The sequence below is a fragment of the Streptomyces sp. NPDC028711 genome, from assembly GCF_055565415.1.
Genome location: NZ_JBVHUJ010000001.1, coordinates 1,079,813 through 1,308,088, shown reverse-complemented (window position 1 = coordinate 1,308,088; position 228,276 = coordinate 1,079,813). Strand labels below are relative to the sequence as shown.

Genomic DNA, 228,276 nt, shown 5'->3' with positions numbered 1-228,276 from the left:
CGGCCGTCGGGCAGACCGGCCGGGATCTCTATGTCTCCTCCATCACCACCGAGGAGGAGCTGTCGCCGGCGGTCCTGAGCAGCAAGGCCGCCAAGCCCGCCGACCGGCTGTCAGCGCCGAGCTGGGACGGCCGGGGCGACCTGTGGGTCGCCGACCGCGATCCCGCCGCGCCTCAGCTGTGGATGGTGCCCGACGGCACAGGTGAGCCCGTCAAGGTGCGGACGCCGTGGCTCGGGGACGACGTCAGGATCGAGTCGCTGAGGGTCTCCGCCGACGGGGTCCGGATCGCCCTCGTGGTCACCCGGGGCGAGCGTACGACCCTGCAGATCGGCCGTGTCCAGCGGCAGACGACGGGCGGGGAGCCGGTCGTCTCCGTCCTCGACCTCCAGCCCGCCGCGCCCCGGATGGAGTCGGTCACGGCCGTGTCCTGGGCCGGGCCGAGCCGGCTCGTCGTCGTCGGCAGGGAGACGGGCGGCGTGCAGCAGATCCGCTACCTCCAGACGGACGGCTCGACCTCCGCGACCTCGGTGCTCCCCGGCCTCAACGGGGTGACGTCGGTGGCCGCCCCGCACGCCGACTCCGTGCCTGTGGTCGCCGACTCGGGCGACGACGGCATCGTCCGGCTGGCCCCCGGCACGAACTGGCAGCCGTTGGTCAAGAGCGGCACCGCGCCCGTCTACCCGGGCTAGGGCCTGTCCGGCGGACTACCTTCGGCAGCCGGACCTGACGTACTCCGGGGGTTTTCCACAGGGGTGGCCCGTCGGCTCGGACAGGCGCACAGTAGAGCCATGCGGGGGTGGTGGCGCGAGATCGCCGGGCTGGTGCTGCCGGTCGCCTGCGGAGGCTGCGGCAGACCGCGCGTCGAGCTGTGCCCGGCATGCGCGACCGCGCTGAACGGGGCGGGGGCGGGACCGCGCAGGGTGCGGCCCTCGCCCGAGCCCGCCGGGCTGCCCGCGGTCCATGCGGTCGCGCCGTACGCCGATGCGGTACGGCAGTTGCTCCTCGCCCACAAGGAGCGGGGGGCGCTCGCCCTCGCCCGGCCCCTGGGCGGCGCCCTGGCCCTCGCCGTGGAGGCCGCCGCCGGGGGCACCGAGGGCCCTTCGGCGGGCCCGCTGCTCCTCGTACCGGTGCCGTCCTCCCGGCGCTCCGTACGGGCACGTGGCCATGATCCGACGCGGCGGATCGCGCTGGCCGCGGCCGCCCGGCTGCGGTCGGCGGGCCGCCCGGCGCGGGTCGTTCCCGTGCTGCGGCAGCGGCGGTACGTGGCGGACCAGGCGGGGCTCGGGGCGCGCGGGCGGCTCGCGAACCTCTCCGGGGCCCTGGAGGTCGTGCCGGGCGGCGGGCGGCTGCTCGCGGCGGGAAAGGTGGTGCTCGTGGACGACCTGATGACCACGGGGGCCTCGCTGGCGGAGGCGGCGCGCGCCCTCGGAGTCGTACACCGTCCGTTCATTCCTGGAATGGCGCACGGTTTACCGGACGGTTCGGCGCAGCGCGGATTCGAACAGCGGGCGGCGGCTGTGATCGCATCCTCTCCCGTCTCGTTCGAAATAAACCGGAACTCCTCGGAAACTTGGATCGTTGCAGGTGGTGAGAGGTGAAAGCATCCGAACGGAGGTATGTCGCGGTAGCGGGTGCCGACACCCGTCCGAAGGGGCTATGTTCGGTTGTGAGGAATGGTGGAAGCCATCGCCCTCGCCGAATACTGGTTGCGCCTACAGGACAGGAGTTCAGGGCGAATTAACCTCTTGTCGATGGGGTGGGGATCTTGTCGACTGGGGAGGAGGAGGTGAAAGTCGCCAAGTCCGAGCTCCGGTAATCCACCGGAGTCTGGTGCAAAGGGAGATGCCCGGCGGCCAAGGAGCCGACCAGGGCGATCCGGGAACGGAGTTCTGCGTGGACATCGTCGTCAAGGGCCGCAAGACCGAGGTGCCCGAGCGGTTCCGCAAGCACGTGGCCGAGAAGCTGAAGCTGGAGAAGATCCAGAAGCTCGACGGCAAGGTGATCAGCCTCGACGTCGAGGTGTCCAAGGAACACAATCCGCGGCAGGCCGACAGGTCCGACCGCGTCGAGATCACCCTCCACTCCCGAGGCCCGGTGATCCGGGCGGAAGCTGCGGCAGGCGACCCGTACGCAGCGCTCGACCTCGCCAGCGACAAGCTCGAGGCGCGACTGCGCAAGCAGCACGACAAGCGGTACACCCGCCGCGGAAGCGGCAGGCTTTCGGCGGCGGAGGTCGGGGACGTCGTGCCCGGCGCCGCCCAGTTCAACGGAGACGGCCGGCTGGTCGCCGAAGAGTCCGACGAAGTGCCCACCAGGATGATGGGCTCGATCGAAGTCCAGGGCGAGGGCCCGCTGGTGGTCCGCGAGAAGACCCACCGCGCCGCGCCCATGACGCTCGACCAGGCGCTCTACGAGATGGAGCTGGTCGGGCACGACTTCTACCTCTTCGTCGACTCCGACACGAAGCAGCCGAGCGTCGTCTACCGCCGACACGCATACGACTACGGCGTCATCCACCTGGAGGGCGACCCGCTCGCCGAAGCGGGCGGTGCCGGCGGTGCGCTCGGCGGCTGAAGGCCGGCGCGCGCACCCCAGACCCACAACCCACACCTGTGCCCCTCACGGTGCCCCTGGAGCGTCTTCCGCGCCGCCAGGGGCACCCCCGCGCGTCCATGGAACACGCCGTCACCGCCCGGGCATGAAATCATGGCGTGCACGCCAACCGGTGCTCTCCGAGTACCGGTTGGAGGACCGGAAACGAATTCAGGCCACGGCCTTCAGGGGGAGGAACGATGGCGGACAGCTTCGGGCCGGTGCTCAGCGGGCGCGAGCACGGTAGTGCGGTCCCGGAGGGATCGGATTCGGACAGCGGTGCATTCCGAAAGGAGCCCATCCGCGTCCTTGTCGTGGACGACCACGCCCTCTTCCGCCGCGGACTGGAGATCGTCCTCGCGCAGGAGGAGGACATCCAGGTCGTCGGCGAGGCCGGTGACGGGGCGGAGGCCGTCGACAAGGCCGCCGACCTGCTGCCCGACATCGTCCTGATGGACGTGCGGATGCCGCGGCGCGGCGGCATCGAGGCGTGCACCTCCATCAAGGAGGTGGCCCCCAGCGCGAAGATCATCATGCTGACGATCAGCGACGAGGAGGCCGACCTCTACGACGCGATCAAGGCGGGGGCCACCGGCTACCTCCTCAAGGAGATCTCCACCGACGAGGTCGCGACGGCCATCCGCGCGGTCGCGGACGGGCAGTCGCAGATCAGCCCCTCGATGGCGTCGAAGCTCCTCACCGAGTTCAAGTCGATGATCCAGCGGACCGACGAGCGCAGGCTCGTGCCGGCGCCCCGGCTGACCGACCGTGAGCTGGAGGTCCTCAAGCTCGTCGCGACGGGGATGAACAACCGGGACATCGCGAAGGAACTGTTCATCTCCGAGAACACGGTGAAGAACCACGTGCGGAACATCCTGGAGAAGCTTCAGCTGCACTCCCGGATGGAGGCCGTGGTCTACGCGATGCGGGAGAAGATCCTCGAGATCCGGTAGACGCGGCCGGTTGGCCGGCTGGGCGTCAGGCCAGGGCGCGTACGAGCTCCGGGGTGAGTTCGGGGTGGCTCATCCGCTCCGGCACCACCGACACCGTGTCGCAGCCGACCCACTCGGCCGCCTCGCGCAGCGCCGTCGCCACCGCCGGCACGGCCTTCGGGCCGTCGAGCGTCACCTGCCGGGCGACGAGCGTCCTGCCCTCGCGCGCGGGGTCCACCCGGCCGACCAGACGGCCCCCGGCGAGGACCGGCATCGCGAAGTACCCGTGCACCCGCTTCGGCTTCGGCACGTACGCCTCGAGGCGGTGCGTGAAGCCGAAGATCCGCTCCGTGCGGGGGCGCTCCCAGATCAGCGAGTCGAACGGCGAAAGCAGTGTCGTACGGTGCCGGCCGCGCGGCTCCGTGGCCAGCGCCGCCGGGTCCGCCCAGGCGGGCTTCCCCCAGCCCGCCACCGTGACCGGCACCAGACCCGCCGCCTCGACCACGGCGTCGAACTGCTCGCCCTTGATCCGGTGGTAGTCGGCGATGTCCGCGCGCGTGCCCACGCCCAGCGCCTCCCCGGCCTGGCGCACCAGGCGCCGCACGCACTCCGTGTCGTCCAGGTCGTCGTGGAGCAGCGCCTGCGGGATCGCCCGCTCGGCCAGGTCGTACACCCGCTTCCAGCCGCGCCGCTCGACCACGACCACCTCGCCGTACATCAGCGCCCGCTCGACGGCGATCTTGGCGTCGGACCAGTCCCACCACTCGCCCTTGTTCTTGGCGCCGCCCAGCTCGGTCGCCGTCCTCGGGCCCTCGTCCCGCAGCTGGTCGATGACCTTGTCGTACGCCCCCGCCGACAGCTCGTGGTGCCACTGCGGGCGGTTGCGGTAGGCGCGGCGGCGGAAGGCGAAGTGCGGCCACTCCTCGATGGGCAGGACGCAGGCCGCGTGCGACCAGTACTCGAAGGCGTGCGCCCCCGTCCAGTACGCCTCCTCGACCGTCGGGCGGCCCACGGCGCCCAGGCGCGCGTACGGAATGAGCTCGTGCGAGCGGGCGAGCACCGAGATCGTGTCGAGCTGGACCTGACCGAGCGACCGGAGCACCCCGCGCACCCCGGCCCTGCGGTCGGGCGCGCCCAGGAACCCCTGGGCGCGCAGCGCGATCCGGCGGGCTTCGTCGGCGGACAGTTCGGCGGCGGGGCGCGGCGCAGTCGTCATGATCCGCACCCTAGGCCCCGGCACTGACAGTCAGACCGTCTCGGCCGGGCGCTCGGGGGTGGGGAGGTACGGCAGGGGGCTCGGGAGGCCGAAGTCGGTGGGGAGCAGGGCGCCGACCCACGAATCCCGGAGCGTGCCCTTGTTGGTGAGGCCGGCGCGCTGGGCGCCCTCCATCACGAAGCCGACGCGCTCGGCCACGGCCCGCGAGCCGACGTTGCCCACCTCGGCGCGCCACAGCAGGCGGGTGCAGCCGAGCGCGGTGAAGGCCCAGTGGGCGAGGGCACGCACGGTCTCCGTCATGTAGCCGCTGCCCCGGTGCTCCTTGACCAGCCAGTAGCCGACCTCCCAGACGCCCATGCCACGACTTGTCAGGGCGACGGCGGCGAGCAGCGGGCCGCCGGCCAGCGGTTCGACGGCGAAGGCGTACTCGGTGTCCTCGCGCCAGCCGTCGGGCACGAGCCGGTTCAGGAAGAGCTCGGCGTCCTGGCGCGTGTAGGGGTCGGGGACGACGGTCCAGCGCCGGATGTCCGGGTCCTGACAGATGGCGTACACCGCGTCGGCGTCCTCGGGGACGAAGTTCCGCAGGCGCAGCCGGTCGGTGGTGAGGGTGATGGGATCCATGCCGGGATTGTGGTGACCTCGCGGACCGGAAGCGAACACTTTTCGGGTGGGGCGGCACCTTCCGCCCACCTCGTGCGTTCTCTTTCCGGGCGGACGTAGGGCTCCGGCACTGCGGGCCTCCCTTCGCGAGGGCGGTCTCGCTTACGATGGCCGTTGCGGTGGGGACCACCTGCCGTGCCCGCGCTCGTGTCCATCACAAGACCCAGTGCCAGGCCCGACCGGCAAGGAGAGCAGCCTCAGTGTCCGTCTTCAACAAGCTCATGCGTGCAGGCGAAGGCAAGATCCTGCGCAAACTGCACCGCATCGCGGACCAGGTCAACTCCATCGAAGAGGACTTCGTCAACCTCTCCGACGCCGACCTGCGGGCGCTCACCGAGGAGTACAAGCAGCGGTACGCCGACGGCGAGAGCCTCGACGACCTGATGCCCGAGGCCTTCGCGACGGTGCGCGAGGCCGCCAAGCGTGTCCTCGGCCAGCGCCACTACGACGTCCAGATCATGGGCGGCGCCGCGCTGCACCTCGGCTATGTCGCCGAGATGAAGACCGGTGAGGGCAAGACCCTCGTCGGCACCCTCCCCGCGTACCTCAACGCGCTCTCCGGCAAGGGCGTCCACCTGATCACGGTGAACGACTACCTGGCCGAGCGTGACTCCGAGCTCATGGGCCGTGTGCACCGATTCCTCGGTCTGTCCATCGGATGCATCCTCGCCAACATGACGCCGGCCCAGCGGCGTGAGCAGTACAACTGCGACATCACGTACGGCACGAACAACGAGTTCGGCTTCGACTACCTGCGCGACAACATGGCGTGGTCCAAGGACGAGCTCGTCCAGCGCGGCCACAACTTCGCCTGTGTCGACGAGGTCGACTCGATCCTCGTCGACGAGGCCCGTACGCCGCTGATCATCTCCGGCCCGGCCGACCAGGCGACGAAGTGGTACGGCGACTTCGCCAAGCTCGTCACCCGCCTCTCCAAGGGCGAGCCCGGCAACCAGCTCAAGGGCATCGAGGAGACCGGCGACTACGAGGTCGACGAGAAGAAGCGGACCGTCGCCATCCATGAGGCCGGTGTCGCCAAGGTCGAGGACTGGCTGGGCATCGACAACCTCTACGAGTCGGTGAACACCCCGCTCGTCGGTTACCTGAACAACGCCATCAAGGCGAAGGAACTGTTCAAGAAGGACAAGGACTACGTCGTCATGGACGGCGAAGTCATGATCGTCGACGAACACACCGGCCGTATCCTCGCCGGCCGCCGCTACAACGAGGGCATGCACCAGGCGATCGAGGCGAAGGAGGGGGTGGCGATCAAGGACGAGAACCAGACCCTCGCCACGATCACCCTCCAGAACTTCTTCCGCCTCTACGACAAGCTGTCCGGCATGACCGGTACGGCCATGACCGAGGCCGCCGAGTTCCACCAGATCTACAAGCTGGGCGTCGTCCCGATCCCCACGAACCGGCCCATGATCCGCAAGGACCAGTCGGACCTGATCTACCGGACCGAGGTCGCCAAGTTCGCCGCCGTCGTCGACGACATCGCGGAGAAGCACGAGAAGGGCCAGCCGATCCTCGTCGGCACGACCTCCGTCGAGAAGTCCGAGTACCTCTCGCAGCAGCTCTCCAAGCGCGGCGTCCAGCACGAGGTCCTCAACGCCAAGCACCACGAGCGTGAGGCCAGCATCGTCGCCCAGGCCGGCCGCCGCGGCGCCGTCACGGTCGCCACGAACATGGCCGGTCGCGGTACGGACATCAAGCTCGGCGGCAACCCGGACGACCTCGCCGAGGCCGAGCTGCGCCAGGCCGGTCTCGACCCGATCGAGCACGTCGAGGAGTGGGCCGCGGCCCTCCCCGCCGCCCTTGAGCGCGCCGAGAAGGCCGTGAAGGCGGAGTTCGAGGAGGTCAAGGAGCTCGGCGGTCTCTACGTGCTGGGCACCGAGCGCCACGAGTCCCGCCGTATCGACAACCAGCTGCGCGGTCGCTCCGGCCGTCAGGGCGACCCCGGCGAGTCCCGCTTCTACCTCTCGCTCGGCGACGACCTGATGCGCCTGTTCAAGGCGCAGATGGTCGAGCGCGTGATGGCCATGGCCAACGTGCCGGACGACGTGCCGATCGAGAACAAGATGGTCACCCGCGCCATCGCCTCCGCCCAGTCGCAGGTCGAGACCCAGAACTTCGAGACGCGTAAGAACGTCCTGAAGTACGACGAGGTCCTCAACCGGCAGCGTGAGGTCATCTACGGCGAGCGCCGCCGTGTCCTGGAGGGCGAGGACCTGCACGAGCAGATCCAGCACTTCATGGACGACACGATCGACGACTACATCCGCCAGGAGACCGCCGAGGGCTTCGCGGAGGAGTGGGACCTCGACCGTCTGTGGAACGCGTTCAAGCAGCTCTACCCGGTGAAGGTCACCGTGGAGGAGCTGGAGGACGCGGCCGGCGACCGTGCGGGCATCACCGCCGAGTTCATCGCCGAGTCGATCAAGGGCGACATCCACGAGCAGTACGACTCGCGGGAGAAGCAGCTCGGCTCGGACATCATGCGTGAGCTGGAGCGGCGCGTGGTCCTGTCCGTCCTGGACCGCAAGTGGCGCGAGCACCTCTACGAGATGGACTACCTCCAGGAGGGCATCGGCCTCCGCGCCATGGCGCAGAAGGACCCGCTGGTCGAGTACCAGCGCGAGGGCTTCGACATGTTCACCGCCATGATGGAGGGCATCAAGGAGGAGTCCGTCGGCTACCTGTTCAACCTGGAGGTCCAGGTCGAGCAGCAGGTCGAGGAGGTCCCGGTGCAGGCGAGCGCTCCCTCGCTCACCAAGGAGGACGCCGTTCCGGCTGCCGCCGGGCGTCCGGAGATCCGCGCCAAGGGGCTCGAGGCCCCGCAGCGGCCGGACCGGCTGCACTTCTCCGCGCCGACCGTGGACGGTGACGGCGGTGTCGTCGAGGGCGACTTCGCCTCCGACGACGCGGACTCCGGTGACGGGATGACCCGTGCCGAGCGTCGCAAGGCGCAGAAGAACGCGGGCGGTGGGCGTCGCCGTAAGAAGTGACGTCGTGCCGCTGAGGCGGTGAGCGGTGACGCGGTCACGCGTCGCGTGGGGGTCGGTCGCCCGTCGGGGTGGCCGGCCCCCTTCGTCGTGGGGGCGCCGCCTGGTTCGGGTGGTCGGCGCCCTTTGTCGTAGGGGTCGGCCGCCTGGTTCCGGTCGCCGGTCCTTTGTCATGCGGGGCGGGGCGGCGTGTGGGGCGTGGTCGCGCCGAGGCCGTCGAGTTCGATCGCCGCGCAGCGCCAGCGCTGGTCGTCGCCGCGCTCAAGGCGGAACGCCATCGCCCGTACGCGGGGGCCCGTGGCGATCGTCGCGAAGGCCTCCACGGCCGTCCGGCCGGCGTCCACCTGGACCGAGCAGCGGCGCAGGACCGGGCGGGGGCCGAGCGACCTCAGGGGCGTCTCCGGGGCGATCCGGACGAGCTGTTCGTACGCCTCGCCGACGGTGTGTCCGAGCATCCAGTGGACCGGTCGCTCCCCGCTGAGCACGGCGAGGAGGCGCTCGGCGAAGACGGTGTGCGGGGGGAGCGCGCGGGGCGGGGTGACCGTGCCGGGGCGGACGCCCGCCGGGCCGCGCGGGCGGGTGCCGGCGGGGCCGCCCGGGGCGGTGCGGGGGCGCGGGGTGCGCGGGGAGCCCGGGCGGGTGGTCGCCGCCGTGGAGGGGTGCGGCTGCGGCGTCTGCGTGGCGGTCGTGAGGGTGGTGGTCATCGCGGTCCCCTGTCGTTGCGTAACCGGCTCGTACCGGTCAGTAACTTCCGTTGGGGATCTTGTACGGCTGTGCCGGGAGCTCCCGCAAGGAGCCCGGGGCCGCGAGGTGGGCCGAAAGAGGAATCACCTATCCGGGTGACGCGGTGGAAAATCGCCTCTCCGGGGTCCGGGAGAGCGCCTCCCGCGGTGGACGTCGGCCCTTGCCGGCCGGGAGCCCCGAAGGGGGACTCCGCACGTATCCTGAGGGCCTCTCCGACTACGAAAGCGGCCAGCCATGCGCGTGTACGTCCCCCTGACCCTCCCCGGTCTCGCACAGGCGCACAAGGCGGGCGAGCTGGGCCCCGGCCCGCTGACGGCCTACGCCGTCACCCCCGCCCTGCGCGAGTGGTACGTCTCCGACGACATCGAGGAACTCGAGTACGCGGCGCTCAACCGGGCCGCGTCCGCCTCCCTGCGCCTCCTCGCCAACGACCCCGACGCCCCCCGGCGCCGGATCGTCGTCGCCGTCGACGTGGCGGACAAGGACGCGGCCACGGACCCCGACCGGGGGCTCGACGCCGGTTCCGTCGGCGAGGTCCGGATCGCCGGGCCCGTGCCGCTCGCCAAGGCGGCCGCGGTGCACGCCGACGCGGACGACGCGGAGCCGGACGTGACGGCGGCCGCGGCCGCGCTGGGGGCGGCGGACCAGGGCGACGACGACGCGCAGTTCGTCGTGGACGGGGCCGAGGACCACGAACTGCTGTGGTTCGGGGTGCAGGAGATCCCCGGGTTGCTGGGCTGACGTTCGTCGGCGCCTGATCGTTGCCGCCGCTCTTCGCTGTCCGAGGCGCCGGGTACCGTCTTTCCATGGGGAAGCACGGAAAACACCTGGTCTGGGACTGGAACGGCACGCTGCTCGACGACACGAGCGCGGTGATCGCGGCGACCAACGCCGCATTTGCCGAGCTCGGGCTCGAACCGATCACGCTGGAGCGGTACCGAGAGCTGTACACGGTGCCGGTCCCCAAGTTCTACGAGCGGCTCATGGGGCGGCTGCCCACCGACGCCGAGTGGATCCTCATGGACGGCGCCTTCCAGCGGCACTACGGGGAGCAGGCCGTGAACTGCGGGCTGACCGCCGGTGCCGCCGAGCTGCTGGCGGCGCGGCAGGCGTCCGGGCTCACGCAGTCGCTGCTGTCCCTCGCGCGGCATGCGGACCTGATACCGCTGGTGCGGCGGCACGGGATCGCCGAGCGGTTCCTGCGGATGGACGGGCGCGTCGACACCTCGACGGACGGGAAGTCCGGGCACATGGTGCGGCACCTGGCGGCGCTCGCCGTACCCGCCGAGCGTGTGGTCGTCATCGGCGACGCCGCGGATGACGCGGTGGCGGCGGGGCATGTGGGGGCGAAGGCGGTGCTGTACACCGGGGGGTCGCACAGTCGGGCTTCGCTGTCGCGGGTGGGGGTGCCGGTGGTGGACTCGCTGGAGGAGGCGGTGGCTGTCGCGGAGGCGCTGGTTTAAGGCCCTTGCCCATGCGGGGCGGGGCGGGGTGCGGCGGCGGGGTCGGGCTGGGGCTGGGGGCTGCGGGCCGGTGGGGGCGGGGTTCGGGGCCGGGTGCGGCCCGGTGGGTGGTTGTGCCCACCCGTTCCGCCCTGCGGAACGTATGCCCACAACCGCGCACAACGCCGGGTGCGGCCCCGGGTCCGGCCCCGGTGGGTGTGCGTCAGGCCTTTGCTCGGAGGACCTTCAGGAATTCGCGCATCCAGGTGGGGTGGTCCGGCCAGGCCCGGGAGGAGACCAGGAGGCCGTCGACCACTGCCGCGCTGTCCTGGAAGGTCGCCCCGGCCGCCTGCATGTCGAGTTCGAGTGCCGGGTACGCCGTGACCCTGCGGCCCTCCAGGCCGCCGACCGCCGCCGTCAGGAGCGGGCCGTGGCAGATCTGGGCCACCGGCTTGTCGGCGTCGAAGAACGCCTTGAGCACCTTGCGGAGTTCCGGGTCGTTGCGCAGGTACTCCGGCGCCCGGCCGCCCGGGATGACCACCGCCACGTACGCGCCCGGGTCGACCTCCGAGAAGGCCAGGTCGGCGGGCCAGGTGTAGCCGGGCTTCTCGGTGTACGTGTCGAAACCGGGCTCGAAGTCATGGACGACGAACCGGAGCTGCTTGCGGGCCGGAGCCGCGATGTCGACCTCGTATCCCTCTTCGAGCAGCCGCTGGTAGGGGTACATCACCTCCAGCGACTCCGCCGCGTCACCGGTCACGATCAGGATCTTCGCCATGGCTCTCCCAGATCACAGATGGTCGGTCTGCCGTGCTGCGCCCATGCTCCGGTACACGCTGCCCGCGGCAGGGCACTTTGCCAAGAGGACATGTGTCGCTGTCCATAACGTCAAACTTCCACCCCCTCTTTTGTACACATACGGACCATGACGGCCCGGGGGTGGGGAGCGATAGGCTTTTCCCGTGATCAGCGCTATACGCCGAGGGGGCAATGCAGCCCCCGGCTACCGCCCGGCCCGCTTCGGCGGCCGGGCCGACCGTGCGTTCGCCGATCCTCTCCGTCCGGGCGCGCCGCACTCCGTGGCCGATAACGACCCGGGCATCTCTCATTCGGGCATAACGTCGTCTTCGACCGGAATCACCGCGTCGAGACGTTGTGTCCTTCCTTCCACCGACGTCACGCAACGGCGCGCGACCAGGAGTCAGAGGACATGCAGACCAAGCTGGACGAAGCCAAGGCCGAGCTGCTCGAAAGGGCCGCTCGGGTAGCTGAGCACAGCCCGGTCGGGGGGCGACTTCCGACGGGCCCGGAGGGTGCTGGGGAGCGCCCGGACCGGGACACCGTGCTCGAGTACCTCCAGCGCTACTACCTGCACACCGCGCCGGAGGACATCGGCGACCGGGACCCGGTCGACGTGTTCGGCGCCGCGCTCTCTCACTACCGGCTCGCGGAGAACCGCCCCCAGGGCACCGCGAACGTCCGCGTCCACACTCCGACGGTCGAGGAGAACGGCTGGACAAGCAGCCACTCCGTCGTCGAGGTGGTCACCGACGACATGCCGTTCCTCGTGGACTCGGTCACCAACGAGCTGTCACGCCAGGGGCGCGGCATCCACGTCGTGATCCACCCGCAGGTCCTCGTCCGCCGCGATGTCGCGGGCCGGCTCATCGAGGTCCTCTCGGCGCAGATCCAGGGCGAGCTGCCGCACGACGCGCTCACCGAGTCGTGGATCCACGTCGAGATCGACCGTGAGACCGACCGTGCCGACCTCAAGCAGATCACCGCCGATCTGCTGCGCGTCCTGTCCGACGTCCGCGAGACGGTCGAGGACTGGGAGAAGATGCGCGAGGCCGCCCTGCGGATCGCCGAAGGCCTCCCGGACGAGCCCACCGCCTCCGACCTGCGTCCGACCGAGGTGGAGGAGGCCCGCGAGCTGCTGCGCTGGCTCGCCGACGACCACTTCACCTTCCTCGGCTACCGCGAGTACGAGCTGGTCAACGGAGACGCCCTGTCCGCCGTCCCCGGTACGGGCCTCGGCATCCTGCGCTCCGACCCGCAGCACTCGGGCGACGACGAGGGCCACCACGCCCACCCCGTCTCGCCGTCCTTCAGCCGGCTGCCCGCCGACGCCCGCGCCAAGGCGCGCGAGCACAAGCTGCTGATCCTGACGAAGGCCAACAGCCGGGCGACCGTGCACCGCCCCTCGTACCTCGACTACGTCGGTGTGAAGAAGTTCGACGCCGACGGCAACGTCATCGGCGAGCGCCGCTTCCTCGGCCTGTTCTCCTCGGCCGCCTACACCGAGTCCGTCCGCCGCGTCCCGGTCGTCAAGCGCAAGGTCCAGGAGGTCCTGGAGGGCGCCGGCTTCTCGCCGAACAGCCACGACGGCCGCGACCTGCTCCAGATCCTGGAGACGTACCCCCGCGACGAGCTGTTCCAGACCCCGGTCGACCAGCTCCAGGCCATCGTCACCAGCGTCCTGTACCTCCAGGAGCGCCGCCGGCTCCGGCTCTACCTGCGACAGGACGAGTACGGCCGCTACTACTCGGCCCTCGTCTACCTGCCGCGCGACCGCTACACGACCCGCGTCCGGCTGCGGATCATCGACATCCTGAAGGAGGAGCTCGGCGGCACCAGCGTCGACTTCACCGCCTGGAACACCGAGTCGATCCTGTCCCGGCTGCACTTCGTCGTCCGCGTCAAGCCCGGCACCGAGCTGGCCAAGCTCACCGACTCCGACGTCGACCGCATCGAGGCCCGGCTCGTCGAGGCCGCCCGCTCCTGGGCCGACGGCTTCAGCGAGGCCCTGAACGCCGAGTTCGGCGAGGAGCGCGCCGCCGAGCTGCTCCGCCGCTACGGCAACGCCTTCCCCGAGGGCTACAAGGCCGACCACTCGCCGCGCGCGGCCGTCGCCGACCTGGCCCACATGGAGGCCCTCGCCCGTACCAGCGGCAAGGACTTCGCGCTCTCCCTCTACGAGCCGGTCATCGCGGGCCCCGGCGAGCGCCGCTTCAAGATCTACAAGACGGGCGACCCGATCTCCCTCTCCGCCGTCCTGCCGGTCCTCAACCGGCTCGGCGTCGAGGTCACCGACGAGCGCCCGTACGAACTCCGCTGCGCCGACCGTCCGCACGCCTGGATCTACGACTTCGGTCTGCGGCTGCCCGCCTCGACGGGCAACGGCGTCGTCTCCTTCGGCGACGACGCCCGCGAGCGGTTCCAGGAGGCCTTCGCCGCCACCTGGAACGGCGAGGCCGAGAACGACAACTTCAACTCGCTCGTCCTCTCCGCCGGGCTCACCTGGCGCGAGGCGATGGTGCTGCGCGCCTACGCCAAGTACCTGCGGCAGGCCGGCGCGACGTTCAGCCAGGACTACATGGAGGACACCCTCCGCAACAACGTCCACACCACCCGGCTGCTCGTCTCCCTCTTCGAGGCGCGGATGGCCCCCGAGCGCCAGCGCGCCGGCACCGAGCTGACCGACGGCATCCTAGAGGAGCTGGACGGCGCCCTCGACCAGGTCGCGAGCCTGGACGAGGACCGGATCCTGCGGTCCTTCCTCACCGTCATCAAGGCCACGCTGCGGACGAACTTCTTCCAGAAGAACGCGCAGGGCGAGCAGCACTCCTACGTGTCGATGAAGTTCGACCCGCAGGCCATCCCCGACCTGCCGGCCCCCCGCCCGGCCTTCGAGATCTGGGTGTACTCCCCGCGCGTCGAGGGCGTCCACCTGCGCTTCGGCAAGGTCGCCCGAGGCGGCCTGCGCTGGTCCGACCGCCGTGAGGACTTCCGTACGGAGATCCTCGGCCTGGTCAAGGCGCAGATGGTGAAGAACACCGTCATCGTGCCGGTCGGCGCCAAGGGCGGCTTCGTCGCCAAGCAGCTCCCGGACCCCTCCGTGGACCGTGACGCCTGGCTGGCCGAGGGCATCGCCTCGTACAAGACGTTCATCTCGGCGCTGCTCGACATCACCGACAACCTGGTCGCGGGCGAGGTCGTGCCGCCGGTCGACGTGGTCCGCCACGACGAGGACGACACGTACCTCGTGGTCGCCGCCGACAAGGGCACCGCCACCTTCTCCGACATCGCCAACGGGGTCGCCGAGTCGTACGGCTTCTGGCTGGGAGACGCCTTCGCCTCCGGCGGCTCCGCCGGCTACGACCACAAGGGCATGGGCATCACCGCCCGCGGCGCCTGGGAGTCCGTCAAGCGCCACTTCCGCGAGCTGGGCCACGACACCCAGACCGAGGACTTCCGCGTCGTCGGCGTCGGCGACATGTCCGGCGACGTCTTCGGCAACGGCATGCTGCTCTCCGAGCACATCCGTCTGGTGGCCGCATTCGACCACCGGCACATCTTCATCGACCCGAACCCGGACGCGGCCGTCTCGTACGCCGAGCGCCGCCGGCTCTTCGAGCTGCCCCGCTCGTCCTGGGCCGACTACGACCCGGCGCTGCTCTCCGCCGGCGGTGGCATCCACCCCCGCAGCGCCAAGTCGATCCCGGTCAACGCGCACGTCAGGGCCGCCCTCGGCATCGAGGACGGCATCACCAAGATGACCCCGGCCGAGCTGATGAAGGCGGTGCTCCACGCGCCCGTCGACCTGCTGTGGAACGGCGGCATCGGTACGTACGTCAAGTCCTCGGTCGAGTCGAACGCCGACGTCGGCGACAAGGCCAACGACGCCATCCGCGTCGACGGCCACGACGTGCGCGCCAAGGTCATCGGCGAGGGCGGCAACCTCGGCGCGACCCAGCTGGGCCGCATCGAGTTCGCCCGTGCCGGCGGCCCCGACGGCCAGGGCGGCAAGGTCAACACCGACGCCATCGACAACAGCGCGGGCGTCGACACCTCCGACCACGAGGTCAACATCAAGATCCTGCTCAACGGGCTCGTCGCCGAGGGCGACATGACCGTCAAGCAGCGCAACAAGATCCTCGCCGAGATGACCGACGAGGTCGGCACGCTCGTCCTGCGCAACAACTACGCGCAGAACACGGCCCTGGCCAACGCCGTCGCCCAGTCCCCCTCCCTCCTCCACGCCCACCAGCGGTACATGCGCCGCCTGGGCCGCGACGGAGCCCTCGACCGGGCGCTCGAGTTCCTGCCCAACGACCGTCAGATCCGCGAGCTCCTGAACAACGGCAAGGGCCTGAGCCAGCCGGAGCTCGCCGTCCTCCTCGCATACACCAAGATCACGGTGGCCGACGAGCTCATCGGTACGGAGCTGCCGGACGACCCGTACCTGCGCGGGCTGCTCCACGCGTACTTCCCGACGCTGCTGCGCGAGAGGTTCGCCGAGGCCGTCGACAACCACGCGCTGCGCCGCGAGATCATCACCACGATCCTGGTCAACGACACGGTCAACACCGGCGGTTCGACCTTCCTGCACCGCCTCCGCGAGGAGACCGGCGCGTCGATCGAGGAGATCGTCCGGGCGCAGACCGCCGCCCGTGTCGTCTTCCGCCTCAGCCAGGTCTGGGACGCCGTCGAGGCGCTCGACAACCGGGTGCCGGCCGAGGTCCAGACCCGGATGCGGCTGCACTCCCGCCGGCTCGTCGAGCGCGGCACCCGCTGGCTGCTCAACAACCGGCCGCAGCCGCTCCAGCTCACCGAGACCATCGACTTCTTCGCCGACCGCGTCGACGAGGTCTGGGAACAGCTGCCGTCGCTGCTGCGCGGTGCGGACCTGGAGTGGTACCAGTCGATCCTGGACGAGCTGACCGCGTTCGGTGTGCCGGAGGAGCTCGCGCTGCGGGTCGCCGGCTTCTCGTCCGCGTTCCCGATCCTCGACGTCGTCGCGATCGCCGACCGGACGGGCAAGGACCCGCTCGCGGTGGCCGAGGTCTACTACGACCTGGCCGACCGGCTGCGGATCACCGCCCTGATGGACCGGATCATCGAGCTGCCGCGCAGTGACCGGTGGCAGTCGATGGCCCGGGCCTCGATCCGCGAGGACCTGTTCGCGGCGCACTCCGCGCTGACGGCGGACGTCCTGGCGGCGGGGAACGGCACGTCGAGCCCGGAGGAGCGGTTCAAGGCCTGGGAGGAGAAGAACGCGGCGATCCTGGGCCGCGCGCGGACGACCCTGGAGGAGATCCAGGGCTCGGACACCTTCGACCTGGCGAACCTGTCGGTGGCGATGCGGACCATGCGCACGCTGCTCCGTACGCACAGCTAGAGCTTTCGTAGCTTCGCGAGAAGGGCCCCGCCGGTGTTCCGGCGGGGCCCTTCCGTCCTTCCGCTCCGGCGGTGACCGCCTCGTCATTCCGTGACGTTCGTGACCGTCGACGTCCACAGGCGGCGGGCGGCGAGCAGGGCCGCCGCGAGCAGCAGTCCGTTGCGGAGCACCATGACGGTCAGTCCCTGGGTGGTGCCGGCGATGACCTGGTCGTAGAGGACGGGGTACGCGAGTGAGCTCAGCGCGGCCGCCGGGAGCAGCAGCAGCGCCACCGGGCGCATCACGGTCTTCCGGGAGGTCAGGCAGACGGCGGCGAGGCCGAGCAGCCAGATCATGTACTGGGGGCTGATCACCCGGCTGGTGACGGTGAAGAGCAGGACGGCGGCGAAGGCCGCGTCGAGCGGGGTGGCGGCGGTCCAGCGGTCGGCCCGGACACGCCACAGGAGCAGCCAGCCGAAGGCGATGACGGTGAGCAGCAGCGCGAGGTGGCCGAGGGTGGAGACGTACGGGCCGACGTACTCGAAGGCCCCGTAACGGAACTCGACCCTCCCCGGCCAGGCGCCGGTGGCCCCGGCGAGCGCGAGGGCCGTGCCGCCGAGGGACTCGATCTGGACGCCCCGGTCGCCCTGCTGGCGCAGGAAGCCGAGGGGGCCGGAGAAGAAGAGCGCGAGGGTGGCGAGGAGGGCGAGGGCGGCGACGGCCGCGGAGGTCCAGGCCTCGCGGCTGGTACGGCCCCGGGGGGTGCCGAGCAGGGTGAGCGCCGGCCAGACCTTGACCATGGCACCGATGCCGGCGAGCGCTCCGCCGAGGCGGTGGAAGGCGGTGGCGCGGGCGCCGAGGGCGAGCAGGGCGAGTACGGCGAGGGCGGTGGTCTGGACGTCGTACCGGGCGAGGGGCAGATGGAGGAGGAGCGGCAGGCCGCAGACCCAGACCCAGGCGCCGTGGGTGAGTCGGGCACTGTCGGCGCCGGCGAGCGCGAGGGCGATGACGGCGTCGGCGAGGAGGCTGAGGGCGACGAACGCCTGGAAGTAGGTCAGCCAGGGGAGGAGGCCGGGGCCCATGATCACGAGCCCCGCGCCGGGCGGGTACTGCCAGGTGGCGTCGCCGAGGGGGAAGGTGCCCTGCGCGAACTGCCCGTACCAGTGCTGGTAGAGCTCCACCTCGCGGCCGACCCCGCCGATGCCGAGGGTGTCCCGGAGGAGCAGCAGGACCATGCCGATGCGGGTGAGGAGCCAGACGGAGGCGAGGGCGAGGAGGGGGCCGCTGCCGACCGTGACGAAGGTGGCGGAGGTGAAGGTGTCCGATTCGAAGGGGGATCCGGTCAGGGCGGGGGGCTCGGTGCCGGTCCGGGGCGGGGGCTGGGTGCCGGTGCCTGAGGAGGGCTCTTCTCCGCGGGCGGGCGGCGACTCAGGGTGATCGTTCGTCATCCCACCGTACTGTAGACCGCTTTGAGCGGTTTGCCCGTTACCTGGGCCTTGTCCCCGTGAACTCCTCGTACGCCGCGACCACCTCCTTCGCGGGGCCGTCCATCCGCAGCGTCCCGGCCTCCAACCACAGCGCCCGCTCGCAGGTCTCCGTGATGGTGGAGTGCGCGTGGCTGACGAGGAACACCGTCCCCGCCGCCGCCCGCAGCTCGTCGATCCGCCGCCGGCTGCGGAGGCGGAAGCGCGCGTCGCCGGTGGCGAGGGCCTCGTCGATGAGCAGGACGTCATGGCTCTTCGCGGCGGCGATGGAGAAGCGCAGCCGGGCGCCCATGCCGGAGGAGTAGGTCCGCATCGGGCGGGAGATCGCGTCGTCCTTCTCGTTGACGCCGGAGAACTCCACGATGCCGTCGTACCGTTCGCGGACCTCCGCGCGGCTCATTCCCATGGCGAGACCGCCCAGGATCACGTTCCGCTCGCCGGTCAGATCGCCCATCAGGGCCGCGTTGACGCCGAGGAGCGAGGGCTGTCCCTGGGTGTAGATCTGGCCCCGCTCCACGGGCTGGAGTCCCGCGATGGCCTTCAGGAGGGTCGATTTCCCTGATCCGTTCGAACCGATCAGGCCAATCGCCTCGCCCCGGTAGGCGACGAAGCTGACCCCCTTCACGGCGTGGACGCGTCCGCCGGGGACCGTGTACGTGATGTGGACGCCGTCGACCACGACGGTCGGGGTCCTCGTGCTGTCGCTGTCGCCGGTGTCGTCAACCACGGCCGTACGTCTCCTCCGCCTTCCAGAACCAGACGAAACCGCCGGCGAAGGCGAGCGCGGCCCAGCCGGCGGCGAGCGCCCAGACGTGCGGGGGCAGCTCCGCCGCGGTGTAGCTCTCGATCAGGGCGAAGCGCATGAGGTCGATGTAGACCGCCGCCGGGTTGCAGCGCAGGGCGAGCACCACGGCCTCCGGGACGCGGCCGTCGCCCGCCAGGTTCTGGATGGACCACATGGCGCCCGAGGCGTACATCCAGGTGCGGAGCACGAACGGCATCAGCTGCGCGATGTCCGGGGTCCGTGCCGCGATCCGCGCCAGTACGAGCGCCACGCCCGTACTGAACAGCGCCTGGCAGAGCAGGGCGGGCACGGCGAGCAGCCAGCTCCACGCGGGGAACTCGCCGAAGCAGAACAGGATCGCGACCAGTGCGACGAGTGAGAGGAGCAGTTGCTGGAGCCGCTGGAGCGCGAGCGAGACCGGCAGGGCGGCGCGCGGGAAGTGGAGGGCGCGGACCAGGCCCAGGTTGCCGCTGATCGCCCGGGTGCCGGCCAGGAGCGTGTCGGAGGTGAACGTCCACACGAAGACGCCGGTGAGGAGGAAGGGGACGTAGTCGGGGATGCCGTGCTTGGCGTTCATCAGGATGCCGAAGATCGCGTAGTAGACGGCCGCGTTGAGGAGCGGGGTCATCACCTGCCAGACCTGGCCGAGGCGGGCCTGGCTGTACTGGGCGGTGAGGCGGGCGGTCGCGAAGGCGGTGATGAAGGCGCGGTGGGACCAGAGCTGCCGGACGTAGGCGGGGAGCGGGGGGCGGGCGCCGCTCACAGTGAGGCCGTGGCGCAGGGCCAGGGCGCGGAGGTCTTCGGGGGGAGCGGGGGTGTGGGGCGGTGGGGCGGGCTTCATGGGGGGTGTGGGTGTGGGTGCGTGTGCGGCTTCGGGAGCGGGTGCGGGCCTGCGTGCGGCTTCGGTCGCGGGTGCGGCTGCGGTGGCGGTCTCGGTGGGCATCGGCGGGTGCTTTCGACGGAGGGCGCGGGCATCCTCAGCGATGGAACGGATCCGTATCGTCGCTACGTGGACAGTAGGACGCATGACGTCGGAACGCAACCGTATCGTCGCTACGTGGGCGCTCGAGGTGAGCGCGTCAGGACGTGCCCGTATCGTCGTGACGACGTCGGGGCGTCGCCGTTGGCTAGGATGCCGTTCATGAGCGAACCGACCCCCCGCCGCGCCCCCGCCGGAGCCGCCGTACTCCGCGAGGACGTGACCGAGGCCATCCGCGCCGCCGTCTTCGAGGAGCTCGCGGCCGTCGGCTTCGCCCGTATGTCCATCGAGGGCATCGCGCGCCGCGCCGGAGTCGGCAAGACCGCCGTCTACCGGCGCTGGAAGTCCAAGCTCGCCCTCGTCCTCGACCTCGTCGGCGCCTTCGCCGCCCAGGGCATGCCGGCCCCCGCCACCGGCTCCCTGCACGGGGACGTGCGCGCGCTCCTCGCAGTGGCCTCGGGCGCCCTGCGCCACCCGGTCGCCTCGCAGGTCATCCCCGACCTGCTCGTCGAGGCCGCCCGGCACCCCGAGATCGCCGAGGCGGTCACCGCCACACTGCTCGACGGACAGCAGGGCGTCGTGACCCGGATCGTCCGCGAGGCCGTCGCGCGCGGCGAACTCCCCGCGGACACCGACCCGGGCCGCGCCCTCGACCTGGTCGTCGGACCGCTGTACTGGCGGCTCGTCGTGGTCCGTACGCCCCTGCCCGAGGGGTACGTGGACGACCTCGCGCGGTCGGCGGTGGCGGCGCTGCGCGCGTAGGGGGTGTCTCGTCGATCAGGCCGGGCTCGTCGACAAGACACCCCCTAGGACGTCCGGCCGTACTACTTCACCGCGCCCGCCATCACCCCCGAGGCGAACTGCCGCTGGAACGCGAAGAACACCACCAGCGGCACCACCATCGACACGAACGCCCCCGGCGCCAGCACGTCCACGTTGTTGCCGAACTGCCGTACCTGCTGCTGGAGCGCCACCGTGATCGGCGGCGACTGCGAGTCCGCGAAGATCAGCGCGATCAGCATGTCGTTCCACACCCACAGGAACTGGAAGATCCCGAGCGAGGCGATCGCTGGACCGCCGAGCGGCAGCACCACCCGGGTGAAGAGGCGGATCTCCCCCGCCCCGTCGAGCCGTGCCGCCTCGAGGAGTTCGCGCGGGATCTCCGCGAAGAAGTTCCGCAGCAGGAAGATCGCGAACGGCAGACCGAAGGCCGTGTGGAAGAGGACCACCCCGAGGGTCGTCTCGAAGAGCCCCACCGCGCCGAAGAGCTTCGACACCGGGACCAGGGCGACCTGCACCGGCACCACGAGCAGGGCCACCACGCCCAGGAACCACCAGTCGCGGCCCGGGAACTCCAGCCATGCGAACGCGTACCCGGCGAACGAGCCGATGACGAGCACGAGCAGGGTGGACGGAACGGTGATCATGACGGTGGAGACGAGGGAGCCGGTGATCGTGTCGTTCGCCAGGAGATGCGTGTAGTTCTCTGTGGTCAGCCGGGCCGGGGCCGTGAACACCTGCCACCAGCCGCCCGACGCGATGTCGGACGGCGAGCGGAGCGAGGAGAAGAGCAGCCCCACCGTCGGCAGCAGCCAGAACAGGCCGGTGAGGACGAGGAACACGCGCACCGCGCCCCCGGCGGCCCGGGCGGCGAGCCGTGCGACGAGGGGGCGGGGCCGGACGTCGGCGGAATGACTCATCGGCGGGCCTCCCGGCGCAGGCGGCGGATGTTGAAGATCATCACCGGGACCACGAGGAGCAGCAGCAGGACGGCGATGGCCGAGCCGACCCCGAGATCGGCGTCCGTACCGAACGACGAGCGGTACAGCTGGAGCGCGAGCACGTTCGCGTCGTCCTGGGCGGAGCCCGGCGCGATGACGAAGACCAGGTCGAAGACCTTGAGGACGTTGATCATCAACGTCACCAGGACGACAGCGAGGACCGGCGCGAGCAGCGGCACCGTGATCCGGCGGAACACCTGCCACTCGTTCGCCCCGTCCACCCGGGCCGCTTCGAGCAGTTCGCGCGGCACGGCGGCGAGCCCGGCGCCGATCAGCACCATCGCGAACCCGGCCCACATCCACACGTACGCCCCGATGACCGCCGGGGTGACGAACGACGGGCCCAGCCACTCCACGCCGTTGTACTGCTCCCGGAAGTTGCTCGCGGGCAGCCGCAGGACGGCTCCGTCCACCCGGTCGGCGGGCAGCGTGAAGGTGCCGTCCGCCGCGGCCGTGGCCCTGGCGACGACCTTCCCGTCCCGTACGGCCTCGATCCGCAGCCCGGCGAGGCCCCGTTCGGCCGGGTCGACCGCGTTCGGGCGCCCACCGCCGCCCCGGGTGAAGTCCAGCCAGGCCGTACCGACGACGCTTCCCGCCACGGGAGCGGGCTCCCGGGCCGGGCGGGCCTCCTCCGGCATCTGCCCCGGAGCCACGCCGATCAGCGGAAGCCGTACGGGCTCCCCGGCGCGCACCGGATCCTTCGTGACGAACGCGCCGCCACCGGCCGCCTCCAGCGGATGCACGGGCAGCGGCCGGGCCCGGGGGAAGCCGGACGACTCGGCGAACGTGTCGTGGACGCCGACCCAGACCGCGTTGGCGACCCCTCGGTCCGGATCCTGCTCGTAGACGAGCCGGAAGATGATCCCGGCGGCGAGCATCGAGATCGCCATCGGCATGAAGACGACCAGCTTGAACGCCGTACCCCAGCGGACGCGTTCGGTGAGCACGGCGAAGACCAGGCCGAGCGCGGTCGCCACCGCCGGGGCCAGGACCAGCCAGATCAGGTTGTTGCGGACGGCCGTGCGGAGCGAGTCGTCGGTGACGAGGGCGAGGTAGTTGTCCAGGCCGACGAAGGAGTCGCCCGAGCGGTCGAAGAGCGAGCGCTGGACCGAGTACCCGATCGGGTAGACGACGAGCGCGCCGAGCAGGAGCAGGGCGGGGAGCAGGAACCCCGCCGCCACCGTCCTGCTTCTGCCGTTCCTTCGGTTTCGGATGCTCCCCGGCGTGTGGTTGTCGTCGCGTGGGGGGCTCGACGTGTCGCTGTCGTGGCGAGTGGTCCCCTGCGTGTGGTCGTCGTGGCGAGTGCTCCTCGGCATGCCGGGGCCTCAGCTCTTCGCCGCGGCCCGGTACGCCTTCTCCGCGTCCGCCTCGAGGCGCGCCTGCGTCCCCGCGATGTCCTTCGGGTTCTTCAGGAAGTCCTGGAGCGCCTTCCACTCGCCCTTGCCCGGCGTCCCGCCGAAGGACTGCGGCATCTGGTCCGACATGTCGAAGCGGAAGTCGTCACCGGCGCCGATGAGCGCCTTCGCGATCTCGCGCTGGACGTCGTTCGGGTACGCCGCCGGGTCCAGGTTCTTGTTGGGGGAGAGGAAGCCGCCCTCGGCCGCCCAGATCTTCGCCGCGTCCGGGGAGGCGAGGAAGGCGAGCAGCGCCTTGGCGCCCTTCGTGTCCTTGAGGGCCACGGCCGCGTCGCCGGCCGTCACCACGGGGGTGGTGCCCTCGCCGACGGTGGGGAACGGGAAGACCTTCGCGTCCGTACCGATCTTCGCCTTCGTCTGCGCGATGTTGACGGCGGCGAAGTCGCCCTCGAAGACCATCGCGCCCTTCGGCTGGTCGCCGCCCGTGAAGGTCTGGGTGACCGAGACCGGGTACTCCGTCTGCAGGGCGCCGCTCGTGCCGCCGGCGAGCAGCGCCGGCTTGCCGAACAGTTCGCCGAGCGTCGTCAGGGCCGCGGTGACGGACGGATCGGTCCACTTGATCGTGTGCTTCGCCAGCTGGTCGTACTTGGCGGGGCCCGCCTGCGAGAGGTAGATGTTCTCGAACCAGTCGGTGAGCGTCCAGCCGTCCGCGCCGCCCACCGAGACGGGGGTGACGCCGGAGGCCGAGATCGTCTCCGCGGTGCTGAGGAACTCCTTCCAGGTCTTCGGCTCGGTGGCGCCCGCGTTCTCGAAGACGGCGGAGTTGTACCAGACCAGGGACTTGTTGGCGGCCTTGAAGTACACCCCGTACTGGGTGCCGTCGACCGCGCCGAGCTCCTGCCAGCCGCGCGAGTAGTTCGCCGCCAGCTGCGCCTCGGCCTCCGGGCCGACCGGCTTCAGCCACTTCTGCGCCGCGGCCTGCCGGATCGCGCCCACCTGCGGGAGCATCGCCACGTCGGGCGGCGCACCGCCCGCGATCTTCGTACCGAGGAAGTTCACGATCGGGTCCTGGGCCGGCACGAAGGTGACGGTCGCGCCGGTGCGCTTCTCGAACTCCTTCAGGACCTTGGTGAAGTTCTCCTGCTCCGGTCCCGTCCAGACGGCGGCGACCTCGATCTTCTCGCCCTTGAGGGGCAGATCGCCGCCGGCCGCCGGGCCGGGGTCCTTCCCGGCCTCGCCGCCGCACGCCGCGAGGGTGAGTGCGGCGAGTGCGGCGAACGCCGTCATGGTCACTGCGGCCTTGCGTGGACGAAGAGTTGTACGCATCGCTGCCCCGTCTCTCCCGTGCGCGTCGCTGTCCCGTGCCGACAGGTCTACGCCGGGTGGCGGGGCCCCGCAATACCGCCTTCCGCCTCAAGCGGGGGATCGTGACGGCCTCGTGACGTGCCGTCAGCCGTGTGTCGCGGGGGTCAGCGGGGGTACGGGGGTCGCCTCGACCGAGCGGGCGGCCCGGTCGAGCGCGCTCGCCAGGAGCGCCAGATCCGTCGGTCCGTTGCCCAGCTCCCGGACCGGGCGACGGGTGGGCGGATCGCCCATCCGCTCCCATTCCAGGGGTACGACGGTCGGGCGGAGCGTCGCCGTCCGGGGGATCCGGCCCGTGACGCGACCCGACTGGAAGGGGGTGACGCGCCCGTCCGGATGCCCGAGCCGCCCGCGTCCCGCCGTCGGCACGTCGGGGCCGGCGGTCAGCGGGGGCGCGTCGAGCACGATCCGCAGCCGGGCCCCGTGGGCCAGCTCCGTGTCGGCGGTCCGGTCCGGGCGCGCGGAGGTCGCGACGAGATGCACCCCGAGCCGCGCGCCGTTCCGCGCGACGGCCTCCAGGGCCCTGACGACGGACCCGGCGGCGGGCCGGCCGGAGGCGCCGAGCGCGGGGGCGACGAGGGCGTCGAAGTCGTCGACGAGGACGACGAGCCGCGGAAGGTAGGCGGAGCTACCGGGCCGGGCCGGTTCGCCGGAGGCGGGGCGGGGGATGCGCACGCCGGTGTCGTCGCCGGGGGGTCGGTGGGTGCGGCTGCCGGTGTCGTCCCCCGAGGGTCGGTGGGCCCGGCCGCCGGTGTCGTCAGCCGCGGTCCGGCCGACCCGGCCGCTCGGGCGGTCGGCGAGGTTGCCTTCGCCCGCGCGCAGGGTGCGGCTGCTCGGGCGGTCGGCGAGGTTGCCTTCGCCCGCGCCGCGGGAGACTCGGCTGCTCGGACGGTCCGTCAGGTCGCCGTCGCCGGTGCGCAGGGTGCGGCTGCTCGGGCGGTCGTCAAGGGGGCCGCCGTCTCTTCGCGGCAGCCGCCCGCTGGGCGTGTCGGACAGGAAGGCGTCATGGCCGGGGCGCGTCCGGGCGCTGGACCGCTCGTCGAGCGAACCGTCCCCGGTACGGGGGACGCGGCCGCTCGGGTGACCGGCGAGGTCCTCGGCGCCGGGGCGGGACGTACGTCCGCCGGAGTGACCGGCCTGGTCCTCGGCTCCCGGCCGGGGCACACGGCCGCTCGGGTGATCGCCGAGGTCGCCGTCGCCCGTGCGGAGCGTACGACTGCTGGGCCACCCGCTGAGATCGTCCCCCGGGTACGCGGTCCGGGCGCTCGACCGGCCGCCGAGGTCATCGGCGCCGGGGTAAGGGGTTCGGCCGCTGGTCCGGTGGTCGGGGTCGCCGGGGTACGGGGTGCGACCGCTGGTCCGGCCTTCGGGGTCGCCGGGGTACGGGGTGCGACCGCTGGGGCGTGCGCCGAGATCGTCGCCGCCGGGGTACGAGCTCCGGCCGCCGGCTCGGTTGTCTTCGCCGCCGGGGTACGCGGTTCGGCCGCTGGACCGGCTGTCGAGGTCACCGGCGTACGAGCCCCGGCCGCCGGCTCGGCTGTCGTCGCCGCCGGGGTACGAGCTCCGGCCGCTGGGCCGGCCGTCGATGTCGCCCGGGTACGGCGGGCGGGCGCCCGTTCGGGGCTCGGCGGTCGTGGAATACGTGATCCGGCCGCTGGGGCGGCCGCCGAGGTCGTCCGAGGCCGGGTACGGGTCGCCCGTGCGTCCGCCCCGGATGCTCGGGAGGGCGCCGATCGTGCCGTCGCCCGTGCGGAGGGTGCGGCCGCTGGTCCGGCCGTCGGGCTCGGCCGCGTCCTGGACGCGGACGGTCGCCCGGGTGCCCTGGGGCACGGACTCCGCCGGGCTCGGGGCGCGCTGGCCGATCAGCCGCTCGGCGGCGGCGGGCACCGCGCGCGTGCCCCGGCGGTCGGCGAAGTGACCGTCGCCGATGAGCTCCGCGCGGCGCTTCAGCTCCGCGCCGAGCGCCTGCGCGAACTCCCGCATCCGCACCGGGTCCGACGCCACCAGGTGCTCGGTGACGTGCGGCAGCTCCGTACAGGCCGCGAGGCCTTCGCCGCGCTCGCCGCCCGCCCCGTCCACCAGGAGCAGTCCGAGCCGGTCGGGACGCCCGCCGGCCGCGAGCGACGCGGCGATCGAGCGGAGGAGCTCCGTCCGTCCGCTTCCGGCGGGGCCCTCGATCAGCAGGTGGGGGCCCTCCCGGGTGAGGTCCACGGCGAGCGGGCCGCGTGGTCCTGCGCCCAGGACGGCCGTGCCGTCGCCGGCGGAGGCCCAGCGGGCCATCAGGGAGGCGGGGGTGGCACGGGCGAGCCCGAGCTCGTCGAGGAGCCGGGCCGACGGGGGCAGCGCGGCGGCACGGCTGCCCGGGGCCGCCGTCGTGTCCGTCCGCAGCGGGGCGAGCGCGCGTCCGAACCGCTCGGCCCAGGCGACGGACACCGCGTCGACCACGCCGACGGTGCCGTGGCCCGCGACCCGGCCGCCGGAGGTCCGCAGCAGCCGCAGCGCCGTCGCCACGTCGCCGCTGAGGAGCACGGCGGCCCCGCACTCGCGGAACGCGAGCGACGCGGCGCACGCGGTCTCGTACGTGGCGGCCACCGGCGAGACGGGGGAGGCCGAGGGCGCCTCGGCGAGGCACAGGAGGTGGATGCCGGCGGCCGCTCCGGCTCCGGCGAGCCGGGCCACCGTCTCGCGCAGCGCCGCCGAACCGGGGTCGCCGTCCACGACCACGACCGTCGTCGGCCCCTCGTGGCGGGCCGCGGCCTCGGCGACGGACGCCCGGTCGGCGCTGGGCCAGCCGGGGCCGAGCGGGCCGTCGTCGAGCCGCCGGGTCAGCTCCGCCGTACGGGCCTGGGCCTGCTCGCGGTCGTACGCCAGGAGCAGCCGGCAGTCCTGGCCGTGGGCGGGCCGGACGTGCGGGAGCCAGCCGAGCCAGCCCCAGGCACGGCGCCGCTCGTCGAGCGAGCGGTTCCGGTCGGCGCTGATCAGCACGATCTCCAGGTCGGAGGGCGAGTGCAGGGCGGCGAGCTGGGCGACCACCGAACGGGTCAGGCCGGCGAGCCGGTCGGCGGGCCCGGCGAGACCGAGGGAACCGGCCTCGCGCAGACCCACGGTGACCGGCACGCCGGAGAGCTCTGCCCGGTCCGTCGTACCGAGCCGGACCACCAGGGACTCGGGGTGGTCCAGGTCGCGCTCCCAGAGCCGGGGGCCGGGACCGAGGGCGGTGAGCAGGAGGGTGGCGGGATCGGGCCAGGTGTCGGCCGCCGGGCCGGTGGCGGGTGCGCCGCCGCGCGCGCCGGTGCCGGACCGGCCGCCGGCGTGGGTGTCGGGGGCCGTACGGGGGCCGGCGGCGGGTGCGGGGAGCTCCTCGCGGCCGCCCGCGAGGCGCCGGGCCCAGGCGCCGAGCCCGCGCTTGCCACCCGCGCGCGTGGCCGTGGTCGGGGCCTCGCCCCGGGCCTGCCGGATCCCGCCGTGGGCCTCGGCGCCGTCGGGTCCTTCGGTTCGGTCGTGGTGGTCCGCCGCGCGCGCGGAGCCGGAGTCGTACGGGCCGGTGTACGCCTCGGAGTCCGCGCCGCCGTACAGGACGCCGCCCGCACCGCCGTGGGTGGTGTCGTCCGCGGGGTGCCCGGGAGCGGTGCCGGGCACGCCCGCGTGCGTCGGCCGGTCGGGCCGCTCCGGCCCGTCCTGGCCGGCCGCTCCGCGCGCGACCCGCAGGTGGCCCTCGCCGTCCGGGGCCGTCGCCCTCGCGTCCGTACCCCTGAGGTCGTCACCGGCGCCGGTCAGGCGCAGGGCCGACTCGCCGAGCCGCAGCAGCGCGCCCGGGGGGAACCTCACCGGGCGGTCGCCGACGGGCACCCCGTCGAGGGTCGTGCCGTTCGTCGAGCCGCGGTCGGCGACCGTGACCCGGCCGTCCTCGCCGACGGTCACGGTGCAGTGCGCGCGGGAGACGTCGGGGTCGTCGAGCGGTACGTCGGCGTCGGCGGAACGGCCGATTCTGATCGGTCCGCCGTGCAGCAGGTGCACCCCGCCCGCGTCAGGGCCCGCGACCACGTGCAGCCGTGCGGAGGCCGTCTCGCCGACCCGGTCGTCGGGGCCGGGGACCTGGAGGGAGAGCACGGCGCCGTCGACCAGCGGGGGTTCGCCGAGGACGCAGCGGCGGCCGTCGAGCCGCTCCGCGCCCGCGTAGAGGACGGTCGTGCCCGAGGAGGAGGTGTCGGGGCCGGTGACGGCCGCGGCGAGGTTCGAGGCCACGGCGGCGAGAGCCGTCCCGGCGGGGGCCGTGACGAGCACGTCGCAGGCGCGCCCGGCGCCGTGGCCGGCGTACGGCGCGAGGACGGTCAGCCGGATCTGCATCGCCGTCAGCGGTCCCTTCTGCGCGACATGCCCGGCAGGGGAACCGCCCTGTGACTCCCCCCACCCGGCACGGACACGTCGTCCGGTACAGGTCGGCACGGCGCGGGGGCTCCCGACCCCTCCGATGCGACGTGCTGGAGGCATCCTCGCACCTGCCGCCGACAGCCCGCCCCCGGGTCGGCCGGAAGTGATCTTGAATGGTCGGCTGTGGACGCAAAAGTGCCTGGTTGAGCATGCCTTCGGAACGTGCCCGGCAACCGTCCCGCCCCCAGGAGCGTCTTCTTCCGGACAGGTGCCCGGTCGTTTCCGGGCAGGAGCCGGACCCGTCCCGGCGCCCCCGGTCGGGGCTCCCACCGCGAGGAACCTCCGGGAGGCTCGTACGCCACGATCGGAATCGGCCTGTGGACGACCGGCCGGTACCCCGTTCGGCGGCACTAAAGTGGGCCGGACACCCGGACGGGTCACAGAACAGAGGACAGGGACCCCGGGGCATCACAGGACCACCCCAGGACCACGGACAGCAGGGAGCGCGTGACGTGCGGCCTATCGGCAGCAAGTACCTGCTCGAGGAGCCGCTCGGCCGCGGCGCCACGGGCACCGTCTGGCGAGCCCGCCAGCGGGAGACGGCGGGCGCCGAGGCGGCCGTCCCCGGCCAGCCCGGCGAGACCGTGGCCATCAAGGTCCTCAAGGAGGAGCTGGCCAACGACGCGGACATCGTGATGCGCTTCCTGCGCGAGCGGTCCGTGCTGCTCCGGCTCACCCACCCGAACATCGTGCGCACCCGCGACCTGGTCGTCGAGGGCGATGTCCTCGCGCTCGTCATGGACCTCGTCGAGGGCCCCGACCTGCACCGGTACATCAGGGACAGCGGCCCGCTCACCCCGGTCGCCGCCGCGCTCCTGACCGCCCAGATCGCCGACGCGCTCGCCGCCAGCCACGCCGACGGCGTCGTCCACCGCGACCTCAAGCCGGCCAACGTGCTGCTCGCCGAGCAGGGCGGCCAGATGCACCCGATGCTCACCGACTTCGGCATCGCGCGCCTCGCGGACTCCCCGGGTCTGACCAGGACCCACGAGTTCGTCGGCACGCCCGCGTACGTGGCGCCCGAGTCCGCCGAGGGACGCCCGCAGACCTCCGCCGTCGACATCTACGGCGCCGGCATCCTGCTCTACGAGCTGGTCACCGGCCGCCCCCCGTTCGCCGGCGGCACCGCCCTCGAGGTCCTGCACCGCCACCTCAGCGAGGAGCCGCGGCGCCCGTCGACCGTGCCGGGACCGCTGTGGACGGTCATAGAGCGCTGCCTCAGCAAGGACCCCGACCGCCGGCCGAGCGCCGTGAACCTCGCGCGCGGCCTGCGCGCCGTCGCCGCCGGCATCGGCGTGCACGCCACGCCCGCCCAGATCGAGGCGGCCGAGGGCGTCGGTGCGCTGCTCGCCCCCGACCCGGCGCCCGCGCCCGTCCCGGAGACGCCCGGCGCGGCCGACCCCACCCAGGTGCTGCCCAGCGGCGCCGGGACCCCTCCGCGGTTCGACCCCGCCGGCGCGACCAGCGTCATGCCGACCAGCGGCGCGGCGGGCGCCGCCGACCCGACGGCCGTCATGCCGCCCGTACCGCCGCAGCCGCCGCAGCCCGGCCAGGGCGCGCAGTCCGAGGAGCCGCACCCCTGGCAGAGCCAGTTGCGCGCGGCCCGCGACCGCAACGAGCAGACGCAGGTGCAGTACCTCGACCCGAGCGAGGACCCGCTGCGCCGCCGCCCGCAGCGGCAGCAGCCCCCGCAGGGCCAGCGGCCCGGTGCGTACGGGCAGCAGCAGCCGCCGCAGGGGTACCAGCAGCAGAACCAGCAGCGCCCGGCCCCGCAGCCGTACCCGCCGCAGCACCAGCAGCCGCAGCAGTACGCGCCGCAGCAGCAGCAGCAGCCGCCGCAGTACGCCCAGCCCCAGCAGCAGTACACGCCGCCGCAGCCGCCGCCCCAGGCGCCGGCCCCGGCGCCCCGTGAGCCGCGCCCGCCGCGTCAGCGCAGCGCCAACCCGGTGCGGATCCCCGGCCTCGGCTGCCTCAAGGGCTGTCTGGTCATGATCGTCCTGTTCGTGGTCGCGGGCTGGCTCGTCTGGGAGCTGACCCCGCTCCAGGACTGGATCGCCGAGGGCAAGAGCTACTGGCAGGCCATCGGCGACGGCATCTCGACGGTGACCGACTGGATCTCCTCGATCGGCGAGAGCACCGGCTCCGGAGGTACTACCGGCGGTACAGGGCAGTAATCCCGCGTCATACTGCCGATTTGTCGACTTCCGAGGGGTGATTTCCCCTCGGAAGTGACGTCCGGCGGCCGAGGGCGCGTAACTTTGCTCGCGAACCGCAGCCGCTGAGGGAGCAGTCTTGGCACGGAACATCGGCAGCCGCTACACCACCCACCAGATCCTCGGGCGGGGCAGTGCAGGAACGGTGTGGCTCGGCGAGGGGCCCGAGGGTCCCGTCGCCGTCAAACTGCTGCGCGAGGACCTGGCCTCCGACCAGGAGCTCGTCGGCCGCTTCGTCCAGGAGCGCACCGCCCTGCTCGGCCTCGACCACCCCCGGGTGGTCAAGGTCCGCGACCTCGTCGTCGACGGCAACGACCTGGCCCTCGTCATGGACCTCGTGCGCGGCACCGACCTGCGCACCCGCCTCGACAGGGAGCGGCGGCTCGCCCCCGAGGCCGCCGTCGCGATCATCGCCGACGTCGCCGACGCCCTCGCCGCCGCGCACGCCGCCGGAGTCGTCCACCGGGACGTCAAGCCGGAGAACATCCTGCTCGACATGGAGGGGCCGCTCGGACCCGGCGGCGCCCACCCCGCCCTCCTCACCGACTTCGGCGTCGCCAAGCTGATCGACACCCCCGGCCGCACCAAGGCCACCCGGATCATCGGCACCCCCGACTACCTCGCCCCCGAGATCGTCGAGGGCCTCCCGCCGCGCGCCGCCGTCGACATCTACGCCCTCGCGACCGTCCTGTACGAGCTGCTCGCCGGCTTCACCCCCTTCGGCGGCGGCCACCCCGGCGCCGTCCTGCGCCGCCACGTCACCGAGACCGTCGTCCCCCTCCCCGGCATCCCCGAGGAGCTGTGGCAGCTGATCGTGCAGTGCCTGGCGAAGGCCCCGGCCTCCCGGCTGCGCGCCTCCGAGCTCGCCGCCCGCCTCAAGGACGTCCTGCCGCTGCTCAAGGGCATCCCGCCGCTCGACGTCCACGAGCTGGACCCGGAGGAGTCGGCCCCGGCCCCCGAGCCGGAGCCGGAGGCGTACGCCACCGGTACGGGCGCCGGCGAGCCCGGCCCGCGCCGGGCCGCCGTCCCCCTCGTCCCCGGCGCCTCCGCCGACTCCAACCGCGACACCCACACCTCCATGCGGGTCCCGGCCCCCGACGAGCTCTCGGGCGGCCCCCTCGGCACCGCCAGGGCCCCGCGCCCCGCCGGCGCCCGCCGCCCCGGCTCGGCACGCCACAAGGCGGAGGCGGTCCGCAAGCGCCGGATCACCCTCGCCGTCGCGGCCGTCGTCGTCGCGGGCGCGCTGGGCGCCGGCGGCTACCTGGCGGCCTCCGGGGACGCGGACGCCCCGCCGCAGGACTCGAAGCAGTCCTCGCTGCCGTAGGGGGCGTCCCGCCCCTGGGAACCAGCCGTGGCGGCCGAAGGTTCGGCTCCTTGCCCGGAGCCGTTACGCTGGACGCGTGGCAGTCGTCGATGTATCCGAAGAGCTGAAGTCCCTCTCCTCGACCATGGGGTCGATCGAGGCCGTCCTGGACCTCGAGAAGCTGAGGGCCGACATCGCCGTGCTCGAAGAGCAGGCCGCGGCCCCGTCCCTGTGGGACGACCCGGAGGCGGCGCAGAAGATCACGAGCAAGCTTTCGCACCTCCAGGCCGAGGTCCGCAAGGCCGAGACCCTGCGCGGGCGCATCGACGACCTCGCGGTGCTCTTCGAGCTCGCCGAGGAGATGGACGACCCGGACACGCTCGCCGAGGCCGAGACGGAGCTGACCTCCGTCCGCAAGGCCCTCGACGAGATGGAGGTCCGCACCCTCCTCTCCGGCGAGTACGACGAGCGCGAGGCCCTTGTCAACATCCGCGCGGAGGCCGGCGGCGTCGACGCCTCCGACTTCGCCGAGCGGCTCCAGCGCATGTACCTGCGCTGGGCGGAGCGCCACGGCTACTCGACCGAGGTCTACGAGACCTCGTACGCGGAGGAGGCCGGCATCAAGTCGACCACCTTCGTGGTGAAGGCGCCGTACGCCTACGGCACGCTCTCCGTCGAGCAGGGCACCCACCGACTGGTCCGCATCTCGCCCTTCGACAACCAGGGCCGCCGCCAGACCTCGTTCGCCGGCGTCGAGATCCTCCCCGTCGTCGAGTCCTCCGACCACGTCGAGATCGACGAGGGCGAGCTGCGCGTCGACGTCTACCGCGCCTCGGGCCCCGGCGGCCAGGGCGTCAACACGACCGACTCGGCCGTGCGCATCACGCACCTCCCGACCGGCATCGTCGTCTCCTGCCAGAACGAGCGCTCGCAGATCCAGAACAAGGCGAGCGCCATGAACGTCCTCCAGGCCAAGCTTCTGGAGCGTCAGCGCCAGGAGGAGCGGGCCAGGATGGACGCCCTCAAGGACAGCGGCAGCTCCTGGGGCAACCAGATGCGCTCGTACGTCCTCCACCCGTACCAGATGGTCAAGGACCTCCGTACGGAGTTCGAGGTCGGCAACCCGCAGGCCGTCCTGGACGGCGAGATCGACGGCTTCCTCGAGGCGGGCATCCGCTGGCGCAAGCAGCAGGACAAGTAACCCCGCAGCAGCGTGTGTTCGGGCCCCGCACCTTCCGGTGCGGGGCCCGACGCCGTTCCGTACAGGGCCCGTCGTCGTTCTGTGCGGGCCCTCCGGCCGGTCGGCGGATTCGCTGGCGCAAGCGGAATCGTGGCGACTGGGACGCTTTGTCGACAAGGTAACGGGTGCTGCGGAGCCCGGAGTTCTGGCTTTACGTCACAGTTGCATCGTCGCATGTGGGGCAGTCCGTGATCTTTCGGGCATCGCACGCGCAACGACCTTGACGCCTCATCGGAAACTCGGAAGGGTGGCGTACTGGCATGCGCATTTCTGGGGCGCGCGTGCGAACGGGGGCCGGCCCAGAAGTGAGCCGCCTCTGTCGCTGCCCCCGAGCGCTGCCCCATGACGAGATGAGCTACTGGGGGTAGCAGATCAGATGACCAACAAGACGCGAGTCCGTTTGGTGCGCGTTGCGGCGAGCGCCGTGATCATCGCCGGTGCGTCCCTGACGGCCGCCGGTGCCGCGACGGCCGTCGGCGGCACCGAGAGCGACGTCATCAGCCTGAACGTGGACATCCTCGGGGATGACCCGTGTGAGGAGGTCGGCGGCCTCTGCGAGACCGGCGGCACCGAGACTGGTGGTACCGAGACCGGTGGCACGGAGACCGGTGGTACCGAGACCGGTGGCACGGAGACCGGTGGCACGGAGACTGGTGGTACCGAGACCGGCGGTACGGAGACCGGTGGCACGGAGACCGGCGGTACCGAGACCGGTGGCACGGAGACCGGTGGTACGGAGACCGGTGGTACGGAGACCGGTGGCACGGAGACCGGTGGCACGGAGACCGGTGGTACCGAGACCGGTGGCACGGAGACCGGTGGCACGGAGACCGGTGGTACCGAGACCGGTGGTACCGAGACCGGCGGCACGGAGACCGGTGGTACCGAGACCGGTGGTACCGAGACTGGCGGTACCGAGACCGGCGGCACGGAGACCGGTGGCACGGAGACCGGTGGCACCGAGACGGGCGGCACCGAGACCGGCGGCAACAGCTCGTCCGGCTCGTCCGGCACCTCGGGCACGTCCGGCAGCTCCGGCTCCGGCGGCTCCGGCTCGTCCGGCGGCTCGGGCTCGTCCGGCACCTCCGGCTCCGACGGTGGCTCCTCCACCAGCGGTGGCTCCTCCGCCGACGGTGGCACCTCCACCAGCGGTGGTTCGTCCACCAGCGGTGGCGCCGGCACCTGCACCGTCGACCTCGACGGCGCCGAGTGCGTCGACACCGGCAACAACACCGACACCAACAACGCCGGCTCGCAGCCCGTGCAGCAGGGCCAGGCGAAGGAGGAGCTCGCCGAGACCGGTGCGGCCGAGACCTCGTTCCTGGTCATCGGAGCCGCGACCATGATCGCCGGTGGCATCGGCTTCCGTATGCTGCCGCGTCTCGTCGCCGGTGGTCGTACCGCCGTCTGAGACATCAGCGCATGACGAAGGGCCGGGGAGATGCTCCCCGGCCCTTCCTCATGCTTTCCGGCTCGTGTGGTCGTCGTGCGGTCCGGCTAGGCCGTACGGACCGCCGCGAGCAGTGCTATGGCGGCCAGCAGGGCGATGGCCAGCGTCAGCAGCATCGCGGGCGAAAGACCCTGGGGGGTCAGGCGCTCGCGGTTCGCGCGGCAGACACGGCAGCGGCCCTCGGCGACCGGGGCCGCGCAGTTGGCGCACACCAGTCGGTCATAGGTCATGCGCTCTCCTCCTCCCGCACGGGGGCTACACATCAGGACAACGTCCGAGGGGGCCCGGACGTTCCCCCTACCACTGTGCCAGCTCGGCGGCGTTTCGGCGCGCCCCACCGGCTCGTCTCCGTTCCGTCCCGAGGGGCGAAAAGGATAAACGTCGCAAGCCAGGACCGCGACTGCGCGGGCCTTCCCCGTTCGCGTAAGGTCACGCACACCTACTCCCGGCCGACCGTGGTGCATCCGTGATCCGATTCGACAACGTCTCCAAGTCCTATCCGAAGCAGAACCGCCCCGCGCTCCGGGATGTCTCCCTGGAGATCGAGAAGGGGGAGTTCGTCTTCCTCGTCGGTTCCTCCGGCTCCGGAAAGTCGACTTTCCTGCGGCTGCTCCTGCGTGAGGAGCGCGCCAGTCAAGGCCAGGTGCACGTCCTCGGCAAGGACCTCGCCCGGCTGTCCAACTGGAAGGTGCCGCACATGCGGCGTCAACTCGGCACCGTCTTCCAGGACTTCCGCCTGCTGCCCAACAAGACCGTCGCCCAGAACGTGGCCTTCGCCCAGGAGGTCATCGGCAAGCCGCGCGGCGAGATCCGCAAGGCCGTGCCGCAGGTGCTCGATCTGGTCGGACTCGGCGGCAAGGAGGACCGGATGCCGGGCGAGCTCTCCGGCGGTGAGCAGCAGCGCGTCGCCATCGCCCGCGCCTTCGTCAACCGCCCGATGCTGCTGATCGCCGACGAGCCCACCGGCAACCTCGACCCGCAGACCTCGGTCGGCATCATGAAGCTGCTCGACCGCATCAACAGGACAGGGACCACCGTCGTCATGGCGACCCACGACCAGAACATCGTCGACCAGATGCGCAAGCGCGTCATCGAGCTCGAGAAGGGCCGCCTCGTCCGCGACCAGGCGCGCGGCGTCTACGGATACCAGCACTGAGCAGGTAGGGGACAGAACACACCATGCGCGCTCAGTTCGTGCTCTCGGAGATCGGTGTCGGTCTCCGGCGCAATCTCACGATGACCTTCGCCGTCATCATCTCCGTGGCCCTCTCGCTCGCCCTCTTCGGCGGTGCCCTGCTCATGCGCGAGCAGGTCAACACGATGAAGGACTTCTGGTACGACAAGGTCAACGTCTCCCTCTTCCTCTGCAACAAGGCCGACGCGGCCGACGGGGCCAAGTGCCCCAAGGGCGCCGTCACCACGCAGCAGAAGGAGCAGATCAAGGCCGATCTGCAGAAGATGGACATCGTCGACAACGTCTTCTACGAGTCGACCGACGAGGCGTTCAAGCGGTACAAGGAGGAGTACGGCGACACCGCCATCGCCTCCGTCATCACGCCGGACCAGATGCAGGAGTCGTTCCGGGTCAAGCTCAAGGACCCGGAGAAGTACAAGGTGATCGCCACCGCCTTCGCCGGCCGCGACGGGATCGAGTCCGTCCAGGACCAGCGGGACACCCTGCAGAACCTCTTCGACCTGATGGACGGGATGAGGATCGCGGCTTTCGCCGTCATGGGCCTCATGCTGGTCATCGCGCTGATGCTGATCGTGAACACCGTCCGCGTCTCGGCCTTCAGCCGTCGCCGCGAGACCGGCATCATGCGCCTCGTCGGCGCCTCCAGCTTCTACATCCAGATGCCGTTCATCATGGAGGCCGCCTTCGCCGGGCTCCTCGGCGGAGCGGTCGCCTGTGTGCTGCTGCTCGTCGGCCGGTACTTCCTGATCGACAACGGCATCGCGCTCGCCGAGAAGATGCAGCTCGTCAACTTCATCGGCTGGGACGCCGTCTTCTCAGTGCTGCCGCTGGTGCTCGCCATCGGTCTGCTCATGCCCGCCTGTGCCGCCTTCATCGCGCTGCGCAAGTACCTGAAGGTGTGAGAAGAGACCACTGACAGCGGATGGCGCCGTACGGTCAAAACCCGTGCGGCGCCATCGCCTTGTCCTAGAGTGGGCGCCATGCCGGCCGACACCGAGCGCCTCTGTATCCGGCCCCGCGGAGTGCTCCGTGGGGCCGTTCTGACGTTGGTCTTCGCCGGGGTCCTCGCCACCGCCGCCGCCACCGGCTCCCTGCCCCGGCAGGAGTCCGCCGGTGAACCCGCCGGGGCGTCCACGCGCGCGGGGCAGCGGTCGCCGGGCGGCGCGCCCGTCGACAGCGCCGCCCTGAACCGCGCCGCCGCCGAGGCCATGGCCGACGGGAAGTCGGGCAAGCAGGCGGCGGAGGAGTTCGTCAGCCGCAGCGGTGACCGCTGGGGCGCGGTGTACGACAAGAAGGAGTACGCCGAGTTCGAGCAGGCTCTCGACGGGACGTACACCGGTGTCGGGCTCTCCGCGGGCCGTGCGGGCCAGGACCGCGTCCGGGTGACCCGGGTGCAGTCGGGCGGCCCCGCCGAGCGGGCCGGGCTCCGGGCCGGCGACCGCCTCGTCTCCGTCGACGGACGCCCGGTCGACGGGCTCTCGGTCTCCGAGGTCGTCGCCCTGCTGCGCGGCGACGGCGTGCCCGGCTCGGCCGTGGTCCTCAGGGTCGAGCGCGGCCGTGCCGCCTGGACGCAGACCCTGCGCAGGGCCCGGCTCGCCACGGACCCGGTCACCGTCCGCCACCTGGACGACGGGACGCTGCTCATCCGGGTCGCCGCCTTCACCAAGGGAGCCGGCACGCGCGTACGTGACGCGGTACGGACCGCCCCGGCCGGCGCCGGGGTCCTCCTGGACCTGCGGGGCAACGCGGGCGGCCTGGTCGCCGAGGCCGCCGTGGCCGCCTCCGCCTTCCTCGACGGCGGCCTGGTCGCCACGTACGACGTGGAGGGCGAGCAGCGGGCCGTCTACGCGGAGGGGGGCGGCGACACCGGCCGGCCCCTGGTGGCGCTGATCGACGGGGGCACCATGAGCGCGGCCGAGCTGCTCACCGGCGCCCTCCAGGACCGGGGCCGGGCGGTCACGGTCGGGTCCCGCACCTTCGGCAAGGGTTCGGTCCAGATGCCGAGCGCCCTGCCGGACGGCTCGGTCGCCGAGCTGACCGTCGGCCACTACCGGACGCCGGCGGGGCACGCGGTGGACGGCCGGGGCATCACCCCGGACCTGGCGGCCGGGGAACGGGCCGAGGAACGGGCGAAGACGGTATTGAGTGGCCTCGGAGGGGGCTCGTAGTGCGAAAATGACCGCACTATGGCAAAGGGACTCGTGAACGTGCAGGGCAAGCCTGCCAAGAAGAACCAGGACAAGGCGCCCGAGCGCAAGATCATCGCGCAGAACAAGAAGGCGCGCCACGACTACCACATCGTCGACACGTACGAGTGCGGTGTGGTGCTGATGGGCACCGAGGTGAAGTCGCTGCGGATGGGCCGCGCCTCGCTCGTCGACGGCTTCGTGCAGATCGACAACCACGAGGCGTGGCTGCACAACATCCATGTGCCCGAGTACATGCAGGGCAGCTGGACCAACCACTCGGCGAAGCGGAAGCGGAAGCTGCTGCTGCACCGGGAGGAGATCGACAAGCTGGAGTCGAAGTCGCAGGAGACGGGTCACACGATCGTGCCCCTCGCGCTGTACTTCCTGAACGGCCGGGTGAAGGTCGAGATCGCGCTCGCGAAGGGCAAGAAGGAGTTCGACAAGCGCCAGACCCTGCGGGAGAAGCAGGACACCCGCGAGACCAACCGCGCCATCGCGGCGGCCAAGCGCAGGGAGCGGGCGGCGAAGATCGCCTAGGGCCCGTCCTGGCGGCGCGGGTCGCGGCTAATACGCTGGCACCAGTGCCCGTCGGTCACGTACGATGGGCCGTGCACGCCTCGCAAGGGGGGTGCACGTTGATAAAAAAACATGGGGATGATCGGTTTCGACAGCGGATACCGATGCAGAGGAAGCGTGTCGAGGAAGCGGCAATGATCTCGTAAACCATATGTCGCAACCAATAATCGCCAACTCCAAGAGCGATAACTCCCGCTTCGCCCTCGCTGCCTAATTTTAGGTAACGACAAGAAGCCTCTGTGAGGAGCGTCAGCCCGGGGATGGTCCCGACCCGGATCCTGGCGTCATTTAGGGATCTAAACCTCTCAGCCCGGTCACGGGGGTGAGAGGGAAATCAAACAGTGACTGAGCCCGTCGGAGACTTGTCCGCGTGATCTCCGGGGCTGAGAAACTCGTAGCGGACTGCACACGGAGAAGCTCTGTTTCCGTACCGTTGGACGCGGGTTCGATTCCCGCCATCTCCACCGAGCGTCCGAGAGGGGCCCGCCCCGCCCGGACACCTCATCCCATGTGGGCAGAGGCCCGGCAGTCACCGCGACTGCCGGGCCTCTGTCATGCGTCAGTAGCGATAGCGGGCCTTGAGGATCTTCGCTTCCTTGTCGTCCGCCCGGTAGACGAGTCGGTGCTCGTCGTCGATCCGGCGGGACCAGTAGCCCGACAGGTCACCCTTCAGCGGCTCGGGCTTGCCGATGCCGCTGAAGGGGTCACGCTGGATCTCGCCGATCAGTCGGGTGATCCTGCGGGCCGTCTTCCGGTCGGAGGAGAGCCAAAACAGGAAGTCCTCCCAGGCCGCAGGGTCGAAGTGGACGCTTCTCACTCCTCGCCCCCGGCCAGCTCCCTCAGCTCGTCCATGGTTTTGGTGATCACCGGTGCGCTCTCGCGGTCGCGGGCCACGGCCTCCATGAGACGCAGGGCGTTGGCGGGAGAGCGGAGCAGGTAGACGGTCTCCTGCCAGGAGTCGTAGTCGTCGGCCGACATGAGGACGGCGTCGCCGTTCTTGGAGGTGATGCGCACCGGGTCGTGATCGGTGTTGACGCGCTCGATCAGGGGGAACAGGGTCGCCCTGGCTTCGCTGGCGCTTATGGACATGGCGTCCGCTCCTCCGGGTCAGGTCGTGCGAGTTTGTGGTACGGCAACCGTACCGGAAACTCGTACCACCTAGCGGGCGGAGGACTCGGTGGTTTTCAAGGTCGTCGCGCAGAGGGTCAGGGCCGCGGTCGCCGCTGTGAGCGGGATCAGGAAGCCGAAGGTGGGGAAGGGGGCGTGGTCGGCGGCCCAGCCGCCGGTGGCGGATCCGGCCGCGATGCCGCCGAGCAGGGCCGTCACGGCCAGGGTCATCCCCTCGTTGAGCTGGGACGCCGGCGTCAGGCGCTGCACCAGGGCCATGCCCGTCACCATCGTCGGAGCCGTCGCCATGCCCGCCAGGAGGAGGCCGCCGGCGAGTGCGAGCAGCGATCCGGTCGATGCGGCGAGCAGCGGCAATGTCATGAGGGCGGCCATCGCCGCCAGACAGGTCCGCAGGCGCGCGGTGCGCCGGGCGCGGCCGTAGAGAAGGCCCGCCGCGCAGGAGCCCGCTGCCTGGAGGGCGAGCACGGGCCCCGCGAGAGGGCCGTCGACGTACGCGAGGGTCACCACCTCCATGGAGCCGAAGACCGCCCCGGTCGCGAGGAAGACGGCCAGGAGAGGGGCCATGCCCGGCACCCGCAGCGGGGAGCCCGTGGCCGTGCGGGGCGCGATCGGCGGTTCGGTGGAGCGCTGGGCGGTGAAGACCAGGACTCCGCCGAGGAAGAGAACGGCGGCGACGAGGGTCCCCGCCTCGGGGAAGAGGGTCGAGCAGAGGAGCGCGGCGACGACCGGGCCGAGCATGAAGCAGAGCTCGTCGGCGGCCTGCTCGAAGGCGTTGGCGGTGTGCAGGGCGTCGCGGTCGCCCCGGAGGAGATGAGCCCAGCGGGCCCGGGACATGCCGCCCGTGTTGGGGCTCGTGGCGGTGAGGGCGACCGTGACGAACAGGGCCCAGGTCGGTGCCTTCGCGTGGACGCAGAGCAGCAGGACGAGATGGCCGAGGACCGCGTGAGCGGTCGCCGGGACCGCGATCCGCGCCTGGCCGTACCGGTCGACGAGCCGGGCGATCCAGGGGGCGGTGAGGGCCCCGGCGGCCATGCCGGTCGCGGTCACCGCGCCCGCGAGGGCATAGGAGTCGTACGCCGCCGCGATCATGATGACGGCGCTGACGCCGAACATGCCCATGGGCAGCCGGGCGATCAGATTGCCGGCGGTGAACGCGCGGGTGCCGGGGACGGCGAAGAGTCGCAGGTAGGGGTTGCGGGGGACGGCGGGCGGCCGGGCGGGGCCCTGGGGGGAGGGTTTGGCGGCGTCTTGGAGTGCGGTGAGGGACGGACCGGTGGCGGCGGAGGCGGCGGACGGTGCGGTGAGGGATGGGCCCGTGGCGTGGGGTGTGGTGGCGGACGGGGCGGTAGGTGGTCGTTCGGCGTGGCGGGGGGCGAGGGCCGGGCCCGCCGGGGTCGGGGTGAGCTCCGGTTGCGGCATGGATCAAGGCTCGGGGTGAGTGGCCGGGCGGGTCCAACACCTTTCGGTGGCCATTCACGCGCCTGTGTTGTTAAATGCGGCGGTGCCCGCCACCTCGTCCCCGTACGACATGGACCCCCGGCTCCTGCGCGCCTTCACCGCCGTCGCCGAGGAGCTGCACTTCACCCGTGCCGCCGCCCGCCTCTACCTCGCCCAGCAGGCCCTCAGCCGCGACATCCGGCGCCTGGAGCGCGAGCTGGGCGCCGAGCTCTTCGTACGGACCACCCGGCAGGTCGCCCTCACTCCGGACGGCGAGCGCCTCCTCCCGTACGCGCGACGCGTGCTCGCCGCCCACGACGAGCTGACCGAGGCCTTCCGGGCCGCGCCCCGGCCCCTCCTCGCCGACCTCAACACCCCCGGCCTCGCCCAGGAGCGCGTCCTGCGCCGGGCCCGGGAACTCGCCCCCGACCAGGAGCTGATGGCCCGCTACGAGAGCGGACTCACCGGCGCCGTCCGGGACATCCTCACCGGCCGGCTCGACACCTCCTTCGGCCGGTACGGAGGCCTCGACGCCGGGCTGCGGGCCCGGCTCGGCTCCCAGCTGGTGCGGTACGAGCGGATGGCGGTGATACTCCCCGACGACCACCCGCTCGCCCACCTGCCCGAGGTCCCGCTCGCCGGTCTCGCCGGGGAACGGATCTACGCGGGCGCGGGGAACGACCGCACGCTCGAATGGACCGACCTCGCCGCCCGGCTCTTCGCCGGACGCGGCATCGAGGTCGCCCCGCCCGCGCCGCTCGCCGTCGGCCACGAGGAGTTCCGCCGCATCATGGCCAAGCACCGCACCCCGGTCCTCGCCGTCGTCGACTTCCCGCCCATGCCGGGCTGCGTCCTGCGGCCGCTCGTCGACCCCGTACCCCTGTCACCCGTGAGCCTCGTCTGGCGCGAGGGCCTGCGCCACCCCGGCCTCGACGCGCTCCGGGCCGCGGCCGCGGAGATCGGCGCGGCGGAGGGCTGGCTGGAACGCCCACCGGGCTCCTGGCTGCCCGAGAACGAGCCGGGAGTACGCTGACCGGCACCCGGGCGGCGCTCACAGACCCCGCGAGCGCCGGGTGAGAGCAAGGTTCCGTTCCCGTCACCTCACGGCACCGGGCTGAAACGCGACCTCCCTAACGTCTGTGGCAGGTGGACCGGGGCTGTGGACGCCCCAGGACCCGACACCCGCGGAGGTACGACATGGGCGGCGGCCGGTGGATCGAACAGTGGGAGCCGGAGGACGAGACCTTCTGGCGCGAGAAGGGCGAACGGATCGCCCGGCGGAACCTGATCTTCTCCGTGCTCTCCGAGCACATCGGCTTCTCGATCTGGAGCCTGTGGTCGGTCATGGTGCTCTTCATGGGACCGCAGTACGGCGTCGACCCGGCCGGCAAGTTCTTCCTGATCGCGACCGCCACCGTCGTCGGCGCGCTGATCCGGATCCCGTACACCTTCGTCGTCGCCCGCTACGGCGGCCGTAACTGGACCGTCTTCAGCGCCCTGCTGCTCCTGCTGCCCACGGGCCTCGCCTTCGCGGTGATGGAGCCCGGCACCTCGTACACCACCTTCGTCCTGGTGGCCGCGCTCACCGGCGTCGGCGGCGGCAACTTCGCCTCCTCCATGACCAACATCAACGCCTTCTTCCCGCTGCGGAAGAAGGGCTGGGCGCTCGGCCTCAACGCGGGAGGCGGCAACATCGGCGTCCCCGTCGTCCAGCTCGTCGGCCTCCTCGTCATCGGCACCGCGGGCGCCATGCACCCGAGGATCGTGCTCGGCGTCTACCTGCCCCTGATCGTGGTCGCCGCCGTGTGCTCCGCGCTCTTCATGGACAACCTCGCTCCCGTCAAGAACGACACCGGAGCCGCGAAGGAGGCCGTCCGGGCCCGCCACACCTGGATCATGGCCTTCCTTTACATCGGCTGCTTCGGCTCCTTCATCGGCTACAGCTTCGCCTTCGGCCTCGTGCTCCAGACCCAGTTCGGCCGCACCCCGCTCCAGGCCGCGTCCCTCACCTTCATCGGCCCGCTGCTCGGCTCCCTGATCCGGCCCATCGGCGGTTCCCTCGCCGACCGGCACGGCGGCGCCCGCATCACCCTCTGGACCTTCGCCGCGATGGCCGCGGCGACCGGCGTCGTGATCTACGCCTCCGTGATCGAGTCGCTCGCCGTCTTCCTCGTCGGCTTCATCGCCCTCTTCGCCCTCAGCGGCCTCGGCAACGGCTCCACGTTCAAGATGATCCCCGCGATCTTCCTCGCCCAGGGGCACCGCAAGGGGCTCGCGGGAGAAGCCGCGGAAGCCTACGGGCGACGCCTCTCCGGGGCCGCCATGGGCCTCATCGGGGCGATCGGCGCGCTCGGCGGACTCGGCATCAACCTCGCCTTCCGCCAGTCCTTCCAGACCTCCGGCAGCGGCACCGCGGCCTTCGTCGCCTTCCTCGCCTTCTACGCGGCCTGCATCGTCGTCACCTGGGCGGTATACCTTCGCCGCCCGACCGCCGTCCCCGAGACGGCCGAGGCCGTCACCGCGTCGGAGTCCCGGCCCGGCTACGCGAAGGTGTGACCCCCGATGCCCGGCGCGGACCGTAACGACCAGGAAATACGGGCGAACCGAATCCGTCACGCGTCCCCGTCAGGCTCTGGCCTCATGGACGAGCAAGAACACGGCCCCCTCGCCGGCTTCACGGTCGGCGTCACCGCGGCGCGCCGCGCGGACGAGCTCATCGCGCTGCTGCGCCGGCGCGGCGCGGCCGTCGTCCACGGCCCCGCCCTGCGGATCGTGCCCCTCGCGGACGACACCGAACTCCTCGCCGCCACCAAGGAACTCATCGGCCACGCCCCGGACGTCGTCGTCGCCACCACGGCGATCGGCTTCCGGGGCTGGGTCGAGGCGGCCGAGGGCTGGGGATACGGGGAGGAACTCCTCGCCGTCCTGCGGGACGTCGAGCTCCTCGCCCGCGGGCCCAAGGTCAAGGGAGCCGTACGGGCCGCCGGACTCACCGAGTCCTGGTCGCCCACCTCCGAATCCATGGCCGAGGTCCTCGACCGGCTCCTCGGGGAAGGCGTCACCGGCCGCCGGATCGCGCTCCAGCTGCACGGGGAGCCGCTGCCCGGCTTCGTCGAGGCGCTCACCGCCGCCGGCGCGGAGGTCGTCGGCGTCCCCGTCTACCGCTGGATGGCGCCCGAGGACACCGGCCCGCTCGACCGGCTCCTCGACGCGGTCCTCGCCGGCGGCCTCGACGCCGTCACCTTCACGAGCGCCCCGGCCGCCGCGTCGCTGCTCTCGCGGGCCGAGTCGAAGGGGGTACGGTCCGAGCTCGTCGCCGCGCTCCGGCATGACGTCCTCGCGGTGTGCGTCGGACCCGTGACGGCGCTGCCGCTCCAGGCCGAGGGCATCGACACGTACCAGCCGGAGCGGTTCCGGCTCGGCCCGCTCGTCCAGCTCCTCTGCAAGGAGCTGCCCGGCCGCTCGCGGGTCCTGCCGGTCGCCGGGCACCGGGTGGAGGTCCGCGGCCACGCCGTCCTCGTCGACGGCGTCCTGCGGCCCGTCCCGCCCGCCGGCATGGCCCTCCTCGGCCTCCTCGCCCGCCGGCCCGGCTGGGTCGTCTCCCGGGCTGACCTGCTGCGGGCGCTGCCGGGGGCGGGGCGGGACGAACACGCGGTGGAGACGGCGATGGCGCGCCTGCGTGCGGCGCTGGGGGCGCCGAAGCTGATCCAGACGGTGGTGAAGCGGGGGTACCGACTGGCGCTGGACGCGGCGGCGGACGAGAAGTACGACGACTGAGCCTTGCGGGGACCGTTGCCCGCAACGGCGTGATCGCGCGCGCGGGTTACCGTACCCGGGTGATGGGACGTTCTTTGCTGATTCGGGCCGCGGAGCCCGGCGACGCCGGGCCGCTCGCTCTCGCCCTGTCGCGCAATCGCGCGCACATGCGGCCCCGGGAGCCCTACCGGGCCGAGCGGTACTACACCGCCGAGGCGCAGGCCGAGCGGCTGGCGGACGGTGGGGTGCGGTGGTTCGCCGTCGACGGGGAGGCGATCGTCGGGGCCGTCATCTTCTCCGGGATCGTCCTCGGGCCCTTCCGCAGCGCCTCCCTCGGGTACTGGGTCGACAAGGACCACACCGGCCGCGGTCTCGCCACCGCGCTCGTCGCCGAGGCCTGCCGGGCCGCCCGGGACGAGCTCGGGCTGCACCGCGTCGAGGCCGGGACCATGCTCGACAACCACGCCTCCCAGCGGGTCCTCGTCAAGAGCGGCTTCACGCGCATCGGGACCGCGCCCCGCTACCTCCACATCGACGGCGAGTGGCGCGACCACCACCTGTTCCAGCGGCTCCTGCACGACGACCCGCCGCCGGGAGTTCCGGCCGACCGGACCCCGAACGGTGATCGCGCCTGACACGGCCCCTCCCGGTGGCGTACGCTCGACGGCTGCCCAGTGCACGTCAGAAGGGGGCCTTAGGTGGCCGCGCAGGAAGCCGTGGACACGGTCAGAGACCGTGAGATCGGTGTCGAGCAGGAACATCTGGATCACGTCTACCGCCGGCTGGAGGAGAAGATCCACGAAGCGGAGTTCCTGATGAACGACGCCGCCCAGCGGGGCCAGGTCGGCACGCCCGGCGCCCTCGCCGAGCGCGACGCCCAGGTCTTCCGCGCCGGCATCCACCTCAACCGGCTCAACAACGAGTTCGAGGACTTTCTGTTCGGCCGGATCGACCTGCTGTACGGGAAGGACGGGAAGAAGGGGCCCGACGGCGCCTACACCTCCATCGAGCCCGCCGAGGACGCCGTACGGCCCGACAACACCGCAGAGATCGCCGAGACCCTCCACATCGGACGGATCGGCGTCCTCGACTCCGACTACTCCCCGCTCGTGATCGACTGGCGCGCGCCCGCCGCCGCGCCCTTCTACCGGTCCACACCGGTCGACCCGGGCCGGGTCGTGCGCCGCCGCGTCATCCGCTCCAAGGGCCGTCAGGTCCTGGGGGTCGAGGACGACCTGATGCGCCCCGAGCTGCGGGCCACCCTCGGCGGGCGCGAGCTGCCCGTGATCGGCGACGGCGCCCTGATGGCCGCCCTCGGCCAGGCCCGCAGCCACACCATGCGGGACATCGTCTCCTCCATCCAGGCGGAGCAGGACATGGTCATCCGCGCCCCCGCCGCCTCCGTGACGTACGTCGAGGGCGGGCCGGGGACCGGGAAGACGGCCGTCGCGCTGCACCGGGCCGCCTACCTGCTCTACCAGGACCGGCGGCGGTACGCGGGCGGCATCCTGATCGTCTCGCCGACCCCGCTCCTCGTCTCGTACACCGAGGGCGTGCTGCCCTCCCTCGGCGAGGAGGGCCAGGTCGCCATCCGGGCCGTCGGCAGCCTCGTCGACGGCGTCGAGGCCACCGCCTACGACGATCCGGCCGTGGCAAGGATCAAGGGCTCCTCCCGGATGCTCCACGTGCTGCGCAAGGCCGCCCGCGGAGCCCTGGAGACCCCGGCGCCCAGGAACAGCCAGCCCGAGCTCGGAGAGGACGACGAGGCCCCCGTACCCGCGGGCACGCCCACGCGCCTCCGTGTCGTCGCCTTCGGCCGCCGTCTGGAGCTCGAGGCCGAAGAACTGCGGCGCATCCGGCACAACGTCCTCGGGGGCACCGCCCCGGTCAACCTGCTCCGCCCGCGCGCCCGTCGGCTGCTCCTCGACGCGCTGTACTCCAAGTCGGGCGCGGTCGGCCGGCACAGCGACCCGGAGCTCGCCGCCGAGCTGCGCTCCTCCTTCGACGAGGACGTCTCCACGGAGGACTCGTTCCTCTCCTTCCTCGACGCCTGGTGGCCGGAGCTCACCCCGCGCCGGGTCCTCGACGCGATGGCCGACGAGCGGCGGCTCGGCCGCTGGGCCCGCCGCATCCTCAACCCGGGCGAGGTGCGGCGGCTCGCCCGCTCGCTGCGCCGCCCGGAGCTGTCCGTGCACGACGTGGCGCTCCTCGACGAGCTCGGCACCCTCCTGGGCGCCCCGGCCCGGCCGAGGAAGCGGCGGGAGTACGACCCGCTGGACCAGCTCACGGGCCTGGAGGAGCTCATGCCCGTACGGGAGGAGACGCAGCGCGAGCGGGCCGAGCGGCTGGCCGCCGAGCGCACCGAGTACGCGCATGTGATCGTCGACGAGGCACAGGACCTCACGCCCATGCAGTGGCGGATGGTCGGGCGGCGCGGTCGGCACGCGACCTGGACGGTCGTCGGCGACCCGGCGCAGTCGTCCTGGTCGGATCCGGACGAGGCCGCCGAGGCCCGCGACGAGGCGCTCGGTTCCCGGCCGCGCCGCCGCTTCGAGCTGACCGTGAACTACCGGAACCCGGCGGAGATCGCCGAACTCGCCGCCAAGGTCCTCGCCCTCGCCATGCCGGGCAAGGAATCACCGCGCGCGGTCCGCTCGACGGGGGTCGAGCCCCGCTTCGTCGCCGTACAGGAGAAGGCCGACCTGGCCGAAACCGTACGGTCCGAGGCGCGGCTGCTCCTGGAGCGCGTCGAGGGCACGGTCGGCGTCGTCGTCGCCATGAACCGGCGCGCCGAGGCGGCCCGCTGGCTCGCCGACCTGGGCGACCGCGTGGTGGCGCTCGGCTCCCTGGAGGCGAAGGGCCTGGAGTACGACGCCACGGTGGTCGTCTCGCCCGCGGAGATCGCGGACGAGTCCCCGGCCGGTCTGCGGGTGCTCTACGTGGCCCTCACCAGGGCGACGCAGCAGCTCACGGTGGTCGCGGGCCCGGGTGACATGCCGGACGGGGCGGGGGTGCCCGACCTGCTGCGGGACTGAGCCGCCCGGGCGGGGCCCGTGGCCGATTTCAGGTCAACCTGTGGCGCTGGAATCACCGGGCAGGGTGGTTTGTTAGCCTTGTCGTGGCACCGGCTCGATCCAAGCCCCCGGGCCCAACCTTCGTCCCTCAGAGGGACCACTTGCCGCGAGGCGAGCATGGCGGGTCGGTGCCACTTAAGACGTTTTTGTTCTCGTGTGTAGCTACGAAGTCGAGGCCCTGGTCACCCCTGGTGACCGGGGCCTCTTCTGTTTGCCCAGGGGTTCTCGTATGGTGGAAACTACTTTCCGAAAACAAAATGACCGCATTACCTGCTACCGGCAGGTAGGTGCGACCATCGGAGGGCGCCGCCGGGCAACCAGCCGGGGCGGCGTAGCAACGAAGCTCAGGGAAAGCAGAGGAACTCGGCCATGGCAACGGCGCCCAGCGTCTCGTATTCGATGACGGTCCGGCTGGAGGTTCCCGCGAGCGGAACCGCGGTCTCCCAGCTCACCACGGCGGTGGAGTCCCACGGCGGATCCGTCACCGGCCTCGACGTGACCGCCTCAGGCCACGAGAAGCTCCGCATCGACGTCACCATCGCCGCGACCTCCACCGCGCACGCCGACGAGATCGTCGAGCAGCTGCGCGGCATCGAGGGCGTCACGCTCGGCAAGGTCTCCGACCGTACGTTCCTGATGCACCTCGGCGGCAAGATCGAGATGGCGTCCAAGCACCCCATCCGCAACCGTGACGACCTCTCCATGATCTACACCCCGGGCGTCGCCCGTGTGTGCATGGCGATCGCCGAGAACCCCGAGGACGCCCGCCGCCTCACCATCAAGCGCAACTCCGTCGCGGTCGTCACCGACGGCTCCGCCGTCCTCGGCCTCGGCAACATCGGCCCGATGGCCGCCCTGCCCGTCATGGAGGGCAAGGCGGCCCTCTTCAAGCGCTTCGCGGGCATCGACGCCTGGCCGATCTGCCTCGACACGCAGGACACCGACGAGATCGTCGCGATCGTCAAGGCCATCGCCCCCGGCTTCGCGGGCATCAACCTGGAGGACATCTCCGCGCCCCGCTGCTTCGAGATCGAGGCACGCCTGCGCGAGGCCCTCGACATCCCCGTCTTCCACGACGACCAGCACGGCACGGCCATCGTCGTCCTCGCCGCCCTGACCAACGCGCTGCGCGTGGTGAACAAGGGCATCGGCGACGTACGGGTCGTCATGTCCGGTGCCGGCGCGGCCGGTACGGCCATCCTGAAGCTGCTGATCGCGGCGGGTGTCAAGCACGCCGTCGTCGCCGACATCCAGGGTGTCGTGCACGCGGGCCGCGAGGACCTCGTGGAGGCCCCGGCGGACTCGCCGCTGCGCTGGATCGCCGACAACACCAACCCGGAGGGCGTCACCGGCACCCTCAAGGAGGCCGTCGTCGGCGCGGACGTCTTCATCGGCGTGTCGGCCCCGAACCTGCTCGGCGCGGCGGACGTCGCCGCCATGGCGGAGGGCGCGATCGTGTTCGCGCTCGCGAACCCGGACCCGGAGGTCGACCCGGCGGCGGCCCGCCAGACGGCCGCCGTCGTCGCCACGGGACGCTCCGACTTCCCGAACCAGATCAACAACGTGCTGGTCTTCCCGGGTGTCTTCCGCGGCCTCCTCGACGCCCATTCCCGTACGGTCAACACGGAGATGATGCTGGCGGCCGCCACGGCCCTCGCCGACGTCGTCACCGAGGACGAGCTCAATCCGAACTACATCATCCCGTCGGTCTTCAACGACAAGGTCGCGGGCGCGGTCGCCGGAGCGGTGCGCAACGCGGCGAAGGCGGCGGCCCCGGGCTCGGCGGCGACCGGCCGCTGACGGCGCGTCGCGATTCGCGGAGCCGTAAACCCGCCTTTAGGGTGGCTTTTCGGCTCCGCGTGGTTTTCGGGGAGTCGACAGAACGTCACCACCAGGGGGCTCTGGCGCTTTTCGTGTGACCCCCGGGGGTGCCGGATTGGCGTTCCCGCCGCTGGTGGGGGCAGGATGCGTGTTTGGGCGCGAGGGTCTGTCATTAGACCCGGGTCCGGGGACTGTCCGAAGGCCCTGGCAGCATCGGCTTCGCTGTACCCAATCACGCGGCTTCCGCCGCGTGGCACGCCTCACAGGCAAGAAGAACACGGGAGTAACAACATGAACCGCAGTGAGCTGGTGGCCGCCCTGGCCGACCGCGCCGAGGTGACCCGCAAGGACGCCGACGCCGTGCTGGCCGCTCTCGCCGAGACCGTCGGTGAGGTCGTCGCCAAGGGCGACGAGAAGGTCACCATCCCCGGCTTCCTGACCTTCGAGCGCACCCACCGTGCCGCTCGCACCGCTCGTAACCCGCAGACCGGCGACCCGATCAACATCCCGGCCGGCTACAGCGTGAAGGTCTCCGCGGGCTCGAAGCTCAAGGAAGCCGCCAAGGGCAAGTAAGGCAGCCGAGGCGAGCAGGACCGCCGAAGCACGCAGGACAGCCGAGGCGAGCAGGACCGCCGAGGTACGCAGGACAGCCGAGGCGAGTAAGACCGCCGAAGCACGCAAGGCAGCCTGTCAAGGCACGTAAGGCAGCCTGGAGGCGCAGAAAGGGCGGCCACCCTGTCAGGGGGTGGCCGCCCTTTCGTATGGGCGTGTACGGGCCCACAGGGGCCCGTGACGCCTTACACCAGCGCGCTGCCCGGCAGCTCGACCTTGGCGCCGAGCTCCACGAGCTTCTCCATGAAGTTCTCGTAGCCGCGGTTGATCAGCTCGATGCCGTGCACCCGGGAGGTGCCCTGGGCCGCGAGCGCCGCGATCAGGTACGAGAAGCCGCCGCGCAGGTCGGGGATGACCAGGTCGGCGCCCTGGAGCCGGGTCGGCCCGGACACGACCGCCGAGTGCAGGAAGTTCCGCTGGCCGAAGCGGCAGTCGGAGCCGCCGAGGCACTCGCGGTACAGCTGGATGTGCGCGCCCATCTGGTTCAGCGCGGAGGTGAAGCCGAGCCGCGACTCGTACACCGTCTCGTGGACGATGGAGAGGCCGGAGGCCTGCGTCAGGGCGACGACCAGCGGCTGCTGCCAGTCGGTCTGGAAGCCGGGGTGCACGTCCGTCTCCAGGTGGATCGCGTTGAGCGAGCCGCCCGGGTGCCAGAAGCGGATGCCCTCGTCGTCGATCTCGAAGGCGCCGCCGACCTTCCGGTACGTGTTGAGGAAGGTCATCATCGAGCGCTGCTGGGCGCCGCGCACGTAGATGTTGCCCTCGGTGGCGAGCGCGGCGGACGCCCAGGAGGCGGCCTCCAGGCGGTCCGGGAGGGCCCGGTGGGTGTAGCCGTCGAGACGGTCGACACCGGTGATCCGGATGGTCCGGTCGGTGTCCATGGAGATGATCGCGCCCATTTTCTGCAGGACGCAGATCAGGTCCTCGATCTCGGGCTCCACCGCGGCGTTCGACAGCTCGGTGACGCCCTCGGCGAGCACCGCCGTCAGCAGCACCTGCTCGGTCGAGCCGACCGAGGGGTACGGCAGCCGGATCTTGCAGCCGCGAAGGCGCTGCGGGGCCTCCAGGTACTGGCCGTCGTCCCGCTTCTCGATGGTGGCGCCGAACTGGCGCAGCACGTCGAAGTGGAAGTCGATGGGCCGGCCGCCGATGTCGCAGCCGCCGAGGCCCGGGATGAAGGCGTGGCCGAGACGGTGCAGCAGCGGGCCGCAGAAGAGGATCGGGATGCGCGACGAGCCGGCGTGGGCATCGATGTCGGCCACGTTGGCGGACTCGACGTGCGTCGGGTCGAGGAGGAGTTCGCCGGGCTCCTCACCCGGACGGACCGTCACCCCGTGCAGCTGCAGCAGTCCGCGGACGACGCGGACGTCACGGATGTCGGGAACGTTGCGCAGGCGGCTCGGGCCGCTGCCGAGCAGGGCGGCGACCATCGCCTTGGGCACGAGGTTCTTCGCGCCGCGGACGCGGATCTCGCCCTCCAGCGGGGTTCCGCCGTGGACAAGCAGGACATCGTCTGTGCCGGTCATGAATCTCGCGTTCCGGAGTGGGGTCGGTCGGGTGGCCAGTGAAAAGGGTAAGGGGCCATGAGACCTCTCATGGGTGCCACGGGGGGCCTGTCAGATGTAATGAATTCGGCACAACACCCTCTGTTCCCGTGATCTTGCGGAGCGTCACCGTCCGCTTCTCTCGCCGGGGCGGCCCTTGGGCCCCTCCCGATCGCGCCGGCCGCCGATCTGAACTGCGACGGCCGCCGACTTCCGGACACCCTGCCCGCCGGTCGCGCGGACAACCCCCCGCGAACGCCGAAGATGCGGGATCATGTGTCGCATGACCGAGGTGTCCTCGCTCACAGGACGGCTGCTCGTCGCCACGCCCGCGCTCGCGGACCCGAACTTCGACCGCGCGGTCGTCCTGCTGCTCGACCACGACGACGAGGGCTCGCTCGGCGTGGTCCTCAACCGGCCCACCCCGGTGACCGTCGGGGACATCCTCGCGCCCTGGGCCGGGCTCGCCGGTGAACCCGGCGTCGTCTTCCAGGGCGGCCCCGTCTCCCTCGACGCGGCCCTCGGTGTCGCCGTGATCCCCGGCGACGAGGGCCCCCTCGGCTGGCGGCGGGTGCACGGCGCGATCGGCCTCGTCGACCTGGAGACCCCGCCCGAGCTGCTCGGCCCGGCCCTCGGCTCCCTGCGGATCTTCGCGGGATACGCCGGCTGGGGCCCCGGCCAGCTGGAGACGGAGCTCGGCGACGGCGCCTGGTATGTGGTCGAGTCGGAGCCCGGTGACGTCTCCTCGCCGCGGCCCGAGACGCTCTGGCGGCAGGTGCTCCGGCGGCAGCGCGGCGAGCTCGCGATGATCGCCACGTACCCCGACGACCCGTCCCTCAACTGAGGGCTCCGGCTTTCAGTACCCTTGGCGGTTATGAGCACTCTCGAGCCCGAGCGCGGGGCAGGTACGGGAACCCTCGTCGAGCCGACGCCGCAGGTGTCCCACGGTGACGGCGACCACGAGCGCTACGCCCATTACGTCCAGAAGGACAAGATCATGGCGAGCGCCCTCGAAGGCACGCCCGTCGTGGCGCTGTGCGGAAAGGTCTGGGTACCGGGGCGCGACCCCAAGAAGTACCCGGTCTGTCCGATGTGCAAGGAGATCTACGACTCCATGGGCGCCGGCGGTGGCGACAAGGACAAGGGCGGCAAGGACAAGAAGTAGGCGGACAGCGGTGTCCTGACGCCGGGGACGGCCCCCGTCGTACGTACTTCGGTACGTGCGACGGGGGCCGTTCCGCGTTTCCGGGGCCGGGCGGCCGTTGCGCAGGGTGCTTCCGCCGGTCACGGAGTGGTTGAGGTGGTCGAGACCTCTTGTCGGCCCGCCTCGGGCGCGCCTAACCTCACGCGTGTTGTGCAGAACGAAACGCGCATTGCGCATGTTGCAACGCACGCACCTGGAGGGGATCCGTATGAAGCTTCCTGCCCGCCTCACCGCCCCGGCCGCCGCACTCCTGCTCGCCGGCCTCACCGCCACCGCCTGCGCGCCCCAGACCTCCCAGGGCAGGGCCACGGCGGACGAGAAGACCGGCACCCTGCGCGTCTGGCTCTTCCAGGAGGTGAGCAACAAGCCCAAGGAACAGGTCGTCGAACAGGCCGTCGCCGCCTTCGAGAAGCAGCACCAGGGCGCCGAGGTCGAGGTCGAGTACATCCCCGTCGAGACCCGCGCCCAGCGCGTCAAGGCCGCCTTCAACGACCCCGGGTCGGCCCCCGACCTCATCGAGTACGGCAACACCGACACCGCCGGATACGTGAAGGACGGCGGACTCGCCGACATCAGCGCCGAGTTCGCGGCCTGGGACGACGCGAAGGACACCGACCCCACCGCGAAGCAGTCCGTCACCGTCGGCGGGAAGGTCTACGGCGCCCCGCTCTTCGTCGGCGTCCGCGCCCTCTACTACCGCACCGACGTCTTCCGGGAACTCGGCCTCACCGCCCCCAAGAGCCAGGCCGAACTCGTCTCCACCGCCAAGAAGATCCACAAGGCCAGGCCCGAGCTGTACGGCATCGCCGTCGGCGGCGCCTACACCTACGGCGCCCTGCCCTTCGTCTGGGCGGCCGGCGGCGAACTCGCCACCGCGCACGGCGACTCGTACAAGGCCGCCGTCAACAGCGAGGCCGCCCGCGCGGGCATCACCACGTACACCTCGCTCTTCGGCGACGACAACTGCCCGGCCGCCAAGTGCGCCCAGATGGGCGGCAACGCCACCGTCACCGCCTTCGCCTCGGGCAAGGCCGCCATGGCCATCGGCGGCGACTTCAGCCACGCCGCCGTCGAGGCCGGCACCGTCAAGGGCAGGTACGCCGTCGTCCCGCTGCCCGGCACCACCCCCGGCTCCATCGCCCCCGCCTTCGCCGGGGGCAACAACATCGGCGTCCTCAGGAGCACCTCCCACCGCAGCCTCGCCGTCGACCTCCTCAAGTCCCTCACCGGCAAGGAGACCCAGGGCCGGCTCTTCGACGCGATGGGCTTCCTTCCCACGTACACCGACGTACGGGCCGATGCCGCCCGGCGGCAGCCCTTCGTGAAGCCCTTCATCGACACCCTCGGCGCCGGCACCCGCTTCGTTCCGGCGTCCCCCGGCTGGGGACAGATCGACGCCTCCCTCGTCCTCCCCACGATGTTCCAGGAGGTCGTCAGCGGCCGTAAGGACGTGAGGACGGCCGCCGACGACGCCGCGAAGAAGATGGACGCGGCCTTCACGCCGGCGGGCTGAGCCGCATGACGACCCAGCTCACCGAGAAGCCGCCCGGCACGGCCCCGGCGCCGAGGCCCGCCCCGGCCGCACGGCGCACCGGCATCCGGGGCCACCGCCCCTGGACCCCCTGGCTGTACCTCCTGCCCGCCCTCGCCGTCATCGGCGGACTCCTCGTCTACCCCGTCTACCAGCTCGGCCTGATCTCCTTCCTGGAGTACACCCAGGCCCAGGTCAGCGGCGGCGAACCCACCTCCTTCAAGGGCTTCGGCAACTACACGGCCCTCTTCGCCGACCCCCAGTTCCGGCAGGTCCTCCTCGCCACCGTCCTCTTCGCCGCCGCCTGCGTCGTCACCACCCTCGCCGTCGGCTGCGCCCTCGCCGTCCTCCTCACGCGCGTGCGTGCCCTGCCCCGGCTCGTCCTGATGCTGGCCGCGCTCGGCGCCTGGGCCACGCCCGCGATCACCGGCTCCACCGTCTGGGTCTTCCTCTTCGACCCCGACTTCGGCCCCGTCAACAGGCTGCTCGGGCTCGGCGACCTCTCCTGGACGTACGGGCGGTACAGCGCCTTCGCCCTCGTCCTCCTCGAAGTCGTCTGGTGTTCCTTCCCGTTCGTGATGGTCACCGTCTACGCCGGCATCAAGGCCATCCCGTCGGAGGTCCTGGAGGCGGCCGCCCTCGACGGCGCCTCGCAGTGGCGGATCTGGCGCTCGGTCACGGCGCCGGTGCTCCGGCCGATCCTGGTCGTCGTCACCATCCAGTCGATCATCTGGGACTTCAAGGTCTTCACCCAGATCTACGTGATGACGAACGGCGGCGGCATCGCCGGCCAGAACCTCGTCCTCAACGTGTACGCCTACCAGAAGGCATTCGCCTCGTCCCAGTACGGCCTCGGCTCGGCGATCGGCGTCGTCATGCTGCTGATCCTGCTGGCCGTGACGCTGGTCTATCTGCGCCTGCTGCGACGCCAGGGAGAAGAGCTGTGACCGGATCCCGCGCTGTGACCGCGTTCCGCATCAGGCGGCCCGGGCGCCTCGCCGCCGAGGCCGCCACCCTGCTCGTCGCGGCCGCCGTCGCCTTCCCGCTGTACTGGATGGTCCTCTCGGCCTTCAAGCCGGCCGGCGAGATCCAGTCCACCGACCCCCGGCCGTGGACGCTCTCCCCGTCCCTCGACTCCTTCCGGCGCGTCTTCGCACAGCAGGAGTTCGGCCGCTACTTCCTCAACTCGCTGATCGTGGCGGGCACGGTCGTCCTCGCCTCCGCACTGATCGCCTTCCTCGCGGCGACGGCCGTCACCCGGTTCCGCTTCCGGTTCCGGACGACACTCCTGATCATGTTCCTGGTCGCGCAGATGGTGCCGGTCGAGGCGCTGACCATCCCGCTGTTCTTCCTCATGCGGGACGCCGGCCAGCTCAACACCCTCGGCTCGCTGATCCTGCCGCACATCGCCTTCTCGCTGCCCTTCGCGATCTGGATGCTGCGGGGCTTCGTCAAGGCGGTGCCGGAGGCCCTGGAGGAACAGGCCCAGATCGACGGCGCGAGCCGCACCCGCTTCCTGTGGCAGATCCTCTTCCCGCTGGTCTTCCCGGGCCTCGTCGCGACCAGCGTCTTCTCGTTCATCTCGACCTGGAACGACTTCCTCTTCGCGAAGTCCTTCCTCATCAGCGACACCTCGCAGTCGACCCTCCCCATGGCCCTGCTCGTCTTCTTCAAGCCCGACGAGAACGACTGGGGAGGCATCATGGCCGCCTCGACCGTGATGACGGTCCCGGTGCTCGTCTTCTTCGTACTCGTACAGCGCCGCCTGGTCTCCGGACTCGGCGGGGCGGTGAAGGACTGACGCGATGACCCACCCCATGGACCTGATCCCCGCCCCCGCGCGCGTGGAGGGGCCGTACCGCTGCGGCTTCCTCATGGACCGGCGGACGACCGTCAGCGCCGCCCCGGGCACCGAGAGCACCGCACGCTGGCTGCGCGGCACGCTGGGCGCCGCCTTCGCGCTGCCGCTGAGGGACACGGCCGACGAGAGCGCCACGAACAGCATCCGGCTGCGCGTCGACGACAGCCTCGCCCCGGAGGCGTACCGACTCGACGTGCTGATGAACCAGGTCGCCGAGATCACCGGCGGAGGCCCGGCCGGGGTCTTCTGGGGCGCCCAGACCCTGCGGCAGCTCCTGGGCCCCGACGCCTTCCGCGCGGCGCCGGCGAAGAAGAAGCCGGTCGCGGTGGTGACGACGCAGAGCATCGAGGACGCCCCGCGCTTCGCCTGGCGCGGTCTCCTCCTCGACGTCTCCCGGCACTTCCTGCCCAAGGACGACGTCCTGCGGTACCTGGACCTCCTCGCCGCCCACAAGCTCAACGTCTTCCACTTCCACCTCACCGACGACCAGGGCTGGCGCATCGAGATCAAGCGCCACCCCAGGCTCACCGAGGTCGGATCCTGGCGGGCCCGCAGCAAACGGGGCCACCGCGCCTCACCCCTCTGGGACGAGACCCCGCACGGCGGCTTCTACACCCAGGACGACATCCGCGAGATCGTCGCGTACGCCGCCGAGCGGCACATCACCGTCGTCCCCGAGATCGATCTTCCCGGCCACTCGCAGGCCGCCATCGCCGCGTACCCCGAACTCGGCAACACCGACGTCGTCGACACCACCGCCCTCACCGTCTGGGACACCTGGGGCGTCAACCCGAACGTCCTCGCCCCCACCGAGGCCGTCCTGCGCTTCTACGAGGGTGTCTTCGAGGAGGTCCTCGACCTCTTCCCCGCGGCCACCTCGCCCTTCGTCCACGTCGGCGGCGACGAATGCCCCAAGGACCAGTGGAAGGCCTCCCCGGCCGCCCAGGCCCGCATCAAGGAGCTGGGAGTGGGCGACGAGAACGGACTCCAGGCCTGGTTCATCCGCCACTTCGACCGCTGGCTCACCGCGCGCGGACGGCGGCTCATCGGCTGGGACGAGATCCTGGAGGGCGGCCTCGCCGAAGGCGCCGCCGTCTCCTCCTGGCGCGGCTACGGAGGCGGGATCGCCGCCGCCGAGGCCGGCCACGACGTCGTCATGTGCCCCGAGCAGCACGTGTACCTGGACCACCGTCAGGCGCCCGGCGAGGACGAGCCGATGCCCATCGGATACGTCCGCACCCTGGAGGACGTCTACCGCTTCGAGCCCGTCCCGCCCGGCCTCTCACCGGACGCCGCCGCCCACATCCTGGGAACCCAGGCCAACGTCTGGACCGAGGTCATGGAGAACCGCGACCGCGTCGACTACCAGGTCTTCCCCCGCCTCGCCGCCTTCGCCGAGGTCGCCTGGTCCGCGCTGCCCGCCCCCGACGCCCGCGACTACGCCGACTTCGAGCGCCGCGTGGACACCCACTACCGGCGCCTCGACGCCCTCGGCGTCGACTACCGGCCGCCCGCCGGACCCCACCCCCGACAGAGGCGCCCCGGCGTGCTCGGCCGACCCCTGGAAGGAGTCCCCCCGATCGTGTGAGGCACCCCGCCTCCCCGGTTCACCCAAGAGCGGCGAAACGGAAGTTACCGTCCCTCCTCGGGGCGTCCCGGACGGAACAGTCCTTCGCGGACCCTCGCGCCGGACCGCTCGGAAGATGTGCCAGAGTTGCCACGTCCGGCCTGTGAGCACGTACCGTACGCCCACACGCAGGCGCGACCGCCGGGCACATTCGGGGACCACCGGGACACCGGGAAGGGGCAGCGGGTTGACCACGCACGCACCACAGACGGCGCAGTCCGTGACGCTGCCCGCCTCGCTCGACGAGGCCGTGGCGGCGCTCACGGCCATGCCGGCCGCCGTCCCCGTCGCCGGTGGCACCGACCTGATGGCCGCCGTCAACAAGGGCCAGCTCCGCCCCGCGGGACTCGTCGGCCTGAGCCGCATCAACGAGATCCGCGGCTGGCAGTACCAGGACGGCCACGCCCTCCTCGGCGCCGGCCTCACCCACGCGCGCATGGGCCGCCCCGACTTCGCCGCCCTCATCCCCGCCCTCGCCGCCGCCTCCCGCGCCGCCGGACCGCCCCAGATCCGCAACGCGGGCACCCTCGGCGGCAACGTCGTCACCGCCGCGCCCACCGGCGACTCGCTGCCCGTCCTCGCCGCCCTCGAAGCCGACCTCGTCGTCCTCGGGCCGCTCGGCAGCCGCGAGATCCCCGTCTCCCACCTGCTCGCGGGACGCGACCTGCTCGCTCCCGGCGAACTCGTCGCCTTCGTCCGCGTCCCGCTGCTCCACGCCCCCCAGGTCTTCGTCAAGGCCACCGGCCGCACCGGCCCCGCCCGCGCCACCGCCTCCGTCGCCGTCGTCCTCGACCCGGCCAGACGCGGGGTGCGCTGCGCGGTCGGCGCCGTCGCCCCGATGCCGCTGCGCCCGCTCGAGGCGGAGCGCTGGATCGCCTCGCTCGTGGACTGGGACAACGACCGGGGGCTCGCGCCGGAGGCGCTCACGGCGTTCGGCGAGTACGTCGCCGCCGCCTGCATCCCGGACCCGCAGGGCGACGAACAGTTGCCCCCTGCCGTACTGCACCTGCGGCGCACCGTCGCCGCACTCGCCCGACGGGCACTGGGGAGGGCACTGTCGTGAGCAGCAACGACCAGCAGCACCAGAACTCGGGCGGCTGGGAGCCGATCCCGCAGAGCGAGGGGTACGACGGGGACGCGACCGCGTTCGTCCAGCTGCCGCCCGACTTCATGCTGGACGGCGTCCCGCTCGAAGCGCCCGGCCACGGCTACGTACCGCCGATGATCACCCCGCTCCAGCCGCTCACCCCGCCGGCGGCGGACCCGTCGGCGACGGGCTCGTGGACGGTGCACGCGCCGACGCAGGCGGAGCAGACGCAGTACTTCGACGGGAGCGAGTACGCGGGGGCCGAGGCGCCCTACCAGCGGGCTGAACAGCACTTCCCGCAGGCGACCGAGGGCTTCGAGCGGGCGGACAGCGTCGAAGGCTTCGAGCGCGCCGAGCGGTTCGGGCACGGGGAGCACGTCGAGCGGTCCGACCACTTCGAGCCCTTCGGACGGGGAGACGGCTTCGGGCAGGCCGCTGGGCGGTCCGCGTACGTGGAGGGTGACGGGCACGGCGGGCACGTCGAGTACGTCGAGCAGGACCCGCACGCGACGGCCGAGTGGCGCTTCACGGAGGTGACGGCGCCCGCGGCCGGTCCGGGCACCACGGGCCAGTGGGAGATCCCGGTCGTACCGGACACGGCGCAGGCGGCCGGGCCGGGCCGGCAGCCGGACGGGTTCGCCGCGTCGGCCGTCAGGCCGTACGCCGAGGCCCCGGCGACCCTGCCGGGCGGCGCCCCGGCGCCGTGGGCGCTCCCGGCGGAGCCGGTCGAGGAGCTCGCGGCCGAGGCGTCCGGAGACGTGGTCGAGGAGCCCGGCACGGCGTCGGACGCCGGGCGGCGGGACGGGGAGGCGGCGGCGGAGGAACGGGGCTCGGTCGGGAGGGCCGCGATCGGCACGGCCGCGGTGGTGCCGGAGCAGGCACCGGACCTCGCGCCCGGCCATGAGCCCGACCATGAGCCCGGCCTCGTCACGGATCAGGCGCCTGATCAGGCGACCGGTCACGTCACCGATCAGGCCGACGCTCACGTCACCGCTCACGTCGGCGATGCGCCCACCGGGCAGGCAACCGATCCGGCCACCGGTCACGTCGGCGATGCGCCCACCGGGCAGGCAACCGACCCGGCCACCGCTCACGCCACCGATCAGGCCGCGGGCCTCGCCCCGGCCCCCGACCTGACGCCCAGCGCGAGCGCCCCCGCCCCCGATCCCACGCCCAGCGCGAGCGCCCCCGCCTCCACCGACAGCGACGAGCACCCCCACACCTCGTACACCCTCCGGGTCAACGGCGCCGACCGTCCCGTCACCGGTTCCTGGATCGGCGAGTCCCTGCTCTACGTCCTGCGTGAGCGCCTCGGTCTCGCCGGGGCCAAGGACGGCTGTTCGCAGGGCGAGTGCGGCGCGTGCAACGTGCAGGTCGACGGGCGGCTCGTGGCCTCCTGCCTCGTCCCCGCGGCGACCGCCGCCGGGAGCGAGGTGCGGACGGTCGAGGGCCTGGCGACCGACGGGGAGCCTTCCGACGTGCAGCGGGCCATGGCGAAGTGCGGAACCGTCCAGTGCGGCTTCTGCATCCCCGGCATGTGCATGACCGTGCACGACCTCCTTGAGGGAAATCACGCCCCCACGGAGCTCGAGACCCGTCAGGCGCTGGCCGGCAACCTGTGCCGCTGCTCCGGCTACCGGGGCGTCCTCGAAGCCGTACGGGACGTCGTCGCCGAGCGTGAGGCGAGTGCCGCGGCCACCGCGCCCGAGGCCGCCGACGAGCCCCGTGTCCCGCACCAGATCCCGCACCCGCACGACGGAGGCATGGCGTGAGCAGCGACGCGACCACCGCCGTTCCCACGGCCCCGCTCCTGGACACCTCCGGTGCCCTGGGCCAGGAGCCGTCCGCGCACGGCCTCGGCACCTCGCTCCCGCAGGCGGAGGCGCGGGCGAAGACCGAGGGCACGTTCCCGTACGCGTCCGACCTGTGGGCCGAGGGCCTGCTCTGGGCGGCGATCCTGCGCTCGCCGCACCCGCACGCGCGCATCGTGTCCGTCGACACCAGCGCCGCGACCGCCATGCCGGGGGTACGGGCCGTGGTGACGGCCGCGGACGTGCCGGGCGCGGCGACGTACGGCCGGCGGGTCGCCGACCGGCCGGTCTTCGCCTCCGAGCTGGTCCGGCACCACGGCGAGGCGCTCGCCGCCGTGGCCGCCGACCACCCCGACACGGCCCGGCTGGCCGCCGCCGCGATCAGCGTCGAGTACGAGGTCCTCGAACCGGTCACGGACCCCGAGAAGGCGTTCGCGGCCGAGGCGCTGCACCCCGACGGGAACCTGATCCGGCACATCCCGCTGCGCTTCGGCGACCCGGACGCGACGGGCGAGATCGTCGTCGAGGGCCTGTACCGGATCGGGCGCCAGGACCCGGCGCCGATCGGCGCGGAGGCGGGTCTCGCCGTACCGCGCCCGGACGGCGGCGTGGAGCTGTACACCGCGTCGACCGACCCGCACACCGACCGGGACCTGGCGGCCGCCTGCTTCGGGCTGCCGCCCGAGCAGGTCAAGCTGGTCGTGACCGGTGTCCCCGGAGCCACCGGCGACCGTGAGGACCCGGGGTTCCAGATCCCGCTGGGCCTGCTCGCGCTGCGCACCGGCTGCCCGGTCAAGCTCACGGCGACGCGCGAGGAGTCGTTCCTCGGCCACGCCCACCGCCACCCCACCCTGCTGCGTTACCGGCACCACGCGGACGCGGAGGGGCGCCTGGTGAAGGTGGAGGCGCAGATCCTGCTCGACGCGGGCGCGTACGCCGACTCCTCGTCCGAGTCCCTGGCGGCGGCCGTGGCCTTCGCCTGCGGCCCGTACGTCGTCCCGCACGCCTTCGTCGAAGGCTGGGCGGTCCGTACGAACAACCCGCCGTCCGGCCACGTGCGGGGCGAGGGCGCGATGCAGGTCTGCGCGGCGTACGAGGCGCAGATGGACAAACTGGCGGCGAAACTGGGCGTGGACCCGGCCGAGCTGCGCATGCGGAACGTCATGGCGACGGGCGACATCCTGCCCACCGGCCAGACGGTGACCTGCCCGGCCCCGGTGGCCGAACTGCTCGCCGCCGTACGCGACTTCCCCCTCCCCGCGCTCCCCAAGGACACCCCGGAGGGGGAGTGGCTGCTGCCCGGCGGCCCCGAGGGCGCGGGCGAACCCGGCGCGGTGCGGCGGGGCGTGGGGTACGCGCTCGGCATGGTGCACATGCTGGGAGCGGAGGGCACGGACGAGGTCTCGACGGCGACGGTACGCGTCCAGGACGGGGTCGCGACGGTCATCTGCTCGGCGGTGGACACCGGTTCGGGCTTCTCGACGCTCGCCCGCCAGATCGTGCAGGACACCCTCGGCATCGACGAGGTGCACGTCGCGCCCGTCGACACCGACCAGCCACCGGCGGGACCGGCCGCCCACGGCCGGCACACCTGGGTCTCGGGCGGTGCGGTGGAACGGGCCGCGAAGATGGTCCGCACGCAGCTTCTGCAGCCGCTGGCCCACCAGTTCGGCATGTCGACGGAGCTCCTCCAGATCACCGACGGCAAGATCACCTCGTACGACGGGGTCCTCTCGACGACGGTCACCGAGGCGATGGACGGCAAGGAGCTCTGGGCGACCGCCCAGTGCCGCCCCCACCCCACGGAACCCCTCGACGACTCGGGCCAGGGCGACGCGTTCGTCGGCCTCGCGTTCTGCGCGATCCGCGCGGTGGTCGACGTCGACATCGAACTCGGCGCCGTACGCGTCGTGGAGATGGCCGTCGCCCAGGACGTCGGCCGCGTCCTCAACCCGGCGCAGCTCGCCACCCGCATCGAGGCGGGCGTCACCCAGGGCGTCGGCGCGGCCCTCACGGAGAACCTCCGCACCGCCCGCGGCCTGGTCCGCCACCCCGACTTCACGGGCTACGCACTCCCGACATCCCTGGATGCCCCGGACATTCGCATCGTGAAACTGGTCGAGGAACGCGACGTGGTGGCACCCTTCGGCGCCAAGGCGGCGAGCGCGATCCCGGTCGTCACCTCTCCCGCCGCAGTGGCCTCAGCGGTACGCGCGGCGACAGGCCGCCCGGTCAACCGCCTCCCGATCCGCCCCCAGGCGGCCGTCGCCGTACCCAATTCGTAACCATGTGATGTCCGTTGCTTGTGCAACCCGGAGGTGCGCACTGTCGTCGTTCCCAACTACAGTGAACTTCTAGACTTGGTAGGACGCGCACGGTTGTTCAACGGGGGAGGATCGCGGGCATGGAAGCGTATGTGGGTGGGATGACGACGTCCGGGATGCGGGCGGCGGCCGTCAAGTACAGCGCCGACTCCATGGAGACCTTCAGGAAGCAGATCGAGGGGCTCATCGAGGACCTCCAGGGCTCGCACGCCGAACCCGGGAAGTTGAAGGCCGAGAATCCGGTGACCCGCACGCAGTTCGGCGGCGGTGGCGCGGCCTGGGGCGAGGCCCAGGGCGCCTACGCGGCGTACGACGGGACCCTCTCGCGCCTGGTGGAGCTCTCCGGCCTGCTCAAGGACTGCCTTGAGGGCCTGGGGATCGCGGTGGTCGCCTCGAAGAACGGCTTCGAGGAGATGGACGACGACATCAAGCGCAAGATGATCAACATTCACCAGCGGACCTTCGAGGCCAAGGAGAAGGCGGAGAAGGAAGCGGGCCGCGGAGCGCCGGAGAGCAGCGGCGACACGGCCGCCGAGGGCGACACCTCCTTGCGGTAGGCGGGTGCGGACGGAATTTCGGGGACACGGGGAAGAGGCGAAAGATGAGCGGCGGAGGCGGCGGAACGAACTTCCGCGGCATGTCCCATCAGCAGATGCTGGCATGGCTGGACGAGGCCAGCAGCTTCTACGTCGGCGACGCGGCGGCGCGGCTGAAGGCGGTCGGGGATCAGCTGGAGAAGATCGCCGGCGAACTGAGCGCCAGCATGCGGCGCATGGACTGGGAGGGCGAGGCCGAGAAGGCCTTCGTCGAGTGGGCCACCAACGTGGCCAATTCGACGAAGGCGCTCGCGGACTACAGCAAGGGCGGGGCCAAGTGGATGGAGGAGAACTCCTCCGCCATCGCCTCGGCGCAGAGCGCCATGCCCCGGTACACGTCGCACGCGTCTGCCAAGGAGAACCTCGAAGCGGCGCTGAAGTACCGCAACGACCCCGACTCCCGGACGATCGCCGGCAACGCCCGGTCCCAGATGGCCGCGAGCGAGGAGCTCGCCGCCATCGAGGCCAAGGAAGCGGCGAACAAGGAGGCGGCGGCGAAGGAGATGGACCGCCTCTCGGAGGCGTACAAGTGGTCGTCCCTCCACATGGGCAACAACGTCCCGCCGACGTTCCCGCCGCCGCCGGGGGCGTTCGTGCCGCAGGACACCGGCCGTGGCCGGCAGGGCGAGACCGAGCGCGTCCAGTACCCGACGAGCGACAGCCGGACCACAGGCACGGACACCACGCGGTCGCAGCCGGACTCGCGGACCACGCCCGACTCGCCGACCACGCCCGACTCGACCGTGACCCGGCCGTCCGATGACACGACCAGGCCGACCCAGGTGATCCGGCCGGAAGTGCGGCCCGACGCTCCCGTGGATCTCGGCATCGACAGCGTCGACACCCTGCCGCCGACCACGACCGGACCGACGACGCAGACCCCCGGCGGTCCGCCGCCGATCACCAAGCCGGACGGCGCTACGCCTCCGTTCGTGACGACCACCGGCATCCCTCCCCTCACGGGGAAGACCGGCCCCGGCCAGGTGCGTCCCACCGGCCCCGTCACCGGCGGCACGCGCAACCCGATGACCACCGGCCCCCGTGGCCTCCCGGGCATGCCGGGCCCGCTGGGCGGCCCCCGCGAAGGCATCAGCGGCGGCCGTCAGGTTCCCCAGACGGGCCGGCCCTCGACGGGCATCCCGCGCAGCACCGTCATCGGCACCGAGACCGGCGGCCGCAACGGAAACGCCATGGGCCGCGGTCCCATGGGCGGACCGATGGGCGGCGGCATGGGCGCCGGACAGAACGGCATCAGCGGCGGACGCCGCCTCGCCGGCGAGTCCGGCGGAGTCGTCGGAGGCAAGGCGCAGCGCCCCGGCGCCGCCGGCGCCGCGCGGCCCTTCACGCCCGGTGGCTCCGGCCTCGTTCGCGGAGGCTCCACGCCGGCCGGCCGTGAGCGCGAGGAGCAGAACGGAGAGCGTCCCGACTACCTTGTCGAGGACGAGGAGACCTGGCAGCAGGGCAACCGCCGCGCGGCGCCGCCCGTCATCGACTGATCAGCGCGAGGAAGCGGAAGTAGATGCGTACCAGCAGTATTCGACGGAGTCGTGCCCGAGCTACCGCCTCGGCCGCCTTGGGGATGCTGCTGGTGGGCATCGCTTCCGTCCCCGCTCAGGCAGCGGGTGTCCGAGACCGGCAGTGGCACCTGGACGCCATGGGCGCCGAGGAGATCTGGCAGCTCAGCACGGGTAAAGGCGTCACGGTCGCAGTGATCGACAGCGGCGTGGAGGACACCCACCCCGACCTCCAGGGGCAGGTTCTGGACGGCAAGGACCTGGCTCCCGAGGCGCCGGGGGACGAGCACACCGATGTCGAAGGCCACGGCACGGGCATGGCGGGGATCATCGCCGGCACGGGCAAGGCCAATGGAGGCGCGGGGGCGTTCGGCCTCGCCCCCGGGGTGAAGATCCTCCCCGTTCGGCTTCCGGCCGCGGATCAGGACCGCAGCATGGCGGACGCGGACGCGGAGTTCAACAAGCTGGCCCCCGAGGCCATCCGTTTCGCGGTCGACTCCGGTGCCAAGGTCATCAACATCTCGCAAGGTGCCAGGTCGGGCTCGCAGGAGCTGACGGACGCCGTGAAGTACGCCCTCGACAAGGGGGCCCTCGTCTTCGCTTCCACCGGCAACACCGGCGACAAGGGCAACGTCGTGGAGTACCCGGGGGCCACTCCCGGCGTCGTCGGTGTCGGCGCAGTCGATCAGAAGCTCACGCATGTCCCGATGTCCCAGCACGGGGATCAGGTCGACATCGTGGCCCCCGGCAAGGACATCGTCGCCGCCTGCGACGACGGCGGCGTCTGCAAGTCCACCGGCACCAGTGACGCCACCGCCCTCGCCTCCGCCGCCGCCGCGCTCCTCTGGTCGAAGCACCCCGAATGGACCAACAACCAGGTCCTGAAGGTCATGCTCAACACCATCGCCGGGCCGAAAGACGGCGACAAGCGCAGTGACTTCATCGGGTACGGCGCCATCCGCCCGCTCCGCACGCTGAAGACGCCCGGCGACCCGGGTCCGGCCGACGTCCGGCCCATCGACGACCTCACCGAGGCCGCGACCGCCACGCCCTCCGCTGACGACAACCTGCCCTCGGCCGACCCGGGGCCGGTGGAGCCCTCTTCCGCGGCGCCCGCGCCCGGACCCGTCGCGAGCGACGAGGGCAGCGACACCGGCCTGTGGACCGGGCTCGGCATCGGCGCGGCCGTCCTGATCGGCGCCGCCGTCGCCGTATCCGTACTCCGTTCACGCCGGGGCTGAACACGCGCCCTGCCGCTGGACGTCCGTAACTCACGCATGGGGAAGTAGATGTCGTTCGACGAGGAGTGGAGCCAAGCCCGCGGCCAGGCGGCGGCGATGAGGCTCAACGGTGTGCCCGCCGAGCCCGGCGGAGGCAGCGGCGGCCCCAGCGACTACAAGGTGACGTCCGCCGACCTCAAGGCCATCGGCAACGAGGCCCAGGAGCTCTTCCACTGGTTCGAGCGGGACGCCTTCCACGCGGGAGCCCAGACCGACACGGCGGCCAAGAGCCTCGACGGCGACGGCTTCCTGACCGGGTCGGCGATGTGGACCATGTGGGACACGTGGCGCGACCAGTGCGAGACGCTCCTCAGCGCCTGCGCGCACATCCACAACCACCTTGAGGACACGGTCATCAGCCACGCCAACCACGAAGAGACGTTGATCACGAACTTCTCCATGTCCACGATCGACGCACACTTCAAGTAAGCCGACGGCACAGCGCGGTACGGCAACGGCTGACGAGGGACGTTAGATGCTGAAGTTCGACCAGGTTCTCCACGCCCGGCTCGGCAGCCTCAAGGAGGCTGTCACGGTCTGGTCGGAGGCGGTCTCCAAGCTGGAGAAGTCCAAGGAGAAAGCCGACACCGGTCTCAAGGGCAAGGCCGACAAGGCCGACTGGAAGGGCGAGAACGCCGGGGTCACCCGGTCCTTCGTCCGCAAGACCGCGAAGGAGTTCGGTGACGCCCTGACCGAGGCGACCAGCATCCGCAACATCCTGCGGGACGCGGAGTCCGAGTTCCGGGCCGCCAAGAGCGAGCTGGAGAAACTGGTCGAACAGGCTCCGGGCAAGGGCATCCGCATCGACCAGGACGGCGTCGTCAGCTACCTGATCCACCCCGACCGCCGGTCCAAGGACTACGACGGGCCCAAGCCGGAACAGGCCGACTTCGAGGCGATGCGGTCCGCGATCAAGGCGGCGGTCGACCGGGCGAACGAAGCCGACGACGTGGCCTCCCGCGCCCTGCGTGCCCTCGTGGGCACGGACAGGAACAACTTCTCCGGCACGAGCTACGACTCCCTCAAGACGGCTTCCAAGGCCCAGGACGCCGAGGACGCGCACGCCGCCTACGAGCTGTACAAGAAGGGCGACGAGGCCACCCCGGCGGAGATCGACAAGCTCAACGCCCTGTTCAAGGCCAACCAGAAGGACCCGTACTTCGCCGAGAAGTTCGCCCTGGAGGTCGGGCCGAAGGGCAGCATGGAGTACTGGGCCGACATGGGCGACCCCAGCGACGGTTCCCGCCTGGGCGTCGACCACCGGGACAAGCTGAAGGAGCTCCAGACGAACTGGAGTCTGACGCTCGCCACCGCGACCCACTCCACGAGCCCCGAGATGGAGCAGTGGAAGTCCGACGTCATCAAGGCCGGCAGCGAGCCGATCCAGACGCGCGGCACCAGCCCGTACGGCTTCCAGGTCATGAGCAACCTGATGCGGGTCGGCGACTACGACGACAAGTTCCTGCGCGACTACGGCAACGGCCTCGTCGTCACCGAGCGGAAGATGACCCACGACGGGCGGCTGCCCGCCGACCGGGCCTGGCAGCAGATGAGCGGCATGCCGAGCCACCTGAACTGGCAGGGCGGCGACCTCGGCAAGGACCCCATGATCGGCTTCATGGAGGCGCTCGGCCACAACCCGAAGGCATCGACGGAGTTCTTCAACAACGACATCGACGTCACGCCCGAGAACACCAAGGACGACAAGAAGCTCGACCCCTTCGACTACTTCTCCAAGGACCGCCAGTGGCCCGAGGAGCTGAACGACAAGGGTGACCTGACGAGGGAGCCGGGCTACAACGCGCTCGGCCACGCCCTGGAGTCCGCGACCACCGGGCATCCGTACGACGCCGAGACCGAGGGTCTCAAGGACGTACGGACCAAGGAGAACGCGGAGGTCATGCAGAAGGTCGTCGAGCGGTACGGCAGCGACCCCAAGTACATGCACGAGCAGCCGGGCATCGACGACAGCCTCGGCAAGATGGGCGCCGCCTACATCGACGAGCTGAACCGCTCCCTGGAGACGGACAGCGACACGACGATGGAGGAGAAGACCAACTCCCCCTTCGGCAACAACGACGACAAGGGCAAGTCGCGCTTCGGCGAGGAGTTCGACACCGGGCTGCTCTGGAACCGCGGCGACGCCGTCAACTTCATGGGCATCGTGTCGCAGAGCGAGACCGGGCACTCCACCCTCTCGGCGGCCGAGATGCTGTACACGACGAGCGTCCTCGACGAGGTGGGCCCCAAGCCCGGATCGACCTTCGACGACCGCGACCTCACCGACGCGCGGACGACCCTGCGCATCGGCTCGGAGGCGCAGGGAATCATGGACGAGTCCCGCATGGCGCAGATCGACAAGGACTACGACAAGGACTCCGAGGAGCACAAGAAGGCCGTCGGCAAGACGACCGAATGGGTCAAGTTCGGAGTGGGCGCGGTCGCCGCGGGTGGCGTCGTCGCCCTGACCGGCGGCGCCGGTGGCGTACTCGTACCGCTGGCCGCCGAGACGGTGGGCGGGGCCGTGGTGACCTTCATCGGCATGGAGGCGGACGACATGGCCGAGAAGTACGAGAAGGACGAGATGCTCAAGAAGAAGTCCGACGATCTCAAGGACGAGGCGCTCGCCATGGGCAAGGAGAACTCGCTGCGGCCCGGCATCGCCTATGCGAACGCCCCGGGCTGGAGCGAGAAGGACCGCAACTACCTCGACGAGGAGCTGGTCAAGTACGTCCGGGACTCGCGCATGCACTCCCGGGACAACTCGCTCCCCGACCCGTACGAGAAGAAGTGACGTCCATGAGCTCCATGCCGGCAAGGATCGGGGCGGCCGCCGTCGTGGCCGTTCTCCTCACGGGCTGCTCCGGCGGCGACGGTGGGGAGGCCACGACGGAGCCGCGGGGCCTGTCGGCGTCCGAGGTCTGCGGGGGATTCGCCGAGAAGGCTCCCGCCGCCGCCGCGCTCACGTCCGCCATGGACGCCGAGCGTTTCACGGACGACCTGTCGGAGCGGGACGAGGCCCTCGACGGGCTGCGTGACGCCACCCGTGCGCCACTGGCCGACTCCTACCGGCCGCAGCCGGTGACGTACTGCCGTCTCCAGCCCGCCGGGGGCGAGAAGGAGCGGAAGACCGAGCTCTCCGTCGAGCTGAACGCGGCTCAGAAGGCTCCGGGACTGAATCCGGAGCACGCCAAGAAGGTGACCTCCTACACCTCGGGGCTGCAGGCCTTCTCCTCCTCCGGCCTCGGCAGGCTCTACTTCTCCTGCCGCCTCGGGGCGCCCGCCCGCACGATCGTCGTGGAGACCGCCGTCCGGGGCCCCGCGGGCGTCCCGGAGACGGACATGGAGCAGCGGACCCGGCTGATCACCCTCGCCAACGCGGCGGCCCGGCAGGTCTCCGAGGAGCTGGGCTGCGAGGAGGACGGACTCGCGACGGGTGTGCCCTCGCCCATCGCGAACCCGACGTCCTGAGACGAACGGACCGGAGACCGTCCTACCTGCCGTACACCGGCATGGCGAAGATCTTGCCGCCGCGGGCGATGAAGAGACGGTTGCCGTCGCTCGCGAACTGGTAGTAGCCCTGGCGCTCGATCCTCGCTGTGAAGAGCTTCTCGTGGGTGGTCTTGTGGAAGACCTGGACCTCGCTGTTGTCGGTGGAGGGGACCCAGACCGTCGAGCCCGCCACCCCAGGGGGGTGGGGTGTGCCGAGGTCCGGACCCAGGCCGTCCAGGACTACGTACCAGTCCGAGAGCGGGAAGCGGAGGCCCGGTCCCGTGCTGTAGCGATTGACGCTGGGTCCGTGGACGGCGATGACGTATTCGCCGTCCGCGGCCGGTGTGCCCCAGGGCGCACTCGTGTCGCTGAGGAGCTCCTGCTCCCACAGGAAGTCGCCGCGGTCGAGGCGGCGGGCCATGAGCGTGGGGCCGACGAGGTAGGCGGTGTTGTCGCTGAGCACGGGGGGCCGGCCTTCGGTGCCCTGGTTCTTGACCTCCCAGTCCTTCTCGCCCGTCTCCGTGTAGAGCGCGGCGACATAGCCGTCCCTGCCGTGGATCACGAGCCGCTTCTTGCCGACGGCGGCCCTCGCGGGGCCGTTGTGGGAGCGGGGGGACGTCATCGGGCGCGTCCAGGCGATGGCGAGGGTCCAGGCGTTGAGCGCGCGCAACTCGTTGTCCTTCGACACCAGGTAGACGTGGGTGTCGTCGGCGGCGAGGAGGTCGTCGACGTCGTTCTGGGTCTGCCAGACGGGCTTGCCGGTGGAGGCGACGAAGGCGTGTGCGACGCCGTTCTTGTCGACGCCCACGACGAGCCGGTCGGCGACGGAGACGTAACCGGCGTCGGCGTCGATCTCCTTGGCCCGCCATCGCTCCTTGCCGGTCGTGACGGACAGCGCGCGCAGGCCGCCCGTCTTCGCCTGCGTGATCAGGACGTCCCGTACGGGCAGCGGGAGTTCCCCGTCGGCCGCGACTTCCTGGGGCCCCCATAGGGGCTTCGGGGTCTCGCCGTACGGACTGTCGACGATCGAGAGGAAGGCCGCCTCGGGGGTGGCCACGGCGGGCGGCACGCCGGCCGTCGGTGACTTCTCCTCGCGGTTCAGCCACCAGGCGCCCGCCCCGCCGCCGGCGCCCAGGACCGCCACGCCCACGGCCGCGCCGGTGAGGAAGCGGCGCCGCGTCGGCCTGGCTCCGGGTACGGCGGTCTCCTCGGGGGCCGCGAGGCGCTTCGTGGCGGTCTCGCGCCGCTTGATGTCCTCGGCGAGCGGCCCCTTGCGCCAGGCCTGGTCGGCGCCCTTCGGCGGGGCGAAGGCCTGGGCCACCTGCGGCGGTGACGGGCGGAACGCCGGGTCCTTCGCCAGGCACGGGCCGATGAGCTCCTGGAGCTCCGGCGGCACCAGACTCAGGTCCGGGGCGCCGTGGACGACCTCGTACTGCACCGCCGCCACATGGGTTGCGTCGAAGGTGCGCCGGCCGCTCGCCGCGTAGGCGAGGACCGCGCCCAGCGAGAACACGTCCGACGCGGGGCCGACGCGCTGCCCCAGGACCTGCTCCGGCGCCCCGTACCCCGGGGTGACCGGGATCTGGCCGGTCGTCGTCAGGGTGAGCCCGTGCTCGGGGCGGGCGATGCCGAAGTCGATGATCCGGGGGCCGGTGGAGGTGAGCACGATGTTCGCGGGCTTCAGGTCGCGGTGGACGAGCCCCGCGGCGTGGATGTCGTGCAGCGTGCTGGCGAGGTGGGCGGCGAGGGCGCGGACCGCCGGCACGCTCATCGGCCCGTACGTACGGACGGCGACGTCCAGCGTCGGGCCGGCGAGGAACTCGGCGGCGATCCACGGCCGCCCGCCCTCCGTCTGCGCGTCGAGGACCCGTGCCACGCCACGGCTCGTGACGGCCCGCGCCATGTCGGCCTCGCGCACGAACCGCTGGGCGAGGTGCTGGTCGTGGGCGAGTTCGGGGCGGAGGACCTTGACGGCGGCGGGGGCACCGGAGCCGTCACGGCCGATGTACACCTTGCCCATGCCGCCCTCGCCGAGGACGCCGAGGAGGCGGTAAGGGCCGAGCCGGAGCGGGTCGCCGGTGGCGAGGGGCTGCGTGGTCACGAAGAGTGCTTTCCGGTTCGGTGACGGGGAAGAGGACGAGAGTGCTCAGGCGTAGGGGATGGCCACGACGGACGACGGCCCGGCCCCGATGATGCGGGTCCGCTCCTTGTCGACGACGTAGCGCGTGGCGTCCGTCTCGAACACCCAGGCCGCGCGGTTGCTCCTTGGATCGACCGCGCTCAGGCCGCCCCGCACGGGGGCGTACACGTACCTCTCGCCGACGACGGGGGCCCTGAAGAATTCAGGGGTGAGAGGACGGTCGGAGGGAAACTGCCTCCAGGCACGGATGCCGTGCTGGGCCCCGACCGCCACGATTCCCTGGGTGTCCCCGGCCTCCTGCGCGTAGACGAACCCGCGTGAGACGACCGGCACTCCGTAGTTGGTGGTGCCGGTACCGGAGCCGTACTCCCAGGCGATCCCGCCGTCGGAGAGGCGCAGCGCCCGGAGTCGGTCGCCGCCCAGGTAGACGTGCCGGTCGTCGAGCGCGAGATGGCCGGGCCTGAAGAGGGCGGAGTCCTCCAGCGGCAGCCGTCGCTTCCACAGCTGCCGGCCCGTGCGGACGTCCCTCGACTGGACGAGGAAGGTCTTGAGGTCGCCGCTGTTCTTGCCGAGGATCAGCTGGTCGCCGACGACCTGGGCGAGCCAGGGGCGGACGCCGTCCCATTCGTACGGCTGCCGCCACGCCTCCTTGCCCGTGCGCACGTTGACGGCGAGCAGGTGCCAGCCGATGTTGTCCGCGTCCGGATCGATTTCCCGCTTGCCCAGGCGTGAGGCGGTGAAGAGGATCCCACCGACGGAGGTGAGGAGCTCCGTGGTCGTTCCGTCGATGCCCTTCAGCTCGATCGTCCGGGCGGCCTCCTTGCCGGTGCGGGCCGCGAGCGTGCGGATCTTCAGGGCGCCTGGTCCCTCGAAGTTGCCGTCGGAGACGTAGAAGTTCGTGCCGTCGGTGGTGATCTGGTGGGGTTCCATGACCATGGAGTCGGACCAGAGTTCGCTGCCGGTCTTCGTGTCGACGGCACGGAAGGAGACGGTCTCGGCGAAGCCCACGACGTCGGTGCCGGCGAGCAGCGGGGTGATGCTCTGCTCGCGGTCGAGGACCGAGTCCTGCCACAGTGCCGCGGGCGCGCCGTCGGCGGATGTCGGGGCGGGGATGGCCGTGGGGCCGGTCGGGGACGGGGTGCCGCCGGCCCCGGTGGTGGTGTCCCGGGAGTTCAGCCACGCCCACACGCCCGCGCCCGCTCCCGCGAGGCCCAGGGCGGAGCCGCCGCCCAGGGTGAGGGCGCGGCGGCGGGAGAGCGGGGTGTTCGGGGCGGTCTCCGCGACGGCCGCGCCCGCCGGGGCCGGGAGGCGGTACGGGCTGTGCAGCCAGACGTCGGTCGCCCGGCGGGCGATGTCGGTGAGGAGGAGGGGCGGGAGGTGGTCGGCGAACTCGCCGTGGCCGTCGTGGAGCTGGTCGATCAGGGTGCTGGTGGTGGGGCGGGCGGCCGGGTCCTTGGCGAGGCAGGCCGTCAGGAGCGGCAGAAGGGCCTCCGGTACGCCGGTGAGGTCGGGCTCGGCATAGCGGACGCGGTAGAGGAGGTCGGCGGGGGAGCCCGTACCGAAGGGGCCGTGGCCGGTGGCCGCGAAGACGAGGACGCCGGCGAGCGCGAACACGTCCCCCGCGGGCGGGTGTTCCTGGCCGCTCGCCTGCTCGGGCGACATGAAGGCGGGCGTGCCGGCCGCCGCTCCCGTCCGGGTGAGGTGCTCGTCGCCGGCCGCGCGGGCGATGCCGAAGTCGATGATCTTCGGGCCGTACGCGGTGACGAGGACGTTCGACGGCTTGAGGTCGCGGTGGACCACGTCCGAGGAGTGCAGCTGGGCGAGTGCCCCGGCGAGCGCGGCGCCGAGGGCGCGGACGGTCGGCTCGGGGAGCGGGCCGCCGAGCGCGACGGCGTCGTCGAGCGGCGGCCCGAGGACGTACTCGGTGGCCAGCCACGGCGTCTCGGCCAGCGGGTCGGCGTCGACGACGGCCGCTCCGTGCCGGGCGCCGATGATCCGCGCCGCGTCCGTCTCCAGCCTGAAACGGGCGCGGAAGGCGGGGTCGGTGGCGAGCCGCGCGTGCACGGTCTTGAGCGCGACCGTACGGCCGCCGGGCGAGCGGGCCAGGTAGACCGTGCCCATGCCGCCGGAGCCGAGGCGGGCGAGGAGACGGTAGGTGGCGACGTCGGCCGGGTCGTCGTGGGTCAGGGGCGACAGCATGCGATGTGGTCCGTCAGATCCGGGGGTGTGGGAAGGATGTCTTGCGGGGCGGCGGGGCGGCGGGGCGGCAGAGCGGTCGGGCGGCGGGGCGGTCGGGCGGCGGGGTGAGCCCCGCGTCGGCCCGGGGCGTTCGGTCGGGATCAGGTCCGGGCCGGCTCAGGGCGTTCGGTCGGGTCAGGCCCGCGCCGGCTCAGGGCGTTCGGTCGGGTCAGGCCCGCGCCGGCCCGGTGAGTTCGGCGGCGAGGAGTTCCGCGGACTGGCGGGCGAGCGCGGCGACCACCCGGCCCGGCAGCCAACCGGGGGCGAGGAGCGAGCTCGCCGAGGACAGGACCGTCTCGTGCGAGGTCGGTGGCGCGAGCGCGCCGGCCAGGGCGGCGGCCGCGGGCCGGTCGGCCGGGTCGCGGGCCAGACAGGAGGAGATCACCGGGCGCAGGGCGGGCGGCAGTTCGTCGCGCTCGGGCACGGTGTGCCCGGTGGCGGCATACGCGAGGACCGCGCCGAGCGCGAAGACGTCACCCGGCGGACGCGGACGGCCCCCGGAGGCCTGCTCGGGGGCGAGCGCCCCCGGGTCGAGGCCGGGCAGGCCAGTGCGGGGCTCGCCCTCGGCCGAGGCGGCCCGTACCGCCCCGTAGCAGGTCAGGCGGGGGCCGTCGGCGGTCAGCAGGACGGCGGCGGGGGAGACCCCGGCGTGGGTGAGGCCCTGGGCGTGCGCGGCGGACAGTGCCTCGGCGAGGGTGGCGCCGACGGCCCGGACGGTGGCCTCGGGCAGCGGGCCGCCGTGGACGGTGAGGGCCACCGGGAGCGGGAGCGCCGGGACGTACGGGCTCGCGTACCAGGGGGCTTCACCCGGCCCCGCCACGCCCGTCACCGGGGCGATCCACGGGCCGATGAGGTGCCGGGCGGCGTCGGCCTCGGCGGCGAACCCGGCCGGATCGGTGCCGGGCAGCGGGGTGCTCAGGAGCACGGTGTGCGCGCCGTCCTCGGTACGGGCCACGAACCGGCGGCAGGGCGTCACGGCATGGGGCGGGTCGAGACGGGTGATCAGCCGGAACGGGCCGATCCGCCGCGCGGACTCCTGCTGTGTGCGCGACTGTTCCACCGGTGCTGCCCCCCGTCGTCCGTGCGCCCCGTGGTGACGGGGGCGGGCCGAGCCTACCGAGGCGAGGGCGCGGGGCCGTGCCCGGGAGGGCCGCCAGGACGGGTTCCGCGGTGCGCCGGCCGCGGTGTGGTCCGGGAAAGTCCGGGCTGTCCGGGTTGCGAAGGTGAAGTCGGCGTGCGGCGGCCGTGAAGATCCCGGGGGCGGCGGTGATTCCCCGTGGGTGTGGCCCGCACGGATCCCCATGGGACTACGATCGCCGTGTTTCCGTGGGCACGGAACTTGCTGAGGCGAATCCCGAACCATCACCGTCACGGGGGAGAGCATGTCGTTCGATCAGGAGTGGGCCACCGCCCGGTCCACGTCCGCGTCCGGGGCCACGGACAGTGTGGGCATGCGGCTCAACCAGGTCGCCCCCGAGCCCGGCGGCGGGGGCGGCGGGAACGCCGACCTCAGCGTCGACCAGGACAAGCTCGGAGCCATCGGCAGCGCCGCCTACGCCCTGCACGGCCGGCTGGTCAAGGACGGGAACCACGCGCGTACGAACACCACGGAGGCGGCGACGGGCATGTCCAGCCACGGCTTCCTCACCGGTTCCGCGATGTCGACCGTCCAGGAGACGTGGAGCTCGCAACTGAACACGCTGCTCGACGCCTGCGCCAACATCTCCAACCACCTCGACTACAGCGCTGCCTCGCACGCCAGGGAAGAGGCGGACATCAAGGCGGCCCTCTCGGCCTCCAGGATCAACGAGTACCTCAAGTAGCCGGGGGACCTGCTGTGCTGACCTTTGACAACGTGTACCAGGCGCCCCTGGACAAGATGAAGGCCGCGGCCGACGACTGGGCCGCGATGAAGGGCAAGCTGGGCACCCTCGCCGACGACGCCCGTACGACGATGGCGGCGAAGGCCAAGGACGACTACTGGCGCGGGGTGAACGCCGAGGTCACGAAGCCGTTCGTGGACAAGACCGCGAAGGAGTTCGACGACGCGGCCAAGGCGGCGGACGGCATCCACAAGGTCCTGGAGGACGGCTACAACGCCTTCAAGAAGGCGAAGGACGAGCTCAAGAAGATCGTGGACACGGAGGCGCCGGCCAAGCGCTTCAGGGTGACCTCCAGCGGCACGGTCGAGGCCGTGGAGCCGCTGTCCTCGACCAAGGACCAGGGGATGCGGCACGACCCCGACTTCCAGGACATGGTCCGCAAGGAGCGCGCCGACATCGAGGCGATGCAGCGGCGGATCGACGCGATCGTCGAGACCTGCGACGACGCCGACGTGTCCTGCTCCAACGCGCTCAAGGCCAACATCACCGGGGACAAGCACAACTTCAGCGCCCCGAAGTACACCAGCCTCGACGCCGAGGAGGCGCAGCGCGCCGTCGACCTGGCGAAGAAGGGCCGGGACATCTCCCACGAGGAGCTGATGCGCCTCAACGAGCTGCTGAAGGACAACAGCGCCTCGAAGGAGTTCTCCCGCACCTTCTACGACGGCCTCGGCCCGAAGGGTGCCCTGGAGTTCTTCGGCCAGCTGTCCACGGACACGTACGACTACTCGAAGGTCGACAAGCAGCGCCTCGCCGATGTCCAGGACCTCCAGAAGAACCTGGGCATGAACCTGGCGACGGCGACGCAGGGCGGCGACGCGTGGACCGACAAGTGGTCGACGGAGATGCGCAAGCTGGGCACGGAGCGGATCCCGCTGGTCAAGTACGACAACAACCCGGCGTTCGGGTACCAGTTGCTCGGCGGGATCATGCGCTACGGCGACTACGACAAGAAGTTCCTGGTCCCGATCGCGGAGCACGTGACACAGCTCCACGCGAAGGACCCGTACATGTTCGCCGACAGCAAGCCGATGGGCGGCGGCTGGCTCAAGAACCAGTACAACCCGTCGGGCGTCAACGGCTCGGGCTTCGACCCGATGGTCTCGATGCTGGAAGCCCTTGGACACAGCCCGGAGGCGGCGAAGGAGTACTTCTCCAAGGAGCCGACGTCCTACAACAAGGACGGAAGTGTCGGCGGGACGATCGACCTGGACCCGAAGAAGGACGGGAACCAGAACGACGGCTACCTGAAGTACTTCCAGAACAAGGAGTACGAGTTCTTCCCCGACATCGAGGGGCACAACCCGGACGACTGGAAGAAGACCGCGGAGTACATGCCGGACGCCCTCGGCCACGCCCTGGAGGCGGCGACCACGGGCCACGGCTGGGACGACCCCACCCCGCAGCTGCACCGCGACGAGAAGTCCGCCGAGATCATGAAGCAGGTCATCGACTCGTACGGGACGAACACCGAACTGCGCGAGCAGCACAAGCCGTTGATGGACAGCCTGGGCAACATGGGCGCGGCCTACATCGACGACCTGAACTACTCGACGTACAACTTCGGTGGCACAGGCGACTCCTTGGGCAGGGACCAGCTCTTCCCGGCGAGCAGCGACGGCAGCTCCCGCACGGACTTCGGGGAGGCAGCGAGCCTCCGGTTCATGAACGCCGTGGCGAGCGACGAGGACGGGTACAAGACGATGTCCGCCGCGCAGCAGGTCTTCGAGGCCAGTGGAATCAAGGCGTTGGAGGGTGACAAGGACTCCGCCCTCAGCTTCGCGCACAACGCCACCAAGGTCCACGGAATCCTCGACGAATCGCGTGTCGCGCAGATCTCCATGGACTACAAGGATCAGGAAGACGCCAAGAACCTGGCGCTCGAGCAGCAGGCGGAGTGGCGTAAATCGGCCGTCAGCGGCAGTGTCGCCGTGGTGGTCGGCGTCGGTTCGGCCGTGGTCCTCGGCCCTGCCGCCGGTCTCGTGGCGGCGACCGCTGTCCCGCTGGTCATGGAGACCGTGGGATCCACGGTCAGCACGGGCTACGCCGCGGACACACTGCAGTACCTGAAGGACAACGAGTACAAGAACGACGACGAGGCCGACGGTGCCGTCCTGGACGTGAGCAAGGCGGGGGAGGCCGCCGCGGCCGTTCCCCTCCTGAACCTGGCCGAGACGCACGGCATGACACAACAGGAGAGGCGGGACCTGATGGCGGCGGTCGAGCACTCCTACGACGCGGGCCGCCTGGACGTCCAGAACCTGACGAGGAACAAGTGACGCAGAGAACGAGGAAGACATGGGGCGCCGCGACCGCCTTCGTCGCGGTGCTGTCGCTCGCACTGACGGCGTGCTCCGGGGAAGGAGAGTCCGGTGGGGCCGCCCCGGAGACGGCGACCGCGCTGAAGGTCTGCGAGGAGGTCTTCGGAGCCGAAGGCGTGTCCGCGGCTCGCGCGGCCCTGGGCGACTCCGACTTCCGGGCCGAGAGCCGGCCCTTGGAGGACGTCCGGGAGTCGATGCTCAAGGAAGCGCGGGCGTACGTCCCCGGGAGCGAGGACCTGTCACGTTCCAAGTACGAGCCGTGCCGGATGTCCACGGCGGACGGAGAGAACGTCAAGCGGGTCGACGCGCGGGTCCAGTGGTCCGTCCTCACCATGGACTCCGTCACCGTGGACGACAAGGAACGGAAGTGGACCAAGGTCGCCGAGGACGTGTACGTCCAGTGGGAGCAGCAGCCGATGACCGCCCTTGTCGCCGTGATTCCCTGTCGGGTTCCCGGAGCGGCCGCCGGGCAGGAGCGGGAACTGCCGCTCCAGGTGTCGGCGCGAAGCCAAGGGATCGGCGACGACGAGGAAGCCTTGGCCGGGAGCCTGCTGACGCCTCTCCTGCGGGACACGCAGAAGCGGCTCGGCTGCGAGAACGCGGTCACGGTGCCCACCTCGCTGCTGCCGAAGTGACATGGGCGGTCCAGGAGGGGTGCGAGGCGTGAGGACGGTCGGGATCGTCGCCGTGTCGCTCGCCCTGTCGGCCTGTTCCGCGGGCGCGGGCGCGGGCGGGGGCACCGATGGGGAGAGCTCCGCGTCGGCAGCCGCTCCGGGGGTGTGTGAGCTGCTCGTCGGGGAGCGGAACGTCGAGGCGCTCCGAACCGATCTCGGGGGTGGTTTCCAGCCGCACGACCGCTCGCTCACCGAGATGAAGGAGCGGATGCTCGCAGAGGCGCAGGCCTGGGATCCCGACACGGACAAGCTCTCACGAACGACCTTCCGGCCCTGCCAGATCGAGGGCCGGGTCGACGGGAAGGAAGCCTGGGTCAACGCCACGGTCGGCTGGTCGACGTACGACGTGACCTTCGTGACCGACGGGAAGCACTCGCGTGACTTCCGCGAGGTGGCGAAGGGCGTCTACCTCGACCGCCGGGAGGGGCTCGACGGCCACCCCCTCATCATGCCGTGCACGGTCCCCGGCACCCGGGCCGGACAGGGCGAGGAGCTGCCGCTCCAGGTCTCCGTGGCCGATACGGACCGCACGGACCGGTCCGTGTCCACGGATCAGCTCCTGAAGGCGCTGGCGGAGAGCACCCGGGAGCTGCTCGGGTGTGCGGAGAAGGTCACCGTGCATGAGAAGCTGCTGCCCCGCTGACCTCCTGGCTCAGTCCCCGGCCGTCTCGGCGGCCGGGGACAGCTGCGACAGCAGCAGCACCGTCGCCCGGGTGATCAGGGCCGCGAGGAGGATCGTGGCCAGGCCCTCGACCCGTAGGTCCGAGATCTTCGGGCCCAGCCAGGACAGGAGCCACCAGATGAGGGCGTCCTGGGCGAAGCCGGCGAGGCCGAGGGCTGTCAGGATCGGGAGGGGGACGCGGGCCGACGGGCCGATGTGGATCAGTTGGGTGAGCACCGTGATCACCAGCGTGGCGACGAGGACGGAGAGGACGGCTGCCGTCGTCTCCGTGCCCAGGGTGATGCCGGGCAACAGGGCTCCGGCGGCGCCCACGCCCACGAGGACGCCCAGTTTGCGTCTGCCTTGATCGCTCATGCGGCGGACCTTCGCACACCCGGTGGGTGGTTGTGAAGATCCCGTGAGCGAGATCGCTTGGAGACCGTGATCGGATTCGAACCGACGTAACCGGCTTTGCAGGCCGGCCCCTCAACCACTCGGGCACACGGTCGTGTGGTGCAACGAGTACGACGGTAGGGCGGGGGCCGGGAGGGGCTCAAGGGTTCCGGGGGCCGCGCCACGCGACTGCAATACCGCTGCCACACCGCGTTCACGGTCGTACGTCCAAGGGCTGAGCGGCACCGGGACTCCTGACAGGGGTCATTCAGCGCTTCACCACTTACTCTGGGGAAATGAGCGCCCTCGAACCCCGTGACGCCGACGTCGGTGCCGACGCGGATGACGTCGCCGGCAATCCCGGACCCCGTGCCGCCGACCACGCCACCCAGGGGTCCCTTCTCGACCCGGCCCATCGGGCGCTCAGCATCGGCATCGTCTCCGTCGTCCTGCTCATCGCCTTCGAGGCGACCGCCGTCGGCACCGCCATGCCCGTCGCCGCCCGCGAGCTGAACGGCGTCTCCCTCTACGCCTTCGCCTTCTCCGCGTACTTCACCACCAGCCTCTTCGGCATGGTCCTCGCCGGACAGTGGTCCGACCGGCAGGGCCCCCTCGCGCCCCTGACCGCCGGCATCAGCGCCTTCGCCGCGGGACTGCTCCTCTCCGGGACCGCCGGCGCCATGTGGCTGTTCATCCTCGGCCGCGCCGTCCAGGGCCTCGGCGGCGGCCTCGTCATCGTCGCGCTGTACGTGATCGTCGGGCGCGCCTACGCGGAACACCTCAGGCCCGCGATCATGGCCGCCTTCGCCGCGAGCTGGGTCGTCCCTTCCGTCGTCGGACCCCTCGCCTCCGGAACGGTCACCGAGCACCTCGGCTGGCGCTGGGTCTTCCTCGGCATCCCCGCCCTCGTCGTCTTCCCGCTGGCCCTCGCCCTGCCCGCGATACGCCGCACCGCCTCGGGCCCCGCCGACCCGGACGCCCCCGCCGTCCCCTGGGACCGCCGCCGGATCCGCCTCGCGCTCGGCCTCTCCGCCGGTGCCGCGCTCCTCCAGTACGGCGGCCAGGAGCTGCGCTGGCTCTCGCTGCTCCCGGCCGCCGCGGGCGCCGCGCTCCTCGTGCCCACCGTCCGCGGACTGCTGCCGCACGGCACCTGGCGGGCGGCCCGCGGCCTGCCCTCCGTGGTCCTGCTCCGGGGCATCGCCGCCGGCGCGTTCATCGCGGCCGAGTCCTTCGTACCGCTGATGCTCGTCACCCAGCGGGGCCTGAGCCCCACCCTCGCCGGCCTCTCCCTGGCCCTGGGCGGCCTCACCTGGGCGCTCGGCTCGTACATCCAGGCGCGGCCGTGGACGGAGCCGTACCGCGAACGGCTCGTCGTCCTCGGCATGGTCCTCGTCGCCCTCGCCATCGCGGTGGCCCCGAGCGTGCTGATCACGGCGGTGCCGGTATGGGTGCTCGCGGCGGCCTGGGGTCTCGGCTGCCTTGGCATGGGAGCCGTGATCTCCTCGACGAGCGTGCTGCTCATGAAGCTCTCCGCGCCCGACGAGGTGGGCGCGAACTCGGCCGCCCTGCAGATCTCCGACGGCCTCTCCAACGTCCTCCTCCTCGCTGCGGGCGGCGCGGCCTTCGCGGCCCTCGGCGGCGGCGCGGTCGGCCACGCGGTCACCGCCGACGCGTCCACGGGCTCCCACCCGGCGGCCTTCGCGGCGGTCTTCCTGCCGATGGCGGCGGTGGCGGCGGTGGGGGCGTGGGTCGCTACGCGGTTGGGGGCGGAGCGGGGGAGGCCAGCGGCATCGGAAAGGCCCTGACACTATGTGGTACCACGCGGTACCATGGCGTCATGGCTGCTCTGAATGTCAGGTTCACCGAGGAAGAGCTGGACGCGCTGCGGCAGCGGGCCGAGGCGGAGGGGCGCAGTATGCAGTCCTTCGCGCACGACGCCGTCATGAGGGCGATAGACGAGCACTCGCGCCTGTTCGACGAAGCGGCCGAGCACGTGCTGAAGGCCAGCGCCGAACTCAACCGGCGGCTTGCGTGACGCACTTCCTCACGCTCCCCCAACTCCTGAACCTCGCGGAGCGGCTGGGGGCGAGTGAGGTCCGTGACTACGGCCTGCTCGACTCCGCCCTGCTGCGCCCGCAGTCGAGCGTCTTCGGCCAGGACGCCTATCCCACCGTCTGGGAGAAGGCCGCGGCACTGATGGAGTCACTGGCCCGCAACCACGGCCTCGTCGACGGCAACAAGCGCATCGCCTGGTATGCGACCTGGGTCTTCCTGCACGTGAACGGACATCCCCTGGACCCCGGATTCGACGTCGACGACGCCGAGGCCTTCGTCCTGGACGTCTGCCAGGGCGCCCTTGACGTCCCCAAGATCGCAGCCTCGCTGCCCAGGTTCGCGCGCTGATCCGGACGGTGTGAGACGCGCCGCACCGGACGAGGTCACGGCCTCGTCCGGCCCGTCCCGAGTCACCCGCACCGGTAAGGTGGCCCGGTTGTCATATCTGGACGAGCGTCGAACCCGGAGATCGTGACTACTACCACCACCTCCTCCCATCACCTCTCTCCCGCCTTCCCGGGACGGGCCCCCTGGGGTACCGCCGGCAAGCTGCGCGCCTGGCAGCAGGGCGCCATGGAGAAGTACATCCAGGAGCAGCCCCGAGACTTCCTCGCCGTCGCCACCCCCGGCGCCGGCAAGACGACCTTCGCCCTGACCCTGGCGTCCTGGCTGCTGCACCACCACGTCGTGCAGCAGATCACCGTCATCGCGCCCACCGAGCACCTCAAGAAGCAGTGGGCCGCCGCCGCCGCGCGGATAGGGATCAAGCTGGACCCGGAGTACAGCGCCGGGCCGCTCAGCAAGGAGTACGACGGGGTCGCCATCACCTACGCCGGCGTCGGAGTCCGGCCCATGCTCCACCGCAACCGCTGCGAACAGCGCAAGACCCTCGTCATCCTCGACGAGATCCACCACGCCGGAGACTCCAAGTCCTGGGGCGAGGCCTGCCTCGAAGCGTTCGAGCCCGCGACCCGGCGCCTCGCGCTCACCGGTACGCCCTTCCGGTCGGACACCAACCCCATCCCCTTCGTCACGTACGAGGAGGGGAACGACGGGATCCGGCGGTCGTCCGCCGACTACACGTACGGCTACGGCAACGCCCTCGGCGACGGCGTCGTCCGGCCGGTCATCTTCCTCTCCTACAGCGGCAACATGCGCTGGCGCACCAAGGCCGGCGACGAGATCGCCGCCCGCCTCGGCGAGCCGATGACCAAGGACGCCGTCTCGCAAGCCTGGCGCACCGCGCTCGACGCGAAGGGCGACTGGATGCCGAACGTCCTGCGCGCCGCCGACCAGCGGCTGACCGAGGTCCGCAAGTCCATCCCGGACGCGGGCGGCCTCGTCATCGCATCCGACCAGGACTCGGCCCGCTCGTACGCCAAGCTGATCCGCGAGATCACCGGCACCCGGCCGACCGTCGTCCTCTCCGACGACACCGGCGCCTCGAACCGCATCGACGAGTTCAGCGAGAGCACCGACCGCTGGATGGTCGCCGTCCGCATGGTGTCCGAGGGCGTCGACGTGCCGCGCCTCTCCGTCGGCGTGTACGCGACGACGATCTCGACGCCGCTGTTCTTCGCGCAGGCCGTCGGCCGTTTCGTACGTTCACGCAGGCGCGGCGAGACCGCCTCCGTGTTCCTTCCCACGATCCCCAGCCTCCTCGGCTTCGCCAACGAGATGGAGGTCGAGCGCGACCACGTCCTCGACAAGCCCAAGAAGCAGGGCGAGGAGGACCCGTACGCCGAATCCGAGAAGGAGCTGGCGGAGGCCGAGCGCCAGCAGGACGAGGACACCGGCGAGCAGGACATGCTGCCGTTCGAGGCGCTGGAGTCCGACGCCGTCTTCGACCGCGTGCTGTACAACAGCGCCGAGTTCGGCATGCAGGCCCACCCCGGCAGCGCCGAGGAGCAGGACTACCTCGGCATCCCCGGCCTCCTCGAACCCGACCAGGTCCAGCTCCTCCTGCAGAAGCGCCAGGCCCGGCAGATCGCGCACAGCCGCAAGAAGCCGGACGACGAGGCGGACCTGTTGGAGCTTCCGGCCGAACGGCGTCCCGTCGTTTCCCACAAGGAACTGCTCGAACTGCGCAAGCAGCTCAACACGATGGTCGGCGCCTACGTCCACCAGACCGGCAAGCCCCACGGTGTGATCCACACCGAGCTGCGCCGGGTGTGCGGCGGGCCGCCGAGCGCGGAGGCCACCGCCGGCCAGATCCGGGAACGGATCAAAAAGGTGCAGGAGTGGGCCACCCGGATGCGGTGACGCTGTCCCGGTGAGCCGCCGAGGCCCGTACGACCCTGGTCGTACGGGCCTCAGCCGTTCGTGGACTTCCGTCGCGGGTCCCGTCGCCGCGGCCCCCACGGCCGGCCTCCGGGCGGCCTCCACGCCACGGGCACGACAAAGCCGATCTTGTCCGCCGAAGTCCCGCATGCGACCGACGAAGGTCCCGAACCGTCTGTATACGGTCGTCCGCGCCCGGATTCTGGACGAGGTCTTCCGCTGAGCGGAGCGGGTCGCTACTGTCCCGGCTCAAAAGCATTCGCCCCGTGGCAGCGCCGCCGCGGAGCGCAGCCGGTGTACCCCTTCCTGCCGGCGGCCTCTGACGTGCGTCGCCGACGGGACCGGCGACGCAGACCCCGTGAGAGTCCCGCCCACCACTCACTCCGAAGGAGAGGGCGTCGTGACCGCGGAGACCTCCCAGACGCTCGACCGGGGACTCAGAGTCCTCAAACTGCTCGCCGACACCGACCACGGCCTGACGGTCACCGAGTTGTCCAACAAACTCGGCGTCAACCGGACCGTGGTCTACCGGCTGCTCGCCACCCTCGAACAGCACGCGCTCGTCCGCCGCGACCTCGGCGGGCGCGCCCGCGTCGGCCTCGGTGTGCTCAGGCTCGGCCGCCAGGTCCACCCCCTGGTCCGCGAGGCCGCGCTGCCCGCGCTGCGCTCGCTCGCCGAGGACATAGGGGCGACGGCCCACCTGACGCTCGTCGACGGGGCCGAGGCGCTCGCCGTCGCGGTCGTCGAACCGACCTGGACCGACTACCACGTCGCCTACCGGGCCGGCTTCCGGCACCCGCTCGACCGGGGCGCGGCCGGACGCGCGATCCTCGCCGCCCGGCAGGGCGGCCTGATCGAACCGGGCTTCACCCTCACCCACGGCGAACTGGAGGCCGGCGCGAGCGGCGCCGCCGCGCCGCTCGTCGGCGTGACAGGTGTCGAGGGCAGCGTGGGCGTGGTGATGCTCGCGGACGCGGTGCCGGAGCGGGTGGGACCGAGGGTGGTGGACGCGGCGAGAGAGGTCGCGGACGCGCTGCGCTAGGGCGCGCGGCGGGTCCGACGGGCCGGGCCCTGCGCTCGCCCGGGGCGCGCGCGGGCACGTCCCGGGCTGAGCCCATGCCCATCGGGCCGCGCCCGCCTCCCGGGCTGCGCCCATGCCACCGGGCTGCACCTGCCTCCCGGGCTGCGCCCATGCCATCGGGCTGCACCTGCCTCCCGGGCTGCGCCCGTGCCCGCTCGTCCGCCCCGTTGTGGGCATTCGTCCCGCTGGGGCGGGACGGGTGGGCACAACGGGACGGCGCCCCTTGCCGGGCCTAGGCTTCCGGGCCTGGACGTGCACCACTTGTGCGGCGCCGTTGTGGGTTGTGCCCACCCGTTCCGCCCTTGCGGAACAGATGCCCACAACCGGTGCGGCGCCGTCGTGGGTTGTGCCCACCCGTTCCGCCCTGCGGAACGCCTGCCCACAACCGGTGCGGCGCCGTCGCCCTTGCGGAACAGATGCCCACAACCGGTGCGGCGAGCGGGGGCCCTACGGCGGTGTCAGTAGTCGGCCCAGGGCCGTCTGTTCGTGGTGGACCGTGCGGCCCGTGCGAGTCGTCGTGATCAGGCCCGCCGCCCGCAGGGCCGACGTCTGGGCCGAGGCCGTCGCGTTGCTGACGCCCGTCCGTCGCGCCAGCTCCGTCGTCGTACGGGGCTCCCGCAGCGCCCGCAACAGTTCCGTCCTCGTACGGCCGAGGACCCCCGCGAGGGAGGCCGCGCCGCCCGCCGGGGCGAGCGGCAGGCCCCGGCCCGCCGGGTACGTGAGGACCACCGGCCGCTCCGGCAGGTCCTGGACCAGCGGGCCGCCACGCCAGTGGAACGTCGGCAGCAGGATGAGACCCCGTCCGTCGAGCCGGACCTCCGGGCCGTCCCCCGGCCACGACCAGACCCCCTCCCGCAGCCGTGACCCCGGCGCCACCGCCTCAAGCGCCGCCCCCAGGCCCCCCTCGGCGACGGCCAGCGCGTGCCGGGTGAACTCCGCCCGGTGCAGGTCCTGGACCAGCGGCCACACCGGCGCCAGGACCGTCTCGTACGCGGCCCGCTGGGCCCGCTCCAGGGTCCGCCAGGCCTCGGCGTCCCCGTCGTACAGGCCCCGCACCCACGCCGGAACCCGCCGCCGCCCCGCGTACACCCGCGTGATCCCGGACCGTACGAGCGCGGGCGGCGCCGACCGGATCTGCGCGAAGCCGTCCTCCCGCGTCTCGCCGAGCACATCGAGGAAGGCCGGGGCCGCCCCGCCCGGCGCCAGGTCCGCGAGGGGCTCCGCCGCGCCCGGCAGGGCACGCAGGAGCCTGCCGCGCCAGCGCCCGAAGAGCAGCTCCTCGTGCGGGGCGCCGAGCATCAGCAGCGCCGCGTGGAGTTCGGGCACGGGCGAGGGCCGGGCCGCGAACCGCACCCGTGTGTAGTCGCCCTCCGTGAATCGGACCCGCACCGCACAACCCCCTGTCCACCGCAAGCCTTTCGGATGGGACCACAAGCTTCGCCCGCGCCACCCGCCCGCCCAAGGATGCCGTGCATGACCTTCCGCACCCCCGGCCGCCGTGCCGTCACCAAGGGCGCCCTCGCCGGTGCCGCCGCCCTGTTCCTCGGCTCCGTCCCAGCTCCCGCCGCCGCCGGCGGGACGGGGCCGGTGCTCCGGCTGCCCGCGCCCACCGGCCCGTACCCCGTCGGCGCCGTGGTCCGTCATCTCGTCGACCCCACCCGCACCGACCCCTGGGTGCCCGCGATCGGCGTACGGGAGGTCATGGTCACCGTCCTCACACCCGCCGCCCCCGCCTGCGGCCTCCCGCGCATGCCGCAGCTCACCCCGGACGCCGCCGGCGTGTTCGCGTTCCTCGGTCCGCTGATCCGCCCGCACCTGCCGCGCGAGGGTGTCGACTGGGCGGCGACCCTCACCCACGCCCGCCTCGGGGCCCCGCCGCTGCCCGGTCGGCGGCCCGTCCTCCTGTACAGCCCCGGCGGTGGTGACTCCCGCGCCCTGGGCAGTTCCCTGGCGGTCGACCTCGCCTCGCACGGCTGGACCGTCGTCACCGTCGACCACCCGGGCGACGCGAGCGAGGTGGAGTTCCCCGACACCCGGCCGGGACGCGACCGGGTCCGGGCGACGGCGCTGAGCCCCGACATCGACGCGGCGACCTTCCGCACCATGGTCGACACCAGGGTCGCCGACCTCCGCTTCGTCCTCGACGCCCTCGGCCTCGAACGGGTCGGCCTGTACGGGCACTCGGCCGGTGGCACCGCCGTCGCGCAGGCCCTCCACGAGGACCGGCGGATCGCCGCCGCCGCCGTCCTGGAGGGGTACCTGGACTGGATGGACGGCACGCTCCTGCCCATGGCCCGCGACGGCGTGGACCGGCCCGTGCTCCTCGCCGGCACCGACGGCTTCCGCGACGACCGCTTCGACCGGTCCTGGTCGGCGCTGCTCGCGCACGGCGGGCCCGTCGTCCGGCGGCAGCTCGACGACAGCGACCACTGGGTCTTCACCGACTACGCGGCCCTCGTCCCGCAGCTCCACGAGGCCGGTCTGATGACCGCCGAAGGGCGCGCCGACATGGTCGGCACGATCGCTCCCGAGGCGTCCGTACCCGCCGTACGAAGGCTCCTGCGGTCCTTCTTCGCGCGCCACCTGCCCGTACGGGCGACCGTGCCCCCGGGCCGGTGGCCGCTCGCGTCCCAGTAGATTGGGGGCGTGCTCTCCCGTCTCTCCCGCCCCCGTGCGCTCGCCGTCTGCGCCCTGCCCGTCGCCGCGCTCTTCGCCGTCGCCGGTCTCGCGCCGCTGCCGTACGCGATCGCCCAGCCCGGCTCCACCGCCGACGTGCTCGGCAAGGACAAGGGGCGGGAGGTCATCACCGTCACCGGCGCTCCCGTCCGTCCCACCGAGGGACAGCTGCGGATGACGACGATCGTCGCGACCGGACCGTCCACGGACGTGGACCTCGGGGACGTGGCCGACGCCTGGTTCCGTACCGACCGGGCCGTGCTCCCGCACGACTCCGTCTACCCCTCGGGCAAGTCCGACGCCGAGATCGAGAAGCACAACCTCGGCCAGATGAAGAAGTCGCAGGACACCGCGACACTCGCCGCCCTCGGCTATCTGAAGAAGGACCCCGACGAGGTGAAGGTGACCCTGCACCTCGCCGATATCGGCGGGCCGAGCGCCGGGCTGCTCTTCTCCCTCGGCATCGTCGACAAGCTCGCCGGGGACGGTGACGGCGGAGACCTCACCGGCGGCCGGATCGTCGCCGGTACGGGCACGATCGAGGCGGACGGCAGCGTCGGCGCGGTCGGCGGGGTCTCCCTGAAGACCCAGGCCGCCGCCCGGGACGGGGCCACCGTCTTCCTCGTACCGAAGGACGAGTGCGCGGAGGCGCGGGCGGAGCAGCCGAAGGGGCTGCGGCTCGTTCCCGTCACCGCGCTCAGCGACGCGGTGGCGTCCCTGCGGGCCCTGGGGCAGGGCCAGGAGTCGAAGGTTCCGACCTGCTGACCGCTTCCCGGGACGCGGGTTCCGGGGGCGGTGCGTCCATGCCCCGCCAGGCGGGGAAGAGCAGCGGCGAGAGCGTGGCGAGGAAGTAGACCGCGCCGATGCCGAGGAGCGTCGCCGTCAGTCCGGCCCGCTCGACCAGGAAACCGGCCGACAGGCCTCCGAGCGGGGTCGTGAGCAGCACTCCGGCGGTGCTCGCGCCCATGACCCGGCTGCGCAGCTCGTCGGGCACCTGCTCGTACATGACCGTGGTCAGGATCGGGTTGAGCGTGCCGACGCCGAACCCGGCCGCCGCCGCCGTCAGGAGCAGTGGTGCCGTGGTGTCGGTGAGCGCGGCGACGACGTACAGCGGGGCGCCGCCCAGGAGGAAGCCCGCCGTGAACACGGCCCGGCGGGGGAAGCGCTCCCCGACCGCCCCGTACAGCAGGGCGCCGACGAGGGCGCAGCCGCCGAAGACCGAGACGAGCAGGCCCTGCGCGGCCGGTCCGCCGAGCTCCTCCCGGGCGTGGAGCGGGAGGAGGACCGCGCTCCAGCTCTGGTTCAGACCGTTGGTGACCATCACCATGACGGTGATGCCGAGGAGCAGCCGGGCGCGGAACAGGAAGGCGTACCCCTCGCGCAGATCGGCCCGGTAACGGGCGGGGGAGAGGCGGGGGCCGTCCCGCGCGGGCTCCGCCGACGGCACCCCGCGCAGGCCCGCGCCGACGAGCAGCGCGGAGACGCCGAAGGTGAGCGCGTCGAAGAGCAGGACCGTTTCGGCGCCCAGGAACGCGATGAGCAGCCCGGCCGCCGCCGCGCCCGCCATCCGGGCGCCGCGCGCCACGGCGTCGTACAGGCCGGCCGCCCGGGGCAGTGACGTCCCCGCGTGCCGGGCGAGGTCGGGGACGAGGACGTGCCGGGCCATCTCCCCGGGCGCGTGACAGAGGCCGCTCAGCGCCATGAGCGCGCACAGCATCCAGAACTCCAGGACACCGGCGCGGTGCAGCAGCGGGATCGCGGCGAGCGCGAGCCCGCAGACCAGGTCGGAGACGATGCTGACCCGGCGGCGGCCGAGCCGGTCGATGACGGGACCGCCGACGATGGCGGAGACGAGGACGGGCAGGGCGGCACAGAAGGCGACGACCCCGGCCTTCCCAGGGCTTCCGGTGGTGTCGAGCGCGAACCACGGGACGCCGATGAGGGTGAGCGAATTGCCGGTGATCGAGACGGCGTTGGCGGCCAGGACGGTGAACAGCGGCCGTTTGTCTCCCCCCGGAGCGCTCATGCGGCCAGGGTGACCGGGCGGCGGTCCACGGGGGTGGCAAGGCGCAGACCCAGCTCGACGAGCCGCCAGCCGAGTTGGACGCGGAGGGGCGGGGCGGGGGCGGTGGGGACGTCGATGGCGTGGGCGGCGGCGCGGTGGAGCTCGGCGGCGGTGAGGGTGTGCAGCTGGAGGTGGATGTCGGCGTGCATGACCGGGGGTCCCTTCCGTCAGTTCTCGTGCTGCGGGAACGCGTGCAGATGGATCCGTACGCGCTCGGCGTCCGGCGCGTCCGCCTCCTCGACGTCTCGGTACGACTCGATGAGGGCGTGCATCTTCTGGTCGAGCTCGCGGAGCTTCTCGGGGGGCAGCCGCAGGGTGAAGTCGCTCATGTCGGAGGCGCCGAGCCAGCTCTCGTCCCAGTCGTGCCGGGTGCCGAGGTAGGTGCTCAGTTCCTGGGTGTGGATGGTCGCGATCTCGTGCACGTAGATGTCGAGGGCGCCGCGGACCTCCGGGTCCGGGTTCCGGTACAGCGATTCGTCGACCGTGGTGCCCTGGTAACCGGCCTTCCACCACCGCTCCCGTCCCTTGCCGCGCGTCGGGTCGTCCTCGACGAAGCCGTGGGCCGCGAGCTGGCGCAGGTGATAGCTGGTCGCGCCGCTGGACTCGCCAAGACGCTCGGCCAGTTGGGAGGCGGTGGCGGGGCCGTGGATGCGCAGGGCGCGCAGCAGCTGGATGCGGAGCGGGTGGGCGAGTCCGCGCAGGGAGCGCGGGTCCAGCTGACGGCTCAGGAATTCCTCGGGCTCGGACATGCTCAGAGCGTAGAGTTGCAAAGAACCAGTTGCAAGGAGTTTTTTGCAACTGGTTCTTTGCAGCTTGTTCTTTGCGTCGCGAGGGGGCCGGCAGCGGCTCGCTCGTCGACGACTCAGCCGACGTCCTCCGCCGCCTGCTCCACCAGCGGGATGATCCGCAACGGCACCGGGTTCTCCATCACGATCGCCGTCGACGCCCGCACGATCCCCTCGAAGGCCACCACCTTGTCGATCACCCGCTGGAGGTCCGCGTTCGAGCGGGCCACGAGCCGGCACAGCATGTCGCCGTGCCCCGTCGTCGTGTGCAGCTCGAGCACCTCCGGCACCGTCGCCAGATGCCCCCGCACGTCCGCGCCCTGCCCCTGCTTGATCTCAAGGGTCGCGAACGCCGTCACGGGATAGCCGAGCGCCGCCGGATCCACCTGCGGACCGAAGCCCCGGATCACCCCGCTCGCCTGGAGCCGGTCGAGCCGCGCCTGCACGGTCCCGCGTGCCACCCCGAGCCGGCGCGATGCCTCCAGGACCCCGATGCGCGGCTCCCGGGCCAGCAGCACGATCAGCCGGCCGTCCAAATGATCGATCGCCACGAGGGCCTCCCGATGGTCACCATGTACAAGTCGCCCGCCGATGCTGCCCGATCGCTGTACACATTGACCAGCCTCTGAGCAAACTATTGCGCACCTTGCGGGGCAGCGCGACGCTTCTCCCATGACTGAGACCATCGATCACACCCCCTCCACCGCGCGTAAGGCCGATCCCTTCCCGGTCAAGGGAATGGACGCGGTCGTCTTCGCCGTCGGCAACGCCAAGCAGGCCGCGCACTACTACTCCACGGCCTTCGGCATGAAGCTCGTCGCCTACTCCGGACCGGAGAACGGCAGCCGCGAGACCGCCAGCTACGTCCTCACCAACGGCTCCGCCCGTTTCGTGTTCACCTCCGTCATCAAGGTCACCACCGACCACGGCCGATTCCTCGCCGACCACGTCGCCGAGCACGGTGACGGCGTCGTCGACCTGGCGATCGAGGTGCCGGACGCGCGCGCCGCGTACGCGTACGCCGTCGAGCACGGCGCCACCGGTCTCACCGAGCCGCACGAGGTGAAGGACGAGAACGGCACCGTCGTCCTCGCCGCCATCGCCACGTACGGCAAGACCCGCCACACCCTCGTCGAGCGCTCCGGCTACGACGGCCCGTACCTCCCCGGCTTCGTCGCCGCGAAGCCGATCGTCGAGCCGCCGGCCAAGCGCACCTTCCAGGCCATCGACCACTGCGTCGGCAACGTCGAGCTCGGCAAGATGAACGACTGGGTCGGCTTCTACAACACCGTCATGGGCTTCACGAACATGAAGGAGTTCGTGGGCGACGACATCGCGACCGAGTACTCGGCGCTGATGTCGAAGGTCGTCGCGGACGGCACCCTCAAGGTGAAGTTCCCGATCAACGAGCCGGCGATCGCGAAGAAGAAGTCGCAGATCGACGAGTACCTGGAGTTCTACGGCGGCGCGGGCGTCCAGCACATCGCCCTCGCCACCAACGACATCGTCGCCACCGTGCGCGCGATGCGGGCCGCGGGCGTCTCCTTCCTCGACACCCCCGACTCGTACTACGACACCCTCGGCGAGTGGGCCGGCGAGACCCGGGTGCCCGTCGAGACCCTGCGCGAGCTGAAGATCCTCGTCGACCGCGACGAGGACGGCTACCTGCTGCAGATCTTCACCAAGCCGGTCCAGGACCGCCCGACCGTCTTCTTCGAGATGATCGAGCGTCACGGCTCGATGGGCTTCGGCAAGGGCAACTTCAAGGCGCTGTTCGAGGCGATCGAGCGCGAGCAGGAGAAGCGCGGCAACCTGTAGCTGCCCGCCGCCGCCGAGGCCCCGGGGCTACTGGCCCGCCCGGGGCCTCGGCGTCGCGCCTGCCGCCCGCCGTCGCCGGCTGCGCCGGGCTGCCCGCCGCTCTGGCTGCGCCCGTGCCCGTGCCCGTGCCCGTCTCTCGGGCTGCGCCCGTGCCCGCTCGTCCGCCCCGTTGTGGGCATTCGTCCCGCTGGGGCGGGACGGGTGGGCACAACGGGACGGCGCCCCTTGCCGGGCCCAGGCTTCCGGGCCTGGACGTGCACCAGTTGTGCGGCGCCGTTGTGGGTTGTGCCCACCCGTTCCGCCCTTGCGGAACAGATGCCCACAACCGGTGCGGCGCCGTCGCCCTTGCGGCACAGATGCCCACAACCCCGGGGAGCGGCCCCGCACCTGAACGTGTACTACCGCGTCGCCTTCGGCGGGTCCGGCGGGTCCGGTGGGTTCGTCGGTGCCGGGCGCACGTCCCTCGGGAGTTCGTCCGGTGGCTCCCCCACCGCCCCCAGCGCCTCCCTCGCCCGAGGGGCGTGCAGCGGTGAGAAGGCCGGGTTGATCCGCAGCGCCTCCGTCAGGTGGCGGCGGGCCGGGCCCCGTTGTTCCAGGGCGCGTTCGATCTCGCCGAGGTGGTACGAGAAGAGCGCGCTCCGCAGCCCCTCGTCCGTGGCCCGTTTCGCGTACTCGAGCGCCTCCATCGGCTGCCCCGACCGGTACAGCGCCCAGCCCAGCGCGTCCGCCACCCGCACCGAGCGGTGCCCCCGCTCCCACTCCGCCCGCATCCGGGCCACCGCCGCCGCAGGGTCGCCGTGGTCCGCGTCGAGGAGGGCGAGGGCCACTTCACCCCGCGCCCACGTGCCGGTCCGCAGCCGCTCGTACAGGGCCCGCGCGTCCCCGTCCAGGCCCAGCGACTCGTACAGCTCGCCGGCCTCCAGGACGTACTCCGGCAGCGGCAGCCTCGCCAGTGCCGCCCGCCAGTCCCGCAGCGCCTCGTCGGTGCGGCCGAGCGCCGCGAGCGCCCGCGCCCGGCCCGCGAGTGAGGGCCCGTGGTCCCGTACGAGCCGCAGAGAAGACCCGAACCGCGCCAGCGCCTCCTCCGGTTCGCCCCGCTCCCACGCCAGGTCACCGATGCGCGCGAGGGCCGCCGCCTTCTCCGTGTCCGTCTCGGCGAGCGCCGCCGCGTCGAGGGCCGCCGCGTCCGCGTCCTCGCGCCAGCCCCGGTCGCGGTACGTCTGTGACGCCCGGGCACGCACCACCGCGCCCGCGTGGAGCCTCTCCAGGGTCTCCATCGCCTTCTGGGCCGCCTGATAGTCCCCGAGGCCGTTGTACGCGTCCATCAGGACCGGGTACACCGGCCAGCGCCGCGGCTCCGCCTTCCGTACCTTCTCGCCCCACTCCTTCGCCGTCCTCCAGTCGCCGCGCGCCCCCGCGAGCGCCCCGAGCCCCAGCTGAGCGGCCGGGTTGCCCTGCGCGGCGGGCCGTTCGGCGAGGGAGCGGCGCAGTGCCCGCTCGGCCCTCGGGTAGTCCCGTACGTCTCCGGTCCGGGTGCCCCGCTCCGTGTACGCCGCGCCGAGCTCCGCCCAGGACGCGTCGTCGTCCGGGTGGGCGCGCAGCCACTTCTCCCGGTCGGTGATCAGCGCCGCCAGGTCCGGCAGCGCGGCCTGCGCGCCCGCGTGGGCCGCGATCGTCGCCCGCTCGGCGGGACCCGGCGCGCGCGGCGGGGCCTGGCCGACGAACTCGGGGACGTACAGCAGGGCCGTCGCCGCGAGCACCGCGCCCACTCCGGCCGCGAGGACCGTCCTCGACACGTTCTGCGTCTTCATGGCGCTCACTCTGCGCCCGCCCGCACCTGTACGAAGAGCACACGAAGCGCCCACCCCGGCGGGTTCACACCGATGGCCGCGGGTGCCACGCTGGACGCATGGACGATCTTCTGACGCGGCTGCGCGCCGGGCTCCCCGCCGAGGCGCTGCTCACCGATCCGGACGTGACCGCCTCCTACGCGAACGACATGGCGAGCTTCTGCGCGGCCGGCACCCCCGCCGTCGTCGTGCTGCCGCGCACCGTCGAACAGGTGCGGCACGTCATGCGCACCGCGACCGAACTCCGCGTCCCCGTCGTCCCCCAGGGGGCCCGTACCGGCCTGTCCGGAGGCGCCAACGCCTCCGAGGGCTGCATCGTGCTCTCCCTGGTCAAGATGGACCGCGTCCTGGAGATCAACCCGGTCGACCGGATCGCCGTCGTCGAACCGGGTGTGATCAACGCCGTCCTGTCACGGGCCGTCGCCGAACACGGTCTGTACTACCCGCCGGATCCCTCCAGCTGGGAGATGTGCACCATCGGCGGGAACATCGGCACCGCCTCCGGAGGCCTGTGCTGCGTGAAGTACGGGGTGACCGCCGAGTACGTCCTCGGTCTCGACGTCGTCCTCGCCGACGGCCGGCTCCTGACCACCGGCCGCCGCACCGCCAAGGGCGTCGCCGGTTATGACCTGACCAGGCTCTTCGTCGGTTCGGAGGGCAGCCTCGGCATCGTCGTCAAGGCCGTGCTCGCCCTCAGGCCGCAGCCTCCCGCGCAGCTCGCGCTCGCCGCCGAGTTCCCCTCCGCGGCCGCCGCCTGCGCGGCCGTCTGCGCGGTCATGGAGGCCGGGCACACCCCCTCGCTGCTCGAACTCATGGACCGCACCACCGTCCGGGCGGTCAACGAGCTGGCGCGCATGGGTCTGCCCGACACCACCGAGGCGCTGCTCCTGTGCGCCTTCGACACCCCGGACCCGACGGCCGACCTGGCCGCCGTCGGGGAGCTGTGCGCGGCGGCGGGCGCCACCGAGGTCGTCCCGGCCGCGGACGCCGCCGAGTCCGAACTCCTCCTCCAGGCACGCCGGCTCTCCCTCACGGCCCTGGAGACCCTCAAGTCCGCGACGATGATCGACGACGTGTGCGTGCCGCGGACGCGACTCGCCGAGATGCTCGACGGCACGTCGGCGATCGCGGAGAAATACGACCTGACCATCGGGGTCTGCGCGCACGCCGGAGACGGCAACACCCACCCCGTGGTCTGCTTCGACCACACCGACGAGGACGAGTTGCGGCGCGCGCGGGAGTCCTTCGACGAGATCATGGCGCTCGGACTCGCGCTCGGCGGCACGATCACCGGCGAGCACGGCGTGGGCGTCCTCAAGAAGGAATGGCTGGCGCGGGAGCTGGGGCCGGTCGGCCTCGAACTCCAGCGGGGGATCAAGGCGACGTTCGACCCGCTGGGGCTGCTCAACCCCGGAAAGCTCTTCTGAGAGCGCCGGTACGAGGGACAGGTGGCGGGTCACAGCTCGCCGTCCTGCGACTCGTCCGACGGCCACGGGTCGCGCAGCCACAGCTCGTCGGAGATCACGGTGGTCGCCAGGAGTTCGGTGAGCCCGTCGTCGATGCCGAGCCGCTCGGACTCCGTGCCCGGCGGCACCGCGCGCAGGGTCCGCTCCAGCCAGGCGGACACCTGCGCGGACGGGGCTTCGAGCAGGGCGTCGCCGTCGGGCGAGGAGAGCGCCATCAGGACGATGCCGCGGCCTTCGACCTTGGTGGGCCAGATGCGGACGTCGCCGTGCCCGCAGGCCCGGAAGACCCCCTCGACGAGGAGTTCGCGCGCGAACGTCCAGTTGACGGGGTGGTCCGTGCCGATGTGGAAGGTGATGTGGACGGCGTACGGATCGTCCGTGCGGTAGGCGAGCCGGGCGGGGACGGGGACCGCGCGCTCGGGGGAGAGCACCAGCTTCAGCTCCAGCTCGCGCTCGACCGTGGTGTTGTCGGTGTTCTGCATGGCCGTACTTCCTCTCGCGGACCGGCCCCGGTCGGGCCTTCACCAGGAGAGAGCGGGGTACCCACGGCTCATTACGCGACTTCGGGAAGTTTTTTTTCGGGAAGTTTCTCCGGCCGTCCCCAGGGCAGGGATCCATCGGCCCGAACATCACCATGAGTGATCGATTCCGGTACGTGTCGCCCGAAGGCGGGGCTTTCTCGCGGGCTCCTTGTCCCCTCGGGGACGTTCTTCGTTACTGTCCTCCTTGGGCGCGGCACGCCCGGCGCGCGGCCGTGCGGATCAAAGGCGTTGTGACTGAACGGAGTCGGGGCAGTGGCTACTCCTCCTGGAGGCGGCGGAGAGGTACCGCAGGCGGGGTACTACCCGGACCCGTCCATTCCCGGGTACATCCGGTACTGGAACGGGGGAGCGTGGGTTCCCGGCACGAGCCGGCCCGCGCCCTCGGAGGGCGAGGTTCCGCCGCATCCGCCCGCCTCGGCGGTCCCGGCAGGCCCGAACCTGGCCTCGGGCCCGTCCCCGGCCCCGGTCATGACCCCCGCACCGGCACGGCCCGAACCCGTGAAGCCCGAGCCTGTGCACCCCGAACCGGCGTACGCGGAGCCCGTACGGCAGTCCCGGCCCGAGCCGGCGCACACCGCACCCGTAAAGCCCGAGCCGGCGCGCGTTGATTTCGTACGGCAGCCCTCACCCGAGCCGTCACAGCCGTCGCAGCCGTCACCGTCGGCGCCCGCTCCCGCGCGGCCCGAGACCTCCGTGCCCGCCCAGGTCCGGACGTCCGCGCCCGTACCCGCACAGGCCCACGCCCCCGCCCCCGTACCGGCGGTGGAGGAGACCGGGCCCGTCTTCTTCGACGAGGAGCCGGCCGACCCGGAGCCCGCCTCCGCGTGGCAGGCGGACAGCTCCCGCCAGACCGGCTTCGGCGGCGACCGCGACCAGAAGGTCTCCTGGGGCGCGCCCGACCCGCGCACCCCGGCGGAGTGGCCGGTCGCCGGTGCGAGCGAGCCCGCCGAGGCGCGGGCGGCCACCCCCGAGCGGACCGCCGACCCCCGGACGGCCGGGGGAGCGGCGCGGCTCGGCGGGATGCCGGTCACACCGATCCCGACGCCTGCCCCGACGCCCACCCCGACGCCTGCTCCAGCGCCGCGGACGCAGCCTCAGGCCCAGCCCCAACCCCAGCCCGCCCCCGCCCCCGTGGCCCAGGCTCCGGCCCCCGCCCAGCAGGCGCCCACCCCCGTGCACCAGTCGCCCGCACCCGCCGCGCCCTCATGGGCCCAGCAGGCGCAGCCCGCGGCCCAGGTCCCGGGCAGCGCCCAGGAGCAGGGGCAGCCCGTCGTCCCCTGGAAGCCGCCCGTCGACGACCTGTTCGTCCAGGCGGCCCGGGCGCAGTCCTCCGCGCGTCCCGCCGGGCTCGGCAGGCGGCTGCTCGCCCGGCTGATCGACACCGTGTTCCTGGGCGCGCTGGTGGGCGGGGCCTCGTTCCCGTTCGTGACCGCGGCCCTCGACCACATCGACGGCAAGATCGAGGCGGCCAGACAGTCGGGCGTCACCGTCCAGGTCTGGCTGCTCGACGGGACCACGTCCGTCCAGTTCGGCATCGCGCTGGCCTCGCTGTTCGTCATCGGTGTCCTGTACGAGGCGCTGCCCACGGCCAAGTGGGGCCGCACGCTCGGTAAGAAGCTGTGCGGGATCGAGGTGCGGGACATCGAGTCGCACCAGCCGCCGCGGTTCGGGGCGGCCCTGCGCCGCTGGCTCGTCTACAGCGTCCTGGGGCTTCTGGTCATCGGCGTGTTCAACGTCCTGTGGTGTCTGTTCGACCGCCCGTGGCGCCAGTGCTGGCACGACAAGGCGGCCCGCACCTTCGTGGCGCGCTGAGCCGTCGGCCGGACGGCGGCGTCAGCCCCGGCACGGTGACGGGGGTCCCCCGAACGGGCGGTGATTCCTTGCGGGGGCGCCGTGCCCGGGATGCACTGCCCCCATGAGCACCGACCAGCCGCCGCCCGGCCAGCCGCCCGAGGAGGACCCGTTCCTCAAGAGGCCCCAGGAGCCCCCGCCGCCCTCCGCGGGCCAGCCGCCCCCGCCGCCGTCCGGTGGCGAGCCGCCGCCGGGAGGCCCCCCGCCGGGGAGCCCGTACGGCCCCGGGGGCGGTAGTCCCTACGGCCCCGGGGGCGGTTCCCCGTACGACGGCGGCATGCCTCCGCCGCCTCCGTACGGCGGTTACGGCGGGGGGTACGGCGGGACGGATCCGCTCTCCGGGATGCCGCCGCTCGCCGAGTCCGGCAAGCGCATCATCGCCCGGATCATCGACTGGCTGATCATCGCGATCCCGCTGGCGGTCATCGGCATCCCGTTCGACATCTACACGCGGGCGACCGACGACGGCAACGACTTCGGTGACACGGTCAACAGCCTCAACGGCGGGAGCCAGCTGGTCTTCCAGCTCATCACGATCGTCGCGTACGTCGCCTACGACACGGTGATGACGGCGAGGAACGGCCAGACCATCGGCAAGAAGCTGATGAAGCTTCGGGTCGCGATGCTCAACGACGGCTCGACGCCCCCGATGAGCCAGTCGCTCCTTCGGGCCCTCGTGCTGTGGCTGCCGGCACTGATCTGCTGCGCCTGTCTGTGGCCGCTGCTCATCCTCATCCTGATCCTGGTCGACAAGCCTTACAAGCAGGGTCTGCACGACAAGGCGGCGAAGACGGTGGTGGTGTCCGTCCCGCGGTGAGCCGTCACGGACGAACGGTCACGACGAAGGATCACGACGAAGGTCACGACGAAGGATCACGGACGAAGCGTCACGAACCGGTCCGGGTGTCCGCCCCCGCGCCCACGCGCGCGGTCGGTACCCGGATCTCTTCGTTCCGCCGGGGCGAGGGAACCCGCTCCGCGACCTTGACGGGCGCCGTCCGCACCGGCATCGTCACCGCCACGAGCAGGCCGAGCAGCAGTCCGGCGAGGCTGATGGCCGTGATGCCCAGGGTGGTCGTCGTACGGGTGAGCAGCAGGAGGGCGACGGTCGCGAGGACGACGGTGGCCGAACCGTAGGCGAGCTGCGCGGCGTTCGGACGCTGCATGACGGATACCGTCCCCTCCGGACATTCGGGTCGACTCTACGACGCTCGATGCCCATGGCGGATGCGGGGTAAGCGTGACCTTACCCACGGTGCTGTTGCACGGAGGGGCGCACGGGGGCACGAAAGCCCCAACTCTCCCCCTGTGTGCGCCGCCCATCCGTCCGTTTATCGGAATCCTCCTCCCACATAGTGCAGTTGGTCTGTGCAAGTCAAGATCTGTCTTTTCTTGTCTCTCTCCGGTCGAATGTCGTCACTTGTGACGCGCGACCCCCGCCGGACGGACACCCCACCTTCGGTCCGAGGCGAGGGCGCCGGGGAGGACTACATCAAGTGACCAACAGACGACGGGCGATCAGAACGTCCGCAGTCGTCGTGGCGCTCGCGGCCACCGCCGCCACCGCCTCGACCTTCACCACCGCCTGGGCCGACAATCACGGCAGCGTGACGCCGGCCGACGTCCGTCACGACCCGGCGCCCGGCGCCGGCGACGGACACGGGCACGGGCACGACCACGGCGCCGACAAGACGGCCGTGGACCACGACCTCGACGGTCCCTTCAGCAACCAGCAGGAGCAGCAGCGCAAGGCCGCCCTGGAGCAGGTGCTGAACGGCGAGGCCAAGGTCGAGCGCCGCGGCGGCTCGCAGGTCGTCAAGCTCGACAGCAAGAAGTACGTCGAGCTCGGCCGCGAGAAGACCGACAAGATCTTCACGATCCTCGTCGAGTTCGGCGACAAGGTGGACAACACCACCCTGGTGGACCGCGCCGACGACGAGACGGACGAGCTGAAGCCGAAGTTCGGCGGCACGCCCGGCCCGCTGCACAACCAGATAGAAGAGCCCGACCGTGCCAAGGACAACTCCACGGCCTGGCAGGCGGACTACGACCAGAAGCACTTCCAGGACCTGTACTTCGGTACCGGCAAGGGTGCCGACGGCCAGCCCAAGCAGTCGCTGAAGACCTACTACGAGAAGACCTCGTCCGGCCGGTACTCGGTCGAGGGCGGCGTCTCCGACTGGGTCAAGGTCGAGTACAACGAGGCCCGTTACGGCTCGAACTACTGCGGCAACAGCAACTGCGCCAACGTCTGGGACGCGGTCCGCGACGGCGTCACCGCCTTCGTCGCCGACCAGAAGGCCAAGGGCCGCACCGACGCCCAGATCAAGGCCGACATGGCCCAGTACGACCTCTGGGACCGGTACGACTTCGACGCCGACGGCAACTTCAACGAGCCCGACGGCTACATCGACCACTTCCAGATCGTCCACGCGGGCGAGGACGAGTCGGCGGGCGGCGGCGCCCAGGGCGGCGACGCCCTGTGGGCCCACCGCTGGTACGCGTACGGCACCAACGCCGGCAAGACCGGCCCGGCGAACAACAAGGCCGGCGGCACGCAGATCGGCGACTCCGGCATCTGGGTCGGCGACTACACGATGCAGCCCGAGAACGGCGGCCTCGGCGTCTTCGCGCACGAGTACGGCCACGACCTCGGCCTCCCGGACCTGTACGACACCTCGGGCCGCCCCGGCGCCGAGAACTCGACCGGCTTCTGGTCGCTCATGTCGTCCGGTTCCTGGCTCGGCCGCGGCAAGGACGCCATCGGCGACCTGCCCGGCGACATGAACGCCTGGGACAAGCTGCAGCTCGGCTGGCTCAACTACACCAAGGTGGCGAACGAGGCCCGTGCGTGGAACTCCACGCACAAGCTGGGTGTGGCCGAGTACAACACCAAGAACCCGCAGGCGCTCATCGTCGAGCTGCCGAAGAAGGCCGTCACCACCGACGTCGTCGCGCCCGCTGAGGGCGCCACGCAGTGGTGGAGCAACATGGGTGACGACCTCAAGAACACCCTCACCCGCTCCGTCGACCTGACGGGCAGGACGTCCGCCTCCCTGGAGCTCCAGGGCTGGTACGACATCGAGCTCGACTACGACTACCTCTACACCGAGGTGTCGACCGACGGCGGCGCCAACTGGACGGCCCTCGACGGCACCGCCGACGGCAAGGCGCTCCCGCGCGACGCCAGCGGCGCCCCGGCGCTGACCGACGTCTCCGGCACCCACAAGAAGCTCGTCTACGGCCTCGACGCCTACGCGGGCAAGAAGTTCGACCTCCGCTTCCGCTACCAGACGGACGGCGGCGCGGGCGGCAAGGGCTTCACCGCCGACGCCATCACCCTGACCGCCGACGGTGCCACCGTCTTCTCGGACAACGCCGAGAACGGTGACAACGGCTGGACCGCCAAGGGCTTCTCGCGGGTCGGCAAGGGCTTCACCAAGGAGTACGAGCAGTACTACATCGCGGAGAACCGCCAGTACGTCTCGTACGACGCCACCCTCAAGGTCGGCCCGTACAACTTCGGTTTCGCGGGTGAGAAGTCCAGCTGGGTCGAGCACTACCCGTACCAGAACGGTCTGCTCATCTGGAAGTGGGACCTCTCCCAGAAGGACAACAACACGGCGGTCCACCCGGGCCAGGGCCTGATCCTTCCGGTCGACTCCCACGCCACCCCGCTGAAGTGGAAGGACGGCACCCTGATGCGCAACCGCGTCCAGGCGTACGACTCCACCTTCGGCACCTACCGGACCGACTCCCTCCTCCTCCACAAGGCGGACGTCCCGACGTGGGTGAACTCGCAGCGCGGGAACCCGGTCTTCGACGACCGCAAGGGCACGTACTGGTACCCGGAGACCGAGCGCGCCGGCGTCAAGGTAACTGACACCAACACCAAGATCGAGGTCGTCAAGGAGCCGCTCAACGGCCAGACGATCACGGTCCGCGTGGGTCCGTCTGCCAAGTAATCGGTAAAACCGCAGGTCAAAACATGATCGGCCGTCGCCCTCTAGCGGGCGGCGGCCGATCGTGTTTAGGTGCGTCTGACGCTTTTCTTATTGACATTCAATCCACGGGGGAGTGGTTCCGCATGCCCAACGGAGGGTTCTGCAAGTTGCCCGGAGGCAGCGTGGTCGTCGCGATAGGGCTGCCGAGCCCGGCCCGCGACGGCGTCACCGTCCGCTTCCTGGTCCACGCGGCGAACCGGGCCCGCGCCCTCACCCGGCTGCGGAACCTGGGGCTGCGAGCGGTCTACCTCCGCGGCAACAGCGAGCCCCCCACCCCGGACGAGGTCACGGCCGTGCTGCACCACCCCGACGGTCTGCTCTGGAGATCCACCCCGGGCGCCGCCCAGGAGCTCTGGCACCCCGTACGGTCCCTCCCCAGAGCACCCGCCGCCTAGGGCGGGCCCGGCGGATCATGGCCGGGGGTCAGGCCACCACCGGCCGGCCCGTCAGCTCCACGCCCGCCGCCCGCAGCTCCTCAAGGGCCCGGTCCGTCGTCTCCTTCGCGACGCCCGCCGTCAGGTCGAGCAGCACATGGGTGCGGAAGCCCTCGCGGGCCGCGTCCAGGGCCGTCGCCCGGACGCAGTGGTCGGTGGCGACACCCACCACGTCGACCTCGGTGACGTCCCGCTCGCGCAGCCACTCCGCGAGCGTCCGCCCGTTCTCGTCGTGCCCCTCGAAGCCGCTGTACGCCGCGTCGTACGCGCCCTTGTCGAAGACGGCGTCGATCGCCCCGCTGGCGACGGCGGGCGCGAAGTTCGGGTGGAAGCCCACCCCCTCCGTACCGGCCACGCAGTGCACCGGCCAGGAGGTGACGTAGTCCGGCTCCTCGCCCTCCGGGGCGAAGTGCGCGCCCGGGTCGACATGGTGGTCACGGGTCGCGACCACGTGCCGGTAGGAGCTGCCCGCCGTCTGGCCGACCAGGTCGGTGATGGCGGCGGCGACGTCCGCGCCGCCGGTCACCGCGAGGCTGCCCCCCTCGCAGAAGTCGTTCTGCACGTCCACAACGATCAATGCGCGGTGCATGGCGGGTGTCCTTAGCGGGTCGGGGAGGGGTGGGTCCGAGCCTAGAGACTTCCCCCTCCCGCCGGGAGGGGGCGTCCCGATCCTCCGTCCGGAGGCTTCTACATGTACTCCGTCGGCAGCACCGGCTCGCCGCGGGAGAGCTGGATCGCCGACATCGGCAGCCCGCCACGGGCCGTGATGTGCCGGGACCTCGCGGCCTCGAGGGGTTCCCTCGCCACCACGTCACCGCCCTTGACCAGCTCCACCAGGAGCTGCCGGTCGGTGAGCTCGGGCGGCACCGGGCCCGTGCCCACGACCTCCGCCTCCGCGACCCCGTACGCGTCGGGCCGGCGCGCCGCCCACTTGCGCCCGCCGATCGAGGCCTTGCCGCCCAGGGACTTCTTGGCCACCGGCACGAGCGGCGCCTTCAGGTCGGCCGAGGCCGCCCGCGCCACCAGCTTGTAGACCATCGAGCAGGTCGGGTGGCCGCTGCCGGTGACCAGCTGCGTGCCCACCCCGTACGCGTCGACCGGGGCCGCCGCGAGCGAGGCGATGGCGTACTCGTCGAGGTCGGAGGTGACGACGATCTTCGTGTCCCGCGCCCCCAGCTCGTCGAGCTGCGCCCGTACGCGGTGCGCGACCAGCAGCAGGTCGCCGGAGTCGATGCGGACGGCGCCGAGCTCGGGCCCCGCCACCTCCACGGCGGTCCGGACGGCCTCGGCCACGTCGTAGGTGTCGACGAGCAGGGTCGTCCCGCGTCCGAGGCTCTCGACCTGCGCCTGGAAGGCGTCCCGCTCGCTGTCGTGGACGAGGGTGAAGGCGTGGGCGGAGGTGCCGACGGTCGGGATGCCGTAGCGGAAGCCGGCCGCGAGGTCCGAGGTCGAGTCGAAGCCGCCGACGTACGCGGCACGGGAGGCGGCGACGGCCGCCAGCTCGTGGGTGCGCCGGGCGCCCATCTCGATCAGGCGGCGCCCGCCGGCCGCGGCCGACATGCGGGAGGCGGCGGCGGCGATGGCCGAGTCGTGGTTGAGGATCGAGAGGATCACGGTCTCCAGGAGCACGCACTCCGCGAAGGAGCCCTCGACGCGCAGGACGGGGGAGCCGGGGAAGTACACCTCGCCCTCGGGGTAGCCCCAGATGTCACCGGAGAAGCGGTAGCGCGCCAGCCACTCCAGGGTCGGCTCGTCGACGATGCCGTGCTCGCGCAGGAAGCCGAGCACCGCGGGGTCGAAACGGAAGTTCTCGACGGCGTCCAGGACCCGGCCGACGCCCGCGAGGACGCCGTAGCGCCGCCCCTCGGGCAGTCGGCGGGTGAAGACCTCGAAGACGGACCGCCGGTCGGCGGTGCCGCCCCTGAGGGCCGCCTGGAGCATGGTCAGCTCGTACTGGTCGGTGAAGAGCGCGGTCGACGGCACGTCCACCGGGAGCCCAAGGTCCGCAGCGTTCATGTCAGCGATGCTAGCGCAGAAATCGTCAGAGTGACGAATAGGGGGTCGACCGGGTGACCCCGTTTGTGCGAGGGGGCCCCCGGGGTGGCAGCATGGGGTGAGTGAGCGTCGCGCCTATTGAGATCGAACGTACGGAGTCGGCCGAGGAGGTCTCCGCCGTCGTCGAGCCGGACGTGCCCTGGGTGACCCTCGTGCACAACGACCCGGTCAACCTGATGAGCTATGTGACCTACGTCTTCCAGTCGTACTTCGGTTACTCCAAGGACAAGGCGCACAAGCTGATGCTCGACGTCCACCACAAGGGCCGCGCGGTGGTCTCCAGCGGCACCCGCGAGGAGATGGAACGCGACGTGCAGGCGATGCACGGCTACGGCCTCTGGGCGACGCTCTCCCAGGACCGCTTCTGATGGCCGGACACTTCGAGGCCCTGCCCGGCGGCGGCGCCGCCGTCGCCCTCGACGACGTCGAGATCTCCATCCTCCGCTCCCTCGCCGTCCAGCTCATGGAGCTGATCGGACCGGGCGACGAGCCCACCAAGGACGAGGACCCGCTGGCCGCGCTCTTCGCCGAGGGCCCGAGCAAGCCGCCGTCCGACCCCGCCCTCAGGCGCCTCTTCCCCGACGCGTACGGGGACGACAGCGAGGAGCTGCGGGCGGCCGCCTCCGACTTCCGCCGCTACACCGAGAACGACCTGCGGGCCCGCAAGCGCGAGGACGCCCTCGTCGTGGTGCGCGCCCTCGACGCGCTCTCCGCCGACGCGGCCGGCGAGGGCGGCGCGGTCCTGAAGCTGAGCCCGGACGAGGCCCGGGCCTGGCTCGGCGCGCTGAACGACCTCCGGCTCACCATCGGCACCCGGCTTGAGGTCACCGACGACGAGGAGAGCGAGCAGCTGTACCGGCTGCCGGACTCCGACCCGCGCAAGCCGATGGTGATGGCGTACCTCTGGCTGGGGGCGCTCCAGGAGTCCCTCATCGAGACGCTGATGTCATAACGCGAGACGCGCGACCCCAGATGTTCGCTCAGCGGACGCTCAAATCCGGATAACGAATGCGTTATCAGAGCGTCCGCTTTGCCGTGTTGAGCGTCCTTTGCCCGCCGTTTTCCGTGACGTGCGCCACGCGCAACTCCCTCGATCGTGTCCCGGCCCGTGATAAATCTTCACGACCGCTCGGGGACGCCACCCCTGTCCCCGAGGGCGCTCCGACCGGCTGACCGCCGGTGGCAACTCCATCCACATCCGGGGGGATCAGGATCTGATCCGCGGCAGACGCACTCGCAGTCGCGCGGATCAGCATGGAGAAAGGCGCACCACCATGACCTCTGTGCAGGTCGACCAGCAGAACGACGGCACCGACGGGGCCGTGGACGGCGGCGAGGGCTACCAGCGAGGCCTCGGCGCCCGGCAGATCCAGATGATCGCGATCGGCGGCGCCATCGGCACCGGCCTCTTCCTCGGCGCGGGCAAGGCCATCGCCAAGGCGGGCCCCAGCCTGATCCTCGCGTACGCCATCGCGGGCCTGGTCATCTTCTTCATCATGCGGGCCCTGGGCGAACTGCTCATGTACCGCCCGGTGTCCGGCTCCTTCGCCGAGTACGCCCGCGAGTTCGTCGGCCCCTTCTGGGGCTTCGTGACCGGCTGGACGTACTGGCTCTTCTGGGTCGTCACCGGCATCACCGAGGTCACCGCCGCCGCCACCTATATGACGTACTGGTGGGACATCCCGCAGTGGATCTCCGCGCTCGTCTTCACCGTCATCCTCTACGGCGCCAACCTGATCTCCGTGAAGCTCTTCGGTGAGCTGGAGTTCTGGTTCTCCATGGTCAAGGTCACCGCGATCATCGGCATGATCCTGATCTGCGCCGGCATCCTCACCCTCGGCTTCTCCGACGCCGGCGACACCGCCACCGTCGCCCACCTGTGGAACCAGGGCGGCTTCTTCCCGAACGGCATCGGCAGCACGCTGATGACCCTGCAGATCGTGATGTTCGCCTTCCTCGCCGTCGAGCTCGTCGGCGTCACCGCGGGCGAGTCCAAGGACCCGAAGACCGTCCTGCCCAAGGCCATCAACACCGTGCCGTGGCGCATCGCCGTCTTCTACGTCGGCGCGCTGATCATGATCCTGTCGGTCGTCCCGTGGACCGAGTTCCAGCCGGGCATCTCCCCGTTCGTCGCCGCCTTCGAGAAGATGGGCCTCGGCGTCGGCGCCGCCATCGTCAACTTCGTGGTGCTGACCGCCGCCCTCTCCTCCTGCAACTCGGGCATGTACTCCACCGGCCGCATGCTGCGCGACCTCGCGCTCAACGGCCAGGGCCCCAAGGTCTTCACCAGGCTGACCAAGAGCGGCACCCCGCTCCTCGGCCTGACCTTCTCGGCCTCGCTGATGCTCGTCGGCGTCTGGATCAACTACGTGGCCCCCGGCAAGGCCTTCGAGTACGTGGTCTCCTTCGCCACCATCTCCGGCATGTGGGCCTGGATCATGATCCTGGTCTGCCAGATCCGCTACCGCGCCAAGGCGAACCGCGGCGAGCTCCCCGAGTCCACCTTCAAGGCCCCGGGAGCCCCGTACACCAGCTGGTTCGCGCTCCTCTTCATCGGCATGGTCATCGTGATGATGGGCGTCGACGAGGGCGCCCGTACCGCCCTCTACGCCGCACCGGTCTGGGGCCTGATCCTCGGCGTCTCCTACCTGGTCCTGAAGGCCCGCAACCCCGAGGGCGCGGCCTTCGCCAAGCGGTCCTGACCTGCCACGTCCCAGCATCCGGGCCGTTCCGTACCACTCCTCGGTACGGGACGGCCCGTCTGTCTATCCTGTCGGCATGCTGACCATCACCCGGGCCCTGTACGACCAGATCGTGGAACACTCCCGCAAGGACCACCCCGACGAGGCCTGCGGCGTGGTCGCGGGCCCGGCCGGCAGCGGCCGCCCCGAGCGCTTCATCCCGATGCTGAACGCGGCCCGCTCGCCCACGTTCTACGAGTTCGACTCCGCGGACCTGCTCAAGCTCTACCGCGAGATGGACGACCGGGACGAGGAGCCCGTCATCGTCTACCACTCCCACACCGCGACCGAGGCCTACCCGTCCCGCACGGACATCTCGTACGCGAACGAGCCCCAGGCCCACTACGTCCTCGTCTCCACCGCCGACAGCGACGGCGCGGGACCCTTCCAGTTCCGCTCCTTCACCATCGTCGAGGGCGTCGTGACCGAGGAAGAGGTCAAGGTCGTCGAGGCGTACGCCTAGGGCCCGCCCGTCGTACGGAAGCGCGCGACGTACGCGGAGGGCGTGACCCCGACATGCCGGGCGAACGCCCTCCGCAGGCTCTCGTCGCTCCCGAGCCCGCTCCGTGCCGCCGCCCGCGTCACCCCCGCCCCGCCTTCGAGCAGCATCCGGGCCGCCTCCACCCGCACCCGCTCCACACAGGCCCCGGGCGTCCCCCCCACCTGCTCCCGGAACAGCCGGGTCAGATGCCGGGCGCTCACCCCCGCCCGCCGTGCCATCGCCCGCGCGCTGTGGTCCGCCGCCGGATCCGCCACGACCGCGTCGAGCAGCGGCCGGACCACCGGATGCCCGGTCGGGGGAACGCGCGAGGCCGCCGAGAACTGCGACTGCCCGCCCGGCCGCTGGAGGAAGACCACCAGGTCCCGCGCCACCGCACGGGCCGCCTCCGGCCCCCGGTCCTCCTCCACCAGGGCCAGACACAGGTCGATCCCGGCCGTCACCCCCGCCGAACTCCACACCTCCCCGTCCCGCACGTGGATCGCGTCCGGGGTCACCTCCACGTCCGGGTGGCGGCGGGCCAGCTCCGCCGCGTGCTCCCAGTGCGTCGTCGCCCGCCGCCCGGCGAGCAGCCCGGCCGCCGCGAGCGCGAACGCCCCCGTACAGACCGACGCCACCCGCCCGGAGCGCGCCGCGAGCTCCGCGACCCCCGGAGCGACCGCCGCGCACCGCCCCACGTCCACCGCCCCCGGCACGATCAGCGTGTCCGTCGCCGTCACCGCGTCCGCCGCGAGGTCCGCCCCGATCCGCAGCCCGCAGGAGGTGCGGACGTCCCGCCCGCCGGGCGAGCACACCCGTACCTCATAGCCCGCCCCCGCCGTCGAGAACACCTTGAGGGGAGCCGAGACGTCGAGCAGCCGCACGCCGTCGAAAGCGAACACCATCACCGAGTGCACCGTCGTGACCGTCATGTGTCCGATTCTGTGGGATGCCTGTCCGCAGGGACATGGCGGGGCCACGGCCCCGACGGCGAGGCTTGCCCCATGAACGCTCTCGCGCTGATCCCCGACAGCAGCCTCGCCACCGCCGCCACCGAACTCGTCCGCGACACCACGAGCGAGCTGATCTACGACCACTCCCGCCGCGTCTACCTCTTCGGCGCCCTCCAGGGCCGCGCCCGAGGGCTCTCCTTCGACCCCGAACTCCTCTACGTCGGCGCCCTGTTCCACGACCTCGGCCTGGGGGAGAGGCACCGGGGCAGCGGGCGCCGCTTCGAGGTCGACGGCGCCGAGGAGGCCGCCGCCTTCCTCCGCTCCCACGGGGCCGACGAGGACGCCGTCCGCCGCGTCTGGACCGCCATCGCCCTCCACACCACCCCCGGCGTCCCCGCGTTCATGGAGCCCGAGGTCGCCCTCGTCACGGCCGGCGTCGAGTACGACGTCCTCGGCATCGGCTACGACGACCCCGCCGCCGTCACCCCCGAGGACCGGGCCGCGATCGTCGCCGCCCACCCCCGCCCCGACTTCAAGAAGCGGATCCTCGCCGCCTTCACCGAGGGCATCGCGCCCCGGCCCGACACCACCTTCGGCAACGTGAAGGCCGACGTCCTGCGCCACTTCGTGCCCGGCTTCGCCCCCGGAGACTTCGTGACGACCATCCAGAACTCCGCCTGGCCGGAGTGAGCGGAGGGAAGGAAGGCGAGGTCACCGGGGTTCCGTCCGGCAGGCGGGCAGAAAGCATCCATCATGTGAGATCACATTCCGAAACCCGGACCGGGAATCGATACGATGAGCCCATGGTTTCCCACGACGTGAGCGAAGAGACTCCGGGCACAGTCATGCTCGTAGGCCGCCTGCACGTCGACCTGTGCCGCCTCGCCAGCGCGATCTGTACCTCCCGCGCCGCGCTCTGAACGACCGGTCGAGCGCACGTCCAGCACGACCCCCCTCCGCGCGGGGGCCCCAGCCGCGCGCCCACCACGTCACTTCCGACAGGAGCCCACGCCATGGCCATCGAGGTCCGCATCCCGACCATCCTCCGCACCTACACCGACGGCCAGAAGGCCGTCGAGGGCAGCGGCGCGACCCTTGCCGAGCTCTTCGCCGACCTGGAGTCCCGCCACAACGGGATCGAGGCCCGCATCGTCGACGAGGGCAAGCTCCGCCGCTTCGTGAACGTCTACCTGAACGACGAGGACGTCCGCTTCCTCGACGGCATCGACACCAAGCTCACCGACGGCGACAACGTCACGATCCTGCCGGCCGTCGCCGGTGGCATGGTCTGATCCACATGCGCTACGACTCCTCGCTGGCCGCGGTCGGCAACACGCCGCTGGTCCGCCTCCCCCGGCTCTCGCCCTCGGACGACGTCCGCATCTGGGCGAAGCTGGAGGACCGCAACCCGACCGGCTCGGTCAAGGACCGCCCCGCGCTCCACATGATCGAGCAGGCCGAGAAGGACGGCCGGCTCACCCCCGGCTGCACCATCCTGGAGCCGACCAGCGGCAACACCGGCATCTCCCTCGCCATGGCCGCCAAGCTCAAGGGCTACCGCATCGTCTGCGTCATGCCCGAGAACACCAGCGAGGAGCGCCGCCAGCTGCTCACCATGTGGGGCGCCGAGATCATCTCGTCCCCCGCGGCGGGCGGATCGAACACGGCGGTACGCGTCGCCAAGGAACTCGCCGCCGAGAACCCGACCTGGGTGATGCTCTACCAGTACGGCAACCCGCACAACGCGGGCGCCCACTACGCCACCACCGGCCCCGAGATCCTCGCGGACCTGCCCTCGATCACCCACTTCGTGGCCGGCCTCGGCACCACGGGAACGCTCATGGGCGTCGGCCGCTACCTGCGCGAGCAGAAGCCCGACGTCAAGATCGTCGCCGCCGAACCGCGCTACGACGACCTCGTCTACGGCCTCCGGAACCTCGACGAGGGCTTCGTCCCCGAGCTGTACGACGCCTCCGTCCTCACCACCCGCTTCTCGGTCGGCTCCGCCGACGCCGTCACCCGCACCCGCGAACTCCTCCAGCAGGAGGGCATCTTCGCGGGCGTCTCCACGGGCGCCGCCCTGCACGCCGCCATCGGCGTCGGCAACAAGGCGCTCAAGGCCGGCGAGAGCGCGGACATCGCCTTCGTCGTCGCCGACGGCGGCTGGAAGTACCTGTCCACCGGCCTCTACACGGCGAAGACGACCGAAGAGGCCATCGAAGCGGTCCAGGGCCAGCTCTGGGCGTAGCCCCGCACGGGACGGCGCCCCCTGCCGGGCCCAGGCCTTCAGCGCCGGGACCCGCACCCAAGGGCCCCGCACCAGCAAGCTAGCGCGCGAGATGGCGGACCCGGTCCCACACGACCGGGTCCGCCGTCCCCGCTCTCCGCCGGAAGTCCGCCACCGGCACCTCCCGCAGCTCGTCCGTCTCCAGAAAGCTCGGCCGCCCCTGCGCATCGCCCACCGCCCCCGGCGGCAGCGCGATCACCCCCGGCCGCTCGTCGTGGTACTTGCTGGTGATCTTGGCGACGAGCGCGCAGTCCCCGCGTACGGACAGAACGAGACAGGGCCGGTCCTTCGACCCGGGCCCGTCCTCGAAGGGCACGTCGGCCCACCAGATCTCGGCCGCCCGCGGTGACCGGCCCGGTCGGGCTGGAGCCTTCCGCGGCCCGGCGGGCCGGCGGGTCGGCGGCCGGGTCCGCCCCGAGGGCCGCCGCGCGGACGACGGCCGCGACGGCCGCGACGACCGCCTCCACCCATCGGCCACCGCCACGACCAGCGCGATCACCACGACCGCGACCAGCGCGGGCCACCACGACGTGTCCATACCTCAAGACGGTACCGGCGCGTGCCTCACTCCGCCGAGGCGCCCCGCCATCCATCCGAACCGGTGACAGAGCCCGTGAGTTCGCCCACAACGGGCCACCACGAAGGAGCGACAGGCCCAGGAGCGCCTTACGCTCGACAAGCCGCACAGCCTCCCCCCTCCCCAGCGCGCTTTCCGTATCCGTCCACGGAGGTTCCCGCTCCATGAAGCTCACCGTCGTCGGCTGCTCCGGGTCGTTCCCGTCCGCGGACTCGGCCTGTTCGAGCTACCTCGTCGAGGCCGACGGCTTCCGGCTGCTCCTCGACATGGGCAACGGCGCCCTGGGCGAGCTGCAGCGACACATCGGTCTGTACGACCTCGACGCGATCTTCCTCAGCCATCTGCACGCCGACCACTGCATCGACATGTGCGGGTACTTCGTGGCCCGCTACTACCGGCACGAGGGCGGACGCTGCGACGCGATCCCCGTCTACGCACCCGAGGGCGCCGAGCAGCGCCTGACCACGGCGTACGCGGACACGCCCTCCGCCACCTCGATGAGCGAGGTCTTCGACTTCCGCACGCTGACGTCGGGCGCCTTCGAGATCGGCCCGTTCTCCGTCCGTACGGAGAAGGTGTGCCACCCGGTCGAGGCGTACGGCATCCGGATCGAGCACGGCGGCCGCTCGCTGACGTACTCCGGCGACACCGGGGTCTGCGAGTCGCTGCACGAGCTCGCCCGGGGCACCGACCTCTTCCTCTGCGAGGCCTCCTTCACCCACGGCAAGGAGGACATCCCGGCGCTCCACCTCAACGGCCGGGAGGCGGGCGCGGAGGCGTCCCGCGCGTCGGTGGGCCGGCTCGTCCTCACCCACATCCCGCCGTGGACCGACGGCGAACGGAACCTGGCGGACGCGCGCGAGGTGTACGGGGGGCCTTCGGAGCTGGCGAGACCGGGCGCGGTCTACGAGGTCTGAGCGCGGGAACGGCAGAAGCCCCCGCCCTTCGTGAGGAAGGGCGGGGGCTTCGGCGTGTGCCGCGTACGGCTTACTTCGCCTCGGCCTTCTGCAGCTCGGCGAGCTCCTCGTCGGACTCGCGGCCCGGCGTCGGAAGGTTGAACTTGGTGATCGCGAAGCGGAAGACCACGTAGTAGACCGCCGCGAAGCAGAGGCCGACCAGGGCCAGACCCCACGGGTTGGACGCGATGCCCAGGTTCAGGAAGAAGTCCACGGCACCGGCGGAGAAGCCGAAGCCGTCCTTCATCCCGAGCGCCCAGGTCAGCGCCATCGAGACACCGGTCAGGACGGCGTGGATGGCGTACAGCACCGGCGCGATGAACATGAAGGTGAACTCGATCGGCTCGGTCACACCGGTGACGAAGGAGGTGAGCGCGAGGGAGAACATCATGCCGCCGACGACCTTGCGGCGCTCGGGGCGGGCGCAGTGCACGATCGCGAGGCAGGCCGCCGGGAGGGCGAACATCATGATCGGGAAGAAGCCGGTCATGAACTGTCCGGCGGTCGGGTCGCCGGCGAGGAAGCGGGCGATGTCGCCGCTCTTGCCGTCGAACTCACCGGCCTGGAACCACGGGAACGAGTTCAGCAGGTGGTGCATGCCGACGGGGATCAGCGCGCGGTTGGCGACACCGAAGACGCCCGCGCCGACGGCGCCGGAGTTGACCAGGCTCTCACCGAACCAGTGCAGCCCCGAGCCCAGCCACGGCCAGATCAGACCGAAGACGACGCCGGTGATGAGACCCGCGAAGGCGGAAAGGATCGGGACGAGACGGCGGCCGCCGAAGAAGCCCGCCCAGTCCGGCAGCTTGGTGCGGTAGAAGCGCTGGTAGAGCAGGGCGACGATGATGCCCATCACGACGCCGCCGAGGACCTTGGCGTCGACCGCCTGCTCCACCAGGACGATCTTGCCGTCGACTATCGCTTCCTTCTTGGGGAGGCTGCTGTCCGTGAAGGTGGCGAGCACCTTCTGGAAGACCAGGTAGCCGGTCACGGCCGCGAGCGCGGTGGAGCCGTCCGACTTCTTGGCGAAGCCGATCGCGATGCCGACGGCGAACAGCAGGGCCATGTTGTCGAGGATGGCCCCGCCGCCGGCCGCCATGTAGCCGGCGATCTTGTTGATGACGGTCGGGAACGACTCCCTGCCGAGCATGTCCGGCTGGCCGAATCGGACCAGGAGCGCGGCGGCGGGCAGCACCGCGACCGGCAGCATGAGGCTGCGGCCGATGCGCTGCATGACAGCCATCGCGCCGGAGCCCTTCTTCTTCTGGGCCGCGGGGGCGGCACTGGCCGTAGACACAACTTCCTCCAGTGGGCAAGGCGCCGCCAGAGGTCAGGAAAACGGGGACGGCGGCGTCTCGTGGAACGCGGTGGTCTGGACCGCGTGGTCTACACCAATGAGTGGTGTAGACCAGTTTTAGCACGTGAGACTTAGATAAGGAACCTGCGAATTCTGTGTGCCCGCGCCATAGCGGAATGTGAACGACGAAGGCCCCCGGACCATGAGGTCCAGGGGCCTTGCGGCGAGCTAAGGAAGGGGCGAACGCCCGGAGCGGTCAGGTCACGGGGTCACTTGACGTTGTCCCGCTCCATCTCCTCCTCGACCTCCTCCGGCTCACGGCCCGGGGTCGGAAGGTCGAACTTGATGATCGCGAACCGGAAGATCACGTAGTACACGACCGCGAAACCGAGACCGATCGGAATGATCAGCCACGGCTTCGTCGCCAGGTTCCAGTTGATCACGTAGTCGATCAGACCCGCCGAGAAGCTGAAGCCGTCCTTCACGCCGAGCGCCCACGTGACCGCCATCGAGACGCCCGTCAGCACCGCGTGGATCGCGTACAGGACCGGCGCGATGAAGAGGAACGAGTACTCCAGCGGCTCCGTGATGCCCGTGACGAACGACGTCAGGGCCACCGACAGCATCAGACCGCCGACCACCTTGCGGCGGTGCGGCTTCGCGCAGTGCGTGATCGCGAGCGCCGCCGCCGGCAGGGCGAACATCATGATGGGGAAGAAGCCCGTCGTGAACTGACCGGCGTTCGGGTCGCCCTCCAGGAACATGGTGATGTCACCGTGGACCACCGAACCGTCCGGCTTCTCGTACGAACCGAACTGGAACCACACCGGCACGTTCAGGAACTGGTGCAGACCGATCACGAGCAGCGCGCGGTTGGCGACACCGAAGATGCCCGAACCCCAGGCGCCCAGACCGACGAGCCAGTCGCTGAAGCTCTCCAGGGCGTCACCGATCGGCGGCCAGATCCACAGACAGATCGCCGCGAACGCGATCGCGACGAAGGCCATGATGATCGGGACGAGCCGCCGGCCGTTGAAGAAGCCGAGCCAGTCGACCAGCTTCACGCGGTGGTACCGCTGCCAGAGGTACGCGGTGAGCAGGCCCATGATGATGCCGCCGAAGACCCCCGGGTTCTGGTACGTGTACCCGGCGAAGGTCTCGTCGGGGCCGAGGCAGCCGCCGCCGATGTCCTGCGTACCCGGCACGCAGTCCTTCGGGAACTGCCGCAGGACCGTGTAGTACACGAGAAAGCCGACGACCGCCGCGAGCGCCGTCGAACCGTCCGACTTCTTCGCCATGCCGATGGCGACACCGATGCAGAACAACAGCGGCAGACCGAGGCTGCCGTCGAGCAGCGCCCCGCCCGCGCCGTCCATCACCTTGGCGACGTTGTCCCAGCCGAGACCGTCCTTGCCGAAGACGTCGTCCTGGCCCAGGCGGTTGATGATGCCCGCGGCCGGCAGGACGGCGATGGGGAGCTGGAGGCTGCGCCCCATCTTCTGAAGCCCCTGGAAGAGCGCGCTCCCCCGGGACTTCTTCCTCGGTGCGGCCGCGGCGCTTTCGGTGGTCATCGGCGTCCTCCCTGCCCGGAACAAGCCGGGTCCGCGTCTCGTTGCACTGGTGTAGACCAGTTGCGGTAGGCTCCGGGAGCCCGCTGAGGACAGGCCGCCGGTGATCGTCATCATTCGACAGAACGGCGGCACCCGCTCGCGAAGTTGGGCCAACCGTGGGTTACCGTGACAAAGCGGACCGCAGGTGCGCCGAGATTCGCGTGCTCGCGAACGGAACGGACAGGGAGAGACACATGGCCAGCAAGGCTGAGAAGATCGTCGCTGGGCTCGGCGGCATCGACAACATCGAAGAGGTCGAAGGCTGCATCACCCGCCTGCGTACCGAAGTCGTGGACCCCGCCCTGGTCGACGAAGCCGCGCTCAAGGCCGCCGGCGCCCACGGCGTCGTGAAGATGGGAACCGCGATCCAGGTCGTCATCGGCACCGACGCCGACCCGATCGCCGCCGACATCGAGGACATGATGTGAGCAGCTGACCCCGTCAGCACACCGCATCGGCGCAGGGCCCGTTCCGGCAGGGGAACGGGCCCTTCCCCATGTCCCGCTAGGCTCGACCCATGTCTCGAATCGACGGCCGTACCCCCGAACAGCTCCGCCCCGTCACCATCGAACGCGGATGGAGCAAGCACGCCGAGGGCTCCGTCCTCATCTCCTTCGGCGACACCAAGGTCTTCTGCACCGCCTCCGTCACCGAAGGCGTCCCGCGCTGGCGCAAGGGAAGCGGAGAAGGCTGGGTCACCGGCGAGTACTCCATGCTGCCCCGCGCCACCAACACCCGCGGCGACCGCGAATCCGTCCGCGGCAAGATCGGCGGACGCACCCACGAGATCTCCCGCCTCATCGGCCGCTCCCTCCGGGCCGTCATCGACTACAAGGCCCTCGGCGAGAACACCATCGTCCTCGACTGCGACGTCCTCCAGGCCGACGGCGGCACCCGTACCGCCGCGATCACCGGCGCGTACGTCGCCCTCGCCGACGCGGTCGCCTGGGCCCAGGGCAAGAAGCTCGTCAAGGCCGGCCGCAAGCCCCTCACCGGCACCGTCGCCGCCGTCTCCGTCGGCATCGTCGACGGCACCCCCCTCCTCGACCTCTGCTACGAGGAGGACGTCCGCGCCGACACCGACATGAACGTCGTCTGCACCGGCGACGGCCGCTTCGTCGAGGTCCAGGGCACCGCCGAGGCCGAGCCCTTCGACCGCAAGGAGCTCAACGCCCTCCTCGACCTCGCCTCCGGCGGCTGCGCCGACCTGGCCGAGATCCAGCGCAAGGCCCTCGAAGGAACGCTGTAGTCGCAACCCCCCGACCTCGTACGGCGTCCTGACGGACAACGGGCGCACGGATACGATCCGTGCGCCCGTACGCGTCTACGAATCTGGGGAGGACCCGCCTTGAAGCGCCGTCTCGCACTCGCCGTGGCCACGGCCGCCGCGCTCACCACCGTCCTGAGCGGCTGCGGAGCCCTCGACACCGCCATGGACTGCGTCAAGACCGCCGACGCGATAGCCACGTCGGTCGACAAGCTCCAGCAAGCCGTCTCCAACGCCTCCAACGACGTGACGCAGATCGAGGAATCCCTCAACTCCATCTCCACGGAGCTGGGCAACCTCAAGAACACCACCGACAACGCCGACCTGGCGAAGGCGGTGGACGACCTCACGAAGGGCGTCGAGACCGTCCGCACGGCGGTGAAGAACGGCGACGCGACGCCGGACATCCAGCCGATCACGGACGCGGCGGGCGAGGTGGCGAAGGTCTGCACGCCGGGCTGACCGCCTGACCCCGGATAATCAACGGCATGACCCGTCTGATCCTCGCCACCCGCAACCCGGGCAAGATCACCGAACTCCACGCGATCCTCGCCGACGCAGGTCTCGACCTGGAACTCGTCGGCGCGGACGCGTTCCCGGAGATCCCCGACGTCAAGGAAACCGGCGTCACCTTCGCCGAGAACGCCCTGCTCAAGGCCCACGCCCTGGCCCGGGCGACCGGCCTCCCGGCCGTAGCCGACGACTCGGGCCTCTGCGTCGACGTCCTGAACGGCGCCCCCGGCATCTTCTCGGCCCGCTGGTCCGGCACCCACGGCGACGACCGCGCGAACCTGGACCTGCTCCTGGCCCAACTGTCCGACATCCCGGACGAACACCGAGGCGCCCACTTCGCCTGCGCGGCGGCCCTGGCGCTCCCGGACGGCACGGAACGCGTGGTGGAAGGCCGCCTGGAAGGCACCCTCCGACACACCCCGATCGGCACGAACGGCTTCGGCTACGACCCGATCCTCCAGCCGACGGGCCGCGAGGTCACCTGCGCGGAACTGACCCCGCAGGAGAAGAACGCGATCAGCCACCGAGGCAAGGCGTTCAGGGCGCTGGTACCGGTGGTGAAGGAACTGCTGGGCTGAGAGCCCGCATGCGAACGGCCCAGCGACACGATGTGTGCTGGGCCGTTCGTACGGGTACGCCCGGTCGGATTCGAACCGACAGACACGACCACCTAAAGATCGCCGCTCAGCCCTTGGCGTACGGGCGCGTACACGAGCCACTACTTTACTCGCCTTCCTCCCCGGCACCAGGTATCGGTGATCGCATGGCAGTTGGGGCACAGCAGCCGCAGATTCTCGCGTCGGTCGTCGGCCCAGTCCCCGTTGGAGTGATCGACCTCCAAAGTCATGCGCTTGCCGAGCCACTCGGCGCCGATGCCGCACTCGGCGCACTTCTCGGGGACGCCGGATTCGCGGAGCGCTCGACGGAGCAGGTGACTTCTGGTCCGGCGCCCCCGGTCGTGGCGCACAAGAACGTCCTCGGGCCGCTTGACCGGAGTAGGCCCCTGCTTTCCCCGCTGGTGTGCCTGCCCCAGGAAGTGGGACGTGTCGAGGCCGTCTTCCTTGACCCATTGCTGGAACAGCTCGCGCATCTGTCCGGTGTAGGGCCTCCCCAGGGCACGGAGGGTACCGGCTACGGAGATGGCCTGGTCGACAGCCTGCCTCAGCTCGCCCGGCGCTGGCCGGTGAGGCTGCCCGCTGCGCCGCCTCCTGCGGGTGAGGTGTGAGACGTCGATTCCGTAATGGTTGAAACGCTTCAGCAGGTAGCGGCGGAGTTTGGCACACGGCGGCGAGTCGAAGAAAGCGACGACCTCGTCCATGTTCGAGCATCGCGCGGCGGCTTCGGTCAATCGCTCGCGGGTGTATCGCGGACCGTTGGTCACGAGGTTCGCCTCTTGCCGCGCCCGCGGTAGTTGTCGGTCGCCGAGTGGCAGTTGGGGCAGAGGAAGCGAAGGTTCTCGATCCGGTTGTTGCGCCAGTCGCCGTCGACGTGGTCGATCTCCAATGGAAGCGGTCGACCCCGCCATACGGCCTCGTTGCCGCACCTCCTGCATTGCCTCCGCATCCCGGACTCCGTCATCGCCCACGCAAGGCGGTCGCTCGGGACGCGTCGGGTCAGCGGGCCGGTCTGCTCGACGAGCAAGCCTTCGGCTGTCCGTGGGCGCCTGGGCTTCCCTCGCCGGGACGGTGCGTGGAAGTGCGCAGTGTCGATGCCGTATGCCTTGATCCGGCGGCTGATGTGCGTGTGCTGCCCGCCGACGACGTCCACCCCGAGCCGCCGCAACACATCGCACATGTTCGTCGAGGCGGCCACGGCCTGTGCCAGGACTTCACGCGTCCATCGGGTCCCCTCCTGCTCGAAGTGAGAGATGTCCACCCCGAACCTCCGCATCCGCTCCCGCAGGTACCTTCGCGACCCGCTCTTCGGATCCGCCCCCAGCCGTTCCAGTGCCTCCGTCAGCGTCCGTGCCCCTCGCGCCGCCTCTTCGAGCCGTTCCCTCGTGTACACGCTCGTCCCCATCGGACCCCCTCCGATCCGGCCGCACGTTCGCGGCCTCGTACGGACTAACGAGCCGAATATCGGACGGTCACGTCATAACGCGTACGAATATCGCGTGTGGGGCGTGGTCGACGGCCCGCACCGATTCTCAGGTGCGGGCCGTCGGAGCACGGGCGTCAGAACTTCGGCCCGGGAGCCCGGGCCATCACCAGCTCCGCCGCCTCCTCATGGGTCTCCACCGACGGGGGCGAGCCCTCCAGGGGCTGCTGGGCCGTCTCCTTCATGCAGGCCACCGCGATCACGCCCACGAGCGCCGCGCCCATCGCGTAGTACGCCGGCATCAGGTTGCTGCCCGTCGCGCCGATCAGGGCCGTGATGACCAGCGGGGTCGTACCGCCGAACAGCGACGCCGACAGGTTGTAGCCCACCGAGAGCGAGCCGTACCGGACGTCGGTCGGGAAGAGTGCCGGGAGCGCCGCCGACATGGTGCCGAGCATGCAGACCAGTGACAGGCCGAGCATGAGCATGCCCGTCGTGATCGCCGGTATGCCGCCCTGGCCGATCAGCAGGAACGCGGGCAGGGAGAGGAAGAGGAAGCCGAGCATGCCCGCCATCAGTACCGGTTTGCGGCCGTAGCGGTCGTTGAGGCGGCCGACGCGGGTGATGACCAGCATCAGGAGGATCATCACGAGCAGCAGGACGAGCAGTCCGTGGGTCTCGCTGTAGCCGAGCTCGTCGGAGAGGTACGTGGGCATGTACGACAGCAGCATGTAGTCGGTGATGTTGTACGCGCCCACCAGGGCGATGCACAGGATCAGCGCCGGCCACTGCTGCCGGAAGATCTTCGTCAGGTCGCCCTTGGTCGTGGTCTCCACAGGGTCGGCGGCGTCGAAGACGTTCGCCGTGTCGGACTCCAGTTTCCGGAAGGCGGGCGTCTCGTCGAGCCGCAGTCGCAGGTAGAGGCCGACCAGGCCCAGCGGTCCCGCCACCAGGAACGGCACGCGCCAGCCCCACGCCTCCATCGTGTCGGGGCCGAGCCACGCGGTGAGCGCCGTGACCAGGCCCGCCGCGGCGACGTAGCCGGCCAGGGTGCCGAACTCCAGGAAGCTGCCGAAGTAGCCGCGGCGGCGGTCGGGCGCGTACTCGGCGATGAAGGTGGAGGCGCCGCCGTACTCGCCGCCGGTGGAGAAGCCCTGGAGCATCCGGAAGAGGACCAGGAGCGCCGGTGCCCAGAGGCCGATGGAGGCGTACGACGGGATCAGGCCGATGGCGAAGGTGCCGACGGCCATGAGGATCATGGTGAGGGCGAGGACCTTCTTGCGGCCCAGCCGGTCACCCATCGGGCCGAACACCATGCCACCGAGCGGGCGGATCAGGAAGGCGACGGCGAAGGTCGCGAACGACGAGAGCAGCTGGACGGTGTCGTTGCCGGAGGGGAAGAAGACGTGGCCGAGGGTGACGGCGAGGTAGGCGTAGATGCCGAAGTCGAACCACTCCATGGCGTTGCCCAGGGAGGCGGCCCGGACGGCCCGCTTGACGGCCGCCTCGTCGGTCACCGTGATGTCGGTGCGGCGGAGCTTGGGCTGTCGGCGCCGGGTGACGGCCCTGAACAGGCGCGGGTGGCGTCTCTGGGCATCGGGATCGGCCGCGGGTTCGCGGTCTGTGGCCGACATGACCGTACGTCCTCTCTGAGGGGGAACTCGAGAGGCACTTCTGCACGGTCATGCCGATCACAAACGGGGGCGGGCCCTGATTGGGGCGTCCGTCACATCAGCGGGGCCTTCAGGCCCCGATGGAGAGGTCCCTGAGGATCTTGGCGACGTGGCCGGTGGCCTTCACGTTGTAGAAGGCGTGTTCCACCTTGCCGTCCTCGTCGACGACGACCGTCGAGCGGATCACGCCCGTCACCGTCTTGCCGTACAGCTTCTTCTCGCCGAAGGCGCCGTATGCCTCCAGGGTCTCCTTCGACGGGTCGCCGACCAGGGTGACCTTCAGGTTCTCCTTCTCGCGGAACTTCGCCAGCTTCTCCGGCTTGTCCGGCGAGACGCCGATGACGTCGTAGCCCGCGGCGGCGAGCACGTCCAGGTTGTCCGTGAAGTCACAGGCCTGCTTCGTGCAGCCGGGGGTCAGCGCGGCCGGGTAGAAGTAGACGATGACCTTGCGGCCCTTGTGGTCCGCGAGGGAGACCTCTTTGCCGTCCGCGTCGGGCAGGGTGAAGGCGGGGGCGGTGTCACCGGGCTGCAGTCGCTCGCTCATGGCTCTCCTCGGGAAAGTGCGCTTACGCCTTCAGAGCCTAATGGGGGTCAGGGGCGGCCCATCCGCCGCGGAGCTGACAGACTGTCCGTCAACGACCGGAATACGACTACGGAGGCAGCGCGGTGTCGGAGTCCAGGACCCCTGCGCAGATCGAGGCGGACATCGTCCGCCGGCGCGAGCAGCTCGCCGTCACTCTCGACGAGATCGGCATTCGGATGCACCCGAAGACGATCATCGGAGACGCGAAGGCCAAGGTCGCCTCGACGGTCGACCAGACCGCGGGACGTGCCTTCGTGGCCGTCAACCGGGTCGTCTCGGATGTGAAGGCACGTTTCACCCATGAGGACGGCGCTCCCCGCCTGGAGCGCGTGGTGCCGGTGGCACTCGTGGCCGTCGCGGTCATCGGGCTGCTCGCCAGGTCCTCCCGCAAAGGCAGGCGATGACCCCTCCCCGCCGGGGGCGGCACGCCCGGGCAGGTAGGTTCACCCCGTGAGCGAGAACACGCACGACAAACTGCCCATCCGGATGCTGCACGACCGGGTCCTGGTCCGTACGGACTCCCCGGAGGGGGAGCGGCGCTCCGGCGGCGGCATCCTGATTCCCGCGACCGCCGCCGTCGGCCGGCGCCTGGCCTGGGCCGAGGTGGTCGCGGTCGGGCAGAACGTCCGTACGGTCGAGATCGGTGACCGGGTGCTGTACGACCCCGAGGACCGCGCCGAGGTCGAGGTGCGGGGTGTCGCGTACGTCCTGATGCGGGAGCGCGATCTGCACGCGGTGGCCGCGGACCGGTTCGCGGGCGCCACGGACTCGACCGGTCTGTATCTGTAGGCGACATCTGTAGGTGAAGGCTTCTCAGGCCCTGGTGACCACCGTCACCAGGGCTTTTGTTCGTTCTTTGCTAGCCTGGAGGGACCCCGACGAGACGCGCCGTACCGGGTTTTCGACAAGACGACGCACTCCTGTTGTTCCGTCTCGCGGAGGTGTCGTCGTCATGGCCTGGGTTCTTCTCGTCGTCGCGGGTCTGCTGGAAGTCGGCTGGTCGATCGGGATGAAGTACACCGACGGTTTCACCCGCCTCTGGCCGAGCGTGTTCACCGGCGCCGGGATCGTCACCTCGATGCTGCTGCTCTCGCACGCCGCCAAGACGCTGCCGATCGGCACGGCGTACGGCGTCTGGGTCGGGATCGGCGCGGCCGGTGCGGCGGTGCTCGGCATGGTGGTGCTCGGTGAGCCGGCGACCGCCGCCCGGATCTTCTTCGTCTGTCTTCTGCTGGTCGCCGTGGTCGGCCTGAAGGCGACCTCGGGTCACTGACGCGGGTCGCCGCCTGCGGGCCCGGGGCTGCCCGTCGCCGCGGTGCGGGGATCGGGGCTGCGTGACACCGTCGCGCCCGGGCCCGCCTCGCCCGTCCCGTACGGCGGCTCCTGCGAACCGTCCGGCCCCTCCGTTCCCTCCGGCATGTCCGGCACCGGCGGCACGGGTGGCGGTTCCTCCGCTCCGGGCATCAGCCGGAGCTCGAAGTCCCGTGGCGGTGTCCCGGCCAGGGCCTCGCGGGTGAACTGGCCCCAGATCTCGGCGGGGGCCCCGCCCCCGTTGACCCGGGGCAGTCCGAGCGCCCCGTACAGCGGTTCCTGGCGTCCCGTCTCCGGGTCCTGACCCATCAGCGCGACGACGGTCGCGAGCTCCGGGGTGTAGCCGGCGAACCAGGCCGCCTTGTCGTCCTCCGCCGTGCCCGTCTTGCCGGCCGCGGGGCGCCCGGCGGTCTGCGCGGCCGTTCCCGTGCCCGCCTCGACGACGCTCCGCAGGATCGACGTGGTCGTGTCGGCGGCCTCCCGGCTCACGGCCTGCCGGACCGGGGCGGCGGGCGGTGTCAGATCGTGGCCGTCCCTGCTGACGTGTGCGACGAGGGTGTACCTGCCGTGCCGGCCGTGCGCGGCGAGGGTGGCGTACGCCGTCGCCATGTCGAGCACGCTGGCGGTGGCGGGGCCGAGCGCGATGGAGGGGGAGGCGGTGAGGTCGGGGGTGGAGCCGGGCAGGCCGAGGGCGACGGCGGTGCGGCGTACGTGCCCGGGGCCGACGTCGACGGCCATCTGGGCGTACACGGCGTTCACGGAGAGGTCGGTGGCGGCGCCGACGGCGATCTCGCCGTAGCTCTCGTCGTCCTCGTTGGCGGGGTCGTACGGGGTGCCGTTCCAGCCCTCCACCGGGCGCCGGTTGCTGCCGTCGTAGAGGGTGTACGGGGTGATGGGTTCGCCGTACTGGGTCTGCGCCCCGCTCTGTACGGCCGCCGTGAAGACGAAGGGCTTGAAGGTGGAGCCGACCTGGTAGTCGCGGCGGGTGGCGTTGTTGACGTACTGCCGGGTGTAGTCGACGCCGCCGTACAGCGCGAGGACCTTGCCGCTCGCCGGGTCGACGGCCGCCGCGCCGACGCGGACGTACCGGTCGGCGGGGACCCGTTCCGGGTCGAGGCGCGAGATGACGCGGTCCTCGACGGCCTGGACGAGGGCCTCCTGTGTGGAGGGTTCGAGGGTGGTGGTGATGCGGAAGCCGCCGCCGGCGAGGGTCTTCTCGTCGACGATCCCGTGGCTGGTCAGGTACTCCTCGGCGGCCTGCACGAGGTAGCCGCGCTGTCCGGAGAGGCCGGTGGCGGCGCGGGCGGTCTGCGGGGCGGGGAAGCGGGCGGCGGCGCGGTCCGCGCGGGTCAGCCAGCCCTCGGTGACCATGCCGTCGAGGACGTAGTTCCAGCGGGCGACGGCCTTGGCGCGGTTCTCGGGGTGGGTGGTGACGTCGTAGGCGCTGGGGGCCTTGAGGAGGGAGGCGAGGTACGCGCCTTCGGCGGTGTCGAGGTCTTCGACGTCCTTGCCGTAGTAGGCGCGGGCGGCGGCCTGGACGCCGTACGCGTTCCGGCCGAAGTAGCTGGTGTTCAGGTAGCCCTGGAGGATCTCCTCCTTGCTCTTCTCGCGGCCGAGCCTGATCGCGATGAAGAACTCCTTGGCCTTGCGGGTGAGGGTCTGCTCCTGGCCGAGGTAGTAGTTCTTGACGTACTGCTGGGTGATGGTGGAGCCGGACTGGCGGCCCTTGCCGGTGACGGTGTTCCAGGCGGCGCGGAGCATGGCCTTGGGGTCGACGGCGCGGGAGGTGTGGAAGTCGCGGTCCTCGGCGGCGAGGACGGCCTGCCGGACGGGGAGCGGGACGCGGTCGAGCCGTACGTTCTCGCGGTTGACCTCGCCGTCGCGGGCGAGGGGGCTGCCGTCGCGGTAGAGGTAGACGTTGGACTGGGCGACGGCGGCGGCGTTGGCGGGCGGGATCTCCACCAGGAGGTAGCCGGCGACGAGGGCGCCGGCGAACAGCAGGACGCCGAGCAGGGAAAGCCCGGCGAGGGTGCGCAGGACGCGGCGGGGGCGTTTCGCGGGGCGGGGCGGGGGTGGGGGCGTCCGTGCGGGGAGGGTGGGGTCCCTCGGCTCCCAGCCCGGGCGGGGTGGCCGGGGGGTGTCGGAGTCGCTCATACCGGAGGAAAGGGACATGACATTAGATAGTGCACGGAAGGTGCGCAATCTCCCGTTTGCGACCCGGATCTGACGCGAAATCCGCTCGCGGCGCCGAGCCGCACCCCACTAGGGTCGTGCGCTTCGCTGTCATTTCGTAGGGGGGAGCCCCATGCTGCGGCTGTACGCGACGGTGGCCGCGGGCGGGTTCCGGCGCCACGCCACCTACCGGGTGGCGACCGCCGCGGGCGTGTTCACCAACAGCGTCTTCGGCTTCGTCCTCTCGTACACCTATATCGCCCTCTGGCACGAACGCCCGCGGCTCGGCGGCTACTCGATGGACGACGCCCTCGCGTACGTCTGGATCGGGCAGGCGCTGATCACGGTCTGCGGGATGATGGGCGGCGGCTTCGAGGACGAGCTGATCGAGCGGATCAGGACCGGGGACATCGCCGTCGACCTCTACCGCCCGGCCGACCTCCAGCTGTGGTGGTTCTCGGCCAACGCCGGCCGGTCCGCCTTCCAGCTGCTCGGCCGCGGGGTCGTCCCGATGGCCGTCGGCGCGCTCGCGTTCCGCTTCACGCTCCCGTCGGGACCGGGCGCCTGGCTCGCCTTCCTGGTGTCGGTGGCGCTGGGCTCGACGGTCGGCTTCGCGATCTGGTACCTGGCGGCGATGAGCGCGTTCTGGCTGCTCGACGGCCAGGGAGTGGTGCAGGTGGTGTGGCTGAGCGGCCTGTTCTTCTCGGGGATGCTGCTCCCGCTGACCGTGTTCCCGGGCGCCCTCGGCGAGATCGCGCGGATGCTGCCCTGGGCGTCACTGCTCCAGGTACCGGCCGATGTGTACCTCGGGAGGTACGAGGGCTGGGCGCTGGCGGGGGCGTACGCCTTCCAGGGCAGCTGGGCGCTCGTGCTGCTCGGGGCGGGCCGGCTGGTGCAGGCGGCGGCGACGCGGAAGGTGGTGGTGCAGGGTGGCTGAGACGACGCGGGCCGACCGCCGTACGGACAGGGGCTCCTGGCGTACGGCCGGGGACTCCCCGGAGTCGTACCGGAGTGTCCGCCGTACGGTCGGGGACTCCTGGCGTACGTACCGGATGGTGGCGGGCATGTGGATCCGGTCCACGATGACGTACCGCTCCTCCTTCGCGCTCACGCTCGTGACCAGCTTCTGCGTCACCTTCTTCGACTTCGTCGTCATCCTCCTGATGTTCGGCCAGGTGAAGGGCCTCGGCGGCTTCGGCTTCGCGGAGGTCGCCTTCCTGTACGGGACGGCGGGCACGTCGTTCGGGATCGCGGACCTCACGATGGGCTCGCTGCAGCGGATGGGGAAGCGGGTCAGGGACGGCTCGCTCGACACGTTCCTGCTGCGCCCCGCGCCGCTCCTCGCCCAGGTCGCGGCGGACAAGTTCGCGCTGCGGCGGCTCGGCCGGGTCGCGCAGGGCGTGTTCGTCCTGGTCTGGGGGCTGCTCCTGCTCGACGTGGAGTGGACGCCGGTGAAGGTGGTGCTGCTGCCGGTGACGCTGGTCTCCGGGGCGGTGATCTTCGCGGCGCTCATGGTGCTCGGCGCGTCGACGCTCTTCTGGATGCAGGACGCGGCGGAGGTGACGAACGCGTTCACGTACGGCGGGAACACCCTCCTCCAGTATCCGCCGACGATCTTCGCGCAGGAGCTGGTGCGGGGGGTCGTGTACGTCGTACCGCTGGCGTTCGTGAACTGGCTGCCCGCCCTGTACGTGCTTGGCCGGCCGGCCCCGGCGGGGGTGCCGGAGTGGGCGGTGTTCGCCTCGCCGCTGGTGGCGGTGGCCTGCTGCGGGGTGGCGGGCCTCGCGTGGCGGGCGGGAATCCGCTCGTACCGCTCGACGGGAAGCTGAAGGAAGCCGCAAGGGGAAGCTGAAGGAAGCCGAAGCAGGCCGAAGGACACCGCGAGAATCAAGGGAGGGCCGAGGCCCGTGCCGTTCATCGAACTGGACTCACTGGAGAAGACGTTCACGGTCCGCCGGAAGGCCGGCCTGTTCCGCCGGGAGAAGAAGGAGGTCCGGGCGGTCGACGGCATCAGCTTCGGCGTCGAGCGCGGCGAGATGGTCGGCTACATCGGCCCGAACGGCGCCGGGAAGTCGACCACGATCAAGATGCTGACCGGCATCCTCACCCCCAGCGGCGGCCGGCTGCGGGTCGCGGGCATCGACCCGGCACGCGAGCGGACGCGGCTCGCCCAGCGGATCGGGGTGGTCTTCGGCCAGCGGACGACGCTCTGGTGGGACCTGCCGCTGAAGGACTCGTACCGGCTGACGCACCGCATGTACCGCATCCCCGACGCCCGCTACCGGGAGAACCTCGCCCGCTGCGTGGAGCTCCTGGAGCTCGGCGAGCTGCTCGACGTACCGGTCCGGCAGCTCTCCCTCGGCCAGCGGATGCGCGGGGACATCGCGGCGGCGCTGCTGCACGACCCGGAGGTGCTGTACCTGGACGAGCCGACGATCGGTCTCGACGTGGTGTCGAAGGCGCGGGTGAGGGAGTTCCTCCGCGACCTGAACACCTCGCAGGGGACCACGGTCCTGCTGACCACCCACGACCTCACGGACATCGAGCAGCTCTGCTCGCGGGTGATGGTGATCGACCACGGACGCCTGATGTACGACGGGGAGCTGGCAGGCCTGCATGCCGTGGGGGAGAGCGAACGGCTCCTGGTGGTGGACCTGGAGCGGGTACTGCCCCCGATCGCCGACGTGCCCGGAGCCCGCCACGTACGGTCGGAAGGCGCCCGCCAGTGGCTCGCCTTCCCCGCCACCGCCTCGGCGGCCCCGCTGGTCGCGTCGGTCGCGGCGAAGTACCCCCTCCTCGACCTCTCGGTGCGGGAGCCGGACATCGAGGCGGTGATCGCGAAGATGTACGGGGGAACTCGGGAGGAGCGCCGGGAGTCCCTGAGGTAGGAGGTCGACTTGATGGTGAGTTTCTCGTACACGCTTGCGGACGAGGAGAAGAGCAGGGGTGTCCGGCGGATGAAGACGCTGGCCACGTCCCTGCTCGCGGTGGTCGCGGTGATCTACGCCCTGGCCACCTGGGCGGAGAGCGCGGGCTGGGGGGCGTGGGCGGGCTATGTCGCGGCGGCGGCGGAGGCCGGGATGGTCGGCGCGCTCGCCGACTGGTTCGCGGTCACCGCCCTCTTCCGGCACCCGCTGGGCCTCCCGATCCCGCACACGGCGATCATCCCGAAGAAGAAGGACCAGCTGGGGGCCTCGCTCGGCACGTTCGTGGGCGAGAACTTCCTCTCGGCCGACGTCGTACGGGGCCGGCTGCACGCCTTCGGCATCGCCGGCCGGCTCGGCGTCTGGCTCGCGGACCCGGCGCACGCGGACCGGGTCACGGCGGAGGCGTCGACGGCGCTACGGGGCGCGCTGACCGTCCTGCGCGACTCGGACGTGCAGGCGGTCGTCGGGGAGGCGATCACCCGGCGGGCCGAGGCGGCGGAGATCGCGCCGGGCCTCGGCAAGACCCTGGAGAAGATCGTCTCCGACGGGGCCCACCACCGGGCCGTCGACCTGATCTGCACCCGCGCCCACGACTGGCTCGTCACCCATGGCGAGTCGGTGATGGACGCGGTCCAGGGCGGGGCGCCCGGCTGGACGCCCCGCTTCGTGGACCGCCGCGTCGGCGAACGGGTCTACAAGGAGCTGCTCCGCTTCGTCACCGAGATGCGGGACATGCCGGGGCATCCGGCGCGCGGGGCGATCGACCGCTTCCTCACCGACTTCGCGGCAGACCTCCAGGCCGACACGGACACCCGGGCGCGCGTCGAGCGCCTCAAGTCGGACCTCCTGGCCCGCCCGGAGGTCCAGGACATCATCGCCTCGGCGTGGTCCTCGGTCCGCAACCTGATCATCGCGGCGGCCGAGGACGACCGCAGCCAGCTCCGCCTCCGCGCCCGCGCCTCCCTGATCTCCCTGGGGAACCGCCTGTCGACGGACTCCCGCCTCCAGGGGAAGGTCGAGGGCTGGGCGGAGGACGCGGCGGCGTACGTGGTGACGACGTACCGCCACGAGATCACGTCCCTGATCGCCGACACGGTGGCCGGCTGGGACGCCACCCAGACCTCGAAGAAGATCGAGGCCAACATCGGCCGGGACCTCCAGTTCATCCGTATCAACGGCACGGTGGTGGGCGCGCTTGCGGGTCTGCTGATCTATACGGTGAGCCATGGGGTGGGGGGCTGAGGGGGGCATGGCCATGGTCGTGGTCGGTGGTCGTCGTCGCGGTCCGGCCGGTCAGCCCGTCGTCCACGGGCGGAGCTTGTCGGGGTTGCGCACCGCCCAGATGCGCGTGATCCGGTCGTCCGCCACGTCGAACGCGTACACCGCCACGGTGACGCCTTCGTGCTCGATCACCAGACCGGCCCGGCCGTTGACCGTGCGCTCCAGGACCGTCAGCCGGCCGGCCGCCCGGCCGGTGAGGTCGGTGAGGTAGCGCGCGATCCCCTCACCGCCCTCGATCGGGTGGAGCGCGGCGGCGACCACGCCACCGCCGTCCGCCGTGAACGTGGCGCCGGGGGCGAGGAGGCTGATGAGGGCGTCGATGTCCTGCGCGTCCCACGCTCGCTTGAAGTCCCTGACGAGGCCCGCCTGGTGGGCTGCCGGGGCTTCGGGGGGCAGGGAGGCGCGGACGCGGCGGCGGGCGGCGGAGGCCAGTTCGCGGCACGCCGCCGGGGTGCGGCCGGTGATCCCGGCGATCTCGGCGAACGGGTAGCCGAAGACGTCGTGCAGGATGAGCGCGACGCGCTGGGCCGGGGTCATGGCTTCGAGGACGACGAGAAACGCCATGGTCACCGACTCGTCGAGGGTGACCCGGTCGGCAGGGTCCGCGGGGTGGGCCGCGGCGGCGGGGCGCCCGCTGATCCAGTCGGTCCGCTCGGGCAGCGGCTCGGGGATCCATTCGCCCACGTACCGCTCGCGCCGTACCCGCGCCGAGCCGAGGAGGTCCAGGCAGACCCGGGTGGCGACCGTCGTCAGCCAGGCGCCGGGGGACTCGATGGCGTGCTGCTGCCGCCGGGACATGGCGTACCAGCGGGTGTACGTCTCCTGGACCGCGTCCTCGGCCTCGGCCAGGGAACCGAGGAGCCGGTAGGCGAGAGCGATCAGCCGCCGCCGCTCGCTGATGATCGCGCCCAGGCCGGCGTCGGACTCGTCGTGCCGTGACTTCGCGTGGCCGGTCATGGATTCGGTGGCTCCCTGATCTCGGATCGTCCCCTTGCCGGTACGACGAGACAGCACGTCCGACTGTCAGGCCCGCGACTCTCCCTGACGTTCCACGGCGCCGCTTCGTCTTACTGGTCGGAGACGCCACCGGCCCGGAGAGCCCGGGTGGGACACCTCAGGAGACAGCGATGACCAGGATCGGAATACTCATCGGCAGCACCCGCCCGGGCCGGAAGGGCGACCAGGTCGCCCGGTGGGTCCACGAGCGGGCCGCCCGCCGCGGCGACGCCGAGTTCGAGGTGATCGACCTGCTCGACCACCCGCTGCCCCATCTGGACGAGCCGCTGCCCGCGCTCGCCGGACGGTACGAGCACGGGCACACCAGGGCATGGGCGGACACCATCGCCCGCTTCGACGGATTCGTCATGGTCACCCCCGAGTACAACGCCTCCATCCCGGGGGTGCTCAAGAACGCGATCGACTTCCTGTACGCGGAGTGGACCCACAAGGCCGTCGGGTTCGTCTCCTACGGCGCTCACGGCGGCGGCCACGCGGCCCGGCAGCTGCGGGCGCTGTGCGAGCTGCTGCAGATGGGTGCGGTGACCCCGCAGGTCTCGCTGTCCCTGCACACCGACTTCGAGGACCTGGCGACACTCAGGCCGGGCGCCCACCACGTCAGCGGCCTGGACGCACTGCTCGACCACGTCGTCGCTCAGAGCACGGCAGGGCGGACGGTCCCGCCCGTACATCGGGAGACGGACGAAGCCGCGATCCGCCGTCACATCGACGGAATCATCGAGGCGATCCAGGCCAAGGACCTTGAGGCCCTGAGGCGGTGCTACTCGGCGGACGTCGTGTCCTTCGACATCGATCCGCCGCTCCAGCACGTGGGGATCGACGCGAAACTCAAGAACTGGGCGAACGTGTTCGCGTTCTTCCAGGAGGTGACGTACGAGGTGCGCGACCTGATGTCCACGGTGGGCGAGGACGTGGCGTTCACGCACGGCTTCGGCCGTCTCGGCGGCACGCTGCCCGACGGGACGGCGGCGAGAGGCATGTGGGTACGGGCCACCTTCGGCTTCCGGAAGATCGACGGCGCATGGCTGATCACGCACGACCAGGTCTCGGTGCCGCTGGACATCGCGGGCGGCAAGGGGGTCGTGGACCTCGAACCGTGAGGGGTGCAGCGGACCTGCCCTACAGGGCCTACTTCCCGCGAGTGACGGCCCAGGAGGCGGCGGCCATACCGCCGGCCACGGAGAACACGGCGGGCCAGGCCCCGATCTTCTTGGCGAGCGGATGGGACCCGGCGAAGGCGGCGACATAGGCGGCGCCGAGCCCGGCGGCCACCTTGCCCCCACCCACCTGCTGCCACTCCCGAGCGGCGACGGCCCCGGCGGCAGCAAGCACCACCCCACCGAGGGGCCGCTTCTTGGTCCACCGGGCGACGGCGTACCCACCGACGAGCCCGACGGCGGCGACGGCGGGGGAGGGGATACGGGTCATGGCGGAAGCCTTCCTGGCAGCTGGAGTGTCCTCCTCCGAGCCTACGAGGGGACGAGTACGGGTTCCCTGCCGGGCACCGACAGGGCGCACGCGGGGCAGAGGGTCTCGTCGGAGCGGGGCCGGAAGAGCATGGGCTGGGTGTGCGCGCCGCTGACGCATTCGCGGGTGCCTTGGAGGCGGGGGGAGAGACGGGGACCGCCGGGGGCGGGGGCGGGCGGGGTCGGCAGGGTGCGGGGCGGTACGTCCCGGAGGAGGTAGCGCACGAGGCCGCCGGGCCGGTGGACGGACGTCCCGGCGCCGGGAAGGCTGCGGAGGATGTGCTGGTGGATGTCGGCGGGGGTGTGTCCGGCGTGGAGCCAGCGGGCGGCGAGGCGGGCGAGTTCGGCATACATGCCGGGTGGGATGTGGCGGAGGGAGGGGGAGAGGAGGGGGAGTACGCCGACGAGGGCGCGGGCTTCTTCGAGACGGGGTGTCTCGTCGGAGTTCTCTTCGACCTGGTCCGCCTGGTCCGCCTGGTCCGCCTGGTCCGCCTGGTCCGCTTCGGGAACGGGAAGGTTGGAGGTGTCTACCTTCGGGTCTTTCTTTGGATGACGGCCGGTGGGCGGGGTCACCGGGGTACCGGCGGCCGGTTTGGGGGGACTCGGTACGACCTGCGAGGGGACGGGGGTTCCGGCGAGAAGCTTGACGGCCTGCTCGGCGCTCAAGGGGGTGCTGGAGACGAGCTGTTGAGTCACCCAGCGCCCGCCGGCCACCTGAACCCGACGCTCGTGCACGAAGCCTTCGTCCTTGAGCTGCCGCTTGGCGCGGGTGAAGGCGCATGACCCGATCCGGGCACGTTCGGCGGTCCGGGAGAGGGATTCGCTGGCCCCTTGGGGAAGGGAGAGCTGCCAGGTCAGCAGCCGAACGGCGTCGGAACTGAGCCGGGGATGCCGGATGAGCTCGTGCGAGAACTGACTGAAGGCACGGGAGGGCGCGTTAAAGTGCCGGTAGATCACGGTGGAGGCCTGTTTCCACTAGTGGTTGAGGCCCTCGCCGATGGGTGCAACCGTCAGCGGGGGCCGTTTTGCGCGACCGTACGGCACGGGAAAGGCCCATGCGAGCAAGTCACTTGAGGACCGCTCGTGTGGGTGACGGGCGGGCTCAACGAGGTGATCCGGCTTCGGGGGCTTCTGGCGCGGCCGCCCTCTTCCCGAGAGTCGCACCTTCCGTCACCGCGTCAAGGGCGCCTTCGGCGTCGCTGCGCGATGGGCTGCGCCCACCCTTGACCCGGCGCCGGAAGGCGCGGAACGACTCTCGGAGGGCGGCCCGGGGGACGGGTCCACGCGGGGGCCAGTGGCGCGCAACTCGCACGTGGGAGAAGGTGCGTCGGCGACCCTCGTCCTCGAACCGCGGGGGAGTCGCCTGAGGGTGGAGCCAGCGCGCGTACACGGTTCTCGGCAGCTGTCGGGAGCTTCTCGGAGTGAGGGTGCCGCGTCTGGCCTCCCGCTCAAAGGTCGACCAGGAGGCGGCCGTCACGCTGATCGCGGACCTCCTCGTCTGGCTCACCCTTCACGGCAGTGATCCCGACGAGGCGCTCTGTCGCGCGCAGCAGCTCTACGAGGCCGGCGAGGCTGCGTGAGGGATCACGTTTCGAAAAGAGCAATCGCGTGGGTGAAGGGCAGGTCCAAGCTCTCCTTCTCTACGGAGGTTTGCTCGGGGCTGGGGCGGAAGCTTGCGTGGAGCCGACAATCACGGCTCCACTGGGTGACGGTAGAACCACCGATGAGTCCGGCGGCGGTGGCGGGGGAGTGTCTTCAGAGGAACGCGGGCGGGGCCCGCCGCCGGGTGACGTACGGGCCCGTGACTCCCCCCGATCACTTCTCCTCGGGGACCTCGAATTCCCGGCGCCCCAAGTCGTAGCGACCATTTTCCGTCTCGATCGTGCCCACAATTCCGTGCGGAGTGTGGATGAGGGAGACGGAGGCATTGCTGTCGGCGGGCACGGAGATGCTGTATTCCACCATCTTCTTCGCGGCCATGCGCTCATCCTCTCTAGGGCTTCGAGCACCACCCCCTTCGCCCGTTTTGCGAATTAAGGGAGCAAAAAGGTGCATTCGATACATCTGGGTGGTGCTCAATTTCCTGAGCACGAGAGCCCCGAGTCGCAGCCCCCGTTGCGTCAGTTCGCGCCAGCCGGATCCATATCGTCGTGTGGTGCGACGTGGACGCCGCCCCGGATCGCACATCTGTCCGGCAGGCGTGCAGCTTGATGATCGACCGACGATCCCGGAAAGGTCAACTCGATACGACCTATTGGGCGTAAAGTACCTTTCGCGGCATTCGTGATTGATGTATTCTTCATTTTCTTGATCAAATGAAATGGAGGCCTGTAAGGTCATACCGAGTGTGAAAGGGGTGGGTGAGTGTCACAGGATTTTGCCGAGTGGCTCAGCGGCATGCTCCGTCAGCGGGAGATGCCTCAGAAGGAGCTGGCGCAGCTCGTGGGGGTGACTCCGGCTGCGGTGAACGCGTGGGCGAGAGGGAGGGCCGTTCCGCGGTACGAGAAGATCCAAGCCGTAGCCTCGGCGTTGGGCGTGGCCGTGGAGGACGCGGTCAGCCGGCGGCCGCCGGAATCCGACCGTACCGAACTCTCCTGGCTGTTTCAGCGAGCCCCCGAGGACGGCAGTCGAAGCGGCGGCAACGCTGCGGCGTACGCCTTCTCGGCGGACCTGGAGGTTCTCGCCCGTGAGGCGACACAGAACAGTCTCGACGAGCGCTACGACGAGACGCGGCCTGTCAGCACGCGCTTCGTGCTGCATGAGCTGACGGGGGAGCACCTGCAGGACTTCCTTGCCGCACTGCAGTGGGAAGCGATCGAGCGGCACTTGCGCACGGCAGCGGACCCCAGTCAGAAGGCGGGGCGCGTCCTGACCGCCGGACTCGACGAGTTCCGGCGGACCGAGCGGCTTGTACTGCTCAGGGTCGACGACTACAACGCCCGCGGTCTCACCGGCCCCGAATACGGTGACGGGCGGTTTGCCCGCGTAGTGCGCCGCACGCTGGACAGTGGCAAGGAAGGGTCCCAGGGCGGCTCGTACGGCCTGGGCAAGGCGGCTCTCTGGTCGGCGAGCCGCTTCGGTCTGGTCCTCGTCAACAGCACCTTGTCGGAACAGCACGAAGGACGCCACGAGCGGCGCATGGCGGGCCGACTCGAGCTGCCCTGGCACGCTCTGGACGGAGAGGAGTACGCCGGACCTGCCTGGTTCGGTGCACCCGACAAGGAGCGTGGAAACACGGCCCGGTCCTGGTGGTCCGACCGCGCAACGGCCGAGAGTCTGCACCTCGAACGGAACGACGGTGAGCCGGGCACTTCCTTCCTGGTCGTCGGGGCGTACGACGGTTCCGGTGACGCCGAGGACATCGAAGAGATGCACGACAAGCTCGCCCTGGGGGTGGCGAGCAACTTCTGGGCCTCCATGGTCGGCGGTGAGCGCAGCGGTCCTTTGCTGCGCACGACCGTGACCTCGTTGCGGAACGGCAAGGTCGTGCGGGCCGAGGAGGAGATCGATCCACACCGTTACGAGCCGGCCAGGTCTCGTGCGGTACAGGCATTCCTCGACGGGCGAACCTCGTCCGAACTGACCTCCCGCACAGATGTCCTGCAAACCTCTGTCCCGCTCGTGCTGCCCGCGCGAAAGGGGGCCGCCCCTGACGCCGACGTCCCGAAGTCCCACGACGCCGTGCTGCTCGTGGCGCCGACCATCGAAGAGGAGGACAGGCCCGACCACATCTCATACATGCGAGCCACGCGCATGGTCGTCAGGAGCAAGCGCGTCGGCGATCTTCAGCTCGGGCACCGTTCGTTCCAGGCCGTGCTGCTCGCAGGTCTGGCCACGGGGAGGAACACCGCGGAGGCGCTGGCGGCCGAAGAGCTCCTGCGCGCCGCCGAACCCCCGGACCACAACGATTGGCGGGGGACCGAGGACCTCACCGCCAGCTATGTGCGGGGCGCCCGGCAGCAGGTGCTCAACTTCAAGAGGGCCGCCGAGCAGGCCGTGCGTGACCTGATGAAGGGACAGGAAGAGGAGAGTGACCCAGACGAGGGGCCGCAGATCCTCCGAGACCTGTTGACCCTCGACCCGCCCAAGAAGACCAAGTCCCAGAGTTTCCCGGTCGTGCATGCGGTCGAGGGCGAAGTCCTGCCGTCCGGGGCGTGGAGCGTCAGAGTGACGGTGAAGCTGCCGGAGCGGGACGATTCCTGGGTTCTGGCCCCGGCGGCGCGGTTCGTGGTCCGCTCGGGCGGGGGGATTCCCGTCCGGTTTGCCGGAGCACTGGTACCCGAACGTGACTGCGAGTTGACGCGGAGCGGCAATCTGCGATTCCGGGAAGGAGCGCGCCGCGGCGCCTTCAGGGCGGTCACCGACGTTTCAAGCCATCCCGTTGCCGCGGAGATGTCGTGCATCGAGATAGACGTTCCGAGGGCCAAGGAGAGCGCGGAGTGAAGACGGCATTCCCTTACCGGATTCTCGCGGGCGAAGTGACTCTCGCGGCCGACGAGGTACGTGTGGACAACATCCCGCTCTCGCTGAACCTCGTGTCGGACAAGGAACGCGTCATCGCGTTGCATGCCATCAGGCGGGACTGGGACGAGATTCGGATCAAGGTGTCGGTCACGGCCGATCCGGACGAGTTGGGCACCGGGGTGTGGACGTCTCCGACCTGCCTCGCGTTCGCACGGAACAGGGCGACCAATGTTCGAAAGTCCTTCCGCCTCGACTACGAGGGTGCGGGGCGTTGGTCCGGTGAGATGGAACTCCACCGGGGCGACCACGTCGGCCGGACCGAGCTCGATGCGTGCGTGGTAGCCGAGGTGGGAGGGGTCGCAGGGCGGCTGATCGGCCGGGTCGAGGAGCCCTGGAACGCCGATTTCGAGGCGAAGCAGCCGAAACGGCAGCGGAGCATCAAAATGCTCTGGAGGGAATTCGCGGAGCACCCGTTCCTGAAGGACTTCCGCGACGATCCCTGGGTCCTCGATGCGGAGGCGGGCGAGCCGATCCTCTATCTCAACTCCTCCCTGGAAGGATTCCGTTCCCTTCTGGACGGCGGCCCCGGGGTCGAGCACAAGCTGGTACGGGAAGTCATGGCGACTCAGATCGCCTCCGAGGCCTGGACGGCGATGTTCAACACAGCCCTCTACGCCGTGGAGACGGAGGAGGGCGAGGAGCAATGGCCGGGCGGCTGGCAGGAGGACGTTCTGAGGAGAATGCTTCCCGACTTCTTCCAGGGGCTCTCTCCGGACGAGGCGCTGGCCGAACTCGTCGATCGGCGGATTCATGGGGAGAACGGATCGGATCTGCACGCGCGACTCATGCACTCGTCGTCGATCCACTCCAGGAAGCAGAAGACCGTGGCCGGCACGGTGCGGGCGCTGGCTCGTTTGGCGGACGGAGGACAGGAGATATGAGATCGGTGGACGAAGGGGGCGTGGTGCGGCGCATAGGCATGCTGCCCGAGGTCGTCGCGGCCAGGGCGCTCACGCCGAGGGTCCTCGAGGGATACGAGACGCCTTCGTTCGCGGCGCTGCGGGAGAACGTGGAGTATCCGGACGACGATTCGCCCCGTTGGCACTCCGAGCCCCTGCGGGACCTGTTGAAGGAGGCGCGTCGCCGATACGCGGACGAGTCCCCGACCTCAAGTGACGCATGGTTGGCACCGAGGCTGCACTACACGCTGCGGCTGACCCGCGCCGAGGCATCGGACACACGGATCTGGAACTTCCTCGGCGTCTGCCTCGCCCCGGACTTCGTGCGCTGGAGATGGGGGCGTGGCGAGACGGGCGGCGTGGTGGCCCAGGCGGCCCGATTCGCCGGGCGCTGGGACATCCAGTGCTTCTCGCGGTTGTGGTGGGCCGCCGAGCTGTTCAGGGACGGCGGCAACTACCGCCCTGTGGAACTCGCCTGTGGGAACCAGGACATCCTCAACACCACGATGAGGCTGGACATGACGCAGCACAGGCCCGCGGCACAGGCGCTCCTCAGGCTGCACAGGGGGACGGTCCGCACGGGGCGCGATGTGAATGCGGCGGCGGCCGCAGCGAACGCTGCCGGCGCCACCCTCGTCTATGAGGCGCTGGCTCCGGACGAACCGCAGGACGCCGAGGCGCTGAGGGAATGGATAGAAGCCGCGGGAGACGACCCGGTGGTGCAGTCCGACAGCCTGCCGACCGGGCCGAACGACGGGAGCGTTCCGCACGCGGCGGCCGAGGCGCTGACCGTCCGGTTCGGGGAACTGTTCACAGAGGCTCCCGTCCGGGGAAGGACCGACCGCTGATGCGGGGAGGGCGCCGCTAGTTCTGTAGTGATTCGACCGACGACAGATGTTCGTGGATGGCCTGGGCCAGAGCACGGCCCAGGCCGATGGGCACGGCATTGCCGATCTGCCGGGCGATGTCCACCTTGGTGCCGAACCACTTGAAGTCGGGCGGGAAACCCTGGATCAGAGCGGCCTCGTAATGGGTGATCGGGCGATTCTCCACAGGGTGGAGATAGCGCCCCTTTTCGGGCTTGTAGAACTCTGTGCGGATCGTGACCGAGGGGCGTTCCTGGTGCATTCGCCCCATCACGTCGCCCGAGCCGGTGTCGTGCCGGTCCCAGCTGGTGGTTGACAGGTAGGTCCTCTCACCCTGGATGTCGGCGTACTTCTCCCGGAGGTCGTGACGGTTGCCTCCGGGGGCGATGGCCGCGTACCGGGCCAGCGAGAGGTCGGTGGGGCGACGCCCCACATGGAGTTCGGTGGTCGTATAGGGGCCGGGAAGGGGGGAGCCAAGGGGGCTGCCCGTGCGGTCCTGCGGCAGCTCGATCTTCGGGGCGTCTCGGGGGGTGTGGGCGAACACGGCCTCCCCGACGGTCACCCAGGACTGTAGCGCCGTGTCCTCGTCGCCGCCGAGAGTCGGCTGCCGGGTGCCCGCGACGCGTGAGTGGGTGGGCTCCGGGTGCGTGAGTGGTGGCACGCCGAGATCGTTGCGAGTCGCGATCACGATCGCCCGACGCCGGGCCTGGGGGACCCCGTAGTCGGCGGCGTTGAGCACCTTCCACCGCAGGGTGTAGTCGGCGAGTTCACCGCCCTCTGCGGTCGCCTTCTGCAGGTCGACGAACTGCTGGGACTTCAGAAACCGATCCACGTTCTCCAGGACGAAGATCTTGGGCTTGATAGTTGTGACGACACGCATGTACTCGCGCCACAGGAGATTACGGGGGTCGTTCCGGTCCGGCTCGAGATTGTCCTTGTTCAGGCCGGAGAAGCCCTGGCAGGGAGGGCCGCCCATGATGACGTCGACCGCGTTCTCGTAGGGAGTCGCGTCCCACTTGGCGATGTCCACGTTCGCTACATGTGCCCCCCCGAAATTCGCCGCGTAGGTGGCGGCCGCGGCCTTGTCGAACTCCACTGCCGCTACCGACTCGAACGGGGACGAACCGGGTCCGCTCGGTTCGTACGAGCGGAAGCCGGCCGAAAATCCTCCGGCCCCCGAAAAGAGGTCCACCACCTTGATCACCCGGGTGGAGAGCTGCGGGCTCGTGGGCACTGCGGAGGTCGAGGTGGTGGTGGCCATGAGGCCAGAGTCTACTTTGATCACTGCGGTCACTCAGCCCGACGGTTCGATCGACCCCAGTGTCACTCTGCAGGTCTTCGGCGTGACGAAGAGTCCATCGAGGAGCGCTCCAGGGCCGCTCGGATCTCCCTGCCCAGAGCGGCGGCGACCGGCGGAGGAGTCGCCTGACTGACCTGGCGGAATGTCGATGTCTTGAGGCCGTGGAGCTCCCAGTCCGGCGGGAATCCCTGGAGAAGGGCGACTTGGGGCACGGTGATCCGTACCAGGCCGTGCTTCGGCTCGACCGAGTGGTCGATTCTGAATTCGGGGCCGGGCACCTCGTTTCCGAGGCTCCCTCCGTAGACGTGCCGCCGGGCCCAGATCGCCTTGGCTCGACTCGCACCGAGGTCGGCCCCTCCCCGCCCGGTGGCGCCGCCCATGATCAGCGGTGCCGGTTCGGAGGCGTGTGCCACCCACGTGGCCGCCTCCGGCCAGCCGCGCGCGGAGATCGACTCGCGGAGGGCCTCGCCGAGTGAGAGGCAACGGGTGGTATCGGCCACCGGCCACGTGAAGTGCACGAGGTCGGATGGGTGCATGGCGACGATGAATCCGTGGGTCCGTTGCTGGGGAACACCGAAATCGGTGGCCGAGAGTACTCCCCAGGTCGATGTGTATCCCAGATCGGAGACTGCGTCCCTCACCATGTCCCGCTCCACCTCGAACTTCGGTGAGTGGTGGAACGTCGGAATGCTCTCGATCACCAGGACCCGTGGGCGGACGTAGGAAGCCATGTCGAGAGTCGCGCGCAGGGTGTCCCGCTTGTCCCGGGCGGCGAGCTGCTTGCCCGCGACGGTGTAGGGCGAGCGAGGCAGCCCGCAGCTCAGAACATCCGCATTGTCCAGCTGGTCGTGCTCCATGGGCTCGATCTCATGGAGATCGCCCTGAATCACGCACCACTCCGGACGGTTCCGCCGCAGTGTGGCGCAGCTGTCACCGTCGATGTCCACGGCGGCGGTGACCCGGAAGCCGGCCCTTTCCAGGCCGAGGACCTGGCCTCCCGCCCCCGCGCACAATTCGATCACCGTGAAGTCGTGCCTTCGCACCGGTTCCCCTTCCCCGCCGTGCCGTCGGGCCCCATCGTAGAAGCGCCCGTCGAGCACGACGTTCGGATCGGGCCGGCCCTGCCCGTCTTCAGAGAGCGGGATCGTCGGAGAGGTCCCCGGAGGAGTCGATCGTTGTGAACCGCACCACCTTGCCGTCGGCGCTGCGTGCCGATGCCGGTGCCACGAACGTGAACGCCATGACCATGCGGCCGGGGTCTGCCGTCCCTGTCGACTCCACTCCCGGCCGATCCTCGGGCTGGATCACGGGATAGAGGACAACGACGCCCCTACGGTCGGCGACATGTTCCTCGGTGGTCGCGTTCCCTCCCGGAGGGAGGGCTCCGGCGATGCGCAGGGGGGCGGCACGGTGCTTCGGCTCACTGATGGCGCCGAAGGCGTCCCCGCGTCGGCGCTGCCTTCCGAACCAGGCGAAACGGCGCTGCGAGGCAGCCGGGGTGAAGCACCGGCTGTTGGAGGAGTGCTGGGGAGCGAGGACCAGCCAGTCGTCCACCTTTGCGGGAGTCGAGGCAGTGATCTCCTCGAGATAGGTGAGGTGGGGAGTAAAGCGCTCAGGCACGTCCCAATGAAGTGAACGGAGCAGGCGAAGGAGTTCTTCGGCGTCGAGATTCCCCACGAGGGCAGGGAAGGCGAGTTCTCTGCCTGTTCCTTCGTCCCGGTAGGAGAAGGTGAGGGGATCAGGGCTCAACGATTCCAGTACGGGAAGCCACAGGCTGCTGTTGTGGCGGAGCGCGGACGGGTTCGAGGGATAGGCGGTCGGCTCTTCCCACTTACCGGGAGAGTGGATCTCCACGAGTCGTGTGTTGTACATCTTGTTGGTGCTTGCCGGCTTCAGCCAGGACAGGTGTTGCGACACCAGAGGCGGCACCTGCGCGGGGGTCACCTGAGGCTTCCCGTCGACCATGACGGAGTACATGTCGAGTTGGTCCCGGAATGTCTCCTCGTCACGGCAGATGGCTTCGAAGGCCTCCAGGAGGTCGAGGCCCTGCTTTCCTTCGTCCCGCCCGAGGTAGAGGCGCACCAGGTCCCGGTAGCCGTTGCGGAAACCGAACCAGCGGCCCATCTGCATGAGGGTGGACGCGTTGTTCGCCCGCCGGCGGTAGTAGGTGACGGTCAGGCCTTCCACGGTGAAGCCGCGCGCGAGCTTCTGGCCACCGACGAGGATCTTCCAGATCGGGCGCTTGTCGAAATCGGCATCGCCTCCCGACTTGAGGTCGCTGTCGCCGTTGACGACGATGATGGGCTGATCGTCACCTCCGATGCGAATGGCCGCGGTTCCGACGTACGGGGACAGCTCGTCGTACGTGTTCGGAAAGGCGAAGCCTTCGGCGCGTACCCGGGAGACGGGCGCCAGGTCGTCCTCGAAGAGCTTTCGCAGCCTTTCGTGCCCGCTCGGACCCGTGTAGCCGGAGTTCCACCACAGCTTGCTGACCTTCCCGTGGAGTTCGCGGTGGTCGGCTGTGCGCACCGATTCGTGGACGAGCATTGTGTGGTGTTGGAAGTGACGCTCGCCCAGACCGTTGTCTTCGCGGTACAGCTTCACGGCCGCAGTGAGGACGAACATGTCGAGAGCCTGCTGGAGGGCGGAGGTGTCCTCCTCCGAGGAGAGCAGGATGTTGCGTACGTGTGCCTTCTCGTTGGAGTTGGCGAACGTGCGCTCGGCGGGCGGGATCGGGGAATCCAGGTCGTGGAAATCCCGAACCCCCATGTAACCGGAAGGGCGCGGAAGCGAAACGATGAAGTCTTTCGGGAAGATGTCCTTGACGTCGCTCGGATCGATGAAGACGTTCGCGAAGGGTGTTGCCGTGTAGCCCACGTACTGGGCGCGCGGAAGGATTCCGAGAAGCTCCGCGATTTTGTCGTTGATGGCGGTGCGCTCGGCGTTCCGCCCGTCAGGGTTGGCCGTGTTGACGGACGCTTCGTCGGACTCGTCGTCGATGATCAGGACGGGGATCTGGTCCAGCGGGGTCTTGATCTTGTTCAGGTCCTTCACGAGCTTCGCGAGGACCGTCTTGTTCTTCTTGACCACCATGAGGCGGGCCGAGGAACGGTGGAGGTTGCGCGGGTCGAACAGATCGAGTGCGGGCTCCTGCTTCTCGAATTCCAGGGCGACGATTCCTTGCAGAAGGCTCTTGTAATCGTCGTTCCGCGTTGTCATGCGGACGATGTCAAACCCTCCCAGCGCAGAAGGAAGCCCGCCGTGGGTGAGGAACTTGCCCTTCGACCAGGCAGGGTCGTCGGCGTAGTCGGACTCGTACTCCGCCGCTCCCCGGAGGATGTTCTCGCGACCGACGAGCTCCATGTCCAGGCGGCGCTGGGTCTGGGCCCGCAGCAGATTCAGAGTGCCGCCGAGGACGATGACCAGGCGGTACCCGGCGTCCATGGCCTTCGCGATGACACCGGTGAAGTTGGCGGTCTTGCCGGACTGGACGTGCCCGACGACGAGACCCTTCGCCTGGTAGGCGGTTGGGGATGTGGGATCGGCCAATCGTTCGACGACCCGGTCCGTTGCAGTGTCCAGCCCGGCGACGGCGGTCTCGGACCAACCCTTCTCGGAGAGGAGGTGGCGATAGGCGGGCCAGTACCAGCTGCGCCCCTGCTGGGACTGCGGGGTGTACCAAGGGGTGAACTCGTCGCTGATGACGACGGGACCCGCTTCCTTGGGAACAGGGACGAGCGCGGTCAGAAGCTTCCGGGTGTCTTCGGAGAGGGCGAGCAGGTCCAGTATCTCCGTGCGCCGTTCGTCGGTGCGGGCCGCGGTCGTCGCCCATGAGGGGCTTTCGGCGTAGTCCCACTGTGTGAGGCGCTTGCGCCACAGCTCCACGAGCTGATGGGTGGAGTGGGCAGTGCTCAGTACCGCGCGGAAGTCGGCCTCATCGGCCAGGGGTTCCGCTTCCCGTCCCTCGTCCTCCGCCTGGTAGGCCAGGGCGCGCATCAGATTCTTCGGGCGGCTGTCCATACCGGCGAGGGCGGAGGTGTGCAGCGTGAGCCTGAGTGTGTCGTGGGGATTCATCGGCGTTTCCTCGGGCGTCAAGGGAGTGAGATGTCGGTGAGGACGGACGGAGCCCCCGTGGACGGTGGCAGACCGGATACGTCGATGGTGTAGGTGATGTCGCCGATGCGGTCCCGCATGGACGGCGGGACGGCCGAGTCGTCCAGGTGCGGGAGTGCCTCGTCGACGAGGAGGGGCACGGGAGCGCTCCGCAGGTGCCATCGTTCGTCGTCGTGGAGCCCGGGCTGCCATCCCGAAGCGGAGAGTTTGCGGTCGAGGCGGTTGGCAAGCAACGGCGCGTGCTCGGAGACGCTGTTGCGAACGGCATGAGCGCAGTCCGACAAGGTCCTGCCGTGGTTGCCTCCCCGGGTGAGCTGTATCGACACCAGCCAGAGGCTTCTGTCCACCGTGGGGCTGAGCTGCCCCAGGCCGTGGATGGTGTGACGGCGGCGCTCGGAGGCGGTGGTCTTGACCTCGATGTCAATCCCGGAGAGCCCGAAGTCGTGCTCCTCGCCTTCTGGTCCCTTCCACGATTCCACTGCCGTATCCCAACCGTGAGCACCGGCGACGGTCGTGAGCACAGCCAGCTCCCCCATGAGGCCGATACGTTTCGCCGCACTGATGTCCCGTGGCCGGCCGAGCAACGCGCTCCACGCTTGCACGGTTTCACCGAATGCCTGGTCGAGGGTCCGGTTGTGGGTGACGATGCGATCGGCCACTGCGTTGAGGAGATCGTGGAAGTCTCGAAGGAGTGTTTCCTGGGTTGTCCTGATGCGTGCCATGCGCATGCCGCGTTCAGCGATGGTGTCGATGAGGATCGACGGCAGCGGTGAGGTGGGAGGACGGTGTCGTCCCGTGAGTTCGACGTGCAGGGCGATGCCTGTTCCTCCGTCCCCGACTACGTAGGTGACTTCGGGGTGGGAGGCCGTCGGAGTCAGCCGGTAGGTCGTTTCCTGCCGGGCACCGAGGTAGTGCTCCACCGCACTCCATCGCACGTGGGCATCGGAGAATGTCACTGCTGCTCGCTCCCTCGTAGCTCCGACCGCACTGCCGATACGAGGATCGATTGCCAAAGCTGGAGGTTGTCCTTCTCCCGACTTCCGCTGTACTCCTTCTCGAAGGCCTGATGGAGGAGGAGATAGAGCATGGCCTTCACCAAGGGGGCATCGTGGGGATCGTGCGCCTTCCCTCCAAGGATTGCGTCACGGTAGTGGTCGTTGATGACGATGGCCCGATTCTCACGATCGATGTCGAAGAGGAGCTCGTTCCCGAGTCGGCGCCATTCGACGGAGACGGGAGTCTCGTGGGGCAGGACGGGTGACTCCTCGATGATGGTCTCGCGCAGGGCCGGCGTGAATCCTTCACCGGGGGCGATCACAGACCTTCGGACGGTCCCGGCCCGCTTTCGCGCCTCTCTGTAGGTGGAGTCCGCGGTGGTGAGGTAATCGAGGAATGTCGGGAGGTTGTCATCGCCGTCCGCGCTGCAGGTCGCGCTTTCCAATGCCGCGATGAACTCCGGGGACGTCTCCACCCCGGACTTTTTGACGGTGAGCCGGAAAACGTCTCCCGGTGTGTCAGGAAGGTCAACGACGACACGGGCCAGGGAGAGGTGCTGTTCGGGCTGCCGGAAGTTGTTCCAACCGCCGGCCTGTACGAGACGGTCGTGGCGGTAGAAGTAGAAACCCTGGCGATCCATGACCGAGCCGATCGCCCTGTACTCGTCGAGGTTCGACTTCGGAGTCCAGACATGGGCCACGAGGCCGACCTCGCCCAGTCCCGGCAGGGTGGTGGTGAACACCTGCGGATAGCCGGGTGCCCCCGACACCGGATACCCGAAGGGGTCCAACGGCTCCACACCGAAGTTCATGTACACCGACCCGCTACGAACGTCCTCGACCGCGATGGTGATGTTGAAGTCGTCGCATGAGAGAAACCGATGGAAGTGCAGGCCCAGATGGAGCCCCAACTTGTTGATCGTGCGCTGGAGGTAGCGATCGGTCTGGCCTCCGCCCCCGTGCTTCGGGAAGTCCTTGACACCGTCCCAGCGAACGACAGTGCCCTGCCACGTGATGGGGCGTCCGTCGTCGTAGCGGTCGATCAGCATCTGGGCGTAGTCGGGGGCGACGATGTCGCAGTGGAAGCCGGAAACAGCTCGCTCCATGAGCCAACGTCGTCCCACGGCTCGCGTGCGCTTGGTCGTGCTCACCACTGTCACCGCCGACGCGTGGCTCAGTGAAGCCGACTTCAGTCCCATGCCGAACATCCCGAGTGCATCGGCAGCGTAGTTACGGCGACCGCCCACGGTCATCGCGACGTCGAGCTCTTCGTCCGTCATTCCGTGACCGTCGTCCACCACGAGCAGACTCACCAGCTGGTCACCGTCGCGGAGGAAGTGGATGACCACGTCCTTTGCACCGGCATCGATCGAGTTGTCGACGAGGTCGGCGACAGCGACCTCGAACCCGTAGCCCTGGCTGCTCAGCGCCTCCATGTAGCGCGCGTCAGGCGGGAGAACTTTGCTCCCGGCGACAGGAACGTCGAACTGCCAGGCCTGATTCATGGGCTTGCCTCGAGTTGTCGAATCACGTGTGGTGGAAGTGTGACGGTAAGGCACCGGTCCGACAGTCGGTCAATGCTTCCGGGTCTCCCGTGATCCCTTCTCGGTCCCGGACGCGCCGGACGAGGATCCCTCCGTGCCGTCGTGGCCCGTGTTTTTTGCTTTGGCCGCGATGACGACGCCTGCGATCTGTTGCACGTCCTCGTGCTCCCAGAAGCGCAGCACCGTCCACCCCAGGGCTTCGAGGTGCTCCGTCGTCTCGCGATCCCGTGCCACGTTCTTGTCGAGCTTCGCTCGCCACCACTCGGCGTTGGCCTTCGGTTGCGTTGCGTGCCAAGGGCAGCCGTGCCAGAAGCAGCCGTCCAGGAAGACCGCGATTCTGGCAGGTCCGAAGACGATGTCGATCGTGCGACGGGGCATGTCCGGAACCGGGACGTTGACGCGGTAGCGCAGGCCGGAGGCATGCAGAAGCCGGCGCACCGCCAATTCCTGAGTGGTGTCGCGGGTGCCTTGGCGGCTCATGCGGGCCGAGACGGCGGGGGAGGACGGTACGGCTTCGGACACACCTGCATTGTGCCGGAGAAGCCGCGGGCGTCACTCGCTCCCGTGGCACTCCCCATACATTCGACCCGACCCGCACCAGCACGGAGCCGTGCGCGCCGGCGGCCAAGCCGTCGCCCGCCCCCGGGCCGCCAACGTCGTCGCGTACTGGGGCAGCAGGTCCGCGTTCGACGGGTGGGTGGATTCTGAGGCGGCGAAGGCTTCGTACGAGGGGACTGTGGCGCGGACGATGCCCAGGTTCGGGGTGCCCGCCTGGGAGAGTTCGCGGAGGGAGGCTTCGATGTCCGTGAGGTGGGCGCGGTACGTGGGGTATTCCGCTTCCAGTTCCGGGTACGCCGCCAGGAGCTCGTCCAGTTCCGGTTCCGGCCAGTGCAGGACCGCCACCGGGAACGGGCGCGAGAGGGCCGTGCGGTACGTGCCCAGCTCCGAGCGGAGGCGGTCGATCTCCGCCTGGAGTTCCGCCGGGTCCGACGAGCCGAGCGACCACAGGCGCTTCGGGTCGTGCAGTTCGTCCAGGGGGACCGCGCCGGTGTGCAGGCGGTCCGCCCGTACGTCCCAGTCGTCGTGCGGGAGCGCCAGCATCCTGCGGACCCGGTGGCGGGTGATCAGGAGCGACTGCGTCGCGTGGGGGAGTTCCGCACCGGTGGCCAGGAGTTCCGCCGCCTCCGTCAGCGTGGACTCCGCCGCCTCCAGTTCGTCGTGGGCCTCCAGCGTCTCCGCCGCGATCTCCCACGGGGACGCGTCCGAGGGCCGTGCGCTCCGCAGGCCGTCGATGATCGCCCTGGCCTCCGCCTCGTGGCCGTACTCCCACAGGTTCGCCGCCTTCAGTGCCCTGATGAGGTGCGGCTTCGCCGGTGCGGCGGACAGGAGGGAGTCGTAGAGGGCCGATGCGGCCGGGCGGTCGCCCGCCAGTTCCAGATGGGCCGCGGCCTGGAGGAGCAGGGGCTCCCGGTCCTCCGGGTACTGCGCGGCGGTGCGCAGCAGGCGCTCGGCTTCGGTGGCGTGGGCGGCAGGCGTGTCGGGGCGCATGCGCTCCACCGTACTGCTGTACGGGCCTGGAGAGTTGGCACCCCAGCGCTTATCGTGCCCGCGTGCGGGCCAGGGTGGGGCAGCGGGTGCCGGTCGTCGTCCAGTCGCGAGGGCGGCGCCGCAGGGGTGCCCGGGCGCTGTGGGTCGGCGCCGAGGCCTTCGTCACCTGTGGCGTTCTCCTGCTGCTTCTCGTCGTCCATCAGCTGTGGTGGACCAACCAGCAGGCCCGTGCCGAGGCCCGTCAGCAGGTGACCGCGCTGGAGCGGGAGTGGGGGATGTCTCCCCCTGCCCCGTACTCCCCTCACCCGCCCTCCTCCGTTCCCTCTCCCGTTCCTTCCGGCGTCGGTACGGTCGAGCCGTCCACGGCGGTGCCGGGTGAGGGGGGCCCAGGGGGCGCTGCCGGCGGGCCCGGCCCCCGTACCGCCCCGCGCGACCCGTCCCCCGAACCTTCCGCCGCCTTCGCCGTCCTCCGTATCCCCCGGATCGGCCTCACCGCGCCCGTCGCCCACGGCGTCTCCAAGCGTTCCGTCCTCGACAAGGGGTACGCCGGGCACTATCCCGGCACCGCCGGCCCCGGCCGGGCCGGGAACTTCGCCCTCGCCGGGCACCGGAACACCCACGGCGAGCCCTTCCGGTACATCAACCGGCTGGCGAAGGGCGACGAGATCTCCGTACGGACGCGGGACGCCACGTACATCTATCGCGTCGATCAGGTTCTTGCCCGGACCGCTCCCCGTGACGTCGGGGTCATCCGGGCCGTGCCCCGGTCCCTCGTCAAGCCCTCGTACGGGTACGACGCTCCCGGTGCCTATCTCACCCTCACCACCTGTACCCCCGAGTTCAGCAGCGCCTACCGGCTCGTCGTCTGGGCGAAGCTCATTTCCGCCGGAGCCCCAGTACGAGAGTGAGCGCCGCGCCGGTCACCGCCAGGCCCGCCGATACGAACAGAGCCGTGTCCGGTCCCGTCGGTGCCAGGGCGAGGGTCAGGGCCACGCCCGCCGCGGAGCCGATGTAGCGCGCGGTGTTGTTGGCGCCCGAGCCCATCGCCGCGCGCTCCGGCGGTACGGAGTCGACCGCGAGCCGGGGCAGCGCGGCGTTCAGGAGGCCGCTGCCCACGCCCGCCACGAGGAGGCCGGGGAGGAGGCGTGTCCAGGGGCCCTCCATGCCTCCGAGCAGGGCCAGGATCCCCGCCGCCGACAGGGTGAAGCCCAGGGTGAGTTGGTACGGGGCGGAGAACCGGGCCGGGAGGCGCCGGGCCTGGAGGGCCGCCACGAACGCCGTGCCCGACCACAGCACGAACAGCCAGGCCGCCTCCAGCGGTGACATCCCGGCCCCGCCCTGGAGCAGCGCCGGCACCACGCTGAACAGGCCGATCACCGCGAGGCCCGTGAACAGCGCCCCCAGCGTCGACGCCAGGAACGCCGGCCGCCGCAGCAGCGCCAGATCCACCATGGGCGTACGGCTCCGGTGTTCCACTGCCACGAACGCTGCCGTGAGGGCCGCGGAGGTCAGGAGCAGGAGGCCCACCTGGGGGCGCAGCCAGCCGTCCCGGCCGAGCGTCAGCGCCGTGAGCAGTGCCGCGAGCGCCAGGCCGAGAGTCGTCGCGCCCGCGATGTCGGGGCGGGAGCCTTTCGGTTGTCCCTGTGGCCTGTCGGTCGGCAGCAGTCGTGTCCCCGCCGCCGCCGTCGCGAGGGCCGCCGCTCCGAGGGCCGCGTACGCGAGCCGCCAGTCCACCAGGCTCAGCGCGCCCGCGAGCAGCGGGCCGAGGGCGATGCCGCCGCTGACGGACGCGCCCCAGATGCCGGTGGCCCTGATCCGGTCCCGGCCCGACGGGTACGCGTGGGCGAGGAGGCCCAGGCTGCCTGCCAGGACTGCCGCGCTCGCCGCGCCCTGCGCGATACGGGCCGCCGTGAAGGTGAGCGTGGAGCCCGCGAAGGCGCCGAGGGCGGTGGTCAGGCCGAGAGCGAGGGTGCCGAGGAGGAAGACCCGGCGACGCCCGTGCGCGTCGGCGAGGCTGCCGGCGACCAGGAGGAGGACGGCGAGGCCGAGCGGGGTGCCGTTGAGGAGCCAGGCCTGCGCGGAGGCCGGGGTCGAGAAGGCGGCGGCCATGTCGGGGAGGGTGAGCATGGGGGCCGTGTAGTTCATCAGCGCGACGGCCGTGGCCGTGGCGGTGACGGCGAGGGCGGCCCCCGAGCGGGAGCCCCGGGGTGGGGCCGAGGGGCGGGCGGAGGACGCGAGCTGGGGCACGGCAGGGACCTCCGCCTGTCAGTTCGGTGAATGAACCCACCGGGGTGGGGCCACCGTAGCAGGTAAGTTCAGTCAACGAACCTGGATTGGTTACGATGGGCCCATGGCTCTCGGCAAGGACTACGCCCATCAGCAGTGCTCCATCGCCCGCGCCCTCGAAGTCGTCGGCGAGCGCTGGACCCTGCTCGTCGTCCGCGACGCCTTCTACGGCGTCCGCCGCTACAACGACTTCCTCGTCCACCTCGGCGCGCCCCGGGCCGTCCTCGCCGCCCGCCTCCAGGCCCTCGTCGACGCCGGCGTCCTCGACCGGCGGCGCTACCAGGAGTCGCCCCCGCGCGACGAGTACGTCCTCACCGCACGCGGGCTCGCCCTCTGGCCCGTGCTGCGCTCGCTCGGCGCCTGGGGCAGGGCCGAGGCCCCCGGAGCCGTACCGGTGCGCCACTTCCACCACGCCGACTGCGGCACCGAACTCGGTGCGTACGGCGAATGCCCGGCCTGCCGCGTCCCCGTACCGCCCGCCGACGTGGAGACGCGCCCCGGCGCCGGGCTCGACCCCGACCCCGCCGACCCCGTCAGCCGCGCCCTCCTCCGGCCGCGCCGGCTGCTCGTGCCCCTGCGTCCGGACGGAATGACCTAGGCCTTCCTGTCGGACAGGCACTTCCCGCCCGGCAGGAACTTCCTGGCGTCGTCGCGCGTCCATCTGGGCAGAGAGTGCGAGATGAGCGTGCGAGGGGGGTACGGGATGGCCAAGGACCTGGTCCTGCGCGTCGTCGCGTCGCTGTTCGGCCTCCTCGCGCTCGCCGATCTCCTCCTCTCCGAAGGGGGCGGCCTCTCCACAGCCGTCGCCCTCGCCGCGACCGCCGTCGTCTGCGCCCTGTCCGGCGCGGCCCGCACCGCCCCCGCCGTACCGCCGACCCGGGTCCGTACCGCCATCCGCGACCGCGAGCGGCGCACCGCCTTCCTGCCCCAGCGCGACCCCGACGCCGCGGGCCGGCGCAGACCCCGCGCTCCCGGCCGTCCCCTCCTGACGGCCGCGTAGGGAGCGTTCCCCGAGCACCCCGAGCACGCCGAGCACCTTGAGTGCTTCGGGTACTTCGAGTGCTTCGGGTACTTCGAGTACTTCGAGCACCTCACGCGGATCCGTCATGCCGAGATCTCCCCTTTCTCCCGGCACGACGAGACCCACGGAGGGTCCCCATGTCCGCGCTCCTTTCCCTCTTCGCCTCCCTGGTCGAGCGGCTCGCCGACCTGCTCCAGCCGCTCTTCGCCACCACCGCGACGGCCGCCGCCATCGTCCTCTTCACCCTGCTCGTCCGGCTCGCGATCCACCCGCTGTCCCGGGCCTCGGCCCGTGGTCAGAAGGCCCGCACGCGGATCGCGCCGCAGCTCGCCGCGCTGCGGAAGAAGCACGCCAAGAACCCCGAGCGGCTCAGGAAGGCGATGACCGAGCTGCACGCGCGGGAGAAGGTCTCGCCCTTCGCCGGCATCCTGCCCGCCCTCCTCCAGGCACCCGCGTTCCTGCTCATGTACCACCTGTTCGCCGGCGACCGGATGGACGGGCACACGCTCTTCGCCGCCCCGCTCGGCGACCACTGGGCCGACGCCCTCGCCCACGGCGGCGTCGTAGGCCCGGCAGGCGTCGTCTACCTGGTCCTCTTCGCGCTCGTCGCCGGCGTGGCCACGTTCACCTACCGCCGTACGAAGCGGCAGCTCGCCGCCCAGCCCCTCGACCTGGGGCAGCCCGGACAGCCCACCCCGGGTGCCGGCGCCATCGCCAAGGTCATGCCGCTGCTCTCCTTCGCCACCCTGATCACGGTCGCCGTCATCCCCCTCGCCGCCGCCCTCTACGTGGTCACGAGCACCACATGGGCGGCCGTCGAACGGGCCCTTCTCTTCCGCGAGGAGAAGAGCTCTCAGGCCGTTGCTACTCGCGCGTAAGGGTCCACTGGCTGAACGGGGTCTTGCAGAGTGACCCGTTGTCTTGGAGGATCGACCAATCCTCCGATGGCCGCACTCCATCGGCCGGGGTACCTCAGGGCCCTTCCCAGGCCCGCCTCGACCACAGGGAGAAGTCCATGAAGCTGCTGCGTGTCGGTCCGCCCGGAGCCGAGCGTCCCGCCCTGCTCGACCAGGACGGAACGCTCCGCGACCTGTCCGCCCTCGTCGACGACATCGACGGCAGTCTGCTCGCCGACGCCTCCGCCCTCGACCGGATCAGGGCCGCGGCGGGGGCCGGTGTGCTGCCCGCGCTCGACGCCACCGGGCTGCGCGTCGGCCCGCCCGTCGGCCGCATCGGCAAGGTCGTGTGCATCGGACTGAACTACCACGGGCACGCCGCCGAGACCGGCCAGGCCACCCCCGCCGAGCCCGTCGTCTTCCTCAAAGCCGCCGACACCGTCGTCGGCCCCGACGACACCGTGCTCGTACCGCGCGGCTCCGTGAAGACCGACTGGGAGGTGGAGCTCGCCATCGTCATCGGCCGCACCGCCCGCTACCTGGAGACCGACGAGGAGGCCCTCGCGCACGTCGCCGGGTACGCCGTCGCCCACGACGTCTCGGAGCGCGAGTTCCAGATCGAGCGCGGAGGCACCTGGGACAAGGGCAAGAACTGCGAGACCTTCAACCCGTTCGGCCCCTGGCTGGTCACCGCCGACGAGGTGCCCGACCCGCAGGCGCTCGGGCTGCGCCTCTGGGTCAACGGCGAGCTCAAGCAGGACGGTCACACCTCGGACCAGATCTTCCCGGTCGCGGAGGTCGTCCGGTACGTCAGCCGGTTCATGACCCTCTACCCCGGCGACATCATCAACACCGGCACCCCCGCCGGCGTGGCCATGGGGCAGCCGGAGCCCAAGCCGTACCTGCGCCCCGGTGACGTCGTCGAGCTGGAGATCGACGGTCTCGGCCGGCAGCGGCAGGAGCTGAAGGGCGCCTGACCCGTAAGGGACGTCAGGGAGGGGGCGCCGCCGTCGGTCTCGTCCTCGGCGGCGGCGCGCCCGTACCCGTGGCCCTCAGTCGGCGGCGGAGGCGTACGAGCTGAGCAGGCGTTCCAGCGCCTCGACGACCAGGGCGTGGTCCTCGGCCTGCGGCAGTCCCGAGACCGTGACCGAGCCGATCACCCCCACGCCCTCGACCGCGAGCGGGAACGAGCCGCCGTGCGCCGCGTACCGGTCGGGGTCGAGGCGCGAGGACTCCTCGAAGGTCGTCCCCTTGGCGCGGAACCGGGCGCCGACCAGGAACGAGCTCACGCCGTACCGCTCGACGACCCGTCGCTTGCGGTCGATCCAGGCGTCGTTGTCCGCGCTGGACCCGGGCAGCGCGCAGTGGAAGAGCTGCTGCGGTCCGCGCCGGATGTCGATCGCGACCGGCGCACCGCGCTCCCGGGCCATGCCGACCAGCAGGGTGCCGAGCGTCCAGGCGTCCTCGTACGTGAACCGGGGGAGGGCCAGGCGGGCTTCCTGGGCCTCCAGTACGGAGATCTCGCCGTCGCTCACAGCGTCACCGTGATCCCCTCGCGGGCCGACCGCCTCGCCGCCTCAAGGACGTCGAGCGCGGCCGCCGCCTCGTACGCCGTGACCGGGTTCTCGCCGGTGCCGCGCAGGGCGGCGGCGACGGCCGCGTAGTACGCCGGGTAGTCGCCCGGCAGCGACTCGACCGGGGTGCCGCCGCCGGTCAGCGGCGACTCGCCGGCGCCGAGCCGGCCCCACAGCTCCTCCGGCTCCACGCCCCACGTCCCGCCGCCCGGCACGGGCCGAAGGCCCTCGCGCAGGTCGGCCTCCTGCGGGTCGAGCCCGTACTTCACGAAGCCGGCGCGCCGCCCGAGCACCCGGAAGCGGGGGCCGAGCTGGGCGGTGGTGGCGCTCACGTGGAGATGGGAGCGGACGCCGTTCGCGTGGGTCAGCGCGAGGAACGTGTCGTCGTCGGCCTCGGCGCCCGGCCGGCGTACGTCCGACTCGGCGTACACCGAGACCACCGGGCCGAAGAGGACGAGAGCCTGGTCGACGACATGGCTGCCCAGGTCGTAGAGCAGCCCGCCGATCTCCTCGGCCGCGCCGGACTCGCGCCAGCCGCCCTTGGGCAGCGGCCGCCACCGCTCGAAGCGCGACTCGAAGCGCTGGACCTCGCCGAGCGCGTCCTCGTCGATCAGGCGGCGGAGGGTACGGAAGTCGTTGTCCCAGCGGCGGTTCTGGAAGACCGAGAGCAGCAGGCCCCGCTCGTCGGCGAGGGCGGCGAGGTCGCGGGCCTCGGCGGCCGTCCCGGCCAGCGGCTTGTCGACGACGACCGGGAGGCCGGCCTCCAGGGCGGCGGTCGCGAGGGCCACGTGCGTCTTGTTGGGGGAGGCGACGACGATCAGGTCGAGCGCTTCCGCCCCCTCCTCCCACAGCTCCTCGGGGGTGGCGACGACCCGGACCCCCGGGTGGGCGGCGCGTGCCTCGGCGGCCCGCTCGGGGTTGCCGGTGGTGACGGCGGCGAGGACGAGGTCCTCGGAGGCGGCGATCAGCGGGGCGTGGAAGACGGAGCCCGCGAGGCCGTAGCCGACGAGTCCGACGCGGAGGGGGGTACGGGGGTCGGTGCCAGTCATACGGCCACTTAAGCAACGGTGTTGCCAAAGTGCAAGCGACCGCCACAATGGGCAGGTGAAGACCGACCTGGGTGGAGTGAACGTACCGGCCTTGCGCAGCCACAACGCGGCGCTCGTGCTCGACCTGCTGCGCACGGCGGGGGAGCCGGGCATCAGCCGCCTCGAACTGGCCGAGCGGACCGGACTCACCCCGCAGGCCGTCAGCAAGATCACCGCGCGCCTCCGGGCGGAGGGCCTCGCCACGGAGGCCGGCCACCGTGCCTCGACCGGCGGCAAGCCGCGCACGGTGCTGTGCCTCGTACCCTCCGCCGGCCACGCCGTCGGCGTCCACCTCGACCGGGACGAACTGACGACGCTCCTCACGGATCTCGCGGGCACGGTGGTGGCCTTGCGGCGGCGCCCGGTGGATCTGGGGGCGGGGGTGGGGCGGGTGCTGGATGTGGTGACGGAGGAGGTACGGGGGGTGGTGGCGGGGGCGGCGGCCCTGGGGGAGGGGGCGGCTGGTGAGGAGGGTGCGGTCGATGAGGTCGGTGCGACGGGGGTGGGCGGCGGGGTCGACGTGGTTGGCGTGGCTGGTGCGGTCAGAGCAATCGGCGTGGCCGACGCGTCTGGCGTGGCCGGTGCGGTCGACGCGACTGGTGGGGCCGACATGGCCGACCCCATAGGCGCTGCCGGCGCTGCCGACGTGGCCCGCGCTGCCGACGTGGCTCGCGCCGCCCGCGCTGTCGGCGTCCCTGGCGTTCTCGGTGTCGGAGTCGCCATGCCCGGGCCCCTGGACCACCGCGCGGGCGTGCCCGGCAGGGTGACCGGCTTCCCCGAGTGGGACGGTCACCCCGTCCGCGAGGAGCTGGCCCGGCGCCTCGGGCTTCCGGTCGTCCTCGACAAGGACACCAACGCCGCCGCCCTCGGCCTCGCCCTCCGCCCCGCCGCCCCCGGTTCCTTCGCCTACGTCCACCTCGGTACGGGCCTGGGCGCCGGCCTCGTCCTCGGCGGCGCGCCGCTGCGCGGGGACAGGACGGGCGCGGGCGAGCTCGGCCATCAGACCGTGCAGCTCGACGGGCCGCCGTGCGGCTGTGGCGGGCACGGCTGTCTGGAGGTCCTGTGCCTCGCGGCGGTCGGGCGCGGTGACCTCGCCGGGGCCGCCCGCGTCCTCGGCGCGGGCGCGGCCAACCTGGTGCGGCTCCTCGACATCGACCAGGTCCTCCTGGGCGGGCGGGTGGTGCTCGCGGCGCCGGGGGTGTTCGCGGACGGGGTGCGCGAGGTTCTGGCGGGACTCGGTCTGACGACCTCGGTGGGCGTCGCGGCGGAGGCGGACGCGGTGGCGGTGGGGGCCGCCTGGCTCACTCTCGCTCCGATCTTCGGAAAATAGGCTGATCGGGCGGATTGGTCGGGCCGTCCGGGGGCGGGTGCGGTGTCGCTGCCCGGTCAGGCCTCTCCGGGGTGGCAGCGTCGCGGCCGACCCGTACGCCCGCGAGCAGCAAAGGCCCCGCCCCATGGCATCCGCCCCCCTGCGACCGCGCAGCGCCCGCGCCCTGACGACGGCAGCCGCGATGGCGGCCGCCGCCACGGCCCACCTGACCCTGACCGCCCCGGCTCTGGCGGCCCCGGGCGCCACGGCCCCAGGCGCCAAGGTCCCGGGCCTGTCGGCCCCGGCCGCCCACGTCCCGGGACTGTCGGCCCCGGGCGCCAAAGCCCCCGGCCTGTCGGCCCCGGCCGCCCACGCCCCGGCCGCCCCAGCGCCCGTCGCGCCCCGCGCCCCCACCTCCCCCCACCTCTCCGCCCCAGCTCTGGTCAGTCTCGCCCCCGCCCCCGATCCCCCCGCCCCCACCTGCGGTTCTCCCTCCGGGGCCGCCTTTCCCCTCGACACCCGGCTGCACGGCGGGCCCGCCGTCTACGCCGCCGGCGGGGCGCCTCGGGAGTGGAGGCTCGACCTCACCAACACCACCGCCGCGCCCTGTTCCGGCATCCACCCCGTGCTCGTCCTCACCGACCGCGAGCGGGTGCTGCGCCCCGAGCAGATCCGGTTCGAGTTCTACGACGCCGGGGCCGCGCGCTGGCGGCCCGTGGCCTTCGAGGTGACCGAAGAGGCGGAGAACGTGGGCGCGTTCACCGGGTTCGGCGGCTTCGCCGTTCCCGCGGGCCGGACGCTCACCGTGCCCGTGCGGCTGGCCTTCGCCGCGGGGACCGCCCCCGACGAGGTCGTCGTCAACGCCGCCGTCGTGCAGCGCCGGGGCGCCGACGGCGACTGGGTCGGCGAGTCCGGCGACTACCGCCTGACCGTGGGACCCGCCGCCCCCGAGACCCCGGCCGAGAGCGAAGCCGACGGAACCGCCGAACCGACCCCACCCGACCCGTCGGCCCCCGGCGCGACCCCCCGCCCACCCGGCTTCACGGCCGACCCCAGGGACCCGGGCGCCCACCCGCCGGGCCGTGAACTCGCCCGTACCGGACGGGAATCGGAGGCGTACGCGCAGCGCCTCGCCCCGCTCGCCGCCGCGCTCGTCCTCCTCGGCGCGGTCCTCGTCCGCAGCCGCCGCCCCCGCCACCTCGGCACCCTCCTCCTCCGGGTTCGCCCACCCCGGCGCCTCGGCGCTCTCCGCGCGCGGGTCCGCCGCTCCCGGCACCGCTGAGCCCACCCCGCCACCCCGGCGCCTCGACGCCCGCCGCGCGCGGGCCCCCGCACCACCGAGGCCGCCTCGACGCCCGCCGCGCGCGGGCCCCCGCACCGCCGAGCCATGTCCCGTACACCTTTCCGTTCATCCCCGTCTGCGACCATCCCCCGGTGAACTACCAGAACACCCCCGGCGCCCCCGTCCGCTCCGGCGTCCCCGAGCACGGCCGCGTGCCCAAGTACTACGCCGTCAAGAGCAGACTCGCCCTCATGCTCGACGAGTTGGGCGAGGGCGGGCTGCTGCCCACCGAGCGCGATCTCGCCGTCCGGTACGAGGTGTCCCGCGAGACCGTCCGGCAGGCGCTGCGCGAACTCCTCCTGGAGGGGAGGCTGCGCCGCCGGGGCCGGGGCACGGTCGTCGCGGGGCCGAAGCTGGAACAGCCGCTCTCGCTCGCGAGCTACACGGAGGGCGTGCGCCGCCAGGGCCGCCGCCCCGGCCGCAGTCTGATCTCCCTCGACCGTTTCCCCTGCCCGGAGGCGCTCGCGCCCGAGGTCGGCGCCGAACCCGGCGAGCCCGTCTGGCACATGGAGCGGGTGCTGCTCGCCGACGACGAGCGGGTCGGCCTGGAGAGCACGTACGTCTCCGAGGCCCGCGCCCCGCACCTGGACACCGAGTTCGACCCGGACTCCTCCTTCTACGCCTACCTCCTCGACCGGCTCGGCATCTCCTTCGGCACCGCCGACGAGCGCATCGAGACGGTCCTCGCGACCCCGCGCGAGGCCCTCCTCATCGGCACGCCGCCCGCGCTCCCGATGCTGCTGCTCCACCGCGTCTCCCGGGACACCTCAGGGCGCCCCCTGGAGCGGGTCCGCACCCTCTACCGGGGCGACCGCTTCAGCTTCACCGCCCGTCTGGGCGCGCAGGACTGACGAGGAGTGAGCCCGCCCGAGCGCGCTCCCATGTCACGTAACGATAACGGGTCTGGTCCAAGCTTGTCGGTCCGTTCACCGTCCCGTCGCCCACCCGCCCCGTCCGGGCCACCCGCCGCCGCGACCGTCATCGGCATGAAGGTGATCGTCGTAGGAGCCGGCGTGGTGGGAACCATGCACGCCTGGCACGCAGTGGAACGCGGCCATGAGGTCGTACACATCGAGCGCGAGGCCGAGGCGCGCGGAGCCTCCCTCCGTAACTTCGGCCAGATCTGGGTGAGCGGACGGGCGGGCGGCGAGGAACTCGACACCGCCCTGCGCGCCCGCGAACTCTGGGAGCGCATCGGGGCCCGCGTCCCCGGCCTCGGCTTCCGGCCCAACGGCTCCCTCACCCCCGTACGGAACGAGCGCGAGCTCGCCGTCGCCGAGGCCGCCGTCGCCCGCCCAGACGCCGCCGCCCGCGGCTACAAGCTGCTCACCGCCGACGAGGCCCGCGCCGTCAACCCGGCCCTGCGCGGCGCGTTCCAGGCCGCGCTCTGGTGCGAGCGGGACGCGGCCGTCGAGCCGCGCCTCGCACAGCTCGCCCTCCGCGAGGCGCTCCTCGCCACCGGGAAGTACACGTTCCTGCCCAACCGCGAAGTCCGCGACATCGTCGGCGAGAACGGGGTCCGTGACGACCGGGGTGAGATCCACACCGGCGACGCCGTCGTCCTGTGCACCGGCGCCTGGCTCTCCGGCCTCGTCCGCGAGGTCGCCGGCGAGATACCCGTCCGCCGCGTCCGGCTCCAGATGATGCAGACCGAGCCCCTCGGCGAGCCCCTCACCACCTCCGTCGCCGACGCCGACTCCTTCCGCTACTACCCGGCCTACGCCTCCGAGGCGCTCGACGCCCTCCAGGCGGCGCAGCCGCAGGACCCCACCGCGGCCGCCCACAAGATGCAGCTGCTCATGGTGCAGCGCCTCGACGGCGGACTGACCATCGGCGACACCCACGAGTACGAGCACCCCTTCGCCTTCGACACCCTCGAAGACCCCTACGAGCACCTCACCCGCGTCGTCGAGTCCTTCCTCGGCCGCCCGCTGCCGAAGATCAGGCGGCGCTGGGCCGGGGTGTACGCGCAGTGCGTCGACACCAGCCGGGTCGTTCACCGCCAGCGGGTCCGCGACGGCGTGTGGCTGGTGACAGGCCCCGGCGGCCGCGGGATGACGTGCTCGCCCGCCATCGCCGAGACGACCGCGAACGAACTGGGCTGGTGAACCACATGACCCCTACGGACAAGCACACGCACGGCCTCGTCGTCCTCGACATGGCCGGCACCACCGTCGCCGACGACGGTCTCGTCGAGCAGGCCTTCACCGTCGCCGCCGAGCGCCTCGGCGAAGACCCCGCCACGATGATCGACCACGTCCGCGCCACCATGGGCGAGTCGAAGATCTCCGTCTTCCGCCACCTCCTCGGCGGCGACGAGGAGCGGGCGCGCAAGGCCAACCTCGCCTTCGAGGAGGCGTACGGCGAACTCGCCGCCGGCGGTCGCATCGCCCCGATCCCGGGCGCCGCCGAGACCATCGCCACACTCACGGAGCAGGGCAGGACCGTCGTCCTCACCACCGGTTTCGCCCGGGTCACCCAGGACGCCATCCTCGACGCCCTCGGCTGGCGCGACCTCGTCGGCCTCACCCTCTGCCCGGCCGACGCCGGCGGCCGGGGCCGCCCGTACCCCGACATGGTCCTCGCCGCCTTCCTCCGCACCGGCGCCGTCGACGACGTCCGGCAGATCGTGGTCGCCGGCGACACCTCGTACGACATGCTCAGCGGCGTCCGCTCCGGCGCCGGGATCGTGGCCGGCGTCCTGACCGGCGCCCACGGCACGAGCGCGCTCACCGAGCACGGCGCCGACCGCGTCCTCGCCTCCGTCGCCGAACTCCCGGCACTGCTCCAGGAGTTCGAGGCATGACCAGCGGCATCCGCTTCGACGCCGTGTCCGTCGCGTACGGCGGCACCACCGTCCTCGACCGGCTCGACCTGACCGTCGAACCCGGCGAGGTCATGGCCCTCCTCGGGCCCTCGGGCTCCGGCAAGACCACCGCGCTGCGGGCCGTCGCCGGATTCGTGCGGCCGGCCTCCGGGCGGGTGCTCATCGACGACCGCGACGTCACCCACCTCCCGCCGCACCGGCGGGGGATCGGGATGGTCGTCCAGCAGTACGCCCTCTTCCCGCACCTGCGGGTCGAGGCCAACGTCGCCTTCGGCCTGAAGGCGCAGAAGGCCCCCAAGGGCGAGATCCCCGGCCGGGTCGCCGAAGCCCTGGAGATGACCGGCATGGCGGCGTACGCCCACCGGTACCCCCGGGAGCTCTCCGGCGGCCAGCAGCAGCGCGTCGCCATCGCCCGCGCGCTCGCCATCCGGCCCAAGGTGCTCCTCCTCGACGAGCCGCTCTCCGCGCTCGACGCGCAGCTCCGCTCCGGGATGCTCGCCGAACTGGCCCGGCTCCACCGCGAGCTGCCCGACGTGTCGATCCTGTACGTCACCCACGACCAGGTCGAGGCGCTGACCCTCGCCGACCGGATCGCCGTCATGGACAAGGCCCGGCTCCAGGACTGCGGCACGCCGCAGGACCTCTACCGCAGGCCGCGTACGGAGTTCACGGCGTCGTTCGTCGGCAACGCGAACCTGCTGCCGGTGACGGTGGCCAAGAACGGCGTGACCTTCGGCGGGGCCGAGCTGAAGGTCGCCACCGACGACGTGGCCCCCGGCGCCGCGGCCACCCTCTGCGTACGCCCCCACCTCGTCGGCCTCGGCCCCGGCCCGAACGCCCTGAGCGGCCGGATCGCCGAGGTCCAGTGGCGGGGCTCCACCCACCGGCTGTACGTCGAGATCGGCGGGCACCGGGTGAAGGCCGACGTCCGGGAGCTGCGGGAGACGCCGCTCCTCGGGGCCGAGGTCACCGTGCACTTCGCGCCCGAGGATGGCGTCCTGATCGCCGCGGGGGTGTCGAATGGGTAGCCAGGGGAGCGGGCTCAGGGAGCGGGACCCCGCAACGGGCGTTGTGCCCGCCCTCCCCCAGACTTCGTCCGGGGGGACCCCCATGGCCCCTGCGGAACGTACGCCCATAACGGGTACGCGGCGAGCGATACCCACCTGGGTCTGGGCCCTTCCCCCCGTCGCCGTCCTGGCCCTCGTCTTCCTCTACCCCCTCGCCCTCGTCGTCCAGGAGTCCCTCGCTCCCGGTGCCTACGCCGGCGTCCTCGCCTCCCCGTCCTTCCGCGAGGCCCTCGTCACCACCGTGTGGCTCGCCGTCGCCTCCACCGCCGGCTGTCTCGTCCTCGGCTTCGTGCTCGCGGTCGTCATCGCCTTCGTACCGTTCCCCGGCGGGAAGGCGGTGTCGAAGTTCATCGACGTCTTCCTCTCCTTCCCCTCCTTCCTGATCACGCTCGCCCTGCTCTTCCTCTACGGCACGGTCGGCATGGCCAACGGTGTCTGGACGGACGTCACCGGTGACACGACCGGCCCCTTCCAGTTCCTGACCACGCCCTGGGGCGTCCTCCTCGCCGAGATCACGTACTTCACCCCGTTCGTGATGCGGCCGCTGCTCGCCGCCTTCTCGCAGATGGAGACGGCCCAGCTGGAGGTGGCCTCCTCGCTCGGCGCCCGGCCGCTGCGGATCGTCCGGCAGGTGATCCTGCCCGAGGCGCTGCCCGCGCTCGCCGCCGGCGGCAGCCTCGTCCTCGTCATGTGCCTCAACGAGTTCGGGATCGTCCTCTTCACCGGCGCCAAGGGCGTCACGACGCTCCCGATGCTCGTCTACAGCAAGGCGATCCTCGAATCGGACTACGCCGCCGCCTGTGTCGTCGCCGTCGTCAACGTCGCCCTCTCCGTGGGCCTCTACGTCCTCTACCGGGGGGTGAGCCGCCGTGCTGGTGCATAGCCGTACGGGCAGGTGGACGGTGTGGACCGGGTTCGCCGTCCTCTTCGTCCCGCTCTTCGCGCTGCCCCTCCTCGTCATCGTCGCCGCCTCGTTCTCCACGCACTGGTCCGGCGCCTTCCCCTCCGGGCCGACCACCGCCCACTACGCGGCGGCCGTGCGCGGGGAGTCCCTCCAGGCGCTCACCACCAGCCTGGTCACCGCCGTCACCGCGAGCCTGGTCGCGCTGACCGTCGGCACCTGGGCCGCGCTCGCCGGGGCCGCTCTCGGCAGGAAGGGCAAGAGGGTCCTCGACGCCCTGTTCATGCTGCCGGTCGCCGTGCCGTCCGTGGTCGTCGGCCTCGCCGTCCTCGTCGCGTTCTCCCAGCCGCCGGTGCTCCTCAACGGCACGCACTGGATCGTGATCCTCGCCCACACCGTCCTCGTCACGGCCTTCGCCCACCAGTCGGTCTCGGCCGCCCTCACACGGCTCGACCCGATGTACGAGCAGGCGGCGGCCAGCCTCGGCGCCCGCCCCTCGTACGTCCTGCTCCGGGTCAAGCTGCCGCTCCTGCTGCCGTCCCTGAACGCGGCCGCCGGACTCTGCTTCGCCCTGTCCATGGGCGAGCTCAGCGCCACGATGATGCTCTACCCGCCGGACTGGATGCCGCTCCCGGTGCTCATCTTCACCGCCACCGACCGCGGCTCCCTCTTCACCGGCTCGGCGCTGGCCGTGGTCCTCATGGCCGCGACCCTGCTCGCCCTGCTCGCCGTCTCCCGCATCCGTACCAAGGCCTCCTTCCGCTAGAGCCTGCCCGAACTCAGGAGAGAACGACGTCATGCGCACGTACGCCCAGCCGATCGCCGCCGTCACCGGCTCCCTCGCCCTCGCCGTCACCCTCACCGCCTGCGGAGGCTCATCCGCCGCGTCCGACGAGAAGATCGTCACCGTCTACAGCGCCGACGGCCTCAAGGGCGAGGCGGGAGACGGCTGGTACGACAAGGTCTTCGCCGACTTCGAGAAGAAGACCGGCATCAAGGTCAAGTACGTCGAGGGCGGCTCCGGGGAGATGGTGCAGCGCGCCCTCCGCGAGAAGAGCAACACCCAGGCCGACGTGATCGTCACCCTGCCGCCCTTCATCCAGCAGGCGGACTCCAAGGGCCTCCTCCAGGCGTACGAGCCCCAGGGCGCCGACCAGGTCGACGGCGGGGACAAGTCCGGCGACGGGAAGTGGACCTCCGTCGTCAACAACTACTTCGGCTTCATCCACAACAAGAAGGAGCTCCCCGAGGCCCCGAAGACCTGGGAGGAGCTGCTCGACGGGAAGTTCAAGAACAGGCTCCAGTACTCCACCCCCGGTGTCGCGGGCGACGGCACCGCCGTCCTCATCAAGGCGATGCACGACTTCGGCGGCCAGGAGCCGGCGATGGAGTACCTGAAGAAGCTCCAGGCCAACAACGTCGGCCCGTCCTCCTCCACCTCCAAGCTCGCCCCCAAGGTGGACAAGGGCGAACTCCTCGTCGCCAACGGCGACGTGCAGATGAACTTCGCCCAGTCCGCGTCCATGCCGAACCTCGGCATCTGGTTCCCGGCCAAGGACGGCGGAAAGCCCACCACCTTCGCGCTGCCGTACGCGGCCGGCCTGGTCGACAAGGCCCCGCACACCGAGAACGGCAGGAAGCTCCTCGACTTCATGCTGAGCGAGGGCGCCCAGCGCGAGGTCAGCGCGATCGGCGGCGGCTTCCCGGCCCGCAAGGACGTCAAGGCCACCGACGCCAACGCCATCGAACTCGCCAAGCTGATGGAGGGCGTCGAGGTCTTCGAACCGGACTGGGCCGACATCGACGAGAACCTCAAGACGTACGTGGACGCCTGGAAGTCCGCGACCGGAAGCTAAGAGTTCACCGCACGACTCTGGCAGGCTCCGGGTACATCGCGGAAGGATAACGGGTACGGACCAACGCCCCTGAGAGATCAGGGGCGTTGGCATGCCCTCACCCCCTTCCACGGAGGACTCCGCATGCCGATCACCGGTATCTCCCGCCGCACCGTGCTCGCCGCCGCCGGTGCCACCGCGGCCGTCGCCGCCACCGGACTCGCCACCGCCCCCGCCGCCCGGGCGGCCGCCGCGCCCACGCTCCCCAACGGCACCAGCAAGGACAAGGTGCTCGTCGTCGGCATGGACGGCCTGCGGTACGACCGGATCGACGCCGCCAGGGCCCCGCACCTCAAGTCCCTGATGGCGAACGGCACCTTCGGCCGCTCCCTGCTCTACGCCAGCCCGATGGCCGTGACCTCCTCCGGTCCCGGCTGGTCCACGATCTCCACCGGCGTCTGGCCCGACAAGCACGGCGTCAAGGACAACAGCTTCACCGGCAAGAACTACGGCCAGTACCCCGGCTTCCTCGCCCGGCTGCACCAGATCCGCCCCGAGCTCTCCCTCTTCGCCGCCGTCGACTGGCCCGAGCTCGACACCCACGGCACCGTCACCCCCGGCGCCGACGCCAAACTCGTCTACAACAACGACTACGCCGTCAACGACCTCGTGATCACCGACATCACCGAGGACATCCTGCGCAACCAGAACCCCGACGTCCTCTTCGTCTACTTCGGCGAGACCGACGCGGCCGGCCACAGCTACGGCGCCGCGAGCCAGAAGTACCTCGACGCCATCGACGTCCAGGACGGCTACCTCGGGCGGCTGCTCGCCGCGATCAAGGCCCGCCCCGCGTACGCCACCGAGCGGTGGACGGTCATCGTCACCACCGACCACGGCCACACCGACGGCGGCGGCCACGGCGGCTCCGCCATCGAGGAGCGGCGCACCTTCGTCCTGGCCCAGGGCCCCGGCATCGCCGCGGGCCTCCGGCCCATCGACACCCGGCTCGTCGACGTCGCCGCCACCGTCTTCCACCAGCTCGGCATCACCCCCGCGCCGTCCTGGGGCCTCGACGGCAAGCCGATCCAGGAGCGCTCCACCGACCCCTTCGACGCGCTCTACGGATCCCTCTCCGGCCGCGTCGACGAGACCGGCATCCCCGTCGGCGTCCTCGGCTTCACCCACACCGCGCCCAGCGGCTGGTCCGTCATCAACAACGCCATGGGCACCGGCGGCATGACCGAGTGGCGCGGCTGGTCCTTCGCCACCGACGAGTTCTGGTCCCGCTCCCAGCGCGACCAGTCCCGCGAGCTCAACGTGCGGGCCCGGGGCGTGTTCGCCGTCGCCGACTCCGACGAGTGGGCCGACAAGACCTTCTCCGGTACGTACGACTCGACCCTGGTGACCCCCGCGTACGGCGTCTCCGGGGCGTCCTCGGTGACCCTGGACTTCACGACCTTCTACCGCCAGGAGGGCGCCCAGTCCGCCCAGGTCCTGGCGAGCTTCAACGGCGGCACGCCCACCCTGGTCAAGAGCTACACGGCCGACGTGATCTCCAGGCCGCAGTCCCTCACGGTCGCCGTCCCCGCCGGTGCCTCCAGCGTCAGCTTCCGCTTCCGCTACACCGGCGCCAACAACTGGTACTGGACGATCGACGGGGTCAAGATCAGGACATCCTGACTAGGCTTGGGGCGTCGCCACAGCGCTGTCGCGGCGCCCCCAGCACACCGCACGTTTGTACGGCAGGAGTCCCGCACCCATGGCAGAGCGCAAGCCGATCGAATCCTGGCTGACCGACATGGACGGCGTCCTCATCCACGAGGGCGTGCCGATCCCCGGCGCCGACGCGTTCATCAAGAAGCTGCGGGAGACCGGGAAGCCCTTCCTGGTCCTCACCAACAACTCGATGTACACGGCCCGCGACCTGCACGCCCGCCTCGCCCGGATGGGTCTCGAGGTCCCCGTCGAGAACATCTGGACCTCGGCCCTCGCCACCGCCAAGTTCCTCGACGACCAGCGCCCCGGCGGCACCGCGTACGTCATCGGCGAGGCCGGTCTCACCACGGCGCTGCACGACATCGGCTACGTCCTCACCGACCACGCCCCGGACTACGTGGTGCTCGGCGAGACCCGTACATACTCCTTCGAGGCGATGACCAAGGCCGTACGCCTCATCAACGCCGGCGCCCGCTTCATCTGCACCAACCCCGACGAGACCGGCCCCTCCCTGGAGGGCCCGCTGCCCGCCACCGGCTCCGTCGCCGCGCTCATCACGAAGGCCACCGGCAAGGACCCGTACTTCGCGGGCAAGCCGAACCCGCTGATGATGCGCACAGGACTCAACGCGATCGGCGCCCACTCCGAGACCAGCGCCATGATCGGCGACCGGATGGACACCGACATCCTGGCCGGTCTGGAGGCGGGCATGCAGACCTTCCTGGTGCTGACCGGTCTGACGACGCAGGCGGAGATCGACCGCTTCCCCTTCCGCCCCTCGAAGATCGTCCCGTCGATCGCGGACATCGTCGACCGCGTGTAAGGGGCACTCCGGCCGTCCCCTGCGGATGCGATCAGCGCGGATCCGGGTGACCCTGCCAGTACCAGGAGGTCACGATGCGTTCAGGTCCCATTGCTCTCCGTGCCGCAGGGGCGGCCTTCGTCCTCGCACTGGCACCCGCCGCCGGTGGCGCGTACGCCCACGACGGGGTGAAGGTCACCGTCACCCCCTCCACCGCCAAGCCGGGCGCCGACGTCGACGTCCGCGTCCAGGGCTGCAAGGGCACGACCGGGGCCGCGAAGTCCCCGGCGTTCGTCGCCGACGCGGAGCTCACCGGCCGGGACGGCGGGGGCGCCCCGCTGTTCGGCGACACCACGATCAGGTCCGGGCTCCGGGACGGTACGTACAAGGTCGGCGTGACCTGCGACGGCCATGACCACCCGGACGTCGGCACCGTACGGGTCGAACACCGGAAGCCCACCGAAGAGCCGACGCACAAGCCGACGCACAAGCCGGAGCCCAGGCCGACGCACCGGCCGACCCACCACGCGAGCCCGGTCGCCCCGGTCCGCGCGGGCGGCGGCGGCACCGCCGCGTTCGCCGCACCGGCCGCCCCCGGCGTCGCCCAGACGACGAGCGCGAGCGGCCTCGGCACCCCGTACACCCTGCTCGGCCTCGGCATGGCCGCCGTCGCCGCCGTCGCGGTCGCCTTCCGCAGCTCCCGCCGCCGCGCCGACGGCTCCGGTACGGGCCAGGAGTGACGGTGTCGTCCGGAACCCGCCCGGCGGGCAACGGGCGACTCGTCACCGGCGTGACCTGGGCGCTTCTCCTGGCCGGGCTCTGGCTCTGGGGCGGTGGGGCCACCGAGGGACCCGGCGGCAGCTCCGCGCCCACCACCGGCGACATCGCGGCGGTCGGCCGCCCGCTCGGCGCCGCCCTGCCCCCTGCTCGCGACCCGCTCGCGCCCGTCGCACCCCGGCGGATCGAGATCCCCTCGCTCGGCATCAGCGCGCCCGTCGTGGCGCGCGGCCTCGACGGCACGGGGGCGATCGATCCGCCGCCCTACGAGAGGGCGCACACGGTCGGCTGGTTCGGCGCCGGCACCCCGCCGGGCGCGGCCGGCCCGGCACTCCTCGTCGGCCACGTCGACACCGACACCCGGCCGGCCGTCTTCTACGGCCTGAGCGCGGCCCGGCCCGGCGCCGAGGTCCGCGTCACCCGTACGGACGGATCGGTCGCCGTGTTCACCGTCGACGACGTCCAGGTCCATCCCCGGGAACACTTCGACGCCCGGAAGGTCTACGGGGCCCGCGAACCGCACCGCGCCGAGCTCCGCCTGATCACCTGCGGCGGCACCTTCGACCACGCGACCCGCGCGTACACCGCGAACGTGGTCGTATCGGCGTACCTGACGGGGTAGCCCGAGCGAGAACAAGGCCGGAAAACGACCAAGACCCCCTCACCATCGGTGAGGGGGTCTTGACTCTGCGTGCGCCGCCAGGGACTCGAACCCCGGACCCGCTGATTAAGAGTCAGCTGCTCTAACCAACTGAGCTAGCGGCGCCTGCTGACAGAGAGAACTCTACCTGACGTGCGGGGGTGCTTCCGACCAATACCAGTCACCACCGGCCTGTCGGATGGTCGTATAGAGCCTTTGATCCGTCAAAATGCGATATGGCCGGACAGTTGAGACACTCGCCCAAAACCAAGGGTCAAAAGATCTTGACGAGTGTGGAGGGGAATCGCATGAGCGTGCCGGTCTTCGAGGAATTCGAACCCGCGGCCGACTGCGGCTGCCCGGGGTGCGCCCGGCAGCGGCGTGACCTCGCGCTTGGCCTGCCCGTCCGGGCGGGCGGACACCCCGCCGCCCACGGCGCCCGCCGCGCCCTGGTCCTGGTGACGGCGGCCGGAGCGGTCCTGGGAGGCGGCGGTGCCGGGGCGGCGACGGCCCTCCCGCCGCCGACGGGCCCGCTCACCCCGGCGGACCTGACGGACGGGGTGGCGCGGACCCCGGCCGACGCGGGGGCCGACACCCCGCAGGGAGGCCGGGCGCCGCTGCACGGCGCGCCGGGCCCCGGCTCCCAGCCCTCACCGACCGCGTCCCCGACGAACAGTCAGGTCACGACGGGCACCCTGCGGCAGACCACCCGGACCCAGATCATCAACCGCGCCAAGCTGTGGGTGTCGGCCCAGGTCCCGTACTCCATGGAGAAGTACTGGTCGGACGGCTACCGCCAGGACTGCTCCGGCTACATCTCGATGGCCTGGAACCTGCGCAGCAACGAGTGGACCGGCAGCCTCGACCGCTTCGCCGAGCGGATCGACCGCACCGAACTCCAGCCCGGCGACATCCTGCTCTTCCACAACCCGGCCAACCCGACGCGCGGCTCGCACGTCACGATCTTCGGCGGCTGGACCGACTACACCCACACCGCCTACGTCGCCTACGAGCAGACCAAGCCGCGCACGCGGAAGCAGCCGACGCCGATGGCGTACTGGGAGAACGCGAACCGGTACGTGGCCTACCGCTACAAGGGCGTCGTCAGCGGCGGCAGCTCCGGCGGGACCGGCGGCGGGGCGGCGCCCACGGCGACGCCGTACCCCGGCGTGGCCATGTTCGGCCCGGGCGCGAACAACGCGCACATCACCCAGCTCGGCAGGCTCCTCGTCGACCGCGGCGGCAAGAAGTACTACAGCAGGGGACCCGGCCCGAAGTGGGGTGACGCGGACCGCCGCGCGACGCAGGCGTTCCAGCTGGCGCAGGGCTGGAAGGGCAAGGAGGCGGACGGCCTGCCCGGCCCGGACACCTGGAAGCTGCTCGTCACCGGCAAGGGGAAGAGCATCGGCGGTTCGAGTGGTTCGGGCGGGTCGAGTGCGAATGCGACGGGGTTTCCCGGGCGTGGCTCCTTCCGTCCGGGCCAATCCAACGCATATGTGGAGAAGCTGGGCAAACAACTGGTGAAGCGGGGCTTCGGCAAGCACTACCTGTCGGGACCCGGTCCGCGCTGGACGGAGGCGGACCGCCGCAACGTCGAGGCGTTCCAGCGGGCACAGGGCTGGCGCGGCGCAGCGGCCGACGGCTACCCGGGCCCGGAGACCTGGCGGCGCTTGTTCCGATGACCCCGAGAGCATGAGGTGGACCCCGAATGACGGCATCGACCCCGAACCCCGCGGACTCAGGTGCGGCGGCCTCCCGAGACGCGGCCCGCACGGCCAGACGCCTGACGGACGGCACGCTCCCCCGCACGACCCCCCAGGCCTCACCCCCGGGCACCCCGCCGACACGAACGCCGACGGAACGGGGGGAGACGTCGGCATCGACAGCGGCTTCGTCCGGGGGGCCGGTCGCTGCGGGGGCTGTGGTGGCTCCGGCCGAGGGTCCTCCGGCCGGGGGTGGCGAGCAACCGCCGGGCCAGGGGGCTGAGGCGCCGCTCGCCGTGGGCGCCGCGGTGGCGCCGGCCGGGAACGGCGGGGAGTCGCCGGGCTCGGGTGGTGCCCCGCTTTCCGGCGGGGGCGGCACGCAGTCACCCGCCTCGGGTGGTGCGGCCGCGTCCGCCGCCGCCTCCGGCGGGGGAGGGGACGTGCAGGCGCCTGCCTCGGGTACGGAGGCGGCGCACACCGACACCGCTGCCTCGGGGGATACGGTCACCGCTCCGGCCGCTCCCGCCGCTCCCGCAATGAGCGAGGCGGGCTCCCTCGGGGGCCGTGTGTCGGCGTCCGCCCCGGATGGTGCCCGGGGGCCGGACGTGCCCGGAGCCGAGCCCGGGGCTACCGGGAGTCCGGAGGCCGCGCCCGCGCGGGACCGGGAGCCGGTGCCGTCCGCGCCGGGCGTGAGCGGCGGCGCCTCGCCCGGACCGTCCGCGCCGGGCGCGAGCGGCGGCGCCTCGCCCGGACCCGCCGGTACGGCGATGCCCGGTACGGCGACGGTCGGTACGGCGACATCCGGGGCGGCGACGTCCGGGGCGGCGGTGCCTTCCGCCGCGCCGCCGACCCACTCGGGAGGAGGGTCCGCCTCCGGTACGTCGTCGCCCACCCGCCCGGCCACGCCCGCGCCCGGCGGCTCGCCGGCAGGGGACTCCGGCCTGTCGGTGGTCATCCCGGCGGGGACGTCAGCCGCTTCCCCGGACCGGCCTGCCGGGTCCGCCGACGGCACGCCGGCGAACCGCTCCGACGGAACCGGCCCCGCCCGTACGCGCTTCGTCACCGTGGAGCCCCGGGAGCCCGGCGGCACGCCCACCACGCGGCCGGTCGTCGACCTCGCACTCCCTTCCGGCGCCCCGGACGAGACCGCCGAGCGCCGCGCCCCCCTGCCGGACCTCGGGCAGATCGCCGACGCGCGCGTCGGTACCGTCGCCGTGCCCGTCGCCGCCGTCGCGCGGGTGGCACGGCGGAAGAACGTGATCGGCGCGGAGACCACCGGCTCCATCCCGGTGCATCTGCTCTTCCGGGACGAGCCGGGGACGGCCGTACCCCTGGCGGCGGGTGAGGACGACGGGGGGCCCGACACGGTCGCCATGGCCGCGCCCACCCTGCCGGGGAAGGGCCGCGCGCCCGCCATCCCGGCCCCGTCGAAGGTGCAGGGCCAGACGGGGGCCGTGACCGATCCCGCGTCCAAGGGGCAGACGGAGGGACAGGCCACGGGGCAGGCGAAGACGCAGGCCAAGGCGCGGACCGGGAGGGCTCACGCCAAGCCCAAGGCCCCCGCGTCCGCCTCCCGTCCAGCACCCACCGCCGACCCCGCGCTCGTCGAGCGGCCGGGGCCGGTGCTGCCCGGGTGGGTCGGGGTGGCCGGCGGGGCCCTCGCGCTCGCGGGGTGCGCGGCGGTCGTGTGGTGGACCGGGGCGGTCCCGGCGGAGGCGGCGCGGATGCTGCGGCTGCCGGAACGCCCGTACCACGGCATTCATCTCGGCCAATGGGCGCTCCTCGCGCTCGGTGTGGTGCTCACGCTGTTCGGGTTCGGCGGTCTCAGCCGGGGCCGGGTCGGCTACGCCCTGGTGCTGAGCCTGTTCGGCGACTACCGCGGCACGGTCCGCCGTACGGGTCTGCTCTGGGTCAGCCCGCTGCTGCTGCGCCGCAGGGTCGACGTACGGCTCCGGCACTGGCGGAGTGAGCCGCTGTCGGCGGTGGACGCGAAGGGCACCGCGCTGGACGTCACCGTCCTCGTCGTGTGGCGGGTGCGGGACACGGTCCGGGCGGCGCTCGGTGTCGACGGGCACGAGGACTATCTGCGGGAGCAGGTGGAGGCGGCGATGGCCCGGGTCCTCTCACAGCTTCCCGCGGACGCCTTCCACGAGGACGCCCCGACGCTCCGGGACGCGGAGGCGGTCGGCGAGGCCCTGACGCGGATGCTGTCGGCGGAGTGCGCGCCGGTCGGGGTGGACGTGTTCTCGGCGCAGCCGACGCGGATCGAGTACGCGCCGGAGGTGGCGGCGGCGATGCGGAGGCGCCGGATCGCGGCGATCGACGCGAAGCACCGGGACAGTGTGCTGACCTCGGTGGTGGACGCGGTGGACGACGTGGTCCACCGGCTGACCAGTCGTGGTCTGGTGGAGCTGGACGACTACGAGCGCAAGGCGCTGGTCAAGGACCTGACGGTGGCGTTCTACACGGGGCGGACGGGTCCTGTAGAGGGGGCGTGAGGGGATGGACATGTTCAACTTCCGTCCATACCTTGGTACTTGGTCCAGACCAAAATGAGGGACAGGCAAGACCCGTACGCGCGCGCACGGCCCAACGGAACTCCCCCACGTTCTCCTGGAGCGACAGCATGCGCAAAAAGTCAATCGGGGCGGCGGTGGTGGCGCTCGGCGTCGCCGGCGCCACCCTCTTCGCCTCCGGCAGCGCCGGCAGCCACGGCTACACCGACGCGCCGATCAGCCGCCAGAAGCTCTGCGCCAACGGCACCGTGACCAACTGCGGCCCCATCCAGTGGGAGCCGCAGTCGGTCGAGGGCCTCAAGGGCTTCCCCGCCGCCGGTCCCGCCGACGGCAAGATCTGCTCGGCCGGGCTCACACAGTTCGCCCAGCTCGACGACCCCCGGGGCGGTGCGTGGCCGGCCACCCGGCTCACGGCGGGGCAGAGCTACAGCTTCCGCTGGCAGTTCACGGCCCGGCACCGCACCACCGACTTCCGGTACTACATCACCAGGAACGGCTGGGACCCGAGTCAGAAGCTGACCCGGGCCGCGCTCGACCCCCAGCCGTTCCTGACCGTCCCCTACAACAGCCAGCAGCCGCCGGCGACCCTCTCGCACTCGGGGACGATCCCGGCGGGCAAGACGGGCCGTCACCTGATCCTGGCGGTGTGGACGGTCGCGGACACCGCGAACGCGTTCTACGCCTGCTCGGACGTCCAGTTCTGACGGCACGTGGCCTGACGTCACGGGTGCCGGGGGGCGAGCCGCACCTCGGCACCTACCCTCACCGCCCCGCCGCCCTCGCTGTGGGCACCTGTTCCGCTGGGACGGCGCCCACCCGTTGCGGGCAATCGTTCCGCTGGGGCGACGCCCACCCCCACCGTGCCACCCCCGTTGTGGGCAATCGTTCCGCTGGGGCGGAACGGGTGGGCACAACGGAACGGCGCCCCTTGCCGGGCCTAGGCTTCCGCGCCTGAACCCGCACCCCGTTGTGCGGCGCACAGTCCGGTGCGGGTCAAGGCACAAGGGGCGGAGGCGCCGCCAAGGGGCGCCGTCCCGTGTGCCCACCCGTCCCGCCCTGCGGGACGATTGCCCACACGGGGGTGGGCGACGCGGCCGACCCGGGCAGTGGGCGCCGCCCCGGCGGGACGATTGCCCACACGGGGGGTCGGTGGGGCGCCGCCCCGGGCGGGTATCGCCCCTGCGGGACGTTTGCCCACACGGGCGTGGGCGCCGGGCGGTGGCCCGCACGTGGGCCGGGCGGATCGCGAAGGCCGGGCCCCGGGGGTAAGGCCCAGCCCCACCCCCGGACGCCCCCAGCGGCATGGGCAAGGCCACCCCCACCCCCTACCGTGGCGCCATGCCCCCCCGCACCCCCTGGCACGCCCTCGCCCACCCCCGATTCCTCCGTAGCTCCTGGCCCTGGCGAGCCGTCGGTTATCTCGCCGGCGGCGGGGTCCTCGGCAGCGCCGCCTGCCTCGTGTTTCTCGTGCTCGGCGTGTTCTCGCTCCTCCTCGTCGGGCTGCCCCTGCTCCTGCTCTCCGGCCTCGCCCTCGGCGGGATCGAGCGCCGCCGCCTCCGCCTCGTCGATCTGGATCCCGCCCCCGACCCGCACCGCGTCCCCGCCGCGCCCGGTCTGGCCGCCTGGCTCCGGCTCCGGGCGGGGGAGCAGGCGACCTGGCGGGAGCTCGCGTACGCCCTGCTGCTCGCGACCGTCCTGTGGCCGCTCGACCTCATCGCCCTCGCCACCGGTCTCGGCCTGCCCCTGGCGCTGCTCAGCACCCCGGTCCGGCTCGCGGTGGACGGCCAGGAGGCGAAGGTCGTCAAGGTGTACCTGGTCACCTCCTGGCCGGAGGCCTTCGCCGCCGCCCTCGTCGGCGCACTCCTCCTCGTCCTCCTCGCCTACCCCCTCACCGCCGTCGCCGGGGCCCGCGCCGCCCTCGCCCGCGCCCTGCTCGCGCCCCGCGAGACGGGGCAGGGCGGCGGCATCGGCGAGGTCATCGCCTCCCGCGCCCGGCTCGTCGACGCCTTCGAGGCCGAGCGGCGCCGGATCGAGCGCGATCTGCACGACGGGGCCCAGCAACGCCTGGTCGCCCTCACCATGACCCTGGGCCTGGCCCGGCTCGACGCCCCGCCGGGCGGCCCGCTCGCCGAGCAGCTGGCGAAGGCGCACACGGAGGCGGGCCAGGTCCTGACCGAGCTGCGCGAGCTGATCCACGGCATCCATCCGCAGGTCCTGGCCGACTACGGGCTCGGCCCGGCCCTCGCCGACGCCGCCGACCGTTCCGCCGTGCCGGTGGACCTCGACATCGAGCTGCCCCGGCTACCGGTGTCCGTGGAGAGCGCGGGTTACTTCGCCGGCCGCGAGGCGCTCGCCAACATCGGCAAGCACAGCGGCGCCCGCCGGGCGCGGATCACCGCCCGCCACAGGGACGGCGTCCTGCGCCTGGACGTCGAGGACGACGGCCGCGGTGCCGCGGATCCGGCCGGGGGCAGCGGTCTGACGGGACTGGCCGACCGGATCGCGGTCCTCGATGGCACACTGACGATCATGAGCCCGAAGGGCGGGCCGACCCTCCTGCGAGTGGAGATCCCGTGTCCCGCACCGACCGAAGACTCCCCACCGACCGAAGACTCCGCGTCGTCCTCGCCGAGGACGGCGTCCTCCTCCGGGAGGGGCTGATCGGACTCCTGGCCCGTTTCGGGCACGAGGTCGTCGCCGCCGTCGGTGACGCCGACGCCCTGCGCGAGGCGGTCGCCGCCCATGATCCGGACATCGTCGTCACCGACGTCCGGATGCCGCCCGGTTTCCAGGACGAGGGCCTGCGCGCCGCGGTCGCGCTCCGCGCCGAGCGGCCCGCCCTGCCGGTCCTCGTCCTCAGCCAGTACGTGCAGCGCAGCTACGCCGCCGACCTCCTCGACGCGGGCGACGGCACCGGCGTCGGCTATCTGCTCAAGGACCGGGTGGGGCAGGTGGAGGAGTTCCTGGACGCCCTGGCCCGGGTCGCGGACGGCGGTACGGTCGTCGATCCCGAGGTCGTACGGCAGCTGCTTCGGCGGCACCGCGATCCGCTGGAGGCGCTGACCCCGCGGGAGCGCGAGGTTCTGGGGCTCGTCGCGGAGGGCCGTTCGAACGGGTCGATCGCCCGCCGTCTCGTGGTGACGGAGGCGGCCGTCGGCAAGCACATCGGCAACATCCTGGCGAAGCTGGACCTGCCGCCGGCCGAGGACACCCACCGCCGGGTCCTCGCCGTCCTGACGTACCTCCGGGCATGACAAGAAAGCCCCTCGCTTCCGCGAGGGGCTTTCTCTGTCTGTGCGCCGCCAGGGACTCGAACCCCGGACCCGCTGATTAAGAGTCAGCTGCTCTAACCAACTGAGCTAGCGGCGCCTGCTGACAGAGAAAATACTACCTGGTCCCACGGGATGCCATCGACCACCCCGCGAGACACCCCTCAGGCCGCCCTCAGGCCGCCCTCAGGCCTCCGTCAGACCCACGTCACGCCTCAGATGGCCAGCGACAGCACCACCGGCGCCGCCCTCCGGTTCAGCGTGTCCGCCGCCGAGCGCAGCCGGTGGGCGTGCTCGATCGGCAGGGAGAGCGCCAGGCAGCCCACGGCGGAGCCCGCCGTCAGGGGGACGGCGGCGCAGACCGTGCCCACCGCGTACTCCTGGAGGTCGAGCACGGGGACGGTCGGAGGCTGGCTGTCGAGCTTGGAGAAGAGGATCCGCTCGTTGGTGATCGTCCGAGAGGTCAGCCGGGCGATCTTGTGCCGGGAGAGGTGGTCCCGTCGGCCGTTCTGGTCGAGCTGGGTGAGCAGGCACTTGCCGACGGCGCTGGCGTGCGCCGCCGAGCGGAAGTCGACCCACTCGTTGACCTTGGGTGTGCGCGGGCCGTCGGCGAACTGGGTGATCTTCACCTCGCCGTCGATGTACCGGCTGATGTAGACCGCCGCGCCGACGGAGTCGCGGAGCTCGGTCAGGGTCTCCTGGAGCTTGGCCTCCAGGGCCTCGCGGCGGGTCATGCCGGAGCCGAGGAGGACGAGGGAGTCCCCGATCACGTACGCGCCGTCGGCGACCTGCTCGACGTACCCCTCGCGGCGGAGCATGAGGAGCAGCGAGGAGAGGTGGGCGACGGGCAGGCCGGTCTCGCGCGCGATCTGGACGTCTGTCACTCCGCCACCGTGCCGCGAGACCGTCTCGAGGACGCGCAAGGCGTATTGCACCGAGTGGAACGGCGCGGTGGGCTCGGGCTTCAGCGCCACGGTTTCCCCCTACCAGGTTGTGACCGCAAGCTTTCGTCCCACGATAGCCGCCAAGCCCCCTTTTCGGGGCGGCTGTTGGCGAGAATGATGCGGAGCATCCGGGCCCTACGCTGGGGCTCTCCACCCTGGCATATGCCAAGGTCATGAGTGGTCCGTAGACCCTCAGGTCAGGGCCGTGCGGGAGGGCGCTCGGGCGTCAGTTCGGGCCGCGGCGGGCAGGAGATTTTTTGCGCGGAATCCAGGGGAAGCGGACGCCGTCGACGGCCTCTCCGGTGGCCGAGAACCGCCGAAACCGGTCGGAATAAACGGAGACACCCTCCTGTTATGCCTCCGAAGCGGTCGCGGAAGCAGTGACCGTACGTGTGCCGAGGAGGGTCCCGAAGGTGTCCGACGCTATTCGAGGAGAGGTGCGGGGTACCGCGCCCGTTCCGCTGTCCGTACTGGACCTGGTGACCGTCGGCAGCGGCAGGACCGCGACCCAGGCGCTGGCCACCAGCGTCGAGCTGAGCCGGCTCGCCGAGCGGCGCGGCTTCCACCGCCACTGGGTGGCGGAACACCACTCCATGCCCGGCGTCGCCTCCTCCTCCCCGGCGGTGATCCTCGCCCACCTCGCCGCCCACACCCGCCGCATCCGCCTCGGCTCGGGCGGCGTCATGCTGCCCAACCACGCCCCGCTCGTCATCGCCGAGCAGTTCGGCACCCTGGAGGCCTTCGCCCCGGGCCGGATCGACCTCGGCCTCGGCCGCGCGCCCGGCACCGACGGGGCCACGGCCGCTGCCCTGCGGCGCAGCGACACCCTGAACGAGGGTGCCGACGACTTCCCCGAGCAGCTCGCCGAGCTGACCCGGTTCCTGGACGACGACTTCCCGGACGGGCACCGGTACGCCCGGATCCACGCCGTGCCCGGACCGGTGCAGGGACCGAAGGGGCGCCCGCCGGTCTGGCTGCTCGGCTCCTCCGGCTTCAGCGCCCGTCTCGCCGGTCTCCTCGGGCTGCCCTTCGCCTTCGCCCACCACTTCTCGGCGAGGAACACGATCCCGGCGCTCGACCTCTACCGGGACTCGTTCCGGCCGTCGGAGCACCTGGACACCCCGTACGCGATGATCGGCGTCTCGGCGCTGGCCGCCGACGAGGCGGCGCAGGCCCGCCGTCAGGTCCTCACGGGCGCGCTGTCGATGCTGCGGCTGCGTACCGGCCGGCCGGGGCTCATCCCGACGCCGGAGGAGGCGGAGGCGTACGGATTCAGCCCCGCCGAGCGCGAGTTCGTGGACGGCTGGCTGGCGAACGTCGTGTACGGCACCCCGGACGAGGTCCGGACGGGTCTGGACGACCTGAGGAAGCGGACCGGGGCGGACGAGCTGATGATCACGGCCAACGCGCACGGCGGTGAGGCGCGGCTGCGGAGCTACGAGCTCATCGCCGACGCCTACGAACTCCCGGAGCTGCCGGATTCCGAGCAGGGGGCGGCCGGGTAAAAACCTCGGTCCCCGCGCGCGGCTGGTTCCTTCCCGAACGGCCCCCGCGCTCCCCCTAAGTGAACCTTAAACCGCTCGTCACCGATGGTGGCGGGCGGTTCCACTTTGTGCTGCACCCCTCTGACAAGGGCTTTCGACAGGGAATTGGTCTAGTCCTCAATCTGGTTCAGACCATTGACGAGGTGTTCACGCGCCGGTTATCACTTCCTCATCTCCTGTACGGCACCACCCCGTTCTCCCCCACTTCGGAGGCCGCACGTGCACCCCCGTAAGCCATTGATCGCCGCGCTCCTCAGCTCGGCCCTCGTCGGCGGCGCCCTCGCGGCGACCGTCGGCCTCGGCTCCGCCCAGGCGGCCGACACGACGACCACTGCCTCTGCGGGCAACGTGCGCATCGCGTACTACGACCAGTGGAGCGTCTACGGCAACGCGTTCTACCCCAAGCACCTCGACACCCGGGGCATCGCGAGCAAGCTGGACGTCATCAACTACTCGTTCGGCAACATCCACCCCACCAACCTCACCTGTTTCATGGCCAACAAGGCCGCGGGTGACGACGCCAACCCCAACGCGGGTGACGGCGCGGGCGACTCGTACGCCGACTACCAGAAGTCCTTCAGCGCGGCGGACAGCGTCGACGGCGTCGCCGACAAGTGGGACCAGCCGATCGTGGGCGTCTTCAACCAGTTCAAGGAACTGAAGGCGAAGTACCCGCACCTGAAGATCAACATCTCGCTCGGCGGCTGGACGTACTCCAAGTACTTCCACGACGCGGCGAAGACGGACGCGAGCCGCAAGAAGCTCGTCTCCTCCTGCATCGACCAGTACATCAAGGGCAACCTGCCCGTCGAGGGCGGCTTCGGCGGCGCGGGCACGGCGGCCGGCATCTTCGACGGCATCGACATCGACTGGGAGTACCCCGGCTCCTCCGGCGGCCACCTGGGCAACCACTACGGCCCCGAGGACAAGCAGAACTTCACCCTGCTCCTCGCCGAGTTCCGCAAGCAGCTCGACGCGCACGGCGCGGCCAACGGCGGCAAGAAGTACCTGCTGACCTCGGCCCTCCCGGCCGGCCAGGACAAGATCAAGTACATCGAGACCGACAAGATCGGCCAGTACTTGGACTACGCCAACATCATGACGTACGACATGCACGGCGCCTGGGACGGCGACGGGCCGACGTACCACCAGTCCCCGCTGCACCCCTCGCCGAACGACCCGACCGACGTGATCGCGCCGGGCACCGAGAAGTACAGCATCGACGCGGCCATCGACTCCTGGATCGACGGCAACCCGGCGTACGGCATCGCGGGCGGCTTCCCCGCGAACAAGCTGACCCTCGGCTACGAGTTCTACTACCGCGGCTGGAAGGGCGTCCCGGCCGGCACCACCAACGGCCTCGCCCAGACCGCCACCGGCGGCTCCAACGCCCGCCCGCTCAGCCAGCAGGCCGGCATCGCCCACTACAAGGAGCTCGGCGGCATCGTCGACAACGCGTCGACCACCTTCTGGGACGACCAGTCGAAGTCCTCGTACTTCTACAAGGACGGCGAGTTCTTCACCGGCCTGAACCAGAAGTCCATCCAGGCCCGCGTGGACTACGGCAAGCAGCGCGGCCTGGCCGGCGCGATGATGTACTCGCTCCTCGGCCTCGACGACAACGCCACGCTGCTGACCCAGATCAACACGGCGCTCGGCGGCACCACCGCCCCGCCGACCACGACGCCGCCGACCACCCCGCCGACGACGCCGCCCACCACGCCCCCGACGACGACGCCTCCGACGACGCCGCCCACGGGCTGCGGCTCGCTCCCGGCGTACGTGGCGGGCACGGTCTACACCGCGGGCAACGAGGTCTCCCACAACGGCCGCAAGTACAAGGCCCAGTGGTGGACCCAGAACGAGACGCCGGGCACGACCGGCGAGTGGGGCGTCTGGAAGGACCTCGGCGCCTGCTGAGCTCTCACCGGCGACCGTGCCTGACGCGCTGAACCCCCCATGAACCGCTGCCCCCGCCCGGAATGTCCCTCCGGCCGGGGGCAGTTCCATGTCCCCGGCCGGTCGCCTCGGGTGGGGTCGCCGGGCGCGAGCCGCCAGGGCCTGGGGCCTGATCCGAAAGACACCCCCCAGGGGTCACACCGGAAGCGGCTCCGTGCCGATCAGTTCGGCGATGCGGTCCGGGGCCACCGCCCGTGAGTACAGCCAGCCCTGCCCCGTGTCACAGCCGATCCGCCGCAGCCGGCTCGCCTGCCCCGAGGTCTCGACGCACTCCGCGGTGACCGTGAGGCCGAGCCGGTGCGCGAGCTGCACGAGCGCCTCGACGATCAGCTCGTCCGCCGGGTTGGCGTGCTCCTCGTCCTGGAAGCCGCGCACGAACGATCCGTCGAGCTTGAGCACCGAGACCGGAAGCCGGCTCAGATAGGCCAGGTTCGAGTAGCCGGTGCCGAAGTCGTCGATCGCGATCCGCACCCCCATGTCGCTCAGCGCCTGGAGCGCCTGGAGCGGCCGGCCGGCCGAGCCCATCACGGCGGACTCGGTCAGCTCCAGCTGGAGAAGATGCGGGGCGAGACCGGTCTCCGCGAGGATGCCCGCCACGTCCGCGACCAGGTCGGAGTCCCACACCTGACGGACCGCCACGTTGACGCTCACGAAGATCGGGCGCTCGCGCGGATGGTCCTTCTGCCACTGCCGGGCCTGCCGGCACGCCGTGCGCAGCACCCACCGGCCCAGCTCCACGATGGAGCCGTCCTCCTCGGCGATCCCGATGAACCGATTCGGCGCGAGCGAGCCGAACTGCGGGTGGTTCCAGCGCACCAGGGCCTCCACCCCGCGCACGGCCCCGTCCGCCAGATCCACGAGCGGCTGGTACTCAAGACCGAACTCCCCGCGCTCCACGGCGGGCCGCAGGGTGGAGGAGAGGGCCTGCCGGGTCATCCGGTGCGCGTTGCGCTCGGGGTCGAAGAGGGTCCAGCGGGCCTTGCCGTCGGCCTTCGCCCAGTACAGCGTGGTGTCCGCGGCCTGCATCAGGGCCGTCGCCGTCGTCCCGTGCCCGGAGCGCTCGACCACGCCGATCGAGGCGGAGACCGCGAGCCGCTGCCCTGCCAGGTCGAAGGGGTGCTGCAGCGAGTCGAGCACCGATCGTGCCAGGTCGGCGAGTTGCTCGGTGCCGGTGGAGTCCTCGACGAGGATCGCGAACTCGTCCCCGCCGAGCCGCGCCACCAGATGGCCGCCGCCGCGGGTGTAGCCGTCGCTGTCCGCGCACTCCGTCAGACGTCCGGCGACGGCGGCGAGGAGCCGGTCGCCGACGCGGTGGCCAAGGGTGTCGTTGACCGCCTTGAAGCCGTCGAGGTCGAGGTAGCAGAGTCCGATCCGCCCTGTTCTGCCATACCCGTACGACTCGTACGAAGAGCTGATCGCGCCCTTCGCCCCGGCTCCGCCCGTACGGCCGGAGCTCCCGGCCGCCTCCGGTTCCTGATCGTCCCCGGCGTCCTGGGCCGAGGCCTCGAGGGCGGCCGAGAGGCGCTCGAAGAACAGCGCGCGGTTGGGCAGCCGGGTCACCGGGTCGTGCATCTGGAGGTGGCGGAGCCGGGCCTGGAGCTCACGGCGGTCGCTGATGTCCGCGATCGACAGGAGGACGCTCCGGCTGTCGGGCACGGGCGCCACGGTGACCTCGGCCCACAGCGAGCGCCCGTCGGGGTGCTTGAGGCGGCGCGTACAGCGGAAGCGGGAGCGGCGGCCGCGCAGCACCTCGCGGTACGCGTGCCAGGTGCGCCCGTCGGACGCGAGGTCCACGAGATCGGACGCGGCCTGCTCGCGGAGCGCGCCGGCCTCGGTGCCGAGGAGGGTGCCGAAGGAGTCGTTGGCCGCGACGACGATCCCGTCCTGGTCGACGACGGCCATGGCGAGCTGGGCGACCCGGAAGGCGGCGTGGTAGTCGCGGAGTTCGGCGGCGTCCCGCCCGCCGTGCTGCGGGGGATGCCCGGGGTGGGGCCGGGTGGCGAGCTCGGGTCGGGGCCCGCCGCGCTGCTCGGGGTGACGCTCCGTGAGTGCGGTCTCTGCCGCGTGCTTCTCCGGCGGCTCTGGGTGCACCGGTCCTTCGGGGGTTCCGCTCACCGCTCGCTCCCGTAGTGCAGTCGGGCCGGTCACATGTGGTCGGGACGGTCGGCCAAGGAAGAGTGAGCCGATCATAGAGCCAGCGCGGGGGAGCCTTCCAGCTACAGAGCGCCTCCGGGGAGCGTCCGGCGCTGTGAGGCCGACCACCACAGGACCCTGCGTGATCGTTTCTGCGCGGGTCTGACACGGGTCGATGACGGCGTGACCGAATGTGACTTTCCGTGAGCTGAAGCGCGCCCGTGTCGCGTCGACCCCGTGGCGCCCTCTCACCCGACCGGGGCAGCGGAAACATGCGAAACGCCGCAAACCATCACAAGGTGGGTGAGGTGTCCCGCATTCCCGATCCGGAGGTCCACGTGAGGGGTCAGCAGCCACCCGGGGGAGTGGAACGCTCGCGGCTGCGTGCCGGCGCGGCGGCCTTCACCTCGCTCGCCGCCCTGGCCGCCACCGGACTCGTCGCCGGCCCCGCCGTCGGCGCGCCCATGGCGGGTCCCTGCGCCCTGCCCCGCACGGCGGCCCATCACTCGCTCGGCCTCGACACCTGGAACAGGTCGTACCCCCGCCCCGACCGCGCACTCGACGCGGTCATGATCTTCCTCTCCTTCCCGGACTCGGAGCCGCTCATCGAACCGGCCGAGCTCGCCGCCGACCACTTCCCCGCCACCAGCGACTACTTCTCGCGCGCCTCCTACGGGCGCTTCACCCTGCGCCCGCACCTCCAGCCGGCCTGGACGCCGATGCCCAGGGAGTCGAGCGCGTACGACATACGGCGTGACTGGGACGCCGGGCAGCGCGCCGCCTACCTCCGGGACGCGGTCGCAGCGGCCGACGCGAGCGTCGACTTCTCCCGGTACGACGTCGTCTACCTGGTCGCCGACCCGGACGCGCCCGGCGTGGACTCCGACGCGACCAAGGTGGTCAACCTCGAACGGCCCCTGAAGGTCGACGGCACCGAGATCAAGCGGGTCGTGACCGTCTTCGAGCGGCACCCGCCCGACCGCAACGTGCTCGCCCACGAGACCGGCCATGTCTTCGACCTGCCCGACCTCTACCACCGCCCGGTGGACGGCAAGGGCGACTGGGACACCCATGTGGGGGACTGGGACGTCATGGGCAGCCAGTTCGGACTCTCGCCGGACCTCTTCGGCTGGCACAAGTGGAAGCTCGGCTGGCTCTCCCCGGCCCAGGTGGCCTGCGTCCAGGGCGCCGAGCCCCGGATGGTCACCCTGGAACCCACCGACACCCCGCCGCCGCCCGGCGGCACCCTCGGCACCCGGCTCGCGGTGGTCCGCACGGGACCCGACACGGTCCTCGCGGTCGAGGCCAGGACCGACGCCGGGAACAACGCCGACACCTGCACCCAGGGCGTACTCGTCTACCGGGTCCGCGGCGCCGCGGCCTCCGGCGACGGCCCGGTCGAGGTCGTCGACGCCCACCCGCGCACCGAGGCCTGCTGGGACAGCTCCGTCTACCCGCCGCTCGCGGACGCCCCGCTGGACGAGGGCGAGACCCTCACCGTGCCGGGGACCGGGGTCAGGGTCGAGGTCATGGACCGCACCGGGACGGGCGGCTGGACGATCAGGGTCACCCCGCCCGCCGTCGACTGAGGGGGCGGCGCCGGAACACGAAGAAGCCCCCCGCTTCCGCGAGGGGCTTCTTCCGTCTGTGCGCCGCCAGGGACTCGAACCCCGGACCCGCTGATTAAGAGTCAGCTGCTCTAACCAACTGAGCTAGCGGCGCCTGCTGACGTCGTAGACATTAGCACCCGGATCGGCGGGAGGAAAAATCGATACCCGCACGTCGGCGGCCGCGGCCGCCCGGACTGCCCGTACGCAGGCCCAGAGCATGACCTCGGGGCCCGGCAGCCAGGGATGGCGGGTGTCGGGGGCGACCAGCCAGCGCGGCCCCGAGGAGCCGGAGGGCGCGAGCGGCGGCACGGTCACGGCGTCGCCGACCCCGTGGCAGAGCGGCCGGGGGGCCGTCTCGCCCCACTCCCTCCACTCCTCCCAGTCGAGGAGGGCCGGAAGGCGCTGGGCCGCGCCCGGCGCGGCGAAGAGCATCATCCGGCCCCGGTGGACGGCGACGGGCCCCGATCCCGGCCCCTCCGACCACAGGCGGTCCAGCATCCGCCGCCCGAAGACGGGGTCCACGTTGACGACGTCGAAGACCCTCCCGCACGGCAGTACCGCGGGCGAGGCGGGCCGGGCCTCCCAGCGGGTGAGCGCGGTCCCGCGGCCCCCGGCGGCCGACGCGAGCCAGGCGGCTCCGTCGGCGGTCACCCGGGCGGTCTGATGCCGCCCCTCGTCACCCTCCCGGAGGAACCGGAAGATGTCGTGCGAAAGGTCGTGCGAGGTCTCGTCGCGCAGCCACGTCGTCATGCCTCCAGATCTACCGGGCGTGACGACGCCGTCGCCGAGGGTTCGCGAATCCCGGACAGGAGGGGTGGGCGAGGAGTATCGTGCGGCCCGCATATGCCACGCGCCAGGGGGAGAACGTGGTCGCGCACCCCGCCTACTCCTCCGCCGGGCGGCCGTTCGTACGGATCAGGTCCCGACCGAACTCGATCATCTTCCGCGCGTAGTCCTCGGTCCACTGCGCCCGCTCGGCGACGTCCGCCGCCGTCAGCCGGTCGAACCGGCGCGGATCCGCCAGCTGCGCCGCCGCGATCGCCTGGAACTCCGTCGCCCGGTCCGCCGCCGCGCGGAACGCGAGCGTCAGCTCCGTCGCCCGGGACAGCAGCTCACGCGGGTCCTCTATCGACTCCAGGTCGAAGAAGTGCTCCGGATCGGCGGTCGCCTCGGCAGGCTCGAAGATCAGCGGAGCCGGCCTGAGCCGCCGCTGTCCGCTCCGTTCCGCGGGTTCCGCCATCGTTCGTCTCCTCCTCGCACAGGCACGGCCCGGAGACCCGGGCCTCCTCCCATTGTCCCGCGCCCCGCAAGAGCGCGCGGCTTCCACCACGCGCCCCCGGCGCCCGGACGGCAACGGCCCCGGAGCCGTACGGTTCTCCGTACGGCTCCGGGGCGCGGTCACGGGCGCGGCTGGGTGACTAGCACCGCGCGTTCAGCGGCAGGTCGGCGTACTTGTTGCCCGAGAAGTAGATGGCGCTGGCGAAGCCCCAGCGGCCGGTGTCGTTCCTGGAGTAGATCCACACGTTGTTGGTGGTGCCTTCGGCGGTCACCGTCTCGCCGTACTTCCAGCAGCTCACCGCGTAGTACTTGCCCGCGTAGAGCTTGCCGATGAGCGTGGAGCTCCCGGTCGCCGCGGACCGGTGGTTCACCGTCTTCCAGACCTTGCGGTTGACGAGGAGCGCCGCCTGGACCTGGCCGGCCTCGGTGACCTGCGTCCGCTGCGCGGAAGCGGCGGCCGGGGCCGCGCTCGCCGTGCCGGCCGTGCCCAGGATCCCGGCCAGGGCCAGTGCGCCGGTGGTCGCCGCAACGGCCGTGCGTGTCGTGAGAGTTCGCATGTCATTTCCTCCCGTTGGTGGTTCTCCGCGGCGCGGACACGCCCGCCGTCCTGCGCCGTTGGCCAACCATGACGGATCCCGGCGGAACTGGGCCATGCTGTTGCGGCTCACCGCAAATGCCGAGCTCACAAGGGGGAACGAGATGCTCCGCATCCACTTCGGGGACGCCGATCTGGCCGCGGTCCGGGTCGCCGCGGCGCCGAATCCGTTCTGGGAGATCGCCACCAGCCTGCACCGCTTCCAGACCCGGGACGGCCGCTGGGCCTACGCGGGCTGGCTGCGGAGTGTACGGGTCCGGCTGCGCGAGAAGGGGCTCGACCGGGCGCTCCGCACGGTTCTCCTGCCGCTCTTCCCCCGGGCCGCCTACTTCCCGGACTTCCTGACCCCGGGCCCGGGCGTCGGCGGCCTCGCCGAGGGGCTCGACGCGATCCTGGCGACCTCCCCGCGGCGGGTGGCCCAGGAGATGGCCCGGCTCGACCGCATGGTGGGGGCGCCGCCGTGGGCGGCGCGGCTCGGCGATCCCGAGGACCGCAGGGAGCTCGTACGGGTGCTGCGCGCCTATCACGACGTCGGCATCGCCCCGTACGCCGAGTCCACCCGCGCCCGCTTCGACGCCGAACGGGCCGCGCTCGGCCGCGAGTTCCTCGACGGCGGCGTCGGCGGGCTCCTCGGCGGCGCGGGGCCCGCGATCCGCTGGCGACCGCCGTCCTTACAGGTCGACTTCCCTCCCGCCGACCGGGAACTGCGGCTCGAAGGGCGCGGGTTGACGCTCGTCCCCACGTACTTCTGCTGGCGCACCCCGAACAGCCTCGCCGATCCGGACCTCCCACCCGTCCTCTGCTACCCCGCGCGTCGGGACATCGCCGCCCTGCCCCCCGACCACCGGCTCGCCGACGAACCGTCCGCCTCCCTGACGACGCTCCTCGGGCGGACCAGGGCGGCGGCCCTGCGCGCGGCCGCCACCGGGGCGACGACGGGCGAGATCGCCCGCGCGGCCGGGGTCTCCGCGGCCTCCGCCAGCCGCCACGCCACGGCCCTGCGCGACGCCGGGCTCATCACGAGCAGCCGGCACGCCGCGACGGTCCTGCACACCCTCACCCCGGTCGGCGCGTCGGTCCTCCGCGCGGCCGCGAACCGCCCCTGAGGTCAGGGCCTCCGGCTCACCCGGTGTTCCGCCAGGGAGGTCAGGGTCTCCAGCTCACCCGGTGTTCCTCCAGGTGGGAGAGGACCGCGTGGTTCGCCTCCCAGCCGTCCGGGAACGACACCGCCGCGCCCAGCTGGACCGGTTCCGTCGACGGATGCTCGTCGAGGAGCTCCGCCACCCCCGCCCGGCAGACCACCACGCACGCGTGCCGGTGCCGGGAGGCGAGGACGCACAGCCGGCCCGTCTCCAGATGGAAGGCCGTCGCGTCCGGGCGCCCGGACAGCGGGTGGAGGACGACCGTCACGTCGTACTCACGCCCCTGGAGCCGGTTCGCGGTGTCCACCGTCACGCCCGTCACGCCGAGCTCCGCGAGCGCCGCCCTGACCGCCGCGGCCTGGTCGCGGTGGGCGGTGCCCACGGCGACACGGTCCGGGGTCAGGGGTACGGGGGTCTCCGAGCGCTCCGAGACCGCCGCCCCGCCCCGGTCGAGGAGCCGGCGCACCACCAGGGCGACCGCGCCGACCGCCTCGGGGTCGGTGCGCGGGGTGTGCCGGGCGGGCAGTTCGAGCAGGCCCCAGCCCGACTCCGCCGCCTCGTCGAGGACCCGGTCGGGGCCGGAGCCGTCCGACGGCACACCGAAGGACAGCTTCCGGTCGCCGTGCCCGGTGCCGCTGCGGAACGGCGTGTACGGGTAGAAGGCGTCCGACACCAGCGGCGCCGCCGAGGCCGGCAGGCGCCAGGACACCGGAAGCCGGTGCTGCGGCAGCTCCGGGTTGTGCGCGAGCAGGGTGGAGACCGCGCTCGCCGACGGGTCGTGGCTGAGCCCCGCCCACTGCTCGGCGCCCACCACGGAGAAGGGATCGAGCTGTCCGGGGTCGCCGACGAACAGCGCCCGCTCGAAGAGGCCCGCGACGGCGAGCAGCGCGTCCGAGCGCATCTGGTACGCCTCGTCGACGATCGCGTGCGCCCACGGCTCGACGTTCTTCACGTGCCCCCACTTGGCGGCCGTGGAGATCACCACGGGAAGCCCGGCGAGCTCACCCGCCTTCGCCGACTTCCGTACGTTCTCCAGGTCGTCGAGCGCCTTGTCGTACGGGTCGCTGTCGTTCGAGTGCAGCCGGCCCACCTCGAGCGCGGGCTCCTTCTCGGCGAGCCGCAGCACCAGGTCGTCCACCTGCGCGTTCGTCTGGGCCACCACCATCAGGGGGCGCCCCGCGGCGGCGAGTTCGAGCGCGGCCCGCACCACAAGGGTCGACTTCCCGGCACCCGGCGGGGAGTCCACCACGACACCACGGGCGGTGCCGTGCAGGGTGTCCGCCAGGATGGCGTCCGTCGCCCGCCCGGCCTCGGCGGAGGGATCGAAGGTCCCCGGCGCGGTATCGGTCAGGCTCACAGCACGTCCTCGGGTGTCACGGCGTCGGGCAGTTCCACGGCGTCCGTCCGGGGAGGACCGCCGTGCGTCCAGGGCGTCTCCTCCGGGTCCGGCAGCTGCGGCCCCACCCGCTGGTCGTGCTCGAACAGCGTCCAGGCGATCCGCTCGCCCTTCTCCGGCACCGACCCCTCGGCGGGCTCCTTGGACCGGCCCATCCTGTCGAGGAGCCGGAGCAGCAGCGAGCCGTCCTCCTCGTACCGCACGAACTCCGCCGTCTGCGGCTTCCCGTCGAGCGAGCGGTAGACCCTCACCTTCTCGCCCAGGTGCGGCCGGTCGTCCGTGCGGACCGTGAGGAGCGGACGCGGTGCGGGCCGCTTCGACTCCGTCCACGCCATCGTCACCTCGGCCACCTCGGCCGAGAACGCCTCGCCCGCGAGTCTCCGCCCGGCGAGGACCAGCGGATCGTCGAGGGCCTCCTGCGCCTCCAGCTGGCCCTGCGCCTGCTCGCGGGCGGCGAGCTTCCGGGCCGCCGTCACGGCGTCGTCCCGGCGGGGCTGCGGCGGCTCGCCGGCCGTGACCCGGTCACGATGGGCCGTGAAGGACCAGCGGTCCCGGGTCCAGCGGTCTTCGACCCTGGCCCCCTCGGGCAGTTCCCGCAGCAGGTCGATGGCCCGCCAGACCGCGTCCCAGGTCGGCTTCAGCTGGGAGACGACCAGACGGCGCAGTTCCCGCTCGGCGCGGTGGAGTTCGCCGAGGCCGCTGTCGGCCGCCTCGCCGTCCTGGGCCGCGCCGAGTGCCTGCCGGGCCCGGTCGTACCGCTCGATCGCGGGCGCGAGGAGCCCGTTGTCGAAGGCCGGGTCGGTGGCCGGACCGGCGGGCGGGCAGAGCAATTGGCCCCGCTCGTCCCGGCCCGTCTCGGCCCGCAGCGCCGCCTCCGCGCCCGGCTCACCGTCGCGGGGGTCGATCCAGGCGAGCAGCGCGCCCAGGTGCTGGTCCTCCAGGGAGGACTGGCCGGTCGCCCAGTGCCGGTTGAGCAGGTCGGTGGCCGCGAGCAGCAGCGAGGAGCCCGGCACCCGGGCCCGGTCGCCGAAGTGCGTGAACCAGCGCCCGAGCAGCGGGACGCGTGGCGGTGCGGGGAACGGCGTCTCCGGGTCCTGCTCGGCCGTCCGCCGGAACCGCGTCGAGCGCCCGAGCAGCCGTACGTACTCGACGCCCGCCCGGCTCGGCACGATCAGCTGCGGCGCGTCCGAGCACAGCTCGACCTCGACCTTCACCTTCTTGCCGGTCTCGGGGTCGACCTCGCTCTTCTCCACCGCCTCGACGACGTCCGCGAAGGAGTCGACGTACGGCAGGACCTCCTCCGCGAGATCGGCGAGGAACGCGAACCGCAGGTCACGGTCGCGGGGCTGGGCCACCACCAGGAGCCGGGGCTCCTCGCGGTCGGTGCCGACCAGGGCGCCGAGCGGGGCGCCCGCCTCACCGGCCGTCGTCAGCGGCACGAGGACGAGCGGCCGCTCGGAGATCCGCCGGTGGCGGACGGTCGCCAGGGGCTGCGCCCGGCCCGACTCGACGGCCTCCATCCGGGCCAGCGTGGAGATCAGCGACATACGGGGGCCTTCCGGGGTGCGGCGCAGGAACGAGCAGCGGTCAGCGGGGGCATGCGGGGCTCTCTCCGGGCGTACGGGTGGGCGCCGACCGCGCCGACTCCAGGGCCTCCGCGCGCAGCGCCCGCGCTCTGCGCAGGGCCGCCACCGCCGGGTCGTCCGGGTCACCCTCCTCGCCGCGGGCCGCCGCGAGGACCGCGCCGACCGTCGGCAGGCCGCCCAGCTCACCCCGTACCGAACGGCCCAGGGTCTCCACGGCGCCCGCCTCCCGCGCCCGGGACCGGCAGTGGAAGGCCAGCTCGCAGGCGGCCAGGCACTCCGGCGCGTACTGGTGGGGGACGGACTCCACGGCCGCCGTCAGCTCCGCCGCCGAGCGCTCCGCCACGTCGAAGCTCGTGCCCTCGGGCAGGGCCTCCGCGATCTCGTCGATCCGGGTCAGCCGGGCGAGCTGCCGCCGGGTGACCGCCCGCTGCTTGCGCACGTCGACGACGGACGCCGTCGGCACGTTCGAGAAGTCCTTCGGGCAGACGAGCAGCACCGACCGCGCGACCCGGGCGCCCTCCGTCAGGGCCGCCACGCGCTCAAGGGCCAGCACGTACACCGCGGCCTGGCGGGCCGCGGCGCCCACCTTCGACGCGTCGGCCGCGCCGTCGACCATCGGGAACGACTTGATCTCCACGACCGTCCACCCGCCGTCGGGACGGACCACCACCGCGTCCGGCTCCAGATAGACCGGCGAGCCCGCCACATCGAGGGCGAGCAGCGGATGGTCGAGCAGCGTCCACGCCCCGGCCGCGGTGGCCTCCCGCAGCGCGAGCGCCGTCCGCGCCACCCGCCCCTCCGGTCCGGCCGCCGCCAGTTCGGGCACGGACACCGCGCCCGGCTCCTCGACGCCGATCAGGCGCAGCAGCTCACGGCCGCCGTCCGCCTTGACCTTCGCCTCGAAGGAGTTGCCCCGCACGATCGCGAACTGGGACTGCCCGAACGGGGCGGGCGAGCCGAGCTTCGCGGCGAGCGCGGACTTGTCGACCCCGGCGCCGTCGAGGAGGGCCCGCCGCCGGCAGCCGGGGTTGGCGGCGAGCGCCGCGAGCGCCCGCGCGTCCAGCGGACGCGGCACGGTGGCCGGTCCGCGCAGCTCGGCGAACAGCTGTAGACGTGTCGTCCGCGGTGCTCGTGACAGACCGCTGTCCAAGGATGCGCTCACCCGTGGAAGTCTCGCATCCGCCACTGACAACCGGAGGCGCTTCCGCCGTCAGAGGCCCCGGAGGTCGCCCGCATGTCACCCCGAATCCACGTGGGCGATGATGGGAGAGGCACGTCCGCACCGTGAAACCCCTGGAGCGTCCTTCCCATGGCACCGCGCATCCTGCTCGCCCGGCACGGCCAGACCGAGTGGTCACTTCTCGGCCGGCACACCGGCAGGACCGACATCCCCCTGCTCGACGAGGGGCGGCGCGGCGCGAAGCTGCTCGGCGAGCGCCTCCACCGCGGCCCCTGGCAGGGACTGCCGGGCGTCGAGGTGCGCACCAGCCCGCTGGTCCGCGCGAGCGAGACCTGCGAGCTCGCCGGCTTCGGCGACCGGGCCGAGCCGTGGGACGCGCTGATGGAGTGGGACTACGGGGCGTACGAGGGGATGACGCCGCCCGAGATCCAGGCCGTGCAGCCCGGCTGGTTCATCTGGCGCGACGGCGTCCCGGACGGCGAGACCCTCGCGCAGCTCTCGGACCGCGCCGACGAGATCGTGAACTGGGCCCGCTCGGCCGACCGTGACGTCCTGGTCTTCGCCCACGGCCACATCCTGCGCTCGATCGGCGCCCGCTGGCTCGGCGAGGACGTCTCCTTCGCCTCCCGCATCCGCCTCGACCCGACGAGCCTCTCCGTCCTCGGCTGGGCGTACGGCGCTCCGGCGATCGAGCGCTGGAACGACACGGGCCACCTGGAGCAGTAGCCGCCGCGGGAGGCCGAGGGGCTTCAGTACGCGGCGAGCACCCGGCGGGTCTCGGAGAGCATTCCCCGGATCCGGGCCGAGGCGATGCCGTCCAGGGAGTCCACCACCCGCTTCGCCTCCGCCGCCGCCTCCTCGGGGCGCCCGGCGTGCGCCAGGTCCTTGGCGAGGTGGGCGCGGTAGAGCGCCAGGTTCCGGGCGAAGTGCGGGTTCTGCAGGACGGTGGCCCGGTGGGCGTGGCGGGCGGCCCGGCCCCAGTCGCCGAGCGCCGACCAGCACTGGGCCTCCAGGGCCTCCCGCTCCGGCTCCCCGAAGAACGACATCCACTCCGGGTCGCCCTCGGCCTGCCCCCGGTCGAAGAAGCCGTGGGCGCGGCCGAGCGCCTGCTCGCAGGCGGAGCGGTCGCCGAGCCCCGCCCAGGCGCCGGCCTCCCGCAGCGAGAGCAGCGAGAGCAGCCGCGCCGAGTCGAGCGGCTGTGCGGCCCGCAGCCCCGCCTGCGCCGCCCGCACCGCCTCGCGGTACCGGCCGGTGTCCCGGGCCAGGAAGGACGTGTTGCAGAAGGCGTGCGCCTCCAGGGCCGCGTTCCCCGACACGCGCGCGGTGGCGAGCGCCTCGGCGTAGTGCGAGCGCGCGTCCTCGTGCCGTCCCGAGTCGTGGGCCAGCCAGCCGACGGAGAGGGAGAGTTCGCCCGCGCCCGCGTGCAGCCGGTCCTCGGTGGAGCGGCGGGTCATGGTCCCCGTGTCGAGCAGCGCGTACGCGGCTCGGAGCGGCTGAGCGGCGACCTTGTAGAGCCCGTCGGCGCCGTGCCGGTCGTCGAGCAGCCGGATCTGCCGTACGGCGTCCTCGACGGCCCGCACCTCGGACTCGCCGATGCGGTGGGTGCCGCGGGGGGTGGGGATCGCGACGGCGGGGCCGCCGAGTCCCAGCGACGCGGCCGCCAGGGTGGCGGAGCCGCTCGTCATGAATGCGCGACGCAGCACGTCGCTCTCCTCATCGTTCCGGGTCGGGATGGCGGCGGGAGTCGGAGCCCCGGCCGGGACGGCCTGCCGCCGGCCGCGCACCGCCTCCCGCGCGGAGAACCCCAGGTCGGCGAGGCCGAGTCCGGGGAACATGTGCAGGAAGACCCGCTCGTACGCGTAGTTGGGGCAGCGGATCTCTCCCGCCTCCACGCGCCCGATGTAGCGGGCGTCGCACGCGACCTGTTCGCCGATCTCCCGCGCCGCCCGGCGGACCGCCGCCGCGAACTCCGCCGGCGAGTGCTGTCCGCGGAGCCGTCGGAAGGCGAGATTGGGAACTGCCCGTGACGTCGCCATGGCCGAGCCCTCTCCTGTGCTGCCGGGTGTTCCGGCGGCAAGAACGTACCTGCTGTGACCGGATGCGTACGCAGAGTTTGGCTACAAATCGGATATCTCGCCTGCGATCTGCCATGAACTGCCATCCTTTGCGGCGGCATGGCGCCGTAGCCGTTGACGCGCACGGGCGTTGAACCGTAAAGGGAGAGACGGAACGTGTCTCCTCAGGAGCGAGGAGGGGTCCCCATGTCGGAGATCGGTTCGCAGTCGGCCACGTGGCACGCATCCGCCCCGGAGGCCGACGACCCCAAGCCCGCCGCCGGAGCCTGGGACCTGGTGACGGTCCCCGTCCGGCAGGGCCTGGAGGCCGTCGACATCCTGCGGCGCAGCGCCGCCCCCGCCGTCGGGCCCGTGGTCCACGACGGCGCCTGCGACACCCTCGGCTTCCTGGTGCCGCCGGGGACCGCCGCCGCCTGGGACATGCCGGGCAGCGCCTGTACGCGGACCTCCGGGCGCGGCCTCCGCCTCCCCGAACTGCCCGAGCTGCCCGAACCGGCGGGCGACGCGCCCCGCCCGGCCGGCTGGCTGCTGCCCCCGGGGGACACCGACCCCGTCACCGACCCCGTCGTCCTCCGCGAGGCGCTCGGTGAGGCGGCCCGGCTCATCGAGGCGGCCGACGGCTGCCACTGAGCCCCCGCCCGGGCGGGCCCGGATAATGGGGTCCGTGGCCAGGAACAAGCAGCGTGACCGGGCGGCCGCCGCCGCCCCCGTCGTCGAGACCGTCGACGGCGGACTCGCCGAACTCATACCCGACCGGGAGCGCCCGCGCGCCTGGACACTGCTCCTCGACGGTGCCCCGCAGTCCCATGTGGACCTCGACGACCCGGCCCACCTCTCCTTCGAGTACCAGCGGCGGCTCGGCCACGTCGCCGACCTCGCCGCCCCGCCGAACCGGCCGCTCCAGGTCGTCCACCTCGGCGGCGGCGCCTTCACCCTCGCCCGGTACGTCGCCGCGACCCGGCCCCGCTCCACCCAGCAGATCGTGGAACTCGACGCCCGCCTCGTCCAGCTCGTCCGCCGCGAACTGCCGCTCGACGCCGGGGCCCGCGTCCGGGTCCGCTCCACCGACGCCCGCGCCGGCCTCGCCAAGGTCCAGGACGGCTGGGCCGACCTGGTCATCGCCGACGTGTTCAGCGGGGCCCGCACCCCGGCCCATCTGACCAGCACCGAGTTCCTCGCCGAGGTGCGGCGGGTGCTGCGGCCCGGCGGCTTCTACGCGGCGAACCTCGCCGACGGACCGCCCCTGACCCATCTGCGCGGCCAGATCGCCACGGCCGCCGCCGTCTTCCCGGAGCTGGCGCTGACCGCCGACCCGACGGTGCTGCGCGGCCGCCGCTTCGGCAACGCGGTGCTGCTCGCCTCCGACCGGGAGCTGCCGGTGGCCGAACTGACCCGCCGGGTCGCCACCGACCCGCACCCGGGGCGGGTCGAACACGGGCGGGCGCTCGCCGACTTCGCCGGGGGAGCGGCGCCGGTCAGCGACGCGAGCGCCAGGCCCTCGCCCGCACCGCCCGCCTCCGCCTTCCGCTGAGCGCCGTCCGACGGCCCGCAGGCCTCAGGTGGCGCGGTCGTCGATCTCCACGCGGGGCGCGCTGTCGTGCCAGACGCAGAAGACGGACAGCTCACGGCCGTCCACGGTGAACGTGACGCGGATCCAGGCCGGCTGCTTCCACACCTGCATCTGCCAGCCGGACGCCGGGGTCGCCGAGACCAGTTCGGCCGAGGTCTCCCCGAGGTCGAAGGTGACCCGCCCGCCGTCCACCGTGTAGGTCTTCACCCGCGAGTCGGAGGGGGGCGGGGTGGCGGCCGGCGGAGTCGAAGTCGTGGGCTTCGGCGTCCGCGAGGGGGTTCCCGCGGGCGCGGCCGTGGTCGTGCGCCCGCCGCTCGGCGTGGGCCGCGCGGAGGCGGACACGGAGGACGCGGAGGGCTCGGGCCGCCGGGTCGAGGACGACAGCGGATCGCCGCCGGCCGGGCCCTGACCGGCGGCGCCGCCGGCCGGGAGGGGCAGCGCCAGCGGAGGGTCGTACACCGTGCCGGACAGCACCGTGTGCACTCCCCACCAGGACAGGGTGACCGCCGCGCCGGTGGCGAGCGACCAGGCCAGGGCGTGAACGAGTCCTCTTCGCATCCGCGTCATACTGCCCCACCCCCGGCGGGCCCGTACCGGAGGGTGGTCCGCTCCGAGACGTTCCCCCGCATGGCGTACGGTGCGGCCCATGGCAAGTGTGCTCGTGGTCGAGGACGACCAGTTCGTGCGCTCCGCCCTCATCCGGCAGCTCTCCGAGGCCTCCCACACGGTACGGAGCGTCGGCACGGCTCTGGAGGCGCTGCGCGAGGTCGCCCACGTCCGTTTCGACGTGGTCGTCCTGGACCTCGGACTGCCCGATCTCGACGGGTCCGAGGCGCTCAAGATGCTGCGCGGCATCACCGACGTACCGGTGATCATCGCGACCGCGCGGGACGACGAGGCGGAGATCGTACGGCTCCTCCACGCCGGAGCCGACGACTACCTGGTGAAGCCCTTCTCGGTCGACCACCTCTCGGCCCGGATGGCCGCCGTCCTGCGCCGGGCGCGGTCCGCCGCGGGCGAGCCGCCGCCGTCCCGGGCGCTCCGGGTCGGCGGCCTCACCGTCGACCCGCTGCGCCGCCAGGCGGAGCTCGACGGGACGCCCCTGGACCTGACCCGCCGCGAGTTCGACCTGCTCGCCTTCCTCGCCGGGCGGCCCGGGGTCGTCGTCCCGCGCAGGGAGCTGCTCGCCGAGGTGTGGCAGCAGGCGTACGGGGACGACCAGACCATCGACGTCCATCTGTCCTGGCTGCGAAGGAAACTGGGTGAGACGGCCGCGCGGCCCCGCTATCTGCACACCCTGCGCGGGGTCGGCGTGAAGCTGGAGCCGCCCCGGGAGCCGGAACCGGCGCCCGCGCCGCCGGAGCGCCGGCCGTGAGATGGGCGCTCGTCAAGGTGTCGCTCGCCGTCACCGTCATGGTCGTCGTCGCCTTCGCCGTACCCCTCGGGCTCGTCGTCAAGGAGATGGCCCGCGACCGGGCCTTCTCCAACGCCGAACGACGGGCCGCCGGGCTCGCCCCCGTCCTCGCCATCACCACCGAGCGCGACGAGCTCGACAAGGCCGTCGCCACCACCGAGGACGGGGCCGCCGGACGGCTCGCCGTCCACGTGCCCGCCGGTGAACCCGGCGCCACGGCCCTGGAGATCGGCACCCGGCGGGCCGGCGAGGAGGACCTCGCGACCACCCGCCGGCTCGGCCGCGCCTCCATCGCCGAGGTCCCCGGCGGCTTCGCGCTGCTCCAGCCCACCGCCCTCAGCAGCGGCCAGGTCGCCGTCGTCGAACTCTTCGTCCCCGAGGGCGAGGTGTCCAACGGCGTCGCCACCGCCTGGCTGGTCCTCGCCGGAGTCGGCGTCGCCCTCATCGTCGGCTCCGTCGCCGTCGCCGACCGCCTCGGCGTCCGCATGGTCCGGCCCGCCCAGCGGCTGGCGGGCGCCGCCCACGACCTGGGCGAGGGCAGACTCGGCGCCCGCGTCCCCGAGGAGGGGCCGCCCGAACTCAAGTCGGCCGCCGTCGCCTTCAACTCCATGGCCGACCAGGTCGTCCACCTGCTCGCCAACGAACGCGAACTGGCCGCCGACCTGTCCCACCGGCTCCGCACCCCGCTCACCGTGCTCCGGCTCAACGCGGCCTCGCTCGGCTCCGGACCGGCCGCCGAGCAGACCCGCGCCGCCGTCGAGCAGCTGGAACGCGAGGTCGACATCATCATCCGCACGGCCCGCGACGCGAAGCCGCAGACCCAGGCGACCGGTCCCGGCGCGGGCTGCGACGCCGCCGAAGTGGTGCGCGAGCGGATGGGGTTCTGGTCGGCGCTCGCCGAGGACGAGGGCCGCCGGGTACGGGTCGCGGGCGTCGAGCGCCCGGTCCGCATCCCGGTCGCCCGCCCCGAACTCGTCGCCGCGCTCGACGCCCTGCTCGGCAACGTCTTCCGGCACACCCCCGAGGGCACCGCCTTCTCGATCGACCTCCACAACGGTGAGGACGCCGTCATCGTCCTCGTCTCCGACGCGGGCCCCGGCATCGCCGACCCGGCCGCCGCCCTGGCCCGCGGCAACAGCGGCGGCCGGGACGGCTCCACGGGCCTCGGCCTCGACATCGTGCGGCGGATGGCGGAGACCACCGGCGGCGACGTCCGCATCGGACACTCGGTCCTCGGCGGTACGGAGGTCCGGGTCTGGATCGGTCTCGACGGGCGCCGCACGGGCGGCGCGACGGGACGCCGGGACCGGCGCCCGGCCCGCCGCCGACGCGGGGGTACGGGCACCCGCAGGGCCGCCGAGGCCTGAGTCCGCCCCGTGCGGGGGGTGAACCTTTCGTGGTTCCGATGCCTTCCTTAAGCGGAGCCTAAGGATCCCCGGCCGTGTCCCCGTACGCCCTTTTGTCCGACTTCCCCTCGCTAGCGTGCTGCCGCACCCCCTCCCCACCCCCGTACACAGAGGCAGGCACGCGATGGGCACCAGTTCGCACCGGCGCAGGGCGAGCACCAGGACCAAGGCCGTCGGAGCCGTCGTCGCCGCGGCGGTCGTCGGCGGCACCGTCCTCGCGCTCACCGGTACGGCCCAGGCCGCAGCCGTCGGCGCCGCGTACACCAGGACCAGTTCCTGGACCGGCGGCTACACCGGCCAGTACGTCGTCACCAACGAGACGTCCACCGCCCAGTCCGACTGGACCCTGGAGTTCGACCTCCCGGCCGGCACGACCATCGGGTCCCTGTGGAACGGCGAGCACACCGTCTCCGGCCGTCATGTCACCGTGAAGCCCGCGACCTGGAACAGGCAGCTGGCCCCGGGGCAGTCGGTCACCGTCGGCTTCGTCACCTCCGCCACGGGAGAGGCCGGCGACCCCGCCGACTGCCTCATCAACAAGGCGACCTGCTCCGCCGGAGGCACCGCACCCACCCCCAGCGGCCGCCCCACCGAGCAGCCCACCGCCACGGCGTCCCCCTCGGCCACCGCGAGCCCCCGGCCGACCCCCAGCGCCACGGCCACGGCGAGCCCGAAGCCGACCGCCACCACGACCACGGCACCGGCCCCCACCCCGACGCCCACCACGACCGCTCCCCCGACCGGAGCCGGCGCGAAGTACGCCCCCTACGTCGACACCTCGCTCTACCCGGCGTACGACCTGCTCGCGACCGCCGACGCCACCGGCGTGAAGGAGTTCAACCTGGCCTTCATCACCTCCGGAGGCGCCTGCGCCCCGCTCTGGGGCGGTGTCACCGACCTCGCGAACGACAAGGTCGCCGCCCAGATCGGCGCCCTGCGCGCCAAGGGCGGTGACGTCCGGGTCTCCTTCGGCGGCGCCGCCGGGCACGAGCTGGCCCTGAACTGCTCCTCGTCCTCGGCGCTCGCCGCCGCGTACGGCAAGGTCATCGACCAGTACAAGCTGACCAAGGTCGACTTCGACGTCGAGGGCGCGGCCCTGCCGGACACCGCCGCCAACACCCGCCGCTCGCAGGCCATCGCCCAGCTCCAGAAGTCCCACCCGGGCCTGAGCGTCTCCTTCACCCTGCCCGTCATGCCCGAGGGCCTCACCCAGCCGGGCGTCGACCTGCTCGCCGACGCGAAGAGGAACGGCGTCCGCGTCGACGCCGTCAACATCATGGCGATGGACTACGGCCCGGCGTACAGCGCGGACATGGGGACGTACGCGATCCAGGCCGCGACCGCGACCCAGGCGCAGATCAAGGGCGTCCTCGGGCTCTCCGACGCGGCCGCGTGGAAGGCCGTCGCGGTCACCCCGATGATCGGCGTCAACGACGTCACCAGCGAGATCTTCAGGGTCGACGACGCCACCCAGCTCGTCGACTTCGCGAAGTCCAAGGGCATCGGCTGGCTGTCGATGTGGTCCTCGACCCGTGACAAGCAGTGCGCCGCGGGCGCCGTGAACCACGCGGACGCCACCTGCTCCTCGATCCTCCAGCAGCCGCTCGCCTTCACGAAGGCCTTCGCGGCCTACAAGTGAGCCGCTGAGTCCCCCCACGAGCGCGCGCCCCGGCCGGAACCACCCCACCGCCGACCGGGGCGCGCACCCCTCATGCCTGTGACGCCCTCCACTCCTCCGCGTAGTCGTTGAAGATCGCCCGCAGATGGTGGCCGATCTTCAGGTAGTCCAGGTCGTCCAGGTTGGCGAGCGACACCCGGACCGACCACTCGGGGCCGTCGAAGCCGCCGCCGTTCAGGAGGACGACGCCGGTCTGCTCGGCGAGGCGGAACAGCGGGTCGACCGGTTCGTAGTTCTTCTCCAGGAAGTCCGCGAAGTCCTTCCCGTGCACCCGCTCGGCCTCCGCGATGAGGTCGAGCTCGATGTAGTAGCCAGCCCGCTTCGGGTCGTCGGCGATCTTCATCCGGGCGCCTTCGAGGAGCAGGCCGAGGCGCTGCCGGACGATGGCCCGGATCCTCCGCTTGTACGCCTGGCCCTCCTCCAGCATGTCGAAGAGGGAGAACAGCGCCATCATGACCTGCTGCGGGAGGGAGAGCCCGGCCGTGTGGTTGAGGGCGACCTGGCGGGAGTCGGCGACCAGGCGGTCGATGAACCGGATCTTCTCCGGCTCCAGGCTGAGGGTGCCGTACCGCTTGGCGAGGCGGTCCTTCTCGGCCTCGGGCAGGTCGGCGATCATCTCGTCGATGACGTTGTCGTCGTGGAGGCCGATGACGCCGAGCCGGTGGCCGGTGCAGCCGTAGTGCTTGGAGTACGAGTACACGAGGAGCGTGTTGCGCGGGAGGTCGGCGGCGAGCGAGCGGAAGCCCTCGACGAAGGTGCCGTACACGTCGTCCGTGACGATCACCAGGTTCGGGTTCGGGCCGGCGACGACGTCCTTGATCTGGTTCGCCACCCGCTCGCTCAGCGCGAGCGACGGCGGGTTGGAGGGGTTGACGACGCAGACCAGCCTGACCGACGGGTCGGCGAGCTTCGCGACCTCCTCGGCCGGGTAGCGCCACTCGCGCACACCGGTCTCCGTGAAGAGGTTCGCGCTGACGGTGACGACGTCGAAGTCGTACGTGTCGAGCTCGGGGATCTCGATGTACGGGGTGAAGACCGGCACCATCAGGGCGATCCGGTCCCCCTTCCTCAGGAGCCCGTTCTTCATCAGCGAGTCGAAGATGTAGCACATGGCGGCCGTGCCGCCCTCGGTCGCGAAGAGCGACAGGTTCCCGGCCGGCGGGCGCCCGTCGAACATCTCGTCGTGGACGTAGCCGCGGACGATCTGCTCGGTGTGGGTCAGGATCCGGTCCGGTACGGGGTAGTTGTCACCGATCGTGCTGTCGGTCAGCTCGTGCACGAAAGCGTCCTTGTCGAAGCCGAAGCGCTCGACCGCGTACGCGACGCACTTCTGGAGCAGTTCGATCCCGGGCAGGGCCGGGTGCTGCCGTACGAAGGTGTCGAAGCGGGCGCCGGAGCCGGGGAGTTCCGGCATGCCGCCGAGGTTGTCGGCGGTCCAGACCCGGCGGGACTCCTCGATCGCGAAGTAGCCGAGGGCGTGGAACGCCTCGCGGGGACCGGTGGCGACCCAGTTCGGGTTGCCGCGGCCCGCGTTGAGCATCTGGGTCTGCGACTTCTCCTTCTGACCGGGCTTGCCGGCCTGTGCGGCCTGCGCGATCCGGATGAACGTGTCCTTCAGCTCGAACGGCGAGAGCCGCGCGAAGGACTGGATCTCCTGACGGGTGAAGGTGGTCTTGGGCACGGCGTGTCCTTGGGAGTCGAGGTCGGTCGGCACGTCCGCTCACGCCCCGAGGATGCCGACGAGGAGCGGGCCGGTCAGCGGGAGCAGGAAGTTCGAGAGCGTGTACGTGATCGTGTAGCCGAGCATCGGGACCGAGCTCTGGGCCACCTGGGTGATCGAGGTGATCGCCGGGGTCGAGCACTGCTGGCCCGCGATGGCGCCGATGAGCAGCGGCTTCTCGATCTTCAGCAGCCTGGTGCCGACGATCAGCGAGAGGGTCGCCGGTACCAGGACCATCGCGATCCCCGCGAACGGCAGCAGCGCCCCGTACTCCTTGAGCAGCGGCCAGGCCTGCGGGCCCGACACCAGGCCCGTACAGGCGATGAAGATCGCCAGGCCCATGTCCTTGAGGGTGGAGGCGGCCTGCGGGGGGAAGGCGCCGAAGGTCTGCGTACGGGAGCGGAACCAGCCGAAGAGCAGCCCGGAGATCAGACAGCCGCCGCCCGTGCCGAGCGACATCGGGACGTCGCCGAACTTCACCACGACCTGCCCGAGGAGCGAACCGGCGACGATGCCGAGCCCCAGGTAGATGAAGTCCGTGGCGTCGTTCCTCACGACCGCGCCGACCTTGGACGCCAGCCTGCCGAGGCCCGAGCGGGCGCCGACAAGGGTGAGGACGTCGCCCCTGCTCACCACGGTCTCCGGGGTCGCCGGCAGATGCTGGTCGTTGCGCAGCACGTCCGTCACGTACACCCCGCCGGAGGTGAACTCGGGGTGCTCCCTGGCCAGGGTGTCCAGGGACTTGCCGACGGCGCTCTTGTCGGTCAGCGAGACCTGGGTGGTGGCGAGCGGGGTGTCGAGGCCGGGCACGGCCGGGGTCTCGGGGCCGATGACCCGGCCGGCCTCGATGATGTTGGCCCGCCGGCCGACCGTGAGCACCAGGTCGGAGAGCGTCAGCTCGAAGTCGGGCGGGGGAGGGGTGAGGACCTTGCTGCCCCGCTTCACCGCCTCGACGGTGACCCGGCCGCCGAGCGAGCGTTCCAGGTCGCCGACCCTGGCCCCGTCGGCGTGCGTGACGAGGAAGGTCCGGCCGACCATGCCCGGGAGCGCCTCGCGCTCGTCGGCCTCCAGACCGCCGCCGGAGCCGCGCATCTTCTCCCACAGCTCGCGGGAGGCGTCCCGCAGGTTGATCCGCAGCATCATCGGCATGATCTGGCTGCTGTAGATGACGATGGTGATGAGGCCGAAGAGGTAGCAGACGGTGTACGCGGTGGCCACGTGCCCCTGGTACTGGGTGATCTGCTCCTGCGTCAGGTCGGAGAGCTTGCCGATGGCCTCGGTGGCCGTGCCGACGACGGCCGACTCGGTGGCGGCGCCGGCGAGGATGCCGGCGGCGGTGCCGACGTCGAGGTCGAAGGCCTCGGCGAGGCCGAGGGCGATGCCGACGACGGAGACGACCTCGATGAGACAGAGGGTGAAGAAGCGCAGGCTCCTCTTGTTGAGGTTGGCGAAGAACTGCGGTCCGGCCATATAGCCGAGCGAGAAGATGAAGAGCGCGAAGAAGATCGTCTTCACGTCGTCGGAGACGGTGACCTTCGCCCAGGCTCCGAGGAGCAGCGAGACGATGAGGGTGCCGCAGATGCCGCCGAGCGTGATGGGGCCGACCCGGAGCTTGCCGACGAGGTAGCCGGCGGCGAGGCACAGGAAGAGGGCGAGTTCGGGATGGTCACGCAGGATCCCCATCGGCCCTCACCGCACCCAAAAAGGGCTAAATGTGAGGATATTGGACATGGGGGGACGCTAACAGGAGCGGAGGGCGAAGTGGATCACCGCATCGTCCGAACGGGTGGGCGAGACGCTTCCCGGAAGGGTCAGCCCTTCACCGCGCCCCGCATCACCCCGCCCACGATGTGCCGCCCGAACACCGCGAGCACCACGAGCAGCGGCAGCGTCCCGAGCAGCGCCCCCGCCATCACCACCGAGGTGTCCGGCACATGCCCCCGCCCCAGGCCCGTGAGCGCCACCTGCACGGTCGGGTTCCCGGTCTGCGTCAGCACGAGCACCGGCCAGAAGAAGTCGTTCCACGCCGCCACGAACGACAGCATCCCGAGCACCGCCATCGCCGGACGCGCCGCCGGGAACACCAGGTGCCACACCACCCGCAGCGTCCCGGCCCCGTCGACCCGCGCCGCCTCCAGGAGCTCCGCCGGCAGCGCCCGCAGCAGGTGCTGGCGCATGAAGAACACTCCGAAGGCCGAGACCAGCGCGGGCAGGACCACCGCCTGCAGCTCGTCCGTCCACCGCAGCCGCGCGACGAGCAGATAGAGCGGTACGACCCCCAGCTGCGGCGGGATCAGCATCGTCGCGCCCACGAGCAGCAGCAGCGTGCCACGGAACCGGAAGCGCAGCCGGGCGAACGCGAACCCGGCGAGCGTCGAGAAGAGGACCGTGCCTGCCGCCACCGCGCCCGCGACCACCGTGGTGTTGGCGAGCGCCTCCCCGAGACCGCCCTCGGCCCAGGCGATCCCCAGGTTCCGCGGCAGGTTCCGCCCGAACCGGAAGGGCGGCGGCGCCGACGCGAGACGCGTGCTCGTCCGCGAGGCCGCCACCGCCGTCCACAGCAGGGGGAAGAGGGAGACCACCGTGAAGAGACCGAGCAGCGTGTACGTGCCCCAGCCCGCCCGCACCGTCCGCATCAGGCCGCCCTCCCCGTCCGCGTGAGCCCTGCCCGTACGATCCGTGTCCGCATCAGGCGCCCTTCCCGCGCAGTACCGGCCGCAGCAGCCGGGCCGCGCCGAACACCACCACCAGGATCAGCAGCATCGCCCAGGCGATGGCCGCCGCCCGCCCGAGGTGCAGGTTCACCCAGCCCTGCTCGTACAGATAGAGCCCGAGCGTCTGGTACTGGTGGTCCGCCCCGCCCGACGCCCCCGCCCCGCTGTTGAACAGCAGCGGCTCACCGAACAGCTGGGTCGCGCCGATCGTCGACACCAGGACCGTGAAGAGCAGCGCGGGCCGCAGCCCCGGCAGCGTCACATGCAGGAACTGCCGCCACCGCGAGGCCCCGTCGAGCGCCGCCGCCTCGTACAGCTCGCGCGGGACGGTCTGCATCGCCGCCAGGTAGATGAGCGCGTTGTAGCCCGTCCAGCGCCAGATCACGATCGACGACACGGCGACCTTCGAGGCCCACGGACCGTTCTGCCAGTCCACCGGGGCGATCCCGACAAGCCCGAGCGCCCAGTTGACCATCCCCTGGTCCCGGCCGAAGAGCAGCGCGAAGACGAGCGTCGCCGCCGCCACCGAGGTCGCGTACGGGGCGAGCGCCACCACCCGGAAGGCAAGCCGCCCCCGCAGCCGTACGTCGAGCAGATGCGCCACCCCGAGCGCGAGCAGCAGCTGCGGAACGGTGGCGAGGACACCGATGGCGACGGTGTTGAAGAGGGCGTTCCAGAAGAACTCGTCGTGCAGCAGCCGGGCGTAGTTGTGCAGCCCGACCCACTCCCGGGCCTCCGGCGCCGTCAGTTCCACCCGGAACAGCGAGGTCCAGGCGGTCGCGGCCAGCGGGAAGAGACCGAACGCCCCGAAGAGCAGGAAGAACGGCGCGACGAGCACATACGGAGCGGAGCGCGACCGCAGCCGGCCGAGGCGCTCCCGCCCCCGGACCGGTTCCGTCCTCGGCGGGGCGGCGGCGGGCGGCGGGACGGGCGCACCGGCGGGCGGCAGGAAGGGATCCACGGGGTCCTTCGTCTCGGTCACGGACGCTCACCGGTCCAGCGCGTTGTCGATCGCCTTCATCGCCGCCCGCCACGCCGAGTCGGGCGACCGCCCGGTCTGGTCGACCTGGAGCATCCCGGTGTCGGAGAGGATCTGGTTGACGAGCCCGTCCTTCGGCCCGACCGGGGCCAGCGGCACCCCACGAGCGGCCGCCGCGTAGAGCGGGCCGGTCGGCGCGTCGCCGAAGTAGGGGTGCCGCGCGTCCGCCACCTCCGGCAGCCGGTACGCGGCGGAGGCGCTCGGGAAGGCGCCGCGCCGGGCGAAAAGCCGGGCCTGCTGCGCGGGCGCCGTCAGCCAGGCCGCGAGCCGGGCGGCCTCGGCCCGCTGCCGCCCGGCGGACGGCACGACGAGGAACGAACCGCCCCAGTTGCCGGGCCGGGGCGCCACCGTCACGTCCCACCGCCCGCGCGCGGCCGGGCCTGACTTGTCCTGGATGTAGGCGAGCATCCAGGCCGGACAGGCGATCGTGGCGAACGCCCCGCGTGCGAACGCCTGGTCCCAGTCGGGCGTGAACTGCTGGAGCCGGGCCGTCAGCCCCTGCCGGGCGAAGTCCGCGGCGAGGTCCCAGGCGGCCCGTACGTACGGGTTGGTCGCCACGACCAGTTCGCCGCGCGCGTCGTAGTAGCGCAGCGGCGCGCCCGAGACGGCGGCGGCGAGCACTCCGGAGGCGGAGTCGGTGAACGCCACGCCCTCGGGGGCCCGTTCGGCGAAACGCCGGCCGACCTCCTCGTACCTCCGCCAGTCCCCGGCCCACAGCCGTCCGACGGTCTCCCGGTCGGTGGGCAGCCCGGCCGCCGCGAAGTGGTCCTTGCGGTAGCAGAGGGCCAGGGGGCCGATGTCCGTGCCGAGCCCGAGGGTGCGGCCGCCGGGCGTGGTGGCCTGCGCCCACTTCCACGGCAGGAAGGCGCTCTCGTCGACGCCGGGCGCGGAGCCGAGGTCGTCGAGCCGTCCGGCCTGGGTGTCGACGACCTCGGAGATGTTGCCGACCTCGACGGCCTGGATGTCGGCGAGGCCGGATCCCGCGGTGAGGTGGGTGAGCAGCTGCGGGTAGTAGACGTCGTTGCGGGCGAGCGAGGTCTGCCGGATCGCGACGTCCGGGTGGAGCCTCATGTACGCGTCGTAGAGCCCGGCCTCCTGGAAGCCGAACTCCCCGAAGACGCCGACGGTGAGGGTGACCGGCCGCCCGGCGCCGTCGACGCGGTCCCGGGCGGGCACGGGGGACGGTTCCGGCGGGTCGGTGGCGCACCCGGCGGAGAGCGCGGCGCCGAGGAGGAGGACGAGGGCGAGGGCGGTGACGGGGGCGCGTGCGGTGACCCCGCCGCGTACGCGGGCGGGTGCGGTGGTGGTGACGGAGTCGCGTCCAAGGGGTTCGCGTCCGGCGCCGCCGCGCCTCCTCCTCCACCACATGGCCCCGACCGTAGTGCGAGGGTCACCCGGCGGCGGGGAGCCCACCGGCGCCACCACCCGTCCGGCCGAGCGCCGTCGAACGTCTTCGACGGTTCCTGGACCTTGACCGTGTTCTGACAGCCGCCCAATAGTGGGAGCGCTCCCATCCGCTCTCCGACAGGACCCCCATGCGCAGAACACGACACCTCCTGGCGGGGCTCGCCCTGACCGCCGGCCTCCTCGCAGGAGCGGCACCCCACGTCACCGCCGCACCGGCCCCCGCGGAGCCCGCCGCCACGAGCGCCTCGTACACCTGGAAGAACGCCCGGGTCGACGGCGGCGGCTTCGTCCCCGGCATCGTCTTCAACCGCAGCGAGAAGAACCTCGCCTACGCCCGCACCGACATCGGCGGCGCCTACCGCTGGAACCAGGCCGCCTCCACCTGGACCCCGCTCCTCGACCACATCGGCTGGGACGACTGGGGCCACACCGGAGTCGTCGGCCTCGCCACCGACTCCGTCGACCCCGACCGTGTCTACGCCGCCGTCGGCACCTACACCAACGACTGGGACCCCGGCAACGGCGCCGTCCTGCGCTCCGCCGACCGGGGCGCCACCTGGAAGCGCGCCGACCTCCCCTTCAAGCTCGGCGGCAACATGCCGGGCCGCGGCATGGGCGAACGCCTCGCGGTCGACCCGCACAAGAACAGCGTCCTCTACCTCGGCACTCCCAGCGGCAACGGCCTCTGGCGCTCCACCGACTCCGGCGCCACCTGGTCGAAGGTCACCTCCTTCACCAACCCCGGCAACTACCAGCAGGACCCCACCGACACCAGCGGCTACAACTCCGACGAGCAGGGCATCGTCTGGGTCACCTTCGACGAGTCCACCGGCACCGCGGGCAGCGCCACCGGCACGATCTACGTCGGCGTCGGCGACAAGCAGAACGCCGTCTACCGCTCCACCGACGCGGGCGCCACCTGGACCCGGCTGCCCGGCCAGCCCACCGGCTACCTCGCCCACAAGGGCGTCCTCGACGCGGAGAACGGCTACCTCTACCTCGCGTACAGCGACACGGCCGGCCCGTACGACGGCGGCAAGGGCCAGGTCTGGCGGTACGCCACCGCCACCGGCACCTGGAAGGACATCAGCCCCGTCGCCGAGGCCGACACGTACCACGGCTTCAGCGGCCTGACCGTCGACCGGCAGCACCCCGGCACCGTCATGGTCTCCGCCTACAGCTCCTGGTACCCCGACACCCAGCTCTTCCGCTCCACCGACAGCGGCGGTACGTGGACCAGGGCCTGGGACTACAGCTCGTACCCGAACCGCGCCAACCGCTACACCATGGACGTCTCCTCCTCGCCCTGGCTGACCTGGGGAGGCAACCCGGCCCCGCCCGAGCAGACCCCGAAGCTCGGCTGGATGACCGAGGCCCTGGAGATCGACCCCTTCGACTCGAACCGCATGATGTACGGCACCGGCGCCACGATCTACGGCACCACCGAACTCACCAAGTGGGACACCGGCACGAACTTCACCATCAGGCCGATGGTCCAGGGCCTCGAGGAGACCGCCGTCCTCGACCTGGCGTCGCCGCCCTCCGGAGCCCCGCTGATCAGCGCACTCGGCGACATCGGCGGCTTCCGCCACACGGACCTCACCAAGGTCCCCCCGATGATGTTCACCGGCCCCAACTTCACCTCGACCACCAGCGTCGACTTCGCCGAGACCAAGCCCACCACCGTCGTCCGCGCCGGACATCTCGACGGCGGCCCGCGTGTCGCCTTCTCCACCGACAACGGCGCCACCTGGACCGCCGGACAGGAGCCCGCCGGCGTCACCGGCGGCGGCACGGTCGCGGCGGGCGCCGACGGCACCCGCTTCGTCTGGAGCCCCGAGGGCACCGGGGTCCACACCGGCACCGGAGGCGCCTGGACGGCGTCCACCGGCATCCCGGCCGGCGCGACCGTCGAGTCCGACCGCGTCGACCCGCTCACCTTCTACGGCTTCGCCGCCGGCACCTTCTACGCCAGCACCGACGGCGGCCGGACCTTCACCGCCAAGGCCACCGGCCTCCCCGCCAAGGGCAACGTCCGCTTCAAGGCCGTCCCCGGCAAGAAGGGCGACCTCTGGCTCGCGGGCGGCGCCACCGACGCCACGTACGGCCTCTGGCACTCCACCGACGGCGGCGCCACCTTCACCCGCCTCTCCGGGGTCGAGCAGGCCGACACCATCGGCTTCGGCAAGGCCGCCCCGGGAGCCACGTACCCCGCCCTCTACAGCAGCGCGAAGATCGGCGGAGTCCGCGGCGTCTTCCGCTCCACCGACGCGGGCGCGAGCTGGGTCCGGATCAACGACGACGCCCACCAGTGGGGCTGGACCGGCGGCGCCATCACCGGCGACCCCCGGGTCTACGGCCGCGTGTACGTCTCCACCAACGGCCGCGGCATCATCTACGGCGACACGGCCGAGACCGGCGGCGGCGACAACGGCGGCGGCACCCAGCCCCCCGCCGGCGCCTGCAAGGTCGCGTACAAGGTGACCAACCAGTGGCAGGGCGGCTTCCAGGCCGACATCACCCTGACCAACACCTCCGCAACCGCCTGGACCGGCTGGAAGCTCGGCTGGGACTACCCGGCGGGCCAGCGGGTCGGCCAGATGTGGAACGCCACCCCGGCCCAGAGCGGCACCGCCGTCACCGCGCAGAACGTCGGCTGGAACGGCTCCGTCGCCGCCGGAGCCTCCGCCTCCTTCGGCTTCACCGGCACCTGGACCGGCACCAACCCCGCACCGGCCGCCTTCACCCTCGGAGGCGCCACGTGCTCCGTCGCCTGATCGCCGCGGCGGCGCTCCTGGGCGCCGCCCTGACCACCACGCCCGCGGCCGCCGCCGACGCCCCGCTGCGCGACCTCGCCGAGGCACGGGGGATCTACCTCGGCACCGCCGTCACCGGCGGAAAACTCACCGGCGGATACGCGGACGTCGCCGCGGCCCAGTTCGGCTCCGTCACCCCCGGCAACGAGATGAAGTGGGGCTCCGTCGAGCCCACCCGGGGCACCTACGACTGGGCCGGCGCCGACCGTGTCGTCGCCTTCGCCGAGGCCCACGGCCAGCAGGTCCGCGGCCACACCCTCGTCTGGCACAGCCAGCTGCCGTCCTGGGTGAGCGGCGGCACCTGGACCGCGGACCAGCTCCGTACCGTCATGACCGACCACATCGCCGCCGAGGCCGGCCGCTACGAGGGCCGCGTCGACCACTGGGACGTCGTCAACGAACCCCTCAACGAGGACGGCACCCTCCGGCAGTCCGTCTTCGGCGCCACCCTCGGCGAGTCGTACATCGCCGACGCCTTCCGCGCCGCCCGCGCCGCCGACCCGGCCGCGAAGCTCTATCTGAACGACTACTCGACCGACGCCATCGGCGCGAAGAGCGACGGCATGTACAACCTGGTGAAGCGGCTCCTCGCGCAGGGCGTCCCGGTCGACGGCGTCGGCTTCCAGGCGCACTTGATCCTCGGCCAGGTGCCCGCCTCCCTGGAGGCCAACCTGCGCCGCTTCGCCGACCTCGGCGTGGACGTGGCGATCACCGAGCTCGACATCCGGATGCCGCTGCCCGCGACGGCCGAGAAGCTCGACCGGCAGAAGGCCGACTACGCCGCCGTCCTCCGCGCCTGCCTGGCCGTCACCCGCTGCGAGGGCGTCACCGTCTGGGGCTTCACGGACTCCGACTCCTGGATCCCGGACTTCTTCCCCGGCGAGGGAGCGGCGACCCCGTACGACGAGAACCTGAACCCGAAACCGGCGTACGCGGGGATCGCCGGGGCGCTCGCTCCCGTGACCCCGCCGGCCCCGGGTGTGTGCTCCGTCACGTACACGGTCGGCAGTCAGTGGACGGGCGGCTTCACCGCCCAGGTCACCCTCCGCAACACGGGCACGGCAGCCCTCGACGGCTGGACCGTCCGCTGGACCCAGCCGGCGGGGCAGCGGGTCACCCAGGCCTGGAACGCGACGGTGACCCAGGCCGGCGCGGAGGTGACGGCCACCCACCTCCCGTACAACGCGACGCTGCCGCCCGGCGGCACCGTCTCCTTCGGGTTCAACGGCGCCTGGACGGGCACCAACCCGCCCCCGGCGGCGCTCACCTGCACCTGAGACACACGAAAACGACCGAGGCCCCGGTTCTTTCGAACCGGGGCCTCGGCCTTCAGGGTGAGTAACGGGACTTGAACCCGCGACATCCTGGACCACAACCAGGTGCTCTGCCAGCTGAGCTATACCCACCATGCCCGGCGGTTTCCCCGAAGGTTTCCCTGACCGGCCGAGAAGAAGTCTACAGGGTTCCGGAGGGTGCTCGCGCCCCCATTGTCCGAGGGCGCGAGCGGGGGGTCATCCGGCGATCATTCCGCGGGCAGGACGTGACGGGCCGCGATCTGCTTCGCGGTCTCCGAGTCGGGACCGGGCTGCGGGACGAAGACCGCCTCCCGGTAGTAGCGCAGCTCCGCGATGGACTCGCGGATGTCGGCGAGCGCCCTGTGGTTGCCGTTCTTCTCCGGACTGTTGAAGTACGCCCTCGGGTACCAGCGGCGGGCCAGTTCCTTGACCGAGGAGACATCGACGATCCGGTAGTGCAGGTGGCTCTCCAGGGCCGGCATGTCCCGGGCGAGGAAGCCGCGGTCCGTGGAGACCGAGTTCCCGCACAGGGGCGCCTTGCCGGGTTCCTTCACGTGCTCGCGGATGTAGGCGAGGACCTGGGCCTCGGCGTCGGCGAGCGTGGTGCCGCCGGGCAGCGCGTCGAGCAGTCCCGAGGCCGTGTGCATCTGGCGCACGATCTCCGGCATGGTCTCCAGGGCCGCGTCCGGCGGGCGGATCACGATGTCCACCCCGTCGCCGAGCACGTTCAGTTCCGAGTCGGTGACCAGCGCGGCCACCTCGATGAGTGCGTCGTCCGTCAACGAGAGCCCGGTCATCTCGCAGTCGATCCACACCATGCGATCGTTCATGCGTCCTACCTTAGGGGGTGTCTTGCCGATCAGGCCGGGCTCGCGACGCCTGGCACCGCACCTCGCCGCGTTGTCGTCGGTCCACAACGCTCCGCGTTGCCTCCCTCCTCCGCCTTGCGATGCACGGCACCAGACGCCGCTCCCTGATCCGGCCTGATCGACAAGACACCCCCGAGGGCCTGTCCGGCGGATCAGGGCCGGGCCGTGATCACGCCGACGGGCGCCCGGGGGAGGTCTCCCCGGGCGCCCGTCGGTCCTGCGATGCGCAGCTTGTGGCCGCGCGGGTCGGTGTTACGGCGTTACGGCGCGCTGCGCTGGCCCGGCAGGGCCGCGCGGCCCGGGGCGTACGCGTCGGAGTGCGGCTTGCCCGGGTCCAGCGGGGACGACGGGCGCCTGATGCCCGCCGAGACCTGGGCGGGCACGACCGCGTCGAGCACCGCCGTGCCCGTGTCGCCCTGCGGCCGCCGCGCGCGGTACGCCGCCCGGTAGGCGGCCGGCGAGGAGCCGAGCTGCCGCCGGAAGTGGCCGCGCAGAGCCACCGGCGAGCGGAAGCCGCACCTGCCCGCGACCTCGTCGACCGAGTAGTCGGAGGTCTCGAGCAGCCGCTGCGCCTGCAGCACCCGCTGGGTGATCAGCCACTGGAGCGGGGCCGAACCGGTCAGCGAGCGGAACCGGCGGTCGAAGGTCCGCCGTGACATGTACGCGCGGGCCGCGAGCGTCTCCACGTCGAACTGCTCGTGGAGGTGCTCCAGGGCCCAGGCGACGACCTCGGCCAGCGGGTCGGCGCCGATCTCCTCTGGTAAAGACCTGTCGAGGTAGCGCTCCTGACCGCCGCTGCGCCGCGGCGGGACGACCAGCCGGCGCGCCAGGGCGCCCGCGGCCTCCGTGCCGTGGTCGGTCCGCACGATGTGCAGACACAGATCGATTCCGGCCGCCGTGCCGGCGGAGGTCAGTACGTCCCCGTCGTCGACGAAGAGCTCCCGGGGGTCCACATGGACCGACGGATAGCGCTTGGCGAGCGTCGGCGCGTACATCCAGTGCGTGGTCGCCGGACGGCCGTCGAGCAGGCCGGCCGCGGCGAGGACGAAGGCGCCGGTGCAGAGACCGACGATCCTGGCGCCCTCCTCGTGGGCACGGCGCAGCGCTTCGAGCGCCTCCGGCGGCGGCGGCGAGGTGATCGACCGCCAGGCCGGGACGACGACGGTGCCCGCGCGGCCGATGGCCTCCAGGCCGTACGGCGCGGTCAGTTCGAGTCCACCGGTGGTCCGCAGCGGGCCGTCCTCGCCCGCACAGACGAGCAGCCGGTAGCGGGGCACTCCGGCGTCCTGCCGGTCGATGCCGAACACGGAGAGCGGGATGGAGCTCTCGAAGATGGGGCCGCCACTGAACAGCAGCACCGCGACGACTTCGCGACGGCGGCGCCCGGTCAGCTTCCGTGCGGCCTCCGGTGCGGCGGAGTCCTGGCTCATGACGCTAAGCCCCCCTCGGTGTTCGCGTCTCCCTGGTCGTGTCGCTCCTGCACGTTTCCCCTCGGTTTTGCACGAGACCCCAGTCTTCGGTACCCATGATCGAATCTACTGTGTCCCGTGGCGCCGGCGTGACAAGTTCTCCATCCGGTGGATTGTCGACAAGGCCACTTGGCGCGAAGCGATCGATCGCGAAGTCTGCCGCCCGGAGGCCCGGAGGGGAAGGCGCGGCGCGGCGAACGCCCCCGTACGCGGGGGGTGCGAGCCCTTGGGGCGGGGCATTCTCGGGTGTCGGCGCCGGGGTTGGGCAACCGTTCCGCCAAGGACTCGCCGATAGATGGAACTTGGCTGAAAACATATGGGTTCGGGTGTACGAACCTGTCAACTCGAAGAGGGGCGGGCCCTGCGGGGGCGCCGGTTCGACCCGGTTTCGCCCGTACCGCGGCGCCGGCCGCGGCCGCCCTCGCCGCGCAGCCCGCGCTCCGAGCGGCGCAGCAGCACCCGGCAGGCCGCCGTCACCGAGAGGAGGCCGAGCGCGGTGCCGGCCGCGCCGCCGAGGGAGGTGCCGTAGACGACGAGCACCACCGGGACGAGCACGCAGCAGAAGACCGCCCAGCGGACGACGTCACCGGCCTGGTCCGCCGCTCCGGCCGCCGGGACCGCCACGGTCGCCCCCGGAGCCGTTTCCGTCGCGGGGGCGGGGGAGGTCTGGCGGGCGGCGGTCGATGGTGCGGACACGGGCGGGCTCCCTGCGACGGTGGGCTGGACCTGTGGCAACGAGAAGCGGAACGTTACGGTCACTCTGGGCGACGTCCGTTTGGCCCCCGTACGGACGCCTGTAGGGCACAACCGGCATTGCCAGATCCCGAGGCGCTCGTGCATGCTCCCTGGAACGCCGCGCGCGAGCGGCGGGCACGCCGGGAGTGGTACGGCGGGCTCTGGGCAGGAGAGGAGTGTCGCCGTACCCTTGGGGGTATGGGCTTGGGAAGATGATTCCCGGACACACAGCTCCGCCGCCACCCCTGTTCCGTCCCCCTCCGTTCCCCGTCCCTTCCCACGAGGACCCTCTTCGCCGAGACACCGATGGCCGGTCACGAATTCCCCGAACCCGCGGACCGCAAGCGCGTCGCCGACTCCACGGTCGACCCCCTCGCGGTCGAACAGCCACGTCATGCCTGCGACCCGGCCTTCCGGCACGGGGTGGTCGTCGGCTTCGACGGCTCCACGTCCAGTGAGCGCGCCCTCGCGTACGCCATCGGCATGGCCCGCCGCTCCGGCTCGGGCCTGATCATCGTGCACGTGGCCAACCGGCTGCCCACCACGGTGTGGGCCGGCTGCGAGCCCCCGGTCTTCGTCGACGTGCCCGACCACCGCACCGAGGTCCTCGGCCTCGAGCTCGCCTGCGCCGAGCACCTCTCCGAGGTGCCCTGGATCCTCGTCGAGCGCGGCGGGGACATCTGCCACGAGCTGGAGGAGGTCGGCCGCGAGTACTCGGCCGACGCGATCGTGGTCGGCTCCACGCACGGGATCGTCGGACGGATCTTCGGCTCGGTCGCGGGCCGCCTCGCCCGCCGCGCCCAGCGGCCCGTGATCGTCATCCCGTAGGAGCCCCGCCGCGCGGGTCCGATCCTCAACTGCCGTCATCCGGCCATAAATTCGGCCTTCCTCAGGTGAATTGTGTGCTTGTGAAGGGTAGATAAGGGTCACCGGATCACAGCAGCTCACGCAGCACGACTGCACTCCTGAAGGGAGCCCGCCGTGGACAAAGACGTCGCCGCGGGAAACAGCACCTCCACTCTCGGCCACCTCGCGCTCGGACTGACCCTGTTGGCCTTCGGCCTGGGCGGTACGGGCGTCATCGACAACGTCGCGGCAGCGGATGCCGCGGGCCTCGCCACCTGGGTTGGCGGGGTGGCGCTCTTCCTCGTCGGCATGCTCGCCCTCCGAGCGGGCGACAAGGGCGAGGGCACGGCGTTCGCGGCGCTCGGCGCCTTCTGGTTCACCTGGGGCACCGCCGTCGGCGGCGGCGCGTCGGCCGACGCGGTCGGCGTCTTCATGCTCCTGTGGGCGCTCCTCGCCCTCACCCTGACGATGGCGTCCTCGGGCAGCGGCCTGTTCGGACAGGGCGTGTACGGGCTGCTGTTCCTCGCGCTCCTGCTGCTCGGCATCGGGGCGCTCGCCGGCAGCGGGGGCCTCGGCAAGGCCGGTGGCTGGGTCGCGGCCGTCGCGGGCCTCGTCGCCTGGTACGGCGCCACGGCGGCCGTCGCCGGCTGGCCGATGGCGCTCGGGAGGGCGAACCGCGGCGCGGCCACGGCGAGCTGACCGTACGACGGAGGAAAAAGAGCGGTCCCTGTGCACCTGGGTGTGCACAGGGACCGCTCTCGTGTCCGGCCGATCCGCCGGGGGACAGGCCCGGCGGCCGCGGCCCGGGGGGACAGGCCCCGGGGCGGCTGCTACTCGACCGTGACGGACTTGGCCAGGTTGCGCGGCTTGTCGATGTCGCGGCCCATGGCGAGCGCCGTGTGGTAGGCGAGGAGCTGGAGCGGGATGCCCATCAGGATCGGGTCCAGCTCGTCCTCGTTCTTCGGCACGACGATGGTGTGGTCGGCCTTCGCCTGCGGCTGGTGCGCGACCGCGAGGATGCGGCCGCTGCGGGCCTTGATCTCCTCCAGGGCGGCACGGTTCTTCTCGAGCAGGTCGTCGTCGGGGACGATCGCGACCGTCGGCAGGGCCGGCTCGATGAGGGCGAGCGGGCCGTGCTTCAGCTCGGAGGCCGGGTAGGCCTCGGCGTGGATGTAGGAGATCTCCTTGAGCTTCAGGGAGGCCTCCAGGGCGACGGGGTAGCCGCGCACACGGCCGATGAACATCATCGACTGGGCGCCCGCGTACTCCGCGGCGATCTTCTTGATCTCGTCCTCGGTCTCGAGGATCTCGCTGATCTGCGCGGGCAGCTTGCGCAGGCCCTCGATGATCCGCTTGCCGTCGGTGACGGAGAGGTCGCGGATGCGGCCCAGGTGCAGGGCGAGCAGCGCGAAGGCGGTGACCGTGTTGGTGAAGCACTTGGTGGAGACGACGCAGACCTCGGGGCCCGCGTGGACGTACACGCCGCCGTCGGCCTCGCGGGCGATGGCGGAGCCGACCACGTTGACCACGCCGAGGACGCGGGCGCCCTTGCGCTTGAGCTCCTGGACGGCGGCGAGCACGTCGTAGGTCTCACCGGACTGCGAGACGGCGATGTAGAGGGTGTCGGGGTCCACGACCGGGTTGCGGTAGCGGAACTCCGAGGCCGGCTCGGCGTCGGCGGGGATGCGGGCCAGGGACTCGATGAGCCCGGCGCCGATGAGGCCGGCGTGGTACGAGGTGCCGCAGCCGAGGATCTTGATGCGGCGGATGGTGCGGGCCTCGCGGGCGTCGAGGTTCAGGCCGCCGAGGTGCACGGTGGAGAAGCGGTCGTCGATCCGGCCGCGCAGCACGCGGTCGACCGCGTCGGGCTGCTCGCAGATCTCCTTGTGCATGAAGGTGTCGTGGCCGCCCATGTCGAAGGAGGCGGCCTCCCACTCGACGGTCTCCGGGGTGGGCGTGGTGGTGGCGCCGGCGATCGTGTACGTACGGAAGTCGTCGGCCTTGAGGGTGGCCATCTCGCCGTCGTCGAGGGTGACGACCTGGCGGGTGTGGGCGATCAGGGCGGCGACGTCGGAGGCGACGAGCATCTCCTTCTCGCCGATGCCGAGGATGACCGGGGAGCCGTTGCGGGCGACGACGATGCGGTCGTTGAAGTCGGCGTGCATCACGGCGATGCCGTAGGTGCCCTCGATGACCTTGAGGGCCTCGCGGACCTTCTCCTCCAGGGTGGTGGCCTGGGAGCGGGCGATGAGGTGGGTGATGACCTCGGTGTCCGTCTCGGAGGCGAAGACGACGCCGTCGGCCTCCAGCTTGGCGCGGAGCTCCTGGGCGTTGTCGACGATGCCGTTGTGGACGACGGCGACCTTGTTCTCGGGGTCCAGGTGCGGGTGCGAGTTGACGTCGCTCGGCGCGCCGTGGGTGGCCCAGCGGGTGTGGGCGATGCCGGTGGTGCCGGTGAAGCGCTTGGGGACACGGGCCTCCAGGTCGCGGACGCGGCCCTTCGCCTTGACCATCTTCAGGCCGGAGGCCTTCGGGCTGGTGACGACCATGCCCGCGGAGTCGTAGCCGCGGTACTCGAGGCGCGCCAGGCCCTCGAGCAGCAGCGGGGCGACGTCGCGCTTTCCGATGTAACCGACAATTCCGCACATAAAGGAAACCCCTCCAGGTCTGTGATGGTGCTTCTCGGCCGCACCCCCGGGCCGTGTGTCCCCGGCCGTGTCAGCCGTAGACGATGCGGCGCAGCTGCCGGAGCGAGAGCTCCGGTGGCGCCACGGCCCGGTGTGGCAGCTCCGCGGCGATCCGTTCGAAGATCTCGGTGTTCACCGATCCGCCGGACTGCAGTTCGCGGTGGCGGCGGCGGACGAACTCCTCGGTCGTCTCGTCGAAGTACGCCAGCACGTCGAGCACCACCCGGGCGGCCTCACCGCGCTGGAGCGCGGTGCTGCGGACCAGATGGTCGACGAGGTCGTCATGCGACGGGCGGCGTTCGAGCACCCGTGAATATTGAGGGGTGCGGGCCGTCTTTCGCAAGAATCCTGCCCGGAATCGGGCAGGAGTGACATGATCCACGCGTGGATCAAGGGTTTGGTCCAGACCTTGAGCATCGGCGGGGTGCGGATGCGCGGGGAGGACGCCGACCGGATATACGTAACGACAGGACGACGGACGTGCTGATCACCCGAAGGGGACCATGCCTGTGAGACAGAGCCGAAGGATTCCTCGCCTGATCGGAACCCTGCTCCTCGTCGCGACCGCCGGAGTGGGCTGCGGAGAGGGCGCCGCGGTCACCGGAAAGGACGACGGAAAGGCGGCCGCCGCCGAACCCGAGATCCGCCCGCTCGGCCGCATCGTGCCCGTACCCGCCCGCATCGCCCCCGAGGGCGAGCCCTACACCCTCACACCCGCCACCCGCATCGGCGTCGACGGGACCTCCGGCGAGACCAAGGCCATCGGCCGCTACCTCGCCGGACTGCTCCGCCCCGCCACCGGCTTCCCGCTGCCCGTCGTCGACGACGCCGCCGCCCGGGGCGGCATCCGGCTCCGGCTCGCCCCCGACGACCCCGAGCTCGGCGAGGAGGGCTACCGACTCAGTTCCGCGCCCGACGGCCTCACCCTCACCGCCCGCGAGCCCGCCGGGCTCTTCCGCGGCGTGCAGACCCTGCGCCAGCAGCTGCCCTCCGCCGTCGAGCGGGACTCCGTCCAACCCGGCCCCTGGAAGATCGCCGGCGGCACGATCACCGACACCCCCCGCTACGCCTACCGGGGCGCCATGCTCGACGTCGCCCGTCACTTCTTCACCGTCGACGAGGTGAAGCGGTACATCGACCAGCTCGCCCTCTACAAGATCAACACCCTCCATCTGCACCTCACCGACGACCAGGGCTGGCGCATCGCCGTCGACTCCTGGCCCCGGCTCACCAGCCACGGCGGCTCCACCGAGGTCGGCGGCGGCCCCGGCGGCTTCTACACCAAGGAGCAGTACCGGGAGATCGTCCGGTACGCCGCCTCCCGCTACCAGGAGGTGATCCCCGAGGTCGACATGCCGGGCCACACCTTCGCGGCCCTCTCCTCCTACGCCGAGCTCAACTGCGACGGCGTCGCCCCGCCCCTCTACACGGGCATCAAGGTCGGCCTCAGCTCCCTGTGCGTGCCCAAGGACATCACGTACGCCTTCGTCGACGACGTGATCCGGGAGATCGCCGCGCTCACCCCCGGCCGCTACGTCCACATCGGCGGCGACGAGGCGCACTCCACCAGCCACGCCGACTACGTGGCCTTCATGAACCGGGTGCAGCCGGTCGTCGCGAAGTACGGCAAGAAGGTCATCGGCTGGCACCAGCTGACCGGCACCACCCCCGTCGAGGGCGCCCTCGTCCAGTACTGGGGCCTCGACCGCACCCCCGCCGCCGAGAAGGAACGGGTCGCCGCCGTCGCGCGGAACGGCACCGGCCTCATCCTCTCGCCGGCCGACCGCACGTACCTCGACATGAAGTACACCGAGGACACCCCGCTCGGCCTCGCCTGGGCCGGACACGTCGAGGTACGGGAGTCGTACGACTGGGACCCGGCCACCTATCTGCCGGGAGCCCCGGAGAACGCCGTCCGGGGCGTCGAGGCCCCGCTGTGGACGGAGACGCTCGCCACCACGGACGACCTCGACGTCATGGCCTTCCCGCGCCTGCCGGGCGTGGCCGAACTCGGCTGGTCCCCGGCGGAGACCCACGACTGGGACACGTACAAGGTCCGACTCGCGGAACAGGCACCGCGCTTCGAGGCACTCGGCATCGACTTCTACCGGTCGCCGCAGGTGCCCTGGCCGGCGCGGTAGCCGGTCCGTAGGTACGGAAACGCCCGGCCGGGGCTTCTCGGCCGGGCGTTCCGCGCGTGCGGACCGGTCGGGCGTTCCCGAACCCGCTCTGCGCGCGCCGGTACGGGGCTAGGGGGTGTCTTGTCGGTCAGGCCGGATCAGGGAGCGGCGTCTGGTGCCGTGCCTCGCAAGGCGGAGGAGGGAGGCAACGCGGTGGGGGCACCTCCCAGCGGTAGCTGGGGGACGTTGTCGACCGACGACAACGCGGCGAGGTGCGGTGCCAGGCGTCGCGAGCCCGGCCTGATCGGCAAGACATCCCCTAGGCTCCGTGGATGGAGCGAGCTGAGGTTCTGAGGCGAGTGATCGGCATCCTGACGGAGGCTCAGGAGATCCGGCGCGCGGTGGAGGACGGGGACGAGGAGGCTCTCGAGTCGGCGTCGGAGGTCGAGCCCCGGGTGATCACGCAGATGCTGAACGAGATGCTGCCCCACATCAGGGTGCCGGCCGACGCCACTCCGCAGGAGGTGACCCGCCTCCTCGCCACGGCCCTCGGTCCCGTGCTGTACACCATGGTCTCCGGGTTCACCCTGGCCTTCACGAGCCTCGCCATGACGCACGACGAGGGGCGGACCGACGTCTCCTCGGCCGAGGTGCTGCAGACCCTCGCCCTCCAGGTGGAGGCGGGCCGCTTCGACGAGGGCGCCTGAACGGCCGCTCCCCGACCGACCGGAGAGTGTCCCCGCCCGACCGCTGTCCGGGTCAGGTGTCGCGCCGGATCGTCTTCCGGATCCACTCCGTGTAGGCGGGCACGCTGGTGTAGAGGCCCGGCCCGGCCGAGCAGGCGAGCCCCGGGGCGCCGGGACCCGACGTGGTTCCGATGAGCTCCCATCGCCCGTGCCTGCCCTTCTGGAGCTGCGGCCCGCCGGAGTCCCCGAAGCACGCCATGGCCCGGGGCACCCGGCTGATCGTGCACAGTCGGGTCCGGTCCGCGTAGCCGGGAGCGCACTCGTCGGCGGCACCCGTACGCGTCTCCAGCTCCCGCAACCGCTCCGCGAACTTCAGCTCGGTGTCGAGGGTGGTGCCGAATCCCAGGATCCGGGTCGGGGTGCCGGGCCGTCCGACCCGCTCCGCGATCCGTACGGGCTTCTCGTCGACCGGGCGGTCGAGGCGGACCAGCGCGATGTCGTTCCTGTTGGCGGCCTTCCCCTCACCGCTCACGAAGCCGGGGTGGACGACGGTCCGCTCGATGGCCCGGACGGTTCCCCCGGACTTCCGCTCCTCGCTGCCGATCCGGACGATGCCCTCAAGGACCAGGCCGTCACCCCGCACGCAGTGGGCCGCCGTCAGCACCCACCGCGGATCGATCAGAGACGCCCCGCAGGAACCGTCGTACACCCCGTGCTCCGGGGCCGACTCCGGGATCGACGCCATGAACGGGTAGCGCTCCGTGGATTCCGTCCCGTTGACGATCGCTCCCGCGCTGCCCGTCATCAGGGTGGCGCAGGTCGCGACGGCGAGAGCGCCGACGGCGGTGAAGCGCGCCGCGCGGCGGCCCACCGACTTCAAGCTGGGCACAGGGAGTTCCTTCCCTCGTGAATCGGAATGTGTTCGTCCACCTTGCTGGGTCCAAGATCCACCGGACCATCCGGGCAGCGGGCCGGAACGCGGTGGGGGTGCCCCCCGGAGGAAGTCGGTGGGGCGCCCCAGCGCGCTCCGCGCCCTGGGGCGCCAAGATCACTTGAACGGTTCGAAAGCCCCACACGCAAGGAGCGGTCAGCATGCGCGGATACAGAACGCCGATCGGCAGGCGAGGGTTGATCTCCCTCACGGGAGTGCTCGTCGCGACGGCGCTCGCCGCCCCCGCGGTCGCCGCGCCACCGGCCGTGCGAGCGGCCCCGACCGCGTCTGCGGCGTCTCCCGCATCGGCGCTGTCCGCCGACCCCGGCGCGGCGCACCGGGAAGCGGCCCTCATACGCTCCCTGGAGCGGTCCGCCCACCCTCTGCGTTCCACGGAGCCCGGCGGCAGGACCACGGACCTGCGGGCGCTGAGCGCCATGGTCGGCGACGCGAAGGTAGTGGGTCTCGGCGAGGCCACGCACGGTTCGCACGAGTTCTTCGCCATGAAGGAACGCGTCTTCCGGCACCTTGTCGAGGAGCGCGGCTTCACCACCTTCGCCCTGGAGATGAGCTGGTCGGCGGGGCTCAGGATCGACGAGTACCTCCAGGGCGGACCCGGCGACCCGCGGACGATCGCGAAGGAGACCCTTGCCGGATCCCCCTGGGAGCGGGAGGAGTTCGTCAGCCTGATCACCTGGATGCGCGAGCACAACCGCCGCCACCCCGACCACCCGGTCCACTTCATGGGGGACGACCTCGGGGCGCCCGAGCTCGGCGACCACATCTTCGAGCGCGTGCTGTCGTCCGTCGGCAGGACACGGCCCGAGGCGCTTCCCCGGCTCACCGAGCTGTACGCCGGGCTGCGCCCCTTCGACGACATCTTCGGCTACCTGCGCAGACCGGTCGCGGAACGCGTGGCGAACGCCGCACGCGCCCAGGAGGCACTCGACCTGGTCGCGGAGCATCAGGAGGAGGGCGGCGGCGACCACGCGTGGACGGTGCAGCACGCCCGGAACATCGCGCAGTCCTTCGCCTTCGCCACCGTCGACCTCGCCGACCCCGCCTCGGTCACCGCCGCCGAGAGTCTGCGCGACCAGGCCATGGCCGACAACGTGCTGTGGTGGCAGCGCCACACGGGCCACAAGATGCTTCTCTCGGCCCACAACGGCCACGTCGGATACCTCTCGACCCACCCGGACATGTACCCGCGGACCCAGGGCGCCGTCCTGCGCGAACGCCTGGGCCGGGGTTACGCCGCGATCGGCTTCAGCTTCGCCGGCGGCTCCTTCCTCACCAAGGACGCCTCCCTTGCCGGAGACTGGAAACCGGTCACCGTCCCGGCGGCGCGTCCGGGCATGAACGAGCACGTCCTGGACCGCGTCGGCCACCGGGACTTCTACCTCGACCTGCGGACGGCGCCCGCAAGGGCCCGCGCCTGGCTCGACGGCGCCCGGCCGGTCTACGACGCCGGCTCGACCTTCACCCCCGACCCGCTGCCCGTCCTCGCCCTCGGCCGGGCCTACGACGTCCTCATTCACCTCCACCGGGTCCGGGCGGCCGACCGGCTCTGACACGAGGGCGCGGGACGCAGGGAGGCCGGCAACGGCTACCCCGACGGGAAACCCTCTTCTGACCTCTGGCGTAGAAAAAGATGTGAGCCCCGGCGGAGGACCGTACTCCGGCGGGGCTCACATCGGTCTTCAGGGAAGGTCAGGCGAACCGGGCTATCGGGTTCACCAGGTCGCCGACCAGCTGGAGTGCCGCCGACGGGTCCGCCAGGTCGACCATCTGCTTGTTGTTGCGGAGCTGGAGGCGGTTGAGGGCCGAGAGGGCGAACGTCTCCGCGAACATGTCGTACTGGGCGAAGCGGTCCGACAGTTCCGGCTTCGACGCCTCGTAGGCGCGGACGCACTCCGCGACCGTCCGCCAGAAGTCGTCCTCGGCCAGGACGCCCTCCGCTGCCAGGGTCGCGCCCAGGAAGCGGAAGAAGCAGTCGAAGACGTCCGTGAAGACCGAGAGGAGCTTCATGTCCTCCGGGATCTCGGCGCGGACGCGCTCCACCGCCGGCGGCAGGACCGCCGCCGGGTCCATGACGACGATCTCCTCCGCGATGTCCTTGAAGATCGCGCGGGAGACCGTGCCCTGCTCGTCGAGGACCAGGATCACGTTCTCGCCGTGCGGCATGAACGCCAGGTCGTAGGCGTAGAAGCTGTGGAGGACCGGGAGGAGGTACGCGTCCAGGTAGCGGCGGAGCCACGCCGCCGGCTCCAGGCCCGACTCCTTGATCAGGGCGCCCGCGAAGGACGCGCCCGCGTGGTCCACGTGGAGGAGCGAGGCCATCGTCGCCAGGCGCTCGCCCTCGGCGAGCGTCGGCACCGGCGACTCGCGCCAGAGCGCCGCCAGCATCTTGCGGTAGGGGGAGTACCGGTCGGTCGCGGCCTCGTACTCCAGGTGCCGGTAGCCGACGGCCGCCCGCTCGCGGATGATCGAGAACCGGGCCGCGGCGAAGACCGAGTCCGACTCGATGAGCTGGTGCAGCCAGTCGTTGATGGCCGGGGTGGCCTCCATGTACGCGGCCGAAAGGCCACGCATGAAGCCCATGTTGAGGACGGAGAGGGCCGTCTTGACGTAGTGCTTCGTCGGGTCAGAGGTGTTGAAGAACGTACGGATCGACTGCTGCGCGAGGTACGTGTCGTCGCCCTCGCCCAGGTAGACGAGACGCTGCTGCGCCACCTCGGCGGCGAACGTGACCGACAGCTTGTTCCACCACTGCCAGGGGTGGCAGGGCATGAGGAGGTAGTCGGCCGGGTCCAGGCCGCGGGCGGTCAGCGTCGCCGCGAAGCCGTCCACCGTCGCGTCGCCCAGCTCGGCGCGGACGAACGTCTCGTACTCGATGTCCGCGCCCGCCGTGAAGGTCGTGCGGTCGCGCCGCGCCGCCAGCCAGATCAGGTGAATGTCGCTCGCGGCCTCGGGGGCGTACGCGCGGAACTCGTCGACGCCGAAGCCGAGCCGGCCGTTGTTGGCGACGAAGCAGGGGTGGCCCTCGGTCATCCCGGTCTCGATGGCCTGGAAGCCGGCGTGGGCCAGCTCGGCGGAGGTCACCCTCGGCTTGGTCGCCTTGTAGGCCGTACCGGCGAGGGTGGAGGAGATCTCCTCCAGGTAGACCGGCAGGACCTCGTCGCTGAGGCCGAGGGCGCCGCGGAGTTCGGTGATGAACTGGAGCGCGTCCAGCGGGAGCTGCTCGTCGCCGCGGTGCCGGCTGATCGACTCGGGGTAGACCTGCCAGTGGTCGAGGGCGAACCGGTCCGCGGTGAAGCGGTACTCGGTCGTGCCGTCGTCGGCGAGCACCGCGTAGCGGCTCTCGCCCAGCTCGCGCGGGTCGAGGAGCCGCTCGTGGGCGAACTCGGCGAGGCCCTTGCGGATCAGAGCGCGGTTGGCGTCGGCCCAGAGCTCGGGGGTGAGGTGGGCGACGGGATCGGTCACGGGATTCACGCGGCGACCCCCACGGCGGCCTCGAACTGCTCGCGGGTGCAGAAGCTCAGCAGGGCCTTCTTCTCCGGCTTCTGGATCTCGCGCTCGGGCACGAAGCCGACGGCCTCGTTGAGCGCGTGGACGGCCTTGTTGGCCACGTCGGGCTCGACGACCACGCGCACGGTCGCCGGGTCGGCGAAGAGCTCCGCCATCACGGCGGTGATGACGGTCCGGGTGAAGCCGTGCACGGGGGTGTCGGTGGGCGCGACGAGGAAGTGCATGCCGACGTCGCCGGGCTGCGGCTCGTAGAGCCCGACCAGCTCAAGCTGCGACGGGTCGTACCGCTCCATGAGGAAGGCCGGCTCGCCGTCGACCTCGCCGATGAAGGCCTCGTGGTACGGGTGGGCGGTGATCGCCGCGTACTCGCGCTCGACGTCCTGGAGCGTCGCGCCCTGCATCATCCAGAAGGCGGCCTTGGGATGGGTGACCCAGGGGTGGATCAGCCGGGCGTCCTTCGAGGGGTCGAAGGGACGTATCGATACGGTCATACCGCGAACTCCTGGAAAGCGATGGTCTTCTCGACGGGGTAGTAGTCGTATCCCAGCATCGCCCCGATGATGTACGCGTTGCGGTACGCCCCCATGCCGAGGTCGGGCGAGGTGATCGAGTGGGTGTGCACGCCGGCGTTCTGCAGGAAGACCCCGCGGCCCGTCGTGTCGATCGCGTAGTTGCGGGCCACGTCGAAGCGGCCCTGGCCGTCCCAGTTGAGCCGGTCGCGGACCGGCTCCAGGAAGGCGGGGACGGCGTACTTGTAGCCGGTGGCGAGGATCAGGCCCTCGGTGTCGACCGTGAAGTCCTTCTCCTGCTCCTCCTGGTGGAAGCCGAGGGTGTACGTGCCCGTCGTGGAGTCGTACGCGGCCGAGTGGAGGGCCGAGTTGGTGAGGAGCCGGGTGGGGACCGGGCCGTTCAGGTTCTTCTGGTAGAGCAGGTCGAAGATGGCGTCGATCAGCTCGCCGTCGATGCCCTTGAAGAGGCCCTTCTGCTGGGTCTCCAGGCGGTAGCGGGTCTGCTCGGGCAGCGCGTGGAAGTAGTCCACGTACTCCGGGGAGGTCATCTCCAGGGTGAGCTTGGTGTACTCGAGCGGGAAGAAGCGCGGGGAGCGGGTCACCCAGTTCAGCTGGTAGCCGTGGACGTCGATCTCGCTCAGGAGGTCGTAGTAGATCTCGGCGGCGCTCTGGCCGCTGCCGACCAGGGTGATGGACCTCTTCCTCTGGAGCGCCTCCTTGTTCGGGAGGTAGCGCGAGTTGTGGATGAGGTCGCCGCCGAGGCCCTGGCAGGTCTCGGGGACGTACGCCGGGGTGCCGGTGCCGAGGACGAGCTTCCGCGAGCGGAACGTTTCTCCGGCCTCGGTGGTCACCACGTACACCCCGGCGGCCTCGTCGAAGGTCACGGAGGCGACGGTCGTCGAGAAGCGGACGGAGGAGAGCTTCCCGGCGGCCCAGCGGCAGTAGTCGTTGTACTCGGTCCGCAGCGGGTAGAAGTTCTCCCGGATGTAGAACGAGTACAGCCGGCCCTTCTCCTTCAGGTAGTTCAGGAAGGAGTACGGCGAGGTGGGGTCCGCCATCGTGACCAGGTCCGACATGAACGGGGTCTGGAGGTGGGCGCCTTCGAGGAACATCCCCGAGTGCCACTCGAAGTCCGGCTTCGACTCCAGGAAGAGGCCGTTCAGCTCGTCGATCGGCTCGGTCAGGCAGGCGAGTCCGAGGTTGAACGGACCGAGTCCGATGCCGATGAAGTCGTACGTCTCGGTCGTCTCAGGCGTGGACAAGGGTCTCTCCCAGGTACTGCTCGGCGTGGCCGGCGATCAGATCGAGGACGGCGGCGATGTCGGCCGTGGTCGTCTCGGGGTTGAGCAGGGTGAACTTGAGGTATTGGCGGCCGTCGACCTTGGTCCCGGCGACGACGGCCTCACCGGAGGCGAACAGCGCCTTCCTGGCGTGGAGGTTGGCCCGGTCGATGTCCTCGGGGGAGGTGACGGCCTCCGGGATGTAGCGGTAGACGAGCGTGGAGAGCTGCGGCTCGACCACGACGTCGTAGCGCGGGTCGGCGGCGAGCATCGCGAAGCCCTCGGCGGCCAGGTCGCAGACCTCGTCGAAGAGCTGCCCGACACCGTCGGCGCCCATCACGCGGAGGGTCATCCAGAGCTTCAGCGCGTCGAAACGGCGGGTGGTCTGGAGCGACTTGTCGACCTGGTTCGGAATCTGCTCCGCGAGGGTGCGGCGGGGGTTCAGGTAATCCGCGTGGTAGGTCGCGTGGCGCAGCGTGGCGCCGTCGCGGACCAGGACGGCCGAGGAGCTGACCGGCTGGAAGAAGGACTTGTGGAAGTCGACGGTGACCGAGTCGGCCCGCTCGATGCCGTCCAGGAGGTGGCGGCGGGTCGGGGAGGCGAGCAGCCCGCAGCCGTAGGCCGCGTCCACGTGCATCCAGGCGCCGTACTCGTCGGCCAGGGCGGCGATCTCGGGCAGCGGGTCGATGGAGCCGAAGTCGGTGGTGCCCGCGGTGGCGACGATCGCCATCGGGACGAGGCCCTCGGCGCGGCAGGCCGCCAGCTCGGCGGCGAGGACGACGGACTGCATCCGCTTGTTCCGGTCGACCGGGATCGAGACGACGGCGTCGTGGCCCAGGCCGAGGAGGGTGGCCGACTTCTGGACGCTGAAGTGGCTGCACTCGGAGGAGAAGATGCGGAGCTTCGCCAGGTCGCGGGTCTTGGCCTCCTCGCGGGCGAGGAGCAGGGCCTGCAGGTTGGACTGCGTACCCCCGCTGGTGAACACGCCGTCGGCGGCCGGGCCGAGGCCGATGCGGCCGGTGGTCCAGTCGATCAGCTTGCGCTCGATGAGGGTGCCGCCGGCGCTCTGGTCCCAGGTGTCGAGCGAGGAGTTGACGGCCGAGAGGACGGCCTCGCCGAGGACGGCGGGGATGACCACCGGGCAGTTGAGGTGCCCCAGGTAGCGCGGGTGGTGGAAGTAGACGGCGTCGCGGAGGTAGACGCTCTCCAGCTCGTCGAGGGCGGCGGAGGAGTCACCGAGCGGCCGGTCGAGGTCGACGGCGTCGATGACGGGGGCGAGCTCGGCGGGCGTCACACCGCTGAACGGTCCCCGCGTCGAGGCGAGTTTGGCCGCCACGCGCTCGACTCCTTCGGTGACGGAGCGGCGGTAGCTCTCCGCCGTGGCGTCATTGAGCAGGTGGGAGCGCATGTGGGGGGCCTCCGGACAGCAGAGAGGGGCGAGGGGGCGATGCGTTATTAGGTTAGCCTAACCTAATAACGCATCGCAACGTCCCCTCGCCCCTCTCAGGTCACAACCGTCAAAAGGAAGTTGAACGCCGGAA

At 71.6% G+C, this 228,276-nt stretch carries 199 protein-coding genes, 6 tRNA genes, 1 other RNA gene, 1 pseudogene and 1 riboswitch (1 of these 208 running past the window's edge); of the genes and pseudogenes, 123 read left to right on the top strand and 84 right to left on the bottom strand.

The annotated features are described in order from the left end of the window. From ACZ4VK_RS05755 to ACZ4VK_RS05740, 4 genes are all read left to right on the top strand, one after another. Positions 1–689, top strand: the end of a protein-coding gene (locus ACZ4VK_RS05755; protein ID WP_468348754.1) for an LpqB family beta-propeller domain-containing protein. It extends 1,204 nt beyond the left edge of the window; only the last 689 of its 1,893 coding nucleotides appear in the window; its start codon lies beyond the left edge, outside the window; it ends in the stop codon at positions 687–689. 99 nt (positions 690–788) lie between these two features. Then, positions 789–1,598: a ComF family protein gene (locus ACZ4VK_RS05750; protein ID WP_468348752.1), complete on the top strand. Its 810-nt coding sequence runs from the start codon at positions 789–791 to the stop codon at positions 1,596–1,598. Positions 1,599–1,893: 295 nt separating this feature from the next. Further along, a complete protein-coding gene (gene hpf / locus ACZ4VK_RS05745; RefSeq protein WP_468348750.1) occupies positions 1,894–2,574 on the top strand; it encodes a ribosome hibernation-promoting factor, HPF/YfiA family in 681 nt (226 codons plus the stop codon). Between the two features lie 218 nt (positions 2,575–2,792). Further along, complete coding sequence (locus ACZ4VK_RS05740) at positions 2,793–3,545, top strand: response regulator (protein ID WP_030556504.1); 753 nt, start codon at positions 2,793–2,795, stop codon at positions 3,543–3,545. A 25-nt stretch (positions 3,546–3,570) separates the two neighbouring features. On the opposite strand, the gene ACZ4VK_RS05735 is transcribed toward ACZ4VK_RS05740, so the two are convergent. Then, positions 3,571–4,740 (bottom strand): winged helix-turn-helix domain-containing protein, encoded by a 1,170-nt coding sequence (locus ACZ4VK_RS05735; RefSeq protein ID WP_468348747.1) that lies wholly within the window; start codon positions 4,738–4,740, stop codon positions 3,571–3,573. A gap of 30 nt (positions 4,741–4,770) precedes the next feature. Next, complete coding sequence (locus ACZ4VK_RS05730; RefSeq protein WP_468348745.1) at positions 4,771–5,361, bottom strand: GNAT family N-acetyltransferase; 591 nt, start codon at positions 5,359–5,361, stop codon at positions 4,771–4,773. A 239-nt stretch (positions 5,362–5,600) separates the two neighbouring features. Here ACZ4VK_RS05730 and secA point away from each other — a divergent pair, with 239 nt between their 5' ends. Then, complete coding sequence (gene secA / locus ACZ4VK_RS05725; RefSeq protein WP_468348743.1) at positions 5,601–8,411, top strand: preprotein translocase subunit SecA; 2,811 nt, start codon at positions 5,601–5,603, stop codon at positions 8,409–8,411. A gap of 167 nt (positions 8,412–8,578) precedes the next feature. Here the strand turns inward: secA and ACZ4VK_RS05720 are convergent, their stop codons facing one another. Continuing rightward, complete coding sequence (locus ACZ4VK_RS05720) at positions 8,579–9,112, bottom strand: Rv3235 family protein (protein WP_468348741.1); 534 nt, start codon at positions 9,110–9,112, stop codon at positions 8,579–8,581. A 274-nt stretch (positions 9,113–9,386) separates the two neighbouring features. On the opposite strand from ACZ4VK_RS05720, the gene ACZ4VK_RS05715 reads away from it, so the two are divergent. Both ACZ4VK_RS05715 and ACZ4VK_RS05710 read left to right on the top strand, forming a co-directional pair. Beyond that, the gene (locus ACZ4VK_RS05715) at positions 9,387–9,893 is read left to right on the top strand and encodes a DUF6912 family protein (RefSeq protein WP_468348739.1); all 507 of its coding nucleotides are present in this window, start codon (positions 9,387–9,389) and stop codon (positions 9,891–9,893) included. Positions 9,894–9,958: 65 nt separating this feature from the next. Then, the gene (locus tag ACZ4VK_RS05710; RefSeq protein WP_468348737.1) at positions 9,959–10,615 is read left to right on the top strand and encodes an HAD family hydrolase; all 657 of its coding nucleotides are present in this window, start codon (positions 9,959–9,961) and stop codon (positions 10,613–10,615) included. Between the two features lie 202 nt (positions 10,616–10,817). Here ACZ4VK_RS05710 and ACZ4VK_RS05705 read toward each other — a convergent pair whose 3' ends face one another. Continuing rightward, entirely contained in the window at positions 10,818–11,372 is a 555-nt protein-coding gene (locus ACZ4VK_RS05705) for a DJ-1/PfpI family protein (RefSeq protein WP_468348735.1), read from the bottom strand. Between the two features lie 432 nt (positions 11,373–11,804). Between ACZ4VK_RS05705 and ACZ4VK_RS05700 the strand changes: the two genes are divergently transcribed. Continuing rightward, positions 11,805–16,775, top strand: coding sequence for an NAD-glutamate dehydrogenase (locus ACZ4VK_RS05700; RefSeq protein WP_468348733.1), 4,971 nt, complete (start codon positions 11,805–11,807; stop codon positions 16,773–16,775). An 83-nt stretch (positions 16,776–16,858) separates the two neighbouring features. On the opposite strand, the gene ACZ4VK_RS05695 is transcribed toward ACZ4VK_RS05700, so the two are convergent. Genes ACZ4VK_RS05695 through ACZ4VK_RS05685 form a run of 3 tightly spaced genes read right to left on the bottom strand, consistent with a single transcriptional unit; the run spans position 16,859 to position 19,863 of the window. Further along, the gene (locus ACZ4VK_RS05695) at positions 16,859–18,202 is read right to left on the bottom strand and encodes a glycosyltransferase 87 family protein (protein WP_468348731.1); all 1,344 of its coding nucleotides are present in this window, start codon (positions 18,200–18,202) and stop codon (positions 16,859–16,861) included. Positions 18,203–18,239: 37 nt separating this feature from the next. Beyond that, entirely contained in the window at positions 18,240–18,965 is a 726-nt protein-coding gene (locus ACZ4VK_RS05690) for an ABC transporter ATP-binding protein (RefSeq protein WP_468348729.1), read from the bottom strand. Further along, a complete protein-coding gene (locus ACZ4VK_RS05685; protein WP_468348727.1) occupies positions 18,958–19,863 on the bottom strand; it encodes an ABC transporter permease in 906 nt (301 codons plus the stop codon). The genes ACZ4VK_RS05690 and ACZ4VK_RS05685 overlap by 8 nt, the downstream gene beginning before the upstream one ends. A 300-nt stretch (positions 19,864–20,163) precedes the next feature. Here ACZ4VK_RS05685 and ACZ4VK_RS05680 point away from each other — a divergent pair, with 300 nt between their 5' ends. After that, positions 20,164–20,763 carry a TetR/AcrR family transcriptional regulator gene (locus ACZ4VK_RS05680; RefSeq protein ID WP_468348725.1) on the top strand — a complete coding sequence of 200 codons (600 nt, stop codon included), beginning with the start codon at positions 20,164–20,166 and terminating at the stop codon, positions 20,761–20,763. A gap of 62 nt (positions 20,764–20,825) precedes the next feature. Here the strand turns inward: ACZ4VK_RS05680 and ACZ4VK_RS05675 are convergent, their stop codons facing one another. From ACZ4VK_RS05675 to ACZ4VK_RS05660, 4 genes are all read right to left on the bottom strand, one after another. Next, positions 20,826–21,701 carry a carbohydrate ABC transporter permease gene (locus ACZ4VK_RS05675; protein ID WP_468348723.1) on the bottom strand — a complete coding sequence of 292 codons (876 nt, stop codon included), beginning with the start codon at positions 21,699–21,701 and terminating at the stop codon, positions 20,826–20,828. Next, positions 21,698–23,098, bottom strand: a complete 1,401-nt coding sequence (locus ACZ4VK_RS05670; protein ID WP_468348721.1) for a carbohydrate ABC transporter permease — start codon at positions 23,096–23,098, stop codon at positions 21,698–21,700. The genes ACZ4VK_RS05675 and ACZ4VK_RS05670 overlap by 4 nt, the downstream gene beginning before the upstream one ends. 9 nt (positions 23,099–23,107) lie before the next feature. Beyond that, on the bottom strand, positions 23,108–24,463 hold the full coding sequence (locus ACZ4VK_RS05665) for an ABC transporter substrate-binding protein (RefSeq protein WP_468348719.1): 1,356 nt from the start codon (positions 24,461–24,463) through the stop codon (positions 23,108–23,110). A gap of 123 nt (positions 24,464–24,586) precedes the next feature. Next, positions 24,587–28,846 (bottom strand): FHA domain-containing protein, encoded by a 4,260-nt coding sequence (locus ACZ4VK_RS05660; RefSeq protein WP_468348717.1) that lies wholly within the window; start codon positions 28,844–28,846, stop codon positions 24,587–24,589. A 536-nt stretch (positions 28,847–29,382) separates the two neighbouring features. On the opposite strand from ACZ4VK_RS05660, the gene ACZ4VK_RS05655 reads away from it, so the two are divergent. The 4 genes from ACZ4VK_RS05655 (at position 29,383) to ACZ4VK_RS05640 (ending at position 35,097) form a co-directional block, all read left to right on the top strand. Next, positions 29,383–31,104, top strand: coding sequence for a serine/threonine-protein kinase (locus tag ACZ4VK_RS05655; protein WP_468348715.1), 1,722 nt, complete (start codon positions 29,383–29,385; stop codon positions 31,102–31,104). A gap of 118 nt (positions 31,105–31,222) precedes the next feature. Then, positions 31,223–32,467 carry a serine/threonine-protein kinase gene (locus ACZ4VK_RS05650; RefSeq protein ID WP_468348713.1) on the top strand — a complete coding sequence of 415 codons (1,245 nt, stop codon included), beginning with the start codon at positions 31,223–31,225 and terminating at the stop codon, positions 32,465–32,467. Positions 32,468–32,543: 76 nt separating this feature from the next. Next, complete coding sequence (prfB, locus tag ACZ4VK_RS05645) at positions 32,544–33,647, top strand: peptide chain release factor 2 (RefSeq protein ID WP_468348711.1); 1,104 nt, start codon at positions 32,544–32,546, stop codon at positions 33,645–33,647. 415 nt (positions 33,648–34,062) lie between these two features. Continuing rightward, positions 34,063–35,097 carry an LPXTG cell wall anchor domain-containing protein gene (locus ACZ4VK_RS05640; RefSeq protein WP_468348709.1) on the top strand — a complete coding sequence of 345 codons (1,035 nt, stop codon included), beginning with the start codon at positions 34,063–34,065 and terminating at the stop codon, positions 35,095–35,097. Positions 35,098–35,183: 86 nt separating this feature from the next. Here ACZ4VK_RS05640 and ACZ4VK_RS05635 read toward each other — a convergent pair whose 3' ends face one another. After that, complete coding sequence (locus ACZ4VK_RS05635) at positions 35,184–35,366, bottom strand: hypothetical protein (RefSeq protein WP_389679450.1); 183 nt, start codon at positions 35,364–35,366, stop codon at positions 35,184–35,186. Positions 35,367–35,602: 236 nt separating this feature from the next. On the opposite strand from ACZ4VK_RS05635, the gene ftsE reads away from it, so the two are divergent. The 5 genes from ftsE to ssrA all read left to right on the top strand — a co-directional run bounded on the left by ftsE (position 35,603) and on the right by ssrA (position 39,563). Further along, positions 35,603–36,292: a cell division ATP-binding protein FtsE gene (gene ftsE / locus ACZ4VK_RS05630; RefSeq protein WP_053648390.1), complete on the top strand. Its 690-nt coding sequence runs from the start codon at positions 35,603–35,605 to the stop codon at positions 36,290–36,292. A gap of 23 nt (positions 36,293–36,315) precedes the next feature. Continuing rightward, the gene (gene ftsX, locus ACZ4VK_RS05625) at positions 36,316–37,233 is read left to right on the top strand and encodes a permease-like cell division protein FtsX (RefSeq protein WP_468348707.1); all 918 of its coding nucleotides are present in this window, start codon (positions 36,316–36,318) and stop codon (positions 37,231–37,233) included. Positions 37,234–37,311: 78 nt separating this feature from the next. Then, entirely contained in the window at positions 37,312–38,499 is a 1,188-nt protein-coding gene (locus ACZ4VK_RS05620; protein ID WP_468348705.1) for a S41 family peptidase, read from the top strand. Between the two features lie 18 nt (positions 38,500–38,517). Next, positions 38,518–39,057 carry an SsrA-binding protein SmpB gene (gene smpB, locus ACZ4VK_RS05615; protein ID WP_360784908.1) on the top strand — a complete coding sequence of 180 codons (540 nt, stop codon included), beginning with the start codon at positions 38,518–38,520 and terminating at the stop codon, positions 39,055–39,057. A gap of 113 nt (positions 39,058–39,170) precedes the next feature. Beyond that, positions 39,171–39,563, top strand: a transfer-messenger RNA (tmRNA) gene (gene ssrA, locus ACZ4VK_RS05610). Positions 39,564–39,655: 92 nt separating this feature from the next. Here ssrA and ACZ4VK_RS05605 read toward each other — a convergent pair. From ACZ4VK_RS05605 to ACZ4VK_RS05595, 3 genes are all read right to left on the bottom strand, one after another. Continuing rightward, positions 39,656–39,913 carry a Txe/YoeB family addiction module toxin gene (locus tag ACZ4VK_RS05605; protein WP_468348702.1) on the bottom strand — a complete coding sequence of 86 codons (258 nt, stop codon included), beginning with the start codon at positions 39,911–39,913 and terminating at the stop codon, positions 39,656–39,658. Continuing rightward, positions 39,910–40,185 carry a type II toxin-antitoxin system Phd/YefM family antitoxin gene (locus tag ACZ4VK_RS05600; RefSeq protein WP_423674234.1) on the bottom strand — a complete coding sequence of 92 codons (276 nt, stop codon included), beginning with the start codon at positions 40,183–40,185 and terminating at the stop codon, positions 39,910–39,912. The genes ACZ4VK_RS05605 and ACZ4VK_RS05600 overlap by 4 nt, the downstream gene beginning before the upstream one ends. A gap of 69 nt (positions 40,186–40,254) precedes the next feature. After that, the gene (locus ACZ4VK_RS05595; RefSeq protein WP_468348700.1) at positions 40,255–41,643 is read right to left on the bottom strand and encodes an MFS transporter; all 1,389 of its coding nucleotides are present in this window, start codon (positions 41,641–41,643) and stop codon (positions 40,255–40,257) included. 109 nt (positions 41,644–41,752) lie between these two features. Here ACZ4VK_RS05595 and ACZ4VK_RS05590 point away from each other — a divergent pair, with 109 nt between their 5' ends. The 7 genes from ACZ4VK_RS05590 (at position 41,753) to ACZ4VK_RS05560 (ending at position 50,885) form a co-directional block, all read left to right on the top strand. Further along, positions 41,753–42,694: a LysR family transcriptional regulator gene (locus tag ACZ4VK_RS05590; protein WP_468348888.1), complete on the top strand. Its 942-nt coding sequence runs from the start codon at positions 41,753–41,755 to the stop codon at positions 42,692–42,694. A gap of 164 nt (positions 42,695–42,858) precedes the next feature. Beyond that, positions 42,859–44,217, top strand: coding sequence for a nitrate/nitrite transporter (locus ACZ4VK_RS05585; RefSeq protein WP_468348698.1), 1,359 nt, complete (start codon positions 42,859–42,861; stop codon positions 44,215–44,217). Between the two features lie 84 nt (positions 44,218–44,301). Beyond that, complete coding sequence (locus ACZ4VK_RS05580; RefSeq protein WP_468348696.1) at positions 44,302–45,438, top strand: uroporphyrinogen-III synthase; 1,137 nt, start codon at positions 44,302–44,304, stop codon at positions 45,436–45,438. Between the two features lie 62 nt (positions 45,439–45,500). Further along, positions 45,501–46,052 (top strand): GNAT family N-acetyltransferase, encoded by a 552-nt coding sequence (locus tag ACZ4VK_RS05575; RefSeq protein ID WP_468348694.1) that lies wholly within the window; start codon positions 45,501–45,503, stop codon positions 46,050–46,052. Between the two features lie 63 nt (positions 46,053–46,115). Continuing rightward, positions 46,116–48,452, top strand: coding sequence for a HelD family protein (locus ACZ4VK_RS05570; RefSeq protein ID WP_468348692.1), 2,337 nt, complete (start codon positions 46,116–46,118; stop codon positions 48,450–48,452). A gap of 408 nt (positions 48,453–48,860) precedes the next feature. Next, positions 48,861–50,291, top strand: coding sequence for an NAD-dependent malic enzyme (locus ACZ4VK_RS05565; protein ID WP_468348690.1), 1,431 nt, complete (start codon positions 48,861–48,863; stop codon positions 50,289–50,291). Between the two features lie 312 nt (positions 50,292–50,603). Further along, a complete protein-coding gene (locus tag ACZ4VK_RS05560; protein WP_017237029.1) occupies positions 50,604–50,885 on the top strand; it encodes an HU family DNA-binding protein in 282 nt (93 codons plus the stop codon). Positions 50,886–51,109: 224 nt separating this feature from the next. Here the strand turns inward: ACZ4VK_RS05560 and murA are convergent, their stop codons facing one another. Beyond that, positions 51,110–52,450: a UDP-N-acetylglucosamine 1-carboxyvinyltransferase gene (murA, locus tag ACZ4VK_RS05555; protein ID WP_468348687.1), complete on the bottom strand. Its 1,341-nt coding sequence runs from the start codon at positions 52,448–52,450 to the stop codon at positions 51,110–51,112. 301 nt (positions 52,451–52,751) lie between these two features. Here murA and ACZ4VK_RS05550 point away from each other — a divergent pair, with 301 nt between their 5' ends. From ACZ4VK_RS05550 to ACZ4VK_RS05480, 15 genes are all read left to right on the top strand, one after another. Continuing rightward, entirely contained in the window at positions 52,752–53,312 is a 561-nt protein-coding gene (locus ACZ4VK_RS05550; protein ID WP_229313995.1) for a YqgE/AlgH family protein, read from the top strand. A 30-nt stretch (positions 53,313–53,342) separates the two neighbouring features. Next, positions 53,343–53,633, top strand: coding sequence for a DUF3039 domain-containing protein (locus ACZ4VK_RS05545; RefSeq protein WP_389679436.1), 291 nt, complete (start codon positions 53,343–53,345; stop codon positions 53,631–53,633). Between the two features lie 247 nt (positions 53,634–53,880). Then, positions 53,881–55,185: an extracellular solute-binding protein gene (locus ACZ4VK_RS05540; RefSeq protein WP_468348684.1), complete on the top strand. Its 1,305-nt coding sequence runs from the start codon at positions 53,881–53,883 to the stop codon at positions 55,183–55,185. A 5-nt stretch (positions 55,186–55,190) separates the two neighbouring features. After that, positions 55,191–56,150 (top strand): carbohydrate ABC transporter permease, encoded by a 960-nt coding sequence (locus ACZ4VK_RS05535; RefSeq protein ID WP_468348682.1) that lies wholly within the window; start codon positions 55,191–55,193, stop codon positions 56,148–56,150. A 14-nt stretch (positions 56,151–56,164) separates the two neighbouring features. Next, positions 56,165–57,004: a carbohydrate ABC transporter permease gene (locus tag ACZ4VK_RS05530; RefSeq protein ID WP_468348886.1), complete on the top strand. Its 840-nt coding sequence runs from the start codon at positions 56,165–56,167 to the stop codon at positions 57,002–57,004. A 4-nt stretch (positions 57,005–57,008) separates the two neighbouring features. Then, positions 57,009–58,652 carry a beta-N-acetylhexosaminidase gene (locus ACZ4VK_RS05525; RefSeq protein ID WP_468348680.1) on the top strand — a complete coding sequence of 548 codons (1,644 nt, stop codon included), beginning with the start codon at positions 57,009–57,011 and terminating at the stop codon, positions 58,650–58,652. A 226-nt stretch (positions 58,653–58,878) separates the two neighbouring features. After that, complete coding sequence (locus ACZ4VK_RS05520) at positions 58,879–59,754, top strand: FAD binding domain-containing protein (protein WP_384100217.1); 876 nt, start codon at positions 58,879–58,881, stop codon at positions 59,752–59,754. Continuing rightward, complete coding sequence (locus ACZ4VK_RS05515; protein WP_468348678.1) at positions 59,751–61,550, top strand: (2Fe-2S)-binding protein; 1,800 nt, start codon at positions 59,751–59,753, stop codon at positions 61,548–61,550. Before ACZ4VK_RS05520 ends, ACZ4VK_RS05515 begins: the two co-directional genes overlap by 4 nt. Then, positions 61,547–63,874, top strand: coding sequence for a xanthine dehydrogenase family protein molybdopterin-binding subunit (locus tag ACZ4VK_RS05510; RefSeq protein WP_468348676.1), 2,328 nt, complete (start codon positions 61,547–61,549; stop codon positions 63,872–63,874). Before ACZ4VK_RS05515 ends, ACZ4VK_RS05510 begins: the two co-directional genes overlap by 4 nt. A 119-nt stretch (positions 63,875–63,993) precedes the next feature. Then, positions 63,994–64,470 carry a hypothetical protein gene (locus ACZ4VK_RS05505; protein ID WP_468348674.1) on the top strand — a complete coding sequence of 159 codons (477 nt, stop codon included), beginning with the start codon at positions 63,994–63,996 and terminating at the stop codon, positions 64,468–64,470. 80 nt (positions 64,471–64,550) lie between these two features. Beyond that, positions 64,551–66,005 (top strand): hypothetical protein, encoded by a 1,455-nt coding sequence (locus ACZ4VK_RS05500; protein WP_468348672.1) that lies wholly within the window; start codon positions 64,551–64,553, stop codon positions 66,003–66,005. 83 nt (positions 66,006–66,088) lie between these two features. After that, the gene (gene mycP, locus ACZ4VK_RS05495) at positions 66,089–67,264 is read left to right on the top strand and encodes a type VII secretion-associated serine protease mycosin (RefSeq protein ID WP_468348884.1); all 1,176 of its coding nucleotides are present in this window, start codon (positions 66,089–66,091) and stop codon (positions 67,262–67,264) included. A 48-nt stretch (positions 67,265–67,312) separates the two neighbouring features. Next, a complete protein-coding gene (locus tag ACZ4VK_RS05490; RefSeq protein WP_468348670.1) occupies positions 67,313–67,732 on the top strand; it encodes a hypothetical protein in 420 nt (139 codons plus the stop codon). A gap of 46 nt (positions 67,733–67,778) precedes the next feature. Then, positions 67,779–70,097, top strand: a complete 2,319-nt coding sequence (locus ACZ4VK_RS05485) for a hypothetical protein (protein ID WP_468348668.1) — start codon at positions 67,779–67,781, stop codon at positions 70,095–70,097. A gap of 5 nt (positions 70,098–70,102) precedes the next feature. Beyond that, the gene (locus ACZ4VK_RS05480; protein WP_468348666.1) at positions 70,103–70,774 is read left to right on the top strand and encodes a hypothetical protein; all 672 of its coding nucleotides are present in this window, start codon (positions 70,103–70,105) and stop codon (positions 70,772–70,774) included. A 22-nt stretch (positions 70,775–70,796) separates the two neighbouring features. Here the strand turns inward: ACZ4VK_RS05480 and ACZ4VK_RS05475 are convergent, their stop codons facing one another. The 3 genes from ACZ4VK_RS05475 to ACZ4VK_RS05465 form a co-directional block, all read right to left on the bottom strand. Continuing rightward, positions 70,797–72,896 (bottom strand): serine/threonine-protein kinase, encoded by a 2,100-nt coding sequence (locus ACZ4VK_RS05475; RefSeq protein WP_468348664.1) that lies wholly within the window; start codon positions 72,894–72,896, stop codon positions 70,797–70,799. A 45-nt stretch (positions 72,897–72,941) separates the two neighbouring features. After that, positions 72,942–75,134 carry a protein kinase domain-containing protein gene (locus ACZ4VK_RS05470; protein WP_468348662.1) on the bottom strand — a complete coding sequence of 731 codons (2,193 nt, stop codon included), beginning with the start codon at positions 75,132–75,134 and terminating at the stop codon, positions 72,942–72,944. Positions 75,135–75,342: 208 nt separating this feature from the next. Further along, positions 75,343–76,233: a protein kinase family protein gene (locus ACZ4VK_RS05465; RefSeq protein ID WP_468348660.1), complete on the bottom strand. Its 891-nt coding sequence runs from the start codon at positions 76,231–76,233 to the stop codon at positions 75,343–75,345. A 322-nt stretch (positions 76,234–76,555) separates the two neighbouring features. Between ACZ4VK_RS05465 and ACZ4VK_RS05460 the strand changes: the two genes are divergently transcribed. The 4 genes from ACZ4VK_RS05460 to ACZ4VK_RS05445 are packed head-to-tail and all read left to right on the top strand — an operon-like array spanning position 76,556 to position 80,694. Further along, complete coding sequence (locus ACZ4VK_RS05460; RefSeq protein WP_468348658.1) at positions 76,556–76,996, top strand: hypothetical protein; 441 nt, start codon at positions 76,556–76,558, stop codon at positions 76,994–76,996. Positions 76,997–77,010: 14 nt separating this feature from the next. After that, positions 77,011–79,335, top strand: a complete 2,325-nt coding sequence (locus ACZ4VK_RS05455) for a hypothetical protein (RefSeq protein WP_468348656.1) — start codon at positions 77,011–77,013, stop codon at positions 79,333–79,335. Continuing rightward, positions 79,332–80,012, top strand: a complete 681-nt coding sequence (locus tag ACZ4VK_RS05450) for a hypothetical protein (RefSeq protein ID WP_468348654.1) — start codon at positions 79,332–79,334, stop codon at positions 80,010–80,012. Before ACZ4VK_RS05455 ends, ACZ4VK_RS05450 begins: the two co-directional genes overlap by 4 nt. Before the next feature lie 28 nt (positions 80,013–80,040). Continuing rightward, a complete protein-coding gene (locus ACZ4VK_RS05445) occupies positions 80,041–80,694 on the top strand; it encodes a hypothetical protein (RefSeq protein WP_468348652.1) in 654 nt (217 codons plus the stop codon). 9 nt (positions 80,695–80,703) lie between these two features. Here ACZ4VK_RS05445 and ACZ4VK_RS05440 read toward each other — a convergent pair whose 3' ends face one another. Both ACZ4VK_RS05440 and ACZ4VK_RS05435 read right to left on the bottom strand, forming a co-directional pair. After that, entirely contained in the window at positions 80,704–81,087 is a 384-nt protein-coding gene (locus ACZ4VK_RS05440; RefSeq protein ID WP_468348650.1) for a hypothetical protein, read from the bottom strand. A 58-nt stretch (positions 81,088–81,145) separates the two neighbouring features. After that, positions 81,146–81,220, bottom strand: a tRNA-Cys gene (locus tag ACZ4VK_RS05435). A 181-nt stretch (positions 81,221–81,401) separates the two neighbouring features. On the opposite strand from ACZ4VK_RS05435, the gene ACZ4VK_RS05430 reads away from it, so the two are divergent. The 5 genes from ACZ4VK_RS05430 (at position 81,402) to ACZ4VK_RS05410 (ending at position 86,482) form a co-directional block, all read left to right on the top strand. Next, complete coding sequence (locus ACZ4VK_RS05430; RefSeq protein ID WP_468348648.1) at positions 81,402–82,910, top strand: MFS transporter; 1,509 nt, start codon at positions 81,402–81,404, stop codon at positions 82,908–82,910. Between the two features lie 32 nt (positions 82,911–82,942). Further along, positions 82,943–83,140 (top strand): plasmid mobilization protein, encoded by a 198-nt coding sequence (locus ACZ4VK_RS05425; RefSeq protein WP_468348646.1) that lies wholly within the window; start codon positions 82,943–82,945, stop codon positions 83,138–83,140. Continuing rightward, positions 83,137–83,508 (top strand): type II toxin-antitoxin system death-on-curing family toxin, encoded by a 372-nt coding sequence (locus tag ACZ4VK_RS05420; RefSeq protein ID WP_468348644.1) that lies wholly within the window; start codon positions 83,137–83,139, stop codon positions 83,506–83,508. The genes ACZ4VK_RS05425 and ACZ4VK_RS05420 overlap by 4 nt, the downstream gene beginning before the upstream one ends. 123 nt (positions 83,509–83,631) lie before the next feature. Further along, entirely contained in the window at positions 83,632–85,422 is a 1,791-nt protein-coding gene (locus ACZ4VK_RS05415; RefSeq protein ID WP_468348642.1) for a DEAD/DEAH box helicase, read from the top strand. 418 nt (positions 85,423–85,840) lie between these two features. Further along, positions 85,841–86,482, top strand: coding sequence for an IclR family transcriptional regulator (locus ACZ4VK_RS05410; RefSeq protein WP_015033894.1), 642 nt, complete (start codon positions 85,841–85,843; stop codon positions 86,480–86,482). Between the two features lie 486 nt (positions 86,483–86,968). Here the strand turns inward: ACZ4VK_RS05410 and ACZ4VK_RS05405 are convergent, their stop codons facing one another. Continuing rightward, the gene (locus tag ACZ4VK_RS05405; protein ID WP_468348639.1) at positions 86,969–87,910 is read right to left on the bottom strand and encodes an ArsR/SmtB family transcription factor; all 942 of its coding nucleotides are present in this window, start codon (positions 87,908–87,910) and stop codon (positions 86,969–86,971) included. Between the two features lie 84 nt (positions 87,911–87,994). On the opposite strand from ACZ4VK_RS05405, the gene ACZ4VK_RS05400 reads away from it, so the two are divergent. Both ACZ4VK_RS05400 and ACZ4VK_RS05395 read left to right on the top strand, forming a co-directional pair. Next, entirely contained in the window at positions 87,995–89,158 is a 1,164-nt protein-coding gene (locus tag ACZ4VK_RS05400) for an alpha/beta fold hydrolase (protein ID WP_468348637.1), read from the top strand. 9 nt (positions 89,159–89,167) lie between these two features. After that, positions 89,168–89,962: a S16 family serine protease gene (locus ACZ4VK_RS05395; RefSeq protein WP_468348635.1), complete on the top strand. Its 795-nt coding sequence runs from the start codon at positions 89,168–89,170 to the stop codon at positions 89,960–89,962. On the opposite strand, the gene ACZ4VK_RS05390 is transcribed toward ACZ4VK_RS05395, so the two are convergent. The 4 genes from ACZ4VK_RS05390 to ACZ4VK_RS05375 form a co-directional block, all read right to left on the bottom strand. Next, positions 89,895–91,223 carry an MFS transporter gene (locus tag ACZ4VK_RS05390; protein WP_468348633.1) on the bottom strand — a complete coding sequence of 443 codons (1,329 nt, stop codon included), beginning with the start codon at positions 91,221–91,223 and terminating at the stop codon, positions 89,895–89,897. The genes ACZ4VK_RS05395 and ACZ4VK_RS05390 overlap by 68 nt on opposite strands. Beyond that, entirely contained in the window at positions 91,220–91,411 is a 192-nt protein-coding gene (locus tag ACZ4VK_RS05385; protein WP_468348631.1) for a hypothetical protein, read from the bottom strand. Before ACZ4VK_RS05385 ends, ACZ4VK_RS05390 begins: the two co-directional genes overlap by 4 nt. Positions 91,412–91,429: 18 nt before the next feature. Further along, positions 91,430–92,011, bottom strand: a complete 582-nt coding sequence (locus ACZ4VK_RS05380; protein WP_468348629.1) for an ArsR/SmtB family transcription factor — start codon at positions 92,009–92,011, stop codon at positions 91,430–91,432. A gap of 113 nt (positions 92,012–92,124) precedes the next feature. After that, positions 92,125–92,598 carry an Lrp/AsnC family transcriptional regulator gene (locus tag ACZ4VK_RS05375; protein ID WP_468348627.1) on the bottom strand — a complete coding sequence of 158 codons (474 nt, stop codon included), beginning with the start codon at positions 92,596–92,598 and terminating at the stop codon, positions 92,125–92,127. A 121-nt stretch (positions 92,599–92,719) separates the two neighbouring features. Here ACZ4VK_RS05375 and hppD point away from each other — a divergent pair, with 121 nt between their 5' ends. Then, positions 92,720–93,865: a 4-hydroxyphenylpyruvate dioxygenase gene (gene hppD, locus ACZ4VK_RS05370; protein ID WP_468348625.1), complete on the top strand. Its 1,146-nt coding sequence runs from the start codon at positions 92,720–92,722 to the stop codon at positions 93,863–93,865. Positions 93,866–94,263: 398 nt separating this feature from the next. Here hppD and ACZ4VK_RS05365 read toward each other — a convergent pair whose 3' ends face one another. Further along, entirely contained in the window at positions 94,264–95,676 is a 1,413-nt protein-coding gene (locus tag ACZ4VK_RS05365) for a tetratricopeptide repeat protein (RefSeq protein ID WP_468348623.1), read from the bottom strand. Between the two features lie 98 nt (positions 95,677–95,774). Here ACZ4VK_RS05365 and ACZ4VK_RS05360 point away from each other — a divergent pair, with 98 nt between their 5' ends. Beyond that, positions 95,775–97,142, top strand: coding sequence for an FAD-binding oxidoreductase (locus ACZ4VK_RS05360; protein WP_468348621.1), 1,368 nt, complete (start codon positions 95,775–95,777; stop codon positions 97,140–97,142). Positions 97,143–97,171: 29 nt separating this feature from the next. Here ACZ4VK_RS05360 and ACZ4VK_RS05355 read toward each other — a convergent pair whose 3' ends face one another. Next, on the bottom strand, positions 97,172–97,663 hold the full coding sequence (locus ACZ4VK_RS05355) for an SsgA family sporulation/cell division regulator (RefSeq protein ID WP_468348618.1): 492 nt from the start codon (positions 97,661–97,663) through the stop codon (positions 97,172–97,174). A gap of 312 nt (positions 97,664–97,975) precedes the next feature. Here ACZ4VK_RS05355 and ACZ4VK_RS05350 point away from each other — a divergent pair. The 3 genes and pseudogenes from ACZ4VK_RS05350 to ACZ4VK_RS05340 form a co-directional block, all read left to right on the top strand. Continuing rightward, positions 97,976–98,095 (top strand): annotated as a pseudogene (locus ACZ4VK_RS05350) (DUF2510 domain-containing protein); the annotation flags it as partial. Between the two features lie 126 nt (positions 98,096–98,221). Beyond that, entirely contained in the window at positions 98,222–99,535 is a 1,314-nt protein-coding gene (locus ACZ4VK_RS05345; protein ID WP_468348882.1) for an RDD family protein, read from the top strand. Between the two features lie 103 nt (positions 99,536–99,638). After that, complete coding sequence (locus tag ACZ4VK_RS05340; protein ID WP_468348616.1) at positions 99,639–100,391, top strand: RDD family protein; 753 nt, start codon at positions 99,639–99,641, stop codon at positions 100,389–100,391. A gap of 70 nt (positions 100,392–100,461) precedes the next feature. On the opposite strand, the gene ACZ4VK_RS05335 is transcribed toward ACZ4VK_RS05340, so the two are convergent. Further along, a complete protein-coding gene (locus ACZ4VK_RS05335; protein WP_468348614.1) occupies positions 100,462–100,740 on the bottom strand; it encodes a hypothetical protein in 279 nt (92 codons plus the stop codon). Between the two features lie 330 nt (positions 100,741–101,070). Between ACZ4VK_RS05335 and ACZ4VK_RS05330 the strand changes: the two genes are divergently transcribed. Together ACZ4VK_RS05330 and ACZ4VK_RS05325 are read left to right on the top strand one after the other, a co-directional pair. Continuing rightward, positions 101,071–103,539: an immune inhibitor A domain-containing protein gene (locus tag ACZ4VK_RS05330; RefSeq protein ID WP_468348612.1), complete on the top strand. Its 2,469-nt coding sequence runs from the start codon at positions 101,071–101,073 to the stop codon at positions 103,537–103,539. Positions 103,540–103,661: 122 nt separating this feature from the next. After that, a complete protein-coding gene (locus tag ACZ4VK_RS05325) occupies positions 103,662–103,973 on the top strand; it encodes a hypothetical protein (RefSeq protein ID WP_389679401.1) in 312 nt (103 codons plus the stop codon). A gap of 28 nt (positions 103,974–104,001) precedes the next feature. Here the strand turns inward: ACZ4VK_RS05325 and ACZ4VK_RS05320 are convergent, their stop codons facing one another. Next, positions 104,002–104,601: a nicotinamidase gene (locus ACZ4VK_RS05320; RefSeq protein WP_468348608.1), complete on the bottom strand. Its 600-nt coding sequence runs from the start codon at positions 104,599–104,601 to the stop codon at positions 104,002–104,004. 98 nt (positions 104,602–104,699) lie between these two features. Beyond that, positions 104,700–106,028, bottom strand: a complete 1,329-nt coding sequence (locus tag ACZ4VK_RS05315; RefSeq protein ID WP_468348606.1) for a nicotinate phosphoribosyltransferase — start codon at positions 106,026–106,028, stop codon at positions 104,700–104,702. 101 nt (positions 106,029–106,129) lie between these two features. On the opposite strand from ACZ4VK_RS05315, the gene clpS reads away from it, so the two are divergent. From clpS to ACZ4VK_RS05295, 4 genes are all read left to right on the top strand, one after another. Beyond that, positions 106,130–106,435, top strand: a complete 306-nt coding sequence (clpS, locus tag ACZ4VK_RS05310; protein WP_073807902.1) for an ATP-dependent Clp protease adapter ClpS — start codon at positions 106,130–106,132, stop codon at positions 106,433–106,435. Further along, positions 106,435–107,019, top strand: coding sequence for a DUF2017 domain-containing protein (locus tag ACZ4VK_RS05305; RefSeq protein ID WP_468348604.1), 585 nt, complete (start codon positions 106,435–106,437; stop codon positions 107,017–107,019). The genes clpS and ACZ4VK_RS05305 overlap by 1 nt, the downstream gene beginning before the upstream one ends. Positions 107,020–107,341: 322 nt before the next feature. Beyond that, positions 107,342–108,769 carry an amino acid permease gene (locus ACZ4VK_RS05300; protein ID WP_468348602.1) on the top strand — a complete coding sequence of 476 codons (1,428 nt, stop codon included), beginning with the start codon at positions 107,342–107,344 and terminating at the stop codon, positions 108,767–108,769. Positions 108,770–108,845: 76 nt separating this feature from the next. Then, a complete protein-coding gene (locus tag ACZ4VK_RS05295) occupies positions 108,846–109,271 on the top strand; it encodes a M67 family metallopeptidase (RefSeq protein WP_468348600.1) in 426 nt (141 codons plus the stop codon). Here the strand turns inward: ACZ4VK_RS05295 and ACZ4VK_RS05290 are convergent. After that, on the bottom strand, positions 109,268–110,218 hold the full coding sequence (locus ACZ4VK_RS05290; RefSeq protein WP_468348598.1) for a GlxA family transcriptional regulator: 951 nt from the start codon (positions 110,216–110,218) through the stop codon (positions 109,268–109,270). The genes ACZ4VK_RS05295 and ACZ4VK_RS05290 overlap by 4 nt on opposite strands. 72 nt (positions 110,219–110,290) lie before the next feature. Here ACZ4VK_RS05290 and ACZ4VK_RS05285 point away from each other — a divergent pair, with 72 nt between their 5' ends. The 4 genes from ACZ4VK_RS05285 (at position 110,291) to ACZ4VK_RS05270 (ending at position 112,487) form a co-directional block, all read left to right on the top strand. Continuing rightward, positions 110,291–110,929: an HD domain-containing protein gene (locus ACZ4VK_RS05285; RefSeq protein WP_468348596.1), complete on the top strand. Its 639-nt coding sequence runs from the start codon at positions 110,291–110,293 to the stop codon at positions 110,927–110,929. 113 nt (positions 110,930–111,042) lie between these two features. Next, positions 111,043–111,159 (top strand): putative leader peptide, encoded by a 117-nt coding sequence (locus ACZ4VK_RS05280; protein ID WP_389679392.1) that lies wholly within the window; start codon positions 111,043–111,045, stop codon positions 111,157–111,159. Positions 111,160–111,252: 93 nt separating this feature from the next. Next, positions 111,253–111,531 (top strand): MoaD/ThiS family protein, encoded by a 279-nt coding sequence (locus ACZ4VK_RS05275; protein ID WP_468348593.1) that lies wholly within the window; start codon positions 111,253–111,255, stop codon positions 111,529–111,531. Positions 111,532–111,536: 5 nt separating this feature from the next. After that, positions 111,537–112,487, top strand: a complete 951-nt coding sequence (locus ACZ4VK_RS05270) for a PLP-dependent cysteine synthase family protein (protein ID WP_468348591.1) — start codon at positions 111,537–111,539, stop codon at positions 112,485–112,487. 79 nt (positions 112,488–112,566) lie between these two features. Here ACZ4VK_RS05270 and ACZ4VK_RS05265 read toward each other — a convergent pair whose 3' ends face one another. Beyond that, positions 112,567–113,064, bottom strand: coding sequence for a type II toxin-antitoxin system PemK/MazF family toxin (locus tag ACZ4VK_RS05265; protein ID WP_468348589.1), 498 nt, complete (start codon positions 113,062–113,064; stop codon positions 112,567–112,569). Between the two features lie 203 nt (positions 113,065–113,267). Between ACZ4VK_RS05265 and ACZ4VK_RS05260 the strand changes: the two genes are divergently transcribed. Next, positions 113,268–114,020 carry an MBL fold metallo-hydrolase gene (locus tag ACZ4VK_RS05260; protein WP_468348587.1) on the top strand — a complete coding sequence of 251 codons (753 nt, stop codon included), beginning with the start codon at positions 113,268–113,270 and terminating at the stop codon, positions 114,018–114,020. 70 nt (positions 114,021–114,090) lie between these two features. Here the strand turns inward: ACZ4VK_RS05260 and ACZ4VK_RS05255 are convergent, their stop codons facing one another. Both ACZ4VK_RS05255 and ACZ4VK_RS05250 read right to left on the bottom strand, forming a co-directional pair. Continuing rightward, complete coding sequence (locus tag ACZ4VK_RS05255; RefSeq protein ID WP_468348584.1) at positions 114,091–115,356, bottom strand: PTS transporter subunit EIIC; 1,266 nt, start codon at positions 115,354–115,356, stop codon at positions 114,091–114,093. Positions 115,357–115,625: 269 nt separating this feature from the next. Continuing rightward, positions 115,626–116,927, bottom strand: a complete 1,302-nt coding sequence (locus ACZ4VK_RS05250) for a PTS transporter subunit EIIC (protein WP_468348582.1) — start codon at positions 116,925–116,927, stop codon at positions 115,626–115,628. A gap of 233 nt (positions 116,928–117,160) precedes the next feature. Between ACZ4VK_RS05250 and ACZ4VK_RS05245 the strand changes: the two genes are divergently transcribed. From ACZ4VK_RS05245 to rdgB, 4 genes are all read left to right on the top strand, one after another. Further along, entirely contained in the window at positions 117,161–117,394 is a 234-nt protein-coding gene (locus ACZ4VK_RS05245; protein ID WP_345487976.1) for a PTS sugar transporter subunit IIB, read from the top strand. A gap of 89 nt (positions 117,395–117,483) precedes the next feature. Continuing rightward, positions 117,484–118,215, top strand: coding sequence for a ribonuclease PH (gene rph / locus ACZ4VK_RS05240; RefSeq protein ID WP_468348579.1), 732 nt, complete (start codon positions 117,484–117,486; stop codon positions 118,213–118,215). Positions 118,216–118,314: 99 nt separating this feature from the next. Beyond that, positions 118,315–118,695, top strand: a complete 381-nt coding sequence (locus ACZ4VK_RS05235; RefSeq protein WP_468348577.1) for a hypothetical protein — start codon at positions 118,315–118,317, stop codon at positions 118,693–118,695. 26 nt (positions 118,696–118,721) lie between these two features. Further along, complete coding sequence (gene rdgB / locus ACZ4VK_RS05230) at positions 118,722–119,324, top strand: RdgB/HAM1 family non-canonical purine NTP pyrophosphatase (RefSeq protein ID WP_468348575.1); 603 nt, start codon at positions 118,722–118,724, stop codon at positions 119,322–119,324. A gap of 55 nt (positions 119,325–119,379) precedes the next feature. Here the strand turns inward: rdgB and ACZ4VK_RS05225 are convergent. The 5 genes from ACZ4VK_RS05225 to bcp all read right to left on the bottom strand — a co-directional run bounded on the left by ACZ4VK_RS05225 (position 119,380) and on the right by bcp (position 123,000). Next, a tRNA-Leu gene (locus ACZ4VK_RS05225) sits at positions 119,380–119,452 on the bottom strand. Positions 119,453–119,464: 12 nt separating this feature from the next. After that, on the bottom strand, positions 119,465–120,127 hold the full coding sequence (locus tag ACZ4VK_RS05220; protein WP_468348573.1) for an HNH endonuclease: 663 nt from the start codon (positions 120,125–120,127) through the stop codon (positions 119,465–119,467). After that, positions 120,124–120,765, bottom strand: a complete 642-nt coding sequence (locus ACZ4VK_RS05215; RefSeq protein ID WP_468348571.1) for an HNH endonuclease signature motif containing protein — start codon at positions 120,763–120,765, stop codon at positions 120,124–120,126. The genes ACZ4VK_RS05220 and ACZ4VK_RS05215 overlap by 4 nt, the downstream gene beginning before the upstream one ends. Positions 120,766–120,920: 155 nt before the next feature. Continuing rightward, positions 120,921–122,417, bottom strand: coding sequence for a glycine betaine/L-proline transporter ProP (gene proP / locus ACZ4VK_RS05210; RefSeq protein WP_468348569.1), 1,497 nt, complete (start codon positions 122,415–122,417; stop codon positions 120,921–120,923). Between the two features lie 109 nt (positions 122,418–122,526). After that, positions 122,527–123,000 carry a thioredoxin-dependent thiol peroxidase gene (gene bcp / locus ACZ4VK_RS05205; RefSeq protein ID WP_468348567.1) on the bottom strand — a complete coding sequence of 158 codons (474 nt, stop codon included), beginning with the start codon at positions 122,998–123,000 and terminating at the stop codon, positions 122,527–122,529. A 122-nt stretch (positions 123,001–123,122) separates the two neighbouring features. Here bcp and ACZ4VK_RS05200 point away from each other — a divergent pair, with 122 nt between their 5' ends. The 3 genes from ACZ4VK_RS05200 (at position 123,123) to ACZ4VK_RS05190 (ending at position 124,312) form a co-directional block, all read left to right on the top strand. Continuing rightward, a complete protein-coding gene (locus ACZ4VK_RS05200) occupies positions 123,123–123,443 on the top strand; it encodes a DUF3618 domain-containing protein (RefSeq protein WP_468348565.1) in 321 nt (106 codons plus the stop codon). 46 nt (positions 123,444–123,489) lie between these two features. Beyond that, entirely contained in the window at positions 123,490–123,828 is a 339-nt protein-coding gene (locus ACZ4VK_RS05195; protein WP_389679381.1) for a GroES family chaperonin, read from the top strand. Between the two features lie 69 nt (positions 123,829–123,897). Continuing rightward, positions 123,898–123,958: riboswitch (guanidine-III (ykkC-III) riboswitch) on the top strand. Positions 123,959–123,991: 33 nt separating this feature from the next. After that, on the top strand, positions 123,992–124,312 hold the full coding sequence (locus ACZ4VK_RS05190; protein ID WP_468348562.1) for a DMT family transporter: 321 nt from the start codon (positions 123,992–123,994) through the stop codon (positions 124,310–124,312). Here ACZ4VK_RS05190 and ACZ4VK_RS05185 read toward each other — a convergent pair. Continuing rightward, positions 124,306–126,522, bottom strand: coding sequence for a transglycosylase domain-containing protein (locus ACZ4VK_RS05185; RefSeq protein ID WP_468348560.1), 2,217 nt, complete (start codon positions 126,520–126,522; stop codon positions 124,306–124,308). The genes ACZ4VK_RS05190 and ACZ4VK_RS05185 overlap by 7 nt on opposite strands. 136 nt (positions 126,523–126,658) lie before the next feature. Here ACZ4VK_RS05185 and ACZ4VK_RS05180 point away from each other — a divergent pair, with 136 nt between their 5' ends. From ACZ4VK_RS05180 to ACZ4VK_RS05165, 4 genes are all read left to right on the top strand, one after another. Then, positions 126,659–127,459: an ABC transporter permease gene (locus tag ACZ4VK_RS05180; RefSeq protein WP_468348880.1), complete on the top strand. Its 801-nt coding sequence runs from the start codon at positions 126,659–126,661 to the stop codon at positions 127,457–127,459. A 115-nt stretch (positions 127,460–127,574) separates the two neighbouring features. Continuing rightward, a complete protein-coding gene (locus ACZ4VK_RS05175) occupies positions 127,575–128,351 on the top strand; it encodes an ABC transporter permease (RefSeq protein WP_468348878.1) in 777 nt (258 codons plus the stop codon). Between the two features lie 78 nt (positions 128,352–128,429). Then, complete coding sequence (locus ACZ4VK_RS05170) at positions 128,430–129,410, top strand: ABC transporter ATP-binding protein (protein WP_468348558.1); 981 nt, start codon at positions 128,430–128,432, stop codon at positions 129,408–129,410. A gap of 12 nt (positions 129,411–129,422) precedes the next feature. Beyond that, a complete protein-coding gene (locus ACZ4VK_RS05165; RefSeq protein ID WP_468348556.1) occupies positions 129,423–130,691 on the top strand; it encodes a DUF445 domain-containing protein in 1,269 nt (422 codons plus the stop codon). Positions 130,692–130,742: 51 nt separating this feature from the next. Here the strand turns inward: ACZ4VK_RS05165 and sigJ are convergent, their stop codons facing one another. Then, the gene (gene sigJ, locus ACZ4VK_RS05160) at positions 130,743–131,687 is read right to left on the bottom strand and encodes an RNA polymerase sigma factor SigJ (RefSeq protein WP_468348554.1); all 945 of its coding nucleotides are present in this window, start codon (positions 131,685–131,687) and stop codon (positions 130,743–130,745) included. 170 nt (positions 131,688–131,857) lie between these two features. On the opposite strand from sigJ, the gene ACZ4VK_RS05155 reads away from it, so the two are divergent. Next, positions 131,858–132,847 (top strand): NAD(P)H-dependent oxidoreductase, encoded by a 990-nt coding sequence (locus ACZ4VK_RS05155; protein WP_468348552.1) that lies wholly within the window; start codon positions 131,858–131,860, stop codon positions 132,845–132,847. 28 nt (positions 132,848–132,875) lie between these two features. On the opposite strand, the gene ACZ4VK_RS05150 is transcribed toward ACZ4VK_RS05155, so the two are convergent. Together ACZ4VK_RS05150 and ACZ4VK_RS05145 are read right to left on the bottom strand one after the other, a co-directional pair. Then, positions 132,876–133,175, bottom strand: coding sequence for a hypothetical protein (locus tag ACZ4VK_RS05150; protein ID WP_468348550.1), 300 nt, complete (start codon positions 133,173–133,175; stop codon positions 132,876–132,878). A 41-nt stretch (positions 133,176–133,216) separates the two neighbouring features. Continuing rightward, positions 133,217–134,170, bottom strand: a complete 954-nt coding sequence (locus tag ACZ4VK_RS05145; RefSeq protein ID WP_468348548.1) for a hypothetical protein — start codon at positions 134,168–134,170, stop codon at positions 133,217–133,219. 464 nt (positions 134,171–134,634) lie between these two features. Here ACZ4VK_RS05145 and ACZ4VK_RS05140 point away from each other — a divergent pair, with 464 nt between their 5' ends. Then, positions 134,635–134,793, top strand: coding sequence for a hypothetical protein (locus tag ACZ4VK_RS05140; protein WP_468348546.1), 159 nt, complete (start codon positions 134,635–134,637; stop codon positions 134,791–134,793). 235 nt (positions 134,794–135,028) lie between these two features. On the opposite strand, the gene ACZ4VK_RS05135 is transcribed toward ACZ4VK_RS05140, so the two are convergent. Beyond that, positions 135,029–135,193, bottom strand: a complete 165-nt coding sequence (locus tag ACZ4VK_RS05135; RefSeq protein ID WP_468348544.1) for a hypothetical protein — start codon at positions 135,191–135,193, stop codon at positions 135,029–135,031. Between the two features lie 384 nt (positions 135,194–135,577). Here ACZ4VK_RS05135 and ACZ4VK_RS05130 point away from each other — a divergent pair, with 384 nt between their 5' ends. From ACZ4VK_RS05130 to ACZ4VK_RS05120, 3 genes are read left to right on the top strand one after another with little or no spacing between them, the layout of a single operon-like run. After that, the gene (locus ACZ4VK_RS05130; protein ID WP_468348542.1) at positions 135,578–137,656 is read left to right on the top strand and encodes a helix-turn-helix transcriptional regulator; all 2,079 of its coding nucleotides are present in this window, start codon (positions 135,578–135,580) and stop codon (positions 137,654–137,656) included. Then, positions 137,653–138,618 carry a hypothetical protein gene (locus ACZ4VK_RS05125; RefSeq protein WP_468348540.1) on the top strand — a complete coding sequence of 322 codons (966 nt, stop codon included), beginning with the start codon at positions 137,653–137,655 and terminating at the stop codon, positions 138,616–138,618. The genes ACZ4VK_RS05130 and ACZ4VK_RS05125 overlap by 4 nt, the downstream gene beginning before the upstream one ends. A 38-nt stretch (positions 138,619–138,656) precedes the next feature. After that, entirely contained in the window at positions 138,657–139,484 is an 828-nt protein-coding gene (locus ACZ4VK_RS05120) for a DUF6339 family protein (RefSeq protein ID WP_468348538.1), read from the top strand. A 16-nt stretch (positions 139,485–139,500) separates the two neighbouring features. Here ACZ4VK_RS05120 and ACZ4VK_RS05115 read toward each other — a convergent pair whose 3' ends face one another. The 7 genes from ACZ4VK_RS05115 to ACZ4VK_RS05085 form a co-directional block, all read right to left on the bottom strand. After that, positions 139,501–140,763: a DNA cytosine methyltransferase gene (locus ACZ4VK_RS05115; RefSeq protein WP_468348536.1), complete on the bottom strand. Its 1,263-nt coding sequence runs from the start codon at positions 140,761–140,763 to the stop codon at positions 139,501–139,503. A gap of 62 nt (positions 140,764–140,825) precedes the next feature. Continuing rightward, the gene (locus ACZ4VK_RS05110; protein ID WP_468348534.1) at positions 140,826–141,902 is read right to left on the bottom strand and encodes a DNA cytosine methyltransferase; all 1,077 of its coding nucleotides are present in this window, start codon (positions 141,900–141,902) and stop codon (positions 140,826–140,828) included. 31 nt (positions 141,903–141,933) lie between these two features. Then, on the bottom strand, positions 141,934–144,876 hold the full coding sequence (locus ACZ4VK_RS05105) for a Z1 domain-containing protein (RefSeq protein WP_468348876.1): 2,943 nt from the start codon (positions 144,874–144,876) through the stop codon (positions 141,934–141,936). Positions 144,877–144,893: 17 nt separating this feature from the next. Beyond that, positions 144,894–145,835, bottom strand: coding sequence for a PD-(D/E)XK motif protein (locus tag ACZ4VK_RS05100; protein ID WP_468348532.1), 942 nt, complete (start codon positions 145,833–145,835; stop codon positions 144,894–144,896). 32 nt (positions 145,836–145,867) lie between these two features. Then, positions 145,868–147,415 (bottom strand): ATP-binding protein, encoded by a 1,548-nt coding sequence (locus ACZ4VK_RS05095; RefSeq protein ID WP_468348530.1) that lies wholly within the window; start codon positions 147,413–147,415, stop codon positions 145,868–145,870. Between the two features lie 69 nt (positions 147,416–147,484). Beyond that, on the bottom strand, positions 147,485–147,934 hold the full coding sequence (locus ACZ4VK_RS05090; protein WP_468348874.1) for a very short patch repair endonuclease: 450 nt from the start codon (positions 147,932–147,934) through the stop codon (positions 147,485–147,487). A gap of 72 nt (positions 147,935–148,006) precedes the next feature. Next, on the bottom strand, positions 148,007–149,002 hold the full coding sequence (locus ACZ4VK_RS05085; protein WP_468348528.1) for an SEC-C domain-containing protein: 996 nt from the start codon (positions 149,000–149,002) through the stop codon (positions 148,007–148,009). Between the two features lie 62 nt (positions 149,003–149,064). Between ACZ4VK_RS05085 and ACZ4VK_RS05080 the strand changes: the two genes are divergently transcribed. After that, positions 149,065–149,910 (top strand): class E sortase, encoded by an 846-nt coding sequence (locus ACZ4VK_RS05080; protein WP_468348526.1) that lies wholly within the window; start codon positions 149,065–149,067, stop codon positions 149,908–149,910. Here the strand turns inward: ACZ4VK_RS05080 and ACZ4VK_RS05075 are convergent. Next, on the bottom strand, positions 149,879–151,249 hold the full coding sequence (locus tag ACZ4VK_RS05075) for an MFS transporter (protein ID WP_468348524.1): 1,371 nt from the start codon (positions 151,247–151,249) through the stop codon (positions 149,879–149,881). The two genes, ACZ4VK_RS05080 and ACZ4VK_RS05075, sit on opposite strands and share 32 nt — an antisense overlap. Before the next feature lie 103 nt (positions 151,250–151,352). On the opposite strand from ACZ4VK_RS05075, the gene ACZ4VK_RS05070 reads away from it, so the two are divergent. The 4 genes from ACZ4VK_RS05070 to ACZ4VK_RS05055 all read left to right on the top strand — a co-directional run bounded on the left by ACZ4VK_RS05070 (position 151,353) and on the right by ACZ4VK_RS05055 (position 154,182). After that, positions 151,353–151,886, top strand: coding sequence for a winged helix-turn-helix transcriptional regulator (locus ACZ4VK_RS05070; RefSeq protein ID WP_468348522.1), 534 nt, complete (start codon positions 151,353–151,355; stop codon positions 151,884–151,886). 105 nt (positions 151,887–151,991) lie between these two features. Beyond that, the gene (locus ACZ4VK_RS05065; RefSeq protein WP_468348872.1) at positions 151,992–152,288 is read left to right on the top strand and encodes a DUF6412 domain-containing protein; all 297 of its coding nucleotides are present in this window, start codon (positions 151,992–151,994) and stop codon (positions 152,286–152,288) included. Positions 152,289–152,446: 158 nt separating this feature from the next. Continuing rightward, on the top strand, positions 152,447–153,187 hold the full coding sequence (locus ACZ4VK_RS05060; protein ID WP_468348520.1) for a YidC/Oxa1 family membrane protein insertase: 741 nt from the start codon (positions 152,447–152,449) through the stop codon (positions 153,185–153,187). A gap of 137 nt (positions 153,188–153,324) precedes the next feature. Further along, complete coding sequence (locus ACZ4VK_RS05055; RefSeq protein ID WP_468348518.1) at positions 153,325–154,182, top strand: fumarylacetoacetate hydrolase family protein; 858 nt, start codon at positions 153,325–153,327, stop codon at positions 154,180–154,182. Positions 154,183–154,257: 75 nt separating this feature from the next. Here ACZ4VK_RS05055 and ACZ4VK_RS05050 read toward each other — a convergent pair whose 3' ends face one another. Further along, positions 154,258–154,740 (bottom strand): heme-degrading domain-containing protein, encoded by a 483-nt coding sequence (locus ACZ4VK_RS05050; RefSeq protein ID WP_468348516.1) that lies wholly within the window; start codon positions 154,738–154,740, stop codon positions 154,258–154,260. Further along, the gene (locus ACZ4VK_RS05045; protein WP_468348514.1) at positions 154,737–155,828 is read right to left on the bottom strand and encodes a Gfo/Idh/MocA family protein; all 1,092 of its coding nucleotides are present in this window, start codon (positions 155,826–155,828) and stop codon (positions 154,737–154,739) included. Before ACZ4VK_RS05045 ends, ACZ4VK_RS05050 begins: the two co-directional genes overlap by 4 nt. Before the next feature lie 55 nt (positions 155,829–155,883). On the opposite strand from ACZ4VK_RS05045, the gene ACZ4VK_RS05040 reads away from it, so the two are divergent. The 13 genes from ACZ4VK_RS05040 to ACZ4VK_RS04980 all read left to right on the top strand — a co-directional run bounded on the left by ACZ4VK_RS05040 (position 155,884) and on the right by ACZ4VK_RS04980 (position 169,068). After that, positions 155,884–157,197 carry an ROK family protein gene (locus tag ACZ4VK_RS05040; RefSeq protein ID WP_468348512.1) on the top strand — a complete coding sequence of 438 codons (1,314 nt, stop codon included), beginning with the start codon at positions 155,884–155,886 and terminating at the stop codon, positions 157,195–157,197. Between the two features lie 124 nt (positions 157,198–157,321). Beyond that, positions 157,322–158,458: a hypothetical protein gene (locus ACZ4VK_RS05035; protein WP_468348510.1), complete on the top strand. Its 1,137-nt coding sequence runs from the start codon at positions 157,322–157,324 to the stop codon at positions 158,456–158,458. Between the two features lie 152 nt (positions 158,459–158,610). Further along, on the top strand, positions 158,611–159,369 hold the full coding sequence (locus ACZ4VK_RS05030; protein ID WP_468348508.1) for a GntR family transcriptional regulator: 759 nt from the start codon (positions 158,611–158,613) through the stop codon (positions 159,367–159,369). 135 nt (positions 159,370–159,504) lie between these two features. After that, on the top strand, positions 159,505–160,626 hold the full coding sequence (locus tag ACZ4VK_RS05025; RefSeq protein ID WP_468348506.1) for a TIGR03364 family FAD-dependent oxidoreductase: 1,122 nt from the start codon (positions 159,505–159,507) through the stop codon (positions 160,624–160,626). Between the two features lie 5 nt (positions 160,627–160,631). Then, complete coding sequence (locus tag ACZ4VK_RS05020; RefSeq protein ID WP_468348504.1) at positions 160,632–161,324, top strand: phosphonatase-like hydrolase; 693 nt, start codon at positions 160,632–160,634, stop codon at positions 161,322–161,324. Then, positions 161,321–162,373 carry an ABC transporter ATP-binding protein gene (locus ACZ4VK_RS05015; protein WP_468348502.1) on the top strand — a complete coding sequence of 351 codons (1,053 nt, stop codon included), beginning with the start codon at positions 161,321–161,323 and terminating at the stop codon, positions 162,371–162,373. The genes ACZ4VK_RS05020 and ACZ4VK_RS05015 overlap by 4 nt, the downstream gene beginning before the upstream one ends. Positions 162,374–162,455: 82 nt before the next feature. Further along, entirely contained in the window at positions 162,456–163,295 is an 840-nt protein-coding gene (locus ACZ4VK_RS05010) for a 2-aminoethylphosphonate ABC transporter permease subunit (RefSeq protein WP_468348500.1), read from the top strand. Further along, complete coding sequence (locus tag ACZ4VK_RS05005; RefSeq protein WP_468348498.1) at positions 163,282–164,079, top strand: ABC transporter permease; 798 nt, start codon at positions 163,282–163,284, stop codon at positions 164,077–164,079. The genes ACZ4VK_RS05010 and ACZ4VK_RS05005 overlap by 14 nt, the downstream gene beginning before the upstream one ends. A 31-nt stretch (positions 164,080–164,110) precedes the next feature. Then, complete coding sequence (locus ACZ4VK_RS05000) at positions 164,111–165,169, top strand: 2-aminoethylphosphonate ABC transporter substrate-binding protein (protein ID WP_468348496.1); 1,059 nt, start codon at positions 164,111–164,113, stop codon at positions 165,167–165,169. A 123-nt stretch (positions 165,170–165,292) separates the two neighbouring features. After that, a complete protein-coding gene (locus ACZ4VK_RS04995; protein ID WP_468348494.1) occupies positions 165,293–166,831 on the top strand; it encodes an alkaline phosphatase family protein in 1,539 nt (512 codons plus the stop codon). Between the two features lie 79 nt (positions 166,832–166,910). Then, the gene (locus ACZ4VK_RS04990; RefSeq protein WP_389679351.1) at positions 166,911–167,690 is read left to right on the top strand and encodes an HAD-IIA family hydrolase; all 780 of its coding nucleotides are present in this window, start codon (positions 166,911–166,913) and stop codon (positions 167,688–167,690) included. Between the two features lie 74 nt (positions 167,691–167,764). Beyond that, the gene (locus ACZ4VK_RS04985; protein WP_468348491.1) at positions 167,765–168,409 is read left to right on the top strand and encodes a hypothetical protein; all 645 of its coding nucleotides are present in this window, start codon (positions 167,765–167,767) and stop codon (positions 168,407–168,409) included. A 2-nt stretch (positions 168,410–168,411) separates the two neighbouring features. Next, a complete protein-coding gene (locus ACZ4VK_RS04980) occupies positions 168,412–169,068 on the top strand; it encodes a class F sortase (protein ID WP_468348489.1) in 657 nt (218 codons plus the stop codon). Between the two features lie 70 nt (positions 169,069–169,138). Here ACZ4VK_RS04980 and ACZ4VK_RS04975 read toward each other — a convergent pair. Then, positions 169,139–169,212 (bottom strand) — tRNA-Lys (locus ACZ4VK_RS04975). A 182-nt stretch (positions 169,213–169,394) separates the two neighbouring features. On the opposite strand from ACZ4VK_RS04975, the gene ACZ4VK_RS04970 reads away from it, so the two are divergent. The 5 genes from ACZ4VK_RS04970 (at position 169,395) to ACZ4VK_RS04950 (ending at position 176,559) form a co-directional block, all read left to right on the top strand. Further along, on the top strand, positions 169,395–170,768 hold the full coding sequence (locus tag ACZ4VK_RS04970; RefSeq protein WP_468348487.1) for a peptidoglycan-binding protein: 1,374 nt from the start codon (positions 169,395–169,397) through the stop codon (positions 170,766–170,768). 788 nt (positions 170,769–171,556) lie between these two features. After that, positions 171,557–173,287 carry an SPFH domain-containing protein gene (locus tag ACZ4VK_RS04965; RefSeq protein WP_468348870.1) on the top strand — a complete coding sequence of 577 codons (1,731 nt, stop codon included), beginning with the start codon at positions 171,557–171,559 and terminating at the stop codon, positions 173,285–173,287. A gap of 128 nt (positions 173,288–173,415) precedes the next feature. Further along, positions 173,416–174,009, top strand: coding sequence for a lytic polysaccharide monooxygenase auxiliary activity family 9 protein (locus ACZ4VK_RS04960; protein WP_468348485.1), 594 nt, complete (start codon positions 173,416–173,418; stop codon positions 174,007–174,009). A gap of 634 nt (positions 174,010–174,643) precedes the next feature. Beyond that, positions 174,644–175,966: a sensor histidine kinase gene (locus ACZ4VK_RS04955; RefSeq protein WP_468348483.1), complete on the top strand. Its 1,323-nt coding sequence runs from the start codon at positions 174,644–174,646 to the stop codon at positions 175,964–175,966. Continuing rightward, positions 175,879–176,559 carry a response regulator gene (locus ACZ4VK_RS04950; RefSeq protein WP_468348481.1) on the top strand — a complete coding sequence of 227 codons (681 nt, stop codon included), beginning with the start codon at positions 175,879–175,881 and terminating at the stop codon, positions 176,557–176,559. The genes ACZ4VK_RS04955 and ACZ4VK_RS04950 overlap by 88 nt, the downstream gene beginning before the upstream one ends. Positions 176,560–176,600: 41 nt before the next feature. Here the strand turns inward: ACZ4VK_RS04950 and ACZ4VK_RS04945 are convergent. Together ACZ4VK_RS04945 and ACZ4VK_RS04940 are read right to left on the bottom strand one after the other, a co-directional pair. Then, positions 176,601–176,674 (bottom strand) — tRNA-Lys (locus tag ACZ4VK_RS04945). Positions 176,675–176,789: 115 nt separating this feature from the next. Next, positions 176,790–177,548: an IclR family transcriptional regulator gene (locus tag ACZ4VK_RS04940; protein WP_468348479.1), complete on the bottom strand. Its 759-nt coding sequence runs from the start codon at positions 177,546–177,548 to the stop codon at positions 176,790–176,792. Positions 177,549–177,931: 383 nt separating this feature from the next. On the opposite strand from ACZ4VK_RS04940, the gene ACZ4VK_RS04935 reads away from it, so the two are divergent. Beyond that, positions 177,932–179,023 (top strand): LLM class flavin-dependent oxidoreductase, encoded by a 1,092-nt coding sequence (locus tag ACZ4VK_RS04935; RefSeq protein ID WP_468348477.1) that lies wholly within the window; start codon positions 177,932–177,934, stop codon positions 179,021–179,023. Positions 179,024–179,281: 258 nt separating this feature from the next. Next, entirely contained in the window at positions 179,282–180,982 is a 1,701-nt protein-coding gene (locus tag ACZ4VK_RS04930) for a glycosyl hydrolase family 18 protein (RefSeq protein WP_468348475.1), read from the top strand. A 174-nt stretch (positions 180,983–181,156) separates the two neighbouring features. Here ACZ4VK_RS04930 and ACZ4VK_RS04925 read toward each other — a convergent pair whose 3' ends face one another. After that, positions 181,157–183,136, bottom strand: coding sequence for a putative bifunctional diguanylate cyclase/phosphodiesterase (locus ACZ4VK_RS04925; protein ID WP_468348473.1), 1,980 nt, complete (start codon positions 183,134–183,136; stop codon positions 181,157–181,159). Between the two features lie 326 nt (positions 183,137–183,462). Between ACZ4VK_RS04925 and ACZ4VK_RS04920 the strand changes: the two genes are divergently transcribed. After that, positions 183,463–184,743, top strand: a complete 1,281-nt coding sequence (locus tag ACZ4VK_RS04920; protein WP_468348471.1) for a M6 family metalloprotease domain-containing protein — start codon at positions 183,463–183,465, stop codon at positions 184,741–184,743. A 59-nt stretch (positions 184,744–184,802) separates the two neighbouring features. On the opposite strand, the gene ACZ4VK_RS04915 is transcribed toward ACZ4VK_RS04920, so the two are convergent. From ACZ4VK_RS04915 to ACZ4VK_RS04900, 4 genes are all read right to left on the bottom strand, one after another. Next, positions 184,803–184,876: transfer RNA gene (locus ACZ4VK_RS04915), tRNA-Lys, on the bottom strand. Then, positions 184,867–185,514: a hypothetical protein gene (locus ACZ4VK_RS04910; RefSeq protein ID WP_468348469.1), complete on the bottom strand. Its 648-nt coding sequence runs from the start codon at positions 185,512–185,514 to the stop codon at positions 184,867–184,869. The genes ACZ4VK_RS04915 and ACZ4VK_RS04910 overlap by 10 nt, the downstream gene beginning before the upstream one ends. 133 nt (positions 185,515–185,647) lie before the next feature. Beyond that, entirely contained in the window at positions 185,648–186,004 is a 357-nt protein-coding gene (locus ACZ4VK_RS04905; RefSeq protein WP_468348467.1) for a hypothetical protein, read from the bottom strand. A 178-nt stretch (positions 186,005–186,182) separates the two neighbouring features. Further along, a complete protein-coding gene (locus tag ACZ4VK_RS04900) occupies positions 186,183–186,599 on the bottom strand; it encodes an SH3 domain-containing protein (protein ID WP_468348466.1) in 417 nt (138 codons plus the stop codon). A gap of 142 nt (positions 186,600–186,741) precedes the next feature. Between ACZ4VK_RS04900 and ACZ4VK_RS04895 the strand changes: the two genes are divergently transcribed. Beyond that, positions 186,742–187,743, top strand: coding sequence for an ArsR family transcriptional regulator (locus ACZ4VK_RS04895; RefSeq protein ID WP_468348464.1), 1,002 nt, complete (start codon positions 186,742–186,744; stop codon positions 187,741–187,743). A 40-nt stretch (positions 187,744–187,783) separates the two neighbouring features. On the opposite strand, the gene ACZ4VK_RS04890 is transcribed toward ACZ4VK_RS04895, so the two are convergent. The 3 genes from ACZ4VK_RS04890 to ACZ4VK_RS04880 are packed head-to-tail and all read right to left on the bottom strand — an operon-like array spanning position 187,784 to position 191,923. Further along, a complete protein-coding gene (locus tag ACZ4VK_RS04890) occupies positions 187,784–189,130 on the bottom strand; it encodes an AAA family ATPase (RefSeq protein ID WP_468348868.1) in 1,347 nt (448 codons plus the stop codon). Positions 189,131–189,132: 2 nt separating this feature from the next. Next, positions 189,133–190,722, bottom strand: coding sequence for a hypothetical protein (locus ACZ4VK_RS04885; RefSeq protein ID WP_468348462.1), 1,590 nt, complete (start codon positions 190,720–190,722; stop codon positions 189,133–189,135). Positions 190,723–190,762: 40 nt separating this feature from the next. After that, the gene (locus ACZ4VK_RS04880; protein WP_468348460.1) at positions 190,763–191,923 is read right to left on the bottom strand and encodes a hypothetical protein; all 1,161 of its coding nucleotides are present in this window, start codon (positions 191,921–191,923) and stop codon (positions 190,763–190,765) included. Positions 191,924–192,070: 147 nt separating this feature from the next. Here ACZ4VK_RS04880 and ACZ4VK_RS04875 point away from each other — a divergent pair, with 147 nt between their 5' ends. Continuing rightward, on the top strand, positions 192,071–192,667 hold the full coding sequence (locus ACZ4VK_RS04875; RefSeq protein ID WP_468348458.1) for a histidine phosphatase family protein: 597 nt from the start codon (positions 192,071–192,073) through the stop codon (positions 192,665–192,667). Positions 192,668–192,690: 23 nt separating this feature from the next. Here ACZ4VK_RS04875 and ACZ4VK_RS04870 read toward each other — a convergent pair whose 3' ends face one another. Continuing rightward, positions 192,691–193,977 carry a tetratricopeptide repeat protein gene (locus ACZ4VK_RS04870; RefSeq protein WP_468348456.1) on the bottom strand — a complete coding sequence of 429 codons (1,287 nt, stop codon included), beginning with the start codon at positions 193,975–193,977 and terminating at the stop codon, positions 192,691–192,693. A 225-nt stretch (positions 193,978–194,202) separates the two neighbouring features. Between ACZ4VK_RS04870 and ACZ4VK_RS04865 the strand changes: the two genes are divergently transcribed. Both ACZ4VK_RS04865 and ACZ4VK_RS04860 read left to right on the top strand, forming a co-directional pair. After that, on the top strand, positions 194,203–194,646 hold the full coding sequence (locus tag ACZ4VK_RS04865) for a hypothetical protein (protein WP_468348454.1): 444 nt from the start codon (positions 194,203–194,205) through the stop codon (positions 194,644–194,646). Positions 194,647–194,671: 25 nt separating this feature from the next. Next, complete coding sequence (locus tag ACZ4VK_RS04860) at positions 194,672–195,547, top strand: spermidine synthase (protein ID WP_468348452.1); 876 nt, start codon at positions 194,672–194,674, stop codon at positions 195,545–195,547. A gap of 24 nt (positions 195,548–195,571) precedes the next feature. Here the strand turns inward: ACZ4VK_RS04860 and ACZ4VK_RS04855 are convergent, their stop codons facing one another. Then, positions 195,572–196,153, bottom strand: coding sequence for a hypothetical protein (locus ACZ4VK_RS04855; RefSeq protein WP_468348450.1), 582 nt, complete (start codon positions 196,151–196,153; stop codon positions 195,572–195,574). Positions 196,154–196,232: 79 nt separating this feature from the next. Here ACZ4VK_RS04855 and ACZ4VK_RS04850 point away from each other — a divergent pair, with 79 nt between their 5' ends. From ACZ4VK_RS04850 to ACZ4VK_RS04840, 3 genes are all read left to right on the top strand, one after another. Further along, on the top strand, positions 196,233–196,961 hold the full coding sequence (locus ACZ4VK_RS04850; protein WP_468348448.1) for a response regulator transcription factor: 729 nt from the start codon (positions 196,233–196,235) through the stop codon (positions 196,959–196,961). Further along, positions 196,958–198,367 (top strand): sensor histidine kinase, encoded by a 1,410-nt coding sequence (locus tag ACZ4VK_RS04845; protein WP_468348446.1) that lies wholly within the window; start codon positions 196,958–196,960, stop codon positions 198,365–198,367. Before ACZ4VK_RS04850 ends, ACZ4VK_RS04845 begins: the two co-directional genes overlap by 4 nt. A 163-nt stretch (positions 198,368–198,530) precedes the next feature. Beyond that, entirely contained in the window at positions 198,531–200,045 is a 1,515-nt protein-coding gene (locus ACZ4VK_RS04840; RefSeq protein ID WP_468348443.1) for a glycoside hydrolase family 18 protein, read from the top strand. 70 nt (positions 200,046–200,115) lie between these two features. Here the strand turns inward: ACZ4VK_RS04840 and ACZ4VK_RS04835 are convergent, their stop codons facing one another. From ACZ4VK_RS04835 to ACZ4VK_RS04815, 5 genes are all read right to left on the bottom strand, one after another. Continuing rightward, positions 200,116–201,765 carry a bifunctional aspartate transaminase/aspartate 4-decarboxylase gene (locus tag ACZ4VK_RS04835; protein WP_468348441.1) on the bottom strand — a complete coding sequence of 550 codons (1,650 nt, stop codon included), beginning with the start codon at positions 201,763–201,765 and terminating at the stop codon, positions 200,116–200,118. A gap of 39 nt (positions 201,766–201,804) precedes the next feature. Continuing rightward, positions 201,805–203,487 carry an aspartate-alanine antiporter gene (gene aspT / locus ACZ4VK_RS04830; protein ID WP_468348439.1) on the bottom strand — a complete coding sequence of 561 codons (1,683 nt, stop codon included), beginning with the start codon at positions 203,485–203,487 and terminating at the stop codon, positions 201,805–201,807. Positions 203,488–203,615: 128 nt separating this feature from the next. Then, complete coding sequence (locus tag ACZ4VK_RS04825) at positions 203,616–204,440, bottom strand: carbohydrate ABC transporter permease (protein ID WP_468348437.1); 825 nt, start codon at positions 204,438–204,440, stop codon at positions 203,616–203,618. 52 nt (positions 204,441–204,492) lie between these two features. Then, positions 204,493–205,479, bottom strand: a complete 987-nt coding sequence (locus ACZ4VK_RS04820) for a carbohydrate ABC transporter permease (protein WP_468348866.1) — start codon at positions 205,477–205,479, stop codon at positions 204,493–204,495. Between the two features lie 27 nt (positions 205,480–205,506). After that, positions 205,507–206,925, bottom strand: a complete 1,419-nt coding sequence (locus ACZ4VK_RS04815) for an ABC transporter substrate-binding protein (protein WP_468348434.1) — start codon at positions 206,923–206,925, stop codon at positions 205,507–205,509. 167 nt (positions 206,926–207,092) lie between these two features. Here ACZ4VK_RS04815 and ACZ4VK_RS04810 point away from each other — a divergent pair, with 167 nt between their 5' ends. Both ACZ4VK_RS04810 and ACZ4VK_RS04805 read left to right on the top strand, forming a co-directional pair. Beyond that, positions 207,093–209,741: a cellulose binding domain-containing protein gene (locus tag ACZ4VK_RS04810; protein ID WP_468348432.1), complete on the top strand. Its 2,649-nt coding sequence runs from the start codon at positions 207,093–207,095 to the stop codon at positions 209,739–209,741. Then, positions 209,726–211,057, top strand: coding sequence for a glycoside hydrolase family 10 protein (locus tag ACZ4VK_RS04805; protein ID WP_468348430.1), 1,332 nt, complete (start codon positions 209,726–209,728; stop codon positions 211,055–211,057). Before ACZ4VK_RS04810 ends, ACZ4VK_RS04805 begins: the two co-directional genes overlap by 16 nt. Before the next feature lie 56 nt (positions 211,058–211,113). Here ACZ4VK_RS04805 and ACZ4VK_RS04800 read toward each other — a convergent pair. From ACZ4VK_RS04800 to ACZ4VK_RS04785, 4 genes are all read right to left on the bottom strand, one after another. Further along, positions 211,114–211,186: transfer RNA gene (locus ACZ4VK_RS04800), tRNA-His, on the bottom strand. A 116-nt stretch (positions 211,187–211,302) separates the two neighbouring features. Next, positions 211,303–211,905, bottom strand: coding sequence for an oligoribonuclease (orn, locus tag ACZ4VK_RS04795; protein ID WP_468348428.1), 603 nt, complete (start codon positions 211,903–211,905; stop codon positions 211,303–211,305). A gap of 299 nt (positions 211,906–212,204) precedes the next feature. Next, positions 212,205–213,374: a helix-turn-helix domain-containing protein gene (locus ACZ4VK_RS04790; protein WP_468348426.1), complete on the bottom strand. Its 1,170-nt coding sequence runs from the start codon at positions 213,372–213,374 to the stop codon at positions 212,205–212,207. Positions 213,375–213,752: 378 nt separating this feature from the next. After that, a complete protein-coding gene (locus ACZ4VK_RS04785) occupies positions 213,753–214,109 on the bottom strand; it encodes a hypothetical protein (protein WP_468348424.1) in 357 nt (118 codons plus the stop codon). A 345-nt stretch (positions 214,110–214,454) separates the two neighbouring features. Here ACZ4VK_RS04785 and ACZ4VK_RS04780 point away from each other — a divergent pair, with 345 nt between their 5' ends. After that, the gene (locus tag ACZ4VK_RS04780) at positions 214,455–214,976 is read left to right on the top strand and encodes a universal stress protein (protein WP_015033782.1); all 522 of its coding nucleotides are present in this window, start codon (positions 214,455–214,457) and stop codon (positions 214,974–214,976) included. 153 nt (positions 214,977–215,129) lie between these two features. After that, complete coding sequence (locus ACZ4VK_RS04775) at positions 215,130–215,693, top strand: GPR1/FUN34/YaaH family transporter (RefSeq protein WP_468348422.1); 564 nt, start codon at positions 215,130–215,132, stop codon at positions 215,691–215,693. Between the two features lie 131 nt (positions 215,694–215,824). Here the strand turns inward: ACZ4VK_RS04775 and glmS are convergent, their stop codons facing one another. Both glmS and ACZ4VK_RS04765 read right to left on the bottom strand, forming a co-directional pair. After that, positions 215,825–217,642 carry a glutamine--fructose-6-phosphate transaminase (isomerizing) gene (glmS, locus tag ACZ4VK_RS04770; RefSeq protein ID WP_389679317.1) on the bottom strand — a complete coding sequence of 606 codons (1,818 nt, stop codon included), beginning with the start codon at positions 217,640–217,642 and terminating at the stop codon, positions 215,825–215,827. Between the two features lie 70 nt (positions 217,643–217,712). Then, positions 217,713–217,988: a hypothetical protein gene (locus tag ACZ4VK_RS04765; RefSeq protein ID WP_468348420.1), complete on the bottom strand. Its 276-nt coding sequence runs from the start codon at positions 217,986–217,988 to the stop codon at positions 217,713–217,715. 196 nt (positions 217,989–218,184) lie between these two features. Here ACZ4VK_RS04765 and ACZ4VK_RS04760 point away from each other — a divergent pair, with 196 nt between their 5' ends. Then, positions 218,185–219,822: a beta-N-acetylhexosaminidase gene (locus ACZ4VK_RS04760; protein WP_468348418.1), complete on the top strand. Its 1,638-nt coding sequence runs from the start codon at positions 218,185–218,187 to the stop codon at positions 219,820–219,822. Positions 219,823–220,133: 311 nt separating this feature from the next. Then, on the top strand, positions 220,134–220,508 hold the full coding sequence (locus tag ACZ4VK_RS04755) for a hypothetical protein (protein ID WP_468348416.1): 375 nt from the start codon (positions 220,134–220,136) through the stop codon (positions 220,506–220,508). Between the two features lie 52 nt (positions 220,509–220,560). On the opposite strand, the gene ACZ4VK_RS04750 is transcribed toward ACZ4VK_RS04755, so the two are convergent. After that, positions 220,561–221,376 (bottom strand): S1 family peptidase, encoded by an 816-nt coding sequence (locus ACZ4VK_RS04750; RefSeq protein ID WP_468348414.1) that lies wholly within the window; start codon positions 221,374–221,376, stop codon positions 220,561–220,563. A gap of 203 nt (positions 221,377–221,579) precedes the next feature. On the opposite strand from ACZ4VK_RS04750, the gene ACZ4VK_RS04745 reads away from it, so the two are divergent. After that, on the top strand, positions 221,580–222,989 hold the full coding sequence (locus ACZ4VK_RS04745) for an erythromycin esterase family protein (protein ID WP_468348412.1): 1,410 nt from the start codon (positions 221,580–221,582) through the stop codon (positions 222,987–222,989). Positions 222,990–223,128: 139 nt separating this feature from the next. Here the strand turns inward: ACZ4VK_RS04745 and ACZ4VK_RS04740 are convergent, their stop codons facing one another. From ACZ4VK_RS04740 to ACZ4VK_RS04725, 4 genes are read right to left on the bottom strand one after another with little or no spacing between them, the layout of a single operon-like run. Next, a complete protein-coding gene (locus ACZ4VK_RS04740) occupies positions 223,129–224,901 on the bottom strand; it encodes an IucA/IucC family protein (RefSeq protein ID WP_468348410.1) in 1,773 nt (590 codons plus the stop codon). Between the two features lie 5 nt (positions 224,902–224,906). Further along, positions 224,907–225,437 (bottom strand): GNAT family N-acetyltransferase, encoded by a 531-nt coding sequence (locus ACZ4VK_RS04735; protein WP_468348408.1) that lies wholly within the window; start codon positions 225,435–225,437, stop codon positions 224,907–224,909. Beyond that, complete coding sequence (locus ACZ4VK_RS04730; protein ID WP_468348406.1) at positions 225,434–226,717, bottom strand: lysine N(6)-hydroxylase/L-ornithine N(5)-oxygenase family protein; 1,284 nt, start codon at positions 226,715–226,717, stop codon at positions 225,434–225,436. Before ACZ4VK_RS04730 ends, ACZ4VK_RS04735 begins: the two co-directional genes overlap by 4 nt. After that, positions 226,704–228,143: a pyridoxal phosphate-dependent decarboxylase family protein gene (locus ACZ4VK_RS04725; RefSeq protein ID WP_468348404.1), complete on the bottom strand. Its 1,440-nt coding sequence runs from the start codon at positions 228,141–228,143 to the stop codon at positions 226,704–226,706. Before ACZ4VK_RS04725 ends, ACZ4VK_RS04730 begins: the two co-directional genes overlap by 14 nt. Positions 228,144–228,276: the final 133 nt, after the last annotated feature.

Coding starts and splice junctions, on each gene's coding strand:
- ACZ4VK_RS05135 (WP_468348544.1), bottom strand. CDS start 135,193: ATGGCCGCGAAGAAGATGGTGGAATACAGCATCTCCGTGCCCGCCGAC.
- ACZ4VK_RS05175 (WP_468348878.1), top strand. CDS start 127,575: ATGGTGGCGGGCATGTGGATCCGGTCCACGATGACGTACCGCTCCTCC.
- ACZ4VK_RS05035 (WP_468348510.1), top strand. CDS start 157,322: ATGGCATCCGCCCCCCTGCGACCGCGCAGCGCCCGCGCCCTGACGACG.
- ACZ4VK_RS04815 (WP_468348434.1), bottom strand. CDS start 206,925: ATGTGGTGGAGGAGGAGGCGCGGCGGCGCCGGACGCGAACCCCTTGGA.
- ACZ4VK_RS05280 (WP_389679392.1), top strand. CDS start 111,043: ATGGTTTCCCACGACGTGAGCGAAGAGACTCCGGGCACAGTCATGCTC.
- ACZ4VK_RS05470 (WP_468348662.1), bottom strand. CDS start 75,134: ATGCTGTCGCCCCTGACCCACGACGACCCGGCCGACGTCGCCACCTAC.
- ACZ4VK_RS05485 (WP_468348668.1), top strand. CDS start 67,779: ATGCTGAAGTTCGACCAGGTTCTCCACGCCCGGCTCGGCAGCCTCAAG.
- ACZ4VK_RS04790 (WP_468348426.1), bottom strand. CDS start 213,374: ATGAGCCAGGACTCCGCCGCACCGGAGGCCGCACGGAAGCTGACCGGG.
- bcp (WP_468348567.1), bottom strand. CDS start 123,000: ATGAGCGAGCGACTGCAGCCCGGTGACACCGCCCCCGCCTTCACCCTG.
- ACZ4VK_RS05270 (WP_468348591.1), top strand. CDS start 111,537: ATGCGCTACGACTCCTCGCTGGCCGCGGTCGGCAACACGCCGCTGGTC.
- ACZ4VK_RS05425 (WP_468348646.1), top strand. CDS start 82,943: ATGGCTGCTCTGAATGTCAGGTTCACCGAGGAAGAGCTGGACGCGCTG.
- ACZ4VK_RS05750 (WP_468348752.1), top strand. CDS start 789: ATGCGGGGGTGGTGGCGCGAGATCGCCGGGCTGGTGCTGCCGGTCGCC.
- ACZ4VK_RS05385 (WP_468348631.1), bottom strand. CDS start 91,411: ATGCACGCCGACATCCACCTCCAGCTGCACACCCTCACCGCCGCCGAG.
- ACZ4VK_RS05715 (WP_468348739.1), top strand. CDS start 9,387: ATGCGCGTGTACGTCCCCCTGACCCTCCCCGGTCTCGCACAGGCGCAC.
- ACZ4VK_RS05285 (WP_468348596.1), top strand. CDS start 110,291: ATGAACGCTCTCGCGCTGATCCCCGACAGCAGCCTCGCCACCGCCGCC.
- ACZ4VK_RS05325 (WP_389679401.1), top strand. CDS start 103,662: ATGCCCAACGGAGGGTTCTGCAAGTTGCCCGGAGGCAGCGTGGTCGTC.
- ACZ4VK_RS04850 (WP_468348448.1), top strand. CDS start 196,233: ATGGCAAGTGTGCTCGTGGTCGAGGACGACCAGTTCGTGCGCTCCGCC.
- rdgB (WP_468348575.1), top strand. CDS start 118,722: ATGACCCGTCTGATCCTCGCCACCCGCAACCCGGGCAAGATCACCGAA.
- ACZ4VK_RS05010 (WP_468348500.1), top strand. CDS start 162,456: ATGGCCCCTGCGGAACGTACGCCCATAACGGGTACGCGGCGAGCGATA.
- ACZ4VK_RS05675 (WP_468348723.1), bottom strand. CDS start 21,701: ATGAGTCATTCCGCCGACGTCCGGCCCCGCCCCCTCGTCGCACGGCTC.
- aspT (WP_468348439.1), bottom strand. CDS start 203,487: ATGGGGATCCTGCGTGACCATCCCGAACTCGCCCTCTTCCTGTGCCTC.
- ACZ4VK_RS04825 (WP_468348437.1), bottom strand. CDS start 204,440: ATGCGGACGGTGCGGGCGGGCTGGGGCACGTACACGCTGCTCGGTCTC.
- ACZ4VK_RS05190 (WP_468348562.1), top strand. CDS start 123,992: ATGGCCTGGGTTCTTCTCGTCGTCGCGGGTCTGCTGGAAGTCGGCTGG.
- ACZ4VK_RS04995 (WP_468348494.1), top strand. CDS start 165,293: ATGCCGATCACCGGTATCTCCCGCCGCACCGTGCTCGCCGCCGCCGGT.
- ACZ4VK_RS05105 (WP_468348876.1), bottom strand. CDS start 144,876: ATGAATCCCCACGACACACTCAGGCTCACGCTGCACACCTCCGCCCTC.
- proP (WP_468348569.1), bottom strand. CDS start 122,417: ATGTCGGCCACAGACCGCGAACCCGCGGCCGATCCCGATGCCCAGAGA.
- ACZ4VK_RS05070 (WP_468348522.1), top strand. CDS start 151,353: ATGGCTCTCGGCAAGGACTACGCCCATCAGCAGTGCTCCATCGCCCGC.
- ACZ4VK_RS04860 (WP_468348452.1), top strand. CDS start 194,672: ATGGGGTCCGTGGCCAGGAACAAGCAGCGTGACCGGGCGGCCGCCGCC.
- ACZ4VK_RS04970 (WP_468348487.1), top strand. CDS start 169,395: ATGAGCGTGCCGGTCTTCGAGGAATTCGAACCCGCGGCCGACTGCGGC.
- ACZ4VK_RS04895 (WP_468348464.1), top strand. CDS start 186,742: ATGCTCCGCATCCACTTCGGGGACGCCGATCTGGCCGCGGTCCGGGTC.
- ACZ4VK_RS05390 (WP_468348633.1), bottom strand. CDS start 91,223: ATGAGCGCTCCGGGGGGAGACAAACGGCCGCTGTTCACCGTCCTGGCC.
- ACZ4VK_RS05545 (WP_389679436.1), top strand. CDS start 53,343: ATGAGCACTCTCGAGCCCGAGCGCGGGGCAGGTACGGGAACCCTCGTC.
- ftsX (WP_468348707.1), top strand. CDS start 36,316: ATGCGCGCTCAGTTCGTGCTCTCGGAGATCGGTGTCGGTCTCCGGCGC.
- ACZ4VK_RS05305 (WP_468348604.1), top strand. CDS start 106,435: ATGGCCGGACACTTCGAGGCCCTGCCCGGCGGCGGCGCCGCCGTCGCC.
- ACZ4VK_RS05335 (WP_468348614.1), bottom strand. CDS start 100,740: ATGCAGCGTCCGAACGCCGCGCAGCTCGCCTACGGTTCGGCCACCGTC.
- ACZ4VK_RS05275 (WP_468348593.1), top strand. CDS start 111,253: ATGGCCATCGAGGTCCGCATCCCGACCATCCTCCGCACCTACACCGAC.
- smpB (WP_360784908.1), top strand. CDS start 38,518: ATGGCAAAGGGACTCGTGAACGTGCAGGGCAAGCCTGCCAAGAAGAAC.
- ACZ4VK_RS04840 (WP_468348443.1), top strand. CDS start 198,531: ATGGGCACCAGTTCGCACCGGCGCAGGGCGAGCACCAGGACCAAGGCC.
- ACZ4VK_RS04990 (WP_389679351.1), top strand. CDS start 166,911: ATGGCAGAGCGCAAGCCGATCGAATCCTGGCTGACCGACATGGACGGC.
- ACZ4VK_RS04985 (WP_468348491.1), top strand. CDS start 167,765: ATGCGTTCAGGTCCCATTGCTCTCCGTGCCGCAGGGGCGGCCTTCGTC.
- ACZ4VK_RS05215 (WP_468348571.1), bottom strand. CDS start 120,765: ATGGGGACGAGCGTGTACACGAGGGAACGGCTCGAAGAGGCGGCGCGA.
- ACZ4VK_RS04910 (WP_468348469.1), bottom strand. CDS start 185,514: ATGACGACGTGGCTGCGCGACGAGACCTCGCACGACCTTTCGCACGAC.
- ACZ4VK_RS05150 (WP_468348550.1), bottom strand. CDS start 133,175: ATGACCCGTATCCCCTCCCCCGCCGTCGCCGCCGTCGGGCTCGTCGGT.
- ACZ4VK_RS05015 (WP_468348502.1), top strand. CDS start 161,321: ATGACCAGCGGCATCCGCTTCGACGCCGTGTCCGTCGCGTACGGCGGC.
- sigJ (WP_468348554.1), bottom strand. CDS start 131,687: ATGACCGGCCACGCGAAGTCACGGCACGACGAGTCCGACGCCGGCCTG.
- ACZ4VK_RS04745 (WP_468348412.1), top strand. CDS start 221,580: ATGCGCGGATACAGAACGCCGATCGGCAGGCGAGGGTTGATCTCCCTC.
- ACZ4VK_RS05685 (WP_468348727.1), bottom strand. CDS start 19,863: ATGAAGCCCGCCCCACCGCCCCACACCCCCGCTCCCCCCGAAGACCTC.
- ACZ4VK_RS05730 (WP_468348745.1), bottom strand. CDS start 5,361: ATGGATCCCATCACCCTCACCACCGACCGGCTGCGCCTGCGGAACTTC.
- ACZ4VK_RS04810 (WP_468348432.1), top strand. CDS start 207,093: ATGCGCAGAACACGACACCTCCTGGCGGGGCTCGCCCTGACCGCCGGC.
- ACZ4VK_RS05585 (WP_468348698.1), top strand. CDS start 42,859: ATGGGCGGCGGCCGGTGGATCGAACAGTGGGAGCCGGAGGACGAGACC.
- ACZ4VK_RS04855 (WP_468348450.1), bottom strand. CDS start 196,153: ATGACGCGGATGCGAAGAGGACTCGTTCACGCCCTGGCCTGGTCGCTC.
- ACZ4VK_RS05500 (WP_468348672.1), top strand. CDS start 64,551: ATGTCCCATCAGCAGATGCTGGCATGGCTGGACGAGGCCAGCAGCTTC.
- ACZ4VK_RS05355 (WP_468348618.1), bottom strand. CDS start 97,663: ATGCAGAACACCGACAACACCACGGTCGAGCGCGAGCTGGAGCTGAAG.
- rph (WP_468348579.1), top strand. CDS start 117,484: ATGTCTCGAATCGACGGCCGTACCCCCGAACAGCTCCGCCCCGTCACC.
- ACZ4VK_RS05290 (WP_468348598.1), bottom strand. CDS start 110,218: ATGACGGTCACGACGGTGCACTCGGTGATGGTGTTCGCTTTCGACGGC.
- ACZ4VK_RS05535 (WP_468348682.1), top strand. CDS start 55,191: ATGACGACCCAGCTCACCGAGAAGCCGCCCGGCACGGCCCCGGCGCCG.
- ACZ4VK_RS05185 (WP_468348560.1), bottom strand. CDS start 126,522: ATGTCCCTTTCCTCCGGTATGAGCGACTCCGACACCCCCCGGCCACCC.
- ACZ4VK_RS05525 (WP_468348680.1), top strand. CDS start 57,009: ATGACCCACCCCATGGACCTGATCCCCGCCCCCGCGCGCGTGGAGGGG.
- ACZ4VK_RS05340 (WP_468348616.1), top strand. CDS start 99,639: ATGAGCACCGACCAGCCGCCGCCCGGCCAGCCGCCCGAGGAGGACCCG.
- ACZ4VK_RS05295 (WP_468348600.1), top strand. CDS start 108,846: ATGCTGACCATCACCCGGGCCCTGTACGACCAGATCGTGGAACACTCC.
- ACZ4VK_RS05705 (WP_468348735.1), bottom strand. CDS start 11,372: ATGGCGAAGATCCTGATCGTGACCGGTGACGCGGCGGAGTCGCTGGAG.
- ACZ4VK_RS05095 (WP_468348530.1), bottom strand. CDS start 147,415: ATGAATCAGGCCTGGCAGTTCGACGTTCCTGTCGCCGGGAGCAAAGTT.
- ACZ4VK_RS05460 (WP_468348658.1), top strand. CDS start 76,556: ATGTCGTTCGATCAGGAGTGGGCCACCGCCCGGTCCACGTCCGCGTCC.
- ACZ4VK_RS04965 (WP_468348870.1), top strand. CDS start 171,557: ATGCCCGGTACGGCGACGGTCGGTACGGCGACATCCGGGGCGGCGACG.
- ACZ4VK_RS05480 (WP_468348666.1), top strand. CDS start 70,103: ATGAGCTCCATGCCGGCAAGGATCGGGGCGGCCGCCGTCGTGGCCGTT.
- ACZ4VK_RS05025 (WP_468348506.1), top strand. CDS start 159,505: ATGAAGGTGATCGTCGTAGGAGCCGGCGTGGTGGGAACCATGCACGCC.
- ACZ4VK_RS05695 (WP_468348731.1), bottom strand. CDS start 18,202: ATGACGAACGATCACCCTGAGTCGCCGCCCGCCCGCGGAGAAGAGCCC.
- ACZ4VK_RS05565 (WP_468348690.1), top strand. CDS start 48,861: ATGGCAACGGCGCCCAGCGTCTCGTATTCGATGACGGTCCGGCTGGAG.
- ACZ4VK_RS05700 (WP_468348733.1), top strand. CDS start 11,805: ATGCAGACCAAGCTGGACGAAGCCAAGGCCGAGCTGCTCGAAAGGGCC.
- ACZ4VK_RS05735 (WP_468348747.1), bottom strand. CDS start 4,740: ATGACGACTGCGCCGCGCCCCGCCGCCGAACTGTCCGCCGACGAAGCC.
- glmS (WP_389679317.1), bottom strand. CDS start 217,642: ATGTGCGGAATTGTCGGTTACATCGGAAAGCGCGACGTCGCCCCGCTG.
- ACZ4VK_RS05090 (WP_468348874.1), bottom strand. CDS start 147,934: ATGAGCCGCCAAGGCACCCGCGACACCACTCAGGAATTGGCGGTGCGC.
- hppD (WP_468348625.1), top strand. CDS start 92,720: ATGACTGAGACCATCGATCACACCCCCTCCACCGCGCGTAAGGCCGAT.
- ACZ4VK_RS05660 (WP_468348717.1), bottom strand. CDS start 28,846: ATGCAGATCCGGCTGACCGTCCTCGCGCCGTACGCCGGCCACGGCGCC.
- ACZ4VK_RS05575 (WP_468348694.1), top strand. CDS start 45,501: ATGGGACGTTCTTTGCTGATTCGGGCCGCGGAGCCCGGCGACGCCGGG.
- ACZ4VK_RS05440 (WP_468348650.1), bottom strand. CDS start 81,087: ATGAGCGATCAAGGCAGACGCAAACTGGGCGTCCTCGTGGGCGTGGGC.
- ACZ4VK_RS05680 (WP_468348725.1), top strand. CDS start 20,164: ATGAGCGAACCGACCCCCCGCCGCGCCCCCGCCGGAGCCGCCGTACTC.
- ACZ4VK_RS05490 (WP_468348670.1), top strand. CDS start 67,313: ATGTCGTTCGACGAGGAGTGGAGCCAAGCCCGCGGCCAGGCGGCGGCG.
- ACZ4VK_RS04885 (WP_468348462.1), bottom strand. CDS start 190,722: ATGTCGCTGATCTCCACGCTGGCCCGGATGGAGGCCGTCGAGTCGGGC.
- ACZ4VK_RS05590 (WP_468348888.1), top strand. CDS start 41,753: ATGGACCCCCGGCTCCTGCGCGCCTTCACCGCCGTCGCCGAGGAGCTG.
- ACZ4VK_RS05055 (WP_468348518.1), top strand. CDS start 153,325: ATGAAGCTGCTGCGTGTCGGTCCGCCCGGAGCCGAGCGTCCCGCCCTG.
- ACZ4VK_RS04725 (WP_468348404.1), bottom strand. CDS start 228,143: ATGCGCTCCCACCTGCTCAATGACGCCACGGCGGAGAGCTACCGCCGC.
- ACZ4VK_RS05360 (WP_468348621.1), top strand. CDS start 95,775: ATGGACGATCTTCTGACGCGGCTGCGCGCCGGGCTCCCCGCCGAGGCG.
- ACZ4VK_RS05265 (WP_468348589.1), bottom strand. CDS start 113,064: ATGGACACGTCGTGGTGGCCCGCGCTGGTCGCGGTCGTGGTGATCGCG.
- ACZ4VK_RS05380 (WP_468348629.1), bottom strand. CDS start 92,011: ATGTCCGAGCCCGAGGAATTCCTGAGCCGTCAGCTGGACCCGCGCTCC.
- ACZ4VK_RS05060 (WP_468348520.1), top strand. CDS start 152,447: ATGTCCGCGCTCCTTTCCCTCTTCGCCTCCCTGGTCGAGCGGCTCGCC.
- ACZ4VK_RS05115 (WP_468348536.1), bottom strand. CDS start 140,763: ATGGCCACCACCACCTCGACCTCCGCAGTGCCCACGAGCCCGCAGCTC.
- ACZ4VK_RS05720 (WP_468348741.1), bottom strand. CDS start 9,112: ATGACCACCACCCTCACGACCGCCACGCAGACGCCGCAGCCGCACCCC.
- ACZ4VK_RS04900 (WP_468348466.1), bottom strand. CDS start 186,599: ATGCGAACTCTCACGACACGCACGGCCGTTGCGGCGACCACCGGCGCA.
- ACZ4VK_RS04875 (WP_468348458.1), top strand. CDS start 192,071: ATGGCACCGCGCATCCTGCTCGCCCGGCACGGCCAGACCGAGTGGTCA.
- ACZ4VK_RS05260 (WP_468348587.1), top strand. CDS start 113,268: ATGAAGCTCACCGTCGTCGGCTGCTCCGGGTCGTTCCCGTCCGCGGAC.
- ACZ4VK_RS05710 (WP_468348737.1), top strand. CDS start 9,959: ATGGGGAAGCACGGAAAACACCTGGTCTGGGACTGGAACGGCACGCTG.
- ACZ4VK_RS05020 (WP_468348504.1), top strand. CDS start 160,632: ATGACCCCTACGGACAAGCACACGCACGGCCTCGTCGTCCTCGACATG.
- ACZ4VK_RS05665 (WP_468348719.1), bottom strand. CDS start 24,463: ATGCGTACAACTCTTCGTCCACGCAAGGCCGCAGTGACCATGACGGCG.
- ACZ4VK_RS05600 (WP_423674234.1), bottom strand. CDS start 40,185: ATGTCCATAAGCGCCAGCGAAGCCAGGGCGACCCTGTTCCCCCTGATC.
- orn (WP_468348428.1), bottom strand. CDS start 211,905: ATGAACGATCGCATGGTGTGGATCGACTGCGAGATGACCGGGCTCTCG.
- ACZ4VK_RS05635 (WP_389679450.1), bottom strand. CDS start 35,366: ATGACCTATGACCGACTGGTGTGCGCCAACTGCGCGGCCCCGGTCGCC.
- ACZ4VK_RS05740 (WP_030556504.1), top strand. CDS start 2,793: ATGGCGGACAGCTTCGGGCCGGTGCTCAGCGGGCGCGAGCACGGTAGT.
- ACZ4VK_RS05315 (WP_468348606.1), bottom strand. CDS start 106,028: ATGAACGCTGCGGACCTTGGGCTCCCGGTGGACGTGCCGTCGACCGCG.
- ACZ4VK_RS04865 (WP_468348454.1), top strand. CDS start 194,203: ATGTCGGAGATCGGTTCGCAGTCGGCCACGTGGCACGCATCCGCCCCG.
- ACZ4VK_RS05300 (WP_468348602.1), top strand. CDS start 107,342: ATGACCTCTGTGCAGGTCGACCAGCAGAACGACGGCACCGACGGGGCC.
- ACZ4VK_RS04870 (WP_468348456.1), bottom strand. CDS start 193,977: ATGGCGACGTCACGGGCAGTTCCCAATCTCGCCTTCCGACGGCTCCGC.
- ACZ4VK_RS05430 (WP_468348648.1), top strand. CDS start 81,402: ATGAGCGCCCTCGAACCCCGTGACGCCGACGTCGGTGCCGACGCGGAT.
- ACZ4VK_RS04780 (WP_015033782.1), top strand. CDS start 214,455: ATGGCCGGTCACGAATTCCCCGAACCCGCGGACCGCAAGCGCGTCGCC.
- ACZ4VK_RS04755 (WP_468348416.1), top strand. CDS start 220,134: ATGGAGCGAGCTGAGGTTCTGAGGCGAGTGATCGGCATCCTGACGGAG.
- ACZ4VK_RS04905 (WP_468348467.1), bottom strand. CDS start 186,004: ATGGCGGAACCCGCGGAACGGAGCGGACAGCGGCGGCTCAGGCCGGCT.
- ACZ4VK_RS04955 (WP_468348483.1), top strand. CDS start 174,644: ATGCCCCCCCGCACCCCCTGGCACGCCCTCGCCCACCCCCGATTCCTC.
- ACZ4VK_RS05155 (WP_468348552.1), top strand. CDS start 131,858: ATGACCAGGATCGGAATACTCATCGGCAGCACCCGCCCGGGCCGGAAG.
- ACZ4VK_RS05120 (WP_468348538.1), top strand. CDS start 138,657: ATGCTGCCCGAGGTCGTCGCGGCCAGGGCGCTCACGCCGAGGGTCCTC.
- ACZ4VK_RS05640 (WP_468348709.1), top strand. CDS start 34,063: ATGACCAACAAGACGCGAGTCCGTTTGGTGCGCGTTGCGGCGAGCGCC.
- ACZ4VK_RS05670 (WP_468348721.1), bottom strand. CDS start 23,098: ATGCCGAGGAGCACTCGCCACGACGACCACACGCAGGGGACCACTCGC.
- ACZ4VK_RS05595 (WP_468348700.1), bottom strand. CDS start 41,643: ATGCCGCAACCGGAGCTCACCCCGACCCCGGCGGGCCCGGCCCTCGCC.
- ACZ4VK_RS04735 (WP_468348408.1), bottom strand. CDS start 225,437: ATGACCGTATCGATACGTCCCTTCGACCCCTCGAAGGACGCCCGGCTG.
- mycP (WP_468348884.1), top strand. CDS start 66,089: ATGCTGCTGGTGGGCATCGCTTCCGTCCCCGCTCAGGCAGCGGGTGTC.
- ACZ4VK_RS05560 (WP_017237029.1), top strand. CDS start 50,604: ATGAACCGCAGTGAGCTGGTGGCCGCCCTGGCCGACCGCGCCGAGGTG.
- murA (WP_468348687.1), bottom strand. CDS start 52,450: ATGACCGGCACAGACGATGTCCTGCTTGTCCACGGCGGAACCCCGCTG.
- ACZ4VK_RS05580 (WP_468348696.1), top strand. CDS start 44,302: ATGGACGAGCAAGAACACGGCCCCCTCGCCGGCTTCACGGTCGGCGTC.
- ACZ4VK_RS05620 (WP_468348705.1), top strand. CDS start 37,312: ATGCCGGCCGACACCGAGCGCCTCTGTATCCGGCCCCGCGGAGTGCTC.
- ACZ4VK_RS05065 (WP_468348872.1), top strand. CDS start 151,992: ATGGCCAAGGACCTGGTCCTGCGCGTCGTCGCGTCGCTGTTCGGCCTC.
- ACZ4VK_RS04760 (WP_468348418.1), top strand. CDS start 218,185: ATGCCTGTGAGACAGAGCCGAAGGATTCCTCGCCTGATCGGAACCCTG.
- ACZ4VK_RS05000 (WP_468348496.1), top strand. CDS start 164,111: ATGCGCACGTACGCCCAGCCGATCGCCGCCGTCACCGGCTCCCTCGCC.
- ACZ4VK_RS04960 (WP_468348485.1), top strand. CDS start 173,416: ATGCGCAAAAAGTCAATCGGGGCGGCGGTGGTGGCGCTCGGCGTCGCC.
- ACZ4VK_RS05165 (WP_468348556.1), top strand. CDS start 129,423: ATGGTGAGTTTCTCGTACACGCTTGCGGACGAGGAGAAGAGCAGGGGT.
- ACZ4VK_RS05550 (WP_229313995.1), top strand. CDS start 52,752: ATGACCGAGGTGTCCTCGCTCACAGGACGGCTGCTCGTCGCCACGCCC.
- ACZ4VK_RS05320 (WP_468348608.1), bottom strand. CDS start 104,601: ATGCACCGCGCATTGATCGTTGTGGACGTGCAGAACGACTTCTGCGAG.
- ACZ4VK_RS05245 (WP_345487976.1), top strand. CDS start 117,161: ATGGCCAGCAAGGCTGAGAAGATCGTCGCTGGGCTCGGCGGCATCGAC.
- ACZ4VK_RS05045 (WP_468348514.1), bottom strand. CDS start 155,828: ATGACTGGCACCGACCCCCGTACCCCCCTCCGCGTCGGACTCGTCGGC.
- ACZ4VK_RS05540 (WP_468348684.1), top strand. CDS start 53,881: ATGAAGCTTCCTGCCCGCCTCACCGCCCCGGCCGCCGCACTCCTGCTC.
- ACZ4VK_RS05505 (WP_468348674.1), top strand. CDS start 63,994: ATGGAAGCGTATGTGGGTGGGATGACGACGTCCGGGATGCGGGCGGCG.
- ACZ4VK_RS05400 (WP_468348637.1), top strand. CDS start 87,995: ATGACCTTCCGCACCCCCGGCCGCCGTGCCGTCACCAAGGGCGCCCTC.
- ACZ4VK_RS05250 (WP_468348582.1), bottom strand. CDS start 116,927: ATGACCACCGAAAGCGCCGCGGCCGCACCGAGGAAGAAGTCCCGGGGG.
- ACZ4VK_RS05085 (WP_468348528.1), bottom strand. CDS start 149,002: ATGCGCCCCGACACGCCTGCCGCCCACGCCACCGAAGCCGAGCGCCTG.
- ACZ4VK_RS05365 (WP_468348623.1), bottom strand. CDS start 95,676: ATGAAGACGCAGAACGTGTCGAGGACGGTCCTCGCGGCCGGAGTGGGC.